The organism is Streptomyces sp. NPDC045968 (assembly GCF_056430475.1).
The window spans coordinates 21060-251745 of sequence record NZ_JBWKLF010000004.1 but is presented as its reverse complement, the minus strand read 5'-3'; the positions used below and the strand labels follow the sequence as shown (position 1 = coordinate 251745).

194 protein-coding genes and 1 pseudogene (1 of these 195 running past the window's edge) are annotated in these 230686 nt (G+C 70.3%); 93 read left to right on the top strand and 102 right to left on the bottom strand.

Going from position 1 to position 230686, the window contains the following annotated elements; genetic code table 11:
• Nucleotides 1-1222, bottom strand: the 5' portion of a protein-coding gene (locus AC07FA_RS13985) for an amidohydrolase (RefSeq protein ID WP_479075495.1). 455 nt of this gene lie to the left of the window's left edge; only the first 1222 of its 1677 coding nucleotides appear in the window; its start codon is at nucleotides 1220-1222; the stop codon falls past the left edge of the window.
• A 49-nt stretch (nucleotides 1223-1271) separates the two neighbouring features.
• Nucleotides 1272-2690, bottom strand: coding sequence for a purine-cytosine permease family protein (locus tag AC07FA_RS13980; RefSeq protein WP_479075494.1), 1419 nt, complete (start codon nucleotides 2688-2690; stop codon nucleotides 1272-1274).
• A gap of 165 nt (nucleotides 2691-2855) precedes the next feature.
• Here AC07FA_RS13980 and AC07FA_RS13975 point away from each other — a divergent pair, with 165 nt between their 5' ends.
• On the top strand, nucleotides 2856-3461 hold the full coding sequence (locus AC07FA_RS13975; protein WP_479075493.1) for a TetR/AcrR family transcriptional regulator: 606 nt from the start codon (nucleotides 2856-2858) through the stop codon (nucleotides 3459-3461).
• Between the two features lie 34 nt (nucleotides 3462-3495).
• Nucleotides 3496-3891, top strand: coding sequence for a nitroreductase/quinone reductase family protein (locus tag AC07FA_RS13970; RefSeq protein ID WP_479075491.1), 396 nt, complete (start codon nucleotides 3496-3498; stop codon nucleotides 3889-3891).
• Nucleotides 3892-3928: 37 nt separating this feature from the next.
• Here AC07FA_RS13970 and AC07FA_RS13965 read toward each other — a convergent pair whose 3' ends face one another.
• The gene (locus AC07FA_RS13965; protein WP_479075489.1) at nucleotides 3929-4735 is read right to left on the bottom strand and encodes an MBL fold metallo-hydrolase; all 807 of its coding nucleotides are present in this window, start codon (nucleotides 4733-4735) and stop codon (nucleotides 3929-3931) included.
• 130 nt (nucleotides 4736-4865) lie between these two features.
• Between AC07FA_RS13965 and AC07FA_RS13960 the strand changes: the two genes are divergently transcribed.
• Nucleotides 4866-5321 carry a hypothetical protein gene (locus AC07FA_RS13960; protein WP_479075488.1) on the top strand — a complete coding sequence of 152 codons (456 nt, stop codon included), beginning with the start codon at nucleotides 4866-4868 and terminating at the stop codon, nucleotides 5319-5321.
• Nucleotides 5322-5338: 17 nt separating this feature from the next.
• Here the strand turns inward: AC07FA_RS13960 and AC07FA_RS13955 are convergent, their stop codons facing one another.
• The 5 genes from AC07FA_RS13955 to AC07FA_RS13935 form a co-directional block, all read right to left on the bottom strand.
• Nucleotides 5339-5776, bottom strand: a complete 438-nt coding sequence (locus AC07FA_RS13955; protein WP_479075486.1) for a VOC family protein — start codon at nucleotides 5774-5776, stop codon at nucleotides 5339-5341.
• 110 nt (nucleotides 5777-5886) lie between these two features.
• Entirely contained in the window at nucleotides 5887-8007 is a 2121-nt protein-coding gene (locus AC07FA_RS13950; RefSeq protein ID WP_479075485.1) for a peptidoglycan binding domain-containing protein, read from the bottom strand.
• A 175-nt stretch (nucleotides 8008-8182) separates the two neighbouring features.
• Nucleotides 8183-8641, bottom strand: a complete 459-nt coding sequence (locus AC07FA_RS13945) for a DUF6113 family protein (protein WP_479075484.1) — start codon at nucleotides 8639-8641, stop codon at nucleotides 8183-8185.
• Complete coding sequence (gene mshB / locus AC07FA_RS13940; RefSeq protein ID WP_479075482.1) at nucleotides 8638-9555, bottom strand: N-acetyl-1-D-myo-inositol-2-amino-2-deoxy-alpha-D-glucopyranoside deacetylase; 918 nt, start codon at nucleotides 9553-9555, stop codon at nucleotides 8638-8640. The genes AC07FA_RS13945 and mshB overlap by 4 nt, the downstream gene beginning before the upstream one ends.
• Before the next feature lie 49 nt (nucleotides 9556-9604).
• Nucleotides 9605-9799: a hypothetical protein gene (locus AC07FA_RS13935; protein WP_014154257.1), complete on the bottom strand. Its 195-nt coding sequence runs from the start codon at nucleotides 9797-9799 to the stop codon at nucleotides 9605-9607.
• A 167-nt stretch (nucleotides 9800-9966) separates the two neighbouring features.
• Between AC07FA_RS13935 and AC07FA_RS13930 the strand changes: the two genes are divergently transcribed.
• Nucleotides 9967-12096: a S9 family peptidase gene (locus AC07FA_RS13930; RefSeq protein ID WP_479075480.1), complete on the top strand. Its 2130-nt coding sequence runs from the start codon at nucleotides 9967-9969 to the stop codon at nucleotides 12094-12096.
• 7 nt (nucleotides 12097-12103) lie between these two features.
• Here the strand turns inward: AC07FA_RS13930 and AC07FA_RS13925 are convergent, their stop codons facing one another.
• The 13 genes from AC07FA_RS13925 to AC07FA_RS13865 all read right to left on the bottom strand — a co-directional run bounded on the left by AC07FA_RS13925 (nucleotide 12104) and on the right by AC07FA_RS13865 (nucleotide 30505).
• Nucleotides 12104-13198 carry a hypothetical protein gene (locus tag AC07FA_RS13925; RefSeq protein WP_479075478.1) on the bottom strand — a complete coding sequence of 365 codons (1095 nt, stop codon included), beginning with the start codon at nucleotides 13196-13198 and terminating at the stop codon, nucleotides 12104-12106.
• Between the two features lie 192 nt (nucleotides 13199-13390).
• Nucleotides 13391-14629 (bottom strand): ABC transporter ATP-binding protein, encoded by a 1239-nt coding sequence (locus AC07FA_RS13920; protein ID WP_479075477.1) that lies wholly within the window; start codon nucleotides 14627-14629, stop codon nucleotides 13391-13393.
• Complete coding sequence (locus AC07FA_RS13915) at nucleotides 14619-15596, bottom strand: ABC transporter ATP-binding protein (protein WP_479075476.1); 978 nt, start codon at nucleotides 15594-15596, stop codon at nucleotides 14619-14621. Before AC07FA_RS13915 ends, AC07FA_RS13920 begins: the two co-directional genes overlap by 11 nt.
• Before the next feature lie 13 nt (nucleotides 15597-15609).
• Nucleotides 15610-16587 (bottom strand): ABC transporter permease, encoded by a 978-nt coding sequence (locus tag AC07FA_RS13910; RefSeq protein ID WP_479075475.1) that lies wholly within the window; start codon nucleotides 16585-16587, stop codon nucleotides 15610-15612.
• A complete protein-coding gene (locus AC07FA_RS13905; RefSeq protein ID WP_479075473.1) occupies nucleotides 16580-17503 on the bottom strand; it encodes an ABC transporter permease in 924 nt (307 codons plus the stop codon). The genes AC07FA_RS13910 and AC07FA_RS13905 overlap by 8 nt, the downstream gene beginning before the upstream one ends.
• A 98-nt stretch (nucleotides 17504-17601) precedes the next feature.
• On the bottom strand, nucleotides 17602-19239 hold the full coding sequence (locus AC07FA_RS13900; protein ID WP_479075471.1) for a peptide ABC transporter substrate-binding protein: 1638 nt from the start codon (nucleotides 19237-19239) through the stop codon (nucleotides 17602-17604).
• Nucleotides 19240-19402: 163 nt separating this feature from the next.
• A complete protein-coding gene (locus AC07FA_RS13895) occupies nucleotides 19403-20545 on the bottom strand; it encodes an ABC transporter ATP-binding protein (protein ID WP_479075469.1) in 1143 nt (380 codons plus the stop codon).
• Nucleotides 20538-21596 carry an ABC transporter ATP-binding protein gene (locus tag AC07FA_RS13890; protein WP_479075467.1) on the bottom strand — a complete coding sequence of 353 codons (1059 nt, stop codon included), beginning with the start codon at nucleotides 21594-21596 and terminating at the stop codon, nucleotides 20538-20540. The genes AC07FA_RS13895 and AC07FA_RS13890 overlap by 8 nt, the downstream gene beginning before the upstream one ends.
• 12 nt (nucleotides 21597-21608) lie before the next feature.
• Nucleotides 21609-22556: an ABC transporter permease gene (locus AC07FA_RS13885; RefSeq protein ID WP_479075466.1), complete on the bottom strand. Its 948-nt coding sequence runs from the start codon at nucleotides 22554-22556 to the stop codon at nucleotides 21609-21611.
• Nucleotides 22549-23481, bottom strand: coding sequence for an ABC transporter permease (locus AC07FA_RS13880; protein ID WP_479075464.1), 933 nt, complete (start codon nucleotides 23479-23481; stop codon nucleotides 22549-22551). The genes AC07FA_RS13885 and AC07FA_RS13880 overlap by 8 nt, the downstream gene beginning before the upstream one ends.
• Before the next feature lie 169 nt (nucleotides 23482-23650).
• Nucleotides 23651-25285, bottom strand: a complete 1635-nt coding sequence (locus tag AC07FA_RS13875; protein ID WP_479075463.1) for a peptide ABC transporter substrate-binding protein — start codon at nucleotides 25283-25285, stop codon at nucleotides 23651-23653.
• Between the two features lie 488 nt (nucleotides 25286-25773).
• Nucleotides 25774-27648, bottom strand: coding sequence for a translational GTPase TypA (gene typA / locus AC07FA_RS13870; RefSeq protein ID WP_479075461.1), 1875 nt, complete (start codon nucleotides 27646-27648; stop codon nucleotides 25774-25776).
• Nucleotides 27649-28039: 391 nt separating this feature from the next.
• Nucleotides 28040-30505 carry an ABC transporter family substrate-binding protein gene (locus AC07FA_RS13865; protein WP_479075459.1) on the bottom strand — a complete coding sequence of 822 codons (2466 nt, stop codon included), beginning with the start codon at nucleotides 30503-30505 and terminating at the stop codon, nucleotides 28040-28042.
• A 310-nt stretch (nucleotides 30506-30815) separates the two neighbouring features.
• Between AC07FA_RS13865 and AC07FA_RS13860 the strand changes: the two genes are divergently transcribed.
• From AC07FA_RS13860 to AC07FA_RS13840, 5 genes are all read left to right on the top strand, one after another.
• Nucleotides 30816-31049, top strand: a complete 234-nt coding sequence (locus AC07FA_RS13860) for a hypothetical protein (RefSeq protein WP_479075458.1) — start codon at nucleotides 30816-30818, stop codon at nucleotides 31047-31049.
• 103 nt (nucleotides 31050-31152) lie between these two features.
• Nucleotides 31153-31995: a hypothetical protein gene (locus tag AC07FA_RS13855; protein WP_479075456.1), complete on the top strand. Its 843-nt coding sequence runs from the start codon at nucleotides 31153-31155 to the stop codon at nucleotides 31993-31995.
• Nucleotides 31996-33942, top strand: coding sequence for a fumarate reductase/succinate dehydrogenase flavoprotein subunit (locus tag AC07FA_RS13850; RefSeq protein WP_479075454.1), 1947 nt, complete (start codon nucleotides 31996-31998; stop codon nucleotides 33940-33942).
• Nucleotides 33939-34715 (top strand): succinate dehydrogenase/fumarate reductase iron-sulfur subunit, encoded by a 777-nt coding sequence (locus AC07FA_RS13845; protein WP_479075452.1) that lies wholly within the window; start codon nucleotides 33939-33941, stop codon nucleotides 34713-34715. The genes AC07FA_RS13850 and AC07FA_RS13845 overlap by 4 nt, the downstream gene beginning before the upstream one ends.
• Before the next feature lie 255 nt (nucleotides 34716-34970).
• The gene (locus AC07FA_RS13840) at nucleotides 34971-36035 is read left to right on the top strand and encodes a LacI family DNA-binding transcriptional regulator (protein ID WP_479075451.1); all 1065 of its coding nucleotides are present in this window, start codon (nucleotides 34971-34973) and stop codon (nucleotides 36033-36035) included.
• A 144-nt stretch (nucleotides 36036-36179) separates the two neighbouring features.
• Here AC07FA_RS13840 and AC07FA_RS13835 read toward each other — a convergent pair whose 3' ends face one another.
• Entirely contained in the window at nucleotides 36180-37151 is a 972-nt protein-coding gene (locus AC07FA_RS13835) for an acetylxylan esterase (RefSeq protein WP_479075449.1), read from the bottom strand.
• Between the two features lie 255 nt (nucleotides 37152-37406).
• On the opposite strand from AC07FA_RS13835, the gene AC07FA_RS13830 reads away from it, so the two are divergent.
• The 6 genes from AC07FA_RS13830 (at nucleotide 37407) to AC07FA_RS13805 (ending at nucleotide 44947) form a co-directional block, all read left to right on the top strand.
• Complete coding sequence (locus AC07FA_RS13830; protein WP_479075448.1) at nucleotides 37407-38651, top strand: sugar ABC transporter substrate-binding protein; 1245 nt, start codon at nucleotides 37407-37409, stop codon at nucleotides 38649-38651.
• Nucleotides 38652-38656: 5 nt separating this feature from the next.
• A complete protein-coding gene (locus AC07FA_RS13825) occupies nucleotides 38657-39658 on the top strand; it encodes a carbohydrate ABC transporter permease (RefSeq protein WP_479075446.1) in 1002 nt (333 codons plus the stop codon).
• Nucleotides 39655-40548, top strand: a complete 894-nt coding sequence (locus tag AC07FA_RS13820) for a carbohydrate ABC transporter permease (RefSeq protein ID WP_479075444.1) — start codon at nucleotides 39655-39657, stop codon at nucleotides 40546-40548. Before AC07FA_RS13825 ends, AC07FA_RS13820 begins: the two co-directional genes overlap by 4 nt.
• 90 nt (nucleotides 40549-40638) lie before the next feature.
• Nucleotides 40639-41841, top strand: a complete 1203-nt coding sequence (locus tag AC07FA_RS13815) for a glycoside hydrolase family 1 protein (RefSeq protein ID WP_479075443.1) — start codon at nucleotides 40639-40641, stop codon at nucleotides 41839-41841.
• A gap of 184 nt (nucleotides 41842-42025) precedes the next feature.
• Complete coding sequence (locus AC07FA_RS13810) at nucleotides 42026-44140, top strand: TPM domain-containing protein (protein WP_479075441.1); 2115 nt, start codon at nucleotides 42026-42028, stop codon at nucleotides 44138-44140.
• 96 nt (nucleotides 44141-44236) lie between these two features.
• Entirely contained in the window at nucleotides 44237-44947 is a 711-nt protein-coding gene (locus tag AC07FA_RS13805; RefSeq protein ID WP_479075439.1) for a PspA/IM30 family protein, read from the top strand.
• Between the two features lie 29 nt (nucleotides 44948-44976).
• On the opposite strand, the gene AC07FA_RS13800 is transcribed toward AC07FA_RS13805, so the two are convergent.
• The 6 genes from AC07FA_RS13800 to AC07FA_RS13775 all read right to left on the bottom strand — a co-directional run bounded on the left by AC07FA_RS13800 (nucleotide 44977) and on the right by AC07FA_RS13775 (nucleotide 51965).
• Complete coding sequence (locus tag AC07FA_RS13800) at nucleotides 44977-47541, bottom strand: SpoIIE family protein phosphatase (protein ID WP_479075930.1); 2565 nt, start codon at nucleotides 47539-47541, stop codon at nucleotides 44977-44979.
• A gap of 193 nt (nucleotides 47542-47734) precedes the next feature.
• Nucleotides 47735-48190: an ATP-binding protein gene (locus tag AC07FA_RS13795; protein WP_479075438.1), complete on the bottom strand. Its 456-nt coding sequence runs from the start codon at nucleotides 48188-48190 to the stop codon at nucleotides 47735-47737.
• Between the two features lie 147 nt (nucleotides 48191-48337).
• Complete coding sequence (locus AC07FA_RS13790) at nucleotides 48338-48742, bottom strand: (deoxy)nucleoside triphosphate pyrophosphohydrolase (protein ID WP_479075436.1); 405 nt, start codon at nucleotides 48740-48742, stop codon at nucleotides 48338-48340.
• Between the two features lie 137 nt (nucleotides 48743-48879).
• Nucleotides 48880-49080: an SPOR domain-containing protein gene (locus tag AC07FA_RS13785; protein ID WP_362835673.1), complete on the bottom strand. Its 201-nt coding sequence runs from the start codon at nucleotides 49078-49080 to the stop codon at nucleotides 48880-48882.
• A gap of 197 nt (nucleotides 49081-49277) precedes the next feature.
• Complete coding sequence (locus AC07FA_RS13780) at nucleotides 49278-50999, bottom strand: purine-cytosine permease family protein (RefSeq protein WP_479075434.1); 1722 nt, start codon at nucleotides 50997-50999, stop codon at nucleotides 49278-49280.
• Between the two features lie 213 nt (nucleotides 51000-51212).
• The gene (locus AC07FA_RS13775; RefSeq protein WP_479075433.1) at nucleotides 51213-51965 is read right to left on the bottom strand and encodes a GntR family transcriptional regulator; all 753 of its coding nucleotides are present in this window, start codon (nucleotides 51963-51965) and stop codon (nucleotides 51213-51215) included.
• A 319-nt stretch (nucleotides 51966-52284) separates the two neighbouring features.
• Between AC07FA_RS13775 and AC07FA_RS13770 the strand changes: the two genes are divergently transcribed.
• A complete protein-coding gene (locus AC07FA_RS13770; protein ID WP_479075431.1) occupies nucleotides 52285-53634 on the top strand; it encodes a glycoside hydrolase family 18 protein in 1350 nt (449 codons plus the stop codon).
• Between the two features lie 94 nt (nucleotides 53635-53728).
• On the opposite strand, the gene AC07FA_RS13765 is transcribed toward AC07FA_RS13770, so the two are convergent.
• Nucleotides 53729-55303 (bottom strand): S8 family peptidase, encoded by a 1575-nt coding sequence (locus AC07FA_RS13765; protein WP_479075429.1) that lies wholly within the window; start codon nucleotides 55301-55303, stop codon nucleotides 53729-53731.
• A 219-nt stretch (nucleotides 55304-55522) separates the two neighbouring features.
• Between AC07FA_RS13765 and AC07FA_RS13760 the strand changes: the two genes are divergently transcribed.
• Nucleotides 55523-56629 carry a threonine synthase gene (locus AC07FA_RS13760; protein WP_479075427.1) on the top strand — a complete coding sequence of 369 codons (1107 nt, stop codon included), beginning with the start codon at nucleotides 55523-55525 and terminating at the stop codon, nucleotides 56627-56629.
• 144 nt (nucleotides 56630-56773) lie between these two features.
• Complete coding sequence (locus tag AC07FA_RS13755) at nucleotides 56774-59413, top strand: discoidin domain-containing protein (RefSeq protein WP_479075426.1); 2640 nt, start codon at nucleotides 56774-56776, stop codon at nucleotides 59411-59413.
• Nucleotides 59414-59427: 14 nt separating this feature from the next.
• Here AC07FA_RS13755 and AC07FA_RS13750 read toward each other — a convergent pair whose 3' ends face one another.
• Both AC07FA_RS13750 and AC07FA_RS13745 read right to left on the bottom strand, forming a co-directional pair.
• The gene (locus AC07FA_RS13750; protein ID WP_479075425.1) at nucleotides 59428-60219 is read right to left on the bottom strand and encodes an enoyl-CoA hydratase/isomerase family protein; all 792 of its coding nucleotides are present in this window, start codon (nucleotides 60217-60219) and stop codon (nucleotides 59428-59430) included.
• Entirely contained in the window at nucleotides 60216-61037 is an 822-nt protein-coding gene (locus tag AC07FA_RS13745) for an SDR family NAD(P)-dependent oxidoreductase (RefSeq protein WP_479075423.1), read from the bottom strand. The genes AC07FA_RS13750 and AC07FA_RS13745 overlap by 4 nt, the downstream gene beginning before the upstream one ends.
• Nucleotides 61038-61318: 281 nt before the next feature.
• On the opposite strand from AC07FA_RS13745, the gene AC07FA_RS13740 reads away from it, so the two are divergent.
• The 10 genes and pseudogenes from AC07FA_RS13740 to AC07FA_RS13695 all read left to right on the top strand — a co-directional run bounded on the left by AC07FA_RS13740 (nucleotide 61319) and on the right by AC07FA_RS13695 (nucleotide 71153).
• Nucleotides 61319-62461: a 3-oxoacyl-[acyl-carrier-protein] synthase III C-terminal domain-containing protein gene (locus AC07FA_RS13740; RefSeq protein WP_479075421.1), complete on the top strand. Its 1143-nt coding sequence runs from the start codon at nucleotides 61319-61321 to the stop codon at nucleotides 62459-62461.
• A gap of 139 nt (nucleotides 62462-62600) precedes the next feature.
• A pseudogene (locus tag AC07FA_RS13735) lies at nucleotides 62601-62868 on the top strand (type II toxin-antitoxin system Phd/YefM family antitoxin).
• A 12-nt stretch (nucleotides 62869-62880) separates the two neighbouring features.
• Nucleotides 62881-63081, top strand: a complete 201-nt coding sequence (locus AC07FA_RS13730) for a type II toxin-antitoxin system RelE family toxin (RefSeq protein WP_479075420.1) — start codon at nucleotides 62881-62883, stop codon at nucleotides 63079-63081.
• A gap of 379 nt (nucleotides 63082-63460) precedes the next feature.
• On the top strand, nucleotides 63461-63841 hold the full coding sequence (locus AC07FA_RS13725; RefSeq protein WP_479075418.1) for a CPCC family cysteine-rich protein: 381 nt from the start codon (nucleotides 63461-63463) through the stop codon (nucleotides 63839-63841).
• Nucleotides 63838-64569 (top strand): HEAT repeat domain-containing protein, encoded by a 732-nt coding sequence (locus AC07FA_RS13720; protein ID WP_479075417.1) that lies wholly within the window; start codon nucleotides 63838-63840, stop codon nucleotides 64567-64569. The genes AC07FA_RS13725 and AC07FA_RS13720 overlap by 4 nt, the downstream gene beginning before the upstream one ends.
• A gap of 3 nt (nucleotides 64570-64572) precedes the next feature.
• Nucleotides 64573-65205, top strand: a complete 633-nt coding sequence (locus tag AC07FA_RS13715; RefSeq protein ID WP_479075415.1) for a DUF6000 family protein — start codon at nucleotides 64573-64575, stop codon at nucleotides 65203-65205.
• A 279-nt stretch (nucleotides 65206-65484) separates the two neighbouring features.
• A complete protein-coding gene (locus AC07FA_RS13710) occupies nucleotides 65485-66738 on the top strand; it encodes a helix-turn-helix domain-containing protein (protein ID WP_479075929.1) in 1254 nt (417 codons plus the stop codon).
• A 310-nt stretch (nucleotides 66739-67048) separates the two neighbouring features.
• Nucleotides 67049-67843: a toll/interleukin-1 receptor domain-containing protein gene (locus tag AC07FA_RS13705; protein ID WP_479075414.1), complete on the top strand. Its 795-nt coding sequence runs from the start codon at nucleotides 67049-67051 to the stop codon at nucleotides 67841-67843.
• Nucleotides 67840-69819, top strand: coding sequence for a hypothetical protein (locus AC07FA_RS13700; RefSeq protein WP_479075412.1), 1980 nt, complete (start codon nucleotides 67840-67842; stop codon nucleotides 69817-69819). Before AC07FA_RS13705 ends, AC07FA_RS13700 begins: the two co-directional genes overlap by 4 nt.
• The gene (locus AC07FA_RS13695; RefSeq protein ID WP_479075411.1) at nucleotides 69816-71153 is read left to right on the top strand and encodes a hypothetical protein; all 1338 of its coding nucleotides are present in this window, start codon (nucleotides 69816-69818) and stop codon (nucleotides 71151-71153) included. The genes AC07FA_RS13700 and AC07FA_RS13695 overlap by 4 nt, the downstream gene beginning before the upstream one ends.
• A 269-nt stretch (nucleotides 71154-71422) precedes the next feature.
• On the opposite strand, the gene ychF is transcribed toward AC07FA_RS13695, so the two are convergent.
• On the bottom strand, nucleotides 71423-72511 hold the full coding sequence (gene ychF, locus AC07FA_RS13690) for a redox-regulated ATPase YchF (RefSeq protein ID WP_479075410.1): 1089 nt from the start codon (nucleotides 72509-72511) through the stop codon (nucleotides 71423-71425).
• Between the two features lie 194 nt (nucleotides 72512-72705).
• On the opposite strand from ychF, the gene AC07FA_RS13685 reads away from it, so the two are divergent.
• A complete protein-coding gene (locus tag AC07FA_RS13685; RefSeq protein WP_479075408.1) occupies nucleotides 72706-73290 on the top strand; it encodes a DUF6542 domain-containing protein in 585 nt (194 codons plus the stop codon).
• A 32-nt stretch (nucleotides 73291-73322) separates the two neighbouring features.
• Here the strand turns inward: AC07FA_RS13685 and ppgK are convergent, their stop codons facing one another.
• Nucleotides 73323-74078 (bottom strand): polyphosphate--glucose phosphotransferase, encoded by a 756-nt coding sequence (gene ppgK / locus AC07FA_RS13680; protein WP_479075406.1) that lies wholly within the window; start codon nucleotides 74076-74078, stop codon nucleotides 73323-73325.
• Nucleotides 74079-74116: 38 nt separating this feature from the next.
• Nucleotides 74117-75115 carry a 4-hydroxy-3-methylbut-2-enyl diphosphate reductase gene (locus tag AC07FA_RS13675; RefSeq protein WP_479075405.1) on the bottom strand — a complete coding sequence of 333 codons (999 nt, stop codon included), beginning with the start codon at nucleotides 75113-75115 and terminating at the stop codon, nucleotides 74117-74119.
• Between the two features lie 83 nt (nucleotides 75116-75198).
• Between AC07FA_RS13675 and AC07FA_RS13670 the strand changes: the two genes are divergently transcribed.
• The 4 genes from AC07FA_RS13670 to AC07FA_RS13655 all read left to right on the top strand — a co-directional run bounded on the left by AC07FA_RS13670 (nucleotide 75199) and on the right by AC07FA_RS13655 (nucleotide 79034).
• The gene (locus AC07FA_RS13670) at nucleotides 75199-76605 is read left to right on the top strand and encodes an APC family permease (RefSeq protein ID WP_479075404.1); all 1407 of its coding nucleotides are present in this window, start codon (nucleotides 75199-75201) and stop codon (nucleotides 76603-76605) included.
• 90 nt (nucleotides 76606-76695) lie between these two features.
• Nucleotides 76696-77907 carry an exodeoxyribonuclease VII large subunit gene (gene xseA, locus AC07FA_RS13665; RefSeq protein ID WP_479075403.1) on the top strand — a complete coding sequence of 404 codons (1212 nt, stop codon included), beginning with the start codon at nucleotides 76696-76698 and terminating at the stop codon, nucleotides 77905-77907.
• Between the two features lie 112 nt (nucleotides 77908-78019).
• Nucleotides 78020-78280, top strand: coding sequence for an exodeoxyribonuclease VII small subunit (locus AC07FA_RS13660; protein ID WP_479075401.1), 261 nt, complete (start codon nucleotides 78020-78022; stop codon nucleotides 78278-78280).
• 163 nt (nucleotides 78281-78443) lie between these two features.
• Nucleotides 78444-79034: a malonic semialdehyde reductase gene (locus tag AC07FA_RS13655; protein WP_479075399.1), complete on the top strand. Its 591-nt coding sequence runs from the start codon at nucleotides 78444-78446 to the stop codon at nucleotides 79032-79034.
• An 81-nt stretch (nucleotides 79035-79115) separates the two neighbouring features.
• Here AC07FA_RS13655 and AC07FA_RS13650 read toward each other — a convergent pair whose 3' ends face one another.
• Nucleotides 79116-79634 carry a DUF4245 domain-containing protein gene (locus tag AC07FA_RS13650; RefSeq protein ID WP_479075397.1) on the bottom strand — a complete coding sequence of 173 codons (519 nt, stop codon included), beginning with the start codon at nucleotides 79632-79634 and terminating at the stop codon, nucleotides 79116-79118.
• 145 nt (nucleotides 79635-79779) lie between these two features.
• Between AC07FA_RS13650 and glpX the strand changes: the two genes are divergently transcribed.
• Complete coding sequence (gene glpX, locus AC07FA_RS13645; protein WP_479075395.1) at nucleotides 79780-80814, top strand: class II fructose-bisphosphatase; 1035 nt, start codon at nucleotides 79780-79782, stop codon at nucleotides 80812-80814.
• Between the two features lie 117 nt (nucleotides 80815-80931).
• On the opposite strand, the gene AC07FA_RS13640 is transcribed toward glpX, so the two are convergent.
• Both AC07FA_RS13640 and AC07FA_RS13635 read right to left on the bottom strand, forming a co-directional pair.
• The gene (locus AC07FA_RS13640) at nucleotides 80932-81303 is read right to left on the bottom strand and encodes a WhiB family transcriptional regulator (protein ID WP_479075393.1); all 372 of its coding nucleotides are present in this window, start codon (nucleotides 81301-81303) and stop codon (nucleotides 80932-80934) included.
• A 159-nt stretch (nucleotides 81304-81462) separates the two neighbouring features.
• Nucleotides 81463-82161: a DUF1707 SHOCT-like domain-containing protein gene (locus AC07FA_RS13635; RefSeq protein ID WP_479075391.1), complete on the bottom strand. Its 699-nt coding sequence runs from the start codon at nucleotides 82159-82161 to the stop codon at nucleotides 81463-81465.
• A 477-nt stretch (nucleotides 82162-82638) separates the two neighbouring features.
• On the opposite strand from AC07FA_RS13635, the gene AC07FA_RS13630 reads away from it, so the two are divergent.
• On the top strand, nucleotides 82639-84306 hold the full coding sequence (locus tag AC07FA_RS13630; RefSeq protein WP_479075390.1) for a fumarate hydratase: 1668 nt from the start codon (nucleotides 82639-82641) through the stop codon (nucleotides 84304-84306).
• A gap of 65 nt (nucleotides 84307-84371) precedes the next feature.
• On the opposite strand, the gene AC07FA_RS13625 is transcribed toward AC07FA_RS13630, so the two are convergent.
• Nucleotides 84372-85385, bottom strand: coding sequence for a LuxR C-terminal-related transcriptional regulator (locus tag AC07FA_RS13625; protein WP_479075388.1), 1014 nt, complete (start codon nucleotides 85383-85385; stop codon nucleotides 84372-84374).
• A 208-nt stretch (nucleotides 85386-85593) separates the two neighbouring features.
• On the opposite strand from AC07FA_RS13625, the gene AC07FA_RS13620 reads away from it, so the two are divergent.
• Genes AC07FA_RS13620 through AC07FA_RS13590 form a run of 7 tightly spaced genes read left to right on the top strand, consistent with a single transcriptional unit; the run spans nucleotide 85594 to nucleotide 101259 of the window.
• Nucleotides 85594-86937, top strand: a complete 1344-nt coding sequence (locus AC07FA_RS13620) for an MFS transporter (protein WP_479075927.1) — start codon at nucleotides 85594-85596, stop codon at nucleotides 86935-86937.
• Nucleotides 86879-90010, top strand: coding sequence for a type I polyketide synthase (locus AC07FA_RS13615; RefSeq protein WP_479075386.1), 3132 nt, complete (start codon nucleotides 86879-86881; stop codon nucleotides 90008-90010). The genes AC07FA_RS13620 and AC07FA_RS13615 overlap by 59 nt, the downstream gene beginning before the upstream one ends.
• On the top strand, nucleotides 90007-95706 hold the full coding sequence (locus AC07FA_RS13610) for a MupA/Atu3671 family FMN-dependent luciferase-like monooxygenase (RefSeq protein WP_479075385.1): 5700 nt from the start codon (nucleotides 90007-90009) through the stop codon (nucleotides 95704-95706). Before AC07FA_RS13615 ends, AC07FA_RS13610 begins: the two co-directional genes overlap by 4 nt.
• The gene (locus AC07FA_RS13605) at nucleotides 95703-97004 is read left to right on the top strand and encodes a M18 family aminopeptidase (RefSeq protein ID WP_479075384.1); all 1302 of its coding nucleotides are present in this window, start codon (nucleotides 95703-95705) and stop codon (nucleotides 97002-97004) included. Before AC07FA_RS13610 ends, AC07FA_RS13605 begins: the two co-directional genes overlap by 4 nt.
• Before the next feature lie 57 nt (nucleotides 97005-97061).
• On the top strand, nucleotides 97062-97805 hold the full coding sequence (locus AC07FA_RS13600; protein ID WP_479075383.1) for a thioesterase II family protein: 744 nt from the start codon (nucleotides 97062-97064) through the stop codon (nucleotides 97803-97805).
• A complete protein-coding gene (locus AC07FA_RS13595; protein ID WP_479075381.1) occupies nucleotides 97802-98641 on the top strand; it encodes a mycofactocin-coupled SDR family oxidoreductase in 840 nt (279 codons plus the stop codon). The genes AC07FA_RS13600 and AC07FA_RS13595 overlap by 4 nt, the downstream gene beginning before the upstream one ends.
• A gap of 38 nt (nucleotides 98642-98679) precedes the next feature.
• Nucleotides 98680-101259, top strand: coding sequence for an amino acid adenylation domain-containing protein (locus AC07FA_RS13590; RefSeq protein ID WP_479075380.1), 2580 nt, complete (start codon nucleotides 98680-98682; stop codon nucleotides 101257-101259).
• Between the two features lie 70 nt (nucleotides 101260-101329).
• Here the strand turns inward: AC07FA_RS13590 and AC07FA_RS13585 are convergent, their stop codons facing one another.
• Nucleotides 101330-102865, bottom strand: coding sequence for a ricin-type beta-trefoil lectin domain protein (locus tag AC07FA_RS13585; RefSeq protein WP_479075379.1), 1536 nt, complete (start codon nucleotides 102863-102865; stop codon nucleotides 101330-101332).
• Nucleotides 102866-102971: 106 nt separating this feature from the next.
• Between AC07FA_RS13585 and AC07FA_RS13580 the strand changes: the two genes are divergently transcribed.
• The 5 genes from AC07FA_RS13580 (at nucleotide 102972) to AC07FA_RS13560 (ending at nucleotide 109011) form a co-directional block, all read left to right on the top strand.
• On the top strand, nucleotides 102972-104375 hold the full coding sequence (locus AC07FA_RS13580; protein ID WP_479075378.1) for a class II fumarate hydratase: 1404 nt from the start codon (nucleotides 102972-102974) through the stop codon (nucleotides 104373-104375).
• 44 nt (nucleotides 104376-104419) lie between these two features.
• Nucleotides 104420-105115 carry a cytidylyl-2-hydroxypropylphosphonate hydrolase gene (gene fomD / locus AC07FA_RS13575; protein WP_479075376.1) on the top strand — a complete coding sequence of 232 codons (696 nt, stop codon included), beginning with the start codon at nucleotides 104420-104422 and terminating at the stop codon, nucleotides 105113-105115.
• Between the two features lie 296 nt (nucleotides 105116-105411).
• Nucleotides 105412-107340 (top strand): SpoIIE family protein phosphatase, encoded by a 1929-nt coding sequence (locus AC07FA_RS13570; RefSeq protein ID WP_479075375.1) that lies wholly within the window; start codon nucleotides 105412-105414, stop codon nucleotides 107338-107340.
• A gap of 160 nt (nucleotides 107341-107500) precedes the next feature.
• On the top strand, nucleotides 107501-107953 hold the full coding sequence (locus AC07FA_RS13565) for an RICIN domain-containing protein (RefSeq protein WP_479075373.1): 453 nt from the start codon (nucleotides 107501-107503) through the stop codon (nucleotides 107951-107953).
• Entirely contained in the window at nucleotides 107920-109011 is a 1092-nt protein-coding gene (locus tag AC07FA_RS13560; protein ID WP_479075371.1) for an AfsR/SARP family transcriptional regulator, read from the top strand. Before AC07FA_RS13565 ends, AC07FA_RS13560 begins: the two co-directional genes overlap by 34 nt.
• A gap of 104 nt (nucleotides 109012-109115) precedes the next feature.
• Here the strand turns inward: AC07FA_RS13560 and AC07FA_RS13555 are convergent, their stop codons facing one another.
• From AC07FA_RS13555 to AC07FA_RS13540, 4 genes are all read right to left on the bottom strand, one after another.
• Nucleotides 109116-109766, bottom strand: coding sequence for a cutinase family protein (locus AC07FA_RS13555; RefSeq protein WP_479075926.1), 651 nt, complete (start codon nucleotides 109764-109766; stop codon nucleotides 109116-109118).
• Between the two features lie 99 nt (nucleotides 109767-109865).
• Nucleotides 109866-110900, bottom strand: a complete 1035-nt coding sequence (locus tag AC07FA_RS13550; RefSeq protein ID WP_479075925.1) for an alpha/beta hydrolase — start codon at nucleotides 110898-110900, stop codon at nucleotides 109866-109868.
• A gap of 137 nt (nucleotides 110901-111037) precedes the next feature.
• On the bottom strand, nucleotides 111038-113437 hold the full coding sequence (locus AC07FA_RS13545) for a penicillin acylase family protein (protein WP_479075370.1): 2400 nt from the start codon (nucleotides 113435-113437) through the stop codon (nucleotides 111038-111040).
• Nucleotides 113438-113596: 159 nt separating this feature from the next.
• On the bottom strand, nucleotides 113597-115831 hold the full coding sequence (locus AC07FA_RS13540) for a transglycosylase domain-containing protein (protein WP_479075369.1): 2235 nt from the start codon (nucleotides 115829-115831) through the stop codon (nucleotides 113597-113599).
• Between the two features lie 243 nt (nucleotides 115832-116074).
• Between AC07FA_RS13540 and AC07FA_RS13535 the strand changes: the two genes are divergently transcribed.
• The 3 genes from AC07FA_RS13535 to AC07FA_RS13525 are packed head-to-tail and all read left to right on the top strand — an operon-like array spanning nucleotide 116075 to nucleotide 119669.
• Nucleotides 116075-116599, top strand: coding sequence for a PadR family transcriptional regulator (locus AC07FA_RS13535; RefSeq protein WP_479075368.1), 525 nt, complete (start codon nucleotides 116075-116077; stop codon nucleotides 116597-116599).
• Nucleotides 116596-117282 carry an ABC transporter ATP-binding protein gene (locus AC07FA_RS13530; RefSeq protein WP_479075367.1) on the top strand — a complete coding sequence of 229 codons (687 nt, stop codon included), beginning with the start codon at nucleotides 116596-116598 and terminating at the stop codon, nucleotides 117280-117282. The genes AC07FA_RS13535 and AC07FA_RS13530 overlap by 4 nt, the downstream gene beginning before the upstream one ends.
• Nucleotides 117279-119669 (top strand): ABC transporter permease, encoded by a 2391-nt coding sequence (locus tag AC07FA_RS13525; protein ID WP_479075366.1) that lies wholly within the window; start codon nucleotides 117279-117281, stop codon nucleotides 119667-119669. The genes AC07FA_RS13530 and AC07FA_RS13525 overlap by 4 nt, the downstream gene beginning before the upstream one ends.
• Nucleotides 119670-119676: 7 nt before the next feature.
• Here AC07FA_RS13525 and AC07FA_RS13520 read toward each other — a convergent pair whose 3' ends face one another.
• Complete coding sequence (locus AC07FA_RS13520) at nucleotides 119677-120660, bottom strand: hydrogen peroxide-inducible genes activator (protein ID WP_479075364.1); 984 nt, start codon at nucleotides 120658-120660, stop codon at nucleotides 119677-119679.
• A 187-nt stretch (nucleotides 120661-120847) separates the two neighbouring features.
• Between AC07FA_RS13520 and AC07FA_RS13515 the strand changes: the two genes are divergently transcribed.
• Together AC07FA_RS13515 and AC07FA_RS13510 are read left to right on the top strand one after the other, a co-directional pair.
• Nucleotides 120848-121402, top strand: a complete 555-nt coding sequence (locus AC07FA_RS13515; protein ID WP_479075363.1) for a peroxiredoxin — start codon at nucleotides 120848-120850, stop codon at nucleotides 121400-121402.
• Nucleotides 121403-121414: 12 nt separating this feature from the next.
• On the top strand, nucleotides 121415-121948 hold the full coding sequence (locus tag AC07FA_RS13510; protein WP_479075361.1) for an alkyl hydroperoxide reductase: 534 nt from the start codon (nucleotides 121415-121417) through the stop codon (nucleotides 121946-121948).
• Nucleotides 121949-122020: 72 nt separating this feature from the next.
• Here the strand turns inward: AC07FA_RS13510 and AC07FA_RS13505 are convergent, their stop codons facing one another.
• The 4 genes from AC07FA_RS13505 to AC07FA_RS13490 all read right to left on the bottom strand — a co-directional run bounded on the left by AC07FA_RS13505 (nucleotide 122021) and on the right by AC07FA_RS13490 (nucleotide 127148).
• A complete protein-coding gene (locus AC07FA_RS13505; RefSeq protein ID WP_479075359.1) occupies nucleotides 122021-123418 on the bottom strand; it encodes an AI-2E family transporter in 1398 nt (465 codons plus the stop codon).
• A gap of 147 nt (nucleotides 123419-123565) precedes the next feature.
• The gene (locus tag AC07FA_RS13500) at nucleotides 123566-124282 is read right to left on the bottom strand and encodes an aggregation-promoting factor C-terminal-like domain-containing protein (protein ID WP_479075357.1); all 717 of its coding nucleotides are present in this window, start codon (nucleotides 124280-124282) and stop codon (nucleotides 123566-123568) included.
• A gap of 391 nt (nucleotides 124283-124673) precedes the next feature.
• A complete protein-coding gene (locus tag AC07FA_RS13495) occupies nucleotides 124674-125996 on the bottom strand; it encodes a PhoH family protein (RefSeq protein ID WP_479075355.1) in 1323 nt (440 codons plus the stop codon).
• A 390-nt stretch (nucleotides 125997-126386) separates the two neighbouring features.
• Nucleotides 126387-127148: an isoprenyl transferase gene (locus AC07FA_RS13490; protein WP_479075354.1), complete on the bottom strand. Its 762-nt coding sequence runs from the start codon at nucleotides 127146-127148 to the stop codon at nucleotides 126387-126389.
• A gap of 218 nt (nucleotides 127149-127366) precedes the next feature.
• Between AC07FA_RS13490 and mgrA the strand changes: the two genes are divergently transcribed.
• A complete protein-coding gene (gene mgrA, locus AC07FA_RS13485) occupies nucleotides 127367-128404 on the top strand; it encodes an L-glyceraldehyde 3-phosphate reductase (RefSeq protein WP_479075353.1) in 1038 nt (345 codons plus the stop codon).
• Between the two features lie 370 nt (nucleotides 128405-128774).
• Nucleotides 128775-129950 (top strand): winged helix DNA-binding domain-containing protein, encoded by a 1176-nt coding sequence (locus tag AC07FA_RS13480; protein WP_479075352.1) that lies wholly within the window; start codon nucleotides 128775-128777, stop codon nucleotides 129948-129950.
• Nucleotides 129951-129961: 11 nt separating this feature from the next.
• Here the strand turns inward: AC07FA_RS13480 and AC07FA_RS13475 are convergent, their stop codons facing one another.
• The 3 genes from AC07FA_RS13475 to AC07FA_RS13465 all read right to left on the bottom strand — a co-directional run bounded on the left by AC07FA_RS13475 (nucleotide 129962) and on the right by AC07FA_RS13465 (nucleotide 132228).
• A complete protein-coding gene (locus tag AC07FA_RS13475; RefSeq protein WP_479075351.1) occupies nucleotides 129962-130417 on the bottom strand; it encodes a hypothetical protein in 456 nt (151 codons plus the stop codon).
• 139 nt (nucleotides 130418-130556) lie between these two features.
• Nucleotides 130557-131351, bottom strand: a complete 795-nt coding sequence (locus AC07FA_RS13470; protein ID WP_479075350.1) for a class I SAM-dependent methyltransferase — start codon at nucleotides 131349-131351, stop codon at nucleotides 130557-130559.
• A 64-nt stretch (nucleotides 131352-131415) separates the two neighbouring features.
• Nucleotides 131416-132228, bottom strand: a complete 813-nt coding sequence (locus tag AC07FA_RS13465; protein ID WP_479075349.1) for a prepilin peptidase — start codon at nucleotides 132226-132228, stop codon at nucleotides 131416-131418.
• Between the two features lie 105 nt (nucleotides 132229-132333).
• Here AC07FA_RS13465 and AC07FA_RS13460 point away from each other — a divergent pair, with 105 nt between their 5' ends.
• Entirely contained in the window at nucleotides 132334-132708 is a 375-nt protein-coding gene (locus AC07FA_RS13460; RefSeq protein ID WP_479075348.1) for a DUF192 domain-containing protein, read from the top strand.
• A 68-nt stretch (nucleotides 132709-132776) separates the two neighbouring features.
• Here the strand turns inward: AC07FA_RS13460 and AC07FA_RS13455 are convergent, their stop codons facing one another.
• From AC07FA_RS13455 to AC07FA_RS13445, 3 genes are all read right to left on the bottom strand, one after another.
• Entirely contained in the window at nucleotides 132777-133460 is a 684-nt protein-coding gene (locus AC07FA_RS13455) for a hypothetical protein (RefSeq protein ID WP_479075346.1), read from the bottom strand.
• Between the two features lie 60 nt (nucleotides 133461-133520).
• Nucleotides 133521-134756, bottom strand: coding sequence for a mannosyltransferase family protein (locus AC07FA_RS13450; protein WP_479075345.1), 1236 nt, complete (start codon nucleotides 134754-134756; stop codon nucleotides 133521-133523).
• Nucleotides 134757-134927: 171 nt separating this feature from the next.
• Nucleotides 134928-135773: an NAD(P)H-binding protein gene (locus AC07FA_RS13445; protein WP_479075343.1), complete on the bottom strand. Its 846-nt coding sequence runs from the start codon at nucleotides 135771-135773 to the stop codon at nucleotides 134928-134930.
• A gap of 241 nt (nucleotides 135774-136014) precedes the next feature.
• Between AC07FA_RS13445 and AC07FA_RS13440 the strand changes: the two genes are divergently transcribed.
• Complete coding sequence (locus AC07FA_RS13440; RefSeq protein WP_479075342.1) at nucleotides 136015-136479, top strand: SRPBCC family protein; 465 nt, start codon at nucleotides 136015-136017, stop codon at nucleotides 136477-136479.
• A gap of 278 nt (nucleotides 136480-136757) precedes the next feature.
• On the top strand, nucleotides 136758-138344 hold the full coding sequence (locus tag AC07FA_RS13435) for an ABC transporter substrate-binding protein (protein ID WP_479075340.1): 1587 nt from the start codon (nucleotides 136758-136760) through the stop codon (nucleotides 138342-138344).
• An 18-nt stretch (nucleotides 138345-138362) separates the two neighbouring features.
• Here AC07FA_RS13435 and AC07FA_RS13430 read toward each other — a convergent pair whose 3' ends face one another.
• Complete coding sequence (locus AC07FA_RS13430; protein ID WP_479075339.1) at nucleotides 138363-138989, bottom strand: hypothetical protein; 627 nt, start codon at nucleotides 138987-138989, stop codon at nucleotides 138363-138365.
• Nucleotides 138989-141649 (bottom strand): hypothetical protein, encoded by a 2661-nt coding sequence (locus AC07FA_RS13425; protein ID WP_479075338.1) that lies wholly within the window; start codon nucleotides 141647-141649, stop codon nucleotides 138989-138991. Before AC07FA_RS13425 ends, AC07FA_RS13430 begins: the two co-directional genes overlap by 1 nt.
• A 412-nt stretch (nucleotides 141650-142061) precedes the next feature.
• Here AC07FA_RS13425 and AC07FA_RS13420 point away from each other — a divergent pair, with 412 nt between their 5' ends.
• Nucleotides 142062-145871, top strand: coding sequence for a S8 family serine peptidase (locus tag AC07FA_RS13420; RefSeq protein WP_479075336.1), 3810 nt, complete (start codon nucleotides 142062-142064; stop codon nucleotides 145869-145871).
• Between the two features lie 99 nt (nucleotides 145872-145970).
• Here the strand turns inward: AC07FA_RS13420 and AC07FA_RS13415 are convergent, their stop codons facing one another.
• A complete protein-coding gene (locus tag AC07FA_RS13415) occupies nucleotides 145971-146987 on the bottom strand; it encodes a helix-turn-helix domain-containing protein (protein WP_479075334.1) in 1017 nt (338 codons plus the stop codon).
• 249 nt (nucleotides 146988-147236) lie between these two features.
• Between AC07FA_RS13415 and AC07FA_RS13410 the strand changes: the two genes are divergently transcribed.
• The 3 genes from AC07FA_RS13410 to AC07FA_RS13400 all read left to right on the top strand — a co-directional run bounded on the left by AC07FA_RS13410 (nucleotide 147237) and on the right by AC07FA_RS13400 (nucleotide 152892).
• On the top strand, nucleotides 147237-150923 hold the full coding sequence (locus tag AC07FA_RS13410) for a S8 family serine peptidase (protein WP_479075332.1): 3687 nt from the start codon (nucleotides 147237-147239) through the stop codon (nucleotides 150921-150923).
• Between the two features lie 408 nt (nucleotides 150924-151331).
• Nucleotides 151332-152102 (top strand): uracil-DNA glycosylase, encoded by a 771-nt coding sequence (locus AC07FA_RS13405; protein WP_479075330.1) that lies wholly within the window; start codon nucleotides 151332-151334, stop codon nucleotides 152100-152102.
• Nucleotides 152103-152301: 199 nt separating this feature from the next.
• Nucleotides 152302-152892 carry a hypothetical protein gene (locus tag AC07FA_RS13400; RefSeq protein ID WP_479075328.1) on the top strand — a complete coding sequence of 197 codons (591 nt, stop codon included), beginning with the start codon at nucleotides 152302-152304 and terminating at the stop codon, nucleotides 152890-152892.
• Nucleotides 152893-152924: 32 nt separating this feature from the next.
• Here AC07FA_RS13400 and AC07FA_RS13395 read toward each other — a convergent pair whose 3' ends face one another.
• Complete coding sequence (locus AC07FA_RS13395) at nucleotides 152925-153794, bottom strand: alpha/beta fold hydrolase (protein ID WP_479075327.1); 870 nt, start codon at nucleotides 153792-153794, stop codon at nucleotides 152925-152927.
• A 515-nt stretch (nucleotides 153795-154309) separates the two neighbouring features.
• Nucleotides 154310-154612, bottom strand: a complete 303-nt coding sequence (locus AC07FA_RS13390; protein WP_479075924.1) for a hypothetical protein — start codon at nucleotides 154610-154612, stop codon at nucleotides 154310-154312.
• A gap of 150 nt (nucleotides 154613-154762) precedes the next feature.
• On the opposite strand from AC07FA_RS13390, the gene AC07FA_RS13385 reads away from it, so the two are divergent.
• Both AC07FA_RS13385 and AC07FA_RS13380 read left to right on the top strand, forming a co-directional pair.
• Nucleotides 154763-155032: a hypothetical protein gene (locus AC07FA_RS13385; protein WP_479075326.1), complete on the top strand. Its 270-nt coding sequence runs from the start codon at nucleotides 154763-154765 to the stop codon at nucleotides 155030-155032.
• Between the two features lie 51 nt (nucleotides 155033-155083).
• Entirely contained in the window at nucleotides 155084-156616 is a 1533-nt protein-coding gene (locus AC07FA_RS13380; RefSeq protein ID WP_479075324.1) for a S1 RNA-binding domain-containing protein, read from the top strand.
• A gap of 619 nt (nucleotides 156617-157235) precedes the next feature.
• Here AC07FA_RS13380 and AC07FA_RS13375 read toward each other — a convergent pair.
• From AC07FA_RS13375 to AC07FA_RS13295, 17 genes are all read right to left on the bottom strand, one after another.
• Nucleotides 157236-157805 carry a DUF4240 domain-containing protein gene (locus AC07FA_RS13375; protein ID WP_479075322.1) on the bottom strand — a complete coding sequence of 190 codons (570 nt, stop codon included), beginning with the start codon at nucleotides 157803-157805 and terminating at the stop codon, nucleotides 157236-157238.
• A gap of 427 nt (nucleotides 157806-158232) precedes the next feature.
• Complete coding sequence (locus tag AC07FA_RS13370) at nucleotides 158233-158715, bottom strand: helix-turn-helix domain-containing protein (protein WP_479075922.1); 483 nt, start codon at nucleotides 158713-158715, stop codon at nucleotides 158233-158235.
• A gap of 307 nt (nucleotides 158716-159022) precedes the next feature.
• Nucleotides 159023-159760 (bottom strand): TnsA-like heteromeric transposase endonuclease subunit, encoded by a 738-nt coding sequence (locus AC07FA_RS13365; protein ID WP_479075320.1) that lies wholly within the window; start codon nucleotides 159758-159760, stop codon nucleotides 159023-159025.
• A gap of 228 nt (nucleotides 159761-159988) precedes the next feature.
• Nucleotides 159989-160633 carry an OmpA family protein gene (locus tag AC07FA_RS13360; RefSeq protein ID WP_479075318.1) on the bottom strand — a complete coding sequence of 215 codons (645 nt, stop codon included), beginning with the start codon at nucleotides 160631-160633 and terminating at the stop codon, nucleotides 159989-159991.
• On the bottom strand, nucleotides 160633-161169 hold the full coding sequence (locus AC07FA_RS13355) for a hypothetical protein (protein ID WP_479075317.1): 537 nt from the start codon (nucleotides 161167-161169) through the stop codon (nucleotides 160633-160635). The genes AC07FA_RS13360 and AC07FA_RS13355 overlap by 1 nt, the downstream gene beginning before the upstream one ends.
• A gap of 86 nt (nucleotides 161170-161255) precedes the next feature.
• Nucleotides 161256-161858 carry a pilus assembly protein TadG-related protein gene (locus tag AC07FA_RS13350; RefSeq protein ID WP_479075315.1) on the bottom strand — a complete coding sequence of 201 codons (603 nt, stop codon included), beginning with the start codon at nucleotides 161856-161858 and terminating at the stop codon, nucleotides 161256-161258.
• The gene (locus tag AC07FA_RS13345; RefSeq protein ID WP_443040455.1) at nucleotides 161855-162088 is read right to left on the bottom strand and encodes a hypothetical protein; all 234 of its coding nucleotides are present in this window, start codon (nucleotides 162086-162088) and stop codon (nucleotides 161855-161857) included. The genes AC07FA_RS13350 and AC07FA_RS13345 overlap by 4 nt, the downstream gene beginning before the upstream one ends.
• 203 nt (nucleotides 162089-162291) lie before the next feature.
• Nucleotides 162292-163371: a response regulator gene (locus AC07FA_RS13340; protein ID WP_479075314.1), complete on the bottom strand. Its 1080-nt coding sequence runs from the start codon at nucleotides 163369-163371 to the stop codon at nucleotides 162292-162294.
• 50 nt (nucleotides 163372-163421) lie between these two features.
• Complete coding sequence (locus tag AC07FA_RS13335; protein ID WP_479075313.1) at nucleotides 163422-164807, bottom strand: sensor histidine kinase; 1386 nt, start codon at nucleotides 164805-164807, stop codon at nucleotides 163422-163424.
• A gap of 49 nt (nucleotides 164808-164856) precedes the next feature.
• Nucleotides 164857-165744: a DUF5936 domain-containing protein gene (locus AC07FA_RS13330; protein WP_479075311.1), complete on the bottom strand. Its 888-nt coding sequence runs from the start codon at nucleotides 165742-165744 to the stop codon at nucleotides 164857-164859.
• 41 nt (nucleotides 165745-165785) lie between these two features.
• Entirely contained in the window at nucleotides 165786-166724 is a 939-nt protein-coding gene (locus tag AC07FA_RS13325; RefSeq protein ID WP_479075310.1) for a type II secretion system F family protein, read from the bottom strand.
• Between the two features lie 58 nt (nucleotides 166725-166782).
• Nucleotides 166783-168123 carry a TadA family conjugal transfer-associated ATPase gene (locus AC07FA_RS13320; protein WP_383786281.1) on the bottom strand — a complete coding sequence of 447 codons (1341 nt, stop codon included), beginning with the start codon at nucleotides 168121-168123 and terminating at the stop codon, nucleotides 166783-166785.
• A gap of 37 nt (nucleotides 168124-168160) precedes the next feature.
• Nucleotides 168161-168547: a TadE/TadG family type IV pilus assembly protein gene (locus AC07FA_RS13315; RefSeq protein WP_479075308.1), complete on the bottom strand. Its 387-nt coding sequence runs from the start codon at nucleotides 168545-168547 to the stop codon at nucleotides 168161-168163.
• Entirely contained in the window at nucleotides 168541-168954 is a 414-nt protein-coding gene (locus AC07FA_RS13310; protein ID WP_479075306.1) for a TadE/TadG family type IV pilus assembly protein, read from the bottom strand. Before AC07FA_RS13310 ends, AC07FA_RS13315 begins: the two co-directional genes overlap by 7 nt.
• A gap of 201 nt (nucleotides 168955-169155) precedes the next feature.
• Nucleotides 169156-170403, bottom strand: a complete 1248-nt coding sequence (locus tag AC07FA_RS13305) for a CpaE/TadZ family protein (protein WP_479075305.1) — start codon at nucleotides 170401-170403, stop codon at nucleotides 169156-169158.
• A 7-nt stretch (nucleotides 170404-170410) separates the two neighbouring features.
• A complete protein-coding gene (gene cpaB, locus AC07FA_RS13300; RefSeq protein WP_479075303.1) occupies nucleotides 170411-171124 on the bottom strand; it encodes a Flp pilus assembly protein CpaB in 714 nt (237 codons plus the stop codon).
• A gap of 123 nt (nucleotides 171125-171247) precedes the next feature.
• Nucleotides 171248-172108 carry a hypothetical protein gene (locus AC07FA_RS13295; RefSeq protein WP_479075301.1) on the bottom strand — a complete coding sequence of 287 codons (861 nt, stop codon included), beginning with the start codon at nucleotides 172106-172108 and terminating at the stop codon, nucleotides 171248-171250.
• Between the two features lie 397 nt (nucleotides 172109-172505).
• Between AC07FA_RS13295 and AC07FA_RS13290 the strand changes: the two genes are divergently transcribed.
• From AC07FA_RS13290 to AC07FA_RS13275, 4 genes are all read left to right on the top strand, one after another.
• The gene (locus tag AC07FA_RS13290) at nucleotides 172506-174071 is read left to right on the top strand and encodes a hypothetical protein (protein ID WP_479075299.1); all 1566 of its coding nucleotides are present in this window, start codon (nucleotides 172506-172508) and stop codon (nucleotides 174069-174071) included.
• Between the two features lie 21 nt (nucleotides 174072-174092).
• The gene (locus AC07FA_RS13285) at nucleotides 174093-174665 is read left to right on the top strand and encodes a hypothetical protein (protein WP_479075298.1); all 573 of its coding nucleotides are present in this window, start codon (nucleotides 174093-174095) and stop codon (nucleotides 174663-174665) included.
• Between the two features lie 68 nt (nucleotides 174666-174733).
• Nucleotides 174734-175180, top strand: a complete 447-nt coding sequence (locus AC07FA_RS13280) for a hypothetical protein (RefSeq protein ID WP_479075296.1) — start codon at nucleotides 174734-174736, stop codon at nucleotides 175178-175180.
• 141 nt (nucleotides 175181-175321) lie between these two features.
• Nucleotides 175322-177046, top strand: coding sequence for a chitinase (locus AC07FA_RS13275; RefSeq protein WP_479075295.1), 1725 nt, complete (start codon nucleotides 175322-175324; stop codon nucleotides 177044-177046).
• Nucleotides 177047-177121: 75 nt separating this feature from the next.
• On the opposite strand, the gene AC07FA_RS13270 is transcribed toward AC07FA_RS13275, so the two are convergent.
• From AC07FA_RS13270 to AC07FA_RS13250, 5 genes are all read right to left on the bottom strand, one after another.
• Complete coding sequence (locus tag AC07FA_RS13270; protein WP_479075294.1) at nucleotides 177122-178435, bottom strand: Nramp family divalent metal transporter; 1314 nt, start codon at nucleotides 178433-178435, stop codon at nucleotides 177122-177124.
• Between the two features lie 78 nt (nucleotides 178436-178513).
• On the bottom strand, nucleotides 178514-179989 hold the full coding sequence (locus tag AC07FA_RS13265) for a GntP family permease (protein WP_479075292.1): 1476 nt from the start codon (nucleotides 179987-179989) through the stop codon (nucleotides 178514-178516).
• Nucleotides 179990-180118: 129 nt separating this feature from the next.
• The gene (locus AC07FA_RS13260; RefSeq protein WP_479075291.1) at nucleotides 180119-180529 is read right to left on the bottom strand and encodes a RidA family protein; all 411 of its coding nucleotides are present in this window, start codon (nucleotides 180527-180529) and stop codon (nucleotides 180119-180121) included.
• Between the two features lie 6 nt (nucleotides 180530-180535).
• Nucleotides 180536-181294, bottom strand: coding sequence for an IclR family transcriptional regulator (locus AC07FA_RS13255; protein WP_479075289.1), 759 nt, complete (start codon nucleotides 181292-181294; stop codon nucleotides 180536-180538).
• Between the two features lie 73 nt (nucleotides 181295-181367).
• Nucleotides 181368-182510: a sugar kinase gene (locus AC07FA_RS13250; protein WP_479075288.1), complete on the bottom strand. Its 1143-nt coding sequence runs from the start codon at nucleotides 182508-182510 to the stop codon at nucleotides 181368-181370.
• A 138-nt stretch (nucleotides 182511-182648) separates the two neighbouring features.
• Here AC07FA_RS13250 and AC07FA_RS13245 point away from each other — a divergent pair, with 138 nt between their 5' ends.
• Both AC07FA_RS13245 and AC07FA_RS13240 read left to right on the top strand, forming a co-directional pair.
• Nucleotides 182649-183935 (top strand): alanine racemase, encoded by a 1287-nt coding sequence (locus AC07FA_RS13245; protein ID WP_479075287.1) that lies wholly within the window; start codon nucleotides 182649-182651, stop codon nucleotides 183933-183935.
• 196 nt (nucleotides 183936-184131) lie between these two features.
• On the top strand, nucleotides 184132-185757 hold the full coding sequence (locus AC07FA_RS13240; protein ID WP_479075285.1) for an N-acyl-D-amino-acid deacylase family protein: 1626 nt from the start codon (nucleotides 184132-184134) through the stop codon (nucleotides 185755-185757).
• 62 nt (nucleotides 185758-185819) lie between these two features.
• Here AC07FA_RS13240 and AC07FA_RS13235 read toward each other — a convergent pair whose 3' ends face one another.
• Nucleotides 185820-186788 (bottom strand): AraC-like ligand-binding domain-containing protein, encoded by a 969-nt coding sequence (locus AC07FA_RS13235; protein ID WP_479075284.1) that lies wholly within the window; start codon nucleotides 186786-186788, stop codon nucleotides 185820-185822.
• A 405-nt stretch (nucleotides 186789-187193) separates the two neighbouring features.
• Here AC07FA_RS13235 and AC07FA_RS13230 point away from each other — a divergent pair, with 405 nt between their 5' ends.
• Together AC07FA_RS13230 and AC07FA_RS13225 are read left to right on the top strand one after the other, a co-directional pair.
• Entirely contained in the window at nucleotides 187194-188123 is a 930-nt protein-coding gene (locus AC07FA_RS13230) for a hypothetical protein (protein ID WP_479075282.1), read from the top strand.
• 69 nt (nucleotides 188124-188192) lie between these two features.
• Nucleotides 188193-188636, top strand: coding sequence for a hypothetical protein (locus AC07FA_RS13225; protein ID WP_479075281.1), 444 nt, complete (start codon nucleotides 188193-188195; stop codon nucleotides 188634-188636).
• A gap of 143 nt (nucleotides 188637-188779) precedes the next feature.
• Here the strand turns inward: AC07FA_RS13225 and AC07FA_RS13220 are convergent, their stop codons facing one another.
• A complete protein-coding gene (locus AC07FA_RS13220) occupies nucleotides 188780-189121 on the bottom strand; it encodes a winged helix-turn-helix transcriptional regulator (RefSeq protein ID WP_479075280.1) in 342 nt (113 codons plus the stop codon).
• A gap of 98 nt (nucleotides 189122-189219) precedes the next feature.
• Here AC07FA_RS13220 and AC07FA_RS13215 point away from each other — a divergent pair, with 98 nt between their 5' ends.
• From AC07FA_RS13215 to AC07FA_RS13200, 4 genes are all read left to right on the top strand, one after another.
• Entirely contained in the window at nucleotides 189220-190110 is an 891-nt protein-coding gene (locus tag AC07FA_RS13215; RefSeq protein ID WP_479075279.1) for an NAD(P)-dependent oxidoreductase, read from the top strand.
• An 84-nt stretch (nucleotides 190111-190194) separates the two neighbouring features.
• A complete protein-coding gene (locus tag AC07FA_RS13210; RefSeq protein ID WP_479075278.1) occupies nucleotides 190195-191007 on the top strand; it encodes an arylamine N-acetyltransferase family protein in 813 nt (270 codons plus the stop codon).
• Nucleotides 191008-191248: 241 nt separating this feature from the next.
• Complete coding sequence (locus AC07FA_RS13205) at nucleotides 191249-192460, top strand: pyridoxal phosphate-dependent aminotransferase (RefSeq protein WP_479075277.1); 1212 nt, start codon at nucleotides 191249-191251, stop codon at nucleotides 192458-192460.
• Between the two features lie 90 nt (nucleotides 192461-192550).
• Nucleotides 192551-192952: an SCO4983 family protein gene (locus AC07FA_RS13200; RefSeq protein WP_479075275.1), complete on the top strand. Its 402-nt coding sequence runs from the start codon at nucleotides 192551-192553 to the stop codon at nucleotides 192950-192952.
• A 125-nt stretch (nucleotides 192953-193077) separates the two neighbouring features.
• On the opposite strand, the gene AC07FA_RS13195 is transcribed toward AC07FA_RS13200, so the two are convergent.
• Nucleotides 193078-194904: a phosphoenolpyruvate carboxykinase (GTP) gene (locus tag AC07FA_RS13195; RefSeq protein ID WP_479075274.1), complete on the bottom strand. Its 1827-nt coding sequence runs from the start codon at nucleotides 194902-194904 to the stop codon at nucleotides 193078-193080.
• Nucleotides 194905-195113: 209 nt separating this feature from the next.
• Between AC07FA_RS13195 and trhA the strand changes: the two genes are divergently transcribed.
• Nucleotides 195114-195794, top strand: coding sequence for a PAQR family membrane homeostasis protein TrhA (gene trhA, locus AC07FA_RS13190; RefSeq protein WP_479075272.1), 681 nt, complete (start codon nucleotides 195114-195116; stop codon nucleotides 195792-195794).
• A 78-nt stretch (nucleotides 195795-195872) separates the two neighbouring features.
• Here trhA and AC07FA_RS13185 read toward each other — a convergent pair whose 3' ends face one another.
• Both AC07FA_RS13185 and AC07FA_RS13180 read right to left on the bottom strand, forming a co-directional pair.
• Complete coding sequence (locus AC07FA_RS13185) at nucleotides 195873-197909, bottom strand: thioredoxin domain-containing protein (protein ID WP_479075270.1); 2037 nt, start codon at nucleotides 197907-197909, stop codon at nucleotides 195873-195875.
• A 45-nt stretch (nucleotides 197910-197954) separates the two neighbouring features.
• Nucleotides 197955-198473: an FBP domain-containing protein gene (locus tag AC07FA_RS13180; RefSeq protein WP_479075268.1), complete on the bottom strand. Its 519-nt coding sequence runs from the start codon at nucleotides 198471-198473 to the stop codon at nucleotides 197955-197957.
• 166 nt (nucleotides 198474-198639) lie between these two features.
• Here AC07FA_RS13180 and AC07FA_RS13175 point away from each other — a divergent pair, with 166 nt between their 5' ends.
• Nucleotides 198640-201855, top strand: a complete 3216-nt coding sequence (locus AC07FA_RS13175) for a tetratricopeptide repeat protein (protein WP_479075267.1) — start codon at nucleotides 198640-198642, stop codon at nucleotides 201853-201855.
• A gap of 173 nt (nucleotides 201856-202028) precedes the next feature.
• Here the strand turns inward: AC07FA_RS13175 and AC07FA_RS13170 are convergent, their stop codons facing one another.
• Together AC07FA_RS13170 and mca are read right to left on the bottom strand one after the other, a co-directional pair.
• Entirely contained in the window at nucleotides 202029-202256 is a 228-nt protein-coding gene (locus tag AC07FA_RS13170) for a hypothetical protein (RefSeq protein WP_479075266.1), read from the bottom strand.
• Between the two features lies 1 nt (nucleotide 202257).
• Nucleotides 202258-203139: a mycothiol conjugate amidase Mca gene (gene mca, locus AC07FA_RS13165; RefSeq protein ID WP_479075265.1), complete on the bottom strand. Its 882-nt coding sequence runs from the start codon at nucleotides 203137-203139 to the stop codon at nucleotides 202258-202260.
• A 97-nt stretch (nucleotides 203140-203236) separates the two neighbouring features.
• Here mca and AC07FA_RS13160 point away from each other — a divergent pair, with 97 nt between their 5' ends.
• Nucleotides 203237-203653, top strand: a complete 417-nt coding sequence (locus AC07FA_RS13160) for a DUF4307 domain-containing protein (RefSeq protein WP_479075264.1) — start codon at nucleotides 203237-203239, stop codon at nucleotides 203651-203653.
• A 144-nt stretch (nucleotides 203654-203797) separates the two neighbouring features.
• Nucleotides 203798-204295 (top strand): transcription elongation factor GreA, encoded by a 498-nt coding sequence (greA, locus tag AC07FA_RS13155; RefSeq protein WP_479075262.1) that lies wholly within the window; start codon nucleotides 203798-203800, stop codon nucleotides 204293-204295.
• 76 nt (nucleotides 204296-204371) lie between these two features.
• On the opposite strand, the gene AC07FA_RS13150 is transcribed toward greA, so the two are convergent.
• The 3 genes from AC07FA_RS13150 to ilvA form a co-directional block, all read right to left on the bottom strand.
• Complete coding sequence (locus AC07FA_RS13150; RefSeq protein ID WP_479075261.1) at nucleotides 204372-205223, bottom strand: ABC transporter permease; 852 nt, start codon at nucleotides 205221-205223, stop codon at nucleotides 204372-204374.
• A complete protein-coding gene (locus AC07FA_RS13145) occupies nucleotides 205220-206200 on the bottom strand; it encodes an ATP-binding cassette domain-containing protein (RefSeq protein ID WP_479075259.1) in 981 nt (326 codons plus the stop codon). The genes AC07FA_RS13150 and AC07FA_RS13145 overlap by 4 nt, the downstream gene beginning before the upstream one ends.
• Nucleotides 206201-206287: 87 nt before the next feature.
• Nucleotides 206288-207517, bottom strand: a complete 1230-nt coding sequence (gene ilvA / locus AC07FA_RS13140; RefSeq protein ID WP_479075257.1) for a threonine ammonia-lyase — start codon at nucleotides 207515-207517, stop codon at nucleotides 206288-206290.
• Between the two features lie 155 nt (nucleotides 207518-207672).
• Here ilvA and AC07FA_RS13135 point away from each other — a divergent pair, with 155 nt between their 5' ends.
• The 4 genes from AC07FA_RS13135 (at nucleotide 207673) to AC07FA_RS13120 (ending at nucleotide 209290) form a co-directional block, all read left to right on the top strand.
• Nucleotides 207673-208203 (top strand): MarR family winged helix-turn-helix transcriptional regulator, encoded by a 531-nt coding sequence (locus tag AC07FA_RS13135; RefSeq protein WP_479075255.1) that lies wholly within the window; start codon nucleotides 207673-207675, stop codon nucleotides 208201-208203.
• Nucleotides 208204-208263: 60 nt separating this feature from the next.
• Nucleotides 208264-208761 (top strand): sigma factor-like helix-turn-helix DNA-binding protein, encoded by a 498-nt coding sequence (locus AC07FA_RS13130; protein WP_479075254.1) that lies wholly within the window; start codon nucleotides 208264-208266, stop codon nucleotides 208759-208761.
• Nucleotides 208758-209021, top strand: coding sequence for a hypothetical protein (locus AC07FA_RS13125; protein ID WP_479075252.1), 264 nt, complete (start codon nucleotides 208758-208760; stop codon nucleotides 209019-209021). The genes AC07FA_RS13130 and AC07FA_RS13125 overlap by 4 nt, the downstream gene beginning before the upstream one ends.
• Nucleotides 209022-209098: 77 nt before the next feature.
• A complete protein-coding gene (locus AC07FA_RS13120; protein ID WP_479075250.1) occupies nucleotides 209099-209290 on the top strand; it encodes a DUF1059 domain-containing protein in 192 nt (63 codons plus the stop codon).
• A 68-nt stretch (nucleotides 209291-209358) separates the two neighbouring features.
• Here the strand turns inward: AC07FA_RS13120 and AC07FA_RS13115 are convergent, their stop codons facing one another.
• On the bottom strand, nucleotides 209359-210504 hold the full coding sequence (locus AC07FA_RS13115) for a cystathionine gamma-synthase (RefSeq protein WP_479075248.1): 1146 nt from the start codon (nucleotides 210502-210504) through the stop codon (nucleotides 209359-209361).
• A 67-nt stretch (nucleotides 210505-210571) separates the two neighbouring features.
• Here AC07FA_RS13115 and AC07FA_RS13110 point away from each other — a divergent pair, with 67 nt between their 5' ends.
• The 5 genes from AC07FA_RS13110 (at nucleotide 210572) to AC07FA_RS13090 (ending at nucleotide 216045) form a co-directional block, all read left to right on the top strand.
• Nucleotides 210572-211675 (top strand): hypothetical protein, encoded by a 1104-nt coding sequence (locus tag AC07FA_RS13110; RefSeq protein ID WP_479075247.1) that lies wholly within the window; start codon nucleotides 210572-210574, stop codon nucleotides 211673-211675.
• 85 nt (nucleotides 211676-211760) lie between these two features.
• Entirely contained in the window at nucleotides 211761-212462 is a 702-nt protein-coding gene (gene msrA, locus AC07FA_RS13105; RefSeq protein WP_479075245.1) for a peptide-methionine (S)-S-oxide reductase MsrA, read from the top strand.
• A 267-nt stretch (nucleotides 212463-212729) separates the two neighbouring features.
• Nucleotides 212730-213170, top strand: a complete 441-nt coding sequence (locus tag AC07FA_RS13100; protein WP_479075244.1) for a hypothetical protein — start codon at nucleotides 212730-212732, stop codon at nucleotides 213168-213170.
• Between the two features lie 36 nt (nucleotides 213171-213206).
• Nucleotides 213207-215348 (top strand): hypothetical protein, encoded by a 2142-nt coding sequence (locus AC07FA_RS13095; RefSeq protein ID WP_479075243.1) that lies wholly within the window; start codon nucleotides 213207-213209, stop codon nucleotides 215346-215348.
• 34 nt (nucleotides 215349-215382) lie between these two features.
• Nucleotides 215383-216045, top strand: coding sequence for a hypothetical protein (locus AC07FA_RS13090; protein WP_479075242.1), 663 nt, complete (start codon nucleotides 215383-215385; stop codon nucleotides 216043-216045).
• A 5-nt stretch (nucleotides 216046-216050) separates the two neighbouring features.
• Here AC07FA_RS13090 and AC07FA_RS13085 read toward each other — a convergent pair whose 3' ends face one another.
• Nucleotides 216051-216473 (bottom strand): helix-turn-helix domain-containing protein, encoded by a 423-nt coding sequence (locus AC07FA_RS13085; protein ID WP_479075241.1) that lies wholly within the window; start codon nucleotides 216471-216473, stop codon nucleotides 216051-216053.
• Between the two features lie 117 nt (nucleotides 216474-216590).
• On the opposite strand from AC07FA_RS13085, the gene AC07FA_RS13080 reads away from it, so the two are divergent.
• Nucleotides 216591-217079 (top strand): N-acetyltransferase family protein, encoded by a 489-nt coding sequence (locus tag AC07FA_RS13080; protein ID WP_479075240.1) that lies wholly within the window; start codon nucleotides 216591-216593, stop codon nucleotides 217077-217079.
• A gap of 94 nt (nucleotides 217080-217173) precedes the next feature.
• Nucleotides 217174-217740: an RDD family protein gene (locus AC07FA_RS13075; RefSeq protein WP_479075238.1), complete on the top strand. Its 567-nt coding sequence runs from the start codon at nucleotides 217174-217176 to the stop codon at nucleotides 217738-217740.
• A 29-nt stretch (nucleotides 217741-217769) separates the two neighbouring features.
• Here AC07FA_RS13075 and AC07FA_RS13070 read toward each other — a convergent pair whose 3' ends face one another.
• The 4 genes from AC07FA_RS13070 to AC07FA_RS13055 form a co-directional block, all read right to left on the bottom strand.
• Nucleotides 217770-218453, bottom strand: coding sequence for an ABC transporter ATP-binding protein (locus tag AC07FA_RS13070; protein WP_479075236.1), 684 nt, complete (start codon nucleotides 218451-218453; stop codon nucleotides 217770-217772).
• A gap of 47 nt (nucleotides 218454-218500) precedes the next feature.
• Entirely contained in the window at nucleotides 218501-219952 is a 1452-nt protein-coding gene (locus AC07FA_RS13065; RefSeq protein WP_479075235.1) for an ABC transporter permease, read from the bottom strand.
• 168 nt (nucleotides 219953-220120) lie between these two features.
• Entirely contained in the window at nucleotides 220121-221386 is a 1266-nt protein-coding gene (locus tag AC07FA_RS13060; protein WP_479075234.1) for a L,D-transpeptidase, read from the bottom strand.
• 241 nt (nucleotides 221387-221627) lie between these two features.
• On the bottom strand, nucleotides 221628-222071 hold the full coding sequence (locus tag AC07FA_RS13055; RefSeq protein ID WP_479075232.1) for a hypothetical protein: 444 nt from the start codon (nucleotides 222069-222071) through the stop codon (nucleotides 221628-221630).
• Nucleotides 222072-222179: 108 nt separating this feature from the next.
• Here AC07FA_RS13055 and AC07FA_RS13050 point away from each other — a divergent pair, with 108 nt between their 5' ends.
• Complete coding sequence (locus AC07FA_RS13050; RefSeq protein WP_479075231.1) at nucleotides 222180-222479, top strand: hypothetical protein; 300 nt, start codon at nucleotides 222180-222182, stop codon at nucleotides 222477-222479.
• A 4-nt stretch (nucleotides 222480-222483) separates the two neighbouring features.
• Here AC07FA_RS13050 and hutH read toward each other — a convergent pair whose 3' ends face one another.
• From hutH to AC07FA_RS13025, 5 genes are all read right to left on the bottom strand, one after another.
• Nucleotides 222484-224034: a histidine ammonia-lyase gene (hutH, locus tag AC07FA_RS13045; protein WP_479075230.1), complete on the bottom strand. Its 1551-nt coding sequence runs from the start codon at nucleotides 224032-224034 to the stop codon at nucleotides 222484-222486.
• Between the two features lie 89 nt (nucleotides 224035-224123).
• Complete coding sequence (locus AC07FA_RS13040; RefSeq protein WP_479075228.1) at nucleotides 224124-225278, bottom strand: GGDEF domain-containing protein; 1155 nt, start codon at nucleotides 225276-225278, stop codon at nucleotides 224124-224126.
• Nucleotides 225279-225399: 121 nt separating this feature from the next.
• Nucleotides 225400-226212: an enoyl-CoA hydratase/isomerase family protein gene (locus AC07FA_RS13035; protein WP_479075227.1), complete on the bottom strand. Its 813-nt coding sequence runs from the start codon at nucleotides 226210-226212 to the stop codon at nucleotides 225400-225402.
• 98 nt (nucleotides 226213-226310) lie between these two features.
• Nucleotides 226311-227513, bottom strand: a complete 1203-nt coding sequence (locus AC07FA_RS13030; protein WP_479075226.1) for an adenylate/guanylate cyclase domain-containing protein — start codon at nucleotides 227511-227513, stop codon at nucleotides 226311-226313.
• Nucleotides 227514-227661: 148 nt separating this feature from the next.
• Nucleotides 227662-228522: a biotin--[acetyl-CoA-carboxylase] ligase gene (locus AC07FA_RS13025; protein ID WP_479075224.1), complete on the bottom strand. Its 861-nt coding sequence runs from the start codon at nucleotides 228520-228522 to the stop codon at nucleotides 227662-227664.
• 200 nt (nucleotides 228523-228722) lie between these two features.
• Here AC07FA_RS13025 and AC07FA_RS13020 point away from each other — a divergent pair, with 200 nt between their 5' ends.
• Together AC07FA_RS13020 and AC07FA_RS13015 are read left to right on the top strand one after the other, a co-directional pair.
• Nucleotides 228723-230312, top strand: coding sequence for an acyl-CoA carboxylase subunit beta (locus tag AC07FA_RS13020; RefSeq protein ID WP_479075222.1), 1590 nt, complete (start codon nucleotides 228723-228725; stop codon nucleotides 230310-230312).
• A gap of 14 nt (nucleotides 230313-230326) precedes the next feature.
• On the top strand, nucleotides 230327-230533 hold the full coding sequence (locus AC07FA_RS13015) for an acyl-CoA carboxylase subunit epsilon (protein WP_328905491.1): 207 nt from the start codon (nucleotides 230327-230329) through the stop codon (nucleotides 230531-230533).
• Nucleotides 230534-230686 lie beyond the last annotated feature (153 nt).

Genomic DNA, 230686 nt, shown 5'->3' with positions numbered 1-230686 from the left:
GCATGCAGGCGACCACGCCCAGCTCCGCGAAGCGCGGTACGTCGGCGGGGTCGAGGCATTCGACGTGGACGACCTGGTGGCGCGCGTCGCGCGGGCCGTTGACCGTGCGGGCGTGCTCGACGGCGTCCAGGACCGTACGGATGCCGCGGTCCCCCGTCGCGTGCACGAAGCACTGGAACCCGCGCGCGTCCAGCTCCGCCAGCAGTCCGGCGAACTCCTCGGCCGGGTAGAAGGTCTCGCCCCGGTGGTGGCCGCATCCGGCGTACGGCTCCAGCAGCGCGGCCGTGCGGGGCTCGACGACGTCGTCGATGTAGAGCTTGAGCGGGCCGACCCGCAGCCGGTCGTCGTCGAACCGCCGTGCGGCGGCCGCGAAGTCGTCGAGGTCGGCGGCGGTGGTGCCGCGCGGGTGGAAGAGCGCGGCGACGATCCGGGAGCGCAGCCGTCCCTCGGCCCGGGCCCGCTCGAACAGGGCGAGGTCGTCGAGGGAGTTCTGCGGTTCGACGACCGTCGTGATGCCGTACCCGATCGCGTCGTCGAGGCTCTTGGCCAGGCGCCCGTACTGGCGGTCGGGGGCGGCCCACGGGACACCGAGCTCGCGCAGCGCCCGGTGCCCGTCGCGGGAGAGCCCCTTGACAGCGAAGTCCTTGACGAAGCCGGTGGGTTCGCCGGTGACCGGATCGGTCTCGGCCTCTCCGAACGGCAGGCTCGTACGGTCCCTGTCGATACCGAGGCGGCGCAGGGCGGCCGTGTTCAGCCAGGCGGTGTGCACGTCGTAGCTGAGGACGAAGGCGGGGGTGTCGCCGGTGGCGGGGTCCAGGTCGGCCGCCCGCGGCATCCGGCCGCCGGGGATCGCCGAGTAGTCGAACGCCTCGCCCTCGATCCACTCGGCGTCGGGGTGGGCCGCGTGCCAGGTGCGGATGCGCTCGTGGATGCCGTCGAGGGTCCGTACCCCGGCGAGCTGCACGCAGGCGCCGTCGGAGCCGAGGCGGACGTGGTTGTGGGCGTCGATGAAGCCGGGCAGGACCAGCCGCCCGCCCGCGTCGATCAGCTCCGTGTCCGGGCCGGTCCAGTCGGCCGCGCCGGTGTCGGGTCCGAGCCAGACGATCCGGCCGTCCAGGACGGCGAGTGCCTGTGCCTCGGGCAGCGCGGGGTCGACGGTGTGGATGCGGGCCCCGGTCAGGACCAGGTCGGCGGGGGTGGCGGGGGCGGTGCGGGGGTTCATCGGGGTTCGGACTCCAGTGGTGGTACGGGTGGTTCGGACCGGCGGTGCGTCAGGCGGGCCGGACGGTCGTTTCGCGGCGCGCCAGCGCCCAGTGGACGAGCCCGGAGACGACCGCGCCGAGCAGGGTGAGGTCGGCGCCGCCGAGCGGGGCGACCAGCGGCCCCGTCCAGAGCTCGGAGTCGCAGGTGAGCGCGGCGAAGACCATGCCGGCGAGGAGGGCGGTCATGCCGGAGGGGCGGTAGCCGGAGCGGTACCAGTACGCGCCCTCGCGGCCGGCGTGCAGGGCCTCGGTGTCGTACCGGCAGCGGCGCAGCAGCATGTCGGCGAGGAAGACACCGCCCCAGGGCGCGAAGACGATGATCAGCAGGGACAGGAAGGAGAGCAGCGACTCGGTGAAGTCGGTGAGGAACAGGGCGCCCAGGGAGCCGAGCGCGGTGACGGCGGCGCTGATGACGATGGCCTTCGCCCGGTTCCAGGGGATGCCGAGGACCTGGAGGTTCAGGCTCGACGAGTAGAGGGTGATGATCGAGTTGGTGACGGAGCCGCCGAGGACGAGAGCCAGGAAGAGCGGCTGGAACCAGCCGGGCAGCAACGACTCGGCCCCCGAGACGGAGTCGGTCATGTCCGTCTGCGTGGCCGCGGCGACGCCCGCGATACCGAGGGCGACCGAGGAGAGGAAGCCGCCGAGCGCACCGCTCCAGGTGATCGAGCGCAGCGAGGTGGTGCGCGGCAGGTAGCGGGTGTAGTCGGCGGGCATCGGCAGGTACGAGAAGGGGCTGGCCAGCATCACGACGAAGGCCAGGCTCCAGCCGGAGGCCCCCGGGGCCGCCGAGGGGGCGGCGGTGTCCGCGCCGGGCAGGACGAAGACCAGCAGGGCGGCGAAGCCGATGGCCAGGACGTAGGCCATCCAGCGTTCGGCGAACTGCACGGTCGCGTGCCCCCACATGGCCACGACGAAGGTCAGGGCGAGGGTGATCAGCAGGGCGAGGGCGCGTGCGGCGTCACCGCCGTGCCAGCCGAGGTCGGCGAAGAAGACCTCGAGTGCGAGGGTGCCGACCACCGTGTTGAGGATGGTGTAGCCGATGCTCACCACCCAGTTGAGCACCCCGGCGGGGAGGTTGCCCCGGACACCGAAGGCGGCACGGGAGATGACGAGGGTCGCGGTGCCCGTACGGATGCCGCTGAGACCTGCCGCGCTGATGGCGAAGAAGGCCAGTCCGCTGACGATCACGACCGCGGTGGCCTGCCAGAAGGAGAGTCCGAAGGCGACGGCCAGGGCCCCGTTGATCACGTAGGTGAAGGTGAGGTTGGAGCCGAACCAGAGCCAGAAGAGGTCCTTGGCACTGCCGTGCCGCTCCTCGTCCGGGATGGGGTCGATGCCGTGCTTCTCGACCCGGAACACCTCGTCGCTCGCGACCGCGGCGCCGGTGGTGCCGGCCGTGCCGGTGGCTGTCTGCGGCTCGATCATGCGCTTCGCCCCTCCTCCGTACCTTGAATGCCGTTCAATTTCCTTGAACGGCATTCAAGATGCGCTGTCTCCGCCCGGACGTCAAGACCTCCGGCGGGAATCCGTGCGGAGGGGCGGATAGGGTCGGGCTGAGACGGAGGGCGTCGGGGACGAAGGGCGAAGCGGGTGGCGGGAGCGGCACGACGGCGCGACGGGCACATCGCCCAGGAGCGGATGCTCGAGGAGGCCATGGCGGCCATCGCCGAGGACGGCCTGGCGGCGCTGACCATGTCCGCCCTCGCCGAGCGGCTCGGCACCAGCGGCGGCCACATCCTGTACTACTTCGGCAGCAAGGACCGGCTGCTGCTGGAAGCCCTGCGCTGGAGCGAGGCCGCGCTCACCGAGGAGCGCGGGGCCCTGCTGTCCCGCCGGGTGACGGCGGAGCGCAAGCTCGACCTCTTCCTGGAGCTGTACCTGCCGCGCGGGCCGCGCGATCCGCGCTGGACCCTGTGGATCGAACTCTGGGCGCGTATCCCGGCGAGCGATCCGCTGCGCCGGGCCCAGGAGGAGATGGACCGGGCCTGGCAGGAGGACCTGGAGGCGCTCCTCGCCAAGGGGGTGGCCCAGTCCAGGTTCTCGGCCACCCTGGACATCCCGTCCCGCGCGTCCGAACTGCTGGCCCTGCTGGACGGCTTGAGCACCCGGGTGGTCCTGGGGCAGCGTGAGTCCGAGCGCGCACGAGCCCTGGCCTCGGCACGCTCGGCGGCGGCCCGCCTCGTCGAACGCGCCTGAGGGCGAAGCCAGTCGGAGATCGGGAGGACCACGTATGTCGCGCTACCGCGAGTTCAAGTTCCGGGCTGTCACCACGCTCCAGAGGCGTGTCGTGAACCCGGTCGCCACCCGGCTGCCCGCGCAGTGCCTCCTGGAGACGACGGGGCGCACGTCCGGACTGCCCCGGCGCACACCGGTCGGCGGTCGCCGCGTCGGACAGGCCTTCTGGATCGTCTCGGAGTTCGGCGAGAAGGCGCAGTACGTCCGCAACATCCAGGCCGACCCGCGGGTCCGGGTCCGGCTCGGGAGTCGGTGGCACACGGGCACCGCCCACCTCCTTCCGCAGGACGACCCCCGGGCGCGGCTCCGGAGGCTGCCGTGGTTCAACAGCGCCGCCGTCCGGGCGGTCGGGACGAATCTGCTGACCATCCGGATCGATCTCGACGACTGACCCGGCCCTCGGGCGGAACCGTGCCGGTGACCGCCGGTCAGGCGCGCTGCCCGGCCGCCGCCCGGCGCAGGGCGAACGAAGCCCCCGGGGCGGCGTGTTCGACCGGCCCGCCGTAGGAGGTCTCCGCACGCGACACCGCGTCCTCGGGCGTCATGCCGGGGCCGACGTGCGTCACCACGAGCCGGTGCGCGCCCGCGCGGCGCGCGGTCTCCCCCGCCTCCTCGGGTGTGTGGTGCACCGGCGGCTCACCGGCCGTCACCGCGGCGCTGTCCGCCTCGCACAGCAGCACGTCGCATCCGGCGGCCAGCGCGACCAGGGACTCGCAGGGCGCCGTGTCCCCCGAGTAGACGAGCACACCGCCCCCGCCCACACCCTTGTCCTCGACCCGTACGGCGAAGGCGGGCATCCCGTGGGCGACCGCGGCACTGGTGAGTTCGAGGGGGCCGACGCGCACGCGGTGCCCGTCGTGCAGTTCGTGCACGTCGAAGGCCGACTCGATGGGGCTGCGCCGGGCGGAGTTGGTGAGGAAGTGCGCCAGCCGGCCGGCGATCCCGGGCGGGCCGTACAGCGGGACGGGCGCGGGGAGACGGATGCCGGAGTAGAGCGCGGCGTAGAAGGCGGTGAGCAGATCCGCGGTGTGGTCCGCGTGCAGATGCGAGATCCAGATGGCGTCCAGCCGCTCGAACGCGATGTGCCGTTGGAGCCCGGCCAGCGTTCCCGTACCCGCGTCCATCCACACGTGCGTGTCCCCGGCGGAAAGCAGATAGCCCGAACAGGCGTTGTCGGCGCTCGGGAAGGGCGTCGCGCTGCCCAGGACGGTGAGGCGTGCATCGGTGCCGGTCATCGGCGGATTGTACGCACGGGCGACGAGCCGACGGCCGCGCGCACCGTCCGGCCCCGGCGCGGCCCCGACGTGCCCCTATGGCTAAAGTCATGTGCTTGTTCGAATCTGGGGCACTGCGGAGGGGGAGGGCGTGGATACGCAACTCAGGGAGACGGCCACGGAGTTGGCCAATGTCCTGTGGCGGGAACACACCGTGTACCGGGAGCGGGGCGGCGGCTTCGTCATTCGCGGCGAACACGTCCAGCGCTGGATCAGCCTGGCGCCCACCGGGGGCCGCAACGAGGCCCTGATCCGGGTCGGCCGCATCCTCGAAGGGGGCACGACCGCCCCGGCACGCTCGGAGCGGATCGTGAGCCTCGACGCCGGTACGAGCGAACTGGCGGCGACCTGCCGCCGGTTGCTGGCGGACGCCGCCGCCGACTCGGGCCGGCCGGCCCGGACCGCCGAGCCGGGCCGGGGCGGAGGCAAGGGGCGCAGACCTCGTAAGCCGCGGAGGCCGAGGCACACGAGCTTCACGTCCTGGGTCGTCATCGTCTGCGCCGTCGGCGTCGTGGGCCTCCTCGCCTACGTCTCCACCACCCGGTAGCGGGACACCGACAGGGGTCAGACGACGCAGAACTCGTGACCCTCCGGGTCCGCCATCTCCACGTGGTCGGGCCTGCCCCGCGTCTCGTGCTCGCGGATCACCGTCGCCCCGGCGGCCGTCAGCCGCTCGACCGCCGCGACCACACGCGGCCACCTCACCTCCCACGGCGTCTCACGGCCGCCTCCGGCCTGCACGTCCAGGTGCAGCCGGTTCTTCACCACCTTCGACTCCGGCACCTTCAGAAAGGAGATGCCGGGGCCCGTCCCGTCCGGGTCGCAGAGGTACGCCCCGTCGTCCCATTCGTCTTCCGGGACGCCGTGGTGGGCGAACCAGGCGTTCCAGTCGGCGAAGCCGGCCGGCGGGGGCTTCTCGACGTATCCCAGGGCCGTCGCCCAGAACCTGGCCAGCTCGGCCGGGCGGGCGCAGTCGATCGTCAGAGTCCACGTGGTGGACATGAATCCTCCTCCTCGGGGTGCGGAGCAGGAAGGGTGTCACACCCGTGGCACGACGGCGCCCCCGGCCGGAATTCCGGCCGGGGGCGCGCGTACGGGTGGGGCGGGGCCGCTCAGCCGTTGCCGGTCAGGTCGATGGTGACGGTCCGCTCGGCCGTCGTCTTCCCGACCAGGGCGGTCTTCATGGCCTGGGCCACGTCGTCCGCACTGACCTGGTGCTTCGTGCCGTCGCCCTTGACGGCCATGATGCCGTCGAAGACGCCGTCGAGCAGCGTGTCGATCGCCTTCTTGTCGTAGGAGTCGACCAGCCGGCCGTCGACCGCCTTCATCGACAGGATCTGCGGCAGGGACCGCGCCGGACCGAACTGGATCTCCTCGGGTCCGGCCTTGATGGTGATCAGGCCGGACATCGCGGGCTTGGCGAACTCCTTCATCGCCCGGTCCAGTTCGGCCTGGGTGATGCTGGGTTCGCGGCTGGTGACCGGCAGTTCGACGACACCCGCCTTACCGGTCTGCACCTGGGCGCGGTAGGCGTCGCGGACGGAGATGAGCGACTGGTTGACGTCCAGCGCCTTGCCCGTCCTGCCCGGCACCGCGGTGACCTTGTTCGGCGCGAACGTGATCGTGCCGTCGCGCACCGTACCGGAGACGCCGGCCAGGTCGGTCAGCGCGACTCCGAGCTTCTCCTCGTCGACGGGGATCACCGGGTCGGCCGGGCGCTCTCCGCCGAACAGGGAGCCGATCACCGAGACCGGGTTGTAGTCGCTGCCCGCGGCCTCGCGGACGGTCTCCTGGCTGTCCAGGGTGAGTCCGGCCTTCTGCGGGACGAGCTTCTCCGTCTTGCCGTCCACGGACAGCTGGAGGGGGGCCGTGGCCCGCTCGCCGAGGGCGGCGTCCAGCTTGGTGACCGCTTCCTCCTTCGTCCCGCCGCCGATGTCGACGCCGAGGACCGTGGTGCCCTTGGGTACCTCGGAGTGGTTCAGCAGCAGCCCCGCGCCGTACGCGACACCCGCCAGGACGACGACGCCCGCGCCGAGCAGGACCAGCTTGGAGCGGCCCTTCTTCACGGGTGCGGCGGCCTTCGGGGCGGGGCGGGGCGCGGGGGCCGGCGACATGGCGCCGGGACCCGCGGGCCCGCTGCCCATCGCCCCGCCTCCCGGCCCGCCGGGGCCGGGCGGGAACGGCGAGCGGGAGTCCGTCGGAATGACGGGGATACCGCTGGTCAGCGTGTCACCGGAGACATGCCCGCCGGATCCGGGCTCGGGGGCCGGCGGCTGCGGCGTCAGGATCGCCGTGTCGTCGGACATCCGCGGCGGTACGCCACCGGGGTTGGGCGCGAACGGCGAGCGGGCGCCCGCCGGGCCACCGGGAACACCGGCGCCGGGGCCGGTGCCCATGCCGTGGACGCCGTCGAGGTTCGGCGTGAGGGACGAGCTGCCGGTGACGGGACCGGTCGTGGGACCCGCCGGACCCGGCGTACGCACACCGAGGTTCGGCGTGGACCGCGGACCACCGGGACCACCCGCACCGCCGGGACCACCCGGACCGCCGGGACCGCCCGCACCGCCGGGGCCACCCGGACCGCCCGGCGTCTCGGCGCCGAGCCCGTCGAGGGCGCTGCCACCGGGGCGGGGTGCGCCCTGGTCGCCCTGGCGCGGGGCGTCCGAGAAGTACGGCAGGTCCGCGCGCGGCGGGGTCGCACCGGAACCGGAGCCCTCGGCGGGTGTGCCGGACGAGCCGGCCACCGAGGTGGTCGTGGGGGCCTTGCGCGGCGCGAACCAGTCGCTGCCGCTCTTCTCCCTGGCCGGCTTGTCGGCGGACGCCTCGCCGCCGTCCCGCCCGCCCGGGCCCGAACCGTTGTCGGCACCGTTCCCGGCGGAAGCGGAAGCGGAAGCGGACGGCGGCGCGGCGCCGGGACGCGGCGTGCTCCCCGTGCGCTCGGCGTCGGGACGGCCGCCGGACGTGTCGCCGTCACCCACCGGCGTACGCATCACGACAGGCGGGATGGGACGCGACCCCGGGATGTTGATCCGGATGCGCGTCGTCAGCGTCGTCTCGGTTCTGGGCTCCTCGGGCCGCGGCGGTTCCGCAGGCTCCGGAGTCGCCTCCGGACCGTCCTGCGACGGGTGCAGCGACGGATACTGGCGGGTTCCGTACGGCGGCGTGCCCGACGGATACGCGGCTCCGCCGCGCCCCTGGGGCCCGGAGGACGAACTGTCAGTTTCACGACTCAAAGCAGGTTCTCCCGATTGGCTCCGCCGCCCGTACTTCCCCCATGCCGCAGGCCAGGGGACGGCTCGGCGCGCGCACCACCATACTGGCCGACGCCACCGGACACTCCGCCACCGGGGGAAACCTCCACCTCGGCATCACACCTGCGGGGGGCATTCCGGGGTCGGACGTGGCACATCAGGGGCCAGGTCGGCCGCTGTTGGTGGCTGATTGAGGCACTCTCGACGTGGTGGCGCACATCACAGCGACAGCCATCCCGCCGAGCAGGAAAAGAGCCAGGCCGAGTTCGTCCGCGAAGACGTAATCGCCTTCGGGGCGTCCACTGAGCAGGAGGACCACCGCGATGAGCCAGCCCGCGGCCGGGGCCAGTGCGCCGAGCTGCGTCCCCACCAGCACCCGGCCGCCGTAGAAGAGCGCGGCGCAGGCGGCGAGCGCGATCAGCAAACCGCCGGGGAACCAGGCGGCTTGGACGAGGGTGCCCGCGAGGGCGACGAGTGCGCCGAGCACCGCGAGGCCGACGTAACCGGCGATCCGGGCGGGGTTCACCGGCGCCGCGAGACCGGTGGGTCCGGCGCTCCCGGGCGCCGCGTTGGTGCGCGGGGACGGCGAGGAGGCCCGGGGGCGTCTGCTGTTCATGCCCGCGCTCCCGGTGTGCCCGCCGGTTCCGGTACCCCGGCGAAGAGGTCGCGTTCGCGTCCGTCGTCGCCCTGTTCCGCGGTGCCGCGGACCAACTGGTAGTACTCGGTGGTGAGAACGGGCTGTCCGAGGTCGTTCGAAAGGGCGAAGAAGGGGCCGTCCACCGCGATCTGGGTGGCGTGGGCCCGCATGGCGGCGGTCTTCGCCGCGGCCGCCTCCGAACCGTCGATCTCGGTGGTGATCAGCGTCTCGTCCACCACACCCGGCACGTCGTCGACGGCCGCGATGCCCGGGAAGGTGTCCGGGGCTTCGGCCCGCAGCCGGGCGAAGCCCTCTTCCACGACCGCGCGCGGTACGCGGTTCCAGTAGATCTTCGCGATCGTGTGGGGAGCGCCGGAGGCCGGGCGGTACGCGGGGTCGGCGGCCAGGTCCGCGGCGCGCATCGCGACACGGTGGGCCTGGATGTGGTCGGGGTGCCCGTAGCCGCCGTCGGGGTCGTACGTGACGAGGACCTGGGGGCGCACCGAGCGGATCACCTCGACGAGGTGCCCGGCGGCCTCGTCCACCGGGGCGTCCCAGAAGGCGCCCGGGCGGTGATTCTGTTCGGTGCCCATCATCCCGGAGTCGCGGTACCGGCCGGGGCCGCCGAGGAAGCGGTGGTCGGTGACCCCGAGCACCCGCATCGCGGCGGCGAGTTCACCGATGCGGTGGGCGCCCAGGGTGTCGTCCCGGTCGGCGGCGAGGTGAGCGAGCTCCGGCGGGATGACCTCGCCCTCCTCGCCGAGTGTGCACGTCACCAGGGTGACGTGGGCGCCCTCGGCCGCGTACCTGGCCATGGTGGCGCCGTTGTTGATCGACTCGTCGTCGGGGTGCGCGTGCACCAGGAGCAGACGGCGGGCGGGAAGGTCCTTCATGGGGACCACCCTACGAGCCGCCCGCGTCACGCACCGACTGCCCCACGGGTCAGAACTTGATGCCCCCGATCATGCCTGCCACGTTCGAGGTCACCTCCGAGATCGTGGGTGCGATCGACGAGCTGGCGAGATAGAACCCGAGCAACATGCAGACCACCGCATGTCCGCCCTTCAGTCCGGATTTCCGGATCAGCAGGAAGACGACGATCGCCAGCAGCACCACCGCCGAAATCGAGAGTGCCACGGCGGTTCACCTCCATCAGTACGGTCGGGACGGGCAGCACACATGGAGCCAGCAGGTTCTTACCCACCGAGCGCTACGGATCATAACTATCCGTGCCAACGCATTGTTCGGGGCACAGCAGCACGAGGGGCGCACGGACCCCGGCCGGCCCGTCTAAGTTCAGGGCCATGACCTCGCAGAAGCTGTCCTTTCCCCGTCAGCACGCACGGACTCAGCGATTCACGTGCGGCGCCCCCCGCGCGTTCACCGTCTCGCCGGACGGGACGCGGGTGATCTTCCTGCGCTCGGCCTCCGGCACCGACCGGACGAACCGGCTGTGGGTCCTTGATCCCTCGACCGGCGAGGAGCGGATCGCGGCCGATCCGGAGGCCTTGCTGGGCGGTTCGGCGGAGAGGCTGTCGCCGCAGGAGCGGGCCCGCCGCGAGCGGAGCCGGGAGGGCTCGGCGGGCATCGTCGGCTACGCGGTGGACGCGGCGGCGGAGTTGGCGGCGTTCGCGCTCTCGGGGAAGGTGTACGTGGCCGGGCTGCGGGCCGGGACGGCGCGGGCACTGCCGGTGCCCGGGCCGGTGATCGACCCGCGGCCCTCCCCCGACGGCCGTCACATCGCCTACGTCGCGCGGGGGGCGCTGCGGGTCGTGGGGGCGGAGGGCGACGGGGACCGGGCGGTCGCCGAACCGGAGGACGCACACGTCTCGTACGGCCTGGCGGAGTTCGTGGCGGCCGAGGAGATGCAGCGCTCCCGGGGCTTCTGGTGGTCACCGGACTCGGACCGGCTGCTGGTCGCCCGGGTCGACGACAGCGCCGTACAGCGCTGGTGGATCGCCGATCCCGCGCATCCCGGCCGCAAGCCGGCGGAGACGGCGTACCCGGCGGCGGGGTCGCCCAACGCGGACGTGCGGCTCTTCGTCATGGATCTCGACGGGGCCCGCACCGAGGTGGTCTGGGACCGGGTGCGCTATCCGTATCTGGCCGACGTGCACTGGTCGTCCGCCGGCGCTCCGCTGCTCCTCGTGCAGGCCCGCGACCAGCGCAGTCAGCTGCATCTGGCCGTCGACACGGAGAGCGGCGCGACGCGCACGGTGCATGTCGACGAGGACGAGGTGTGGCTGGATCTTTTCCCCGGTGTGCCCGCGTGGACGCCGGACGGGCGGCTCGTGCGGATCGCCGACGAGGGCGGGGCACGGGTGCTCGCGGTCGGCGACCGACTGTTGACCGGGGCGCGGCTGCACGTTCAGGCGGTGCTCGACATCGGGGAGTCGGACATCCTGGTCGCCGCGACGGCGGGTGAGGAGGCCCCCGGTCCGGAGACCGGCCAGAGCCATGTGTACCGGGTCAACGAGCTCGGTATCGAAAGGATTTCCGAGGGGGTGGGAGTGCACTCCGCGGTCCGTTCGGGCGGGGTGACCGTACTGATCTCGGCGTCCCCGGAGCGGCCGGGCCGGTCCGTTCAGGTGCTGCGGGACGGCAAGCGGACGGCCACGGTGGCGACGTACGCGCAGGAGCCGGTCCTCTCCGCGAACGTGCAGCTCACCGAGGGGGGCGCACGGCGGATTCCGTGCGCCGTGCTGCTCCCCACGGGGTACCAGGAGTCGGACGGCCCGCTTCCTGTTCTGATGGACCCGTACGGCGGGCCGCACGGCCGCCGGGTGGTCGCCGCGCACAACGCCCACCTCACCTCGCAGTGGTTCGCGGACCAGGGCTTCGCGGTGGTCGTCGCGGACGGCCGGGGCGCGCCCGGCCGGTCGCCCGGCTGGGAGAAGGCGATCAAGGACGCCTTCCCGCTCACCCTCGACGACCAGATCGAGGCCCTGCACGCGCTCGCGGAGCGCTTCCCGCTGGACCTCTCCAAGGTCGCCATGCGCGGCTGGTCGTACGGCGGCTACCTCTCGGCGCTCGCGGTGCTGCGGCGCCCAGACGTCTTCCACGCCGCCATCGCCGGCGCCCCGGTGACCGACTGGCGGCTGTACGACACCCACTACACCGAGCGCTATCTCGGTGACCCCGCCGAGCAGCCCGGGGTGTACGCCCACAGCTCCCTGGTGACGGACGAGGGCCTGTTGTCCGAACCCGCCGAGCAGGTAAGGCCGTTGATGATCGTCCACGGCCTCGCGGACGACAACGTGGTGGTCGCCCACGCGCTGCGGCTGTCGTCGGCGCTGCTGTCGGCGGGGCGGCCCCACGAGGTGCTGCCGCTGAGCGGGGTGACGCATATGACTCCGCAGGAGCAGGTCGCGGAGAATCTGCTGCTGCTCCAGGTCGACTTCCTCAAGCGGTCGCTGGGACTGACCGGCGCGTAGGCGCTTCTCACCAGCCGGGCGGCGGGGAGGAGGGCGGCGGTGGCCCGAAACCGCCGCCCTGCGGATAGCCGTAACCGGGGCCTTGTCCGGGGGCGCCGTCCGACGGGTAGCCGTAGCCCGGCGCCCCGCCCTGGGGATAGCCGTAGCCGGGCGCCACGCCCTGCGGGTAGCCGTAGCCCCGGTACGGGTCGACGGGGACGTCCTCGAAACCCCTGCGGGCCAGGGCGATCAGTGTGGCGGCTCCGGCGACGGTCAGGAAGCACCAGGAGAGCAGGGTGAGCTGGAGCTCGGTCCCCAGCTCACCGAAGTGCTCCAGGAACTGGTGGTGCAGGGCGCGGGCGATGCCGAGCGCCCCGGCCGCCAGTACGAATCCGGCCACGATCATGCCGAGGGGCCGGGAGTGGACCGCGTGGACCAGCGCGCCGACCGCCACCACCAGGCAGAGCAGGGCGACCGTCGCGCTGGTCCAGCCGGGCGGGGCGTCGGTCAGCTCCACGCGGACGGCCGGACCGCCGATGAACCAGTCGGGGTACAAGGCGGAACGGAACGTCAGCAGTCGGCGGATCTCCCAGGCGATCAGCACCGCACCGGCCGTGCCCAGCATCAGGAAGGTGACGGCGGAGGCGCCCGTACCGGGCCTGGTGGGCCTCGGTTCGTGGAAGTCCTCCGGCTGCCCGCGGCCCGCCGCGCCGGTGACGACGAGCGCGAGCGCGGCGGCCAGGGCCACGAACGTACCGATCAGCGCCCTGGTGCGGATCTCGTCCGCGTACCGCCCGTCCATCCAGGGGGCGCCGATGCTCCAGACTCCGGGCAGCCGGAGCAGGAGCGTGACCAGTCCCGTGGCCACGAGCGCCGACGCGGCCACCGACGAGCGCAGGGCCGCGGCACCGGCGAAGACGTACACGACGAACAGGACGAGGTCGCTCTGCGAGGTCGTGGGCAGCGCCTCCGGGCGCGCGTCGGCGTATCCCGCCCAGTACCGCAGCAGCTCCAGTGGTTCACGGACGGCCCCGAGGTCACGCACGACCCAGCCCGCGACCATCACCGCGAGCACGCAACAGAGGACGGCCCCGGTGATTCTCGCGCCCCGTGTGAGTGTCACCCCAGCGATACTCCACCGCGGCCGGGCGTGGGACAAGAGGGCCCCGGGGCACGGGTAACCGGCCGGGGCGACAGGACGTCACCCCAGCCGGTTCACGGCACCCGCACGGCCGTACGCTGTTCATCATGGAGCGTTCGTATATCGGTGCCGCGACAGCCAAGTTGCCTCTGTGTAAACGCAGTTCGTGAGCTTTTATGACTGGATGTCGCCCGGTGCCTCCGGGTCCGCGGGCCGCTTCCTGACCGCCGTGCCCGGCGCCTCCACATCCGGCCCGGGCCCCTGCTCCGGCGGCGTGTCCCGCCCCTCCTCCGAAGCAACCACGTGCCTCTCCTCCGCGAAGTGGCACGCGGAGTCGTGGCTCGCCGGACTCTCCGTCAGCCGGAAGGACGCCGGGACGGCCAGCAGCGGCACCTCCAGCTCGCACCGCTCCTGCGCCTTCCAGCAGCGGGTGCGGAAGCGGCAGCCCGACGGCGGGTTGGCCGGTGAGGGGACATCGCCGTGCAGGATGATCCGCTCCCGGAGTTCGCGGGCCATCGGGTCCGGCACCGGCACGGCGGACAGCAGTGCCTGGGTGTACGGGTGGGTGGGGTGCTCGTAGATCTGCTCGTCCGTGCCGATCTCCACGATCCGGCCGAGGTACATCACCCCGACCCGGTCCGAGATGTGCCGGACGATCGACAGGTCGTGCGCGATGAACACGAAGCTCAGGTTGAACTCGCTCTGGAGACTGTCGAGCAGGTTCACGACCTGCGCCTGCACCGACACGTCGAGCGCGGAGACCGGCTCGTCGGCGACGATGATCTCCGGGTTGAGCGCGAGGCCGCGGGCGATGCCGATGCGCTGGCGCTGACCGCCGGAGAACTGGTGCGGATAGCGGTTGATGTACTCCGGGTTGAGACCCACCACGTCCAGGAGATCCTGCACCTTCTGGCGCCGGCTGCCCTTCGGGGCCACCTCGGGGTGGATCTCGTACGGCTCCCCGATGATGTCGCCGACCGTCATACGCGGGTTCAGCGAGGTGTACGGGTCCTGGAACACCATCTGGATGTTGCGGCGCACCGCCTTCAGCGCACGCCCCGACAGCTTGGTGATGTCCTCGCCCTTGTACCGGATCGCGCCCGCCGTCGGCCGCTCCAGATGCACGAGCATCCTCGCGACGGTCGACTTGCCGCAGCCGGACTCCCCCACGATGCCGAGCGTCTCGCCCGCGGCCAGGTCGAAGGAGACGCCGTCGACCGCCTTCACGGCACCGATCTGCTTCTTGATCAGGATGCCCTGGGTCAGCGGGTAGTGCTTGACCAGGTCGCGGACCTCCAGGATCGGGTCGCCGTTCGCGTGCGCCGTCCCGGCCCGCGCCGTGGACAGCAGGGTGGCGGCCACCTCGCCCTCCTCGCGGGCTTCCTTCCGTCCGCCGGAGTGATCAGCGTGCATCGAGCGTCTCCTTCCAGAAGTGGCAGGCGCTCTGGCGGTCCTCGGACACCCTGTACAGCGGCGGCACGTCCGTGCGGCACACGTCCTGGGCCATCGGGCAGCGGGGGTTGAAGGCACAGCCGGGCGGGATGTGGAGCAGGTTGGGCGGCAGGCCCTTGATCGCGTACAGCTCCTGGCCCTTCTGGTCCAGGCGCGGGATCGACCGCAGCAGGCCCTTCGTGTACGGGTGCGCCGGGGCCTTGTAGATGTCGTGGACGGGCGAGGTCTCGACGATCCGGCCCGCGTACATCACGGCGATCTTGTCGGCCACGTCCGCCACGACACCGAGGTCGTGCGTGATCAGGATCAGGCCCATGTTGTACTCGCGCTGGAGCTCCGCGAGCAGGTCCATGACCTGCGCCTGCACCGTCACGTCCAGGGCGGTGGTCGGCTCGTCCGCGATGATCAGCGAGGGTTCCAGCGCCATGGCCATGGCGATCATGATGCGCTGGCGCATACCGCCGGAGAACTGGTGCGGATAGTTGCCCACGCGCTCCTTGGCCGCCGGGATACGGACCCGGTCCATCAGCTCGACCGACCTCGCCCTGGCGTCCTTGCGGGACATGCCGCGGTGCACGACGAACATCTCGCCGAGCTGCTCCCCCACGGTCAGCACCGGGTTCAGCGAGGAGAGCGCGTCCTGGAAGATCATGGCCATCTCCTGGCCCCGGATCTTGCGCCGCTCCTCCTTCTTGAGCTTCAGCAGGTCGCGGTCCTTGAAGAGGATCTCCCCGCCGCTGATCTTCCCCGGCGGCATGTCGAGGATGCCCATGACGGCCTGCGCGGTGACCGACTTGCCCGAGCCGGACTCACCGAGGACGGCGAGCGTCTCGCCCTCGGCCACCGAGTAGTTGACCCCGTTGACGGCTTTGGCCACACCTTCGCGGGTGTGGAACTCCACGTGCAGATCGCGCACTTCGAGCAACATGGCAACGGCCTCCTCAGCGCAGCTTGGGGTCGAGGGCGTCGCGCACCGCGTCGCCGAGCATGATGAACGCGAGCACGGTGATCGCCAGCGCTCCGGCGGGCCAGAGCAGCATGTGCGGGGCGTTGCGGATGTACGGGGAGGCGTCGGAGATGTCGATGCCCCAGGAGACGGCCGGCGGCTTGAGGCCGACCCCGAGATACGAGAGCGTCGCCTCCAGCGAGATGTACGTGCCCAGGGCGATCGTCGCGACGACGATGACCGGGGCGACGGCGTTGGGGGTGATGTGGCGCAGCATCATCCGCGAGTTGGACGCGCCGAGCGCGCGGGCCGCCTGGACGTAGTCGTTCTGTTTGGCGGTGATCACCGAACCGCGGGCGATCCGGGCGATCTGCGGCCAGCCCAGCAGCACGATGAAGCCGACGACGGGCCAGACGGTGGAGCTGGTGACCACGGAGAGGAAGACCAGGCCGCCGAGGACCACGGGGATGCCGAAGAAGACATCGGTGATCCGGGACAGGATCGAGTCCCACCAGCCTCCGAAGAAGCCGGCGAGACCGCCGAGGACGCTGCCCAGCAGGGCCACGCCCAGGGTGGCGCAGACGCCGACGGTCACCGAGGTCCGGGTGCCGTAGACGACCCGGGTGTAGACGTCCCTGCCCTGGGGGTCGAAGCCGAAGGGGTGACCGGGCTCGGAGCCCTTCTGCGCGTCGTCCAGGTTGGCCTGGAGCGGGTCGCCGCTCGCGATCAGCGAGGGCCAGATCGAGATGACGACCAGGAAGAGGATGACCAGCCCCGAGATGACGAAGACGGGGTTGCGGCGCAGATCGCGCCAGGCGTCGGACCAGAGGCTGCGCGGCTTGCCCGCCGGGCCCGTCCCCTGGGGGCCGCCCGGCGTCTTCTCCAGGGTGGTTCCCTCCGCCATCGCGAGGTCCATGGCGCCACCGGCTCCCGCCGGGGAGATCGCTCCGTCCGATGACAGCGGCTCAGGCATAGCGAATCCTCGGGTCGAGTACGGCGTACAGGAGATCGACGATCAGGTTGGCCGCCAGGAAGACGAGAACCAGGATGGTGACGAAGCCGACGACCGTCTGGGAGTTCTGGCGCAGGATGCCCTGGTAGAGCTGGAATCCGACGCCGTGGATGTTGAAGATCCGCTCGGTGACGATCGCCCCGCCCATCAGGGCGCCCACGTCCGTACCGATGAAGGTGACGACGGGGATCAGGGAGTTGCGCAGCAGATGCCGGACGACGACCCGGCGCCGCGGCAGGCCCTTGGCGACGGCGGTGCGGACGTAGTCCGCGCGGGCGTTCTCGGCGATCGAGGTCCGGGTGAGCCGGGTGACGTAGGCCAGGGAGACGGATGCCAGGACGAGCCCGGGGACGAGCAGTTCGTTCACCGGGGCGTCCGAGGAGACCGACGGCTTGATGATCCCCCACTCGACGCCCAGCAGGAGCTGGAGCAGCAGCCCGGTGACGAACGTCGGTACGGAGATGACGACGAGGGTCAGGATCAGCCCCGTGGTGTCGATGGGGCGGCCGCGGCGCAGGCCGGTGACGACGCCGAGGCTGATGCCGATGACGACCTCGAAGACGATCGCGATGATGGTGAGCCTGATCGTGATGGGGAAGGCCGTCGCCATCAGTTCGGTGACCTTCTGCCCGTTGAACGCGGTGCCGAAGTCGCCCGTGAAGACGTTGCCCATGTACGTGAGGTATTGCTGCCAGACCGGCTTGTCGAGGCCGAACTCGGCGCGCAGCTGGGCGGCGGTCGCGGGGTCGCACTGGCGGTCGCCGCAGAGGCCCGCGATGGGGTCGCCCATCACGTTCACCATGAGGAAGATCAGCAGCGTGGTGCCGAAGAAGACGGGAATCATCTGCAGCAGCCGCCGGATCACATAACGTCCCATGAGGGGCTCCGGGGGTCGGGGCGAACAGGCGGACAGCGGGGACCGCGAAGCCGGGCGGCCGGTGCGTGGTCCGCACCGGCCGGCCCGGCCTCGTCAGCTCACTTGACCTTGATCTCTTCGTACACGGGGACGCTGAAGGGGTTGAGCGCGACGTTCTCGATGCGGTCCGAGTAGCCGGCGCTGCCGTTCTGGTACCAGAGCGGGATGACCGGCATCTGCTCGACCATCACCTTCTCCGCGTCCTGGAAGGTGGAGACCGCCTTGGCCTTGTCCGTCTCGGCGTTGGCCTTGTCGACGAGGTCGTCGAACTGCTGGTCGCTCCACTTGCCGTCGTTGGACGAGGCGTTGGTGTAGTAGACCGGCTGGAGGAAGTTCTGGATCAGCGGGTAGTCCATCTGCCAGCCGGCCCGCCAGGCGCCCGTCAGCTTCTGCTGGGAGACCTGACTGCGGAAGTCGGCGAAGGTGCCGACGGGGCTGCCGACGCACGCCTTGTTGTCGCCCATGACGTTGTTGATGCTGTTGCAGACGGCGTCGACCCACTCCTTGTGCGAGCCGGTGTCCGCGTTGTACGAGATCTTCAGCTGGCCGCCGGGGATGCCGCCGTTGTCGTCGATCAGCTTCTTGGCCGCGGCCTTGTCGTACACGCACGGGGAGCCGCACAGACCCTTCTTGAAGCCGCCCTCCTCACCGAGGACCGGTGAGGTCCAGTCGGATGCGGGGGTCCGGGTCTTCTGGAAGATCTGGTTGGTGATCTGCTCGCGGTTGATCGCCATCGACAGCCCCTGGCGCACCTTGGCGGCCTTCGGGGTGTCCCACGCGGCCTCGTAGAACGGGAAGGCGAGGGTCTGGATGATGCCGGCCGGGGTGTTGATGTAGCGGTCGCCGAGGTCCGACTCGACGTTCGTCAGCTGCGAGGCGGGCACGTCGTCGACGAGGTCGAGGTTGCCTGCCGTCAGGTCGGTGTAGGCGGTGTTGTTGTCGGTGTAGACCTTGAGGTCGATGCCGCCGTTCTGCGCCTTGTCGTCGCCCGGGTACTGGTCCCACTTGCGCAGGTTCATCGCCGAGCCCTTGGCGTACGTGTCGATCGTGTACGGGCCGTTGCCGACCGGCTTGGCGAGCCAGGCGTCGTGGTCGGTGAAGAACGCCTTGGGCAGCGGCGCGAAGGCCGGGTAGCCGAGGGTGTCCGGCCAGAGCGAGAACTTCTGGGAGAGCTTGACGGTGAACGTCTTGTCATCGACGACCTTGAGGCCGGAGAGCTTGTCCGCGGAGGCGGAGCCGGACTCGGGGTGGGCCTCTTCGTAACCGTCGATCTGGGTGAAGAAGAAGGCGTTCTTCTGGTTGTTCTTCAGCGCCGCGCCGTAGTTCCAGGCGTCCACGAACGAGGCGGCGGTGATCTTCTCGCCGTTGCTGAAGGTCCAGCCGTCCTTCACGGTGATGGTGAAGTTCTGGGAGTCGGTCGTCTCGATCTTCTCGGCGAGCATGTTCTGCGCCTCGCCGGTCTTCGGGTCGTACCTCTTGAGACCCCGGAAGATCATGTCGAGGACCTTGCCGCCCTGCACCTCATTGGTGTTCGCGGGCTCCAGCGGGTTCTGCGGGTCACCCCAGGAGGAGCTGACGATCCCGTTGGCACCACCACCGCCGCCACCGCCGCTGTCGTCCCCGCCGCCACAGGCCGTCGCTGCCAGGGCGACGGCCACCGCACATGCGGCCCACTTGGCTTGTGTGGCTCCGCGCATGAAGTGCCTCCTAGAGATCCATTGAGTAACTCAATGCCTCATATCACCCCATTTGTCTGCTGGTCGCATGTTAAACAGGCCCATCTGTGGCGGCCTGACAGCACAAAACCGCCGGGCGGGCTCGGGTGACCGAGCCCGCCCGGCGGCGGAGAGCGAACAACGGCTAGGCCGCGTGAACGACGTCCTTCTCCTCGGCGAAGTGACACGCCGACTCATGCGCGGCCGGGGAGTCCACTCCCTTGAACCGCTCGGGGATCGCCAGCAGCGGCATCTCCGTGGCGCACTTGTCCTCGGCCTTCCAGCACCGCGTACGGAAGCGGCAGCCCGACGGCGGGTTCGCCGGCGAGGGGACGTCACCGGAGAGGATGATCCGCTCGCGGCCCTCACGGGCCTCCGGGTCCGGAACCGGAACCGCCGACAGCAGCGCCTGGGTGTAGGGGTGCGTCGGGTGCTCGTAGATCTGCTCGTCGGTGCCGATCTCGGCCATCTTGCCGAGGTACATGACCCCGACCCGGTCCGAGATGTGCCGGACGATCGACAGGTCGTGCGCGATGAAGAGGTAGGAGAGGTTGAACTCGTCCTGGAGCTTCCCCATCAGGTTGATGACCTGCGCCTGCACCGACACGTCGAGCGCGGAGACCGGCTCGTCGCAGATGATGATCTCCGGGTTGAGCGCGAGGCCGCGGGCGATGCCGATGCGCTGGCGCTGACCGCCGGAGAACTGGTGCGGATAGCGGTTGATGTACTCGGGGTTGAGACCCACCACGTCCAGGAGGTCCTGCACCTTGCGGCGCCGCTCACCCTTGGGGGCGACCTCGGGGTGGATGTCGTACGGCTCCCCGATGATGTCGCCGACCGTCATACGCGGGTTCAGCGAGGTGTACGGGTCCTGGAACACCATCTGGATGTTGCGGCGCACCGCCTTCAGCGCACGCCCCGACAGCTTGGTGATGTCCTGGCCCTTGTAGAAGACCTCACCCGCGGTGGCCCGCTCCAGCGTCATCAGGAGCTTGGCGACCGTGGACTTGCCACAGCCGGACTCGCCCACGATGCCGAGCGTCTCGCCCGCGAAGAGATCGAAGGAGATCCCGTCGACGGCCTTGACCGCACCGACCTGCTTCTTGAACAGGATGCCCTGGGTCAGCGGGAAGTGCTTGACCAGATTGCGCACCTGGAGGATGGGCTCACCCTGCGACACGGGCGCGTCGATGGCGGCTACGGCCTCCGCCTCGCTCGCCGCGTCGACGGTCGCCACTTCGGTGACGTTGGGGGTGGCGTCCACGGGCTCCTTCTTGATGTCAGCCATGGATCGTCTCCTTCCAGAAGTGGCAGGCGCTGCCGCGGCCGACCAGATCGGTACCGTCCTGCTCGGTCACCGGGCGCAGGGCCGGGATGTCCGTACGGCAGATGTCCTGCGCCATCGTGCAGCGGGGGTTGAACGCACAACCCGAGGGCACGTTGAGCAGGTTGGGCGGCAGACCCTTGATCGCGAAGAGCTCCTGGCCCTTCTGGTCAAGGCGCGGGATCGACTCCAGCAGACCCTTGGTGTACGGGTGCGCCGGGCGCTTGTAGATCTCGTGCACGGGGGCGGTCTCGACGATCCGGCCCGCGTACATCACGGCGATCTTGTCGGCCACGTCCGCCACGACACCGAGGTCGTGCGTGATCAGGATCAGCCCCATGTTGTACTCGCGCTGAAGCTCCGCGAGCAGGTCCATGACCTGCGCCTGCACCGTCACGTCCAGGGCCGTCGTCGGCTCGTCCGCGATGATCAGGTCCGGCTCCAGGGCCAGCGCCATGGCGATCATGATGCGCTGGCGCATACCGCCGGAGAACTGGTGCGGGTAGTCCGAGACACGGGCCGCGGCGGCCGGAATCTTGACCTGGTCCATCAGGCCGATGGCCTTGGCCTTGGCTTCCTTCTTGGACAGGCCCTGGTGGACCCGGAACATCTCGCCGAGCTGGTAGCCGACGGTGAGGACCGGGTTCAGCGAGGACAGCGCGTCCTGGAAGATCATCGCGATCTTCTGGCCGCGGATCTTGCGCCGCTCCTCGTAGGACATCTTGAGCATGTCCTGGCCGCGGAAGAAGATCTCGCCCTGCGGGATCTTGCCCGGCGGCATGTCGAGGATGCCCATGATGGCCTGCGCCGTCACGGACTTGCCGGAGCCCGACTCACCGAGGACGGCGAGCGTCTCACCGGCGTTCACGCTGTAGTTGACGCCGTTGACGGCCTTGGCCACGCCGTCGCGGGTGTGGAACTCCACGTGCAGGTCGCGGACTTCGAGCAGCGGGCCGACGTGGTCGTCTCCCGAGCGCGGGGACGGGACTTCTGCGGTCTTGTCGATGGTGGTCACGTGCACCCCTCCTTATCGCGTCTTCGGGTCGAGGGCGTTACGGACGGCTTCGCCGAGCATGATGAACGCCAGAACGGTGATGCTGAGCATGATCGACGGGTAGATCAGGATGTGCTGGGCCACCCGGATCTGCGCCGAACCACCGGAGATGTCCATGCCCCACGAGACGGTCGGCGAGGCCAGGCCGAGGCCCAGGTAGGACAGGGTCGCCTCGGCCGAGATGTACACACCGAGCGAGATGGTCGCGACCACGATCACCGGGGCCATGACGTTCGGCAGGATGTGCCGGAACAGGATGCGGGGCGTGCTCGCACCGAGTGCTCTGGCCGCCTGGACGAAGTCCGACTGCTTGATGGTGATCACCGCACCGCGCATGACACGCGCGATCTGGGTCCAGCCGAGGAACGCCAGGGCGAAGACGACCACCCAGATCGACCGGTCCGTGAACGCCTGGAGGACGACCATCGCACCGAGCAGGAAGGGCAGGCCGAGGAAGATGTTGGTGAATCCGGAGAGCACCGCGTCGATCCAGCCGCCGAAGTAGCCGGACAGCATGCCGATCAGTCCACCGAACAGGGTCACCGCGAGCGTCACGGCGACGCCGACGATCACCGAGGCACGGGTGCCGTAGATGACACGGGCGTAGACGCTGCGGCCCTGGCCGTCGTAACCGAACCACTCGGGCGAACCGATCTTGCTCAGTTCGGGCTTGCCCAGGAAGTGGTGCACCAGGTCACCCGTGGTGGGCGAGGCGCTGGTGAACAGGCCCGGGAAAGCCGTGATCAGGAGCAGGATCACGATGAGTGCGGCGGAGATGATGAAGTACCAGTTGCGCCGCAGGTCCTGCCACGCGTCGCCCCAGAGGCTGCGCGCCTTGTCGGCCTTGACGGGGGCGGTCGGCTCCGCGACGGCGGCCTTGGTCTCGTCAGGCACGGGAGCGGTCTTGGTCAGGTCAGGCATACCGGATCCTCGGGTCCAGGACCGCGTACAGCAGGTCGACGAGCAAGCTCATGAAGAGGTAGACGAGCACCAGGACGGTGACCAGTCCGACCAGGGTGGTGCCCTCGCGCCGGACGATCGACTCGAAGATGGTGCCGCCGATGCCCTTCACGTTGAAGAGGCCCTCGGTGACGACCGCGCCGCCCATGAGGGCACCCAGGTCCGTGCCGAGGAACGTGACCACCGGGATCAGCGAGTTGCGCATCAGGTGGACTCCCACGATGCGGCGCTTGGGAAGTCCCTTGGCGACGGCCGTACGCATGTAGTCCGAGCGCAGGTTCTCCGCCATCGTCGTACGGGTCAGTCGTGCCACGTACGCCAGGGAGAGCGAGCCGAGGACGATCGCCGGGGTGAACAACTCGCCCCACGTCGCCTCGTTCGAGACGTTCGGTGCGATCCAGCCGAGCTCGAAGGCGAACACCGACTTGACGATGAAGCCGAGCACGAAGACCGGGATCGAGATGATCAGCAGCGTCAGTACCAGGACGACGTTGTCGGTCAGACGGCCGGCGCGGAGACCGGCGGCCATGCCCAGGCCGAGACCGAGGACGATCTCGATGAGGAACGCCATCGCGGCGAGTCTCAGCGTGACCGGGAACGCCTCGCCGAGCACATCGGTGACGGGCCGGCCGCTGGCGATCTGGGTACCGAAGTCGAAGTGAAGGACGATTCCCTTCATGTATTCCCAGTACTGCACCAGAATCGGCTGGTCGAGGCCGAGTTGGTGCCGCATGGCAGCAAGGGTCGCGGGGTCCGCGCCCTTGTCCCCGAAGAGCCCCCGCACGGGGTCGCCGGGCAGCGTGTAGACCATCAGGAAGATCAGCAGAGTTGTCCCGATGAAGACCGGGATCATCTGGAGCAGTCGTCGTGCGACATAGCGCCCCATGGTGCCTCCATGTAAGTGGCACGCGCAGCCGACGGGCCCTCCCTCGTCACCGGCCCCCTCGTGGGGTCGTCGGTGTCGCGGAAGGGCCCCCCGGCCACTGCGTGCAGGCTGGCGTCGCAGAACCGATGTCAGTGTCGGTCCTGCACCGGCCTGCGGACTACGTCGGTGGTTACTTCTTGACCTCGACCTGCGTCAGGATCGGGTCGCCGTCCTGCGCGTAGTCGACGTTCTGGACCTTCTCCGAGTAACCGGCGTTGACCTTGTAGTACCAGAGCGGAATGGTCGGCATGTAGTTGACCAGCTCCTTCTCCACCTCCTGGTACGCCTTGACCGACTCGTCGAGCGAGGGCGCGGTGTCCGCGGCCTTGATCTTCTTGTCGAGGTCCTTGTTGGAGAAGAAGCCGTTGTTACCGGCGGCACCCGTACGGAACAGGTCGCTGATGAAGTTGGCGTTCACCGGGTAGTCGAGCACCCAGCCACCGCGGTAGAAGGACTTGACCTGCTTGGCGTCACGCGCGTCCAGGTCGGCCTGGAAGTCGGCCTTGGAGTCGCCGGCGCACTCGACGCCGGTCGCCTGGGTGATGCTGTTGCAGACAGCCTCGACCCATTCCTTGTGGCCGCCGTCGGCGTTGAACTGGATGAAGACCTTGTTGCCCGGAACACCGCCACCCTCCTTGATGAGGGCCTTGGCCTTGGTGGGGTTGTACGTGGTGACGTCACCGGCGACGTTCGGCTGGTAGCCGAGGACGCCCTTGGCGACCCAGCCCGTGGCCGGCTCGCGGGTGCCCTGGAGCACCGTCTTGGTGATCGTGTTCCGGTCGATGGCCATCGACAGGCCCTGGAGGACCTTGGGGTCGGTGTCCTTCCACTGCTTCTGGTACATCGCGACGCCGAGCGTCTGGATGGCGGAGTACGCCTTGTCCACGGCGCGGTCACCGAGGTCGGCACGGTAGACCGGAAGGTCCTTCGGGCCGATCTGGCGGAGGACGTCGACGTTGCCCGACTTCAGGTCCTCGTAGGCGGTCTCCAGGGTGGTGTAGTTCTTGAAGATCACACCACCGTTCTTCGCCTTGTCGAGACCCTTGTAGTCGTCGTTGCGGACGACCTTGATCTGCTTCTTGTGGTCCCAGCTCTCGAACTTGTACGCGCCGTTGCCGACCGGCTTCTCGCCGGCCGCCTTCGGGTCGGCGTAGAAGGACTCGGGGAGCGGCGAGTAGACCGTGTAGCCCAGCTTGTACGCGAAGTACGGCAGCGGGGTGTCGAGCTCGATCGTGAAGGTGTAGTCGTCGACCACCTTCAGGCCGGACATGGCGTCGGCCTTCGGCTTGGCACCCTCGCCCTCGGGGTGGACGTCGGCGTAACCCTTGATGCCGTCGAACCAGGAGGCGTTGGTCTGCGCGTTGTTGATGTTCGCGGCCCAGTTCCACGCCTTGACGTAGGACTCGGCGGTGACCGGGGTCCCGTCGTGGAACTTCCAGTCCTTCTTGAGCTTGACCGTCCACAGCTTGGAGTCCGTGGAGTCGACCGACTCGGCGTTGATCATCTCAAGCTTGCCGGCCGGGTCGTAGTCGACCAGCTGCGAGAAGATGGCGTCGGTGACGATGCTGCCGTTCGACTCCATCGTGTTCGCCGGCTGCAGCGGGTTCTGCGGCTCACCGACCTCGATGGAGAAGATGCCGTTGGGGTCAACCGCACCCTTGGCACCTTCGTTGCTCTTGCTGTCCTCGCCGCCGCCACAGGCAGTCGCGGCCAGGGCGATGATTGCCGCTCCCGCGACCCACTTGGCGCTCTTGGCACCGCGCATGGGTTTCCTCCTCATGAGTCCACTTTTGACTACAAGAGGGGCACTGGAGAGATCTACCGACACCCCTGACGGCGATCGATTCAGTGCCCCGAGTGTGCTCGTGAGTCGGCACTCCCCACAGTGCGTGACCCATTGACCCGAGCTCAATGGAGCCAACTATTGGGTACGCCCAGGCTGTAAACCACACTTAAAGGGTCTCGGTTTGACAACATCAGCAGGGTCCGTGTGACCGAAATCCGGACAAACTGATCCTAGACAGACACCCCCGAAACGGACCGTTAACACATGTTCCGGAGAGCGACGCCCGATATCCGGACACCTCGGTCAGGAAAAACGATTGACGAAAGGTCCGGCCCCCCACAGTTTCCGTGGGGGGCCGGACCTCTTGTCAATGCCTCGTGCTGACGGATCGTCGAGTGAACCCGACGCTCCTGACGTGGGCCGACGCCGTCACACGCTGAACGTGCTCACCGCAGGCCGACGGCGTGTCAGCCGTTCTTGGCGCGCGAGGCGGTGCGGCCGCGCTGCTTGGCGTCCAGGACGACCTTGCGGATACGCACGGTCTCCGGGGTCACCTCGATGCACTCGTCGTCGCGGCAGAACTCCAGGGACTGCTCCAGGGAGAGCTTGCGCGCGGGCACCACGTTCTCGGTGGTGTCCGCGGAAGCCGCACGCATGTTGGTGAGCTTCTTCTCCTTGGTGATGTTCACGTCCATGTCGTCGGCGCGGGAGTTCTCGCCGATGATCATGCCCTCGTAGACCTCGGTGCCGGCCTCGGTGAAGATGACACCGCGCTCCTGGAGGTTGACCATCGCGAACGGCGTCACCGTGCCCGAACGGTCCGCGACCAGCGAACCGTTGTGACGGGTGCGCAGCTCGCCGAACCACGGCTCGTGGCCCTCGAAGATCGAGTGCGCGATGCCCGTACCGCGGGTCTGCGTCAGGAACTCCGTACGGAAGCCGATGAGGCCGCGGGACGGCACGATCCACTCCATGCGGACCCAGCCCGAACCGTGGTTCGTCATCGTCTCCATGCGGCCCTTGCGGGTCGCCATCAGCTGCGTGATGGCGCCGAGGTGCTCCTCGGGCGAGTCGATGGTCATGCGCTCGATCGGCTCGTGCGTCTTGCCGTCGACCTGCTTGGTGACGACCTCCGGCTTGCCGACGGTCAGCTCGAAGCCCTCACGGCGCATCTGCTCGACCAGGATGGCCAGGGCGAGCTCACCGCGGCCCTGGACCTCCCACGCGTCGGGACGCTCGGTGTCCAGGACACGCAGCGAGACGTTACCGACCAGCTCGCGGTCGAGGCGGTCCTTGATCTGGCGCGCCGTGACCTTGTGACCCTTGCCGCCCTTGCCGACCAGCGGCGAGGTGTTCGCACCGATGGTCATCGAGATGGCGGGCTCGTCGACCGTGATCAGCGGCAGCGCGATCGGGTTCTCGGGGTCGGCCAGGGTCTCGCCGATCATGATGTCCGGGATACCGGCGATGGCACAGATGTCGCCCGGCCCGGCCATCTCGGCCGGCTTGCGGGTGAGCGCCTCGGTCATCAGCAGCTCGGTGATGCGGACGTTGGACTGCGTACCGTCACGCTTGATCCAGGTGACCGTCTGGCCCTTGCGCAGCTCGCCCTGCTCGACACGGCAGAGCGCGATACGGCCGAGGAAGTTGTCGGCGTCCAGGTTGGTGACGTGGGCCTGGAGGGGGGCGTCCTCGTCGTACTCCGGGGCCGGGACCGCGGACAGGATCGTGCTGAAGAAGGGCTCCAGGCTGTCGCTGTCCGGCGGGACCGTGCCGTCCTCCGGCTTCGTCAGCGAGGCGACGCCGTCACGGGCGCAGGCGTAGACGATCGGGAACTCGATCTGGTCCTCGTCGGCGTCCAGGTCCAGGAAGAGGTCGTACGTCTCGTCGATGACCTCGGCGATCCGGGAGTCCGGGCGGTCGGTCTTGTTGATGCAGAGGATGACCGGCAGCTTGGCGGTGAGCGCCTTGCGGAGCACGAACCGGGTCTGCGGGAGCGGGCCCTCGGAGGCATCGACGAGCAGCACGACCGCGTCCACCATCGACAGACCGCGCTCGACCTCGCCGCCGAAGTCGGCGTGGCCCGGGGTGTCGATGATGTTGATGGTGATGACGTCTCCGCCATCCTTCGGGTGGTACTTGACGGCCGTGTTCTTGGCCAGGATCGTGATGCCCTTCTCACGCTCCAGGTCGTTCGAGTCCATCATGCGATCGTCGAGGTGCTCCGCGGCGTGCGCGGCGAAGGCGCCGGCCTGCTTGAGCATGGCGTCGACCAGCGTGGTCTTGCCGTGGTCGACGTGGGCGACGATGGCTACGTTACGGATGTCGTGGCGCGTGGGCATGGGTGGCTTGCGCTTCTCTCGGATCGTGGGATCAGGCGTCTCAGTCGGTCTCGAGTCCTCGTACGCCCGCCGGGCGGACACGCCACGGCTAGTCCAATGGTACGGGCCCCACGCGTCCGGGGCTTCCCGGCCCGATCCGCGAGAGCGGTATTCAGCCGATATTCAGCCGGTATTAAGTCATTACTCGGCTGGTCCACGCCCGGATCGGGGCGCGAAAAATGTGGGGAAACATGGGCGAGCGCGGGAGGAGATCGCGCTCACCGGTGGGGGGTGTGGGGAGGACGAACAGCCCGGGTCAGGGCATGAACCACCTTGCCCGCCGAGGGTCCGGCGGGCAAGGGAATTGAGCTGCTTCTGAGCTTCAGACAGTCCGCAATGCTGCCTTGACCTGCTACTTCTTACGGTTCGCGGGGGAACCTGCGGCTTGCGGCTTCTTGAAGCCGATGTCCTGGTAATGGGGGGCGGCGAAGCCGAAGGCGCCGACGTTGGCGAGCTTCTTGTCGGCCGCCACCAGCTGCGGACGCTGGTAGAGCGGAATCGATCCTGCCGCGGCCCAGATCCGTGCGTCGGCCTGCTTCATCAGATCACGGGCGGCACCCTCGTCGAGTTCGGCCACCGCCTGGTCGAAGAGCTGGTCGATGTGGTCGGTACCGACCCGGGTGTAGTTCTGCTCGACCAGCAGTGATCCGTCGGTGGCGGGCTCGGGCTTCGCGAAGATCGGCCGGCCGTCGGTCGCCGGGAACGCGCTCGCGGGCCAGGAGTACAGCGCCAGGTCGTAGTCGCCGGAAGCGATGTGGTCCTTGAAGTAGCTGTCGTCGTCGACCTTCGTGATCTCCGTACGGATGCCGACCGATTCCAGCATCGCGGCGATCTTCTCGCCGACACTGCGGAGCGCCTGGGACCCGGGACCGGACGGGAGGACGAAACGCAGGGACAGCGGCACCCCGTCCTTGCCCAGCGGGCCACGGACGGAGGCCGGCGCGGGGGCCGCAGTGCCGACGGGGGCGTAGGCACCGGCGGCGCCTCCGGGCTTCTTGTCCTGGGCGGTGACCTTGGAGGCGTCGGCGGCGGAGTCGCCGTTGTCGTTGTCCTTGGGGTCCGCGACCGGTCGGGCTGCTGTGGCTGCCGTGAAGAGGCTCGCCTGGCGCAGCAGGGCGGCGCTCTGGACGCCGGCGGCGGGGGCGGGGGCGAGGATGCGGCTGGCGGGGCCCTCGTCGCGGCGCTCGCCCGGCTTGTCGTCCTGGCCGACGATGTACATGCCCTCGTCGCGGCCGGTGTCACCCGCCCGGTCGGCGGTGTCGTTCTTCTCGGCCTTCTCGCCGTTCTCGTCCTTGTCCGCCTTGTCAGCCTTGTCCTGCTTCTCCTCCGCCTTCTCCCCCTCCTTCTCTTCCGGCGCCTCGTCGGCGTCCTTCTCGCCGGCCTTCCCCTTCTCCGGCGCCTTCTTCTTGTCGGCCTCGCTGCCCGCCTTGGTGTCCTTGGGCTTCTCCACCGCTCCGCCGTGCGTCCAGCCCGCGTCGGCCAGCAGTGCCTGCGCCTCCTTGGTGTCCTGGTCACCGAGTGCGCCGCTGCCGTCCTTGTAACCGGGCTGCCCCGTCAGGGCCAGGTGGCTGCCGAGCGGCTCCGCGGGCAGCCCGAGTGGCTTCAGGACGGTTTCCGCGAGCTCCTGGCGGTCCAGGGCACGGGCCACCGCGCGGCGTACCCGGTCGTCCGAGAGCGGCCCTGACTCGCCGTTGAGGGCGAGCTGCGTGTAGGAGGGCTCCAGGGACTTGCGTACGACGTAGTCGCGCAGGGACTTCTGTTCGGCGGCGTACGCGGCGACGGCTTCCCGGTTCCTCTCGCGGGCGGCCTGTGCGACCTCCGCCTGCTCCTCGTCCGAGCCGTGGGCCAGCGCCCAGGACCGCAGCGCGGCGGCGGGGGTGAGGGCGGCGCCCGGTCCGTGGGTGAGCGGCTGTCCGTTGCCGCCGCCGTCGCGGGCGGCGAGGGCGATACGGTGCGCGGCGGCGGCGTCGACGTCCGCGACGTCCACGGTGCCCTCGGCCAGCGCGTCGGCACGGTCACCGGGCTTGACCGCCTGGAATACGAGCGTGTCGAGCTTGGGCTCGTCGCCCCACCAGCGCGGGTTGCGGTCGAGAGTAAGCTGTTCCTTGGTCTTGCTCACACTGCGCAGCTGAAACGGTCCCGCGGTGACCTTGAGCGCGGTGCGCGCCCCGTCGTTGAAGGTGTCCGGGGAGCCGGTGACCTCCTTGGGGAGGAGCGGAGAGAAGAGCGAGCGCCAGTCCGCGTACGGCTTGGCGAAGGTCACCCGGACCTGGAGGTCGTCGCTGCCGCGCTCGATCTTCTCGATCCGCTCGTAGCCGGCGTTGCGGGCGGTCCAGTACGCCGAGTCCTTGCCGCTCAGCGCGCGCCACTGGGCGACGAAGTCGGGGGCTCCGATCTCCCGCCCGTTGCTCCACACCGCCTGCTGGTTGAGCTTGTAGAGCACGACCTGCTTGGGTTCCCGCTCGATGATCTTCGCGGACTCCAGATAGTCCGGGTTGAGCCGCGGTGTTCCCTTGGCGTCCATCGGGAAGAGCGAGGGCAGCAGGGCGCCGGTGACACGCGCGGTCGAACCGTCGGCGTCCGCCTGATAGGCGTTGAGGGTGCTGGGCATCGAGTCGATCGCCCAGTTGACCGTGCCACCGTCCCGCACCAGGTCCCGGGCGGCCGGGGCGATGTCCTGGGGGACGGCCACCGAGGAGGTCTCCTCACTGCCCGAGCTGCATCCGGCCAGCACCGGGATCGTGAGCACACCCGTCGTGAGGAGCGCGAGGGAGCGGCGCTTTCGGGCCGTCCCGCGCGGGACGCCGACGTGGGACATGGCTGATACCTCCGGGGCCGGCCCGGTCCACCCCGTACCGGAATGGACCGGATTCTTCGTGTTTGGTGGCATTTGCAGTTGATCACACTGGTTCCGTCCATCCACTGAAGGCGCCTTCGCGCGAGAGGCGGCGCAGACACGGCGCGGCGCGCCGTGAACCTCACCCGGGCGGCGGAACGGCCCGGGGGGCCGCCCCGCCCCCGCCGTACGAGACAGGAGGCGCGCACTCCCTTCCCAAACCAGATGTGACGCGCGACACTCGCATGCGCATGAGCATTGCCACCCGCCATCGCGGAAGTGAGGGCAAGTCATGTCCCTGCACGATGAATTGACGGCTGTTCAGCACTGCCTCGACGATCTGGTCCGCACCGTCGGACGGCTGGAACGCAGCCTCGCGCGTCTGCGCGAGGACGCGGCGGGCCGGGCCGGCTGCCCGGGCCACCCCGCCGACATGGTCACCATCACCGAGGCGCCGTACGACGCCACGCTGTGGACGGACTCGGACGACGAAGGTCTGGGCGTCCGCGGCAGACACGCCCCCTAGGCCCTTCCGTCACACGGCCCAGGACCTGATCCGCACAAGGACCTGATCCGCACGACGGGCCGGCCCCTCCACGGCCCAGCCACCCAGTCCCGAGGAGCACTCCTTGGCCACCGGCACGGAACCAGGCACGCAACCCCCGCGCACGGCGGCGACCGGCGCCGGCGTCCGCCACCCCTCGCGCGCCGCGATCACCGCCCGGCATCTGCGCACCGACCGCTGGTGGGCGGCGCCCGCCGCGACGGCGGGAGGGCTGCTCGCCTTCATCGTCTACTCGACCTGGCGGGCCTTCGCCAACGCCGACTACTACGCCGCCCCGTACGTCTCGCCGTTCTACTCGCCCTGTCTGGCCGAGAACTGCGCGCCGATGCGCTCGGGTCCCAACTGGGAGATATTCGGGAGCTGGTGGGGTCTCTCCCCCGCCCTGATCGTCCTGATCTTCCCGCTGGGCTTCCGGCTGACCTGCTACTACTACCGCAAGGCGTACTACCGCGGCTTCTGGGCCTCGCCCCCCGCCTGCGCGGTCGCCGAGCCGCACACCTCGTACACCGGCGAGACCCGCTTCCCGCTGATCCTGCAGAACATGCACCGGTACTTCTTCTACGCGGCGCTCCCGGTCGCCGGAATCCTCACGTACGACACCGTGCTCGCCTTCCGCGACGAGCACTACGCCTGGGGACACATGGGTCTCGGCTCGCTGATCCTCCTGGTGAACATCACCCTGATCTGGGCGTACACCCTCTCCTGCCACTCCTGCCGCCACGTCATCGGCGGCCGGCTGCGGCACTTCTCCAAGCACCCTGTGCGCTACCGGCTCTGGGGCTGGGCCGGGAAGCTCAACGGCCGGCACATGCAGCTGGCCTGGGCCTCCCTCATCAGCGTGGCGGTGGCCGACTTCTACGTCTATCTCGTCGCGTCCGGTGCTTTCGACGATCCGAGGTTTTTCTGAATGACTGAGCTCGAACGGCAGCAGTGGGACGTCGTGGTGGTCGGAGCCGGCGGCGCCGGCCTGCGGGCCGCGATCGAGGCCCGGGAGCGCGGTGCCCGTACCGCCGTCATCTGCAAATCGCTCTTCGGCAAGGCCCATACCGTCATGGCGGAGGGCGGCATCGCCGCGTCCATGGGCAATGTGAACTCCGGGGACAACTGGCAGGTGCACTTCCGCGACACCATGCGCGGCGGGAAGTTCCTCAACCAGTGGCGGATGGCCGAGTTGCACGCCAAGGAGGCACCCGACCGGGTCTGGGAACTGGAGACCTGGGGCGCGCTCTTCGACCGCACGCCCGACGGCAGGATCTCCCAGCGCAACTTCGGCGGCCATGAGTACCCGCGGCTCGCCCACGTCGGGGACCGTACCGGCCTCGAACTGATCCGCACGCTCCAGCAGAAGATCGTCGCGCTGCAACAGGAGGACTTCAAGGAGACCGGCGACTACGAGGCCCGTCTGAAGGTCTTCCAGGAGTGCACGGTCACCAGGGTCCTGAAGGACGGCGAGAGGGTCAGCGGCGCCTTCTGCTACGAGCGCGAGTCCGGCCGCTTCTTCGTGCTCGAAGCGCCCGCGGTCGTCCTCGCCACCGGCGGCATCGGCAAGTCCTTCAAGGTGACCTCGAACTCCTGGGAGTACACCGGCGACGGCCACGCCCTCGCCCTGCTGGCCGGCGCGCCCCTGCTGAACATGGAGTTCGTGCAGTTCCATCCGACCGGCATGGTCTGGCCGCCGTCGGTGAAGGGGATCCTCGTCACCGAGTCGGTGCGCGGAGACGGCGGGGTGCTGCGCAACTCCGAGGGCAAGCGGTTCATGTTCGATTACGTCCCCGATGTGTTCAAGGAGAAGTACGCGCAGTCGGAGGAGGAGGGCGACCGCTGGTACGAGGACCCGGACCACAACCGCCGCCCGCCCGAGCTGCTGCCACGCGACGAGGTCGCGCGTGCCATCAACGCCGAGGTGAAGGCGGGCCGCGGTTCACCGCACGGCGGGGTGTTCCTGGATGTGTCGACCCGGATGCCCGCGGACACCATCCGCCGCCGGCTGCCCTCGATGTACCACCAGTTCAAGGAGCTGGCCGACGTCGACATCACGGCCGAGGCGATGGAGGTCGGGCCGACCTGCCACTACGTGATGGGCGGGATCGCCGTCGAGTCCGACAGCGCGTCCGCCCTCGCCGTACCCGGGCTGTACGCGGCGGGCGAGGTGGCGGGCGGCATGCACGGTTCCAACCGGCTGGGCGGCAACTCCCTCTCCGACCTGCTCGTCTTCGGGCGGCGCGCGGGGCTGCACGCCGCCGAGTACGCGGCGGGGCTCTCCGCCCTCCCGGCCGTGGACGAGGAACAGATCGACGCGGCGGCTGCGGAAGCCCTGCGTCCGTTCGCCGCGGAGGATCTGGAGGACGGGGCCGCACCGGAGAATCCGTACACCCTGCACCAGGAACTCCAGCAGACGATGAACGACCTGGTCGGCATCATCCGCCGCGCGCCCGAGATGGCACAGGCCCTGGAGAGGCTGGCCGGGCTGCGCGCACGGGCGCGCCGCGCCGCGGTCGAGGGCCACCGGCAGTTCAACCCCGGCTGGCACCTCTCGCTGGACCTGCGGAACATGCTGCTGGTCAGCGAGTGCGTCGCACGGGCGGCGCTGGAGCGTACCGAGAGCCGGGGCGGCCACACCCGGGAGGACTGCCCCACGATGGAACGCTCCTGGCGCCCGGTGAACCTGCTGTGCCGGCTGGCCGGCCCGGAGGAGGAGCGCACGGCCGGGGACGGCGGCGCGCCGGAGGACCCACTGCGTGGCCGGATCGAGCTCGTGAAGACGTCGACCGACCCCATCCGTCCGGATCTGCTCGCCCTGTTCGAGAAGGAAGAGCTGGTCAAGTACCTCGCCGAAGAGGAGCTGTACGAGTGAGCGGCTACGACGCGCGGTTCCGGGTCTGGCGCGGGGACACCGGCGGCGGCGACCTGGCGGACTACACGGTCGAGGTGAACGACGGCGAAGTCGTCCTCGACATCATCCACCGCATCCAGTCCACCCAGGCGGGCGATCTCGCGGTCCGCTGGAACTGCAAGGCGGGCAAGTGCGGATCGTGCAGCGCGGAGATCAACGGCCGGCCGCGGTTGCTGTGCATGACCCGGATGTCGGTGTTCGACCGCCAGGAGACGATCACCGTCACACCGCTGCGGGCCTTCCCCGTCGTCCGCGATCTCGTGACGGACGTGACGTTCAACTACACCAAGGCGCGGGAAGTGCCGGCCTTCGTGCCGCCTGAGGGCGTGCAGGCGGGTGACTACCGGATGCAGCAGGTCGACGTGGAACGCTCGCAGGAGTTCCGCAAGTGCATCGAGTGCTTCCTGTGCCAGGACACCTGTCATGTGGTGCGCGACCACGAGGAGAACAAGGCGTCGTTCGCCGGTCCGCGCTTCCTGATGCGGGTGGCCGAACTGGACATGCATCCCCTGGACGCGGCCGCCGCGTCGGGCCTCGACCGGAAGGCGACGGCTCAGGACGAACACGGTCTGGGCTACTGCAACATCACCAAGTGCTGTACGGAGGTGTGCCCCGAGAACATCAGGATCACGGACAACGCTCTGATCCCGCTGAAGGAGCGCGCCGCGGACCGGAAGTACGATCCGCTGGTCTGGCTGGGCAACAAGATCGGCCGCCGCCGCGACGGGACGTGAGGGCGCCGCGGCAGCCCGCACGGCGAGCGCGGCGGGCGCGGTGAGCGCGGTGAGCGCGGTGAGCGCCACACCGGATGGCCTTGCCCGCCCGCCAGCTTGCAATCTAGGGTGAATGCGCTTTCAAAAGCCGGTTGCGCAGCAAGATCGGCGCCGAGTGAGCAGCACAATCAATCAGTACAGAGTCAGCAGAGCAGCCAGCAGTCAGCACACGCATCAGGCGCGTCGCTACGAGTGAAGAAGCGGACGGTCGGTCGAGTGAGCGCCCCCACGGTGTACGACGTCGCGGAGCGGTCGGGCGTCTCCATCGCCACGGTCTCCCGGGTCTACCGCAACCCGGATTCCGTACGGGCCCAGACCCGTGAGCGGGTCCTGGAGGCGGCCCGCGAGCTCGGATACGTGCCGAGCGGGAACGCCCGGGGGCTGGCCAGCCGCACCACCGGGGTGCTCGGCCTCTGCTTTCCCGACTACTCCGACCCCGATGCGGAGACCGCCGCGGCGGTCTCCGACGCGGACGACGACGACGCGGCCATGCTCTACTCCGACCAGATCATCCGGGGCATGGAGCGGGCCGCCCGCCGGCACGGGTACGCCCTGCTGATCGCGGCGTCCCTGGACGGCGGCCCGGAGAGCCTCGTCGCCAAGGTGGCGGGCCGGGTCGACGGCTTCGCCGTTCTGGCGCAGACCGTGCCGACCTCGGACCTCGAAGTGATATCGCGACGGCTGCCCGTCGTGATGCTCGCCGGCCCGCGCGAGATCGACCACCTCGACCACATCGTGGTGGCCAACGCCGACGGCGAACGGGAGCTCGCCCGCCACCTCATCCAGGACCACGGGCTGCGCAAGCTTGCCTTCATCGGCGGCGAGGCGAATTCGCCCGACGCCGAGGCACGTTTCCGCGGCTTCCGTGAGGCCTGCCGGGAAGCCGGGCTGCCGGTGCCGGACGAGCCCGCGCTGCGGGCCGAGATGATGACGCAGGCCGAGGGCGCACGGACCGCCGAAGCGCTGCTGGACCGGGCGGCGGACGGCGAAGGGCCGGAGGCGCTGCTGTTCGCCAACGACCAGATGGCCGTGGGCGCGCTGTACGCACTGGAACGTCGCGGGGTGCGGGTGCCCGAGGACATCGCGGTGACGGGCTTCGACGGAATTCCGCTGAGCCGGATCGTACGGCCGACGCTGACGACCGTACGGCAGCCCATACGACAACTGGGCGAACAGGCCGTCGAACTCCTGGTACGCCGCCTCGCCGACCGCGACCGCGAACCGGTCACCCTGGAACTGCCCGTCTCCATGGCCCACAGAGCCAGCTGCGGCTGCGGCTGACGGGCCACGCCCGCGGCGGCTCGGCGACCGCACGGACGCCGCGCCCGGCCGACCGGACGGACGCCGGGCTCGGTGACGGGACGAACGTCGGCGGGGCGACGGGATGGGCGTACGGCGGGCGACGGCAGCGCGGCCACCGCCGGATCATCTCCCCAGCCACTCCCCGAAGAATCGCCGCCGGTTCTCGCGCAGCTCCGCCGTCTCCGCCGCGAGCTCCTCGTACGTGAAGTGCCCCGCGCTCAGCACCTGCAGCTCCCGTACGCCGGCCAGCGCGTTGTACACGGCGAACTGCCCGGGCGGCGGCACCGCCGGGTCGAACAGCGCGGCGGCGACCAGTGTCGGCGTCCGCAGGCACGCGGCGGCGGTCGCCGCGTCGAAGTACCGCAGCACGCCGGTGACCTCGGGGTGGTCCCGGTGATGCTCCCGCACCGATTCGGCACTGCCGACACTCGGCAGCGTGAGGCGCAACGGGTGGTTGCCGAACGTCGGCACCGTCAGCTGCGCCGCGGCGAACCGCTCGTCCCAGGGCAGTGCGAGGGCCCCCAGCCCGCCCCCGAAGCTCTCCCCCAGATACCCGAGCCGTCCGAGACCCGGTACGAGCTCCGCCAGCGCGGACGCGGCGCACCAGACATCGGCGACGCAGCCGCCGATCACGTAGGTGTCGCGCGACCCGACGCCGTGCAGGACGTGCCCGGCGGCGACCTCCGGGATACCGGCCCACAGACCCCGGCTCCCCATGCCCCGTACGCACGGCAGGATCGCGGCGGACCGCGGCAGGGGCAGCGGCACATCGGGGCCCGGCCGGTCCCGGCCCCCGTAACCGTGCCCGATGACGAATCCGTGCCCGGCCGGCCCATCGGTGGGCAGGGCCACCCAGCCACCCACACGTATCCCGCCCACGGAGCTGTACGTCACGCCGTGGATCCGCACACCGTCGCGCTCGTCCTCGACCGGGCCGAGCTCGGGTGCGGTCTCGACCTCCCGCGCCCTCTCGTACTGCTCCTGCCAGAACACCGCGAAGTCGTCGGGGGCCTCCGGGGCGGGGACACCCAGCAGTTCGTCCAGCTCGCGCCCGTGGGCCGGATCGAACGGGAAGTCATGTGCGAACGAAGCCATGGCCCGGACCCTAGACCGCCGCTCCGGCCTCTCGCACAACGTTTTCGGCGCCTCGCACAACCCTGCGGAATCAGTCACATCGGCTTCATATACCCCTACAGCGCACTTAACGTTCGAAGTTGAACAATCAGATGTCCGGCGCGTTGCACGAGTGTGACCCAGCACCCTCTTGCGGATTCCCGAACGCCTGCCGCAGAGTGATGTATGCGCTTACAGGCAGCGCATACATCCGGATTGCTCAAGGAGGAGCCCTCCATGTCCCGCACCGCCAGAACCGTCTCCGCCGGCATCGCAGTCGCCCTCGCCTTCGGCATCACCGCCTGCGGCAGCTCCGGGGGCGACGACGTCGCCGCGGACAAGAAGCAGACGCTCACCGTCTGGGCCATGGGGGCCGAGGGCGAGAAGCTCGCGGATGTGGCCAAGGTCTACGAGAAGGCCAACCCGAACATCACCGTCAAGGTGACCCCGGTCGGCTGGGACGTCGCCCATCAGAAGCTGGTCTCCGCCGCCGCGGCGGGAACCATGCCGGACGTGGCGCAGATGGGCGGCAGTTACCTGGGCGAGTTCTCCGAACTCGGTGTCCTGGAACCCGTCGACACCAAGGTCTTCGACAAGGACGACTTCTTCCCGGCCGGCTGGAACCAGGGCGAGGTGGACGGCACCGCGTACGGCGTGCCGTGGTACGTCGACACCCGCGTGCTCTACTACCGCACCGACCTCGCCGAGAAGGCCGGCGTCGACAAGGCTCCGGCCGACTGGCAGGAGATGCGGGACCTCGCCACCGCCTACCAGAAGAAGGCGGGAACCAAGTGGGGCCTGTCCATCCAGCCCAGCGGCCTGGACACGGTGCAGAACTTCTACTCCTTCCTGTACTCGGCCGGCGGCGAGATCGTCAATGACAAGGGCGAAGCCGTCATCGACAGCCCCGAAGCCGTCAGGGCGCTCGACGAGTACGGCTCGTACTTCGACAAGGGCCTCTCCAACAAGTCCGTGCAGCCCGGCTACGACGTGGTGAAGGACTTCGGCAACGGCCGGGTCCCGATGTTCTTCGGCGGTCCCTGGCACGTGACCCTCCTCAACGAGGGCCAGCCCCAGATCAAGGGCAAGTGGGCCGTGGCCAACGTGCCCGCCGACGCGTCCTCCGTCTCCATGGCCGGCGGCTCCTCGCTGGTGATCTCCAAGGACAGCGAGCACAAGGCCGCAGCCACGGAGTTCATCAAGTACCTCACCGACACCAAGGGCCAGGCCGACTGGTACGAGCGCTCCAAGGACCTGCCCGCGAACACCTCGGCCTGGACCTCCGGCGCACTCGCCGAGGACGCCGGCCTCCAGGTGTTCAAGAAGCAGATGGACACCGCCAAGTCCTCGCCGACCCTCGCCAAGTGGACCGAGATCACCGACAAGGTCGACCAGGCCATCGCGAAGGTGACGCAGGGCAAGGCTTCCGCCGAGGACGCGCTGAAGACGGCGCAGTCCGAGATCGAAGGGCTCGTGAAGTAGGAGCCATGAGCACCACGACCGGAAAGGCCGCGCAGCCGGCCAAGGTGACGGCCGGGCCGGAGGCGTCCTGGTCCCCGGGCACCGGGGCCGGGAACCGCCAGGGGCGCCAAGGCCGCAGGAAGGCTTCGATGGGCGTGCAGAACGCGGCCGGCTGGCTGTTCTCCACCCCCTTCCTCGTCCTCTTCACCGTCTTCATGGCGTTCCCGATCCTGGCCACCCTGCTGATGAGCTTCACGGACTTCGGGCTGCGCAACGTCACCCGCCCGCTGGACGCGAATTTCATCGGCTTCGAGAACTACGTCAACCTGTTCAGCGACGAGAAGTTCCTCACGTCGCTCTTCAACACGGCGTACTTCGTGGTCATCGGTGTCCCCCTGACGATTGCTCTCGGACTGGTCGTCGCCGTACTGCTGAACAACGGCATCGACCGGGCACGGACCTTCTTCCGCGTCGGTTTCTACGCCCCGGTGGTCACGACCATCGTCGCTGTCGCCGTGGTCTGGCGGTTCGTGCTCGACCCGAGCGACGGGCTGATCGCGGGCCTCTTCTCCGAGGCCGGTCTCACCGCACCCGACTTCCTCGGTTCGGAGACGCTCGCCATGCCCTCGATGATCGCGATGGCGGTCTGGCGCAACGTGGGCACGGTCATGGTGCTCTTCATCGCGGGTCTCCAGGCCATTCCCACGGAGGTCCGGGAAGCCGCCAGGCTCGACGGCGCCGGTGCCTGGCAGGAGTTCCGCGGCATCACGGTGCCCCTGCTGCGGCCCACGCTGCTCTACGCCACGGTGATCACCACCATCGGCTACCTCAATGTCTTCGAGGAGCCGTTCGTGATGACGCAGGGCGGCCCGTCCGACTCCACTCTCACCGTCTCGCTGAACATGTACCGCGAGGGATTCAACTTCTTCCACATGGGCTATGCGAGCGCCATGGCGTATGTCCTCTTCGTAGTGATCATGGGCATCACGGTGCTCCAGCTCCGACTGCTGAAGGACAACACCAAATGAGCGCCAGCAATGCACCCGGTGCCGTGCGGAAGGCGCCGCTGAAGAAGCCCGGGGGCGGACACAAGCCCCGGAACCCGAAGCGTCCGCTCGTCTATGTCCTGCTGTCGCTCGGCCTGCTGGTCATGTCGGCACCGTTCCTCTGGATGGCCCTCTCGGCCTTCAAGACGACGAGTGAACTGTCGGCCAGCCCGCCGGTGTGGATTCCAACCGAATGGACCCTGGCGAACTTCCGGGAACTGCTCGACAAGCTGAACCTGCCGCTGTACTTCATGAACTCGGTGATCGTCGCGGTCCTCGTCACCGTCTCGAACCTGGTGTTCTGCTCGATGCTCGGCTACGCGCTGGCCAAGCTGAACTTCGTCGGCCGGAACAAGATCTTCGGCCTGGTCCTCGGGGCCCTGATGGTCCCCGGCAACCTGATGCTGCTGCCGCTCTTCGTACTGATGAGCAAGCTCCAGCTGATCGACACGTACGCCGGCCTGGTGCTGCCGTTCGCCGCGGGCGCCTTCGGTGTCTTCCTGATGCGGCAGTTCATGCAGTCGATCCCGGACGAGCTGCTGGAAGCGGCCCGGATGGACGGCGCCGGCGAGTGGTACATCTTCTGGCGGATCGTGATGCCGCTGGTGAAGCCCGCCCTCGCGACACTGTCGATCTTCACCTTCCTCGGCTCCTGGAACAACTTCGTCTGGCCGCTCATCGCGACCAACGACCCGGACACCTACACGCTCCCGGTGGCGCTCGCGACCTTCGCCACGGACCCCAACAAGGCCGGCGGCTCCAACGGCATGCTGATGGCCGGAGCCTTCCTGGTCGTGCTGCCGGTGCTGGTCCTGTTCATCGCACTGCAGCGGCACTTCACCCAGGGCATCGCCACGGCGGGCATGAAGTAGCCCGCCCGGGCCGCCCCACGCACACGTACGAGACCGCACCCCGCACCACCGGCGGTCACACCCCTTCACGCACCAGAAAGACATTTCGCGATGACGCACACCCCGGTCCCGTTCCCCGAAGGTTTCCTGTGGGGAGCCTCCACGGCCGCCCATCAGATCGAGGGCAACAACACCAACAGCGACTGGTGGGTCAAGGAGCACTCCACCGGCACCCACATCCAGGAGCCCAGTCTGGACGCCTGCGACAGCTACCACCGCTGGCGCGAGGACATGGACACGCTGGCCGGACTGGGCTTCACCGACTACCGGTTCTCCATCGAGTGGGCGCGCATCGAGCCGGCCGAGGGGCAGTTCTCCCGGGCCGAGCTCGCTCACTACCGCCGCATGGTCGAGGGCGCCATCGAACGCGGCCTGCGCCCGATGGTCACCCTGCACCACTTCACCGTGCCGCAGTGGTTCGAGGCGCGGGGCGGCTGGACCGCCGAGGGTGCCACCGAGCTCTTCGCCCGCTACGTCGCGGCCTGCGCACCGGTGATCTCCGAAGGCGTCGGCCACGTCTGCACCATCAACGAGCCGAACATGATCGCGGTGATGGCCGGCCAGGCCAGGAGCGGCGAGACCGGTTTCCCCCCGGCCGGGCTCCCGACTCCGGACGACGAGACCACTCAGGCCGTCATAGCCGCCCACCACGCGGCCGTGAAGGAGGTCAGGGCGATCGACGCGGGCATCCAGGTCGGATGGACCATCGCCAACCAGGTCTACCAGGCGCTTCCCGGCGCGGAAGACGTCACGGCCGCCTACCGTCACCCGCGCGAGGACGTCTTCATCGAGGCGGCGCGCGGCGACGACTGGATCGGTGTGCAGTCCTACACCCGCACCAGGATCGGCCCCGACGGTCCGGTCCCCGCGCCCGACGACGTCGAGCGCACGCTGACCCAGTGGGAGTACTACCCCTCCGCCGTCGGCCATGCCCTGCGCCACACCGCCGCCGTCATCGGCAGCGACATGCCCCTGATCGTCACCGAGAACGGCATCGCCACCTCCGACGACGCCCGCCGCGTCGACTACTACGCCGGAGCGCTCGACGAGGTCGCCTCCGCTCTGGAGGACGGCCTCAATATCCAGGGCTACCTGGCATGGAGCGCGCTGGACAACTACGAGTGGGGCTCCTTCAAGCCCACCTTCGGCCTGATCGCCGTCGACCTCGAAACCTTCGAGCGCAGCGCCAGGCCCTCCGCCGTCTGGCTCGGCTCTCTCGGCCGCACCCGGGAACTGCCGCGCATCGCCGGCTGACCCCGGCCACAGGACAGGGAGCCACCTGACGGCTCCCTCGCGTGCGGGAGCCGTCGGAACCTGACGACCGCCGGCTCCCGCACCGCACCACCCGGGCCCGCACCCGCGACAGCTGGGACCCCGCGCCCCTGGCGGGTGCTCCGGGTCGCGGCCATGCAAAGCCGGACATAATCTCCCACATGTGATGCCGCCTGCGAGTCGTACCCGGATGCCCGGATTCGGCAGAGCCCTCCTCACCGCCTTGATCGCGGTGTGCTGGCTGATCCTGCCCCCCGCACCGGCCGCACGCGCCGACGACCCCGTGACCCTGTCCCGCGACGGACAGATCACCGACAGGGTGGGGGCGACCGGAGACCGCGAGGAACCGGTGGAGGCCGCCCTCGACGCGCTCTACCAGGACCGCCGTGTCCAGCTCTTCGTCGTGTACGTACGCGACTTCTCCGGCCGGTCCGCGCAGACCTGGGCCGATGAGACGGCCAACCGCAACGGCCTCGGGCAGGAGGACGTGCTGCTGGCCGTCGCCACGCACGACCGGCAGTACGCCTATTCGGTCGACGCGGGATCACGGCTCACCGACGAGCAGCTGCGGGACGTGGCGAGCACCGCCATCGAGCCCGCCCTCACGGCGAACGACTGGGCGGGCGCCGCCATCGGAGCCGCCAACGGCTACTCCGCGGTGCTGGCCGGGCAGCCCGTGCCCACCCCGACCCTCACTCCGGGCCCCGCCGATCCCGGAACGGGCAGTTCCGACGGCAGCGACGCCGGGGACCTGATCCTGCCGCTGGTACTCGTCGGCGGGGCCGGCGCGGTCGCCGCGTACGCCTACACGCGGCGCAAGCGGCGCGCTTCGGGCCGCACCACTCCCGCCGCGGCCGGCTGGGGATCAGGAACAGCCGCGGGTGCGAAGCCACCGACTCCGCTGCCGGAGCTCGACGCGCGGGCCAAGGAAGTGCTGGTGGACACGGATGACGCGGTGCGCACGAGTGAGGAGGAACTCGGATTTGCCACCGCGCAGTTCGGGGAGGAGACCGCGCTCCCGTTCACGGAAGCGGTCACCCGTGCCAAGACGGAGCTGACGGCCGCGTTCCGGTTGCGGCAGCAGCTCGACGACGCCTTCCCGGAGGACGACGCCACGCGCCGGCGGATGCTCGACGAGATCATCAGCCGTTGCGCGGACGCCAATGAACGCCTGGACACCGTGTCGGAGGACTTCGACCGGCTCCGGGCCCTCGAACGCACCGCTCCGCAGGCCCTGGCCGCCGTCGAGTCGGCCTTCCGGGAGCTCGCGGGCCGGGTCTCCACGGCGGAGGCGACCCTCACGGGCATGCGCAGCCGGTACGCGGAGTCGGCCGCCGCCCCCGTCGCGAGCGGTATCGAACAGGCCAAGGACCGGCTCCTCTTCGCGACCTCCAGCCTCAACGAGGCCCGCCAGGCCGTGGACAGCGGGGACAACTCCAAAGCCGCCGTATACGTACGGGCGGCCGAGGGCGCGGTCGGGCAGGCCACCACGCTCGTCGACGCCGTGGACCGGCGCGCCACGGAACTCGCGGAGGCCGCGGGCAGGCTGCCGGGCTCGCTCACCGAGACCGAAACGGACCTGGCGGATGCCGGCGGGCTCCTCGAAGGCACTTCCGCGGGGGTGTCGACCGCCGATCTGCGCGGCCGGATCGCCCGTGCCGAGGCAGTGCTCGCGGACGTACGAGCAGAGCTGGCAGCCGGTCCGTACGACCCGATCGACGCACTGCGCAGGGTCGAGGAAGCGGACGCCGCGCTCGACGAGGCACTGGCGGGGGCCCGTGAACAGGAGCAGGGAAGCCTCCGGGCCCGCTCGCTCCTCGATCAGGCGATGCTCACCGCACGTTCCACGATCGGGGCCGCCGCCGACTTCATCACCACGCACCGGGGTGCCGTGGGCAGCCAGGCCCGCACCAGGCTGGCGGAGGCCCAGCGGCGGTGGGAGCGGGCCCGGGACCTGGCGGGGTCGGACGATCCGCAGGCCGCACTGGTCGAGGCGCAGCAGGCGGACGCGCTGGCCGGTCAGGCCCAGAGCCTGGCCGAACAGGATGTGCGCGGCTATGGGGACCAGATCGGACCGGGCGGTGCACAAGGAGGGGGAGGCGGGATGAACGGGGCGGTGCTGGGCGGAATCATCCTCGGCGGGCTCCTCGGCGGCGGGGGCCGGGGCGGCGGTTTCGGAGGGGGGTTCGGGGGTTCCGGGGGCGGCGGGTTCGGCGGCGGTCCCGGCAGTTTCGGCGGCGGGGGCACGCGCGGCCGCAGGGGTGGAGGCGGGCGTTTCTGACCGGGGCGCACGAGTCGTCCTTCGCTCCGGGCTGCCGTTTCCACGCCAGGTGTCCGTCGTTTTTCGTCAGTCGTTCTTCACCCAAGGAGAGGTGCCATGCCCAAGCAGACCGTCCTCGGCCGCGTCACGCAGCTGGCGAAGGCCAACATCAACGCCCTGCTGGACCAGGCGGAGGACCCGCAGAAGATGCTGGACCAGCTGATCCGCGACTACACGAGCAATATCGCGGAGGCCGAGCAGGCGGTCGCCGCCACCATCGGCAATCTGCGGCTGATGGAGCAGGACCACCGGGAGGATGTCGACGCGGCCAGGGAGTGGGGCCAGAAGGCTCTCGCCGCCAGCAGGAAGGCCGACGAACTGCGCGGCGCGGGCTCGGCCCCCGACGCGGACAAGTTCGACAACCTGGCGAAGGTCGCGCTGGGCCGCCAGCTCCAGGCGGAGAAGGAGGCCAAGACCGCGGAGCCGACCATCGCCTCGCAGACCGAGGTCGTCGACAAGCTCAAATCCGGCCTCGATCAGATGAAATCGAAGCTGACACAGCTCACGTCCAAGCGGGACGAGCTCGTGGCGCGGGCCAAGTCCGCGCAGGCGCAGAACCAGATGATGGACGCCGTGAAGAGCATCGACGTCCTCGACCCCACGAGCGAGCTCAGCCGCTTCGAGGACAAGGTGCGGCGGGAAGAGGCCAGAGCCGTGGGCAAGCAGGAGCTCGCCGCCTCGTCACTGGACGCCCAGTTCGAACAACTGGACAGCCTGGGCGACAGCGCCGAGATCGAAGCCCGCCTCGCCGCGCTGAAGACACCCTGAACTCTCCGAGAGGGGGACCCCGCACGTGCTCAGTACATGCTCAGCAGTTGGTCGACCGAGAGCTCGGCGGCGGGCGCTCCGTCGGGCAGGGCCAGTTCGAACCAGACCGTCTTGCCGCGCGGGGTCCGCCGCGACCCCCACGCCGCGCTCAGCAGTCCGACCAGTTGCAGCCCGCGCCCGCCCTCGTCCGTGTCGCGTGCTCGCCGTCGCCGTGGCTGGACGAGGCCCGCGTCCCATACCTCGCACACGAGCGTACGGTCGCGCAGCAGCCTGAGCCGGATCTCGCCCTCGCCGTACCGCAGCGCGTTGGTGACGAGTTCGCTGACGAGCAGTTCGGTGGTGTCGACCAGGTCGTCCAGGTCCCAGGCGAGCAGCTGGGTGCGGGCCAGTTCGCGGGCACGCCCGACGGAACGCGGTTCGCGCGGCAGGCGCCAGTCGCCGATCGCGTCCGCCGGCAGACCCTGGATGCGGGCCATCAGCAGGGCTATGTCGTCCTCGCCGTGGCGGGTGTCCAGTGTCGTCAGCACATGGTCACAGACGTCTTCCAACGGCCTGACCGGTGAGGCGAGGGCCTTGCGGAGGGCTTCCAGGCCCTCGTCGAGCGGATGGTCGCGGGATTCGACGAGGCCGTCCGTGTAGAGGGCGAGGAGGGCGCCCTCCCTCAGCTCCACCTCGACTTCCTCGAAGGGTTCGCCGCCGACGCCGAGCGGCATCCCGGGCGGGACGTCGAGCAGCAGTGCCGGTTCGCCCGGTTCGACCACGACAGGAGGCAGGTGACCGGCGTTGGCGAAGGTGCACCGACGGGTGACCGGGTCGTAGACGGCGTACACACAGGTCGCCAGATAGACCTCGGAGAGGTCCGCCTCACGGGACTTGTGCGCGGCACGCGACGGCCACTGGGCGCCGCCCCCTCCGCCGAAGCCGGCGCTCCGGTCGCCGCCTCCGGGGGTGCCGAGGCCGCGGGCGACCTCGTCGAGGGCGGACAGCACCTCTGCGGGTTCCAGGTCGAGAAGGGCCAGTGTGCGTACGGCGGTGCGCAGCTCTCCCATGGCGACCGCGGCCCGCAGACCGCGGCCCATGACGTCGCCGACCACGAGGGCGGTGCGGTGGCCGGGGAGTTCGATGACGTCGAACCAGTCGCCGCCGACCTCGGTGGCCGTATTGCCCGGCAGATAGCGGCAGGCGATGTCGAGGCCTGCGGCCTCGGGGTCGCCCGGGGGGAGCAGGCTGCGCTGGAGTATCAGGGCCCGTTCGTGCTCGCGGCGGTAGAGGCGGGCGTTGTCGATACAGACGGCGGCCCGGGCGGCCAGTTCGGTGGCCAGCGCCCGGTCGCGCTCGCCGAAGGATTCGCTGCCCTTCGTCCGGGAGAACTGGACGAGGCCGACGACCGTGTCGTGGGCGACCATCGGTACGGCGAGTGTGGAGTGGACGAAGCTGCTGTCGTCGCCGGGCACGTTCTCGACGTGTCCGGTGCGCAGGGCGACGGCGCAGGGCGAGTTGAACGGATAGCGGTGGACCGAGCCGAGGGCCGGCGGGCCGGTGTGCCCGTCGGGCGCGGCGCTCTCCGGTTCGGTGGCCGACAGCGCGTCGGACACGGCGCTGGCCATGGCGACCCGGCGCAGTTCGGCGGAGCCGCCGGCCTCCTGGTCGCGTGAGCCCCAGCTGCCGGGCGGTGCCTCTTCGCCCGTCAGCAGACCTTGGTACAGATCGACGGAAGCGAGGTCACAGAAGCCGGGCACGGCCACATCGAGGAGTTCGCGGGCGGTGGTCTCCAGGTCCAGGGAGTTGCCGATGCGCGCGCCGGCTTCGTTGAGAAGGGCGAGGTTGCGGCGGGCGCTCGCCGCCTCGCGGGCGGCCATGTGCCGCCGGGTGACGTCGGTGGCCAGCCCCGCGACACCGACGGGACGCCCGGCCCCGCTGTGCACGCGGTAGAGGTTCATCGACCAGTGGCGGCCGTCACCGGCGCCGGGCGCGTTGCCCACGAGTTGGAGGTCGGTGACGGCCTCCCCGGTCTCCAGCACACGCTTCAGGGTCCTGGAGAGCCGGTCGGCCTCGGGGCCGGAGAGGTAGTCGTCGACCGTGCGCCCGCGGTGGTCGTCGGCCTGCCCGCCGAAGACGGTGGCGAACCGCTGGTTGGCCCGTACGACGGTGAAGTCCGTACCGAACAGCACGAAACCGAAAGGAGATTGGCCGAATATCGCCTGGGATGCCGCGAGGTCCGTTTCGATCAGACGAAGGGCCCGGACGTCGACCACGATGCAGAGCGCGGCCCGTTCCCCGGTCGCCGTCTCACTCGGCATGACATAGATCTCGGCGACGCCGTGCGCGCCGTCCTCACCCGGCATCCGGAACGGGACGAAGCCCGTCCACTCCTTGCCGTCGAGGATCTCGGCGACTCTCCGGCGGCCCTCGTCCCGGAGCTCGGCAGGCATGAACGCCTCGACCGGGTCCCTGCCCACCACCTCGTCGGAGGCCATGCCGAACAGACCGGCGGCGCGCCGGCTCCACTGCTCGATCAGCCCGTCGGGCCCGATCGAGAAGGAGGCGATCCTGACGTAGTCATAGATCGAGCCAGGTGGGCTGCTCTGCCACACGATGTCGCCCGCTGTCCCAGGTATCTCGCTCACGCGACCGTCCCCTCCAGCTCACACACCGGACCGGTCCTGCCCGCAGTATTCAGCACTACGGCCCGTACCGACACGGCGTTCACGATCACAGCACGGTCTCAGTCCCTTTCAGCCAGGTTCTGCCCGACCTCTGGTGATCGCTGTGCGTCCCACCCCACTCCTAACCAGGGAGAGCCAGCTCGAACCACACCGTCTTGCCAGTCTTTCCTCGCCGGGTCCCCCAACGGCGCGCGGAACAAGCCACGAGATGCAGTCCGCGCCCCCCTTCGTCATCGGGCCCCGCGCTGCGTTCGGTGGGCATATCCGGAAGCGGATCGGTAACTTCCACCAGCAGTCCGGGCGGGGCGGGCGATCCGGACGGAGACAAACCGCCGCCCTCGGCACCGTCATCGGGGCGGGGCCGCACCAGCCGTACACCGATGGGGCCGGAGGCGTAGCGCAGCGAATTGGTCACCAATTCGCTGACGAGCAGTTCGGTCACATCGGCGAGCGCCCCGTCGAGCCCCCAGGAACGCAGGGCGTCACGAACCGCGTGCCGGGCGCTGCGCACGGAGCCGGGGACCGCCGGAAATGTCCAGGCGGCACAGTCGCCCTCGGTCTCGATCACGCCGATCACTTCCCCAGACCAGCAACAGGAGCCCCTCGGAAAGGGGAATAATCAGCACATACCCGTCATTCGGGGCGAACTACCGCCCGAGACGGCGCATAGGGCGTACGGGTGTACGCCGGTGCGCCACCGGAGGCGCGCATGCGTGCCGGGCACTCACCGGGGGACGCTGCCCCGCAGGCGCCGCGCCGCTTCGGCCACCGCGGGCCGGTCCTGGTCCAGCCAGTCGACGTCGTCCACTTCATCGGGCCCGAGCCACCGCAGCGCGTCATGGTCCTGAAGGGCGCGGGGCTCGCCGGACACCAGGGCCACCGTCCATACGTGGAGGACGTATCCGGGCTTCAGCGGCCACTCGCCGGGAATGCGCTCCAGCGCGCGCGACTCCACACCCAGCTCCTCGCGGAGCTCCCGGACGAGCGCCTGTTCGCCGCTCTCCCCCGGCTCCACCTTGCCGCCGGGCAGCTCCCAGCGGCCCGCCAGCTCGGGCGGGGCGCTGCGGCGGGCGGCCAGCAGCCGTCCCTGGTCGAAGACGGCACCGGCCACCACCACGGATGCGTTCATACGCGGGAGCGTAGCCGCCCCGGGCCGGCCCGCCGGGAGCGCGGCCGCCCCGACAGTGGCCCTCGGGAGCGTGGCCACCGCGGACGGCCCGGGAGGCGCCGGGCTCGTCCGGGGCGGCCGGGGAGTCGGAGCCACCGCTACGGCCGGGCGCTCTGTCCCACGCGCTCCACCCAGTACAGCTGCTTGTGTCCGCGACTGTCGAGGCCGTCCGCGATCTTCTGGGCCTCGTCCTGCGTGGCATACCTGCCGACGCGGTAGCGGTTCCCGTTGTCGTCCTGCCGTATCACCAGCCAGGGGAGCACGGCGCCACTGTCGCTCATCGTGTCCCTCCCGAGCATGTTGCCCCTCTCCTCACCGGAGTGCACGTCTCTAAGGAATCCCAGGAAACCGCAGTACGCATATGCCCGAGCGTACGCCTGACCTTTACTCAGCGGATGCGTCTTTGCACAAAGAGATACGCATCCAGCCATACCTGCGGGGGCGCACCCCGCCGAATGCGCCCCCTCGACCGCCGACGCGCCCGTTTCGGCGGCCGTCACTCCCCCGGCGTACGCACCGCGGGCACCGGCAGCAGCACCGGTCCCGCCGACGGCTCCTTGCGGCACGCGTCCCCGCACTCCGCGTCCAGCGAGCAGCACAGCGAGCAGATCGGCCCCGCCTGGACCGGACAGTCCGCGATGTCCGGCAGCTCGTACGCGGTCTCGCACACCGCGCACAGATGCGTCGCGGTGATGTCGGCGACATCGACGCCCGGCCCGTTCACCGGGTTCGGGCGGGCCAGGTAGTACTTCCCCTTGGTGGCCCAGGCGATCAACGGGCAGAGCACGAGCGACAGTCCGGCCGCGATGAACGTCGAGAACGCTTCCGCGTACTCCCCGAAGAGCCCGAAGAAGGCCAGGATCGAGACGGTCGAGGCGATCACCATCGCCCCGAATCCGGCCGGGTTCACCGCGTACAGATAGGCCCGCTTGAACTCGATGTACCGCGGGCTGAGTCCGATCCGCTTGTTGATGACCAGGTCGGCGGCGACGGCCACGATCCAGGCGATGCCCACGTTGGAGTAGAAGCCCAGCAGCTTGTTGAGGGCCGCGAACATGTTCATCTCCATCAGCGTGAGCGCGATGGCGAGGTTGAGGAAGATGTACCAGACCCGTCCCGGGTGCTTGTGGGTGATCCGGGAGAAGAAGTTCGACCAGGACAGCGAGCCGCTGTAGGCGTTGGTCACATTGATCTTGATCTGCGAGACGATCACGAAGACCGCGGCGGCGGGAAGGGCGAAGGAGCCCAGCCACGGCTTCAGGGCCTCGATCTGCGGTGCGATGGGCTCCAGGGCGTGTGTCCTGCCGACCGCCTCCAGGGCGACGAAGGCGAGCAGCGCTCCGCCGAGCTGCTTCGCGGCCCCGATGACGACCCAGCCGGGTCCGGCCGCGAGGACGGCCAGATTCCACCGCCGCTTGTTGGCCTCCGTCCTGGCCGGCATGAAGCGCAGGTAGTCGGCCTGCTCCCCGATCTGGGCGATGAGCGAGAGCGCGACTCCCGTACCCAGCCCGAAGGCGATCCAGGAGAAGCCCGGGCCGGCGCCCTCCGTACCGCCGAAGGAGGCGAAGTCACCCCATGCCTCGGGTGCTTCGAAGGCGAGGACCACGAACGGCAGCACCATGCCGACGATCCAGACCGGCTGTGTCCACGCCTGCACCTTGGCCAGTGCGCCCATGCCGCGGAACACGATCGGGATGACGATCAGCGTGGTGACCAGATAGCCCGCCTCCACCGGCAGCCCGACCGCCTGATGCATGGCCTGCGCCATGATCGATCCTTCGAGCGCGAAGAAGATGAAGGTGAAGGACGCGTAGATCAGCGAGGTCAGCGTCGAACCGAAGTAGCCGAACCCCGCGCCCCGCGTGACCAGGTCCATGTCCAGCCCGTACGTCGCGCAGGCCCGGGCGATCGGTATGCCCGTGATGAAGATGATCACCGCAGCGGCGAGGATCGACGCGAGCCCGCTGGTGAAGCCGTAGGTGAAGACGATCGAGGCGCCGATGGCGAAGTCGGCGAGATAGGCGATCCCGCCGAGCGCCGTGCCCGCGACCATCGAGGGCGACCAGCGCCGGAACGAATACGGGGCGTAACGGAGCGAGTAGTCCTCACGGCTCTCGTCCGCGGCGAGCCGCGCATAGCTGCGCCGGGGCGCTCCGGGCTCTCCCGGGACGCGGGGGTCCGGCGCGTCCGCCGTGGTGGGGGTGGCTGTGTCCGTCATCGGCGACTTCCCGTTCGTCGGTCCGGAGTGCGGGTAACGAACGGGAAGTTAGGAGCCGGACATGACAATTTGTTGATACCGGTGATTGCCCGGGCGTAACGGGAGCCGAGGGGGTGTTAACTCGGCGTCACAGGCGGCGGACAAGCCGTTCGGATACCGGTCCTACGACAGGAACGCCTACCGGTCACGCGACAGGAAGCGTCGCGGCCCGGATCACTTCACCGGCAGGTGGTACGCGATCCGGTAGCGGTCGGCTGGCACCACCACGTCCGCGGTCTCGACGGCCCGGCCCGACGCGTAGTACGTCCGCCCGATCACCATCACCACATGGCCCGGTACGCCGCCGAGTGCCAGGAGCTCCTCCGCAAGCCCCGGCCTCGCCCCGACGTCCTCGGCCACGTTGTCCACGACGACATCGATGGCCGCCATCCGGTCGACCACCCCGCAGCCGCCCAGCGGCCCCTCCTCGGGCAGCATCACCGGCGTGCGCCCCGTGACCGCCAGGGGCTCCCAGGAGGTGGAGAGCATCATCGGCTCGCCCGCTTCCCGGAAGACGTACCTCGTACGCATCACCCGGTCGCCCGGTTCGATGCCGAGCCGCTCGGCGATCTCCGCGCTCGCCTCCTCCTGCTCGCTGCGCGACTCCCAGGTGCCGCGCGTCCCCTCCGCCGTCTGTTCCTGGCGGAAGGGGTTGGCGCCGACGCCCGTCCGGTAGCCGGAGCGGGCGATGCGGCGGGGGACGGGGCGCTCGCGCACATACGTTCCGGAGCCGGAGCGCCCTTCGACCAGCCCCTCAGCCATCAGCACCTTGCGCGCCTCCAGGGCGACGGTGTCCGAGACTCCGTACTCCTCGCGGATACGGGCCTGCGACGGCAGGCGGGTATGGGGCGGCAGAGCACCGTTGACGATCTTCTCTCTGAGATCGCTCGCAACGCGCAGATAGGCGGGCTGCTCACCGAAAGTCACAGGCCACTCCCAACAGGTTGACAGACTGCAACAGCGTTGCAACCGTGGGTTGTCGACCGCAAGCGCTGGCCAAAGTTTCACTCGAAGTGATGATTCACCGTCGCCCGGCGCATACCTCGAACATCAGCACCACGGGAGTCGCGGTCGATTCCTGCCCCGTCCGGCCCTCCCGTAACTCCCGGACACGATTCCCGACGCGGGCGCCGCCTTCCCGGCGCAACTCCCGGCCCCTTGACCGCATTTGGTCCAGACCAATACCTTCTGTGCGACACGGCTCCCGCCTCAGTCCAGCCCGGTCCCACGCACAGGAACGAGCCTCATGCGCCGAAGAAGCCTGTACAGACTCACCGTTGCCGCCTGCACCTTCACCCTGCTGGCCGGAATCGCGCCGGCCGCCACGGCCGGCCCCGACCGGGGACGGGACACGGCGCATCACACATCCGCCTACCGGAGCGTCGGCTACTTCACCCAGTGGGGCGTCTACGGCCGCGACTTCCAGGTCAAGGACCTGGAAACGAGCGGCGCCGCGGACAGGCTCACCCACATCAACTACGCCTTCGGCAACGTGAACGCCGACGGCAGGTGCTTCACCGGCAACGTGCCCGGCGAGGCCGACGCCTGGGCGGACTACGCCCGCCCGCTGGACGCGGCAGGCTCCGTGGACGGTGTCGCCGACACCGGCACCCAGCCCCTCGCGGGCAACTTCAACCAGCTGCGCGAGCTCAAGGCCGCGCACCCCGGCCTCAAGGTCATGATCTCGCTCGGCGGCTGGAGCTGGTCCACCCACTTCTCGGACGCGGCCAGGACCGCCGCCTCCCGCAAGGCCCTGGTCTCCTCCTGCCTCGACCTGTACATCAAGGGGAATCTTCCGGTGGACGGGGCGCGCGGCGGCGAGGGCGCCGCGGCCGGCCTCTTCGACGGTGTGGACCTCGACTGGGAGTGGCCCGGCTCGGCCGGTGACACGGACACGGTCCACCGCCCGGAGGACAAGAGGAACTTCACCGCGCTGGTGCACGAGTTCCGCACGCAGCTCGACGCGTACGCCAGGAGCACCGCGCGGCACGGCAAGCCGAAGCACTACGAGCTGTCGGCGTTCGTCCCCACCGCGCCCGCCAAGATCGACGCGGGCTTCGACGTGCGCCGGATCATGCGTGACTTCGACTTCGTGAACCTTCAGGGGTACGACTTCCACGTCTCCGGCGAGAAGAACACGGCCCAGCAGTCCGCGCTGTACGCGAAGGGCGACTTCAGCGTCGACCAGACCGTCCGCGACTGGATCAGGCGCGGCGCGCCCGCCCGCAAGCTGGTGGTGGGCATGCCGTTCTACGGACAGGGCTGGACCGGTGTGACCGGCGGTGGTGACGGGCTGGGACAGCCGGCCGCGGCTCCCGCGCCGGCCACCTGGGCCGCCGGGTACGAGGACTACAAGGTGCTCAAGAAGCTGGCCGAATCGGGCACGTACACGGTCCACCGGGACGCGCGGAACGGTCACGCCTGGCTGTTCGACGGCACCACCCTGTGGACGTACGACGACCCGCGGGTCCTGCGCGCCAAGACCTCGTACATCCGTGACCGCGGTCTCGGCGGTGCGATGTTCTGGTCGCTGGACGGGGACACGGACGACGGCGAGCTGATGACCGCCGTCCACAGCGGTCTCAACGGGCGCTGACGGAACACGTCGTGGGGCGGCTGCCGGGTGGCAGCCGCCCCACACGTGTTCATCGCCTCATGGGCGCGTCAAGGCATCCGCACGGCGGAGCTCGTCAGAACTGAAGGGCCCAGGAGTTGAGCCGGCCCGTGTCGGCTGCCGCGTTGTCGCTGACCCGGAGCTTCCAGGTGCCGTTGGCGACCTCCGAGGACGCGTTCACCGAGTAGGTGGTGTTCACGTTGTCGGCGCTGCCGCCCGTCCCGTACGCCTTCAGGGTGTAGACCGAACCGTCGGGCGCGACCAGGTCGATCTTCAGGTCGCCGATGTACGTGTGCGTGATGTTGACCGGGACGCTCAGCGCGGCCGGCGCGTTACCGGCGACACCGGTGACGGTGACCGGGGCCTCGACCGTGGAGTTGTCCGCGATCACGTAGCCGGTGGTGTTCTCGAACTTCGGTCCGGGCGGCGTGACCGTACCGGTGCCGACGTTCAGCAGCCGGTTCGGGGAGCCGGTGCCCGGGTTGGTCACCACGCCGGTCGAGGACGCCGCGACCAGGCCGGCCGAGACCTGCGCAGGGGTCTGGCCCGGGTTGGCCGCCAGGTAGAGGGCGGCGGCACCGGCCACGTGCGGGCTCGCCATCGACGTACCGGAGATGGTGTTGGTGGCGCTGTCGCTCGTGTTCCACGACGAGGTGATCGAGGAGCCCGGGGCGAACAGGTCCACGACCGTGCCGTAGTTGGAGAAGCTGGAGCGGGCGTCGGTGTTCGTGGTGGAACCGACGGTGATGGCCTCGGTGACGCGCGCCGGGGACTTGGTGGAGGCGTTGGTCGACTCGTTGCCCGCCGCGACGGCGTAGGTGATGCCGGAGGCGATGGAGTTGCGTACGGCGGTGTCGAGCGCGGAGTCCGCCCCGCCGCCGAGGCTCATGTTGGCGACGGCCGGCTTGACGGCGTTGGCCGTCACCCAGTCGATGCCGGCGACGACCTGCGCGGTGGTGCCGGAACCGCTGTTGTCGAGCACGCGGACACCGACGATCTTCGCCTTCTTGGCGACGCCGTACGAGGTTCCGCCGACCGTGCCGGCCACGTGGGTGCCGTGCCCGTGTCCGTCCTGCGCGGTGTTGTCGTTGTCGATGGCGTCGTAGCCGTACGAGGCCCGGCCGCCGAAGTCGCTGTGGGTGATCCGCACACCGGTGTCGATGATGTACGCGGTGACGCCCTGGCCCGCCGTGTCGGGGTAGGTGTAGCTCTGGTTCAGCGGGAGGGTCTTCTGGTCGATCCGGTCCAGGCCCCACGAGGGCGGCGAGGGCTGGGTGCCCGAGATCGTGAACGTGCGGTTCTGGACGACGGACTCGACGGCCGGGTCCGCGGCGAACTTCTTCGCCTGCGAGGCCGAGAGTTCGACGGCGTAGCCGTTGAGGGCGGCGCGGTAGGTCTTCTTGATCTCGGCGCCGTACTCCTTGGCCAGTGCCTTGCCGGACGCGGAGCCCGCGTCGGCCGCCGATTCGTCGAGGGTGACGATGTAGCTGCCGCTGATGGCGCCCGGGGCGCCGGCGTTCTCGATCCGGCCTTCCGGCGCGGCCTCCGCCGCGGTGGCCGGGAAGGCCGCCGCGGTGGTGAGCGCCATGGCGGCACCGGCTATGACGCTCGCCGCGGCCAGTCTTCGACGGGTGTAGGGGGTGTGACGCATGTGAGGGGTCCTCCTCATCGGCGGTGCCCTGGTGGGGGATGTGCGGCATGGGCATGACAAACCAGCCATGACAGCGCCGCGTTTCGCACGCTGTTACGAGGGTCGGCATGACCTGCTGCCGACGAAAGATTGACTGATCCATAGGAATCTCACAAGAGTGCCTTGGGGATCGCAATGCACCCGCCATTCACCTGCCATCCGCCTGACATGCTGGCCGTCATGACCGCATACCACTGCCCGCAGGACGGCACCCGGGCCGACACGACCACGCTGACCTGGTGCTGTCCGGTCTGCCAGGGACCGTGGGACCTCGATTTCGGGATCACCGAACCGCTCTCCCTCAACTCCCTCGCGGGCCGGGTCAATTCACTGTGGCGTTACGAGGAGGCGCTGCCGCTCACCGCCCCGGCGACCACGCTCGGCGAGGGCCGCACACCGCTCGTGCCCCTCACCGGCACGGTCTCGGCCAAGCTCGACTTCCTCATGCCGACGCTCTCGTTCAAGGACCGCGGCGCCGTGATGCTCGCAGAGCTGGCCCGGCGCCTGAACCCGGCGCGCGTGGTGGCCGACAGCAGCGGCAACGCGGGAACGGCCGTCGCCGCCTACTGCGCCCGGGCCGGACTGCCCTGCACCGTGTACGTCCCCGAGGGGACCTCCCCGAAGAAGACCGAGCAGATCAGGGCACACGGCGCCCGGCTGGAAATCGTCCCCGGCGACCGCGAGGCCACGGCACGGGCCGCCCGCGCCGCCGCGGACACCCCCGGCACGTTCTACGCCTCGCACGTCTTCAACCCGTACTTCCTGCACGGCACCAAGACCTACGTGTACGAGATGTGGGAGGACCTCGGCGGGAGCCTGCCGGACGCCATCGCCGTCCCCGTCGGCAACGGGACGCTGCTCCTCGGCGCGGCCCTCGCCACCGCCGAACTGCACGCCCAGGGCCTGATCGAGCGTCGCCCCGCCCTGATCGCCGTGCAGGCCGAGGCCGTCTCCCCGCTGGCCGCCGCCTTCCACGCGGGCGCCGACGACCTGCCCGCCGACGCGGGTGGCGGGCCGGCCGCCCCCACGCTCGCCGAGGGCATCGCCATCCCCCGCCCGCCGCGCGCCCGTCAGATCCTGGCGGCCGTACGCGCGTCGGGCGGCACCTTCCTCACCGTGACGGAGGACCAGATCCGCGGCGCACAGCTGGATCTGGCCACCCGCGGCTTCTACGTCGAGACGACCGGGGTGGCCTGCTGGGCGGCCGTCGGCGACTGGACCGACCGCAGCGTGGTCGTGCCGCTGTGCGGCGCCGGACTCAAGACCGGTCTGGCCGCGCCGCACTGAACGGGGGCCGGTCACGGGCCGAGGACGCACTCCGCCCGTGACGGCCGCCGCTGCCCGGGAGTCCGCCCGGGTACGTCGAAGCACAGAGGTCCGCCAGGCGTGCCGTGCACGCATCCGCGCCGCCGGAGTCCCTACCTTCGTACGGTGAGACTCTCGCGGATCCCTCTCCTGACGTCCTTGGTCGCGGGCACTCTGATCGCGCCCCTGCCACCCCTCTCCCACGCGGCCGCCCACCCCGGCCCGCCACCCGCCGCGACCTGCCGGCCACCGGACCGCGGTGACACCTCCTGGGCACAGACCTCCACCCGGTACGGCGAAGCCGGCGGTTACGACCCCTATGTCGGCAACGGGTATCTCGGCCACCGTGTGCCTCCGGCGGGCACCGGGTACGCGGCGACGGGCGAGAAGACCGGCTGGCCGCTGTTCACCCCGCGCTACGACGGCGCCTTCGTCTCCGGTCTGTACGCCCGCGACGAGAGGACCGCCGAGGGCCGCGACGTGATCGCCGCCCTGCCGAGCTGGACGACGCTGGACGTACGCGTCGGCAAGGAGACCTACGGCTCCGGCACCCCGGCAGGCCGTATCTCGCACTACCGTCAGACGGTCCTCCTGCGCTGCGGCGTGGTCGTCACCTCACTGCGCTGGACCACGGCCGACGGCCGCGCGACCGACCTGACGTACGAGGTGCTGGCCGACCGCTCCGACGTCCACACCGGTGCCGTACGCCTGCGGATGACCCCGCACTGGGACGGCGAGGCGACAGTGACCGGCCGCCTGGACGAACGCGGCGCGCGCCGGGTCACGGTGGCCGACGACGGCACCTTCCGCACCCTGGGCAGCGGTACGGCGGGGGCCGTCGCCCAGACGATGCGACGCGGTTCCGGAGTCGTCGAGACGCTGCACCCCCGGACGGGCCCCACCGGCGGTCCGCGGGCCACACCCGTACGCGACGGGCGTACGTACACCTTCGAGAAGTACGTGGGGGTCGACACCGCCCTCACCTCCCGCGATCCGCTCGGCTCCGCGCGCGACGCAGCCCACCGCGCCGCCCGGCGCGGCTGGGCGGGCGTCTACGCGGCCAACGCGGCGGCCTGGCGCGAGGCGTGGTCGGCCGACATCGCCGTGCCGGGCAGCCCCGAACTCCAGGCCTGGCTGCGGGCCGCGCGCTACGGACTGCTCGCCAACACCCGGCCCGGCTCCTCGGACAGCGTCGCGCCGGCCGGCCTGACCAGCGACAACTACGCGGGCATGGTGTTCTGGGACGCCGAGACATGGATGTATCCGGGGCTGCTCGCGACCCATCCTGAACTCGCCCGTTCCGTCGTGGAGTACCGCTACCGGACCCGGGACGCAGCCGCCGAGAACGCCCGGAAGCTCGGCTACCGCGGGTTGTTCTACCCCTGGACGAGCGGCAGCAAGGGCCGGCTGCACTCCGAGTGCCAGAGCTGGGACCCCCCGCACTGCCTGACGCAGAACCACCTCCAGGGCGACATCGCGCTCGCCGTCTGGCAGTTCTACCTGGCCACCGGGGACCGCGACTGGCTGGCGGAGCGCGGCTGGCCGCTCCTGAAGGGCATCGCCGACTTCTGGCAGTCCCGCGCCACCGCGAACGCCGACGGCAGCTACTCCGTGAAGAACGTGGCGGGCCCCGACGAATACAGCAACGGCGTCACCGACGGCGTCTTCACCAATGCCGTCGCCGCCACCGCGCTGCGCCACGCGACCCGCGCGGCCGAGCTGCTCGGCCGCCCCGCGCCCGCCGGCTGGACACGGGTCGCGGACGGCCTGCGCATTCCGTACGACAAGAATCGGAAGATCTTCCTCCAGTACGCGGGCTACAACGGCTCGACCATCAAACAGGCCGACACCGCCCTGCTGATCTACCCGCTGGAGTGGCCGATGGAGCCGGGCGCGGCCGCCGCCACGCTGGACTACTACGCGGCGCGCACCGACCCGGACGGGCCCGCGATGACGGACTCGGTGCACGCCGTCGACGCGGCCACGATCGGGGAGCCGGGCTGTGCCACGTACACCTATCTCCAGCGGGCCGTCCGCCCGTTCGTCCGCGGGCCGTACTCCCTCTTCTCCGAGGCGCGCGGTGAGAAGTCCGGGGCGCAGGACCCTCTCTCCGGCTTCCCCGCCGAGGATTTCCTCACCGGGAAGGGCGGTTTCCTCCAGGTCTTCACACACGGCCTGACGGGGCTGCGGCTGCGTGAGGACGGGGTGCTGCTCGATCCGATGCTGCCGCCCCAGCTGCATGAGGGCGTCACGCTGACGGGGCTGCGCCACCAGGGGCGTACGTACGAGGTGGCCATCGGCGCCCGGCGGACCGAGGTCCGGCTGACGTCGGGCGCCCCGTTCACGGTCCACACCCCCGCGGGCCCGCGCCGCCTCTCCACCACGCTGACCCTGCCCACCCGGCGGCCCGATCTGACGCCGACGCCCAACGCGGCGCGGTGCCGGCCGGCGACGGCCACCTCCGAGACCCCCGGTCTGTACGCGGCGGCCGCGGTGGACGGCAGCCCGGCGACGGGCTGGTCGCCGGCCGGGGCGAAGGGCGCGCTGTCGGTGGACCTGGGGCGGGTGTCCGCGGTCACCTCCGTCGTACCGCGATGGAGCGACGTACGGCCCGAGTCGCACCGGCTGGAGACCTCTCTCGACGGCCACCACTGGCAGCCGTACCGGCCGGGCACGGCTGCCGGACACGTGCGGGTGACGGTGACCTCGGCGGATCCGGAGAAGCCGGCGGGTATCGACGAGCTGACGGTCGGGACGGAGGGGTAGGCGCCGGGCCCCCGTCACACCCCGCCGAGGACGGCGCTCGATGTGGAGGCTCCGGCTTCCGCGCGTGACGTCTGGAAGCGCTGGAAGTGGCCGGTACGTTCCCCGGCGGCCAGCAGCGGCGCGAACAGGGCGCGTTCCAGGTCGAGTCCGTCCTCAAGCGGGCCCTCCATGCTCGCGTCGAGGGCCTGTTTGGCGGCGGCCAGCGCACCCGCCGGACTCGCCGTGTAGCGCAGACACCATTCCCGGGCCGTCGGGATGAGCTGCTCCTCGGGGACGAGGGCGTCGACCAGTCCGATGCGGGCCGCCTCGTCGGCGTGCACCATACGGCCGGAGAAGACGATGTCCTTCGCCCGGGACAGTCCGATCAGCCGGGGCAGCCGCTGGGTTCCTCCGGCGCCGGGGATCAGGCCCAGCGGTGTCTCGGGCAGCGCGAAGCGGGCGGTGGGCGTACAGATCCGTACGTCGGCGGCCAGGGCGAGTTCGCAGCCCCCGCCGAGGGCGAAGCCCTCCACGGCGGCGATGACAGGGACGGGCAGCGCGGCGACCTGCCGGGTCAGACGGCTGATCCGGTCGGCGTACCCGGCCACCTCCTCCGGCGGCAGCGTACCCATCTCCTTGACGTCGCCACCGGCCGAGAAGTGCCCGTGGGACCCGGTGAACACCACGGCGCGCAGCCCGTCCCGGGCTTCCAGTTGGCGCAGTGCCAGCTCGGCGCCGAGCTGCTGGGCCGTGTCGAAGAGGTTGAGCGGTGGCCGGTCCAGGCGCACCCAGGCCACGGCGTCCTCGTAGGCGATCCGCACGGTCACAGCAGTCCGCCGTTCACTTCGAGGACCTGTCCATTGATGTACGAGGCGCCCGGACTCACCAGGAACACCGCGGCGTTGACCGCCTCCTGGGGCGTTCCCGCCCGGCCCGCGAGCAGTCGAGGCCAGTACGCCTGCCGCAGCCGTTCGTCCGAGCAGACCGCCTCGCCCATGCCCACGGTCAGGATGCCGGGCGACAGACAGTTCACCCGGATACGCCGGCCGGCGAACTCCACCGCACAGCAGCGGGTGAACGCCTCGATCGCCGCCTTCGATGCCACGTACGCGCTCGCTCCGGGCACGATCCGGCCGGTCATCGCGGAGGACAGGGTCAGGATCGTTCCGCCGCCGCCGCGTTCCAGATGGGGCAACGCGGCCTGGACGGTGTGGAATACGCCGTCCACGTTCGTGCTCATCACGTCCCGCCAGTCCGCCGGGCTCAGCTTCCGCACGGTGCCGTTGCGGGTGATACCCGCGTTGGCGACGACGATGTCCACCCCGCCGAACCGCTCGGCCGCCTCGGCCATCAGCCCGTCGACGGACGCGGGGTCACGCACATCGGTCGGCACGAAGCCGGCGAACTCACCGTACCGCTCGACGAGTTCACCGACCTCCCCCTCTCCCCTGGCTCCGCACACGACCTGCGCCCCCGCTTCGAGGAACCCCTCGGCGAGGTAACGGCCGAGGCCGGTGGTGCCGCCCGTGACGACCGCTCTCATCCCCGCGAGAACGCCCTCGCCACGCGCAAGTCCGGCCGTCCCGCGCCCGGGCACCGGCACGCCGGTCGCCTTCGGAATCGAATCAACACTCGGGACGCCCATCGGCCAACCTTCTGTCGTTCCACCTGATCAGCGGTCATCGTGCCACCGGGTCTGGGACGACTCGCCGTCCTACACGCCCACGTGAGAGTGATTCCAGGACACCCGTCTCGCACAGCCGTACGAGGTAGAGGAAACGACACGGCCGGGCGGGTGGCCTCAGAGCTCCGGTCACCCGAATGAGGGCCCCTGGCTTGGACGTTGCTCGCTCACGGGCCGAAAATCAACCAGCCCCCAGAGCCCGTCGACACTGTCGGCCACCGAACCACGGGATGCCCCACACCATGGATTTCTCCACCTCCTCCGCCGGCACCGCCTCCCTCGGCCATCCGGCGGACACCGAGCCGTTCCCGTACGAGATCGCCGGAGCCCACGCGGACCTGGGAACCGTCGTCGGCATCGACGACTGGGCCGAGCGGGCCCGCGTCCCGGACCGCCACCGCCCCGGCCGCCATCTGAACGGCGCGGCCATCACGCACCTGCTCGGCGTGCAGGGCAAGAGCTGGGACCCGGAACGCTTCGCGGGCATCGACGCGGCCACCGCCGTCGCCCGGCAGGCCCTGGACCGGGCAGGTCTCGCCCCCTGCGACATCACCGCGGTCGTCGTCGTCACCTGTACGCCCTACCAGGTGATGCTCGACCAGGACGCCTTCGCCCTCATGCGGGAACTGGGGATCTCCGACCGCATCCCGCCGGTTCAACTGGGCGCGGGCTGCGCGGGTCTGGCGCGCGCGGCCGCGGTCGTCCAGGCGATGCGCGCCGAACGCGCGCTGGTCGTCGCGTACAACATCACGAGCCGCATGAGCACCGGCCCCGACGGCATGCTGCTTCCGCAGTACGCCGAGAACACCGCGCACCCGTACGGCAGGAACATGTGGGCCTCCCCCGCCCTCTTCTCCGACGGGGTCGCGGCCCTGGTCCTGAGCCGCAGCGCGGACGCCGACGGCGTACTGCTCTACTCCCGCGACAGCCTGTCCTTCAACGGCGGCCCCGCCATCACCGACCCGCTGATCCATGTCCTCGGCGGCGGCAGCGGCCATCCGGCGGGCACTCCGGGAGCCGACGAGCTCTCCGCGTACGGCATGAACTCACCCGAGATCCGCCGCTACTACAGCACCGGCATGACGCTCAACCACCAGGCACTGGAGTCCGCACGCCCCGGCTACCTCAAGGAGATCTCCCGTCTCTACACGCACCAGGCGCACCCGCTCCTCGTCGACGCGTTCCTGACCGAGACGGACATCCCCAAGGACAAGGCCCCGGGCAACGCCCGCACCATCGGCAACACGGCCGCCCCCTCCACCATCGCGCTCCTGCACGCCGACCAGCAGTCCGGCACCGTGGCACCGGGCGACCTGGTGTGCCTGTCGGTGGTCGGCTCGGGCCCGGAACGAGGAGCCTTCATCGCACCGCTCGCCGCGCACTGAGCGCCTTGGGCCTGGACGCCCGCGCCGAGGGCCGGGCTCACTCTGATCCCGGCCCGGTGCGAAGTCGCCCAGCACGGCCTGGGTCCGTCGGAGGCCAGTAGCCAATGTGCACACATGAGGCAACCGGCCCCTTGAGCGTATGAAGCAGATGCCCACAGAGTCCATCCGCGACGTCCGCGCACACTTGGCCGAGGTCGTCGAACGCGCCGCTCGCGACGACACGCCCACCGTCATCACGCGACGAGGCAAGGAAGTCGCCGCGCGTCGTGTCGATCGAGGTACTCCGCAAGTACCAGGCATGGGATGAGCGCGAGATCAACCGCCTCATCGACGAGCGCATGGCGACCCGGTCTGCCGGCATCCCGATCGAGGACGTCATGAAGGAGACGCTGGCGCGAAGTGAGTGATACCGCACCGCCTTGCACCCGGAAGCCCGAGCCGAACGCCGCAAGGTTCCGCACGACACCACGCTCCGCATCCTGACCAAGCTGACGGAACTGGAAATCGGCTGGTTCGGCTTCAACACCACCGCGCTCGTTTCCCAGCCTGAGCGCCGCCGCCTCAGAGCCGGCGACCACCGCATCATCTACACCGTCGACAACGGCGAACTGATCGTGTGAGTCATCCGCGGCGGACACCGCTCCACGCTCTACGACACCTGATTCGCTCTGACGGAGAATCAGAATATCCAGCACCCATGCAGCACGGGAAAATGAAGGGGCCCGCCTACGAGGAGGCGGACCCCTTCCGACCTGCATGCTTGGCTCATTGCCTCACGCACGGTACGCAACGACTACACGTTGAAGCGGAATGTCTGCGGCCAGACGCTGACCTGCTGCGGAGCCCCGCACAGGGCTGTGACCTGGGGTTCCTCGTTGGCATGCGTTGGCTCCCGACGGCCGTTTACGGGTGTCCTGCGGACTGGGTGCGGACCGGCCGGGTACGCCGAGGCAGAGAAATCCATGGCGCACGGGCGGGACCTGCAACGAAACTGCGCAGGTGAGCGACTCCTACCCCTGCCCGTGCTGCGGACACCGCGTGCTGAGCGCGATGCCCGGCTCGTACGAGATCTGCCCCGTCTGCTTCTGGGAGGACGACGGGGTCCAGTTCCGCTGGCCGACCATGGACGGCGGAGCGAACAAGGTCTCCCTGATCGAGGCCCAGCGCAACTACCAGGACTTCGGCGCCTGCGACGAGCACGGCCGCCGGTACGTCCGCCCGCCGGCCGAGGACGAGCCACTCGACCCTGCCTGGCGCCCCATCGACCTGACGCGCGACTGCTTCGAGGACTGGGAGGCCGAGGACCGAGCCCCGTGGCCCGACGACCGCTCGGTGCTCTGCTGGTGGCTCCCCACCTTCTGGCGCCGGGACCACCCATGACCGCCCGCATCGAGAGACTCATCCAGCAGCTCGACGACTCGACCGGCCCGTCGTACGACGCCCGCGCGGAACTGATCGGCATCGGCTTCGACGCCATTCCCGCGGTCATCGATGGTTTGCCCTCCCTCGGCGGCTTCGGCCAGCTGACCGCCATCGAGGTCTTCGAAGAGGTGGCGGACCCACGCTGCGCCCCCGCACTGCTCGGCCTCCTGGGCAGCGACGACTCCACTGTCCGGGAATGGGCGGCGATGGCCTTGGCGAGCCTGGAGATCGACGGCTCGGTCGAGCCCCTGCGCCACGCCTATCGCGCCTGCCTGGAACGGGCGACGCCACCGGACTGGAGCGAGCCGGAAGGCATCCGATGGGCCCTGACCGAACTCGGCGCACGCACCCCCGACGTCCCACCCCTCACCACGCGCCTACGAGCCACCACTGCGGACGACGCCCCAGGCTGGCCCTCGGCCCGCCTCGCCGAGATCATCAACGACCTGGCCGACCACGCCCAGGTGATCCTCTACTCCCAGTTCTGGCGAGTGGACGCCGGCCGCACATACGGCATCTCGGACAACGGCCTGAACTGGCAACTCGACTGGAGTGCGCCCTGGGAGCACTTGGTCGAAGAGTCCCGCACCTGGTCCCTGCTGGAAGCCTCCGAAGCCCCGGTCGGCGACAACATCTTCGTCGCCCCCACCTGGATCGACCGTACCGACCTGTACCCGGAGAGGTGACCGATGCCATTCCAGCACCCCGAGGAAATCGGCTACGGCTACGTAATCGAGCGCTACGCGGCAAGGACGGACTCAGGCCACGCGCGCTACCTCGTCCTGAAAAGTGGTCGGTTCCTGCGGCCCGAGTGGCCTCACGCCGAACGTTTCGCCCATCACCTCATCGACGACGCAGCCACAATCAACGATGTCGAGCTGGAGGCCCTCCTTGGCTACGAGTGGCGCTCACGCCTCACCGCTGGCTGGCTGATCGGCGTAGGCCGACGCTCCACGTTCCGCGAACGCATCGGCGACCTGCTCCTGGCCAGCGAGTTCTGCTTCTCCGGCAGCGCCTACTGCTTCGCCCTGGCCCGCTTCGGCACCCACGCGGACGCCGAGATCCTCACCGCCTACCTGGACCGCTACCTCCCTCGCACCGACCTCCGCTACGACCAGCCCGCCGCCCTCGGTGCACTCCTCCGCCTCGACGCCCAGCTCGACACCAACCACGCCGACCGCTTCACCCCGCCCGGCGACCTCTGGGACCAATGGGTCAAAGCCCTGCCCTACCTCCACGACCACCCCGCTTACACCCCCGCCGAGTGTCGCCGATGGACGGACCTCCAGTGCGACTTCAACAACGGCTGGACCCGCTCGTGATCCTGTCATTCCCGATTGCGTCGTCCCGATCGTGGTCGACCCGGTCACTCCAAGGAACGGACAGGGAACAACGGAGCACGAAAGAGGCAACGGGCAACACCGCCGAACCCCGATTCTCCAGGCGCGCCTCATGCCAAACTCGCTCTCGGATGCGAAGCGAAACGACGCCGTCACAGCGGGTGTTGACCGTCGGGTTTCGTGTCGCCCGGTGGTCGTCGGATGACGGCTCCCCGTGAGGGCTTACGGCTCTCGCGATCAGTGTTCAAGGGGAGGTTGATGATGAGCACGACTTCCAGTTTCGGCCCAGAACTCCGCCGCTTACGAGTGGAAGCGGGGCTGACTCTGACCGAGTTCTCCGTGGCGCTCAACTACGACAAGGGACACCTCAGCAAGGTCGAGCGCGGGGAACGTTCCGCGTCCCCCGAACTGGCCCGCCGGTGCGATGCCTTCCTCGGCGCGGACGGCGAACTGCAGCGCCTGGTCACCCGTCCTGGGACGGACTCGGCTTCGGGCACCGCCGAATCCCCCGTCGGGCCGAGCCGCTGGCTCGTCGGGCGCCGGGCGGTCCTCTCGGCGGGTACGGGAGCGCTGATCGACCTCGGCCTGACACTCGGCGGTCAGGCGGTGTTCTCCGCCGACGACCCCCTCCTGCCCTCCTTCCGCATGCAGTTCGACCAACTTCGAAAGCTCGGCCAGTCCACTGCGCCCAAGGTCCTGCTGCCCCTACTGGAGACGCAGACCCGCATGATCACCGGGCTGGCTGCCGACGCCCGGTCCGTTTCTCGGGCCCCCGCGCTCCTGCTCGCCTCGCGGTTCGCGGAGTTCACCGGTTGGATGGCCCAGGAGGCCGGGAACAGCGACGCGGCACTCGGCTGGACCGGCGAGGCCGCCGAACTGGCACGCGCCGGGGGTGACCCGCACCTCGGCTCCTACGCACTGGTGCGTCGTGCCCTGGTCACGATGTACGGCGGGGACGGCGTCGGCACCGTCGCCTTGGCCCGCCGCGCCCAGGGCAGCGAACTCCCGCCGCGCATCCGGGGACTCGCGGCCCAACGGGAGGCCCAGGGCCACGCGCTCGTCGGGAACGAAGTCGAGTGCCTCCGCAGCCTCGACACGGCGCGGGAACTACTCGACAGCGACGACACCCGCAGCGGCACCGAGCCCGTGATCGGCACCTCCCACGTGAGCGATCCGGCGGCGATGTCGACCGGCTGGTGCCTGCACGACCTCGGCCGCCCCAAGGCAGCCGCTGAGGTACTCGACCGGGAGTACCGTCGCCTCCCGCCACACGCGCTGCGCACCCGCGCCCGGTACGGCTTCCGCCGGTCCTTGGCCCATGCCGCCTCCGGGGAGGTCGAGCACGCGTGCGCGATCGCCGGGGATCTCCTGGGAGTGATGCCGACCGTGCCCTCAGCGACGGTGAACAGCGACATCCGGCGTCTCGCACGGGAGCTCTCCCGTTTCCGGAGCAGTCGCGCCGTACGTGATCTGCAGCCCGCGCTGGCACGCGTACTCGCCCCCGCGCACGACTGACAGCCGTTCCACGACCGACCTTGACTCGAACCGCCCGGCTCGCCGGACCACCCCGTCCCTCCGGCCCTCCGGATCCCACGGTCTCCGGCGGACCCCTCTGATCACCGCTTGACGCGTCGCATCGCGCCCCCGGCTTCTTCAGGCTGCCCGCGACCGGTAACACACCACGCGGCACACCTCCATCCGCACGCCTTCCCGTGGATGCGCCATGCCGTCCACATGGTCGGAACCTCATGGCCTGGGCGGACCCATAACCCGGTCCACAGCCCCGCGCCCGTTCACCCCGTCCTCCTTCACGAAGGGAACCTTCATGCCCGACGTCTTCGTCAACTACCGCACAGGCGACGAGGAGTCCGCAGCGACCATGATCGCTCGGGAACTCGCCCGCCGGTTCGGCGACGAGAGGATCTTCTTCGCCAGCAACTCGATCGAGCCCGGACGCCGTTTCCCGGTGGAACTGGTCAGGGCGGTGGAGGAGTGCGAGGCCCTCCTCGCCGTGATCGGCCCGCGCTGGGCGGAGGTGCGCGGGGCCGACGGCCGCCCCGCCCTCGAAGCCGAGCAGGACTGGACCCGTCGCGAGATCCATACAGCTCTCGACCGCGGGGTCCTCGTGATCCCAGTGCTCGTCGGAAAGGCCACGCGGATCGACCGCGCCCTCCTTCCGGACGATCTGCTGGAGCTGGCGGACTGCCAGTACAGGCGGTTCGACCACCGCAACGCCGAATCGGACCTGACGGCGCTCGGTGACACCCTCGCCCGGCTTCTGCCCGAGCTAGGCGCGGTGGACCGGGACGCCCGTGCGGTGCGGGAGCGGGCGGAGGGGAAGTCCAGCAAGAAGTCGGCCCGGGACGCCGGGCACACCAGGATGCGGACGCGCGACGTCGAGCAGCGCGTGCGCGGCGGCATCGGAAACCTCAACGGAGACCTGTCCGGGACCTTCGTCAACGAGCCGCAGGGACCTGTGAACACCGGCTTGGGCCACCAGTACAACGCACCTCACTTCGAGGGCGACAACACCGGGGTCCAGTTCACCGCGGGCGACAACAGCGGCACGGTCCACCAGCGCTTCGAGCGCGAGCGCCGGCATTCGGACGACGGACGATGACTGAGCAGGACCGCGTCACCGTCAACGATCCGCGCGGCCCGGTGAACAACGGCGAGGGGCACCAGTACGTCTTCTACGGCGTCGGCACGGACTGGATGATCCGCAAGGGGGTCGAGTCCCTCCGAATCACCCGCGAGGATCGGGTGCGCCTGGCCGACCGGTTCGTTCCGCCGATGGGCTACCGCGTTGCCTCCGACCGTCTGGAGAAGCCCGGATCCGTGGTGCTGCTGAAAGGGCTGCCCGGCAGCGGCCGCCGCGCCGCGGCGATCATGCTGCTGCACGGGTTCGCTGAGGACGGGTGCGCCGACAAGGAGGGGGTCCGGTTCGAGGAACTTCCCGTCACGGGCACGGACGAGACCCCTCTCGCTCCTGGCACGGGGGACCGCTTCCTCCTCGACCTGTCAGGAATCGCCGACGAGGAGACGTACGACAAGGCCCAGCGCCGCCTGGCCGTGCGCCGGTCACAGGTCCAGGAGGCGGGTGCCCACATGGTCGTCGTCCTGCCGTCGGGCATGGAACACGCCCACCCACCGGACCTCGACCCGCACACGGTGAGGCTGGGACGCCCCAGGGGCGTCGCCGTCGTCACCCGGTACCTCCGCATGGACCGGATGCCCTTCCGCCCCGTGGACCTGGGGAGCGCCGACCTCCAGCACCTGTGCGACCGCTCCCCCATGCGGGAACTGGCGCGGCTCACGGGACTGGTGAGGGCCGCTCGCGACAGCGGCCGGTTCGGCGCCGACTTCGCGGGATGGCTAGACCAAGCGATGCACGCGGTGACCGACCGTGCCGGCGAAGTGGGCCGGCAGGTGGCCGCGGTCCGTACCGCGCCCGAGCGGGCTCTGCTGCTCGCGACGGCGATGTTCGAGGAGGCCCGCGCCGACACCGTCTACGAGGCGTGGCACGGTCTTATGAAGACGGTGAGGCACGAGGAGGAAGTGACGACCGAGCTCGCGCGGACGGATTTCGGAGAGCGGTTGGAAGGGCTCGGGATCGAGCGGGATCCGGACGGACGGCTCCGCTTCGAACGGCTCGCCTACGCCGACGCGGTACGGACGTACTTCTGGGCGAACTTCCCCGGGGTACGCGATGACCTCAGGGACTGGGTCGGCTGCGCCGCCGGGCTGCGCGGTCTGACCACCGACGACCGGGTGAACGTCGTCGTCCGCTTCGGGGAGCGAGCCCTGGCCGTCGAGCGGCCCGACCACCTCTTCGACCTCGTGGCGCGCTGGGCGGACCACGCGACCGGAACGTCCTGCGATCCACGAGCCATGGCCGCCCTCGAAGTGGGGCTCGGCCACGAGAGGTTCGGGGGATGGTTCCGCAAGCGGATGTACGAGTGCGTCGTGAGATCCGGCTCCTTGTCGAGCGGTCTCGCCCGCGTCCTGACCACGGCCTGTGTCCAGAGCCTCGTCGCGACGCACCCGGATCAGGCGGTGGTACGGCTCCACTACCTCGCCGTGCGGAAGGGGGAGGCTGCGCGCGAGGCCCAGGAGGCGCTTCTCGACCTCGCCGGCCGCGACCGCCGGCTCTATCGACTGCTGATCGACCGCTTACGGGACCGGGCGCGTCGGGAGCCGCACGGGGCAGAGCCCCATCTCCAGCTGCTCACAGCCCTGTTGAGGAATGACCGGGCACCGGACCCGCCGCCATGGCCGGACCTGTTCCTGGGCTGGGAGGCGGTGTTCTCCCACACGCCGACAGAGCTCTGGAATCCGCTGGTGAGCAGCTGGCTGAACGCCGTGGCGGGCGACAGCACACGGAAGATGGCGCTGGACGTGATGGTAGGGGCGACGCGCGGCCGCGCGGCCGCCCTCCACCGCCTATACGCCATCGCGTGCGACTGGGCTGGGTCCGCGCGCCTCCCGTCCCAGGCAGCGGTCGCCGCCCTCTTCTGGCAGTACATCGACCAGGTGCAGTACGGCCGCACGGAGCGTGCGGACACCGGACCACGAACCACGGAAGAGGCACGATGAGACACCGTTTTCCCAGCTTGTTGTTCGTCGCCCTCTGCGGCCTCGTACCGGTTGTGCTCGGAAACCTCCTGGACTGGTCGGCCTGGCTGTGGGGCTTCATGTCCATGGTCACGGCTTCGGGCTCCCTGCTGCTCGTGATGACGGTCCTCAGCAGCGGCCGCGCGTCGGCCGACCCGTACGAGCCCGGGGAACCCGAGCCGCCCGCGATGCCGGTGGAGCAGCCGTACCAGGAGACACGGGTGATCGACGCGGTGTTGCCGAGCGCAACGGGCGGCTACGACTTCCTCTTCTCCGCCACCGTGTGGTGGAAGCCTGTTCCCGACCACGTCGGCCGGTCGGATGACGCCTCCCCGGCCCTCGCCGCCTCCTCTATCGTCAGCCGGGCCCAGGAGGTCGTCCGCCACGAGGAACCCGGCCGGGCGAGCTTCGCGCAGTATCTTCTGGACGGGGATTTGGGCGTCCTGCTCCCGGACCGGAACGATCGGGTGAAGGCCATGGCGACCGATGTGACGCTGACCCTCGCTCCCGCCGACCGCGAGCGTCTGCGGAAGCTGAACGATTTTCGCAAGGACGAGGAGATCTGGGAATACGAGCGCGAGCACGAGCGCAACAAGCGGCGCTATCTCGGCGACGACGTACTCAAGAGCGCGGGCAGCGCGGTGGTGTGGTGGCTGGCCCGCCACGAGAACGAGATCGAGAAGGCGGTCCACATGATCGGCCCGCTCGCCCAGATCGCGGCGGCCGCGAACGACGAGGAGGTACCCGAGCTCTTCCGCCACCTGCTCGTTCCGCCCGAGGGCGCGCGGAGCGAGGCGACCATCGGGGGATCGCCTTGGGAGGAGGGTGGCCTCGGAGGGGAGATGTTCGACCGCGAGGAGGAGGTGGGGGTCTCGGATCGCCTGCGCCTGTTGCTGACGGCTACGGGCCTCAAGCCGGACATGGACGGGTACACAGTGCTCGTACACCGTGTGATGCGGTTTCTCAAAGCGGAGGGGCTGGACGAGGCCGCCGACGAGATCAGGCTGGCCTTTGGCCTGGCCCCCGACGAGGGGCCAGAGGGGGAGACCTCGGACGAGGGGGACACCACTGCACCCTGGCCGCCCCACTCTCCAACCCCTGAGGGCCCGCCCTTCACCGACATGACCACGGACCCGGATGCCGACACGGGCGGGGACACGTTCACGCCCTGGGGGGCGGAGAGCAGCTCGAACGAAAGGAACAGCAATTGGTGGGAGACGGGCGAGGGCGACATGACGTCTTCGCACCTCTGGGACCCCTCGCACAGCCCTCACCGTCGCGCCGAACCCCGCCCACGAGACGACGACGGGAGCTGATCTGGTAGACGGTCGGCTCGCCGAGTCTCCCCTTCGCAGCACACCGTGGCAGGGCAACTCCTTCTCGTCCCGAACAGCGCATGTCGGGAGGGGCCTGACCTCAGAGAACCAGGCCCTTCCGACATGCGCATTTTTCTAGATCATCGAGTGGTGGCGGCATCCGCTACACGTTGAAGCGCATATATCAGGGCTCGCCCAGTCGGGGCGCCGTCTTCGGCTGGCCGCCCAACCCGCTCCGCCGCAGGTCAGACGGCCTTTCGCCGAACGGATCAGACGTTGAAGCGGAACTCCACCACGTCGCCGTCCTGCATCACGTACTCCTTGCCCTCCATGCGGGCCTTGCCCTTGGCGCGGGCCTCGGCCACCGAGCCCATCTCGACCAGGTCCTCGTACGAGATGATCTCCGCCTTGATGAAGCCCTTCTGGAAGTCGGTGTGGATCACACCGGCCGCCTCGGGGGCCGTCGCGCCCTTCTTGATCGTCCAGGCGCGGGTCTCCTTCGGGCCTGCCGTGAGGTAGGTCTGAAGGCCGAGGGTCTCGAAGCCGACGCGGCCGAGGGTGGCCAGGCCGGGCTCTTCCTGGCCCATCGACTGGAGGAGTTCCAGGGCCTCGTCGTCGTCGAGTTCGATCAGCTCGGACTCGATCTTGGCGTTGAGGAAGATCGCCTCGGCGGGGGCGACCAGGGCGCGCTGCTCGTTCTTGAAGTCCTCGTCGACCAGTTCGTCCTCGTCGACGTTGAAGACGTACAGGAAGGGCTTCGTGGTCAGGAGGTGCAGCTCGTGCAGGAGCCGGCCCTTCTCCGTGTTCGCCGTGATGCCCGCGGCGAAGAGGGTCTGGCCGGCCTCCATGATCTTCTGGGCCTCCTCGACAGCGGCGAGGACCGCGACCTTCTCCTTCTGGAGGCGGGATTCCTTCTGGAGGCGCGGGATCTGCTTCTCGACGGACTGGAGGTCGGCGAGGATCAGCTCGGTGTTGATCGTCTCGATGTCGTCCTTCGGCGAGACCTTGCCGTCGACGTGGACGACGTTCTCGTCCTTGAAGGCGCGGATGACCTGGCAGATCGCGTCGGACTCGCGGATGTTCGCGAGGAACTTGTTGCCCAGGCCCTCGCCCTCGCTCGCGCCGCGCACGATGCCCGCGATGTCGACGAAGTCGACCGTGGCGGGGAGCAGCTTCTGCGAGCCGAAGATCTCGGCCAGCTTGTTCAGGCGCGGGTCCGGGACGCCCACGACGCCGACGTTCGGCTCGATCGTGGCGAACGGGTAGTTGGCCGCCAGCACGTCGTTCTTGGTCAGGGCGTTGAACAGGGTCGACTTGCCGACATTCGGCAGACCGACGATTCCGATCGTGAGCGACACTTTGGCGACTTCCTGGAGTAAGGATGAAGGAGAGAGGGTCCAGTTTACGGGCGGGGCCGGGCAGGCGGCCACGGGTCGGGGGCAGGGCCGAACAGGTCGGGTTTCGGCCCTGTGACATCGAACTCAGTGCCAAGCTCGGCCAAAGCGCGTGTCCAACGCCTGATTCCTCCCGTCACGCGACCTACGTTGTGCTGGTGGAGCAGCCCAGGACACGTACCCCGCAGCGCAGGCAGCCTCGTCAGCAGGCCACGATCGGCGAGACCGCCGCCGTCTACCGGGTGACGGGCACGCCCGGCGCCCGGCCCCGTACGGTGCCGCCCGCCGTGGCGGCGCTGCGCAGGTTCCCCAACCCCCGGCTGACCGGTATCGGCGCCGGGCTCTTCGCCGCCGTCACCATGTTCGTGCTCGGCTGCCTCGACTGGCTGATCCTCGACGGCTCGGAAACGGTCTACGGGCTGCTGTTCCTGCCGGTCAGCGCGCTGACCGCGCTCTGGGTCCGGCCCGCCGACCTGGTCACCGCGCCGATCAGCGTGCCGATCGCCTTCGCCGTGGGAGTGATCCCGATCTCCGGAGGCGCCGGCGGTTTCGGCGGGCAGACGATGGCGGTCGTCACGGCCCTCGCCGTCCATGCGGGCTGGCTGTACGGGGGCACGCTCGTCGCCGGTCTCATCGCGAGCGTACGCAAGATCCGGCACATGCGTCAGCGGCACCTGCTCCGCGCCGCGCAGGCCGCGCGCGGAGTGCAGGTGGCGCGTCGGCCCCAGCAGCCGCAGCCGTAGAGCCCCGGCGGACCGTGCCCGGGTGGGGCCGGTCAGGGACCTGATGTCTCGGAGCTCTTGAAGGCGGCCATCGCCGCGCCGACGATGCCCGCGTTGTTCTGCAGCTGCGCCGGGACCATCTCCGCCCGTACGTGTTCGATCAGGGGCAGGAACTTCTCCGCCTTGCGGCTCACGCCGCCGCCGATGATGAACAGCTGGGGCGAGAACAGCATCTCCACATGGGCCAGGTACTTCTGCACCCGGTGCGCCCAGTGCGTCCAGCTCAGGTCCTCGTCCTCCTTGGCCTTCGTGGAGGCGCGCTTCTCCGCGTCGTGACCGTGGAGCTCCAGATGACCCAGCTCGGTGTTGGGGACCAGCCGGCCGTCAGTGAAGACCGCGCTGCCGATGCCCGTGCCGAAGGTCAGCATGATGACCGTGCCCTTGCGTCCGCGGCCCGCGCCGAAGGCCATCTCGGCCATTCCGGCGGCGTCGGCGTCGTTGAGGATCGTGACCGGCCGGCCGATCCGCTCGCCGAGGAGGGCGCGGGCGTCCGTGTCGATCCAGCCCTTGTCGACGTTGGCCGCGGTGCGGGTGATCCCGTCCGTGACGACGCCGGGGAAGGTGATGCCGACGGGTCCCTGCCAGTCGAAGTGGCGGACCACCTCGGCCACGCAGTCGGCCACGCCGTCGGGCGTGGCCGGTTGCGGTGTCAGTACTTTGTGGCGCTCCTGCGCCAGGTCTCCGCGGTCCAGGTCCACGGGAGCACCCTTGATCCCAGAGCCGCCGATGTCCACGCCGAAGATCTTCATGCGGTCCACGGTACGGGCACGGCGGGCCCGGCGCCCGGCTATGTGCCGGAGACGCGGGAGAGTTCCGCCGCCTCGGCCCGCAGGTCGCGGCGGAGCTCCTTGGGGAGGGAGAAGGTGATCGACTCGTCGGCCGTCTTCACCGTCTCCACGTCGGCGTAACCCCGCTCGGCCAGCCATTCCAGTACGCCGTCCACGAGGACGTCCGGGACGGAGGCGCCGGAGGTGAGGCCCACCGTGGTGACGCCCTCCAGCCACGCCTCGTCGATCTCGTCGGCGAAGTCCACCAGATGGGCCGCGGGGGCGCCCGCGTCGAGGGCGACCTCGACCATGCGGATCGAGTTCGAGGAGTTCTTGGAGCCGACGACGATGACCAGCTGGGCGTCCTCGGCCAGCTTCTTCACCGCGATCTGACGGTTCTGCGTGGCGTAGCAGATGTCGTCGCTGGGCGGCGAGAGGAGGTTCGGGAACTTCTCCTTGAGGGCGTCGACCGTCTCCATCGTCTCGTCGACGGAGAGCGTCGTCTGGGAGAGCCACACGACCTTCGACTCGTCGCGGACGGACACGTTGGCAACGTCCTCGGGGCCGTCGACCAGCGTGATGTGGTCGGGCGCCTCGCCGCTGGTGCCGATGACTTCCTCGTGGCCCTCGTGGCCGATCAGGAGGATGTCGTAGTCCTCCTTGGCGAAGCGGACGGCTTCCTTGTGGACCTTGGTGACCAGCGGGCACGTGGCGTCGATGGTGGCGAGCTTGCGCTCGGCCGCCTCGGCGTGGACGGTCGGTGCGACACCGTGCGCGGAGAACATCACGATGGATCCCTCGGGGACCTCCGCCGTGACGTCGACGAAGATCGCGCCCTTCTTCTCCAGTGTCTGGACGACGTACTTGTTGTGCACGATCTCGTGGCGCACGTAGATCGGGGCCCCGTACTGCTCCAGGGCCTTCTCGACGGCGATCACGGCACGGTCCACGCCCGCGCAGTAGCCACGGGGAGCGGCGAGCAGGACACGGCGTGCAGGCGTTGCAGTCATGCGTCCCATCGTAAGGCCGTACCGAACAGGCGCCGGTCCGGCCGGGTCGGGAGACTGGGGCATCACGCGCACACGCGAGCGACGGAGGGTTCATGGCAGGCAGTACCAAGGACCATGACGCGGACCAGGGAACATTGCGAAGGACGCTCGGCTTCCGGGACCTGGTCGTCTACGGGCTCCTGTTCATCGCCCCCATGGCTCCGGTCGGCGTGTTCGGCACACTCGACGCGAAGTCCGGCGGCGCGGTCGCACTGGTCTACGTCGTGGCCACGGTCGTCATGGCGTTCACCGCCTTCAGTTACGCCCAGATGGTGCGGGTCGCCCCCCTGGCCGGTTCGGTCTTCACGTACGCGCGCAAGGGGCTCGGGGAGGGGCCGGGGTTCATCGCCGGGTGGATGGCGATGCTCGACTACCTGCTGATCCCGGCGGTCGCCTACCTCTTCTCCGGGATCGCGATGAACGCGCTGGTCCCCGAGGTGTCGCGGTGGGTGTGGACGGCCATCGCCGTGCTGGTGACCACGCTGCTGAACCTGTGGGGCGTGCGGGCGGCGGCCCGGGTCGGCTTCGCTGTGCTCGCCATGGAGATCGTGGTGCTGCTGGTGTTCGTGGTGTCCGCCGTGTGGGTGCTCGTACGGGACGGGGCGCAGCGCGGGTGGCTGACGCCGCTCACCGGGGATGCGGGGTTCTCGACGGCGGCGGTGCTGGGGGCCGTCTCGGTGGCCGTGCTGTCGTATCTGGGCTTCGACGCGATCGCCTCGTTCGCCGAGGAGGTGACCGGCGGCTCGGCGAAGGTGGCCCGTGCGGTGCTGTTCTGTCTGGTGCTGGCGGGGGCCCTGTTCATCGCGCAGTCGTATCTGGCCGCGCTGCTGGAGCCGGTGAGCTCCGCGGAGCTGGCGGCCGATCCGGCGGCGCAGGGGTCGGCGTTCTACGACGCGGTGGATGCCTCGGTCGGTACGTGGCTGCACGATCTGGTGGCCGTGAGCAAGGCGATCGGTGCGGCCTTCGCGGCGCTGGCCGGGCAGGCCGCGGCGGGCCGGCTGGTGTTCGCGATGGCACGGGAGCGGCGGCTGCCGGGGTTCCTGGCCAAGGTCGACGCACGTTCCGGGGTCCCCAGGACCGCGATCCTGGGTGCGGCGATCGTGACGCTGGTGGCGGCGGTGTGGGCGGCCCGGCGGGACGACGGCCTGGACCATCTCGTCTCGGTCGTGGACATCGGCGCGCTGTCGGCGTTCGTCCTGCTCCACGCGTCGGTGGTGGGCTGGTTCGCGGTGCGCCGGATGGCGGGGCCGCCGAGCTGGTGGCGCCATGTGCTCATGCCGGTGGTCGGTGCGGCCGTGCTGGTCGCGGTGATCGTGGAGGCGACGACGAGCGCACAGGTGGTCGGGGTGTGCTGGCTCGGCATCGGTCTGGTGGTGCTCGCGACGCAGTGGGGGCGTCGGCCGGGGCCGGACGGGCTCGGGCCGGGGCCGGGGTCCGAGGGGGCCCCGGGGGCGCGCTGACCTTCGGGCGGGCCGGGAGGGGGCGGGAGAGGGGAGCGGGCGGGCGCGCTGGCCGGGCGTCCTGTCGGTGGGGGCCGATACGCTCCCCGCATGGCTCTCAATACGTCCGCGGAAGCCCCGCTGCCCGTCGGTGAGGTGTCACGGCTCATCGGCGGGTGGATCGACCGGCTCGGTGCGGTCTGGGTCGAGGGGCAGATCACTCAGCTGTCGCGGCGGCCGGGTGCCGGTGTCGTCTTCCTGACGCTGCGCGATCCCTCGCACGACATCTCGGTGAGCGTCACCTGCTTCCGGCAGGTCTTCGACCGGATCGCCGATGTGGTGACCGAGGGCGCGCGCGTCGTCGTCCTCGCCAAGCCCGAGTGGTACGCGCCCCGCGGGCAGCTCTCGCTGCGGGCGACGGAGATACGGCCCGTCGGCATCGGCGAGCTGCTCGTACGGCTGGAGCAGCTGAAGAAGGCCCTCGCGTCGGAGGGGCTTTTCGCGCTGGACCGGAAGAAGCCGCTGCCGTTCCTGCCGCAGCTGATCGGACTGGTCTGCGGGCGGGCCTCGGCGGCCGAGCGCGACGTCCTGGAGAACGCGCGGCGGCGCTGGCCCGCGGTGCGCTTCGAGGTCCGCAACACCGCGGTGCAGGGTGTGCACGCGGTGAATCAGGTGGTCCAGGCGGTGCGGGAGCTCGACGCGCTGGACGAGGTCGACGTGATCGTCGTCGCCCGGGGCGGCGGGAGTGTGGAGGATCTGCTGCCGTTCTCCGACGAGCAGCTGATCCGGGCGGTGGCGGCGTGCCGCACGCCCGTGGTGTCCGCGATCGGGCACGAACCGGACTCCCCGCTGCTCGACCTGGTCGCGGACCTGCGGGCCTCCACGCCCACCGACGCGGCGAAGAAGGTCGTACCGGACGTCGGCGAGGAGCTGGACCGGGTGCAGCAGCTGCGGGACCGGGCGCTGCGCACGGTACGCGGGCTGCTGGAGCGCGAGGAGCGGGGGCTGGCGCATGCCCTGGGCCGGCCCGCGATGGAGCGTCCCCAGCGGCTGGTGGACGAGCGGGAGGCGGAGGTCGACGCGCTGGTGGGGCGCAGCCGGCGGGTGCTCGGGCATCTGCTGGACCGCGCCGAGTCGGAGATCTCGCACACCTTGGCGCGGGTGGTGTCGCTGTCGCCGGCCGCCACGCTGGAGCGCGGTTACGCGGTGCTCCAGCGGCCGGACGGCCATGTCGTCCGTTCGCCCGCCGAGGCCGGGGCGCCCGGCGAGGAACTGCGCGCGCGGGTGTCGGAGGGCGAGTTCACCGTGCGGGTCGCCGAGTGAGCGGCCGGTGCGGTGCGGGGGTCCGGCGGTCGTAGCGGTTCAGCGGTCACAGCTCATACATACGGTTGCAGCTCATCCATAGCGGTCGTAGCTCACACATAGGGTGGATCACATGACGGACGACGGGACGACGACGGCTGCGGATACGGCTGGCGCGACGGGCACGCTCGGCTACGAGCAGGCCCGGGACGAGCTGATCGAGGTCGTACGCCGCCTGGAGGCGGGCGGCACGACGCTGGAGGAGTCGCTGGCCCTGTGGGAGCGCGGCGAGGAGCTGGCCAGGGTGTGCCGACGCTGGCTGGAGGGTGCGCGGGCGCGTCTCGATGCGGCCTTGGCGCGGCCGGAGGAAGGCCCCGGGGCCGGGGAGGGCTGAGAAACGGGCGCGGGGCGGGCTTCCGCCGCGCGGGGCTGTTTCCCCGCTGGAAGGGGTGTGCACTGGATCACTTCGGGCCCGGTTTAGTTGAAAGTTAACCTATCTCTCGGTTACGGTCGTGCCATCGCTTGATCCGATGTACGTCCGGAAGGTAACCCGCACGATGTCCCTCGTTCTTGACCCCGCCGCCCAGGACCTCCTCTTCCGTGAGGCCCGCACCGCCAACACGTTCTCCGACGAGCCGGTGACCGATGAGCAGGTCCAGGCGATCTACGACCTGGTCAAGTACGGCCCCACCGCGTTCAACCAGTCGCCGCTGCGCGTCGTCCTGGTCCGTTCGGCCGAGGGCCGCGAGCGTCTCGTCACGCACATGGCCGAGGGCAACCAGCCGAAGACCTCCTCCGCACCGCTGGTCGCGATCCTCGCCGCCGACAACGAGTTCCACGAGGAGCTCCCGGCGCTCATGCCGCACTTCCCGCAGGTCAAGGACATGTTCTTCTCCGAGCGCCAGGTCCGCGAGCAGGCTGCCGCGCTGAACGCCTCGCTGCAGGCCGCCTACTTCATCATCGGCGTCCGCGCCGCCGGTCTCGCCGCCGGCCCGATGACCGGCTACGACGCCGCGGGCATCGAGAAGGAGTTCCTCGACGGCGACCACAAGGTCCTCATGGTCGTCAACATCGGCAAGCCGGGCGAGGACGCCTGGTTCCCGCGCCTGCCGCGCCTCTCCTACGACGAGGTCGTCACGACCGTCTGACCGCACGGCACACAGCCGGACGAACCGAGAAGGCCCCGGAGCACCATGTGCTCCGGGGCCTTCTTCGTGCGGGTCGGGAGGTCAGGACGTCTTGAGCGCCGCGGCCATCTGCGCCAGCCGCTCCGTGGAGGCCGAGCCCGTCACCACCGTGGTCGCACCGTCGGCGCGCAGCACGAGGGCGTCGTACTTCGGGCCCTTCCAGTGCTGCCAGGCCTCGCCCGCCACCTCGTGCGTACGCCCGGTGTCCGTCGCGCGCCGGCTGACCTCGGTGACGTACTTCTTCGCCGGGGCCGTGGACTGCTCCACCGCGACGTACTTGCCGTCCGGGTCGAGGAATCCCAGGTGCCAGCTGTTGGCCGCCTGACGCTCGTACGAGACCGAGGTCGGCTTCCAGCCCTTCGGCAGGCCGTCGGGCGCCGCCACCGGATAGGGCGCCGCGCGCCGCGCCGTCAGGAGCTCCACCCGGTAGTCGACGGCCTTCACCGGGTCGGCCTTGTCGTCGTGCGGAACGAAGACGTAGATGACCCCGGCAACGGCGGTGATCACGATCATCGACAGGAACATGTCCCGAACGGTCTGCTTGCCTCGCTTGCTTGCCACGGGCTCAATGGTGGCATGAGGCCCGGCACGCCCGGCCACGGGGCGCCCGCTCAAACGTGACCCGCCCTGCTCATTTTATCGACCTACCGATAGAGTCACAGGCACCCTCTTTTCCGGTCGTCGTCGTACAGAAAGGTGCGCTCCGATGTCCGAGCATCATCACCTGCCGTCCCAGCTCGAGGTTTCCCCGGAGGCCCCCGACCGCAACCTCGCCCTGGAGCTGGTCCGGGTCACCGAGGCCGCGGCCATGGCCGCCGGCCGCTGGGTCGGTCGCGGCGACAAGATCGGTGCCGACGGCGCCGCCGTGAACGCCATGCGGACCCTCGTCTCCACCGTCTCGATGAACGGCGTCGTCGTCATCGGCGAGGGCGAGAAGGACGAAGCCCCCATGCTCTACAACGGCGAGCGGGTCGGCGACGGCACCGGCGCCGAGGTCGACATCGCCGTCGACCCGATCGACGGCACCACCCTCAACGCGAAGGGCATGCCGAACGCCATCGCCGTGCTCGCCGCCGCCGACCGGGGCGCCATGTTCGACCCGTCCGCGGTCTTCTACATGGACAAGCTCGTCACCGGCCCCGAGGCCGCCGACTTCGTCGACATCAACGCCCCCGTCTCGGTCAACATCCGCCGGGTCGCCAAGGCGAAGAGCTCCACGCCCGAGGACGTCACCGTCGTCATCCTCGACCGTCCCCGGCACGACGGCATCGTCAAGGAGATCCGGGAGACCGGCGCCCGGATCAAGTTCATCTCCGACGGCGACGTGGCCGGCTCGATCATGGCCGCCCGCGAAGGGACCGGCGTCGACCTGCTGATGGGCATCGGCGGCACCCCCGAGGGCATCATCTCGGCCTGCGCCATCAAGTGCCTCGGCGGCGTCATCCAGGGCAAGCTCTGGCCGAAGGACGACGCCGAGCGCCGGCGCGCGCTGGACGCCGGGCACGACCTGGACCGGGTCCTGTCGACGAACGACCTGGTCAGCGGCGACAACGTGTTCTTCGTCGCCACGGGGATCACCGATGGCGAGCTCATGCGCGGTGTGCGGTACCGCGCGGAGACCGCGACCACCGAGTCGATCGTCATGCGGTCCAAGTCGGGCACGATCCGGAAGATCGACTCGACGCACCGTCTCTCGAAGCTGCGCGCGTACAGCGCCATCGACTTCGACCGCGCGAAGTAACCCCGTACATGAGGAATCCCGGCGGCCACGGCCGCCGGGATCCCGTACGCGAGGTCACGCGGGCGAAGAACGGTCTGGGTCAGGGGCTGCCGGTCGGGGCGGCCCCTGGCCCGTAGGTCAGCCGGCCGCGGCGATGTGCTCCGTCGTGGCCGTCGCCTTCAGCTCCATGTCACGCCTGCGCCGACGGGCGAGCACCACACGGCGTTCGGCGGCGGTGAGACCGCCCCACACCCCGTACGGCTCGGGCTGGACCAGGGCGTGTTCCTGGCATTCCACCATCACGGGACAGCGGGCGCAGACCCGCTTCGCGGCCTCCTCGCGGGACAGCCTGGCGGCCGTCGGCTCCTTCGACGGGGCGAAGAACAGTCCGGCTTCGTCCCGGCGGCACACCGCCTCCGCGTGCCAGGGACCGGCCTCGTCCTCCCGCGCGGGAGTGCGCTGGGAGGGCACGGCGACGACCTGCAGAGGCTGATGCGGCGGTTGCAGCACGGGTCTACTCCTGACGACGGCTTCGCGAGCGAGAGACGATGCAGCACTCCCTACCCGCTGTGCGCGCGCCTATGCACTGAGTGGCACTGGCTTGCGGCGCACGCAATTGCGACCGATCGCCCTGTATGGCCGAAACTCGAAGCGGAACAGCCGTGCGCCTCAGTGGCCGAGGTGTTTGCGCAACTGGTCGTGAAGGTTGGCAATGAGCTTGCCGCGCTTGGGTTTTGCCTCGACGTGCCCGAACACCGAATAGCCGTTCACCACGACCACCGGCGCTTCCGGGTCCGTGGATTCCAGTGTGTCCACTTCGAAATTGCCGAAAATTCCTGTCCCGCTGCCGCGCAACGAGATGTTCTCGGGGACCCTGATCTCGACGCTGCCGAAGATGGACGTGGCGTTGACGACGGTCAGCCTCTGTCCGAAAAGAGACTCGGTCAGATCGATCTCGACGCTGCCGAAGAGCGCGAAGGCATTGGTCCGGCCGCCGACCCGCCAGCGCCCCCGCCGCGTGGAGCTGCTGAAGACGGCCACCAGATTGTCGGCGGGGCCGGCCGGTGCCTCGGGGCCGTACATGTGCGAGGACGACGCGGTGTGCTGGGCGCCGCCCGCTCCGCTGGGCAGGTCACGCACCAGCGGTTCGAGCTCCCCGACGGTCTTGGCCCGGTAGACCAGATCGATCCGCTCGGCGTGCTCCTCCGCGGTCAGCCGACCGTCGGCCACGGCCTCCCGCAGGATGTCCGCGATCCGGTCACGGTCGGCGTCGGAGGCCCGGATTCCGGCCGGCGCGGGGGTGGCGGGAGTGGGTCCGGCCGGGGTGGCGGGCGGTTGCGGCTGCTGGGGCTGCTTTTCGAGGTCCACCGGGTCAGCGTACCGAAACGCGATAGATCGCGACTAGGGATTGGGGTGGGCGTGGCGGGGGCCGGGGGGCGTGGCGGAAGCGGGTGGGTGCGGGTGCGGGTGCGGGTGCGGGTGCGGGTGCGGGTGGCCGCTGCGCGGGGCTGTCCCCTACCCGCCCCTTCCCGAACCTGGGGCTCCGCCCCAGACCCCGCTCCTCAAACGCCGGAGGGGCTGGAGAGGGCTGGGGCGGGGTCGGGGGAAGGCTGGGGCCGGAGGAGGGTCGGGGTCGGGAGGAGGGCTGGGGCCGGGGGGGAGAGCTGGGGCCGGGGGGGGAGAGCTGGGGCCGGGGGGAGGGCTGGGGCCGGGAGGAGGGCTGGGCTTCGGTGGGGGGCGGGGGTGAGCCCTACCTCACAGGAGTGGGGTGTCCTCGGCGTTCTACCCTGGTGTGCGCTGCCCAAGGGAGGTCAGCAGCTGTCTGCCGAGTGAGGAATGGCCGTAATGCCAGAGTTTGCGTACTCCGATCTGCTCCCCCTGGGAGAGGACACCACGCCGTACCGTCTGGTGACCTCCGAGGGTGTATCCACCTTCGAGGCCGACGGCCGTACGTTCCTCAAGGTCGCGCCGGAGGCCCTGCGCACGCTCGCCGCCGAGGCGATGCACGACATCTCGCACTATCTGCGGCCCGCACACCTGGCGCAGCTGCGACGGATCGTGGACGACCCGGAGGCGTCGTCGAACGACAAGTTCGTCGCGCTCGACCTGCTGAAGAACGCCAACATCGCCGCCGCGGGCGTGCTGCCGATGTGCCAGGACACCGGCACGGCGATCGTCATGGGCAAGCGCGGACAGAACGTGCTCACCGAGGGCGGTGACGAGGAGGCCCTGTCGCACGGCATCTTCGACGCCTACACCAAGCTCAACCTGCGCTACTCGCAGATGGCCCCGCTGAACATGTGGGACGAGAAGAACACCGGCTCGAACCTCCCGGCCCAGATCGAGCTGTACGCGACCGACGGCGGCGCGTACAAGTTCCTCTTCATGGCGAAGGGCGGCGGTTCGGCCAACAAGTCGTTCCTGTTCCAGGAGACCAAGGCCGTACTGAACGAGACCTCCATGATGAAGTTCCTGGAGGAGAAGATCCGCTCCCTGGGTACGGCCGCCTGTCCGCCGTACCACCTGGCGATCGTCGTTGGCGGTACGTCGGCGGAGTTCGCGCTGAAGACCGCGAAGTACGCCTCCGCGCACTACCTGGACGAGCTGCCCGCCGAGGGCTCCCCCACCGGTCACGGTTTCCGTGACAAGGAGCTGGAGGAGAAGGTCTTCGAGCTGACGCAGAAGATCGGGATCGGGGCGCAGTTCGGCGGCAAGTACTTCTGCCACGACGTGCGGGTCGTGCGCCTGCCCCGGCACGGCGCCTCGCTGCCCGTCGCGATCGCCGTGTCCTGCTCGGCGGACCGCCAGGCCACCGCGAAGATCACCGCCGAGGGCGTGTTCCTGGAGCAGCTGGAGAAGGACCCCGCGCGCTTCCTGCCGGACACGACGGACGAGCACCTCGACGAGGCGGGTGACGTCGTGAAGATCGACCTCAACCGTCCCATGGACGAGATCCTCGCCGAGCTGACCAAGTACCCGGTGAAGACCCGGCTCTCGCTGACCGGCCCGCTGGTCGTGGCCCGCGACATCGCGCACGCCAAGATCAAGGAGCGGCTCGACGCGGGCGAGGAGATGCCCCAGTACCTGAAGGACCACCCGGTCTACTACGCGGGTCCCGCGAAGACGCCCGAGGGGTACGCCTCCGGTTCCTTCGGCCCGACCACGGCCGGCCGTATGGACAGCTACGTCGCGCAGTTCCAGGCGGCGGGCGGCTCGAAGGTGATGCTCGCCAAGGGCAACCGCTCCAAGCAGGTCACCGACGCGTGCGACGCGCACGGCGGCTTCTACCTCGGCTCGATCGGTGGTCCCGCGGCGCGGCTCGCGCAGGACTGCATCAAGAAGGTCGAGGTCGTCGAGTACGAGGAGCTCGGCATGGAGGCGGTCTGGAAGATCGAGGTCGAGGACTTCCCGGCGTTCGTCGTGGTCGACGACAAGGGCAACGACTTCTTCACCGAGCCGGCCCCGGCACCGACGTTCACGAGCATTCCCGTACGGGGTCCCGGCCTCGGCTGATCCGGCCTCTCGTACGTGCCCGCGGGGGCGTTCCGGCTTCGGCCGGGGCGCCCCCGCCCGCGTCCTCAGGCGTCGGGGCCCTCGTCCAGGAGGCCCGACGTGGCGACCAGGAAGCCGAGCTGGGCGCGGCTGTTGCTGCCCAGCTGGTCGGAGACCTTGCGCATGTGTTCGGCGACGCTGCGGCGGCTCATGCCGAGGCGGCGGGCGATCGACGCGTCGGTCTCGCCGTTGACGACCGCCTGGAGGATGGCGCGCTGGAGGTCGGACGTGATCACGGGGGTGCGCAGCGGGGCGCGTTCCGGGCGGACCGGCACCGCGCGGGCCCATGCCTCGTCGAAGTCGCGGGCCAGGAAGCGGACCAGCGAGGGGTGCTGGATGCGCAGGGCGTTGTGCGGCTCGTCGGAGAACGGGATGAACGCCAGGTCCCGGTCGAACACGAGGACCCGGTCCACCACCTCGGCCAGCGTCCTGACCTCGGCCCCGGCCGCGGTCACCTGCTCGATGTACGAGAGCGTCGTGCGGTCGGCCCGGACCGTGTGCTGGTAGATCGTCCGCTGCCGGATGCCCCTCCGCAGGTTGCCCAGGTCCCGGATCAGCGACTCCCGCAGGATGTGGGCCGGCCGGCCGCCGCCCGGGTGCGCCGTGCGGACCTCCTCGCGGCAGCCGGCCACGCCGGCGTCGAGCGCCTTGCTGATCACGGCCTCGCCGGTGAGCCGGGTGAGGGCGGGCTGCTGGAGCCGGTGCACATCGGCGTACAGCGCCTCGAAGACGGAGAGGGCGGCGCGGGCGGACCGCAGCGTGCGGCGCTGCTCGACGATCGCCTCCTCCATCGGGGCGAGCGCGGCGAACGAAGCCGTCTCCGGCGGTACGGGGATCATGAATCCCGGCGAGTCGTCGTCCGCCACCATCAGGTGCAGGGCCCGCAGACAGTCGGCCACCTCGTCCTGCGGAAGGCTCCCCTCCACCAACGCGCGCCGGTATATGGCGAGTGCCACGTCGCAGGGACGCTCGCTCGGCAAGCGGCCGGAAGTCGATTCGCGGCAATCACATACCGGTGGGATGGAATGATCGTCCTTCACAAGTATGCAGATTACATTTGTGCCCACGGAGCGACGGCGATGAGCGCGGTGCCTGCATGACTATGAGCGGGTGACGCTCGGCAGCAACGGCACAGACGGCCAATCGGACCCCCGGGACAAGGAAGCGGACAGCGCGGCACGTTCGGAACGGCGTTATCGAATCCTCGTCGCCGGTTACGCGGTCTCTTCGTACGGCACCTTCCTGAATATGGTCGCGCTCAATCTGTTCGTCTATGCGACGACGGGCAGAGCACTCGCCATGGGCCTGTTCATGGCGGTGCGGCTGGCATCCGGATTCGTCGCCGGACTGGCGGCGGGCGGGCTGCTCGCGCGTTTCGCGGCGAAGAGCATCATGCTCTGGGCCAATGTGGCGCAGGCGGCCGTGATGCTGCTGCTGATTCTGGTGCCGGACGGGATGCGGGGGACGGCGCTGACGGCAGTCTCGGTGGTGATCGGGGCGTGCGGGACGCTTTTCATGGTGTCGCTGCGCAGCTCCATTCCCGAGATGGTCGGCGCGGACCGCAGGGCCTGGGCGAACTCCCTGTCCATCACGGGGCGTTCGCTGGCGATGGTGGCCGGATTCGCATCGGCCGGTGTGGTGGTGTCCCTGGTGGGGTACACAGCGGCCTTCGTGGTCGACATGGCGACCTTTGTGGCCTGCGCGGTGACGGTGGCTCTGCTGCCGATCACGGCGGGCGGCAGAGGCGGGGACGCATCGCCGGATTCGGAGGGGGATTCCGGCGGGCGTACTGAAGAGGGGCCGGCCGATCGGCCGGTCAGGGGCGCGGCGGCGCGGGAGGGAACGGGGCGACGGCGGAAGCCGGTCGCGTTCCTCGCGCTGGCCGCCGCGCCCGGCCTGGGTCTCATGGTGGCTCTGCGCGGGGTGGACGCCTTCGGCTCGTCCTCCCACAACGCGGCGCTTCCGGTGTACTCCAGCGACGTGGACGCGGCGAACCCCGCCGTGTTCGTCAGCGCGTTCTGGTGCCTGTGGGCGCTCGGCAACATCGCCGCCCAGCAGGTGATCCAGCGGTACACGAAGCGCACGGGCCGGGCGGTCGGGGCGTTGGGCTTCGGTTACGGGACGGTCGTGATGTCCTCGGCCTTCATCCTCGCGTTCGCCGGCTTCCCGTTGGCCGCGACCGCCGTGATCGCGCTGATCGCGGGCGCCGCCGACGGGCTCACCGAGGTGTCGTACACCTCGCATCTCCAGACGCTGCCGGCCGGACTGCGCGGTCATGCCTTCGGGCTCTCCGCGACCTTCGAGAACCTCGGCTTCGGCGTGGGCATGATCCTCGTCGCCGCCGCTCTCGACGGGTACAGCCCCCTGACGGTCGTCGCGTGGTCCCATGGGGCTGCCATCGTGGTCGCACTGGCGTTCCTGCTTCGGGTGACACGACGGCGGGTAGCGGGGCTGCGGGCGCCCGGGAGCCGGGCGGTGGGGCCGCGGCGCGCGGAGCCGCGGCGGGGCAGGGCCGGCGAGGGGGAAGACGCAGGTGAGGGAGAACCGCATCGCGGTGATCGGGACGGCGCTGAGACTCCCCGGAGCCAGTGACACCGCGGAGTTGTGGCGCGACATCCGCGCCGGTGTCTCGCACGTGCGCCGTTTCACCCCGGCCGAATTCGCCGCCGCCGGGGTGCCCGAGGCGGATTACACCGCGCGGGACTACACCGGGGCGAGTGCCCTGCTGGACTCCGTGGACGGGTTCGACGCCGGGTTCTTCTCGATGAGCGGCCGGGAGGCGACACTCACCGATCCGCAGCAGCGGCTCTTCCTGGAGTGCTGCTTCCACGCGCTGGAGGACGGCGGTTACGCGGAACCGGACCCCGCCGTCAGGATCGGGGTGTACGGAAGCACCGGATACCGCCTCTACTCGCTGCACAGCTATCTCGCCGGAAACCTCACCGAGGAGATCCGGACCGGCGACTGGATGACTCACAAACAGGTCCAGGTCGGCACCTACCCGGACTTCGCGGCGAACCGGGCCGCGTACCGGCTGGGTCTCACCGGACCGGCCGTCAACGTGGCGACGGCCTGTTCGAGTTCGCTGGTCTCCGTGCATCTGGCCTGCCAGGCACTGCGCGCGGGCGAGGCCGATCTGATGCTGGCGGCCTCGGCCGCCCTGCACTTACCCCAGATCACCGGGCATCACCGGGTGAAGGGCTCCACGCTCTCCCCCACCGGTACGGTCCGCGCCTTCGACGCGGACGCGGACGGCACCGTCGGCGGCAACGGTGTGGTGGCCGTCCTGCTGAAGCGGCTGGACCGGGCGCTCGCCGACGGCGACACCGTGCACGCGGTGATCCTGGGCTCGGCCGTCACCAACGACGGCGCCGGTAAGCGGGGCTTCGCCGCACCGGGCGTGGCCGGGCAGCGCGACGCGGTGCTGGGCGCGCTGGACGCCGCGGGGGTGGCCGCCGGTTCCGTGGGCTATGTGGAGGCGCACGGCACGGGCACGCTCAAGGGCGATCCCATCGAATTCGCCGCCCTCACGGCGGCCTTCCGCCGTGACACCGACCGGACGGGCTTCTGCGCCCTGGGCTCCACCAAGCCCGCCCTCGGTCATCTGGACAGCGCGGCCGGGCTCGCCGGGCTGGTCAAGGCGATCGAGGTACTGCGTCACGGGGTGGTGCCCCCGCTGGTGAACTTCGCCCGGCCCAACCCCGCCCTCGCGGTCGGGGACAGCCCGTTCCTGCTGCCGGACCGTGAGCGCGCGTGGCCGCTGCCCGGGGTCCGCCGGGCGGGGGTCCATTCCATCGGGATGGGCGGTACGAACGCGCACGTGATCCTGGAGCAGGCACCCGCGCGGCCCGTCCGCCCGGCGACCGCCGGGGCCCCGGGACTTCTTCCGCTCTCCGGCGCGAGCCACGAGGCGCTCGTGGCATACGCCCGCGCCTTCCGCGAGCGGCTGGTGCGCGGACCCGTGCCGGAGCCGGCCGATCTGCTGGTCACGGCGGCGCTGGGCCGGCGCCTCCTGCCCCACCGGCTGGTCGTGACCTCGCCGGACCCGGTGGCAGGGCTGGACGCCTTCCTGTCGGGGGCGGCCGCCGAGGGGGCGTACGAGAGCGGCGTCGTGGAGCGGTCGGCCGAGCCGGTCTTCCTCTTCAGCGGGCAGGGCGGCGGACACCCCGGCATGGCGGCCCGGCTCGCGGCCCGCTTCCCCGTGGCCGCCGGGGCGCTCGCCGTCTGCGCACGGGTGTACGAGGAGGAGACGGGCCACGGCGACTTCCTGGCCCGTGTCGTCGACGGCCGGGGGCCCGGACGGTGGGACACCGACTTCGCGCAGCCCGCCCTGTTCGCCCTCCAGATCGCCCAGGCCCGGCTGTGGGAACAGCTCGGTGTGACCCCCTCACGGGTGGCCGGGCACAGTGTCGGGGAGTACGCGGCGCTGTGCGTGGCCGGGGCGCTGGGCGTCGAGGACGGGATGCGGCTGCTGTGCCGGCGCGGGGAGCTGATGCAGCGGGGCTCGGCCGTCGGCGCGATGCTCGCGGTCTTCGTATCACGGGGGCGCTTACGGGAGTTGGTGTCCGCCGTCGACGGCCTGGAGCTCGCCGTGGCCAACGGGCCCACCCATCACGTCGTCGCCGGCCCCCCTGCGGCGGTCGCGGAGGCGCGGGCGCTGCTGACGGCGCGCGGCGAGGCGTACGAGCGGGTGGACGTGGACCGGGCCTTCCACACGGCGCTGCTCGATCCGGTGCTCGCCGCGTTGCGGGTCGCCGCCGGGAAGATGGAACTTCGGCCGGTACGGGTGGAGTTCGTGAGCGGTCTCGACGGGTCCGTACGCCCTCCGGGATGGCTTCCGGATGCCGACTACCTGGTCCGGCAGGCCCGGCGGCCCGTCGACTTCGGGGCCGTACTCGCCTCGATCGGCGCACCGGTCGGCGTGGGCGGGGGCGCCGCTCCCGTGGCGCTGGAACTCGGGCCGTCCGCCACCCTGACGGGCATGGTGCGCCGAGCGCTCCCCGACGCCGTGTGCGTGCCGGCCCGGGAGTGGGAGCGGGCCGTGGCCCGGCTCCACTGTGCGGGCGTCGCGGTCGACTGGCGGGCGCTGCTCGATGGCTGCGGCGGCCGCCGGGTGCCGCTGCCGACGTACCCGTTCCGGCATCAGTCGTACTGGACCGGTCCGCCGCCGGTTCCGGTCGCCCCGCACACCCACGGACACCCGACGGAGGATGGCATGACCGAACAGGCCGCAGTGGACAGCGTGCTGGAGCGCGTACTGGATCGCGTGCTGGAGCTGACCGCCCGTCATCTCGGCCACGCACCCTCGGAGATCGGCGCCGACCGGTCGTTCGTCGCGCTGGGCGCGGACTCGCTCCAGCTCATCGGCATGGTCCGGCAGCTGGAGGCGGAGTTCGGCACGGAGATCGCCATGCGGGAGATCCTGGAGGAAGCGGGAACGCCGCGCCTCACGGCCCGGCTCATAGCGAGCCGGACGGCGCCGGAGCCCGCGGACACGACCGCACCGGTGGTCCCGGGCGACGCATCCACGTGGGCGACGCGCGCCGAGGTGGAGGAACTGTCGCGCCAGATACAGCAGTTGGCCGAGACACAGGCCGCCATGCTGACCCAGCTCTCCGACGCCGTCGCCCTGCTCGGCCGCTCCACCGGGTCGACGGACCGATGAGCGCGACGGACGGATCGGCCGCCGCGGTGGAGACGCCCGACACGCTCTCCCGTGCCGCCGCGGTGGAGACGCCGGACACGCTCTCCCGTGCCACCGCCGCGGTGGAGAGGGCTGCCGCACTCTCCCGTCGGCTGACCGAACAGCTGGCGGCGGCCGCCACCGCGGCTCCAGCACCCTCCGCCGTGCCCCACGGCCCCCGCCTCCTCGTCGATCCGGCGGGCGGGATGGCCGGCGCGTCGGCCGATGCCGGCCAACGCGCCCACACCGCCTCCCTCGTACGCCGGCTGACCGCACGCACTGCCACATCGAAGGCCCTCGCCCAGCATCACCGGCCGGTACTCGCCGACAGCCGGGCCGTCGTCGGCTTCCGCGCCGCCACCAAGGAAATGCTGTATCCGATCGCCGCCCGCTCGGCACATGGCGCCCACCTCACCGATGTCGACGGCAACGACTACACCGACATCACCATGGGGTTCGGCGCCCTGCTCTTCGGCCACGAGCCGGAATTCGTGACCGATGCCGTGCAGCGCCACCTCTCCCACGGCCTCCGCTTCGGCCCCCGCTCCCCCGACACCGGCGAGGCGGCGGCGCTCCTCGCCGAGCTGACCGGGATGGAGCGGGTGGCCTTCGCCGGTTCCGGTACGGAGGCCAACTCGGCGGCCGTCCGGCTGGCCCGCACCGCGACCGGACGCGACAAGATCGTCATGTTCCGCGGCTCGTACCACGGGCACATCGACTCCGTGCTCGGCCGCCCCGGAGGCCCCGGCCACCACGCCGTCCCCGTCTCGCGCGGCATCCCCGCCTCCGCCGTCGCCGAGCTGATCGTGCTGGAGTACGGCAGCCAGGAGGCACTCGACACCGTCGCCGCGCTCGCGGACAGCATCGCCGCCGTCCTCGTCGAGCCCGTGCAGTGCCGCAACCCGGGACTCCGGCCGGTGGACTTCCTGCGCGCGCTGCGCGACCTCACCGCGCGCCGGGGCATCGTGCTGCTCTTCGACGAGATGCTCACCGGCCTGCGCCCGCACCCGCGCGGCGCCCAGCACCACTTCGGCGTCGTGCCCGACCTCGCCACCTACGGCAAGGCTCTCGGCAGCGGTTTCCCGGTCGGCGCGGTCGCGGGCCGGGCGGATCTGCTCGACGGGGTCGACGGCGGGTTCTGGAGGTACGGGGACGACAGCGGGCCCCCGCACGAGACCACCTTCATCGGCGGTACGTATATGCAGCACCCGCTCTCCATGGCGGCGGCGAAGGCGGTACTCACCCACCTCAAGGAACAGGGCCCGGGGCTCCAGGACCGGCTGAGCGCCCGCACGGACGCGCTCGCCGCCGACCTCAACGCCTTCTTCAGGGATGAGCAATTCCCCCTGGAACTGGCCCACTTCGGGTCGATGTTCCGCTTCACCCACCGCGCCGACATGGACCTGCTCTATTACCACCTGCTGCTGCGCGGTCTGTACGTGTGGGAGTGGCGCAGCTTCTATCTCTCCACCGCCCACACGGACGAGGACGTCGCGGAGATCTCGGCCGCGGTGAAGGGGTCCCTGCGCGAACTGCGCGACGGCGGCTTCTTCCCCGCCCCGGAGCGCCCGAAGCGCCTGACGCCCGTGCGCGACGGCCGGGACGGACCCCGCCCCGCGCCCGGCTTCGGTGTCTACTTCTTCGGCGACCATCCCGAGAGCGCCGACACCCCGGAGGCGTACGAGACCGTCTTCGAGACCGCCCGCTTCGCCGACACACACGGCTTCGACTCGGTCTGGCTGCCCGAGCGGCACTTCCACTCCTTCGGCGGCCTCTTCCCCAACCCGGCCGTCCTCGCCTCCGCGATCGCGCGCGAGACCGACCGCGTCCGGATCAACGCCGGGTCCGTCGTCCTGCCGCTGCACGACCCGGTGCGCGTCGCGGAGGAGTGGTCGGTCGTCGACAACCTCTCCGGCGGGCGGGTCGGCATCGGGTGCGCGACCGGCTGGCACGCCCAGGACTTCGCCCTGCACCCGGACCGGTTCGCGGACCGCAGGGAGATCGCGTTCGCGCACCTGGACGAGGTGCGCGCGCTGTGGCGCGGCGAGACCGTACGGCGCCGGACGGGGGACGGCTCCAAGACCGGCATACGCGTCCATCCGCGGCCGGTGCAGAGCCAACCGCCGATGTTCCTCGCCACGTCCGGGCAGCGCGGATCGTACGAGGAGGCGGCCCGGCGGGATCTCGGCATCGTCACCAACCTGATGAGCCAGACGGTGGACGAGCTGACCGCGAACATCGGGCACTACAGGCGCGTACGGGCGGAGTGCGGCCTCGACCCGGAGGCGGGCCGGGTGACCGTCCTGGTGCACACCTACCTCGCGCCGGATCACGCCGTCGCGCGGGCCGAGGCACTGGAGCCGATGAGCCGCTATCTGCGCGCCTCCCTGCTGATGCGGTCGGCGGCGGGTGCGCTCGGCCACAGCCCGCAGGACGTGGCCGCCGCGAGCCAGGAGGACCTGGACTATCTGTTCCGGCGGGCCTACGACCGGTACTGCGACCAGCGGGCGTTGATCGGATCGCCGGAGACCGCCGCGCCGTTCGTCGACGCGCTGCACCGGGCGGGCGTCGACGAGATCGCCGCGCTGGTCGACTTCGGGGTGAGCGGGGAGCAGCTGCGGGCGGGGCTCGACCAGCTGGATGTGCTGCGGCGCCGCACCCACGAACGGGAACGGGAGCGGGGAAGGGAAAAGGAGAGGGCCCGGGAGCGGGAGACCGTCGCGCCCGCCACCTCCGGTCAACGCCGCCTCTGGCTCGCCTCCGCGTTGCTCGGCAACCCGGCCGCGTACAACGAGACGCAGGCGGTACGTCTGCGCGGCCCCCTCGACGAGAGCGCCTGCCGCACCGCCGTGGACGGGCTGGTCGCCCGTCACGCCGGTTTGCGTACGGTGTTCCGGGCCGGGCAGCGGGACGAGACGGTGCTCCAGGTCGTACGGGAAGGCCGGCGCGTGGAGCTGCTGGTGACCGACGCGCGGGGCCAACGGGCCGAGGAGGCGATCGCAGCGGTGCTCTCCGAGGAGAGCACCCGTGCCTACGACCTGGCCGAGGGCCCTCTCGTGACACCGCGCCTGGTCCGGCTGGCCGCCGACGACCACGTGCTGGTGTTCGGGATGCACCACATCGTCACGGACTCCCATTCGGCAGCGCTGATCACTGCGGATCTGGAAGAGCTGTACCGGGCGGCCCTGGAGAAACGGCCCCCCGTCTTCGCACGCCCCGCGGGCACCACGCTCGGGGCCGCCGAACCGCCCCGGAGCGCCGCCGACCTCGCGTGGTGGCGTGAGCGGCTCGGTGAGAAGCCGCCCGTGCTGGAGCTGCCCACGGACCGGCCGCGCGGGCGGCGGGTCGCGGGGCGCGGTGGCGCCGAAGCCGTACGGATCGACCGGGAGCGCACCGCGCGGCTCCAGGAGTGGAGCGGGGAGCAGGGCGTCACGCTGTTCGCGACGCTGTGCACGGCCTGGCAGCTGGTGCTGCGGCACCGCTCGGGACAGCAGGAGTTCGTGCTCGGCTCGACGTTCGGGCGGCGCACGCCCGCCACCCGGGACACGGTCGGCTTCCACGTGGCGCTGCTGCCGCTGCGGGTGTCGCTGCCCGAGGGGACGCCGGTCGCGGAGGCGGTGCGGGCCACGGGGCGCGCCCTGTTCGAGGCCGACGAGCACAGTGACGTCGACGTGGACGCGCTGCTGGCCGACGGGCACCCGGACCCGGGCAGCCCGCGCCCGCTGGTCACCGTCTCCGTGGACCTCGACACCGCGACGCTGTCCAGGATCGAGCTGCCCGGACTGCGCGCCGAGGAGGTGGCGGCCGGGACGGAGTCCGCCCCGCTGGAACTGGCCCTGATGGCCACCCGCACGGCTTCGGGGCTGCGGTTACGGCTGCGCTACGACGCGGACCTGTTCGACGCGGAGACGGTACGCGGCTATCTCGCCGAGCTGGACGAGACGCTGGCATCGATGGTCGCCCCTTCCGGCGGGAGCGGGAGCGACACCGCACGGGACACCGGGACGGCCCTGCGCGCGGTCTGGGAGTCGGTGCTCGACGTCCGCGGCTTCTGCGACACGGCCAACTTCTTCGACCTCGGCGGCAATTCCATCGCCGCGATCCGCCTGGTGAACCGGGTGCGCGACGCGCTGGGCGTGGACTACCCGATGGCCGACTTCTTCTCCGAGGCCACGCTGCGGGCCATGACACGACAGCTCTCCGGGACCACGGACCCGGTGCTCACCGGGACCACCGACCCGGCAGGTCCCTCCGCGGGACCCGGCACGCCCGTCGACCGCGCGCCCGTCAGCGACCAGCAGGCACGCATGATCGCCGGCCATCACTCCGTACCCCGCCCCGAGGTGTGGAACGTCCCGACGCGCCTCACCTTCACCGGGCATCTGGACCCCGGTGCCCTGCGTTCCGCGCTCGCCGAGGTCGTCGCCCGCCACCACGCGCTGCGCACCCGCTTCGTGCAGGACGCGGACGGCGCCTGGTGGCAGGAAGTCCTCCCGCCGCCGCCGCTCGACCTGCCGGCCGAGGACCTGACCGGGCTGCCGCCGGGTGAACGGCGGGAGCGCGCCGACGCGCTGTGCCGGGAGACGGCGGGCAGCGGTTTCGATCTCGCCCGCCCCGCGCTGCCCAAACTGCGGCTGCTGCGCGTCGAGGAGGACCGCTGGGCCCTGATGTTCGTCCTGCACCACATCACCGCGGACGGCTGGTCCCTGTCCCTGCTGCTCGCCGAGATCGCCGCGCTGTACACGGCGGCGGCGGCCGGTGTCCCGCACGAACTGGCCGCGCCCGGCGCACAGCCCACCGAGTACGCCCGCCATCAGCGCGCCCGGCACGATCCGGCGACGGAGGCGCGCCGGGCCGCGCACTGCGCGGCCTATCTCGACGGGGTGCCGTCCGCGGTCGCCGTACCCACCGACCATCCGCGTCCCGATGCGCTGAGCGGGCGCGGGGACACGATCCGCGGGCAGGTCTCCGGCGAGCTGCGCGCGGCGGTGGAGTCGTTCGCGAGTTCCCTGCACACCACCCCGTTCGCGGTGGCGGCGACAGTGCTCGGGGTGTTCCTGGCCCGGCTCTCGGGGGAACCGGACATCCTGCTGAGCGTTCCGTACGCCAACCGCGAGGGCACCGCGTACGAGTCGCTGGTGGCCATGACGTCCACCGCGGTCATGGTGCGCGTACGGCTGGATTCAGCCAATCCCGGGGAGAGTTGTGCGGAGCTGACCGTGCGTACCGGTGCGGGTGCCATGGGCGCCATGGCACACGTACTGCCCACGGCCAGGATCATGCAGGCGATGCGGGACGCGGGCGCGGAGCACGTGCCGGACCGGGTACCGCACGTGCTGGCCTTCCAGAACTCCGTCGACACGGACATCGAGATCCCCGGCCTGCGGGTCGAGGTGGAGGATCTCGCACCGTTGCTTTCCCGCAGCGAGCTGTGCTTCGGACTTGCGCCGCGACGGGACCCTGCGATGGGTTATCGGACGTTCCTGGAGTTCTCCGCTGACCTCTGGAACAGGGACACCGCCGAACGGCTCCTCACCGGATACACCGACCTGCTCGCGGAGTTCTGCGCGCGTCCTGACCGGCCGGTCAGGGAGCTGCTGCGCGCGGGACGCCCCGAACCATCAGTGCCTTCACCCTCACCGTCACTGCCGAACACCGGAAAGGCGGAAGTCGTATGACGCCGGCCCCCCACCGCAGCCACACCGACGACCTGCTCTCCTTCATCGCGGCCAGCCCCTCGCCGTACCACGCCGTCGCCAGCGCCACCCAGCGTCTGGAGAAGGCGGGCTTCCGCGAGCTGCGCGGAACGGACGACTGGACCGGTGCGACCGGCGGGTGCTTCGTCGCCCGCGCCGGAGCGCTCATCGCCTGGTACGCGCCCGAGGGCGCCCCGGCCCACACGCCCTTCCGGATCGTCGGGACCCACACCGACTCCCCGAATCTGCGGATCAAGCCGAACCCCGACACCGGTTCGGCCGGCTGGCGGCAGATCGGCGTGGAGATCTACGGCGGCGTCCCCCTCAACACCTGGCTGGACCGCGATCTCGGCGTCTCCGGCCGGCTGGCCCTGCGCGGTCCGGACGGCTTCCCCCGTACGAAGCTCATCCAGATCGACGAACCTCTGCTGCGGGTCCCGCAGTTGGCGATCCATCTGGACCGTACGGTCAACGAGGGCGTCGCTCTGGACCGGCAGCGGCACATCGCCCCGGTGTGGGCGCTCGGCGACCCGGAGGAGGGTGCGCTGCTGCGCCGGGTGGCGGCGGCCGCCGAGGAGGAGCCGGGCGACGTACTGGCCTGGGACCTGATGCTGCACGACATCCAGCCGCCCGGATATCTGGGCGTGGAGCGGGAGTTCGTGGTCGCGTCACGGCTCGACAACCTGATCTCGGTGCATGCGGGCGTCACCGCGCTGGTGGCCGCGGCGACCGGCGTCGAGCAGCCCGGGCACGTGCCGGTGCTGGCCGCCTTCGACCACGAGGAAGTCGGCAGCGGCTCGGAGACGGGTGCGCAGAGCCCCCTGCTCGAAAGGGTGCTCGGCCGGACGGTCACCGCACGGGGCGGCTCGGGCGAGGACTGGTCACGCGCCCTGTCGGGCTCGTTCTGTGTGTCCGCCGACATGGCGCACGCCGTGCATCCCAACTACGCGGAGCGCCACGACCCGGACCACCGCCCGCTGCCCAACGGCGGCCCGACGGTCAAGGTCAACGTCAACCAGCGGTACGCCACCGACAGCACGGGCGTCGCGATGTTCACGGCGGCGTGCGAGCGGGCGGGGGCGCCGTGGCAGCCGTTCGTCTCCAACAACGCCATGCCGTGCGGCACGTCGATCGGCCCGCTGACCGCGGCCAGGCTCGGCGTCACCACCGTGGACGTCGGGGTGCCGGGGCTGTCCATGCACTCGGCGCGCGAACTCTGCGGGGCGGACGATCCGGGGTATCTGGCCGCCATCCTCGGCGCGTTCATGACGTCCGGCTGACCGGACCGCCCGCTCCGTCGCCCCCGCCCTCGCCCCCGCCCGACCGGAAGAGAGACCGTGGAAGAGACCGTCCCCGTGGACGAGACCGTACTGATCTGCCTGCCCTTCGCCGGAGCGGGTCCGTCGTTCTTCACCCCGTGGCAGGCGTCCGCCCCGGCCGGGCTGCGGGTCCTGCCGGTCCATCTGCCGGGCCGCGAGAAGCGGTTCACGGAGACCGCGTTCAGCTCGGCGGGCCCGGCGGTGACCGATGCGTACGAGCAGGTCACGGCCGCGCTCGGGGTCTCCGGACGCCGCGTGGTGCTGTTCGGGCACAGCATGGGCGCGGTTCTCGCGTACGAGCTGGCGCACCGGATCGAGGGGGCCCCGCACACGGCGGGGCTGCGGCTGGAGGGCCTCGTCGTGAGCGGTTCGCCCGGCCCGTGGACGCCCAGGACCGACCGGGCGGGCGAGCTGCCGGACGAGGAGTTCGTGGCGCGGGTGAAGACCTTCGCCGGGTACGCCCACCCGGCGCTGGAGGACCCCGAGATGCGGGAGCTGCTGCTGCCGTCGCTGCGGGCGGACGTGCGGCTGCACGAGACGTACGTGCCCTCCTGCGACCGTCCGCTGTCGGTGCCCGTCACCTCGGTCAGGGGCCGTACGGACACGCTGGTCGGCGCGGCCGACGCCGCGCAGTGGGGCGGCGCGACGACGGGACGGCTGACCGTGGCCGAGCTGCCCGGCGGTCACATGTATCTGGCCGAACGTCCGGGCGAGCTGCTGGAGTTGGTGGCCGCCGGGCTCCGCGCCCCGCAGGACCGGTGAGCGGCGGCGGTGCCCGGCTGGCCGGGCGTACGGCACTGATCACGGGGGCGGCGCGCGGGCTCGGCCGGGCCTGTGCGCTGACCTTCGCCCGGGAGGGCGCGGACCTGGTACTGCTGGACGTGGCGGCGGATCTGCCGGGCGTCCCGTACCCGCTCGGCTCGGCCGGCCAGCTCGCGTACACGGCGGACCTGTGCCGGGCGGCGGGCTCCGCCGTCCTGTCCCGGCAGGCCGACGTGCGCGATCTCGCGGCGCTGGAGGCGGTGGCGGACGACGCCGAGGAACGCTTCGGCCGGATCGACGTCCTCGTCAACAACGCCGGGATCGCCGCCCCTTCGGGCAGACCCGCCCACGAGATCGACGAGTCCGAGTGGCAGCTGATGATCGATGTGGACCTGGGGGGTGCCTGGCGGGCGATCCGGGCGGTCGGCGGGCGGATGGCCGCCCAGGGCTCCGGTTCCATCATCAACATCGCCTCGACGGCGGGCCTGGTCGGCTACCGGCACTTCGCCGGTTATGTCGCCGCCAAGCACGGCCTGGTGGGCCTGACGAAGGCCGTCGCCCTGGACTACGCGCCCCGCAAGGTCCGGGTCAACGCGGTCTGCCCCGGCTCGGTCCGGGACGACGAGGCGATGGAGGGCCGCATGCTCGCCGAGATCGCCCGCTCTCTGGAGGTGCCGGTCGAGGAGCACGAGGAGACGTTCGTACGCGGCCAGCCGATGAACACCCTGGTGGAGCCCTGGGACGTCGCGGACGCGGCGCTCTGGCTGGCCTCGGACGAGTCCCGCCGGGTGACGGGAAGCGTCGTCACGGTGGACGGCGGCTTCACCGTCCGCTGATCCCCGCCCCCCTCCTCCGCACGACAAGGAGTACGTACGTGCCCTCTGCCCGCCATGCGCTGACCGTCCGCCTCCCCGACGGCGCGACGGACACCCCGGTGGCCGCCGCGCTCACGGCGGCGGCGGAGCTGTGGTGGCCCACGGACCCGCGTCCACGCCTGTGGACGGACCGCGTCCCCGCGCAGGCGGACTCCCCGGCGGCCATCCACCGCCGCGCCACGGAGACCCGCAGGCCCCTGGCCCCGGGCCACCGGCTGCGTGCCCTCTTCCTCCGGTACGAGGGTGGGGGCGCCCCCGACCTGGTCCTGGTCGCGGACGCGACGGAGCTGGACGCGCGGTCCCTGTGGCTCATCTCCGAGGTCCTGCGGGGAAGGCTCGCCCTCCACGACGTACGCCCCCTGGCCGCAGCCCCGGACCTCCGCCCCGACCCCGCGATGCTCCCGCTCATCGCCGCGCTCGCCGTCGTCGCCGGGCGCCACGAGGGCCTGCCGTACGTCCCCGTGGGCGTCCCCGTCCCCGCCGCCGACCGGCCGCCGCACGCCCTCGGGGCCTTCGGCGGACGGGCGGTCTTCGCGGCCGACCTCACCGGGAACCGCACGATCGGGGATCTCCTCGCCACCCCGCTCAGCCCCTTCCCGGACGGCCCCGCACCGGCCGTCGGCATCGTGGACCCCGGCCCGGCCGCCGGGCAGCAGGCGGTCACCGTCCTCCCGTACGCCGAGCAGCCCTACGCCCGCACCCTCCTGCACGGCCCGGACGCCGGCCCGGACGGTGACTTCGAACGCCAGGTGTTCCGCGTACGTGACCAACTGCTCTCCCTGCCGCCCGGCACCCTCCTCGACGCCCTGTATCCGCTGAGCGACGAGGAGGCCGCCGCCCAACTCGCCCTGGGCCGCGGCGCACACCCCGCGCCCCGCACCCCGCGCCGCATCGACGGGCTCTTCGCCGACCGGGCCGCCGCCCACCCCGACGCCCCCGCCCTCACCTGCGCCGGCACCACGCTCACGTACCGGGAGCTGAACGCACGCGCCGACGAACTCGCCGCCGGGCTGCGCGCCTCGGGCGTCGCCCCCGGCGACCTCGTGGGCATCTGCCTGCCCCGCTCCACGGACCTGGTGGCGACGATGCTCGCGGTCCTGAAGGCGGACGCGGTGTACGTACCCCTGGACCCGGACCATCCCGCCGACCGCCGCGCCCGCACGGCCGAGGACGCCGGGCTCCGTCTGACCGTCGACGACACCGCCCCGCTCACCGGCCACCCGGCGCGGCCCCGCCCCCCGGCCGGCCCGCCCACCTCACCCGCCTACGTCATCCACACCTCGGGCTCGACGGGCCGCCCCAAGGGGGTCGTGGTCCCGCACGTCAATGTGACCGCGCTCGTCGAGGCGACCCGCGAGGACTTCGCGCTCACCCCCGCCGACACCTGGACGCTCTTCCACTCGGCGGCGTTCGACTTCTCGGTCTGGGAGATCTGGGGCGCCCTGCTCACCGGCGGACGTCTGGTGGTCGTCGACCACTGGACGACACGCTCTCCCGCCGACTTCCACGCCCTGGTCGTCCGCGAGGGGGTCACCGTTCTCAGCCAGACCCCTTCGGCGTTCACCCAGTTCATGGCGGCCGACCGGGACGCCGGAGGCGCGCTGCCCCTCCGTCTGGTCGTGCTGGGCGGCGAACCCCTGGACACCAGGCCCCTGCGCTTCTGGTTCGACCGCCACCCGGAGGACCGCTGCCGGCTGGTCAACATGTTCGGCATCACGGAGACGACGGTCCATGTGACCGCCCTGACGCTCACCCGCCGCGCGGCGATGGAGGGCTCCCGGTCCGTCGGCCGCCCGCTGCCCGGCTGGCACGTCCACGTCCTCGATCCCCGGGGCCGTCCCGTGCCGCCCGGCGCCCCGGGCGAGATCCACGTCGGCGGAGCCGGTGTCGCCGACCGGTATCTGCACCGGCCCGGACTCACCGCCGAACGCTTCGTCCCCGACCCCTGGCACGGCGGCCGTCTGTACCGCAGCGGCGACCTGGGCCGGCTGCTCCCGGACGGCACCCTGGACCATCTGGGCCGGATCGACGACCAGGTGAAGATACGGGGCTTCCGCGTCGAGCCGGACGAGATCCGTCACGCGCTCCTGGAGGACCCCGCGGTGACGGCGGCCGCGGTGACGGTCACCGGCCTGGACCGGGGGGACGCGGCCGCCGTACGCGTCGACGCGTACGTGGTCCTGGTCCCGGACGCGAACGACGACACCGCTCCCGTACGCCGTCGTGCGGCGCGCCTGCTCCCCGCCCACATGCTGCCCTCCACGGTGACGGCCCTGCCCCGGCTCCCCCTCACCCCGAACGGCAAGCTCGACCACGCCCGGCTTCCGGCTCCCCGGCAGCCCGCACCGGCGCCCGCGTCCTCCACCGGACCGGCCGCGGCGCTCACCGAGGTGTGGCAGGACGTCCTGGGCATTCCGGCCGTCGGCCCGGACGACAACTTCTGGGACCTGGGCGGCAATTCGCTGTACGCGATCCGGATCGGCGCGGCCGCCCGGGAACGCGGTCTGCCCCCGATCCCCCTGCGCCAGCTTTATCTGACCCCTACGGTACGGACGCTCAGCGCGGCCCTGGCGCCCTGACCACAGCCCCGCGCGGGCAAGGAGGAGGGGGCGACCCGCGACCGCGGCCGCCCCCTCCCCCGTCAGCGGGCTACGCGAATCGCTGCGCCGCACCGCCGTTGCACGCCTGGAGCTTCAGCGGGTCCTTCGCCGACGCGAGCGTCAGGCAGAGCCCGGTGGCGGCCGCCGGACGCAGAGTGCCCGACTCCTTCACGAACTTCTGGTTCGCGGCGCCCGAGCAGTCCCACAGGACGAGCGTGGCGCCCGCCCGGTACTCCGCGCCCGGCACGTCCAGGCAGCGGTCGTGGCTGAGTTCCGTACGGACCGTCCTCTCGGCCGCGTCGTACCACCAGTCCTGGTTCCGGCCGCCGTGGCAGTCCCAGCCGGCGACCTGGGTGCCGTTCCGGGTCACCGACGCGGGGACGTCGACGCACGTCCCGGTGGCCTCGTTCCTCAGCGGGTCGAACACGTCGTCCCAGGCGACCGGCTGGAGCACCGGCCTGCCCGCGCTCGCCGGGTCTGCGCAGCTCGCCTCGCGCGCCCCGGAGTTGTAGATCTGGGTGAGGCAGGAGGCGAAGGCCCCGTGCCCTGCCAGGTTGGGGTGGAAGGACTGGCGTACCGAGTTCTCGTCCGGCAGTCCCGGCTTGGACAGGTCGATGTACAGGCCGCGGGCCCAGGCGTTCTGGGTGCAGACCTCGTGACCGTGGAAGAGCCGGGAGTTGTCGAGGTAGACGGCACCCGTGGAGGCGGCCGCCTTGCGCATGCCCACCTCGAAGGCGGGTACGGCGGTGTTACGGCCCCAGACGGTGTCGGAGTCGTACCCCAGACCGCCGCAGGCGATCTTCCCGGGGAAGTCCGGGTTGTCACGGAAGTCGGGGCCGATCGGGCTCGGGTAGCCCATGACGACGAGCTTGTAGTCGCCGTTGGCGTATCCGGCGTCCGTCATGACGGTCCGCAGGTCGCGTACGGTCTGTTCGACCTTGGGGACGAGGGCGTCGACGCGGGCCTGCCAGCCGCCGGCGTACTTGGGCTCGCAGGGGCCCTGGAGGGTGAGATAGCGGACGACGCAGTCCGTCATGACCGGGCCGAACTGGAGGTCGTCGTTGGCCCCGGCCACCAGCACGATCATCTTGATGCGGGTGTTGCGGGCCTTCACGGCGAGGCTGTCGCTCTGGACCAGCTCGTCGGCGTACTGCTGGGAACCACCGATTCTGATGTTCCCGGTATAGGCGCCGGAGCAGGAGACGTTGTACGTGACGTCCGCCGCGATGCCCGTACGGTGGATGGCCGCGTCGGGCGACCGGTGGCACCAGTTGTCCGGGCCGTTGGTGCCGGCCTCGTACGTGCCGACGCCCTCGCCGGAGATCTCGCTGTCGCCGAGCGAGATCAGCCCGGTCTTGCGGTCGGCGAGCGGCCGCTCGGCGGGGCTGCCGTACAGCTGGGTGGCTTCCGCGGCCCGGACGGCTTCGAGAGCGGGCGGGAGCGGGGTGGATGCGGTAGTGCTGGTACGGGTCTCCGCCGCGCCCGCCGGCCCGGCGGCAGCCATGGAGCCGACGGTCGCCACGAGTGCGGCGGCAGCCGCGACCGTACAGCGAAGTGCGTGAAGTCTGTGCCTGGTGCGCCTCATTGCGCCTCCCGGATTGTGGGGTTACCCCAGGTATTTACTGGCCGGTAGGCGACAAGGGAATACGTAGAACAAGACAAGTGCTCATCTTTTTCAGGAGGTTCGAAACATGAACGGTTCGTCAGGCACCCCGCGGTACCGCACCGAGCACGATTCGATGGGGGAGGTGAAGGTCCCCGAGCACGCCAAGTGGCGGGCCCAGACCCAGCGCGCCGTGGAGAACTTCCCCATCTCCGGGCAGCGTCTGGAGCGGGCCCACATCGAGGCCCTGGCCCGGATCAAGGCGGCCGCCGCCAAGGTCAACGCGGAGCTGAAGGTCCTCGACCCGGACATCGCCACCGCGATCCAGGAGGCCGCGGCCGAGGTCGCCGAAGGACGCTGGGACGAGCACTTCCCCATCGACGTCTTCCAGACGGGGTCCGGCACCTCGTCCAACATGAACACCAACGAGGTCGTCGCCACCCTCGCCACCGAGCGGCTGGGGCGCGAGGTCCACCCCAACGACCACGTCAACGCCTCGCAGTCCTCCAACGACGTCTTTCCCTCCTCCATCCACATCGCCGCGACCGCCGCCGTCACCGCGGACCTGATCCCCGCGCTCGACCATCTGGCGGCCGCGCTGGAGCGAAAATCGGCCGAATTCTCGGAGGTCGTGAAGTCGGGCCGTACGCACCTGATGGACGCCACGCCCGTCACCCTGGGCCAGGAGTTCGGTGGCTACGCGGCGCAGATCCGGTACGGCGTCGAGCGCCTGCGCTCCTCGCTCCCCCGCCTCGCCGAACTGCCCCTGGGCGGTACGGCGGTCGGCACCGGCATCAACACCCCGCCCGGCTTCGCCGCCGCCGTCATCGCCGAGGTCGCCCGCACCACCGGGCTCCCGCTCACCGAGGCCCGCGACCACTTCGAGGCACAGGGCGCCAGGGACGGGCTGGTCGAGACGTCCGGGCAGCTCCGCACGATCGCGGTCTCCCTGACGAAGATCTCCAACGATCTGCGCTGGATGGCCTCGGGCCCGCGCACCGGACTGGCCGAGATCAATCTGCCGGACCTCCAGCCGGGCTCCTCGATCATGCCGGGCAAGGTCAATCCGGTCATTCCGGAGGCCGTGCTGATGGTCGCGGCGCAGGTGACGGGGAACGACGCCACGGTCGCCACCGCGGGCGCCGCGGGCAACTTCGAGCTCAACGTCATGCTGCCCGTGATCGCGAAGAACGTGCTGGAGTCGGTGCGGCTGCTCGCCAACGTCTCCCGGCTGCTCGCCGACCGGACGGTCGACGGCATCACGGCCAACGTGGAACGGGCCCGCATGTACGCGGAGTCCTCCCCCTCCGTCGTCACCCCGCTGAACAAGTACATCGGTTACGAGGAGGCGGCGAAGGTCGCCAAGAAGTCCCTCGCGCAGGGCACGACCATCCGCGAAACGGTGCTGGCCTCGGGATATGTCGAGCGCGGCGACCTCACCGTGGAACAACTCGACGAGGCACTGGACGTGTTGCGTATGACCCGTCCGTGACGCGTATCGCAGCGGGCGGGCGGATGGATCTCTAAGATCTCTTCATGACAGGTACGGGAGAGGCGCGCTGGGTGCCCGGGGACCAGATCCTCTGGCGCTACCGCGACAACGGTGGCACTGACCGCGGCAACGGCGACGGGAACGGCCGGCACGCCGTACACATCTGCCGGCCGGTCACCGTCGTCCAGGACACCGACGAACTGCTCGCCGTGTGGATGGCGCCGGGCACCGAATGCGTGAGACCGGTCCTCGCCGACGGCACCCAGGTGCACGCCGAGCCGCTCGCCACCCGCTACACCGCGCCGCGCACCACCACCCGCTCGACGTGGTTCGGCACCGGCGTGCTGAAGCTGGCCCGGCCCGGCGACCCCTGGTCGGTGTGGCTGTTCTGGGACCGCGGCTGGACCTTCCGCAACTGGTACGTGAATCTGGAGGAGCCGCTCGCCCGGTGGTCCGGCGGCGTCGACTCCGAGGATCACTTTCTCGACATCTCCGTCAACCCGGACCACAGCTGGCGGTGGCTCGACGAGGACGAGTTCGCCCAGGCGCAGCAGGTCGGCCTGATGGACCGGGCCACCGCGGCACGGGTGCGGGAGGCGGGCCGCGCGGCCGTCGAGGTGATCCAGGAGTGGGGGGCGCCGTTCCGCGACGGCTGGGAGCACTGGCGGCCGGAGCCGCACTGGCAGGTGCCGCCGCTGCCGGATGACTGGGACCGCACCCCCGCCCATATGCCGTCGTGAGATCCTTGGTGCGACCACAAGTCGTCGCACGAACCGTACGAACCGCACGGACCGCACAGTCCGGGGCGGGCCGCACGCTCGCATGAACCACTACGAGGGGGTGGAGACGTGCTCGCTGTCCGCCGTCCCCTCGCGGGAAACGATGTCGCCGTGCCAGATCGTGGGCAGCCGGTTTCGGCCCCGCGTACGAGGGCATGCGGTGACAGCCGTTGTTCATACCGCTCTTGGCGGGGCACAGTAGCGCCCCACGAGGTGTCTGCCTCATACAACCGGCCCGGACGGACGGAATCCCACGCGTGACGGAGCATCCCACCTCCCACGAAGGCCGGCAGCCCCTCGCGGCCCGGTCTCAGGAGCGCACCCGGCCGCGGCAGCAGGACGCCCCGGCGGCCCCTGCCACCGCCGCGATCCCCGGGCCGGCCACCGCGCCGAACCCCGGGCCGAATCCCGTACCGCTGCCGTCGGCGAATCCGGCCACGCCGGGCGCGGACGCCCAGGCCGCCGCGCGTCGCGAAGGCGACCGGCTGCGCTTCGTGGGGGCGGCGACCCGCCGTATCGCCCGGGGCATAGACCTGGACGAGATCGTCCTCGGGCTGTGCCGGGCCAGCGTGCCGACCTTCTCCGACGCCATACTCGTCTACCTCCGCGACCCGCTCCCGGTGGGCGACGAGCGCCCCGTCAGCCCGTTCGTGCTGCGGCTGCGCCGTACCGACCGGCTGCGTTTAGCCGACGAGGAGAATGAGAACGGCCCGGAGGCCGAGCGCCTGCGGCTGCCCGGCGCCGACGCGCAGTCCGACCTCATGCCCGCGGCCGAGCTGTGCGAGGTCCGCTCGGGCGGTGCCCTGGCCGAGGTGCTGCGCGGCGTACGGCCCGTCTTCGGGGACGCCGCGGCGGCCCGCGCCGCGCTGCCCGAACTGCTCGGGGCCGGACGTGCCGTGCCCACCGGGCACCGCGCGATCCTGGCACCGCTGCGCGGCCGGCGGCGGGTCATCGGCGCCGCCGTCTTCCTGCGCGGCACCGAACGCCCCGCGTTCGAGGCGAACGACCTGCTGGTCGCCGCCCAGCTGGCGACGCACACCGCGCTCGGCATCGACAAGGCCGTGCTGTACGGCCGCGAGGCGTACATCGCCGACGAGCTCCAGCGCACCATGCTGCCCGACTCGCTGCCGCAGCCGACCGGCGTCCGTCTGGCCTCCCGCTACCTCCCGGCCGCCGAGACGGCCCGCGTCGGCGGCGACTGGTACGACGCGATCCCGCTGCCCGGCAGCCGGGTCGCCCTCGTCGTCGGTGACGTCATGGGCCACTCCATGACCTCCGCGGCGATCATGGGCCAGCTGCGCACGACCGCGCAGACGCTGGCCGGGCTCGACCTGCCGCCGCAGGAGGTGCTCCACCACCTGGACGAGCAGGCGCAGCGGCTCGGCAGCGACCGGATGGCGACCTGCCTGTACGCGGTGTACGACCCCGTCGCCCACCGGATCACCATCGCCAACGCCGGCCACCCGCCGCCCGTCCTGCTCCACCTGGGCGGCCGGGCCGAGGTGCTGCGGGTGCCTCCGGGCGCCCCGATCGGTGTCGGCGGAGTCGACTTCGAGGCCGTGGAACTGGACGCGCCCGCGGGCGCCACGCTCCTGCTGTACACGGACGGTCTGGTCGAGTCCCGGCTGCGGGACGTGTGGACGGGGATCGAGCAGCTGCGGGAGCGGCTGGCCGCCACCGCCCGGCTGACCGGCCCCGACCACGCGCCTCCGCTGGAGGCCCTCTGCGACGACGTGCTCGACATGCTCGGTCCCGGCGACCGGGACGACGACATCGCGCTGCTCGCCGCCCGCTTCGACGGGATCGCGCCCAGCGATGTCGCGTACTGGTTCCTGGAGCCGGAGGACGAGGCTCCGGGCCGGGCCCGCAGGCTGGCCCGCAGGGCGCTCAGCCGATGGGGTCTGGACGACCTGTCGGACGAGGTGGAACTGCTGGTCAGCGAGGTGGTGACCAACGCCGTGCGGTACGCGGAGCGGCCGGTGACCCTGCGTCTCCTGCGCACGGACATCCTGCGCTGCGAGGTCGGCGACGACTCCCCGCAGCTGCCCAGGCAGCGCCGGGCCAGGGAGACGGACGAGGGCGGACGCGGTCTGTTCCTGGTGAACCGCCTGGCCAGGCGGTGGGGGGCCACCCGGCTCTCGACCGGCAAGGTGGTCTGGTTCGAGATGGCGACCCGGAGCCAGTAAGCACGCGTCGGAAGGCGTTCCACGGCCGTACTCGGCACCGGCGGCCCCGTCCGCCGCCGGTCTCCGTCAACCCCGATCATTCCGGGTGTCCGGCCGTCGGGATGCGCGGCTTACTTGTGGTCCGCCACCTCCACGGACCATGAAGGAGACGACGAATCCCATGCGCGCCATGCGATCGATGCTGCTCGGCGGGGCCCTCGCCCTCGCCACTGTCACCGCCCCCACCAGCGCTCTCGCAGCCCCGACAGGGGCCACGGACGTAGTACAGAGCTTCCATAACCAGCACACCGGCCGGTGCATGGACGACACCAGCAACGGCTTCCGCACCTGGAGCTGCAACAACACCACTCCGCAGCAGTGGAACGTGCACGTCTGGGGCGACGGAACGCGCCAGTTGAGGAACCAGAACACCGGCCGGTGCATCGAGGACACCGACAACGGCTTCCGCACCGTGAACTGCGACTCCAGCGCGCAACAGAGCTGGTGGGTGAAGGTCTGGGACGACGGCACGGTCCGCTTCCAGAACCAGCTCACCCTGCGGTGCATCGACGACAGTTCTCTCGGCTTCCGTACCTGGGCGTGCAACAGCACCGCGTACCAGAGCTGGTCCTGACCGGTGCTGTGACCGGCGAAACCACCGTGCTCACGCGTCAGGAGCGCAAGGTGCTCTCCGCGGTCGGCTGCGGCCTGCGGGACGACGAGATCGCCGTCGCCCTCGCCATCCCCGAGGACGCCGTGGCCGAACAGGTCGCGCGGGTCCTCGGGAAGCTCGGTCTGCGCGACCGGGCCGGCGCCGTCGTCCACGCCTTCGACTGCGGGCTGGTCGTCCCCGGACGCGGCCCCCGCGCCCAGTCGGTGCGCCCGGTCCGGCGGACCACCGCCGGCCGGGCGGCCGGACCAAACGTGCGGGTCTCCGTGCTCGGCCCGCTCCAGGCATGGCGGGAAGGGCGACCGCTGAGCCTGGGGCACCTGCGCCAGCAGGCCGTCCTGGCCGCGCTGGCGATGCGCGCGGGGCGGACGCTCAGCCGGGAGGAACTGCTCGACGGCGTCTGGGGGACGGAGCCGCCGGCCGCGAACGTGGTTCCCGTCTACATCTACCGATTGCGCAAGACCCTCCGCCTCGGGGACAGCCCGGACTCGGTCATCGAGCACGACCGGCGCGGCTACCGGCTGGCCTCCGGCGCGGTCGACGTGGACGTGGCGCGCGTGGAGGAGTTGATCACCGACATCGGGACGGCGGAACGAGCGGGTACCCCGGCCGAAGTGCTCCGCCTGTGTTGTCAGGCACTGGGCCTGTTCCGCGGGGAGATCCTGGCCGGTATACCGGGGCCGCTCGCCGAATGGGAACGGATGCGGCTCGGCGAGCGCAGAACTTCCCTCGTGCAGCGGAAGTTGACGTGTCAGCTGCGACTGGGGCGGCACGCGGAAGCGATCCCCGAGCTGTTCGCCCTGTCCGCGGCACATCCCCTGAACGAACCGGTGGCCGCCCTGCTGATGCGCGCGCTGTGCAGCACCGGTCGGCAGGCCGACGCCCTGACCGTCTTCGACCGGACCCGCCGCTGTCTGGCCGACGGCCTGGGGGTCCCGCCGAGCCCCTTGCTGCGGCGGACACACCAGATGATCCTGCGCGGGGACGACGCCGGCCTCGGTCTCACCAGGACCGCGCGCTAGGCAAACACATCGCCGTCCGCCGGCGGCCAGATGTTCCTGGCCGCCGGCGGACGGCGCATCCGTCCGGCCGGTTACCCGGCCGACGCGGACTTCGACTTCGTCGACTACGCGGGATACCAGGCGCCGTTGTACCACTGCTCGTTGGCGCTGTCGTTGTGGTGATCCATGTTGAAGTCCATCGGGTAGTTGTTGACGTGGTTGTGCGGGTAGGTCCAGATGCCCGCGGACTCGTCGCGGACGTAGTCCCAGTGGCAGATCGTCTTGACCGGCACATTGCCGAAGAACCGGTCGGCGCCGGCGAGCGGAGCCCCTACGAACCCGCCGAACGGCACGGACCCGCCGTTGGCGCCGGGAGGGCCCTGGCGCTTGGGGTCCGAGATGAGAATGGCGTTGACGTTGCCGAACGTCTGCCAGTTCTCGGTGACCCAGATGTGGACCACCGCGGCACCCAGGGAGTACCCGCCCATCTTGACGTGCTGGCCCGGGCACGCGGCCCGCTGGTCGCGGACCAGCCGGTTCAGCTCATTGACGCCCGCGCGGGCGCTCGTACCGTTGGGGATCTGGGTGGGATACCCGACGTGCTGCTGGATGTTGCCGGTGAAATTGTCGTTGTTCCACGAGCTGCCCGTGCCACCGACGACGATCGTGTAGGTGCCCTCGCACGAAGCTGCTTGCGCCGAGGACGCCTGTGCCACCGAAAGCCCGGCCGTCAGCAGAAGTCCGGCCAATAAGGCCGTGAACCTTTTTGCTCGCATTCGATTCTCCTTGTGTGGTCGGCCGACCGCGTTCGCCTTGTGATGCGGTACGCGGCCGGCCGAGGTCGATTGGGCTGCCATTCCGGCGTTTCCCCACGGTCAGGAGGCGAAGTGCCGTTCCAGCCTGGGGATCAGGTCCACGAGATCCTGTTGCCAGCAGCCGGCGTTGTGATCGCCATTGCACTGGGTGCCCCAGCCGGCGCCGTCGCCGTAGTTGACGTAGTAGTACGGCATGTTCAGCGCGTCCATTCGGGCCTTGACGTTCTTGGCCGCGCCCGCGACCCAGAATTCCAAGGTGCCGATCGAGCCGCCGCCGTCACCCGTGTAGATGGAAATTCCGATGCCCTTGAGCCTGTCCATGTGCTGTGACGGGTCGACCTCGTTCCACCGCCGGTCGATGTTGAACACCGGATAGGGCGAGCCGAACAGGGCGTCACTGTCCACGCCCGGCTTGTAGGGGGATTCGTTGGGGTCGCAGACTCCGGATGCAGAGGCGCATCCCACGCCCTGCGCGTCGATGACGGTGGCGACGGCCGCCATCCGCAGGTCCATGGAGTTGGCCGACAGATCGATGTCACCCGACAGGGAAGCGGTCTGGCTGAACAGGTCGGGGCGCACCTGGGCGTAGTGGAAGGCTCCGAACCCGCCCATGGAGACCCCGGCCACGGCCCTGGACTGCTTGGTGGCGATGGTCCGCAGGTTCGCGTCGATGAACGGGATCACCTGCTTGAGGTGGAAGTTCTCCCAGTTCTGGGCACCGATCGCGGTCTTCTGGTTGAGCCAGTTCGCGTACCAGCCCCGCGCGCCACCGTCCGGAATGACGGTGATCATCTGGTCCGACATGGAGAGTGCCGGGTAGTTCTGCTGGATCGGGTCGTCCGGTGATCCGTGCAGGAAGTACATCACCGGGTAACGCCTGTCCGGGGCTTCGTGGTAGCCGCTCGGCAGAATGATCTTGATGTGCTGCTCGCCCGCGACCTCGGGTGTGGTCACGGTGATGTAGAAGTTGTTCGCACTTCCTGTCGCCTCGCCGACCTGGGTCAGGCCGAACCCGTCCGCCAGCGGTGGCGGCGTGGTGCCGTCAGCGGCCTGCGCGGAACCCGCCGGCGCGACGACGGCCAGCGTGGCGACCATCCACGCCATCACCGTTCTCCACCAATGCGAAGTCCTTTTCACAGCGTTCCCCCTTCGTGAGCCGTGTCGTTGCTCGGAACAGAACCTAGCGAGGGGCGATGAAACACCGATGAATTCGCCCCCGTTACCGGCCGGCCTCAGTCCAGGACCTTGACCTGTAGTGCCGGTGAGGCAGCGATCTGTTCCTCGGTGAACCGCCCGGTCACCCACTGGCCTGCCGAGAACAGCTTGGTCTGGTCGGCATAGTGCGGAGAGTTCGGGTTGGCCGACTGGGAGTAGGCCATGACGGAGTACGCCTCCGGCGGCCCCTCGGTGGTGAAACGGACCTGCTGAATGAAGCTGGACCCGTAGGTGATGTCCAGCTTTCCGTCGATCCGGCCGGGGGTGATCACGTTCAGCACGCCCAGTTCACCCAGCGATCCATGGATCGGGATCTGTTCACCACCGCGGGTGATCTTCTGGACGTCGGACAGGGGCGCGTTCAGCGGAATGCCCGCGCTGCGCAGTGCGAGAACCGCCCGGCCGAACGCGTCGCGGACGGCGGAACTCCCGGAATCCAGCGAGTTCGGTGTGTGCACCGGGTCCTTGGGATCGAAGGGAACCCGCCACGGCAGCTTCTCGATCCCCTGGCCGGCGAGCAGGAAGTGCCAGTAATTCGCGAACAGCCAGGACCCTCGGCTGCCCGCCGTGTAGTTGTGGTCCTTCCATGCCGCGAGGATCGGACACGCCTCGCTCACGTTGACCAGGTTGCCGTCCACCAGGATGACCCCGAAGAGGGTTTCCTGACACATCCTGACCGTGGCGTTGAGGGCCAGATCGGCGGCCCTGCTGTTGTCGGCGAACAGCAGCTTCCCCATGGAATCGGGGGTGAATCCCTTGCCCGGGAGGCCGTCGGTGCCGTTGATCCGGTTCTGCGCCGTCAGGATCAGCTCCTGGGTACGCAGCGACCTGGGCGCCGCCATGTCGCCCATCACCCTGGGATAGGTCAGCGGCTGCTCGGGGTTGGCCAGCCACGGGCTGTCGTTGGCGTTGCCCACGAAGTCCGAGCGGATCAGGCGCGGCTGCTTGTGCGGGTCCAGCACGCCCGGCGCGGCCGCGTTCGGGTCGTCGGGCCAGTCGCATGCGCTGCGCTTGCCGTCGAGGATGGAGACCGGTGGCACGTTCGGCAGCCGTAGCGGCTGGTTGAACAGCAGCTGACCGGTCATGGTGAGGCACGACTTCGCGTGCTCGTCGGTGATGTTCGGGGCGGCCTGGATGTCCGCGTACAGCGCGTTGCCCTTGCGGTCGGAGGCGACGGTATTGAAGAAGGGCACACCCTGCGTGGTCTCCAGGGTGTTCACCACCTCGTGGACGTCCTTGGCCCGGTCGAGGCGGAACCAGGTGTTCAGTGCCCGCAGGTTGTGCATGTTCACGTCGCGTACGGCGTGTGCGCTGACCACCCAGGGCAGTGGCTGCCCCTGCATCGATGTGGTGACCGGGCCGTACCGGGTGGACCACAGCGTCCTGGTGACCTTGCCCAGGGTGCCGTCGGCGTTCAGCACCTCGACACCGACCTGCTGCGAGGTCATCTGCTCCCAGGCGCCGTCGACCAGGTACTTGGTGGGGTTGAGCGGATCCACCTGTACGTCGAACAGCCCGAACGGCGCCACGGTGGCGACCGTGTGGCTCCAGGCGACGTCGTCGTTGTGCCCGATGTTCACCGCGGGAAGTCCGAGCAGACTGGCCCCGGAGACATTGACCTGTCCCGGGATCGTCAGCTGGCTCTGCCACATCCGGTTCTTGCCCTGCCACGGAAAGTGCGGGTTGGCCAGCAACATGCTGGTGCCGCCGGACACGCCCTGCGAACCGACCGCCAACGCGTTGCTGCCCATGGACTGCTGACGGCTCACAGCCATCGCCTCGCGGATCTTCGCCGCGGTCCTGGCGGGCGACGAAGCCGGCGGTGCGGCGGCCGAGGCCCCCGGGGGCGCGGCGTTCACCTGACCGTCCAGCAGCGCGTCGGCGCTGCCCATGATGATCTCGGCGTGCGCGTGCCGGTAGACGTCCAGTTCGGTGATCGGCCGTACCCAGGCCTTACCGCGGCAGGCCGGGTCGGAGATGTTGTCCACGCCCGTCTCGGCGAGATACCTGTTGTATCCCTGGACATAGCCGCGAATGGCCTCTTTGACCTCCGGCTCCGGCCCGTCGGGGGCGGGCTGGTCGAGCAGCCGCTCCACCACCCGGTCGTCCTTGATCCGCTGGAAGTACAGGTCGCTGTTGAGATTGGAGGTGCTGTTCTGGTTCTGGCCGGGGCTCGCCCTGCCGTCGGGTCCCAGATGACGGGACCTCTGGGCGTTGACCATCAGATAGGTGTCGGCCAGGGTGCAGATGTTGTCCTTGGCCGACGCGTATCCGTAGCCCGTTCCCAGCCCCTCCCAGTCGGAGGCGATGATGTGCGGGATTCCGTACTCGGTGTAACGGATCGTCGGCTTGTCCGGCGCCTGCTCGGCGGCGGGTAACGCGGTGGCCGGTGACCCGGTGGCCGCCGTCGTGCTCATCACCGCCACCGCGGCCATGACTGCTATCGGCAGCCTTGCTCTGAATCTCCTCCGCGCCATCGAACCGTCCTTCTCTTCGATAGGGGCATTCGTCCGAATGCCCGCCACCCTAGGGAGGACCGATGAAATCTCGATGATGCCGCCGTACGGCCGGTGTGCTCAGTGGCCGAGCAGGCTGTCGTCGTCACTGCCCGGCCGCTCGCCCGGCGGCTCCGCCGGGTCGACCGGGTCGGTGGGTACGCCCGTCGACCCGCTGGGCGTGGGGGGCGTCGTCTGGCTGGGCGGCGGCTCGGTCGTCGGGCTCTCCTCGACGGGGGGGCTCGTCGACTGCGACGGCGACTCGCTCGCGGGAGGCTCCGTCTCCTCGGGCGGCTCGGTCGTGGCCGGCGGTGTCGTGGGGGCCTGGGTGACGCCCGATTCGCCGCGTTCGACGTCCTCCAGGTCGAAGGTGGCGGTCGAGCCGCCGTCCAGCGCGGCCCGGGTGTAGTCCGCCCAGATCTTCGCCGGGAAGCCGCCGCCGTTGGCCCGGCCGGAGTTGGCCGTACCGGTCAGGGTGACCTGCTCGCCGCCGGCCTTCGCGGACTCGCCGTAGAGCGCGACGACCGTGGTGAGCTCCGGGGTGTAGCCGGCGAACCAGGCCGCCTTGTTGTTCTCGGACGTGCCGGTCTTGCCCGCCGCGTCGTAGGCCGAGGTGTCGGCCTCGTGTCCGGAACCGTTGTCCACGACTCCGGTCAGCGACCGGGTCACGGTGTCCGCGGTCTTGCGGCTGATCGCCTGGCCGCCGATGCCGTCCACCGGCTTCGCGATACGGTCCCGGTGCTCGGCCGTCTTGATGATGTGCGGGCTGACCTTCTTGCCGTGGTTGTCGAGGGTCGCGAACACGCCGGCCATGTCCCAGGTGGAGGCGTTCATGGTGCCCAGGGTGATCGAGGGGACCGCGGGGAACCCCTTGTCGGGCATGCCCAGGTCGAGGGCGGTCTGCTTCACGGCGGTGGGCGTCACGTCGACGACCATCTGCGCGAACACCGAGTTGACCGAGCGGTTCATCGCCGTCTGGACGCTGATGTCGCCGTAGCTGCGGCCGTCCTCGTTCTGCGGCTTGAACGGGATGTCGCTGCCGACGACGGGCCGCCTGCTGGTGCCGTCGTAGACGGTGTCGAGGCCGATCGGCGTGCCGTTCTGGGTCTCCGACCCGTTCTCCAGCGCGGAGGCGAGCACCAGCGGCTTGAAGGTGGAGGCCGGCTGGTAGTCCCGGCGGGTGGCGTTGGATATCCAGTGCTCGGTGGCGCTGACGCCGCCGTACAGCGCGACGACCTCGCCGTTCTTCGGGTTCACGGAGGTGGCGCCAGCCTGGACCGTGGCGTCGGTCTTGTTGCCCTCACGGTCGAGCTTGGACTCCAGCTGCCGGTCGACCGCCTTCTCCAGCTCCTTCTGCCGCTTCTTGTCTATGTTGAGCGTGATCGTCCAGCCACCGGCCTCGCGGGCCTCCTCGGAGACGCCCTGCCTCTCCAGCTCTTCGTTGGCCGCCTCGACGAGATAGCCGGTCTGGCCCTCCATGCCGGGGGCCGCCTTGGGCTCCTGCGGGACGGTGAACTTCATCCCGGCGCGCTCGGACTCGTCGAGCCAGCCCTTCTCGACCATGTTGTCGAGCGTGTATCCCCAGCGGTCGGAGACGAGCTTCTTGCCGTTCTCCGAGGCGACCGCCCAGTCGTACTGGCTGGGAGCCTGGAGCAGCGAGGCGAGGTAGGCGCCCTGGGAGAGGTCGAGGTCCTTGGCGTCGACGCCGTAGTACGCCTGCGCCGCGGCCTGGATACCGCTCGCGCCGCGGCCGTAGTACGCGGTGTTCATGTACCCGGCGAGGATGTCGTCCTTGTCCATCTTCCGGTCGACCTTGAGCGAGATCACCAGTTCCTTCAGCTTGCGGCTGATGGTCGGGTCCTGCGTCAGGTAGTAGTTCTTCACGTACTGCTGGGTGATCGTCGAACCACCCTGCTTGCCCTTGCCGGACAGCGTGTTGAACACACCGCGCGCGGTGCCCTTCAGGTCGACGCCCTGGTCCTGGTAGAAGGTCTTGTTCTCGGCGGCGACGAAGGCCTTCTGGACGTCCTTGGGGACCGCGGAGAGGTCGACGATCTCGCGGTTGACCTCGCCCGCGCGGGCCAGCAGTGTGCCGTCGCTGTACTTGTAGATGTTGCTCTGCTTGTTGGCCGTGGCGTTGGCCGCGGGCACGTCCACGTAGACGTAGAGCGCCACGAAGGCGCCCATGGCCAGCAGGCAGAACCCGAAGAACGTGCCCAGCAGTTTCCGCCAGGTGAAGAGTCCGCGTATGCCGCCGCTCCTCCCGGCCCGGCGCGCTTCTCGCCCCTGACCTCGTCGCGCATCCGCTCGACCCATCGCTGTTGTGCTCCCGTTTCTCTGCTCGACCGGCTTCGCCCGTTCCCGCCAGCTAACACCGTCGGGACGGGCGAAATGCAAGCGATCCGGTCTTTTCCGGACGTGACAATCAGCACCCGTTTCCTAAGGAACCGACTCATGAGGGGCAAGAAGGGTTGCGAGGACCGGAGAATCCACAGGTCGGGGCGGGGCCGGCACCTCCCGTATGCACCCCGCGTATACACCGCATGTATAGTCCCTCGCATGTCAATCGGTCACACCCTCCTCGGACTCCTGGAGTCCGGCCCCCGCCACGGCTACGACCTCAAGCGCACCTTCGACGAGAAGTTCGGCCACGACCGCCCCCTGCACTACGGACAGGTCTACTCGACCATGTCCCGGCTGCTGAAGAACGGGCTCGTCGTCGTCGACGGAGTCGAGAGCGAGGGCGGTCCCGAGCGCAAGCGGTACGCCATCACCGACGCCGGGATCACGGACGTGTCCGCCTGGCTCACCCACCCGGAGAAGCCGGAACCGTACCTTCAGTCGACCCTCTACACCAAGGTCGTCCTGGCCCTGCTCACCGGCCGCAGCGCCGACCGGCTGCTGGACACCCAGCGCGCCGAGCACCTGCGCCTGATGCGCGTCCTCACCGACCGCAAGCGCAAGGGCGACCTCGCCGACCAGCTGATCTGCGACCACGCGCTGTTCCACCTGGAGGCCGACCTCCGCTGGCTCGAACTGACCGCCGCACGCCTCGACAAGCTCGCCGAGGTGGTGGCCCCGTGACCCCCGTCGGCTCCCTGCTCGCCGCCCACGACCTGCACAAGACCTATGGATCGACGCCCGCCCTCGACGGCGCGTCCTTCTCCATCCATCCCGGCGAGGTCGTCGCCGTGATGGGCCCCTCCGGCTCGGGCAAGTCCACCCTGCTGCACTGCCTCGCCGGAATCATCACTCCCGACTCCGGGACCATCACCTACGCGGGCCGCGAACTGTCCGCGATGTCCGACGCCGAACGCAGCGCCCTGCGCCGCAGCGACTTCGGCTTCGTGTTCCAGTTCGGCCGGCTCGTCCCCGAGCTGACCTGCCTGGAGAACGTCGCCCTGCCGCTCCGCCTCGACGGCGTCCGCCGCAAGGCCGCCGAGCGCACGGCCCGGGAGTGGATGGAGCGCCTGGAGGTCGACGACCTCGCCGCCAAGCGGCCCGGCGAGGTCTCCGGCGGCCAGGGCCAGCGCGTCGCCGTGGCCCGCGCCCTGGCCTCGTCCCCGAAGGTGGTCTTCGCGGACGAGCCGACCGGCGCACTGGACTCCCTCAACGGCGAGCGGGTCATGGAACTGCTCACCGAGACCGCCCGGTCCGCCAACGTCGCCGTGGTCCTGGTGACGCACGAGGCACGGGTCGCCGCCTACTCCGACCGCGACGTCACGGTGCGCGACGGCCGGGCCCGCGACATGGAGTTCTCCGTATGACGCTGCTCGACCACGAGAAGCCGACGGCCGGCGAACGGCCGCCGTCCTCCGCCGTGCCCGCCTTCCTCCGCGACCTCGGCCTCGGTGTCCGCTTCGCCTCGTCCGGCGGCCGCGAGGGCTGGATACGCACCGCGCTGACCGCCATCGGCGTCGGCCTCGGCGTGGCGCTGCTGCTCGTCGCCTCCTCCGTGCCGCACCTGCTCGACGAGCGGTCCGCACGCGAGCGGGCCCGCACCGAGCCGCGGATCTCCGCCGGGCCGGACGCCTCGGTGGCGAAATCGGACACCTCGGTCCTGCGGGTCGACGCGGAGACCGAGTACCACGACCGCTCCGTCGCGGGCTACCTCATGCGCGCGGACGGCACCCACCCGGTCACCCCGCCCGGCGTCGCCCGCTTCCCCGGCCCGGACGAGATGCTCGTATCGCCCGCCCTGAGGGACCTGCTCGCCGCACCGGAGAACAGCCTCCTCAAGGAGCGGCTGCCCTACCGGATCATCGGCACGATCTCCGACGCGGGGCTGGTCTCCCCCGGCGAGCTGCGCTTCTACGCGGGCAGCGGCACCCTGACCTCGGCGTCGGGCGGCCACCGGCTGGACGACTACGGCGACCTCGGGCCGGACGAGCCGCTGCCCCCTCTCCTCGTCCTGCTGGTCATCATGGTCTGCGTGGTGCTGCTCGTCCCGGTGGGCATCTTCATCGCGACGGCTGTGCGCTTCGGCGGTGAACGCCGCGACCAGCGGCTCGCCGCTCTGCGCCTGGTCGGCGCGGACATCCGGATGACCCGCCGGATCGCGGCGGGCGAGGCGCTGTTCGGCTCGGTGCTCGGACTGGCGACGGGTCTCGTCCTGTTCCTGGTGGGCCGGCGGTTCGCCGGCGCCGTCGAGGTCTGGGACGTCAGCGCCTTCCCGGCCGACCTCGTCCCCGCCCCCGCGCTGTGCGCGCTGATCGCCGTCGCGGTGCCGCTCGTCTCGGTCCTCGTCACGCTGATCGCCATGCGGGCGGTGGTGATCGAGCCGCTCGGCGTCGTGCGCGAGGGGCGCGGCCGCGGCCGCCGGCTCTGGTGGCGCTTCCTCCTGCCGGCCGCCGGTGCGGCGGTCCTCGGACTGACCGGCAAGGTCGACGAGACCGCGCCGGTCGATCCGTACCCGATCGCGATCGGTGCGGTCCTGGTCCTGACCGGGCTCGCCCTGCTGCTGCCCTGGCTGGTCGAAGCCTGCGTGCACCGGCTGCGCGGCGGCCCGGTGCCCTGGCAACTGGCCACACGCAGGCTCCAGTTGAACGGCGGGGCCGCGGCCCGCGCGGTCAGCGGCGTCACGGTCGCCGTGGCGGGTGCCGTCGCTCTCCAGATGCTGTTCGCCGCGATGAACGACGACTTCAACCGGATGACGGGCCAGGACCCGTCACGGGCGCAGTTCGCCCTGTGGTCCGAGCAGGTCAGCGGCGACGCCGCCGCGAGAACGATCGCGGAGCTGCGGGCCACCGAAGGCGTGGACGCGGCCATCGGCCTGGTGGAGGCGTACGTCACCACGCCCGGCACGTACGAGGGCGACGGCGTCGAGCCCACCACCTCGCTGTCCATCGGCGACTGCGCGACCCTGCTCGAAGTGGCCCGGATCAGCACCTGTCGCGACGGCGACACCTTCGTCGTGCACCCGGCGAACGACAGGAAGATGTCCGACTGGGTCGACAGGACCGCCCGTAAGGGCGAGGAGATCGAGTTCGACTCCTACTCGGGCGCCGAGCCGGTGCTCTGGACCCTGCCGGCCGGCACCCGGACCGTCACCACCCGTCCCGACCCGATGGGCGAGAGCCGCTGGGGCATCATGGTGACCCCCGGCGCGCTCGACGCGACCCTCCTGCCGGAAGCGACGGTCGTGACGCAGGTCAGGATCGACGAGAGCGTCCCGGACGCCGCCGAGCACGTACGCAACACGGCGGCCCGGATCGACCCCGGCATGCGGGTCGCCACCCTGAACTCGGTGGAGCGCGACCGGCAGTACGCCAGCATCCAGACCGGCCTCCAGGTGGGCGCGACCGCCACCCTGCTGCTCATCGCCGCCTCCATGCTGGTCTCCCAGCTGGAGCAGCTGCGGGAGCGCAGGCGCCTGCTGTCGGTCCTGGTCGCCTTCGGCACGCGGCGCACCACGCTCGGCTGGTCGGTGCTCTGGCAGACCGCCCTGCCGGTGGCGGTCGGGCTGGCCGTGGCGGTCCTCGGCGGCCTGGGACTCGGGGCGATGCTCACGTGGATGATCGCCAAGCGGGTGTCCGACTGGCTGCTGTTCCTGCCGATGGTGGGGGCGGGCGCCGGACTGATCCTCACGGTCACCCTGCTGTCGCTGCCGCCGCTGTGGCGCATGATGCGCCCGGACGGTCTGCGTACCGAGTGACCTGAGGTCACGCGCCGGACGGGCCCGAGGGCCCGGCCCGTCCGGCGACCCGTACCGGCAGCGTCTCCATCGCCTCGCGCAGCGCCGCCGCGAACTCCTCGAACTCCTCGTGCCTGGCCGCCCCCGAGCGCATGGCCAGCGCCACCCGCCGCGACGGCGCCGGGTCCGCGAAGTACCCCGTGGTCAACGCCTCGTTGCGGCCCGCCTCCACCGTCACCGCGGTCCGCGGCAGCAGCGTCACGCCGAGCCCGCCGGCGACCAGCTGCACCAGCGTGGACAGCCCGGCCGCGGTCGTCGTGACGGGTGCGCCCTGCGTGCGTCCGGCCTCCCGGCAGATGTCCAGGGCCTGGTCGCGCAGACAGTGCCCCTCGTCCAGGAGCAGCAGCGGCAGCTCACGCAGCGCCTCGCGCGGGATGTCGACGCGGCCGCCCAGCCCGTGCTCCCGCTCCATGACCAGGACGAAGTCCTCGTCGAAGAGCGGCAGTTCGATCACTCCCGGCACGCCGAGCGGTACGGCGAGCAGCAGCAGATCGAGCCGTCCGGCGGCCAGCCCCTCCAGCAGCGAGGAGGTCTGCTCCTCGTGCACCTGGAGGTCGAGCGCCGGGTAGCGCCGGTGGACGAGCCGGAGCACGGTCGGCAGCAGATACGGGGCGACGGTCGGGATCACGCCGAGCCTGAGCACTCCGGTGAACGGCGCCCGGGCCGCCTCCGCCTCCTCCATCAGCGCGCCGACGGCCTCCAGGACCACCTGGGCGCGCACCGCCAGCCGCTCACCGGCGGGCGAGAGCAGCACCTTGCGCGTCGTACGCTCGATGAGCTGGACACCCAGTGCCTCTTCCAGGGCGGATACGGCTCCGGAGAGTGCGGGCTGGCTCATGCCGATCGCGGCCGCGGCGTCACGGAAGTGCAGATGCTCCGCGACCGCGGCGAAGGCGCGCAGCTGCGAGAGGCTGGGCTGTTTGGGCCTGTTGCCCTGGTTCCCCTGGCTCATTGATAGGAACCTCCGATCATCGCGATCGAGTGTAGCCATTTCCCCGATCAGCGCACTGATCGGGTGGAGCAATCAATGAGCGCCGGGGAGGCGATTTCCGTGATCAATGCACTCTGTGCCATGGTGGATGCAGTCCAACCCCCAGGAAACTCCCCAAAAGGGAATTCCTATGCTACAAGGAGTGCGCGTGCTCACTGTCGGTGACAAGTTCCCCGAGTTCGACCTGACTGCTTGTGTCTCGCTGGAGGCGGGCAAGGAGTTCGAGCAGATCAACCACAAGACCTACGAGGGACAGTGGAAGATCGTCTTCGCGTGGCCGAAGGACTTCACCTTCGTGTGTCCCACCGAGATCGCCGCCTTCGGCAAGCTGAACGAGGAGTTCGCCGACCGTGACGCCCAGATCCTCGGCTTCTCCGGTGACTCCGAGTTCGTGCACCACGCCTGGCGCAAGGACCACCCGGACCTGACCGACCTGCCCTTCCCGATGCTGGCCGACTCGAAGCACGAGCTCATGCGTGACCTCGGCATCGAGGGCGAGGACGGCTTCGCGCAGCGCGCCGTCTTCATCGTCGACCAGAACAACGAGATCCAGTTCACGATGGTGACCGCCGGTTCCGTGGGCCGTAACCCCAAGGAGGTCCTGCGGGTCCTCGACGCCCTGCAGACCGACGAGCTCTGCCCCTGCAACTGGACCAAGGGCGAGACCACCCTCGACCCGGTCGCGCTCCTCTCGGGCGAGTGAGCTGAGACGATCATGGCTCTCGACGAACTGAAGTCCGCCATACCGGACTTCGCCAAGGACCTGAAGCTGAACCTCGGCTCGGTCATCGGCAACAGCGAACTCCCCCAGCAGCAGCTCTGGGGCACCGTCCTCGCCTGCGCGATCGCCTCGCGCTCGCCGAAGGTGCTCCGCGAGCTGGAGCCCGAGGCCAAGGCCAACCTCTCCGCCGAGGCGTACACCGCGGCGAAGTCGGCCGCGGCCATCATGGCGATGAACAACGTCTTCTACCGGACCCGGCACCTGCTGTCGGACCCGGAGTACGGGACGCTCCGCGCGGGTCTGCGGATGAACGTCATCGGCAATCCGGGCGTGGAGAAGATCGACTTCGAGTTGTGGTCGCTCGCCGTCTCCGCGATCAACGGCTGCGGCCAGTGCCTCGACTCCCACGAGCAGGTGCTGCGCAAGGCCGGCGTGGACCGTGAGACCATTCAGGAAGCCGTCAAGATCGCCTCGGTGATCCAGGCGGTCGGCGTGACCCTCGAAGCCGAGGCCGTTCTCGCCGAGTAACACCGCAGTACCCTTGTACGAGAAGGGCCCCGAGGACGACCGACCGTCCACGGGGCCCTTCTTACTGTCCGCTCAGCCTTCCCGGCCCTGTTCCGGCCTCTCCGCCTCGTCATCGGCGGGCAGGTCCGGGGCCTTCGGCGGGGAACCGGGGGCCGGAGTCGGCGCCAGTTCGTACGCCGTGGCGCCACGCGGCGGCGGCGAGTGCCGCCGGGACTCCTCCTGTCCGTAGGCCCGCAGATAGCCGACGACGGTATTGGTCACGGCGACCAGCGGTACGGCGACCACCGCACCGCCGATGCCCGCGATCATCCCGCCGGCGGCGACCGAGAGGACGACGGCCAGCGGGTGGACCCGCACGGCCCGGCCGAGGATGAACGGCTGGAGGATGTGGCCCTCGATCTGCTGCACGGCGAGCACCACGACCAGCACCATCAGCGCGGTGAACACGCCCTGGGTGACCAGCGCGACCACGACCGCGAGCGCCCCGGACATCACGGCTCCGACGAGCGGGATGAAGGCGAAGAGGAAGATGAACACCGCGAGCGGCACCGCCATCGGCACATCGAGGAAGTAGATCCCGAGTCCGATGAAGATGGCGTCGATCAGCGCGACTATCACCGTGCCCCGCACATAGGCGGTGAGCGTGCGCCAGGCGCGCGGCCCGGCGCCCGCGACGCCCGGCCTGGCCTGCGTGGGCACGAGCTTCAGCACCCAGTACCAGATGCGCTTGCCGTCGTACAGCAGGAAGAGCGTCGAGAACATCGCCAGCAGCAGCCCGGTGAGGACCTCCACCATCACGGTGACGCCCTGGAGCCCGGCGGAGGTGATCTCCTCCGTGTTGGTGCCGATGGTGTCGTTGAGGTTCTTCGCGATGTCGTTGATCTGCGACTCGGTGACATGGAACGGGCTGTCGAGCAGCCAGCGCTTCAACTCGTCGATGCCGTCGCGCACGCGGTCGGAGAGCGTGTCGAGGTTGTCCATCACCTGCCACACCACGAACCAGCCGACCAGCCCCATCACGACGAAGCCCAGGATCGCGGTGACCGCCGTGGCCAGCCCCCGCGGCAGACCGAGCCGCTTCAGGCGCACCACGGTCGGCTGGAGCATCGCGGTGACGAGCAGCGCGGCGACGAAGGCCAGGACCACCAGCTGTACGGCGCTGATGATCCGCATCAGCACCCAGAGGGTGCCGGCCAGGACGAGCAGCCGCCAGCCCGCCTCGGCCGCGACCCGCATGCCCCACGGAATGGCCGCGACCGGATCGGGTCTGGCCGCGATGTCGGGGGCGTACGCGGGAGGCGGAGGCACATGATCCGCCGCCGGTTCCTCCCGGCCGCCCGCCTCGCCGGGTACGCGTACCCGGTGGGCGTCCGAGTCGGCATCCGCCTCGGCACGGCGCTGGTCCAGGCGCTCCCCGATGTCGGTCAGTTCGGCACCGAGGCGGCCGAGCCACCCTGGCAGTTTCGACATGATCGTTCCCTCTCCCCCATGCTGAGCCCCCACCGCTCCCCCGGAATCGTCCGGATGTGACCGTACACGCGCGAAGCCCCCCACCGTAGGACGGTGAAGGGCTTCACAGGGTTGCGAGCGGACCCTTGTCCGGGTCCGCCGGCGCCCCTAGTACCAGTGGTTGGCCTGCCAGAAGGACCACGCCGCACAGGGACTGCCGTAGCGGTCGCTGTTCATGTAGCTGAGGCCCCACTTGATCTGGGTGGCCGGGTTGGTCATCCAGTCCGAGCCGGCGCTCGACATCTTGGAGCCGGGCAGCGCCTGCATGATGCCGTAGGCACCGGAGGACGGGTTGGTCGCCCGGTAGTTCCAGCCCGACTCGCGGTCCACGATGTTGCTGAAGCACTGGAACTGGTCGGCCGGCATCATCTGACGGGCCATCGCCTGCACTTCGGCCACGCTGTACGAGCCCTGCGCGGAGAAGGAGCTGGCGTCACGGACCGAGGAGCGGCTTGCGCGCTCGGCCTCCGCCTTCGCCTCGGCCTTGGCCTTCCGCTCGGCCTCCACCTTGTCCTCGGCAGCCTGCTTCTTGGACTCGGCGTCCTTGGCGGCCTGGATGCGAGCCGATTCCTCGGCGGACTTCTTCGCTGCCGCGTCGGCCGCGGATGCCTGGGCGTCGGCCTGCTGTGTCAGCGAGGCCGTCTGCACCTGGGCCTGCTGGCCCGCGGGAATGTCTGCGAGCAGCGTGGTGTCGGCTGCGGTCGCCTCGAAGTTGTTGGCGTCGGCAGCGGGAGTGCTGCCCGAAGCAACGCCTACGACGGCGCCTACGGTGGTGACCGCTGTGGCTGATGCCACGGCGAACCCCCGGACCGAGATCCGGCTCACACGGTGTCCTTCCAGCATCGCCCGCTTAGGTGACCTCGCGGGCGCAATCGTGCCCCTGACACTGGCCTCCCTACTGCTTGGGTCACGGGAGGCACGGGCCCGATGGGCAACTCCCTTGCGAGGAGTGCCGCGTGGTGCTCGCGGGCGGCATACGGCCGGCAAGTGTTGAGTTGTGTGGTGCGGTGCGCCTCTGGAGGTGCACGAGTGCCGTATGCGGGGCCTGACGGAAGCAAGACTCTGCCGGACACGGACGCCGGGAAGCAATTCTGTGTTGCGTGTTAAAGCTCACACCCCGTTTGGCCCCCCTCATTTACGGAAAGAGCGGCGCAACGCGATGCCGCCCGGCTAAGCTCTTCGGCTCGCCGGGCGGCATCAACTGTCCTATCCCGTATCAGATCTGGCCTTCCTCCAGCATTTCGGTCACCAGTGCGGCGATCTGCGAACGCTCGGAGCGGGTCAGCGTGACGTGGGCGAAGAGCGGATGACCCTTCAGCTTCTCGACCACGGCGACGACTCCGTCGTGCCGGCCGACCCGGAGGTTGTCCCGCTGCGCCACGTCATGCGTGAGCACGACGCGGGAATTCGACCCGATACGGGACAACACGGTCAGCAGGACGTTGCGTTCGAGCGACTGCGCCTCGTCGACGATCACGAACGCGTCGTGGAGCGAGCGGCCCCGGATGTGCGTGAGCGGCAGGACCTCCAGCATGCCGCGCCCCAGCACCTCTTCGATCACCTCGCGCCCGGCGACCGCCGAGAGCGTATCGAAGACGGCCTGCGCCCAGGGGCTCATCTTCTCGGCCTCGGAGCCGGGGAGATAGCCGAGTTCCTGTCCACCGACCGCGTATAGCGGACGGAAGACCATCACCTTCTGGTGCTGTCTGCGCTCCAGTACGGCTTCCAGCCCCGCGCAGAGCGCCAGCGCCGACTTGCCGGTGCCTGCCCGGCCGCCCATGGACACGATGCCGACGTCCTGGTCGAGGAGCAGATCGAGCGCGATGCGCTGCTCGGCGCTGCGGCCGTGAATGCCGAACGCCTCCCGGTCACCGCGCACCAGCCGCACGTTGCCCTCGGCCGTGACCCGGCCCAGCGCCTTGCCGCGCTCGGACTGGAGGACCAGACCGGTGTGCACGGGCAGCTCGGCGGCTTCGGGGACGTACAGCGTCTCCTCGGTGAACAGCAGGTCCACCTGCTCGGCGGAGAGCGCCAGCTCCGTCATTCCGGTCCAGCCGGAATCCGTGATGGCGAGCTCGGCGCGGTACTCCTCGGCGAGGAGGCCTACCGAGGACGCCTTGATCCGCAACGGGAGGTCCTTGGAGACGACCGTGACGTCGTACCCCTCGGCCTGGAGGTTGCGCGCGACCGCGAGAATCCGTGAGTCGTTGTCCCCCAACCGGTAGCCGGCGGGCAGTACGCCGGGGTCGGAATGGTTGAGTTCGACGCGGAGCGTCCCGCCCAGATCCCCGAGCGGGATCGGGGCATCCAGCCGGCCGTACCGGACCCGGAAGTCGTCCAGCAGGCGCAGGGCCTGCCGGGCGAAGTACCCGAGCTCCGGATGATGCCGTTTGGCCTCAAGCTCCGTGACCACGACGATCGGCAGCACGACTTCGTGCTCCTCGAAGCGGGACATGGCGTTGGGGTCGGCCAGCAGGACGCTGGTGTCGAGAACGTAGGTGCGCCTGTCGGGCATGCGGCGCTTTGTGCTGGTCACCACGGAAGGACGTACCCCCTCGGACGAGGTCGGGGAGTGCGACGGACGTCGCGGAACTTCCCAAGGGAAGAGGACGGACCGGGTTCGGAACCCCCTGCGAGGGCCGAACGCCGGCCCTCCGCGTCGGCCGCACGATGCGTACGGTCCTTCGTGTGCAAAGGGCCTCCCGGGCGAGCGGACTGGGTGCCACTCACTTGGACACGACATCCGCCCGGTTCCTGACCGGATGTCGACCTGTCAGGGGTATTCCCTCCAACACGCCCGGCCATGCCGATGCCTGCGACACGGTGCGGAAACGTCCTGGTGGACGCGGGGTGACGGCGGGGGCTCGCCGAAGCCGCCCGGCGGCCGTTCTCGTCCTCGATCGCCGGACGGGCTTGTTTCTGCCGGGCGTCAGGTTCCGTAGCGCCTGTGCCGGGCCGCGTAGTCGCGGAGGGCGCGGAGGAAGTCGACCTTGCGGAAGGCCGGCCAGAAGACCTCGCAGAAGTAGTACTCGGAGTGCGCGCTCTGCCAGAGCATGAAGCCGGACAGCCGCTGCTCGCCACTCGTACGGATCACCAGGTCCGGGTCGGGCTGCCCCCGGGTGTACAGGTGCTCGGAGATCAGGTCCGTGGAGACCACCTCCGCCAGCTCCTCGAAGGTCGTCCCCTTCGACGCGTGGTCCAGCAGCAGCGAACGCACCGCGTCCGCGATCTCCTGGCGGCCGCCGTAGCCGACCGCGACATTCACGATTATTCCGTCGATACCGGCCGTGGCTTGCTCGGCCTCCTTGAGGACGGTCTGCGTCCGGGCCGGCAGCAGGTCCAGCGTGCCGACGTGGTGGACCCGCCACCGCCCGTCGGCCGCGAGGTTGCTCACGGTGTTCTCGATGATGCCGAGCAGCGGGATCAGTTCCGCCTCGGGCCGGTCGAAGTTGTCCGTGGAGAGCAGCCAGAGGGTGACGACCTCGACATCCGTCTCACTGCACCAGCCGAGCAGCTCGGAGATCTTGTCCGCACCGGCCTGGTGCCCCTGCACCGCGGAGCCGCCGGACGCCTTCGCCCACCGCCGGTTGCCGTCGAGGATGACACCGATGTGCTTGGGCACCTGGTCGTGATCCAGGCGGCCTTCCACCCGGCGTGCGTAGAGCCCGTACACCAGGTCGCGCAAGTTCACTGAGTTCACCCTCTCGGTTCCGTACGGGCCACAGACCCGTCTTCCCCGTTGCCGGGGGTCCGGGGTCGTCCCCCGTGGGGGATAGCCGCATGGTTCGCACGGTCCGCGCAGACAGGCGTCGCGCCGCGCATCGGCATTCCCCGAAGCGGCCACATTACTGCGCACGGGTCACACCGGCCCAACCCGGTCTGTCACAACTCCGTGATAAGCAGAGAAACGTGACTGATTCCTTCTCCTACCGCGCCGCCGAGTCGCGCTACGACTCCATGGAGTACCGCCGCACCGGCCGCAGCGGACTCAAGCTCCCCGCCGTCTCCCTCGGCCTGTGGCACAACTTCGGCGACGACCGCACGCTGGAATCCCAGCGGGCGATCCTGCGCCGCGCTTTCGATCTCGGCGTGACCCACTTCGATCTGGCCAATAACTACGGTCCGCCGCCCGGCTCCGCCGAACTCAATTTCGGGAAACTCTTCCAGCAGGACTTCGCCCCGTACCGGGACGAGCTGATCATCTCCACCAAGGCCGGCTACGAGATGCACCCCGGCCCGTACGGCGAGTGGGGCTCCCGCAAGTACCTGCTCTCCTCGCTGGACGCCTCGCTCAAGCGGATGGGGCTCGACTACGTCGACATCTTCTACTCGCACCGCTTCGACCCGGACACGCCTCTCGAGGAGACGATGGGCGCGCTGGCCTCCGCCGTCCGGCAGGGCAAGGCGCTGTACGCGGGTGTGTCCTCGTACAACGCGGAACAGACGGCGGAGGCGGCCCGTCTGCTCAAGGAGATGGGGGTGCCCGCCCTCATCCACCAGCCGTCCTACTCGATGATCAACCGCTGGCTGGAGGACGACGGGCTGCTCGACACGCTGGAGACGGCGGGTATGGGATGCATCTCCTTCGCGCCGCTCGCGCAGGGTCTGCTCACGGACAAGTACCTGTCGGACATCCCGGCGGGCTCGCGCGCCACGCAGGGTAAGTCCCTGGACCCCGGCCTGCTCTCCGACGATGTCGTCCGGCGCCTCAACGGGCTGAACGGCATCGCGGGGAACCGCGGACAGTCCCTGGCGCAGCTGGCGCTCACCTGGGTGCTGCGCGACAGCCGTATGACATCGGCTCTGATCGGTGCCTCAAGCGTGAAGCAGCTTGAGCAGAACGTGGCCGCTCTGGCCGGACCGGCGCTGTCCGCCGAGGAGTTGAAGGAGATCGACGCGTTCGCGGTGGACACCGCGGGCACCAACATCTGGGCCGGCCGCAGCTGACACCAGCTGTGTGACACAGGGTCCACACCGGGCTCTCACAGGGGCCTCACAACCCCGGGCACAAAAAACGGGCCGGTCCGTGGGGGGGGGTACGGACCGGCCCGAGGGGGGGTTTCCACCATAACCCTTCGTAAGTGATGCTGGGTGCCACGCCACTCCACAACTACTCTCCGAATGCGCCGGACTGCGCTGCGGAGACGGTTTCCGGCACTGCGGAGGCCCCTGGGGAGGGTGGGGAAAAGAGGCGGACGGCGCTCGGCACCGCCTTGACGCGGGGATGTCCCTCGCACAGGTATCTGGTCGCCGGGAGAACGGTGCGGGACTTCCCTAAGGGACAGGTTCCGTCCTGATGCCGTCCTAGATTCGCGGCATGACGACACGAGCCCGCACCGTGACCGTGACCTGGCCCGAGGCGCATGCCCGCCGGATCGACCGCCAGGGACTGTCCGCCGCCGCCCTCTCCGACTCCCCCGTAGGCAGTACCCCCGCCGACGCGGCCCGCGCCATGCTCGGGGCGCACGCCCAGGTGCTGTCGGCGGCGGAGCTGTCCCTCGCGCTGCGGCTGCCCGGGACCACCCGTACCGACGTACGCGAAGCCCTGTGGACGGACCGGTCCCTGGTGAAGACCTTCGGTCCGCGCGGCACCGTTCATCTGCTGCCCGCCGATGAGCTCCCGCTCTGGACCGGTGCGCTGTCCGCCCTGCCATCCGGGTCCAGTGCGCTTGCCTCCGATGCCCGGATGACTCCCGGTCAGACCGAGGAGGTGCTCGCGGCCGTGGCCGACGCCCTGACCGGCGCCGAGCTGACCATCGACGAGCTGTCGGACGCGGTCGTCGCCCGCACCGGGCCGTGGGCGGGCGACCCGGTGATGCCGGCGTTCCAGGGGATGTGGCCGCGCTGGCGCCAGGTGCTGCATCTGGCCGGCCACCGGGGCGTGCTGTGTTACGCCCCGAACCGGGGCCGCAAGGCCACCTACACCAACCCCGGCGCCACCCCGCTGCCCGGACCGCAGGCCGTGACGGCGCTCGTCGGGCGCTATCTGCACGCGTACGGCCCGGCGACCCCGGCCCACTTCGCACGGTGGCTCGCCACGGCCAACGGCTGGGCGAACCAGCTGTTCGCCGAGCTGGCCGTGACGGGGGTGATCGAGGAGGTGACGTACGAGGGCGCACCGGCCTGGGTGGCGGCGGGCGACACCGCCTTCCCGGCGGCGCCCGCCCGGGGCGTACGGCTGCTCCCCTACTTCGACGCGTTCACCATCGCCTCCCAGCCGCGCGAACGGCTCTTCCCCGGCCTCGCGTACACCCGCGCGCTCGGGGGCGGCCAGGCGGGGAACTATCCGGTCCTGCTGGTGGACGGCACGGTCGCCGGGGTGTGGCACCAGCGCCGCTCGGGGCGTCGGATCGCGATGACGGTGGAACCGCTGGCGCCGCTCACCGCCGTACAGCTGAGGGCACTGGAGGAACAGGCGGAACGGGTGGCCGAGGTGCTGGAGGGGAAGGCGGAGCTGACCGTGGGGCCGGTGACGGTGGGCCCGCACGCGTAGGCCGTCTCCCGTCAGGGCCGGACGAAGCGGATCGCCATCGTGTCCCCCGCGACGACCACGAAGTCGCCGTCCTCGCACCGGATGACCACCTCGCGCACCTCCCCCTTCTCGTCGCGGCGCTCCTCCGTGCCGGTGACCGTCCAGGCTCCGCCGTACGGCGGTACGGGCAGGTTGGTCAGGGGGGAGAACTGCCACTGGCCCGCCGGTACGCACCAGTCGGGAAGGTCCGGCCAGCGGCCCGGGGTGATCCGCAAGGTCCAGTCGGAGGCGCAGGTCAGAAGCACCGAATCGCCTCCGGAGAGGACGAACTCGATGGCCTCGGGCTCGCCCGTGATCCCCTCGGGGCGGTAGAAGAGCCCGTGGACTGCGGTGATCCAGGAGCCCTTCAGCCAGTCGGCGTCACCGCCGCGGGGCCGGCCAGCGGGTTCGCGGATGTCCTCGCCGGGCTCTTCCCTTCCCACCGTCATGACCAGCTCCCTCACCGTGCGCTCGCCCCACCGGTTCGCCCTGCCCACCGGTAGGACGGCTGAAAGGGCCGGGGCGTTGCCTCGCGGGGACTTCAAGTGCCATGACCCGTAAGCCCGTTGGTCTGTGGCCTCCGGGGCGCTACGCCGGCTTGCGGGCCTCGATCAGGAACCGGGTCGTGTGCGCGACGAACGGCCCCTCGCTCTCGATCCTCCGGTGCAGCTCCTTCAGCCGCGGACGGTACGCCTCGACCGTGAAGCCCGGGACCATCCAGATCACCTTGCGCAGGAAGTAGACGACGGCGCCGATGTCGAGGAATTCGGTACGCAGCCGCTCCGGCCGCAGATCGACCACGTCGAGACCGGCGGCGACGGCGTCGGCGCGGGCCTGCTCCGGGTCGCGGGCGCCGCGTACCTCGGGCGGCTGCGGGCCGAGGAAGAACTCGACGAGTTCGAAGACACTCGCCGGGCCCACCTGCTGCGAGAAGTACGTGCCGCCGGGCGCGAGCACCCGGGCGATCTCCTCCCACCACGTGGTCACCGGATGCCGGCTGACCACCAGGTCGAAGGCCGCGTCACCGAACGGCAGGGGCGGCCGGTCCTCGTTCGCGACGACGACGGCGCCGAGCGGATGCAGGAGCGCGGTGGCACGGGCGACGTTCGGGGGCCAGGCCTCGGTGGCCACGGTCAGCGGGGGCAGCTTCGGTACGGAGGCGAGGACCTCGCCGCCGCCGGTCTGGATGTCCAGGGCGCAGCGGGCGCGGGCCATCCGGTCCGCCATGGCGCGGGCGTACCCCCAGGAGGGGCGCTGCTCGGTGGCCCGGCCGTCCAGCCAGGAGAAGTCCCAGCCGTCGACGGAGACGGCTCCGGCTTCGGCGAGGAGCGCTTCGAAGCGTGCGTCGGACGCCGGGGTGAGGGGTGCGGATGAATCGGCCATGGGGCGATCGTTTCAGCTGGGCGGCGAGGAGCGCGACCGGATTCCTTGGCACGCGGCCCCTTTCTCAGGCGGCCAGGGCACCGAACAGCACTCCGAGCAGCGCACCCGCGATCATGAACGGCCCGAACGGGATGCCCGTCTTGCGCCCGGCCCGCCGCAGGAGCATCAGGCCCAGTCCGTACACCGCGCCGAGCAGGAAGCCGGCGAACCCTCCGGCGAACAGCACCGCCCAGCCGTACCAGCCGAGCGCCACCCCGAGGGACAGGGCGAGCTTCACGTCCCCGAAGCCCATGCCGTTCGGGTTGATGAGGAAGAGCAGGAAGTAGAAGCCGCCCAGCACGAGGCCGCCGAGCAGGGCGGAGGCCCAGGACCCGGTGTGTTCCGGGACGAGGGACACCGCGCCGAGGAGCAGCGCCGCCGCACCGGCCAGCGGCAGCGTCAGCCGGTCGGGCAGCCGGTGGACGCGGCGGTCGATGACGGCGAGGAGTACGGCCACGGGGGCGAGCAGCAGCCAGACGGCGAGCTCGGGCCGGGCCCCGGTGGCCGCCGCCAGGGCCGTACAGGCGAGTGCGGTGGCCACGGGCGCGAGGACGGCGGGGGCGTACCGGGACGCGGCGGGCACGGGCCCGGACACCGCTGCCGGGCCGTCGCCCGCCGGGGCCGTACGCCCGGGAAGGGACGGGACGGCCACGGCGCAGCTCGCGCACCGGACCGGGCCGAGCCAGCCGCGGACCGGGCCGGTGAGCGGGTGCCCCGCGGGGCAGGCGTCCCGCCAGTCCTCGTCCGGCTCCACGGAGAACCGGTACGCGGCACGCGGGACCAGCAGGCCGGTGGCGACCCCCCAGAGAGCGGCGACTGCGATGAGTGTGGCGTCCACACCGGCGACCCTAATCCGGGTGCGGGGTAGGGGTCTTGGGCCCTGGGACCCATTGCGCGGCGTTCCGGACCCAGCGGCGGGCATCGGGTACTACGGTCGGTGCCCATGGGGAAATGGCGCAACGGCAGCGGAACGCTCACGGTCGCGACGGACGAGGAGACCCGGGAGGTGCCGCTGCGGATCGCGGCCTCCTACGGGGCGCGGACGCGTGGCCTGCTCGGTCAGGAGGGCGTCGACGGCGCGCTGTTGATCACGCCGTGCGCGAGCGTGCACACGTTCCGGATGCGGTTCACGATCGATGTCGCGTACCTGGACCGGCACTTCAACGTCCTCGCGGTCCGCACGATGAAGCCCGGCCGCCTCGGTCTGCCCCGGCTGCGCGCCCGGCACGTCGTGGAGTCCGAGGCCGGGGCGATGGCCGAGTGGGGGATGCGGCCGGGCACGCGCGTACGGATAGCGGCGCAGGCGACCGTCCGCTAGTGCCGTGACCGGAAGGGCCCACCGGGACGTCGGGCCACCCCACCAGCGGGGCCCGGGGCGGGCCCGGGTCACTGCTTCGGCTTCACCTTCACCGGCGTGAACGGGCCCGTCCCGGCGACTCCGAACATCTCGATGTCGGTCTTCGTGCCCGCCGCCGTGGCCTCCAGGGCGAGCGCGCCTCCCTCGACCCGCAGGTCGAGGAAGAACCGTGTGGCCGCACCGGCCTGCTCAAGGCTGTGAATGCGCTCGTCGATGTAGCCGAGGCCGTTGAGGATCTCCCTGACCTGGGCGGGCGTGGGGTCCTCGACGTTCCAGAGCGCGTGGGCGATGCGCTCGACGTGGAGATGGCCGGCGCACCAGTCGGCGGCGTTCAGCTCCAGCCCCGGCTGCGGCGAGGGGTCGACGGGCACTTGGCGGGTGCCGTCGGGCGCGGTCTCCTCGATCGGCAGCGGCTCCACCGGAGCGGTCGGCGGCCCGTCCTGCGCGGTCGCCTGCTGGCCGGAGCATGGCTGCGCCACCGTCTTCAGCATCTCCTTGAACGCCACCTGCGCATCGGAGCTGGGCACAGCGGTGGCGGGCGGGGCGCCGACGGCGTCGGCGGACGTGTTCCGCGAGCCACCGGCATCTGCCTTCTCGGTGCCGCAGGCGGCAAGGGTCAGCACGGCGAGGGCTGTTACCGCGAGTGCGAGCCGCGGGCCGCGTGCGCGGCGTGTGCGGGCAGCTGTGCTGTCCGAGGCAGGAGTTCGTGTCATGTGCACAGCCTCCGATCAGGCCGCCCGTCGCACATGAGTACGCGCACTCAGACAGGACACTCAGGGCGGGCCCGACCCGAGCAGGGTCCAGGACCCGTACGCGGCGGAGGCCAGAGCGAGCGCGGCGACGACCCCGGCGGTGCGGACCGTCGTCCGCAGCCGCAGCAGCGCCACCGAGGCCGGCAGGAGGAGCGGGAACGCGGGCATCATCAGACGCGGCCTGGACCCGAAGTAGCCGGAGCCGATCAGCGAGACGACGACGATCGCGATGCCGTAGACCAGTACGGGGAGCGGCTGCCGCTGCCGTACACACAGGTACACCAGCCACCCCAGCAGCCCCAGCGCCGCGCACAGCCCGAGCGCGGCGGGCAGCGGCAGATCCAGGATGAACACGGCCAGGGCACGCCCGCCGTCGATGCTGTTGCCCCACTGCGCCTGGACCTCGAAGTACGCGAAGGGGCTGTCCTGGCGTACGGCGACGAACACGACGTACGCCAGCCAGCCCAGCGGTGCGACGACGACCCCGAGCAGCATGCGGGCGTGCCGCCGCAGCAGGCCTTCCCGGCCGCCCGCCCGGTACTCCTTCACCAGGGTGACCGCCGCGGTGATCGCCAGGGCGGCGACGAGCGCGGCGGCCGAGGGACGCGTCAGCCCCGCCAGTACGCACAGGGCACCCGCCACGATCCAGCGCCCGGTGAGCACCGCGTACAGGGCCCAGGCCGCCAGGGCGGTGAAGAGGGTCTCGGTGTACGCCATCGACTGCACGAACGCCGTCGGGTAGACGCCCCACAGCGCCGCCAGCACCACCCCCGTCCGGCGGTCGTACAGCCGCGCGCCGACGGCGAAGATGCCCCAGGCGGCGAGCAGCCCGGCGAGCCAGGCGACGAGCAGCCCCGCGCCGCCGACGGTGAGCGGGGTCATGCCGGCGATGCCGCGTTCCAGGGCCGGCAGGAGGGGGAAGAAGGCCAGGTCGGAATGGACGCTGCCGTCGGCAAGCGTGACGGAGTAGCGGTATCCGTGCTCGGCGATCCGCTGGTACCAGACGGAGTCCCAGCGCCCGCTGAGCAGATGGAGGGCGTCCTTCCCCGCGAGGGAGGCCCAGCCCCAGAAGACGAGGAGCCCGATGACCCGGACGGCCGCGTAGACCGCCAGTGCGGGGGCGGCCGCGGTGAGCGCGGCGGCGGCGCGGTGCCGGAGGCCGCGGCGGCGGGGTGGCGCCGGTGCGGGTGTCCGGGACGGGGCCTCCGCCGCTCGGGCGAAGCCGAGAGCTCGGGGAAGGGGCTGGTTGTCGGGCATGCGGCCGATTATGACCACATGGGTCACCTTGCTCCCCATCGCGGTGCGCGGGTGGGGACGTCCGGCCCGGCGCCATGGGGGAGCGCCGGGGCGGGCTCTGTTCCCCTACGGCGCCGACGCTAACGGTCACAGGCCCCACCGTCTTGGGCCCCAGGGCCCAACCACCACGGCCTACCGGAAGGCGGCGATGTGGCGCCCGGCCCAGTCCGCGAAGGTGTGGGGCGGGCGGCCGAGGATCTGTTCGACGGCGGGGCTGATGCGCAGCTCGGCCCCGTTGGGTTCACCGAGGATCGTCAGGGTGGTCTCGACGACGGGCTCGGGCATGAACGCGAGCATGTGCTCGCGGGCCTCGTCCCGGGTCAGTTCGATGAACCGGACCGGCTCGCCCAGTGCCTCGCCGAGCGCCTCGGCCTGCTCGCGCGGCGTCGTGAGGGCGGGCCCCGTCAGCTCGTGGACCTGCCCGGCGTGGCCGTCCTCGCGCAGGGCCGCGGCGGCGACCTCGGCGATGTCGGCCGGGTCGACGAGCGGCAGGCCGATACCGGCGAACGGCGCGGCGACGGTCCGCCGCGCCCGGACCGACTCGGCCCAGGCGAACGCGTTGGAGGCGAAACCGCCGGCCCGCAGGACCGTCCAGTCCATCCCCGAGTTCCGGACGGCCTGGTCCAGGGCCAGACCCGTACCGCCGTGCGACTCCGAATCCGCCCGGCTCGCCACGCCGATGGAGGAGAGGAGCACGATCCGCCGCACTCCCCCGGCCTTCGCGGCGTCGAGGACGGCCTGCGGATCCAGCAGGTGCGCACCGGCTCCGGTGTCGTGGAAGAACAGCGCGTCGGCGCCTTCGAAGACGGGTCGCAGACTCTCGGGCCGGGCCAGATCCGCCCGGATGGCCCGGACCCCCTCCGGGACGTCGGCGGCCGTGATGCCGCGGGAGACCGCCGTCACCTCTTCACCGGCTGCCGCGAGTGACCGCACCAGCGGGCGGCCGACGTTCCCAGTTGCTCCCGTTACTACGATCATGTGTAACTCCCGTTGTGGTGACTTGAGTTGGGCCCGCCAGCAGGGGCGGAAACGTCGCTCCGGGCCGGACCGGCCCGCCGCGACCCGCTGAAGCTAACACCGGCGGGATAGTAGGTACCTAGAGGAAAGTAGCTATGCCCGGCGGGCCGGCGCGCGGCCCGCTGCGGCGGCCTGGGGTGCCGTGCACCATGGATCTCGCGGGCCCCCGCTCGCGCACCGCACGCATCACAGGAGGCGCCCCATGAGTGATCCGAACGTCGTCGTCGAGCGACGGATCGCCGCGCCCGCCGGGAAGGTCTGGGAGGCGCTCACCGATCTCCGGGGCATGCCGTCCGTGCTCAGCGGTGTGGAAGCGGTCGAGATCCTCACACCGGGGCCGTTCACCGTGGGCACCCGCTGGATCGAGACCCGCCGGATGTTCGGCAAGCGGGCCACCGAGGAAATGCGCATCACGGTGTGCGAGCCGCCCTCCCGCTACGTGGCCGAGGCGGATTCGCACGGCGCGCATTACGTCTCGGAGTTCGCCCTCTCCGACGGCGGGCCGGGTGTCACGACCGTACGCATGACGTTCTCCGCCACGCCGCCCGGCGGATTCGCCGGCCTCGTCTCGAAGCTCCTCGGCGGCCTCGGCGCCAAGGCGGTGGCCAAGGCCGTGGCGAAGGATCTCGACGACGTCGCCGCCGCCGTGGAGCGGTCCGCACGCTGAACCCGCGCCGCCGCCGACCGGCCGAGGCCCTCCCCTGGCAGGCCATCGGCCTCCTCCGCAATGCGAACCTTCACGGACACACCTACGCGTACAGGTATATGCCACTGCGTACCGCTCCAGGTACGGGGGCAGCCCGAGCCGCCCTCACCCCGCCCCTATGCTCGTCGGACGGATGTTCGCCTCCCCGGCCCGGCTTCATGAAGCCTCCCCATGGCCGGAGGGGCCGGCGGCCGTGCGGGAGCCCTCGCACCGGCCCACTGAAAACACGAGGCAGTTCTGTGAACGTACGCAAGCGGTGGACAAGCACTTCCCTAGGGGCCGGTCTCGCGGTGGCTCTGCTGAGCGGTTGCGGCCTCGAGACCGGAGGAAGCGCCGCCGGTTCCGACGACTCCATCGTTGTGGGCATGTCGGACGACGTTCTGGCCTCGGATCCGGCCTCGGGCTACGACCCGGGATCCTGGCTGCTGTTCAACAACGTCTACCAGTCCCTGCTCAGCTTTCCCCGAGGGGGCTCGACACCGCAGCCGGAAGCGGCCAAGTCCTGCGCGTTCGAGAACGGCAACACGACCTACCGGTGCACGCTCCGCGACGGTCTGACCTTCAGCAACGGCGACAGCCTCACGTCCAAGGACGTCAAGTACTCCTTCGACCGGGCGATCAGGATCAACGACCCCGCCGGGCCCGCGCCGCTGCTCTCCACGATCGCGGAGATCACCGCTCCCGACGCCCGGACGGTCGTCTTCCGGCTCTCGGTTCCGGACGCCACCTTCCCCAGCAAGATCGCCTCGGGCGCCGGCTCCATCGTGGACCACCGCTCGTACCCGGCGAACAGTCTGCGCGAGGACGGCAAGGCCATCGGCTCGGGGCCCTACCAGCTGAAGTCCCTCGACAGGGCGAAGGCCGTCTTCGCGGTCAACTCCCGCTACCGGGGCACAGCAGAGGTGAAGAACTCGGGCATCACCCTCGACTTCTTCGGCGGCGACCGGAAGAAGCTGGCGTCCGCGCTGCGGAACGGCGACGTCGATGTCGCCTACCGTGGTCTGGCCGCGCAGGACATCGCCCAGCTGGAGGACGCCCCCGCCGCGGCCGACAAGGGCATCGACGTCGTCGAGGGAACCAGCGCCGAGGTGCAGCACCTGGTCTTCAACGTGAAGGACCCGGTGCTCGGAAAGCTCCCCGTGCGCAGGGCCATCGCCTACCTGGTGGACCGTGACGCCCTCGTCAGCGAGGTCTACCACTCCACGGCCACCCCGCTGTACTCGATCGTCCCGGCAGGCATCACGGCCCACAACACCGCGTTCTTCGACAGGTACGGCGGGAGCCCGCAGCCGGACAAGGCCGAGCAGGCGCTGCGTACCGCGGGCATCACCGACAAGGTGCGGCTCACGCTGTGGTCCACGCCGAGCCGCTACGGCCCCTCCACCGACAACGCGCTCCACGCGATCGCCGAGCAGCTCAACAAGAGCGGACTGTTCGACACGAAGGTCACGTCGCTGCCCTTCGAGGAGTACGAGAAGCGGATCGCGGCCGGCCGGCTCGGCGTCTACGTGAAGGGCTGGGTCCCGGACTACCCCGACCCGGACAACTTCACCCAGCCGTTCTTCGGCACGGACAACGTCCTGCAGAACGGCTACGTGAACAACGACATCACCGGCCGGATCATCCCCGCCACCGCCGCCCTGGCCGAACGGGGCGCCACCGAGAAGGCCTTCGACGAGCTCCAGGAGGACGTGGCCGAGGACCTGCCGATCCTGCCTCTGTGGCAGGGCAAGCAGTACGCGGTGGCCTACGGCGACATCTCCGGCCTCCAGTGGACCCTGGACGCCTCGACCGTCTTCCGCTTCTGGGAGATCAGCAAGTTCTAGGCGCTCTGCCCGGACAGCTCAGGCGAACGGCTGCGCCGCCAGTTCACGGATCTCGCCCGGCAGCGTCTCGTCCGCGGCCAGTCGGGCCAGCGCCTCGCGGCTCCGCGGGACCTCGGCGGTGTGGCGGAGTGCCCATACGGCCCGCTCGGCGGCCATGCCCCGCTGTGCGTACCGTTCGGCGAGGTCCATGGCCCACGGAGTGATCGCGGCGGTGTCGTCGACCATGAGTCCGCACCAGTGCAGGACCTGTTCGGCGATCCAGGCGCAGATCCGGACGGTCCACCGCTCGGTGAAGTCCGTCGTGTCGAAACCCCGGCGCGCGCACTCCGCCTCGGCCTCGGCCATCCGTTCCCGCGTCACACAGCGGGCGTACGGCATGCGCTCCCGCAGCACACGCCTGGTCTCCGTCCATTCGGGCCAGGAGGCGTCCGGGCCGAGGAGCTTCGGATTCACCTCGGGAGGCGGCTCGGGCACGGCGAGGGGAGCCGGGGGCAGGCAGGCTTCGAGCACGGCCCGCGCGCGGGCGAGGTTCTCCCTGCTCTCCGCCGTCTCCGGCGGCCAGACGAAACCGAGGTCCCAGGAGTACGGCAGGGCGCGCACGGCCTCGGGCAGCAGGGGCTCCTGTCCGGCGTGTTCCGTGGTCATCACGACACTCCCAGGTATTCCATCGCGCTCTTGGGATCATTCATCTTGCCGGAGTCACGGGCGGCCTGCTTCTCGGCGTCGGTCCTGGAGTTCCACGCGGTGTCCAGGTCCCTCAGCTGCTGGGGGGTGACGTCCTGACCGGCGATCCGAACGCCGAGCCCGTTGTCCGCGAGGGTCTGCGCGGGGGTGCCGGGCGGGGGCGTACCGGTCTTCTTGTCCTTCTGGAAACCGTTGAAGATCTTGTCCCAGTCCTTCGAGGTCTCGATCTCGTAGCGGGCCGCCCGCGGCGGCGTCGCTCCGCCCTCCTGGGCCCAGTCCGCGAGCCGCTTGGCCTGGGCGGGGAGAGAGGCCTGCGTGGTCGCGTTGGCGGTGTTCTTGACCTCCACGACGTGGACCTTGCCGTCCTTGCCCTTGTAGGCGACGTCGACGTCGTCGATGGCGCTGACGTCGACCGGTCGGCCGTCCCCGAAGTCCACCGACTTGCGGCCCTTCTGCGCGCCGACACTCGCGAACACCTTCGTGCCCTCGGCGGCGTCGAGGTCGGCCGCCCGCTTGGCCGCCCGGACCTCGGCCATGGCTTCGGCCAGCTGATGACGGTCGTTGGCCTTGAGGACGGTGCCGCCCAGGGAGCCTCGGCTCCCGGTGTCGATACGTTTGTCGTTGAGCGTGTCGGTGAGATCGTCCAGCGCGGAGGCCAGTTCGTCCTTGCCGAATTCGCCCCGGCTCGGATCGGGGTCGTCCTTGGCCTTCGCGACCAGTTTGTCGACCGCGCCCTCGTTGAGGCTGTACCGCTCGGACTTGGGCGTCTTCTGCTTGTCGGCGGCGTCCCGGATGGTCTGCTTGGCCCGCTCCGCCGCGTCGGAGAGTTCGACCCCGTCAGCGGCCCGGTCGGCGTCGTCCGCCTCCTTCTGGGCTTCGCGCGCGTTGTCCGCCTCCTCGCCCTCGCACCTGCCCGGGCCTGCCGCGAGGACGGCCACGGGAGATCCGGCCTGTCCAGCGGCCAGGATTCCCGTACCGGAGCCGGGCACACCGCCGGGCGCCCCGGGCCGGACGGCTCCCCCGCCTTCGTACGGTACGAGGACGGCGGCGCCCAGCGCGATGCTGCAGCTGCCGTGCTCCTCCGCCTTCTCCACCGCGTCATCGGCGTGTTCCCGCGCTTCGTCCGCAGCCTTACGGGCTCCCTCGGCGTCGCCGAGACCGGCCGCCTTACGGGCCCGGCCCGCGGCGTCCTTGGCCTTGCCCGACACCTCTGCGACGGCCTGGGCGAGCTTGCCCAGCTTGCCGAGTTTGCTGGCCTTTCCGACGACCTTGGCCACGTCGTAGCCGGGGATGAAGAGCGAACCGACGTTCCAGACGACAGTGGTAACGGCCTGGGTCTCCTCGCCCCGGTCCCAGGTCTCGCGGACCTCCTCCCCGACGAACATGTCGTCCAGGACCTTGACGCCCGTGTTCACCGAGGCGCCGCCCCAGTCGGTCACCGCGTCGAAGTAGTCACCGTCGGCCCACTTGTCGCCGGCGTCCTTGGAGTCCGCGCTCCACTGGTCGCCGAGCGACGTGCCGTAGTCACCGATGCCGGTGACGGTGTCGATGGGATGCACGACGGTGTCCCAGAGGTCGGTGACATCACCCCAGACACCGTCGACGACCAGTCCCTCGCCGACCTGCCCGAGCTGATCGAGGGTGCACCCGAGGAAGCCGGAGCACTCGTCCTTCTTCTCCCCGTCGTCCGTGCCCTTGTCGTCGGCGGAATCGTCTCCGTCGGCGACGACCGGCTCGAAGGGGTCGGTGGGATCGCCGGCCTCGTCGGACGCGTCGGCGTCGTCGGGCCCGCCGGTCGTGCCGCCGCTGTCGCCACCGCCGCTGTCGCCACCCGTGGCCTCGCCGGTCGTGCCTCCCGTCTCGCCCCCCGTAGCACCACTCGTGCCGGTGCCGCCCCCGGTCTCACCCGCGGTGCCGGTGCCACCCCCCGTATCGACACCGGCGACGCCCCCCGTCGTACCGCCGGTGGAGGTGGAGCCGTCCGTCGTCGGGCCGGTCCGGCCCTCTGTCCCGCTGCCCGCCTCGGCCGTCCCGTCACCGGTGGCACCCCCGCCGGGGCACGCCGAGCCGGTGACGGAACAGATGGCCGACCTGAAGCCATCGGCGATCTGCCCGCCCACTCCGGTCAGGGTGATCGCCAGCACGATCGCCGCGACGAGAGTGACCAGACCCACGTACTCCACCGCCGACTGCCCGCGGTCCCGCCGCCACTTGATCATGTGGGGCAGCGAGAAGGGAGGACGCGGGTTCCGCCGCTCCCCCGCGAGCCGGAACCACCGCCTGCTCTCCCCCCGGCACAGGAACACGAGAATCACGAGCGGCAGAAAGAGCTGCGTGAACCCCTGCACCGATCCGTCACGGACGTTGGACAGGCCCCCGAGGACCAGCCACGCCTGTACGACGACGAGCCCCCACCACACCCCGGTCCCGCCGGTCCAGGCGCGCCGCGCCAGCACCCAGCCGACCGTCCCCGGCGCCGCCGCGTACACGAGGAGTCCCAGCAGCGTGCCGTTCACCGCGTCCAGCGAGGCGGCGGTGAGGAACAGCCCGACGCCGCCGAGCACCGTCGCCCCGAACAGCACGTACACCAACTGGCGCGCCACCATGAGCGGCTGTGGCATGGGGCGGCGGGAAGCGTCACCGGGCCGCCCCGATGATCCGGACCATGGCAAACCACCAGAGACAGACATGTCTGTACCTCAACCCCCGGAACGGAAACGGCCGTTCATGGTGGCGCGCGGCGCCCCACCCCGGCTGTCAACCGTACGGAGCGCGGACGCGCGCGCCATGGGCCCCAGGACCCAAACACGGGCCCCAATCCCGCCGTGGCGCACGTCGACGAGGGCGCGGGGGTGCCGAGGCGTCGGGGTGACCGAGGCGTCGGGGTGCCGGGGCGCCGGCCCAACGCGCCGTGTCGTAGAGCCGACATGTCGCAATCGCGGCACCCGCAACAGGTGACACACGGACCTCGGAAGCCGGAGTCTTGATCCGAACCGCGTGCTCCACCCCCGCACCTTCTCGAAGAGGCCCCCGATGCACCCACGGCTCCGCCCCGCCGCGCTCGTAGCGGCAGGCGCCCTCATCGGCGCCCTGGCCCCCGTCCTGACCCCCGCCTCCCATGCGGCCACCGCCCTCACCACCCCGGCGGCCGCCGCACCCCGGACCTCCACCGTCACGCTCGTGACCGGGGACCGGGTGCACCTGGAGCGCTTCCCCGACGGCCGCCAGGCCGTCTCCGTCGAACCGGGCGGGGAAGGCGCGGAGGGCACCTACGAGCAGGTGGAGATCGACGGCGACCTCTACGTGCTCCCTGGCGAGGCACTGCCGTATCTGGCCACCGGCGCGGTGGACCGCCAGCTGTTCAACATCACCGGCCTGGTGGAGCAGGGTTACGACGACGCCCGCACCACCGGCATCCCGCTGATCGCCCGCTACCGGTCCGGCACGCACCTCCACTCCGCCGACGCCGAAGCCGACGCCCCCACCGGATCGCGGGCGGGACGCGTGCTCGACAGTCTGCGAGGCCGCTCGCTGAAGGCCGACAAACGGCAGGCGCACCGCTTCTGGGAGGCAGTCGACGACGACACCGTCACCTCGACGTCCTCGAAGGCCCCACGGCTCGGTGCCGGTATCGACCGCCTCTGGCTCGACGCCAGGATCCGCACCACCCTCGACAAGAGCGTCCCTCAGATCGGCGCCCCGGAGGCCTGGAGGGCGGGCTACGACGGGACGGGCGTGACCGTCGCCGTCCTGGACACCGGCGTCGACGACGCCCACCCCGACCTCGCCGGCCGGATCGCCGGGGCCCGCAACTTCACCGACAGCCCCACCACCGGGGACGCCTTCGGTCACGGCACCCACGTCGCCTCCACCATCGCCGGCACCGGCGCCGCCTCCAAGGGCTCCCTCAAGGGCGTCGCGCCCGGCGCGAAGCTGCTGATCGGCAAGGTTCTCGGCGACAACGGCATCGGCTCCCTCTCCTCCGTACTCGACGGCATGGAGTGGGCCGCCTCCTCGGGCGCCGACGTCGTCAACATGAGCCTGGGCAGCGACACGGCGAGCGATGGTACGGACCCGCTGAGCCTCGCCCTCGACGAGCTGACCGAGACCACCGGCACGCTCTTCGTCGCCTCGGCCGGCAACAGCGGCCCCGGCGAGTACACCGTGGGCACCCCCGGCGCAGCGGACGAGGCGCTGACCGTGGGAGCGGTGGACGGCGAGGAGCGCCTCGCCGGGTTCTCCAGCCGCGGCCCGCGCGTCGACGAGGCGCAGAAGCCCGACATCACCGCGCCCGGCGTCGGTATCGTCGCCGCCCGCGCGGCGGGCACCTCGATGGGCGAGCCGGTCGACGAGGCGTACACCGCCTCCTCCGGTACGTCGATGGCCGCTCCCCACGTCGCGGGCGCCGCGGCGATCCTGGCCGCACAGCATCCCGACTGGCGGGCCCGGCAGTTGAAGGACGCCCTGATCAGCACCTCCCGCACCGCCCCGGACTACACCGTCTACGAGCAGGGCGGCGGCCGGGTCGACCTGGCACGGGCGGTGACGCAGCCCGTACACGCCACCGGCACCGTCGGCTTCGGCGAACTGACCCCCGGCTCCGGCCCGCAGAGCGCGCAGCTCACCTACACCAACACCGGCCCCGCCCCGCTCACCCTGGACCTCACCGCCGAGCTGCGCGACGAGGCCGGCCGCCCGGCACCCGCCGGAGCGGTGGGCCTGCCCGACGGCGCGAGGGTGACCGTTCCCGCCCGCGGCCAGGCCCGCGTCACCGTCACCCTCGACGCGAAGTCCCTGCCCGCCGGACGGTTCGGCGGCCGGCTCACCGCGGCGAGCGGCGACGGGAAGGCCGTCGCGCACACCGTGCTGGCGGCGGCGAAGGGAGCGCCCAGGCACAAGCTCACCCTGACCGCCGTCGACCGTGCCGGCCGTCCCGCCTGGATCACGCCCCTGGTGCTCGTCGGCCCCCACTCCCGCGACGACGTCGTCACCGCCGTGCGGCCGGGGGAAACCCTCACCGTGACGGTGCCCGAGGGCTCCTACTTCCTGCACGGTGTGATCTCCGACCGTGTGAAGAACGGCAGCGTGGAGAGCGTCGTCGTCGACCCCGAGCTGAGGGTCGACCGCGACAGGCACGTGGTCCTCGACGCCCGCAAGGCCGTCCAGGTCAGGATCGAGACCCCCAGGCCCGCCGTCCAGGAAGCCGTCGTCAGCTTCTACACCCACCGCGCCGTCGGCGGGCGCAGCATCTCCAACGGCCACATGGACTTCAGCGCGGACGCCCGCCGTCTGTACGTCACCCCGACGAAGGAAGTCACCGACGGTGTCTTCGAGTTCAACTCCCGCTGGGAACTGACCGCCCCGCAGCTGACCGCCCGCGCGCTGCGGTCAGGCCGCGCGATCGACCTCGAAGGCGGCCTGCTGGACACCTCGCCCACGGTGGACGGCCGCCGCAGCATGCGTCTGCTCGACGCGGGTTCCGGCCGCGCCGAGGACTACGCGGCGCTGCGCGCACGCGGCATGAACCCGTCCGGCGCCGCGGTGCTCGTGGACGCCTCGGAGGCCCACTACGAGGAGCAGGCCGTCGCGGCCTCGGCCGCCGGAGCGTCCACCGTCGTCCTGACCGAAGGGGAAGGCGGCGTCGCCTGGACGCACTGGACCCCCCGGGGCGAACGTCTGCCCCTCCCCGCGGTGCTGATCCGCCACGACATAGGGGAGCGGCTGCGCGGGCAACTGCGCTCCGGGGCCACCACGCTGAAGCTGCACGGCATCCCCGACAGCCCGTACCTGTACGACGTGATGCAGACGTCCCGCCAACGGGTGCCCGAGCGGGTGGTGCACCGGGTGACGGCCGCCAACACCGCGACGATCACCTCGCGCTACCACCACACGGGCGGCGTCCCGTACGCCAAGGAGCAGCGCTTCGGCTGGCGCCCCTGGATGAACACCGCGATCAACCAGTACCAGCGCCACGTGGCGACTCCGCTGACCCGCACCGAGTACGTGAGCGCCGGTGACACCCTCTGGCTCCACCGCGTCCACCACCGCCTCACCTGGGACGACAGCAGCCCCCTGGCCACCGGCATGGTCCAGCCCACGCGGACCTACCGTCCCGGCGAGCGGCTGACCGAGAGCTGGTTCGCCCCCGTCGTACGCCCCGCGATCCCCCGCGGTGTCAAGGACGGCCTGGCCTCCTACCGCGAGGAGGACCGACTGGTGGTACGCATCCCGGAGTTCGCCGACGCCACCGCGGGCCACTACAGCAGGCCCGACGACGGCGACTGGGACGACACCCCGGCCGACGAGGTGCGGGCCGCCCTCCACCGCGACGGGAAACTCCTCGCCGAGGCCGCCGCCGCCTGGGGTGACTTCCCGGTGACCGGCGCGGACGGCCGCTACCGCCTGGACCTGGACGTCACGCGCACCACGCCCGAGTGGTCGCTGTCGACCGCCACCCGCACCAGCTGGTCGTTCACGGCCCCGCGCCCGCCCTCCGGCCGGACCCCGCTGCTGCCCCTGCTGCAACTCGACTACGACATCCCCACCGACCTCACCGGCACCGCCCCGGCCACCCGCACCCGCTTCTTCGAGGTGAGGGCACGCCATCAGGACGGCCTCACGGGCCTGCGGGTGGCGGGCATGGAGGTCTCCGTCTCGTACGACGACGGCGCCCACTGGGTCCGGGCGACGACCGCCCCCCAGGGCGACGGGAGGTACCGCGTACGGACCGGCCGCCCGGCCCGCTCCCCCTCCGACGGCCATGTGTCCCTGCGCGTCCGCGCCTGGGACGACCGGGGCAACGAGGTGACACAGGAGATCCGCCGCGCGTTCGCCACGAACTGAGCGGCAGCCCCCTGCCGCCGGCCCGGTGGCTCCGTCGGATCAGCCCGGTCCGACGGAGTCACCGGCGTTCGGGGCCATACGAGGACAGCGGCGCGTGTCTCACGACAGCCAGCCCCGCCGCGCCGCCTGCCACACCAGCTGCGTACGCGTCGCGGCGCCGGCCCTCTGCATCAGGACCTGGATCCGGCGCTGCACGGTGCGCTGGCTGACCCGCAGCTGCGAGGCGATCGCCTTGTCCGCGACCCCGGCGACGACCAGGGACAGCAGATAGCGCTCGTCGTCGGCGACGTTCGCACCGGGCAGCGGGCTGCCGCCGAAGCCGGCCAGCTCACCGGAGTCCGTGACGTGCAGCGGCGACGCCGCCGCCCACTGGCTCTCGAACAGCGCGATCAGGGCGTCGAGCAGACTGCTGCTGCGCACCACCGCGGCCGTCGGCTCACCCATCGAGCCGCCCGAACCGCCGGGCACCAGTGGACAGATGGCGATCGAGCTGTCCGCGATCATCAGCCGCACCGGCAGCGTCCCGGTAGCCCGCGCCTGCTCGCCCGCACGGATGCTCCGGGCAACGTTGTCCACCATGCCGGGCTCCTCCAGGAGCTCGCGCTCGTAGATCGCCTCGTACCGGACCCCACGGGCGAGCAGCTCCCACTCCTCGTCGTTCTCCGACGCCGGCAGGGCCACATGGCCGGCCTTGCAGAACCACCGCATCTCGCGGGCGCCGTACGCCATGTGACGCAGCCGCTGCCGGATCACACTCGCCCCGGTGATCACCTCGACGAGCTGCTCCGCGTCGTGCCGCCGCCCCCCGGCCCCGTACTCCTCGGCGAGCTGCTCCACCCCCCGCCGGGCCGACTCCAGCGCCTCATGCCCACGCAGCAGCAGCGGACGCAGCGCCGTATCGGGCGCCACGGGCACATAGCGCACCGCGCCCCCCGCCGACGAGGCGGCCACCCGCCCCACCAGCCCCTTGTCGTGAAGCGAGGCCAACTCGCGGTGTGCCTGGGCCACTTCCAGGCCGAGCTGCTCCGCGATCACGGCGGCGTCAGCCTCGCGCACCCCGACGAGGAAGCGGTACACCCGCTCTTCCCCCGCCCCGATCCCCGCAGCCTCCAGCACGTGCCCTCCTCCCCACCCCAGCCGATGCACCCCCCACCGGACACAGCGTGATCCAACCACACCCGCACACCCGGACGATGGCCGCACTACCACGCGTGACGCCCACCCCGCCGCGATACGCGCAAGGTGGCGGTGAGCGGACATGTCACTTCTTCGTCAGGCGTGGCCGTAGCGTCGGTGCCCCTTCCTGCCGAGGCTTGTCCCGCCGGTCGCGGAACCCTCCCCACCGGCGGAAGGAGAGCGTTCAGCATGCGATTCAGACGAAGAGCCGCACTGCTCAGCTTCACCTTGGCCGCCACCGTGGCCGGCGGCGGCCTCGTGCACGGTGCCACCCCCGCACCGGAGCCCGGAGAGGACGGGGTGACCGCAGGGCCGCAAGGGGACGTGCGCACCGCGAAGGTCACGCTCGTCACCGGCGACCAGGTGACGGTGGCGAGCCGGGCGGGCAGAACCCTCGCCGTCAACATCACCCCCTACCACCGGCCCGCCGCCGAACTGCGCTCCTACACCATCGGCACCGACGTGTACGTGATCCCCCGCGACGTCGAAGCGCTGGTGCACAACGGCCAGGTGGACAGCCGCCTGTTCAACGTCACCCAGCTCATCGCCCAGGGATACGACGACGCCCACCACACGTCGACCCCGATGATCGTGCGCTACGCGTCCGGCGCCAAGGACACCGCACCCGGAGGAGCCCGCCTCACACGGAAGCTCCCCGGCGTACGCGGGGCCGCCATCAGCGCCGACAAGCGCGGGGCCGCCGCGTTCTGGGAGGCCATCGACGACGACAGCACCCGCGCCGGCACCCCGAAGGCCCGCCTGTCGGGCGGCGTCCAGCGTCTCTGGCTGGACGGCAGGGTCAAGGCGCTCCTCGACAGGAGCGTCCCGCAGATCGGCGCCCCGGAGGCGTGGAAGGACGGCTTCGACGGCAGCGGCGTCAAGGTCGCGGTGCTGGACACCGGCGTCGACGCCACCCACCCCGACCTCACCGACCGCATCGCGGAGAGCCGCAGCTTCGTCCCCGGCGAGACGGCACGCGACGGCCACGGCCACGGCACCCACGTCGCCTCCACCATCCTGGGAAGCGGCGCCGCCTCCGGCGGGAAGTACCGGGGCGTGGCGCCCGGCGCCCAACTGCTCGTGGGCAAGGTGCTCTCCGACGACGGCAGCGGCTCGGACTCCTCGATCATCGAAGGGATGGAGTGGGCCGCCCGCTCGGGGGCGAAGGTCATCTCCATGAGCCTGGGCGGCGCGGAAGGCGCCGACGGCACCGACCCCATGTCGATGGCGGTCAACGAACTGACGGCGCGCACCGGTGCGCTGTTCACCATCGCGGCGGGCAACAGCGGCCCCGGAGCGACCTCGGTCGGCTCACCCGGAGCGGCCGACGCGGCCCTGACCGTCGGCGCCGTGGACTCCACCGACGCGGTCACCGACTTCTCCAGCCGGGGCCCGCGAGGCGGTGACGGCGGGCTCAAGCCGGAGATCACCGCGCCGGGCTCGCGTATCGTCGCCGCCCGCGCCGCCGGCACGACGATGGGCACGCCGGTGGACGGCTCGTACACCACCGCGAGCGGCACCTCCATGGCGACGCCGCACGTGGCCGGAGCCGCCGCGATCCTCGCGCAGCGCCACCCCGGCTGGACGCCGGCCCAGCTGAAGAGCAGGCTCATCAGTACGGCCAGGACCACCGCGGACACCTCCGTCTACGCCCAGGGCGCCGGCCGCGTGGACGTGGCACGTGCCCTCCGGCAGCCCGTATCGGCCAGCGGCACGGCCGACTTCGGACTGCGGGACTGGGACGCCACCGAACCGGTCGAGAAGAAGATCGAGTACGTCAACGACGGCGACCAGCCCGTCACCCTCGCGCTGAAGGTCACCGAGGCGGGCGAGGAACTGCCCGCCGGAGTGCTCAGCCTGGGGGCCGATTCGGTGACCGTACCGGCACACGGCACCGCCGAGGCCGCCCTCACCCTCGACACCGCCGGCGTGACCACCGGGTCCCACGGCGCACACGTCACCGCGGTCTCCGCCGACGGCACGACGGCGGCGGTGACGGCGGTCGGCTTCGGCCGGGACGTACAGCGCTTCGACGTCACCCTGAAGGTGCTCGACCGCGACGGCAGGCCGACGAGCGGCGTCGCCGCGGTCACCGACTGGCGCCTGGGCCACAAGGAGATGCCCGAGACCTACCCGGTCGCGGAGGACGGAACGGTCGTGGTGCGGGTACCGCGCGGCGAGCACGCCTTCATCGCAGAGATCTACCACTACGCCTCCGACTGGAGCCGCCTGGAGGAGTACACCTACGCCGCCCAGCCGGGCACACTGATCGACTCCGACCGGACCTTCACCCTGGACGGCACCAAGGCCGGCCCGGTCACCATGACCACGTCCCGGCCGACGGACACCAACCGCACCCGCGTCGGCATGGCCTTCAAGGCCGCCGACGCCGACCTCATCCACGACCGCGAGACATGGCTGGACGGCGAGACCGCCGTGTACTCCGTCCCGTCGAAGCCCGCGAACGAACGCTTCGAATCGCGCGTCGGCTGGTCACTCGGCGCACCAGCGCTCGACGCCCGGCTCGTCGGTCACGGCAACCGGACCCTGGACGCGACCTACCTCAAGGGCTGGACGGGCTCCGCGCGCATCGACGGCACCCGCGTACTGCGCGTGGCCAAGCCCGGCGAGGACGTCCAGGGAAAGCTCGCCCTGGTGAAGCGGAGTGCCGAGCGTACGGTGAAGGAGCAGGCCGACGACGCCGCGAACGCCGGAGCGCGGGCCATCCTCGTCTACAACGACATCCCCGAGAACTGGACCGCGGGAAACTGGAGCCCGACCGAGACCAGGATCCCGGCGATGACCCTCTCCGGCACCCAGGGCGAGGAGCTGGCGGCCCTGGACAACGCCAGGATCAGGATCTCCGGTACGGCGGTGAGTCCGTACTCCTACGAGCTCCTGAAGCACCAGGCGGGTATCCCCGCCGACCAGCGCTACCGGGTACGCGACAAGGAACTGGCCACCGTCGACTCCTCGTTCCACGCATCGACGCCCGGCACCGAAGGCGGATACGCCCGGCTGACACGCTCGCCGATGCAGCCGACGGCGTTCTTCGCCTTCGACCGGATCGTCCTGCCGCGCTCCCGGACCGAGTACGTCTCCGCGGACGTACCCACCTGGGAAGGGATGAAGACCGGGCCCGTGTGGACGGCGGACGGCTCCTGGACCCTGACGGACACCTCGAAGCTGAAGGCCGGCCAGCGCCTGCACCGCGACTGGAACAAGGCCGTGGTCCGCACCGCGCTCCCGGAGGGGCTGGCCAACTCGGCCGTCCGGCAGGGCGATGTCGGTGTGCTGTCGTCGGGCGGTCTGCTCGACACCGCGCCCGGCCAGTCCTTCTACATGCGGGCCGGCGCCGACAAGGAGCTGTCGACCGTCTACCGGGACGGCCTGCTCCTCGGCAGCGCCCCCTCGGCGCCCGTCGCCTTCCCGATGACCGCACAGCGCGCCGCATACCGCGTGGTCACCGACGTACAGCGGGGCGCCCCCGGCTGGACGACCTCCACCCACGTGCGCACCGACTGGCGCTTCCACTCGGAGCGTAAGGAAGGACTGGCCCTGCTGCCCGTCCTGTCGGTCGACTACCGGCTCGACGTCGACCGGACCAACAGCGCCCGGCCGCACTCCACCACCCGCATCGTCCTGGGCGTGCGCTACCCCAAGGGCCTCAACGGCCTGGAGCTCACCGGGGCCAAGCTGTGGGCCTCGTACGACGACGGCGCCACCTGGCGGCAGGTCCGCCTCGACGCCGACCTCGACGGCACGATCGCCAACCCCGAGAAGGCGGGCTTCGTGTCACTGCGCGTCCAGGCCACTGACGCCGAGGGCAACTCCGTCGAACAGACGGTGACCCGCGCCTACCAGATCCGCCGCTGACCGGCGCCGGGGCGCCTGCACCACAGGCGCCCCGGCGACCGCGCCGAGCGCGCATGTCCCGCGCCGTCAGAACGCGGACTTTCGCGAAAGAGGTGCAGTCGGCCGGAAATCCCAGGTTTCCGACTCATCCCCCATCACCCCATGTGTCAGAGGTCCGGCGGGTAGGTCAGGTTTCCGTTCCGGACCCGAAGTACCGGCCGCTTTGGACAGACCACCCCCGGCCCGACTCGCCGAACACGGTCGCCCATCGCATGACCGTCCTCCGACACCGGGACGGTGGTATCTGATGTTCTGACCCGGGCGGTCCGATGTCCTGTGACCGATGGGACGCTCCCGGTCCGGCCGGGGGGTCTCCGGCCGGGGGCCGGTCGCCCGAGTGCCACCAGTCACCGTGAAGGCGGGTTGATCATGTTCACTGCCGAGGAGTACCCACTGCGGGCCGCCATCGAGGCCCGCACGCTGACCGACCTGGACGCGCGGCTGATCCGGTGCCGGGCCTGCCCGCGGCTGGTGGCGTGGCGGGAGGAGACCGCCCTCACCAGACGTCCCGCGTTCCGGGACTGGGTGTACTGGGGACGCGCGGTACCGGGATTCGGGCCCTCGGACGCCGCCATGGTGGTCACGGGGCTGGCACCCGCCGCGCACGGCGCGAACCGGACCGGCCGGATGTTCACCGGCGACCGGGCGGGCGACCTGCTGTACGCGACGCTGTACGAACTCGGCCTGACCTCCCAGGCAACGGCGACGAGCCGGGACGACGGGTTGGAGCTGTACGGGGTCAGGGTCACCGCACCCGTACACTGCGCGCCTCCCGCCAACCGGCCCACGCCCGGCGAGCGGGACACCTGCCGGCCCTGGCTGGCCCGGGAGTTGCAGCTGCTGCGCCCGACGATGCGCTCCGTCGTCGCACTGGGCGCCTTCGGCTGGCAGGCCGCGTTGTCGGCGTTGGAGCAGGCGGGCTGGAGCGTGCCCCGGCCGCGACCCGCGTTCGGCCACGGCGTACGGACGACACTGGCACCGACGGACGGGACGGGCTCCGCCGTGACGGTCTTCGGCTGTTACCACGTGAGCCAGCGCAACGTGTTCACCGGCCGGCTCACCCCGGAGATGCTGCGGGAGGTACTCACCGAGGCCGCGCACACGGCCGATCTCACCGTGGGGCGGCCGGAGCCCGGGTGACCGCCGGCGGCAGAAGGAAGACAGGTCGTAGTGATCACCGAGCTGCGACGTTCTGTGATCACCGAGGGGGCTTGTGTACGCGCTGCCACCGCGATCCGCTCCACCCGTTGGACTGCCACCGACCGCATGTCAGCGATCAGCTGTCAGAGGTGATCACTAGCCTCTGAGGTGCCATCTTGGTCAGCGAGAGGATTCATCTGTGTTCGACGAGCGGTGGGAAGAGTTCGCCCGGGAGCGGCTGGGCGGACGTCCGGTGCCGGACGATGTACGGGTGCTGGCGGCAGCACAGTGGGAGGGATCCGGACACCCCTTCGAGCAGTTCGGCATCACCATTCTGGAGCCCAGTGCCCCACACCCGCTGACCGACACCAGCTATCTCACCGAGCAGGAGCGCGCCGATCCTGACGTCATGGCCAACTGTGCGGCGTCCGCGGAGATGGCCACGTATCTGAAGGCCGTAGCCCAGGACGAGGACGGCAACTTCTACGGGTACTGGCTGTACCCGCGGCAGCGGGAGGACCACCAGCCACCTCCGGTCATCAAGGTCGACACGGAGTTGACCTACTGGCCACTGGGCGGGCGCACCTTCTCCGAAGCCTGCTTGTACGACCTCTCCTTCGACGACGACGAGCTGTTCGTGAAGGTGGCCGCGGAGCTCGCACAGCTGCACATATCCATTCCTGCCAGTTCCCGCGAGGACCTGGATCTCCTGGCCGCCGACCCTTCCCCAGAGGACATGCACATGCGGCTCTACTACGCCGAGCGGAAGAGGCTTGGGCTGGCGGACTAGGCGGTTACGGAGAGGCGCGTCCAGCGGTTGGCCTACGAGGCGCCGTCAAGGACCTCCCGCAGTCGACGCGCGAACTCGTCCGGCTTCCCCGGATATCCGAACTCGCCGTCGCAGAAACCGCCGTGATGACTCGGGAACACGCTCACCCGCTGCCCCAGCAGCTCGGCGGTCGCCACGGAGGTGCGGCCGGTAAGCACGGCCTCGGACTCCTCGCCCATAGCGATCACGATGCGGGTCGGCGCAGCCGTGAGAGCGCCGGCATCCGGCCGGTAGCTGCTCACCGCCCATGACCGGTCGGACAGCAGCGGATCGTCACGCGAGCCGTCATCCTCCGTGGGCATCCCGAAAGCGGCGGGGTCGGCCTCCGGCTGTTCGAAGTACCGGTCGGTGAACTCTCCCTCCCACGAGGTCATGGCCACGAATGCGGCCATCCCCGCCCCCCACCCCCGCTTCTCGTACGCCTCCCGGACACCGGCCCGCGCCCGCACGGCCGCCGGGCCGTCCGGCGTGAGGGTGATGAGCGGCGGCTCGTGCGCGACCAGGGTGGTCACGTCCGCGGGATACTTCGCCACGAGCGCGAGCGCGGTGATCGCGCCGCCACTGCTTGCGAACATCTCAACGGGCCCGGCCCCGAGCGCCTCGATGACGGCGTGCACGTCGTCGGCCTGGACCTGCGGCGTGTGGTCGACCCGTCCGTCCTTACGCGTGCTGCGGCCGAGCCCGCGCGGGTCATAGGTGGCAACCGTCCGATCGGGGAAGCGCGCCGCGAGCGCGACGAAGCCGGCAGCGTCCATGGGCTGCCCGATCATGAGCAACGGCGGGCGTCCGTCTGAGGTCGGCAGCGGCCCGCGAACGTCGTAGACGAGGTCCGCACCGGCTGTCTTGAGTGTGTGAGTCTCCATACCCGTATAGACCGGCCCCGCCCCGGAAACTCATCGGGCCCTCTCCGAGATGCCCTCGCTCACCGGGAATTCCTGCCTGCGCCGGCGCGTGACAGGCTTCAGTCAGCCGACGCTCCCCGAAACCGCCGGAAAGCCCGGCGGCCAGGGCCCGCCGTACAGCGACTCCCGGCCGCCCATCAGCGCGTACTCCGCCTCGCGCCGGTTCGGGATGCTCCCGAGGACTGGATGAAGAACATCGCGCTACATCGCCAAGCAGGGCGAGGAAGACCTCTGCCTCACCGACAGCCGCGAGGCCCTTCAGCAGATGATCCACGACATAAAGGCCGGCAAGGCCGACCACCTGCTGTAACGGCGAGCGCCCGGCACCGCGGCTGAGTCACGGTGCCGGGCTGTAGGTTCTCGCGGCGCACGTCATAGCGCGTCGCCCTGACCAGCTGATTCTCGAGTTGTCTCACGCAGTGGCCGGGGGCTCTAGTCTCAGGACGAGCGGCATTTCCTCACGACCACCTTGGCGCTCATGACGGACGGGCGGCGATGTGCTGGCGGGCGGTCCTCCAGACCTCTTCGAAGCCCTCGGAGGTGAGCGGCAGCGGGTCGTGACCCTCCCACTCGGAGACGGGCAGTTCGGCAGTAATCCCGAATCTGCTGTCGTACTCGTCGAGGCGGCCTGCGTCATGGGCTCGCTGCCATTCTTCGAGGGAGGCAGCCGCAACCGGCGTTAGGTCAGGCCCTTCGAGCTCGATCTGCCGGATCACCCAGCCTTCGGCATCCACCTCGAGGTAGAACCAAGTGTCTTCCTCGTCCCAGTAGCAGCGCATCAATGTGGTCACCAGCCAATGGTCCCAGGCGGCATTCTGTCCGCTCACCGAGGCGCTGTCAGAGCCATGGTGGAGGATCACGCCATGCTGATTGCAACCAATGCGGCTGGGCGAGTGACGAAGACGCCCTCGAAGCCAGCAATAGGCAGGATGCTGGCGAACCTCCATCGTGGGAACGCGCATCTGATCCTGGAGAACGTGGGGGAGGACATCGAGGGCAGCTGGTACATCCAGGTGCTGCTGCGCGACGACAACACGTACCAACTCGAGTTCCGGAACGGCGTAGCGGCCGAGCACTATCAGACGCGGACCATCTTCCAGGAGAAGATCCTGACCGCCTTGCTCGGCTGGGCTGCCGGCAGGACGGACTGGAGAAGCGACTTCATGTGGAACAACATCGGCTCGGAATTCGCGGACTGAGTGCTCGCCCCCTCGATGCGTAGTGGCACTACGCGTTGCCGCGTCCGAACCATGCTGGAAGATGGAGGCGTGCTGCCCTACGTCTACCGCGTCACCAAGTACGACCCCGCCGACCGTGACGAGCACGGCCACTACACCGGCACCGAGGACACGGTCAGCGACCACGGCCAGGTCGAGGGCGCCTACCTTCAAGCGGTCGAGGCGTTCGCCGCGGACACCGGCGTCGAGCGCCTGGCGGTGCGCGAACCGCACCTCTCGGTGCCCTTCGTGAACTTCGGGCTGGAGCCACCGATGGACGGCTTCGGGCTGGACGGTCTCTTCCCGACCGGGCCGGACGGTTTCCACGATGGCGCGGAGGTGTCGGTCGGCACCGCGATGGATCTTGTACGGGTCATGCTGCGCGACGGTGGCGCCTGGTGCCGGCTGGAAGCGGAGGGCACCTTCACCGTGCACGTGGGCTGGGACCAGTACATGTACATCGGCAGCAGTCGACCCTGCGAAACCGCGGTGACCCGGACCCGCGCGCTCGGGTTGCACCCAGAGCGGATCGACGCCTCTCCGTACGACTTCGAAGCCGAGGACGAAGCCCCCCAGCGGCCGGCCGACGACGAATTCTGGGAACATCTACGCTGGTCGATGCAGTGGGGTAATTTCAGAGTCCTGGAAGAACAGTCCGCCTACAACTCCGGGCGATGGCACCGCCTCACCCCCGACAACATCGACACGATCCACGCCGGACTCGCTCCCCGAGCCCGGCTGGCCATCTGGCCGGACCTGTCCTCCGACATCGACGCGGTACTCGCCACGCTCCCCGCCGAGGGCCACGTCGAGTGTGTCTGGCAGGGCAGAGATGGACGGATGCACAGCGCCACCGCCTACGAAGACGAGTTCCCGGAGCTGGCTGCCCGTCTCTCCAGCGCTTCCGCCGCGATGATCCTGTCCATGTACGCCGACGACCGCGTCCCGCTGCTCGCCGCCGTCATGCCCGACAGCGACGGAGTGGTACGCGCCCGCTGGGAGATCGACCCCACCCCGAGCACCCGGAAGTGGGCGTTCCTCAAGACCCTTCACCGAGGTGAGATCGTCACCGGCAAGGTGACCCACATCGCCGATTTCTTGGTCACTTTCGTGGACATCGGCGGCTTCGAAGCGATGATCAATATCCCCGAGCTGTCGTGGCGCCCCTTCAATCATCCCTCCGAGGTCGTTGCCGTCGGCCAGGAGATCAGCGCCGAAATTCTCGACGTAGAACCGATCCGCGAACGCGTGTCGCTGTCGCTCAGGGCCCTGCACGAAGATCCGATGCCACTGCTCGCCGGGCAGGTCGGGCAGACCGTCGTCGGCCGCGTCACCAAGCTCGTGCCGTTCGGCGTGTTCGTACGCATCGAAGAGATGGAGAACGGCTTCGAGGGACTGGTGCACAACACTGAACTGGGCGATGGACACCCGGACCATCCGCAGTTGGTCGTCCACGTCGGCGACGCACTCCCCGTGAAGATCCTGGACATCGACCCGGCCCGGCGCCGCATCACCCTCTCGCACCGGCAAGCGATCACCGCCGACCTTGACGAACACGGCGCCTGATCAGTCCTCCAGGTCTTCCGGGTCCTGAGACCACCACCCTCGATCAGCCTGCCAGTCCTGGAGCCAGGACACGAAGTCGACTTCCGGCTCTGCTTCCTCCCCGCATCGGCGTAGGGAGCCGCGCATCCGTCGCCCAGCCACCAGACTCGGCCGCGTTGAGGTCCAGTCACGATGAGTATCCAGAACTCACGGCCGCGGTTGCTGCCCAGAAGGATCGATCCGTGCTGATAGATGCCATGGAGTAGGGACGAGTGCTGGTCGTGGTCGTAGTAGTCGTATTCCCACTGCCATTCCTCGTTGAGAGGGAAAGGCATCGCGGGCTTCCGCGGTGCCTTTCCATCGAATGGTTCGGGGCTCAGCCAGCACTCGGCTTCCCAGCGCTGCCAGCTCTCGGGGAGTTGTCCCAGCCATAGCAGCCCATGTGCCGCGGATGTGCCTTCGCGGGTGCCGTTGGAGAACTCGGCGACCAACGTCCGGTATGGCTCAGGCAGATCAAGGCCGTGTTCGGCTTCCCATGACCGAACCCCGGGCCCGCCGAGGGGAGAGCGGCGGAGGTCGTAAGGAATGGCGTCGCTGAGGGCGGTCATCGCAATGCGGAGTCGCTGCTTGGCAAGGTCTGTCACGGGGTGTCACGGAGGTAGAGGGCGGCGAGCCGCGGGAGTCGACGTCGCATCTCATCGAGGTCATCGAAGTCGAAGTCTTCGCCCATGTCTTCGGCGTCTTGCTCGGTACTGTCCCGTGAGGCTCTGTACTCGTCCCATGCCTCGTAGAAGTCCTCTCCATCGCCGGTGATGCGCTTGAACGCCTCGCTGGCGGCGTAGTTGACCTCCTCGTAGAAGAGAGCCTCGTCACGGTGCACCTCCGCGGCGGCGATCACTGCCGGGTGCTCAGCAAGACTGTCTGGGCGAGCCGCTGCTTTCTCATACCAGTCTCGGCCCAGCGCGATCAGGCCGGCGCGGAAGTCTATGAAGCTGTCGTCCGAGCAGCCGCCGCCTATGAGGTAGGCGGCGGCCCACACGTCCCATCGGCACACCGCGTCATGCACCTCGTCGAAGCGTTCCTGGTAGCGGAGGATGCCGTTTTTGGTGAGGGCTGCCAGTTCATCAACCAGGGCTTCGGCGAAAGGCCTGTCCGGCCCGTCGGCCGAGCGGGCGGCCTCGACGATGGTCCAGAACTCAGAGAGGTCCATGGCTGGCCACTCTGCCAGTTGGGTCTGACAACGGCGCCTGTAGAGGTGGACGGCCTGTCACGGTGCGGATAGCCAACCCGTTGCGGCCTTGACGACCCGCTGGCCGAGTGGCGTGAGTTTCGTGGGGCGGCCTCGTTCGGCTCGTTCGAGCAGTGGGCCACCCAATTCGTGGGCCAGCCCGTTGATCTGAGTGACGAGGTTGGGCACGTTCATGTCACGGGCTGCCCCGCCGAGGATGGGGTAGGCGGAAGCCTTCACGACCCGCCGGAGTCGCTCTTCGGTGGCGAGGCCGTTAAGTGCGGGTTGCAACAAGCGAGGAGCCTGCCTGGCCTTCTCCCGGATGCGGAGGCTCTCGTCATGGCTTGCGCCGCCGCGAGGACGTAAGGGGATCCCGTGCGTCCGGCCCACTTGGCAACGTTCGACATGGTCATACCGCTCTCCTCGGCGATGTCAGCGCGGGTGCGACGGCGTGTGACGTACTGCTCGTGGAGCCATTCGGCCGCAGCTTCCCGTACAACCCGTCCGGGCGGTCCGCGATGTCCCGGTTCCGCCTCGCCCTCAGCCGGAACAGCGGATGCTGCCGCTCCAGATCCTCAAGGAGACGAAACGCAGTCGCCCGGCTGGGTAGCTTCACCACGTCCGCCCCGAACCGCGGGATCACCCGGGCCCGCGTTCTCTGAATCACCATCGTCCGCGACGGCCTCGACTCCCCGGTGTGCTCGACCATCACCTCCAAGGCGGTCTCCACCCACAGCTCGTCCGTCATCGCCTGCGATTGGCGGGCCAGCCCCTTCTTCGGTGCTAGACCGGCCTCGCCGTGGCGACGGAAGTCGGCGACCCACTGCTTCACCGTACGAAGAGACACACCCAGCTCGGCAGCCTTTGCCGCGTACCGGGCTTCCCAGGACAGGCCCGAGGTGTACTCCTGGCGGGGCTCTCCCTCCCGTGCCAGCTCCGAAGTACCTGACCGGAACCTGTGATGACCTCTCGCACGTCCTCGGACCGCTCCAGGAGTTTCGCCCGCTCCGCCGCCCCCAGCTGCCCCAACACCACGGTCGCGATCTCTACGTCGTCGTCGGCCGACGGGCCCGGCCCATCAGGAATGACGGCCGCCCGGTCGGAGAACAGCAACTCCGCGAGCGACAGTCGCAGCAGCCGCCCCCTGCCATCCAAAACCACTTCATTGCCTGCCGTGGTCGCAGTCCATCTGCACCACCTCAACGGTCCCCCCGTCGTAGCGGAATCACGTACCGACCTCGACTCTTGCTCCAGCGTCGCTCATGCCGCTCCGGCAGACTCGGGACGGGCCTACGAGAAGCTCGTGAGTACAGAGCAAGTGGTAACAGCAGAGCGCACTTGCGGACCGCGTATCCCGGAATCCGGCTCGCGATCTGCCCCAGCCGAACATCATCGAGATCGACACCACGCAGCTCGACAAGGAGACTGGCGCCGAACAGCCAGGACCGCCGATAGCCGGCCAGGAAACAGATGTTCTCCAACTCCGCTGATGGAGGCTCGCTCCAGACCTCGTACTGCCAGCCGCGCGACTCCACCACTCTGCGGATCCAGTCCAAGGTGAAGGCCACTTCGGGCTTGGACACGCGACGCAGCGGCTTGATGTCTACTACTACGGGCTCTTGTCCGGTGATCAGCAAGTAATCCGGGATGCGCTTGCAGACCTTCCCCTCCAGCGCCGCCTTCAGCAGGAACGGCTGAGCCACGATGTGGCGTACAGAGGGATCGAAATCGGCGAAGCGCAGGCGTGCCAACTGCAGCCGTGACTCGTAGATCACGTGGTCGTTCGTCGTCGCCGACCAACAGATTCCTGAGTAGTGCTTCTGCCCCTTGAACCAGCGGAACGTTCGCCACGGCGTCGCCGACGCAAGGAGCTCGACGGGCACCTCGCTCCAGGCCCGGTCCTCGACCACCGCGCGTGCCTCGGGACGGACGCTCACAGACGCAGCGAATTCCCCCACCGCGCACCCCCAGCCACAGATCAACTTTCTGTGCAGTCAAGGTGCCAGCGCAGCGAACGCAGGCGGGACAGATCACCGTTCTCGTCACCCGAATAGGTGACGCCCCGACCTGCGAGTCTCACGGCGACGGCATAAATGCCGCCGCCGTGCAATTCTCGCTGAGATTATGCAGCGAGTTTTGAGACCCTACAGGCGGCTTTGCGTCCGTCAGCTCTGCGAGCCCTCCGCGCGGGGGAAGGAGACTTCCACCCGGCGGTTCTTCTTGCGGCCCTCTTCGTTGTCATTGCTGGCGATCGGATACTGCTCGCCGTAACCACGGATCTCGAACGTGATGCCGGTGCCGCTCAGCGACTTCGCCATGACGCTGTGCACAGCTTCCGCGCGCTGCTTGGAGAGCACGTCACCGTGGGCGGAAGCACCGAGGTTGTCGGTGAAGCCGAAGATCCGGACCCTCTTGGCGTCCTGGGCCTTGATCTCGGCCGCAATCCCATTGATGCGACCGTTCGCTGCGGAACTCAGCTTCGCGCTGTCCTTGCCGAAAAGGACTTCGGCTTGGAGGGCGAACTTGATGTCCGCGTTGGTGTCTTCGCGACGTTCTTCACCGCCCAGATCCTCCACGACGGATTTGATGTCCAGAACCTTCGGATCGGCGAGCGTAGCCCCGTCGGGCAGTTTCAGATCCGAATCGTTTGGATCGACCTTGACTGGCGCTTCCGCCGAGGCAGACGGGTACGGGCTGTCGTCGGCGCTGGCATCCGGAGCCGCACCGACTCCGAAGGCCAGCGTCCCGGCAAGCGCAGTCATCGCCAGCCGGACGCGAGCCCGCTGGGTGCTCGTGATGGCCGCGCTCATCAAGAGATCTCAATCGTGGCGTTGGTGAAGCCAGGGAACTGAAGATCCACCTGGGTCGTCGACTGGGCCGGGGCGGGGAACTGCGCGAAGAACGTGAGACTCTTCCCCGCCTCAATGCTCGGGTCGTAACCACTCGTCGTCAGCGGCCGATTGTCCGTATCGCGGAGCACGTAGTAGCGCTTCTTCTCCTGCGAATCCACCAGCGTCATGGCTGCGAGCGATCGGCCGGTGGCCGCCACGGCCTCCTCCTCGCCGCCCCACTGGATCGGAGTCGTGTACAACCCGCTTCCCGTGTTCTTGAGCTGTCCACTGACTGTGAGGAATCCGCCGGAATCCCGCTTTGCCGAGTTGATGACCATGTCAATGCCAGAGTCACCCTTGACCGTTACAAGGACCTTGCTGGTGTCCGGCACTGTCTCCCCGCCGGCACTGCCCGATTCCTTCTCCTTGGCCGGCGCCGAAGAACTTGAGGGCTCTTTGCCCTTTCCGTTCCCGTCGTCGCTCCCGCAGGCAGCCATCGACAGGGTCAGGGTCACAGCCAGTAGGACTGCTGCGCCGGCACGGCGCGGGCCCCTCACGTACCGAATACTCATTGATCCAGATCCTTTGCGGTTATTCGAGGTCAGTCCTCGGACAGTCGTACGGTGAAGAGATCAGTCATGTCCGGCAGGATCGCCAGGTCCTTGGGATCGATCACCCACTCCATGGAGTCACAGGCGAGCATGCCGGGGGACGGCGACGTCGGATCCGGGTTGGGGATGAACTTGCAGCGAGGCTCGACGACAGCCACGGAGGTCGCCTTCGCACGCTTCCCCTCGGTGCCCGGCACCAGGTTCGCGCTCATTCCCTTGTTCGATCGGACATCGACCGTGAATCCCCAGCGGCCGTCGAAGAGCATGCGGCAGTCGACGGGAGCGGCGTCATTCTGTGCGGCGAACCTGGTCGCCTTCACACACCCGTTGTGGGTACCGGGAAACGGCCCGTTGAACAGGATCGCGAGGTAAGCCCTGTCCAGGATGTGGGCCCGCAGGTCCAGCCCTTCCAGGCTGCGCGACTCCTGGGCTGCCGCCAGCGCCGCCGCATCCGCCGCACTCTGGGCCCCGTTGCGCCTGACATCTGCTTCACCGAACGCAAAGAAGATCAACGCGAGAAAGAGCAGGCCCACCACCGCTGTGATGTACAGCGGTGCGGCCTGCCCTGACTCGTCGTGAACCGACTGGCTCACTTGTTGAGGACCTCGTTGATCTTGGTGGTGAACTTGTTCCCGATGGTCGCACCCATGTTGGTGTTGAGCAGCGCCACCACGATCGCCACCACGAGGATGGTGATGCCCACGTACTCGATGGCACCCTGGCCCTTGTCGCTCCGGCGCTTCATGGCCTCGACGGCCGTGTTCTTCCAGCCGTTGATGTAGGTCTGCGTGGCGGTGGCGGCCTTCAGGGTGATGTTCGACATGGTGTTCCCCTCCGAGTTCGGCCGACCGGAGATCGGCCGACGCTGCTACGTAAGTCCTCATGTCGTCCGCGCTTCCGGCTTCCTCCTGGCCGGTCTCGCTTTCGACATGAGAAACGTACGTCGGGGACACACCCACCCGCATGGGCCTGCGGGCCCAACTCCGGGCCCAAGCGGTCAGTTGGGCCTTCGGGCCCATCGTCGTGTCAGCCATGCCTCGTCGACCCCCCGGACGACATGCGGTGCCAGACGGCGATGGCCTCGCCCCGGCTGCCGGCGTTCAACTTGGCGAAGATGCGGTTGATGTGGTTCTTGACGGTCTTCTGGCTGATGAAACAGGTGGCCGCGATCTGCTGATTGGTCATGCCCGACGCGATCAGGTCCATCACTTCCACCTCCCGTTCACTCAGCTCGGCGATCATTCCCTGGGGCGCGGGCGCGGCAGCCCTCGTAGACGAATGTGCCACAGATGGTTGCGGAAGCGAAGCCTTTTGCGGGAATCGAGGCGGGTGCAACTCGCCCTGAACTGCCCCCACCTGCGGGTTCTGTGCCGGGTTGGGCATAGCACGATTGGGCGCGTCGTGTGCGGATGCAGATACCGGAGCGGGCGGCGCGGCGGGGCGGTAGCCCGGACCGCTGAACGCCGTGCCCAGTCCTTCCGGCAGCGGCCGGCCCCCCTGGTCCGGGCCGGCCCCGCCGCGTACCGACTCGCGCAGGGCGCTGGAGGCCGAGTACGTGAAGTGCGCCCGGCCCTCCTTCGTGTCGCGGACGGCTGCTACCAGCTGGTCGGCGGTGAACTCACCGTGCACCAGGTAGCCACCGGCGCCCAGGCGCAGCGCCTCGTGGACGATCTCGCTCTCGCGGCTGTACGTCATCATCAGGACCGGGGCCAGGCGTACCAGGTGCGGCAGCGCCGAGATGCCGTCGACCCCGGGCATGCGGACGTCCAGCAGGACGACGTCGGGGCGGTGCTGCACCGCCATCTCGTAGGCCTGGCGTCCGTCGTTCGCCTCCGCGACCACGTCGATGTCGTCCCGGCCGTGGAGCAGGACCGTCAGCCCGGCGCGTACGACCGGGTTGTCGTCGGCGACGACGACTCTCAGGGGCAGCGGCGGCGGCATGGCGTGCGGCCCCGGGAAGGCCGGGAACTCGGTGGATGCCGTCGGGGTGGGGGGACCGGAGGTGGGTGGGGAGCTGAGCGGGCTGGGACGCGAGGACGTGTGCTGCGAGACGTGCGGGTGCTGTGTCCACTGCTCTCCGGAACTGCGGGAGATCTCGTCCGGCATGGTGCGGCCTCCTCTCTCAGGGTGGGGACTGTGGTCGAGCGGCGGATTGGTCAGGGGCGGTCGTCAGGTCGTGTGCGCTGGCCGGGTATCTGCGGGAGCGGTGGCGGATAGCCGGGCGGCAGGGCGGGAGCGGTCGGTGTCGGTGGTGCGAGGTCCATCGCTGCCAGCGAAAGGTCGAGCCGGACCTCGGTACCTCGTGCCGCGTGGCCCCGGCCGATCCGGATACGGGCCCCGATGGACGCGGCGCGCTCGACCATGCCGACCAGGCCGAAGTGCCCGGCCTTGCGGAGATCGGCCAGTGAGGTGCCAGGGGGCAGGCCCTCCCCGTCGTCGTACACGCTGATCCGCACGGTGTCGCGGACCAGCCCCGCGGAGACGTCCACATAGGTCGGGTGGGCGTGACGTTGGGCGTTCTCCATGGCCTCGGTCGCGATGGTGAGCGCGTGCCGGGCCACAGCGTGCGGGATGGGCGGTACGGGGCCGTCGCCGAGCCGGCGGAAGACCGCTTTGACGCCGTGGCGCCGTTCGAAGTCCGCCGTCCGGGCCTGGAGTTCGTCGATGACGTCCACGCCGCCGTCCAGGCCGGATTCCCGGCGCAGGTCGGAGAGGAGTTCGCGTGACTCGGCGGCGGCCCTGCGGGCGGCGCGGGCCACCAGTTCCGCCTGGTGTTTGACGGTGAGCGGGTCCATCCGGTCGGCCGTCCCCGCGAGACCGTCGGCGGCGAGCGCGAGGCCGTGCAGGGTCTTGGCGACGGAGTCGTGCATCTCGCGGGCCAGGCGTGCCCGCTCCTCCTCCACCGCGCTGTTCACCGCGAGGCGGGCACGGGTGTCGGTCAGGGCCTGGGATGCGGCGCCGAAGCGGAGGAGCAGGCCACGCAACGTACTGCCGACCGCCCCGGCCATGATGCAGAGCCCGACGAGCAGGAGCGCTGAGGAGTCAGCTTCCACCTTGTCGCTGATCCCATATGCGGCCGCCAGCAGGAGTGTCTGCAGGACAGCGAAGATCGCGCTGCCGCGCCAGCCGTAGACCAGGCCCGCGAGCAGCGGGGTGCAGACCGTGACGTACGTGAGGGTGGAACCGGGCGTGGCGGCGAAGAGCAGCAGCGCGCCGAACACCATGTCCGCGGCGAGCAGGGAGGGATGGCGCAGGAGGATCGGGCCGAAGCGTTCCCAGTCCCGCATGAGTGCGTACGACACCATGATGGTGACGAGTACGGCCGCACCCACCAGCCAGCTGCCGAGTCTGTCATCGACACCGTCTAGGGCGAAGGGAGCGGCGAGGGCGGTCATCGCCAGGCGGAAGCCGAACAGCTGGCGGCACAGTGCCTGGAGGGCGTTCACCTGGATGGGCAGCGTCGGCACATGACCGCGCACACCCTGTGCCGTACTCGCGTCCGGTCCCCCGGTCAGGGCTGGTCCCATCGGCTTTGGTCCCATGGTCCTTTCACCTCCTCGTCAACTGCCGCACTTGGACACGTCATGCCTGTCAGGTTCCGAAGATGTCCCCCATGTTGACGTCGGCGGCGTAGTAGAAGCCGACGGCGATCAGGATCATCGTTCCCGGCAGCATGAAGCTGGTGACGATCAGCGTCGCCTTGGGTACGGCCTTCGATGCCTTTCGGCGAGCGTTCTGGGCATCGGTGCGGCGCATGTCGTTGGCGATCTGGATGAGGGTTTCGACGATCGGGGCGCCGAGCTCCTCCCCCTGCTGGAGCGCCGAGACGAACATCGAGACCTGCTCGGACTCGTTGCGCTTGCGCAGTTGGTCGAAGGCGTCGCGACGGCTGACGCCCATGTCCATCTGCCGCAGGGTGATGCGCAGTTCGTCGGCCCAAGGGCCTGAGTACTTCTCGGCCACGCGTTCCAGTGCCTGACGGAATCCCAGTCCGGCCGAGACCACGACCGCGAGGACGTCGAGGAAGTCCGGGAGCGTTCGGTCGATGTCGTCCTTGCGCCGGCTGATGGCGGACCTGATGATCACGTCCGTCCAGAAGAAGCCGTAGATGGCCATCAACGCCGCGAGCACCACCTGCCCGTTCATCAGCATGGCCAGGGCCGCGATGGCCCCCAACCCGCCGTACACCGCCCGCCGCGCCGCATACCGGTCGATCGTCATGCCGCCCGGGTTCCCCGCCATATCCAGCTTCCGGCGGACCTTGTCGACCCGCTTGGGGCCCATCATGCGCAGTACCCGGGGCGCGTACCGCATCCCCATACGGTCGACCGCGGAGCCCGCGGCCGTGGTGCGGGTGGCGCCGACCTCCAGGGCGATGGCCAGGTCGCCGGGGAGCTTGGCGTCGGCGCGGTACATGCGGATGCCCTGGAAGGCTCCGTATACGGCGAGTCCGAAGACGGCCGCGATCAGAAGGTCCATGGTGTGTCCTCTCTCTCCTCGTTCATGAAGGGCCGTCGGATTCAGATGCGTACGCGGGTGAGCCGGTTGATCAGGAAGAAGCCCAGGCCGTACAGGCCGGCGGCGATCACGACGGCGATCCGGCCCGGTGTGGCGGCCGTCATGTCGTCGAGTGCTCCGGCGCGCATGCCGTTGATGATCAGCAGGAAGCCCATACCGAGGATGGGGACCGCGACGGCCGTCACCTTCACCTGGGACAGCAGCGTGGTGACTTCTCGCCGGGTCTCCTTGCGTTCCTCCAGCGTCTCCGTGAGGTTGCGCAGGGAGGAGACGATCGTGCCGCCCGCCCGGTTGGAGAGGATGAGGGTGGAGACCAGCACGGTGAGTTCGCGGGAGGGCAGCCGCTCGACGAGTTCGTTGAGCGCGTCGTCGAGGGAGTGGCCGACGGCCAGCCGGTCGGCGACGCGGCGCAGTTCCTCGTGGGCCGGGTCATCGAGCTCTTCGACGGCCATGGCGATCGCGGTACGCAGTGCCAGGCCGGCCTGGGTGGCGTTGGCGAGGACGCGGGTGAGCTCGGGGAGCTGGTTGATGAACGCCTCGGTGCGCTTGGCCCGCTGGTAGTTGAGGAAGGCGTTGCCGCCCCAGAGCCCGATGAGGGCGGCGAGGAGGCCGAAGAACGGGGCGAAGATCGAGCCGATGACGAAGTACAGGCCCAGCAGCGCGGCCACGACGTAGACGACGTACTCGCCGGGCGTGAGGTCCAGGCCCGTCGCCGAGATCTTGCGCTCGATCTTCTTGCCGAGGCCCGTCCTGCGCAGCCGCCGGTCGATCCCCCGGAATCGCCGGCTGCGCCCGCCGATGGTGACCTGCCCCGTCTGGGACATGCGCTCGAACAGGATCTGCCGCTGTGCCTTGCCCGAGGAGTAGATGTGCACGCCGAGGACGGCGAACAGACCGGCGAGCAGCGTGATGCCGATCGTCAGGAGCGGGAGATTATCCATGGCGGGCGGGGACCTTCTCGGTGGCGGCGGGCAGGGGACGGCGAGCGGTGGCGGCGGTTCAGGCGGCGGATCTGCGCATGATCAGCTGGTCCTCCGACTGGGCGACGCCGAAGGCGGCGGGGATCGCCTCGCTCGTCATGTAGAGGCGTTCGGCGACCCGGCGGGGCAGCGGGTAGTACTCGAAGTTGCCGTAGACGCGTCCGTCCGCGGCGACCGGGTGGGACTTGAAGCGGCAGACGGAGACGATGCGGTAGTCCTCGCGGCCGTGCGAGTCGACGACGGCGATCTCGGTGATCCGGCGGGAACCGTCCGCATGGCGGGTCAGCTGCACGATCACGTCGACGGCGCTGTTGATCTGGTCGTGGATCGCCACGAACGGGATCTCCACCTCGGACATCGAGCTCAGCGTCTGCAGACGCATCAGGGCGTCCTCGGCGTTGTTCGCGTGGACGGTGGCGAGCGAGCCGTCGTGACCGGTGGACATGGCCTGGAGCATGTCGAGGGTCTCGCCGCCACGGACCTCACCGACGATGATGCGGTCGGGCCGCATACGCAGGGAGTTGCGGACGAGGTCGCGGATGGTGATCTGGCCCTTGCCCTCCACGTTCGACGGCCGGCTCTCCAGCGTGATCACGTGGGACTGCTGGAGCTGGAGCTCGGCGGAGTCCTCGATGGTGACGATGCGCTCGCCGTTCGGGATCAGCCCGGACAGTGCGTTGAGGAGAGTGGTCTTCCCCGTACCGGTGGCTCCGGAGACGATCACGTTGAACTTGGCGCGGACCAGTCCCGCGAGCAGCATCAGCATGTGTTCGTCGAGCGAGCCGAGGCCGATCATCTCCTGGAGCGTGAAGGCCCGGGGGAAGCGGCGGATGGTGAGGATCGGGCCCTTGAGCGACAGCGGCGGGATGATCACGTTGACACGCTCGCCGGACGGCAGGCGGGCGTCGACCATCGGATTGGCCTCGTCCACCCGGCGGTTGACCGTGGAGACGATGCGCTCGATGGTCTGCATCAGCTGTTCGTTGGACGAGAAGCGCATGGGGAGCAGTTCGAGGCGGCCGCCCCGCTCCACGTACACCTGGTCGGGGCCGTTGACCATGATCTCGCTGATGGACGCGTCCTCGAGGAGCGGTTCGAGGATGCCGAGACCGAGGGCCTCGTCGACGACCCGCCGGATGAGCTGTGAGCGCTCCATGGAGGAGAGGACGGGGCCCTCGCGGCTGATGATGTGGCCCAGGACGCGTTCCAGGCGCGCCCTGCGCTCGGCCGCCGCGAGGGCGGACATCTCGGCGAGGTCGATCTCCTCCAGGAGCTTGGCGCGGTAGACCCCGACGAGCCGGCTCTCCTCGCTCAGCCCGTTCGTCGGCTCGGGGCTCGTGATGCGCGCCCGCAGGCTCATGTCCTCAACTCCCTGTGATGGTGCGGTGGTACGGAGGTCAGCCGCGCGGCATGGTGGCTCTCTTGGTGACTGACCCGAAGTCGAACATCGGCAGAAGCGAGGGAATGGGGACCTCCACACTCACGGTCACTTCGTCGAAGCCCGGCCGCTCGATGACCCTGGCCTCGTCGGCCAGCCAGCCGCTCATGGAGGCGCGGGCCGCCTGCTCCGCGCCCATGGAGGCGCGGTCGTACGACGCCACGCGGGCCCCCGACCGTGAGGCCGTGCCCGCCTGCTGGGCGGCGTAGACCGCGATGCCGAGCTGGACCACGGCCATGGCGACGACCAGGAGGAGGGTGAGGACGCCTACGTACTCGATGGCGGCCTGGCCCCTCCGGGAGTCCCGGCGGGCGCGCGGACCGAGGTGCGGTACGTGAGTCACCATGGCCAGCTCCTCTCCAGGTTGGCCGACGCCTCACCGGTCAGCGTCATCGGCGTGTTGAAGGCCCCGGGGAACAGCAGCGGGACCTGGACGTCCACCCGGGCCGTCATCAGGTCACCCTGGGGATAGCAGGAGAAGGTCGCGTCCCAGGCGCCCGGCAGGTCCTCCCGCCCGGCCTCCATGCAGGCCGCCTGCGCGCTGCCCCTGGCCGTCGTGGCGGCGGTGACCGCCTTGTCCGCCGCGTTGCCCGCGAGCATGAAGGTGTAGCCGACCATGGCGGCCTGCCAGAGCAGGGCCAGCGTGATCAGGATCAGCGGGAGTGTGCCGGTGAACTCGATGGCCGCCTGGCCCCGGTCGTCGTCCCGGAGCCGGGTTCGTCCGGCAGCCGCTCCGTCCTCGATCTCCCCCATGGCCTCAAGGGCATGGGAGGGGTCCCCTCGACGGGCTTGCAGCGGCCCCGGAAGGCCTTGATGTGTCACTGGACGTCTCATAGTTCACCTGTCCCCCTCGGTCGTATCGCTTCTCTCGTCACTTCGGTCGTCACTTCGCAGATCACTTCGCAGGTCGCTTCGGCCGTCACTCGGCCGTCACTTCGCAGGTCACTTCGGCCGTCACTTCGTACGTCCACGTTTGCCGCCGATCGAGCCGCGGTCGCCCTTGAACTTGCCCTGCTTCTCGGCGCCTTCGGTGTGCTTCACGAGGCCCAGGTCTCCGGCAAGTCCCCAGAGCGCCTGCTTCACCGTGGACTTGGCCTCCAGGTCCTGCATGCGGCCCGCGTCGACCACCGCCTGGAGTTCCTTGAAGTTGGCGGGGATCACGATCCGGGCGACCTTCGTCGCGGTGATCCGTTCGATCAGCGGCGGCTGGATCTCCGTGTTGCGGGTGTAGCGGTTGACGACCGTGATCGTCTCCTCCGCCTTGCGGATCTGCAGCCGGTCCCAGAGCCGGACCATGCGCTTGGCCGCCCGGACGGTCACCACGTCCGGGGTGGTCACCAGGAGCGTGCGGTCCGCCATCTCGATCGCGGCCGCGTTGGCCGTGTTCATATGCGTACCGCAGTCGATGATCACGATCTCGAAGCGGTGGCGCAGGGCGCTGATGGTCTGGCGTACGACCCGGTCGCTCACCTCCTCCGCCCGCTCACCCTCGCCCGGCGCGAGCAGGAGCCCGAGGCCGGAGTCGTGGTTGAACAGGGCGTCCTGGAGGACCCGCGGCGAGATGTCCTGGATGGTCGACAGGTCGACGATCGACCTGCGGAACTGCACATCGAGGTACGAGGCGACATCGCCGGACTGGAGGTCCAGGTCGACGAGGGCGACCGTGTGCCCCGAAGCCTTCGCGGCCAGTGCCAGCTGGACGGCGGTGACGGTGGTGCCGACTCCGCCCTTGGCCCCGCTGACCGTGACGACGGTGCCACTGGGGCCCGTGAAGACGTCCGCGCCCGCGCCCAGGTGGCGCCGCACCCCGACGGACCAGCCCGCCGCGGCCTGAACGCGCTGGGCCAGCTCCTCGTACGAGAGGGGGAGACCGACCAGGCCGCGGGCGCCGGAGTCCATGGCCGCCGAGTAGAGCCCGGGGCTCGCGTCGGCGGTGACCAGCACGACCCCGACCGCCGGGAAGCGCAGGGCCACCTCCCGGATCAGCTCCAGGGCCGGAACCGGACCGATCCGCTCGTGCACGAGCACGACCTCGGGCAGCTCGTCCAGCGACTCGGCGGCGAGCCGGGCCAGGGTGTCGAGCAGCGAGGTCGAGTCACCCAGTGGCCCGGCCGGCTCCGCGTCGGGGAGCTGACTGAGCAGTGTGGTGATGGATCGGGCGGCGTCGGCATCGCCGACAGCCGGGAGGATTCTTGTGCTCATCCGGCCCTCACTTGTTCTTGTCTTCGTCGAGGTTGTAGCTGCCCTCACCCGGACGGAGCGTGGTCGGACTGTTCTCGGGCAGCAGGGCCAGGCGTACGTGCTCGGCGAAGGACTCGGCATAGGCGACGCGCTGGGCGTCGGTGGTGTTGAGGGCGAAGGTGATCGGCACGGCCTCGGTCGGGCCGGCGCCGCGGTCGTCGCGCTTCGGGTCGAGGGCGGTCAGCTCGCCGACCTCGATCACCTTGGCGTTGGCCACGATGACGCGTGAGGTGGACTTCTCGCCCTCGTTCTCACCGGCGAAGGTCGCGAAGATGTTGACGAGGTTGCCGGGGTTGATCTTGCCCGCGACGCCGGTCGCGGCGTCGATCATGATGGCGATCTCCTGCTCACCGCTCTGCAGCACGGGACGCTTCACGATCATGTCGTCCTGGAGCAGGGAGCCGGCGCGCAGCTCGGTGACGGCGATCTTGCCGTTGACGACCGCGAGGTCGGTGATCGCGTTGTCGGACAGCCACCGCTTGGGCATCTCTATCTTCTCGAACTGCCCGGGTTCCAGGGACGTGTAGGGCGCGATGTTCGACTTGACCTGGTACGCGGTCACCTCCGGCCCGACCTTCGAATTCACATCGCTGATCACCGAGAGCACACCGGCGAAGGCACCGAAGGCGCAGAGGACCGAGAGGAGCAGAAGGATGACGCCGCGGCGTTGCCGTGAATTCATGAGCGGAGCAACCTCGTTGGGAGACGTGGGCCGATGGGCGGACAGAGAGAGGAGCCGGGCCGTATCGATCGGGCTGCCGTACCGGACCCCGCTTCGGGCCGTTGAGGAGTACGGCGCGCGGATTCACGACCCGTGGTGCATCGGTGTTCCTTGGGTGAGGACACCGGAACCGTTGGTTTGGTTCTGCTGGGGTTTCAGGGGAGCCGAGCACAACCCGCAGCGGTCGCCGATGAGTTCATTGCGGCACCAGGAGCAGACCTCCCTGCGTACGGAGGAAACCAGCTGGTAGACGACCGAGATATCGGGCAGGAAGGCGGCGAATTCGATCATCTTCGAGGTGCCCCACCAGCCCGGGGAATCCGCGGGCAGTGCCGCCTCGTGCACGGCCTGGACCTGCCAGGCGGGCGCGATCGTCTCCGTCACCCAGTCCGACTGGAGCTGCCCCTTCGCGACCAGCAGATGCGTACCGAATTCGGGGCCGGCCAGCTCCCCCGAACCGATCTTGATCAGCTGGGGATTCGGATTGGCGAGGACGCCGAACTGTGAGCCGGGCACCCACGACTTGGCGTGCGCCTTGAGGCTCACCGGCACTCGGTCGAGCTTGGTGACCGTGTTGAGGAGCGCTCCGGCGTGGATGTAGTGGGAGAGCAGCCGGGCCGCCGAGGCGACGACCCCGGCGCTGAAGTCGCAGATGGACAACTGCCGCAACTGGCGCACCAGCACCGCGACGCCCAGGGGCGGGAGGTCCACCTTGAGGAGCGCGATCCGGTCGCTCTCCAGCATCGACCGGATCATGTGCAGCCGCCGTTCGTGGGCGGTCGCGATGTTGGCCGGGTAGACGGCGATGACGTAACCGTGCTGTTCGAGGAGCACGTTCATATCGTTGAGCGCGAGCTCCAGGGGCTGCGCGTCGGGAGCATGCAGAAGCGCCGCGGTGGGCGTCTGCTGGTCCGTGGGCGGAAGCACCAGGTCAGCACTGGTCACTGCTATTGCGGTCGGCACGCTTTTCCCCGTTCGGCTCCGGCCGCCGCGTACCGCCGGCCGCAATCGCTCTCCTGCTCCGTGCTCCTGCCTCAGCACTTTAACGACGTACGCGGAGGCAGAGAACACCTTTCAGTGCCCAGTAACGCAGGACACTGCCCGTACGCACAGGGTGTTCACACCCCAAATCGGGCCAACTGGTTGGTAGTTAAATTCCGTACCAGATAGGCGTTCCGTCATGTCGTCCCAGGAGAATGCCTGATCCTTTTCGGGTTTACGGGCCCAGAGCACCGATGTGGGCCCGGATTGGGGTCCCAGGACCCACGCCCACGGACTGTTCACTTCCGTAATCTCCGGGTCCGGCCGGCCGTCGCAGCCGGAGGCGAAGGAGGCTCCTGGAATGGATCAGATCGGGCGAATACCGTCGGTCAGCAGACGCCGGAGCAGCGGGAGCTGGTACGGCCTGCCGCTCGACGACCGGGGTGCCACCGCCACGGAGTACGTCGGCATGGTGGTGGTCGTGACCTCGATCGTCGGCGCGCTGACGGCCACCGGTCTCGGCGGGCGCATCGCCGAACGGTTCAGGTGCGCGGTCTCCCTCGGCGAGTGCGGTGACGGCGGCGGGAACCAGGCCGCGCCCAGGACGGACGCCGACTTCGAGCCGCCGCTCTGCCAGCTCTCCTCGGTCTCCGACAAGGCCGGCGCCAAGGCCAAGGTCCTGTTCATCGAGTGGGGCGAGGAGTACGGCTTCCAGCAGCAGACGTCCCGGTCGAAGACCGACATGAACGGCGACGGCAAGGTCGACGAGAACGACCAGCAGGTCACCATGACCTTCACGGACGCCGCGTCGATCGCCGCCAAGAAGGACTTCAAACCGGGGCTCAAGGTCGGCTCGTTCGGCACGGACAAGGTGGAGCTGGGTGCGGGCATCAAGGTCACCAACGGCGACACCTGGGTGTTCACGAGCGAGGCGGAGGCCAAGTCCTTCCGCGACGACATCGAGACGCTCAAGGCGTACGAGCTCTCCAACCGGCACTCCAACGCGCAGGGCGGGGGGCTGGGCAGCAGCATCCTGTACCTCTTCGGCAAGGGCCCCCTGGCCGAGGAGGAGAAGCTGCGCAAGAGCATCGAGGAGAAGCTCGGCAACCGGCACATCAGTTACGGCAAGGTCGGCCTGGAGACCAGCGCGTCGGCAGGGATCAAGATCGGCGCCGGGGACGACAAGAAGCTGAGCGCGGCCCTCGGCGGCACCTTCAAGTTCTCGCCCGAGGCGACCTGGACGGACAACGACTTCAAGGGCACCAAGGCGTACACGTACTCCGCGGCGATCGAGTACGGCACCAAGGCCGGGTACGAGGCCGGGCCGGTCAGCGGTGACGCCTCGGCGTCCACCACGCAGACCGGGTCCATCACCGTCACGCACGACAAGAAGACCGGCGAGCTGCTGCGGATCGACATGACCCGCACGGTCGAGAAGGGCACCACCAAGGACGGCGTCAAGGTCGGCGGCGACAACGGGAAGTCCGGCGACGACAAGCGGGGCGGCAGCGGCGGCGTCAAGGGCGGCGGCGAGGACACCGGGATCGAGGTCGTCACCAACTCCGTCGTGCTGAAGCCGGGGCCCGAAGGGGACGCCGACCGGAAGATCGCGCAGGACTGGCTGAACGGGAACGGGCAGTACGGCCAGCCGTTCAGCTACATGTTCGACGGCCACGCGCCGACGCGGCGGCCCGGGGACGCCGACAGGTTCGGGCAGCTGCTGTTCGACTCCGGGCTGTCCAGCAGGACGACGTACACCGGGCAGACCAATGCGGCGGAGTACGGATTCGAGCTGAACCTGGGACTGAGCCTCGGCTTCTCGGTGTCCACCGAGAAGAAGGAGGAGACGCTGAACGGCGCGGAGTTCCTCGGGGCGCCCAACGGAGGCAGCCGGAGCTATGTCCCGTACAGCTACTGTGCGAACTGATCACGGCGACAGGAGCCAGCCATGAACACCCTGACGAACCGCCTGCTCGCCGGGACCGCCGTCCTCACCCTGGGACTGCTGGCCACGGGATGCGGGGAGGACTCCGCGACCGGCACCGTCCCCGAGGGCTGGGGTGAGCTCACCACCCCGGCCGTCTCGGTCGCCCGTCCGCCCGCCTTCGAGGAACGCGGCGGCGCCGAGCGCGGCAAGCACAACGCGGCAGCGGCGCGCCTCACCGAGGGCGGCAGGACGGTCGGCACGATCACCGTGCAGCTGGACTTCACCCGTGCGGATACGGCGGAGGAGGCGGCGATCGGCGCGGAGGCCGGGGTCGCGCTCGGCGCCAGGCTGAAGGAGCAGTCGGACGTCGAGGTCCACGGCCCCGAGGAGGTGCGGCACGCCAAGCGGGTCGACTTCGAGTTCACCTCCGGCGGGGAGGCCGGGACCCCGGTGAAGGGCACCGAGGTCAAGGGCGTGATCATCACTGGCCTCGACTCGGAGAAGAAGAGCTACGCGGTCCGGATCGACGCGGCCGAGGGCCGTCTGTCCGCGTCCGACCTGGACCGGATCATTGACAGCATCACGGTGAAGTAGCCCGTGAAACGCCGATCACACCCCATACGCCTAGTACACCGAGTACGCCGACACGGAGGCGGACGAGCATGACGCGGTACACCTACCCCGGGGCCCCCACCCGCCGGGACGACGGGCGCGGGGCGGTGGTCTTCGCCCTGGCCCGCGCCTGGGCCGCGGGCATCATCGTGCTGATCGTCACCGAGTACGTGCAGGCCACCGTCGTCCACGAGCATGTGGCGACCCCCGGGCGCATGGAGACGTTCGGCGGGCGCATGCTGCTGATCCACCTGCCCAACGTGGTCTGCCTGGCCCTCGCGGCCTGGGCGGCCGCCCGGCTGCACCGGGAGCCGTTCCGCCACTCGGTGCCGCAGCATCTGGCCGCGGCGATCTGTGTGCCGGTCGTCGCGCAGCTGTTCAACATGGCGGTGCAGTGGGAGGAGATGGCCACCGAGGGGCTGTTCATGTCGAACGTGGTGGCCGCCGTGGCGTGTGTGGCGGGGTACGCGGCGGACCGGTTGCAGGACGACGACTGATCCAGGACCTGCCGTTTGGGGCGGAACCGGACGAGCTGTCGCCACAGGTCTTGACAACTCAATTGGTCTGGACCAGCTTATGGGCCAACGGTGGCCACCGCACACTCCGCCAGCACGCCCCAACTCCCCACGGAGGCACCAGTGGAACGCTCCGCAGGCAGCAGACGCCGCAGTCGTCACACCCGGCCCGTCCTCGGTACCGTCACGGCAGTCCTCGCGGCCGGGGCCCTGACGGTCACCGGTCTCGTCAGCACCGCGGAAGCGGCGGACGTCAACGTCGCCAAGAACGCCGGCTTCGAGTCCGGGCTCGCCAACTGGACCTGTTCCGCGGGCAGCGGCACCACGGTCTCCTCCCCCGTGCACGGCGGCGCCTCCGCCCTCAAGGCCGCCCCCGCCGGCCAGGACAACGCCAGGTGTACGCAGACCGTCGCCGTGAAGCCCGGCTCCACGTACACCCTCAGCGCCTGGGTCCAGGGCGGGTACGCCTACCTCGGCGCCACCGGCACCGGCACCACGGACGTCTCCACCTGGACCCCCGACAGCGGCAGCTGGAAGCAGCTGACGACCAGCTTCCGCACGGGCCCCAGCACCACCTCGGTGACCGTCTACACGCACGGCTGGTACGGGCAGGCCGCCTACTTCGCCGACGACATCTCCGTGACCGGCCCCGACGGCGGAGGCGGCACCGACCCCGCCCCGCAGATACCCGCCGCGCCCGCCGGACTCACCGCCGGTACGACGACGTCCTCCTCCGTGCCCCTGACCTGGAACGCGGTGTCCGGCGCGACCGGCTACACCGTCTACCGGGACGGCGCGAAGGCCACCACCTCCACCGGCACCTCGGCCACGGTCACCGGCCTCGCCGCCGACACGGCCTACCAGTTCGCCGTGAGCGCCACCAACGCCGCCGGCGAGTCGGTCAAGTCCGCGACGATCAGTGCCCGTACGGCGAAGACCGGCGGCCCCGGCCCGGTGACCTCCGTACCGAAGCACGCGGTGACCGGGTACTGGCAGAACTTCAACAACGGCGCGGCCGTCCAGAAGCTCAGCGACGTCCCCGCGAACTACGACATCATCGCGGTCTCCTTCGCCGACGCCACCGCCACACCGGGCGCCGTCACCTTCAACCTCGACACGGCGGGTCTCAACGGCTACACCGTCGACCAGTTCAAGGCCGACATCAAGGCCAAGCAGGCGGCCGGCAAGAACGTCATCATCTCGGTCGGCGGCGAGAAGGGCTCCGTCGCCGTCAACAGCGACGCCTCCGCGACGGCCTTCGCCAACTCCGTCTACGCGCTCATCCAGGAGTACGGGTTCAACGGGGTCGACATCGACCTGGAGAACGGCCTCAACTCCACGTACATGACGAAGGCCCTGCGTGCCCTGTCCGCGAAGGCCGGTGCCGGTCTCGTCATCACCATGGCGCCGCAGACCATCGACATGCAGTCGACCTCCGGTGAGTACTTCAGGACGGCGCTCAACATCAAGGACATCCTGACCGTCGTCAACATGCAGTACTACAACAGTGGTTCGATGCTCGGCTGCGACGGCAAGGTCTACTCGCAGGGCTCGGTGGACTTCCTCACCGCGCTCGCCTGCATCCAGCTGGAGGGCGGCCTCGACGCCTCGCAGGTCGGCCTCGGAGTCCCGGCGTCCACCCGGGGCGCGGGCAGCGGCTACGTGTCGCCGTCCATCGTGAACGCCGCCCTGGACTGCCTGACGAAGGGCACCAGCTGCGGTTCGTTCAAGCCGTCGAAGACCTACCCGAGCCTGCGCGGCGCGATGACCTGGTCCACGAACTGGGACGCCACGGCGGGCAACGCCTGGTCGAACGCCGTGGGACCGCACGTACACGCCCTGCCGTAACCGCCGACAGGCACCCGTGACCAGCAGCGCCGCCGCTCCCCCGGCGGCGCTGCTGCGTTCGTCCGGCCGCTCAGCTCACCACGGCAGGTCGCGTACCTGCTGCACGCACAGCACGAGGAACAGCAGGCCGGCCGCGGCCAGCATCCCGTTGCTCAGCCAGCCGTTGCGCCACTGCGTGGGCGTACGGGAGGAGTTGAGCAGCCAGAGCAGGGTCAGGGCGAGGAACGGCATGAAGAAGGCGCCCAGCACGCCGTAGACGACGACCAGGCCGAACGGCTCGTCCAGCCACAGCAGCGTCATCGGCGGGAAGGTCAGCCAGAGGAGGTACGCGCGGAAGGGCGCCGACTTCTCCCGTCGGCCGACCAGCGCCCCGCCCGGCTGCCCGGCGTCCGTCGAGCCGCCCGCGGCCCGGTCGACGCGGATGCGCTCGACGAAGTCGGCGAACATCAGGCTCACGCCGTGCCACACCCCGATCAGCGACGAGAACGACGTGGCGAAGAAGCCGACCAGGAACAGCTTCGCGGTGACCGCGCCGAAGCGGTCCTCCAGGATCTGCCCGAGGTCGATCAGACCGCGGTCGCCCTTGGTCAGCGCCAGCTGGGAGGAGTGCAGCAGTTCGGCGCCGACGATCAGCATGGCGACGACGAAGATCCCGGTGGTGATGTAGGCGACCCGGTTGTCGAGGCGCATCACCTTCATCCAGGAGGAGTTGTTCCAGCCCTTGGCGTTCACCCAGTACCCGTACGCCGCCATGGTGATCGTGCCGCCGACCCCGCCGATCAGTCCGAGCGTGTAGATCAGCGAACCGTCCGGGAGTACGGGCGCGAGCCCGGCGAAGGACGCGCCGACGTCCGGTCCCACCCGCACGGCGACGTAGACGACGACCACGAACATCACGCCGACCAGGACCGTCATGACCTTCTCGAAGACGGCGTACTGGTTGAACCAGACGAAGACCAGGCCGATCAGACCCGTGATGATCGCCCAGGTCTTCAGCCCGGGCCCGTCCGGGAAGAACGCCACGATGGGCAGGGCGCTGGACGACATGGCCGTCGCGCCGTACACGAATCCCCAGATGACGACGTACACCGCGAAGTAGACGGTGGTCCACGACCCGAGCGTGCGCCAGCCCTCGAAGAGGGTCCGGCCGGTGGCGAGGTGCCACCGGCCGGCCGCTTCGGCGAGGGAGATCTTGACGAGGCAGCCGATCACGGCCGCCCACATGAGGGTGTATCCGAACTTGCTGCCCGCGATCAGCGTGGCGACCAGGTCCCCGGCGCCCACGCCGGTGGCCGCGACGACGATGCCCGGCCCGATGTACCTCCAACTCGATGTGCGCGGTCGGGAGTCGATCTCCCCTGTCCCTTTGGTTGCGCTGGTCTCGGCCATGTCGATCAAAGAAGCGCAAAGGGATCGATCGCACAAGAGGGTGTGCCCGGACCGTGCCGGGTCTCCGCCAAGTCCCTGCTAGATCACCAGACTGAGCAGCGCCGCGACCACGAAACCCGCGACCGACAGGACCGTCTCCAGGACCGTCCACGACTTCAGGGTGTCGCGCTCCGAGATGCCGAAGTACTTCGCGACCATCCAGAAACCGCCGTCGTTGACGTGCGAGGCGAAGATCGAACCCGCCGAGATCGCCATGATGATCAGCGCGAGGTGCGCCTGGGACATGCCCTGGCCCTCGACCAGGGGGACCACGATGCCGGCCGTGGTCACGATCGCCACCGTCGCGGAACCCTGCGCGACGCGCAGCACCACGGAGATCAGCCAGGCCAGCAGGATGACCGGCAGGCCGACGTCGTTGAAGGTGTCGGCGAGCGCGTCCGCGATGCCGCTGCCCTTCAGCACGGCACCGAAGATCCCGCCCGCGCCGACGACGAGCAGGATGTTGCCGACCGGCTTGAGCGAGGACGTGGAGACCGATTCGAGGGACTTGCGGGACCAGCCGCGCCGGATGCCGAGCACGTAGTACGCGAGGAGCAGCGCGATCGTCAGGGCGACGAACGGGTTGCCGAAGAACTCGATGACCGAGCGGAGGGTGGAGGGGTCCAGCGCGATGGAGGAGAACGTCGCGGCGAGGATCAGCACGAGCGGGGTGCCGATGATCGCGAGTACGGTCCCGAGCCCGACCGGGTCCTCGCGCGGGGTGACCCCGGCGGCCCGCTGTTCGGCGGCGACGGCGGCCTTGGCCTCCTCGGCGGCCTCGACCATGTCCTGCGGTACGTCGACGAAGATCCGCCTGCCGATCCAGGCGGCGTAGGCCCAGGCGGCGAGGACGGACGGGATGCCGACGACGGCGCCCATCAGGATGACCCAGCCGAGCGAGACGTTGAACAGTCCGGCGGCGGCGACGGGGCCGGGGTGCGGCGGCAGGAACGCGTGCGTCATCGAGAGCCCGGCCAGCAGCGGCATCGCGTACAGCAGGATCGATTTTCCGGACCGCTTGGCGGCGGCGTACACGATCGGCGCGAGGACGAAGATGCCGACGTCGAAGAAGACCGGGATGCCGAAGATCAGGCCGGTGAGGCCCATGGCGAGCGGGGCGCGCTTCTCCCCGAAGAGGTTCAGCAGGCGGCCGCTCAGCACCTCGGCGCCGCCGGAGACCTCGAGGATCGCGCCGAGCATCGTGCCCAGGCCGATGATGATCGCGACATGGCCGAGGATTCCGCCCATGCCGGACTCGATGACGGAGACGGCGGCGGACTTCTGCACCGTGCCGAAGAGTTCGGTGACGGAGAGGCCCGCGCCCAGGCCGACGGCTATGGAGACGGCGAGCAGCGCGACGAACGGCTGGAGCCTGGCCTTGATGATCAGGAAGAGGAGGAGGGCGATACCGAGGGCGGCGACGGTCAGCAGTCCGGCGGTGCCGTCGATCAGCAGGAGGAGTCCACCGGTGTGGGGTGGCGCCTCGGCCGGCGGCGGGGTGGCGGCGAGCAGCATGGGTGACTCCGGTTCCGGAGAGGGCACATGGGCAGGGCGGAGCGCGGCACGGCGCCCCCGTGCTGCGGGGCGCCGTGCCGTTGCGGCGTGGTGGTGCGGTGATGCGGCGGAGCAACGTGGTCGGCAGGATCAGCCGAGGACCGCGAGCGCGTCGATCTCGATGAGCAGGCCCTTGGGGAGGCCGACGTAGACCGTCGTACGGGCGGCGGGGGCCGCCTTGAGGTTCTGCTCGCCGAAGTAGGCGTTGTAGATCTCGTTCATCTCGGCGAAGTGGTCCACGTCGGTGAGGTAGACGCGCATCATCATCACGTCGTCCCAGCTCGCGCCGCCCTCCTCCAGGATCGCCTTGACGTTCGCGAAGGTCTGGAGGGTCTGCTCACGGAGCGTGGGGCCCGCGGGCGTGGGCGCCTGGCCCTCCACGGCGGGCAGGAAGCCGACCTGTCCGGCGACCTGGAGGATGTTCCCCTTCTTCACTCCGTGCGAGAACTTCGCGGGCGGGGCGGTGTGGGTGCTCGGGGTGAGGGCGGTCTTGTCGGTCATGGCAGTTCAGGCTTTCTTGGGTCGGGTGGTGCCGGAGTACTCCCGGCTGATCGTGTCGGCGGTGCGACGCACCAGCGGAAGCAGAGTGAGGAGTTCCTCGCGTGTGACGACGACATTGGGCGCGGACACCGACATCGCGGCGACGACACGGCCGTCCGCGCCCCGGATGGGGGCGCCGACACAGTTGATGGACTCCTCGTGGCCACCGAGGTCGGTGGCCCAGCCCTGTTCGCGTACGAGGGAGAGTTCCTTGAGGAACGCCACCGCGTTCGGGGTCGAACGGGACGTGTACATGGGGTAGTCGAGCTTGTCGGCGACCACGCGCCGCTCGGGCTCGGAGAGGTCGGCGAGCAGCAGTTTGGCGACCGCGGCGACGGTGATCGCGACGGGTTTGCCGATCCGCGAGTACATCCGGACCGGGTAGCGGCTCTCGACCTTGTCGATGTAGAGGACCTCGTTCTCCTCGTACACCGCGAGGTGCACCGTGTGCCCGCACTGCTCGTTCAGTTCGACGAGGTGGGGGTGGGCGATCTCCCGTACGTCGAGGTTCTCGACGGCTTCCTGCGCGAGCGCGAAGAGCCGGGCGCCGAGGCGGTAGCGCTGGTCGCTCTGCCGGTAGACGAGGCCGTGCTCGTGAAGCGTACGGAGGAGACGCAGCGCGGTGGACTTGTGCACCCCGAGCCGCTCGGCGACCTGCCCGAGGTCGGCGGGCCCCTGGGCGAGCAGCGGGAGGATGCTCAGCGCCCGGTCGACGGTCTGACTCACACGCGTGCCTCGTTGCCCTCGGCCCGGTCTTCGCCGGGGACGCCCCTCTTGTCCGTTCTCTCGCTGCGCTCGCTCATGTCGTACGTACCTCCTGGTCGTCCCCCGTCCACCCGGGGCCGAGACGAAGTCTCCCCCAGGCGTCGTCGTCGAGACCCACAAGGCGGTCGGCGTGGTCGCGGGCAGCGGGTTCGGTGAGGTCGCCGGGCACGGTGAGCACGGCGGCGGCCATCAGGTGCCCGTGCCGGGCCCGGTCGCGTACGGGGAGTCCGCGCAGGGTGGCGGAGAGGAACCCGGCGGCGAAGGCGTCCCCGGCACCGACGGGGGCGACGACGTCGACGCGGAGGGCGGGGACGGTGGTGGCGTCTTCGGCCCCTGCGGCGGTTGAGGAACCGGGTCCGTCTTCGGCCCCTGCGACGGTTGAGGAGCGGGGTCCGGGGCGGATCCCCGAAAACACGGTCACCCCGTCCGCCCCCCGCTTCACGACGACCACCCCCGGCTCCGGCAGCACCTCCCGGATCGCGTCAGCCCCCCGCACACCCCACGCCTCCTCCGCCTCGTCCTCCCCGACGAAGACGAGGTCCGAGCGACGCGCCAGGTCGAGCAGGACATCCGGCCCCGCGCCACCTGCACCGCCACCGCCACCCGCACCGGCCCGCCACAGCCCCGGCCGGTAGTTCACGTCGAACGAGACCAGCGGACGGCCCTCCCGCGGCGCGGTCAGATCGTGGAGCAGTTCCAGGCAGTCCGCCGACAACGCGGCCGTGATGCCCGACAGGTGCAGGACACGGCCCGAGAACACGTCCTCGTACGGCACGTTCCGTACGGACATCGCGGAGGCCGCCGACCCGGCGCGGTAGTACGCCACCTCGTGGACGTCCGTCGCCCGGTCCGTCGCCGTGCGGAAGTAGATGCCGGTGGGCCGGTCCGGGTCGCGCCGGACCGCGCCGGTGTCGACCCCGTACCCCGCGACCGCCTCCACGAGGTGGTCGCCGAAGCCGTCCGTACCGACCCGGCTGACCCACGTCGCCCGGTGCCCCGCGGCGGCCAGCGCGCAGGCGACATTGGACTCGGCGCCACCGATACCGCGCCCGAATTCGGGTACGTCGGCGAGGCGGCCGGGCCGCGAGGGCAGGAACGTCACCATGGACTCACCGAGGCAGACGACATCGGTGGTCGTGGCGGCACGGGCGGCCGTCCCTGCTACGGGTCCGGGCACTCTGGGCTCCTCGCTGATCAGGCGTTCCGCGCCGGTTCTCACCATTGACCCGGCGTCGGCTCGGATGTTAGACAGCGTTAAGCGATATACGCAATGGGTGTTGCATATGCTGCAACGACAACTCTCTAGGAGGCTCCCTTGGCCGCCGACCACCCGGTCACCCTGGCCGGAATCGCCGACGAACGGGTCGATCACCGCTTCAAAGCGCTCCCGCCCGACGCGGAGGGCCTGACCGTAGGCGACCTGGCCGCCGAGCGCCGCAACCTCTTCACGGGCGGGTTCACCACCCCGGTGCTGGCCCTGTCCGCGGAGTCGGTGGAGCACAACCTCGCCCTCCTGGAAACCTACGCGGAACGCCACGGCCTGGCGTTCGCCCCGCACGGCAAGACCTCCATGGCCCCGCAGCTCTTCGCGGACCAGCTGGAGCGCGGCGCCTGGGGCATCACCGCCGCCGTCCCCCACCAGGCCAGGGTCTACCGGGCCCACGGCATCCAGCGGATCTTCCTCGCCAACGAGGTCGTCGACGCGGTCGCGCTGCGCTGGCTGGCCCGCGAACTGGAGGCGGACCCGGACTTCCGCTTCGTCTGTTACGTCGACTCCGTCCGCGGCGTCGAGCTGATGGACGAGGCCCTGCGTGCCGCGGGCGCCACCCGTCCCGTCGAGGTCGTGGTCGAGCTGGGCGCGGGTGAGGGCGCCCGCACCGGAGCCCGTACCGACGCCGACTGCGCGGCCGTCGCGGACGCGGTGGCCACCGCGTCCACCCTCCGGCTGACCGGCGTGGCCGGTTACGAGGGCGAGGTGCCGGACGCCTCCCCCGAGCGCGTACGCGACTGGCTGCGCCGGCTCGTCGCCGTGGCGGCGGACTTCGACCGGGCGGGCCGTTTCGCGGGCGCGGACGAGATCCTGATCAGCGCGGGCGGCAGCGCGTGGTTCGACGCGGTGGCCGAGGTCTTCGCGGAGATCCCTGAACTCTCCGTGCCCGTATGCAAGTTGCTTCGCTCCGGCGCGTACGTCTCGCACGACGACGGCCATTACCTGCGCATCACCCCGTTCAACCGGGTCCCGGAGGAAGGCGCGCTGCGGCCCGCGTTCCGGCTCTGGGCCCAGGTGGTCTCACGCCCCTCCGGCGAGCAGGCGTTCCTGAACGCGGGCAAGCGGGACGCGGCGTACGACCTCGACCTCCCGCAGGCACAGGTGGTGCGCTCGGCGCGCGACGGTTCGGTGCGCGCGGCGACGGGGGTCACGGTCACGGGCCTCTCGGACCAGCACACCTGGGTACGAACCGAGCCGGGGGCGGAGCTGGAGGTGGGCGACTGGGTCGGGATGGGCCTGTCGCATCCGTGCACGAGCTTCGACAAGTGGCAGCTGATTCCGCTGGTCGAGGCGGACGGCACGGTCACGGACTACATCCGCACGTTCTTCTGACCCCTGCGGGGCGTGTTCCCCTCCCCGCCCCTTCCCGTAACTGGGGCTCCGCCCCAGACCCCGCGCCTCAAACGCCGGCGAGGCTGGTTGCTCAGCCCCTCCGGCGTTTGCGGAGCGGGGGCCCGGGGGCGGAGCCCCTGGTTACGGGAAGGGGCGGGGAGGGGCAAAGAAGGCCCCCTGAAAGGCGAGCCACACCATGGACCTGGTCATCCGCGACGCAACCGTCATAGACGGCACCGGCGCCCCCGCCTACCGCGCAGACGTCGCCCTCGACAACGGCCGGATCGCCGCCATCCACCGCGAAGGCGACGGCCCCCGCCCCACCGCCCGCCGCACCCTGGACGCCGACGGCCTCGCCCTCTCGCCCGGCTTCATAGACATGCACGCGCACAGCGACCTCGCCCTGCTCCGCGACCCGGACCACAGCGCGAAGGCCGCCCAGGGCGTCACCCTCGAAGTCCTCGGCCAGGACGGCCTGTCGTACGCACCGGTCGACGACCGCACCCTCACCGCCGTACGCAAGGCCATCACCGGGTGGAACGGCGACGGTTCGGACATCGACTTCGACTGGCGCACGGTCGGCGAGTACCTGGACCGCCTCGACCGCAACTTCGGCGGGCAGGGCATCGCGGTCAACGCCGCCTACCTCATCCCGCAGGGCACCGTCCGGATGTACGCGGTCGGCTGGGACGACCGCCCCGCCACCCCGGCCGAGCTGACCCGGATGAAGGAGCTCGTCGCCCAGGGCATGACCGAGGGCGCGGTCGGCATGTCGTCCGGCCTCACCTACACCCCCGGCATGTACGCGAACGACGCCGAACTCACCGAGCTCTGCCGGGTGGTGGCCGAGCACGGCGGCTACTACTGCCCCCACCACCGCTCCTACGGCGCCGGCGCCCTCGCCGCGTACGAGGAGATGGTCGAGCTCACCCGGAACGCGGACTGCGCCCTGCACCTCGCGCACGCCACCATGAACTTCGGTGTGAACAAGGGCAAGGCCCCGGACCTCCTCGCACTCCTCGACGACGCCCTGGACGCCGGCGCGGACATCTCCCTCGACACCTACCCGTACACCCCCGGCTGCACCACGCTCGTCGCGATGCTGCCGAGCTGGGCGGGCGAGGGCGGCCCCGAGTCGGTCCTCACCCGGCTCGCGGACGACGCGACCGCGGAGCGCATCCGTCACCATCTGGAGGTGCTCGGCTCGGACGGCTGCCACGGGGTGCCGATCGAGTGGGACACCATCGAGATCTCGGGCGTCGGCACACCGTCCCTCGCCGGTCACGTCGGGCGTACGGTCGCCGAGACCGCCCGCCTGCGCGGCGAGGAACCGTGGGTCACCGCCCGGCGCCTCCTCATCGAGGACCGGCTCGGCTCCACGATCCTCCAGCACGTGGGCCACGAGGAGAACGTCCAGCAGATCATGCGCCACCGCGTCCACACGGGCGGCAGCGACGGCATCCTCCAGGGCGACAAGCCGCACCCCCGGGCCTACGGCACGTTCCCGCAGTATCTGGGCCGGTACGTAAGGGAGTTGGGCATCCTCACCCTGGAGGAGTGCGTGGCCCACCTCACCTCACGCCCGGCAGCCCGGCTGCGGCTGCCGGACCGGGGCCTGGTCCGCGAGGGCTACCGCGCCGACCTGGTCCTCTTCGACCCGCGGACAGTGGCCGCCGGCTCGACGTTCGACCAGCCACGCGCGCTACCCGTGGGCATCCCGCACGTCCTGATCGACGGCCGCTTCGTCATCGAGGACGGCAGGCGGACCTCCACCCTGGCGGGGCGGGCGGTGCGCAGCGGCGGACGCGCGCCCCGGGGCTGACGACCTGGTGCGGGCCGATGTGCGTCAGCCGGCTCGGGACGCGTACGGCCTCGCGCAGACCCTCACGTGCCGGAGCGCGGGTGGTTCTGGTCGCGCCAGGCCCTGGGCGAGATTCCGAACGTCTGCTTGAACACCTTGCTGAAGTGGGTCGCGTCCACGAAGCCCCAACTCCGGCCTATCGCCGCGATGGTCCGGATCCGCCCGTTCGGTCCGGCGAGCTCCCGCCTGCATTCGGTCAGGCGGCGGGTACGGATCCAGTCGCCGAGGCTGATTCCCGACCGCGAAAGCACCGCGTAGAGATGACGTACGGACACGCCGTGTGCGGCGGCGATCCGTGCCGCCGAGAGACCTGGATCAGCCAGGTGGGCCCGGATGTACTGGGTGATCCGCAGGCTGAGGGTGGCTTCCAGAGGTTCCTTGGCCAGAGCGGAGTCACCGTACTGGGTCGTCAGGACGGCACGGAGGAGTCCGACGCTGGGTTCCACGACGGCGTCGGCGTGCGCACCCCGGAGCAACTCGTCGCTGACGGCCAGTTGGGAGAAGTAGGTGAAGGCGAGGCGCGCCACGGGGTTGTCGGATCCCAGGGGGACCGCGACGAGGTCTCGTAACAACCGGTCGGGGAGGGCCAGTAACGCGCGGGGAAAGCGGATGAAGCGGTGGTCGACTCCCTCGTCGAAGAGAAGTGTGTAGGGAGCGATCGATTCGTAGACGACGCAGTCCCCCGGCCCCAGCAGGCACTCGCGACCGTTCTGCACCACCATGCTGCTGCCCGTCATCTGAACACCGAGAGAGACGGCCGGCTCCTCGTCCTCGCGGGCGAGCCGCTCCGTCCGACGCATCCTGACCGCGGTCGCCCGCGCCGAACAGATCTTGATGGGCCCCGCGGTACCGAGACCCAGGCGGACGTCGATGTCCTCGGCCCCCGGACCATGCTCGATATCGATTGCCACCATGGACTTCCACACCGCGTTCCGGACCACTTCTTCCCGGTCCCGCGACGGTATGAACGCGGTGTCCAGAGCCGGGCTCATGCGGCAGACCCACGTGTGCGCCGGTCACAGAGCCGGCCCGGCAGTTCCTCAGTCCGTTGCCCCACACGATCCCCCTAGACGGTGTCAGCTCCTGTCATCAGTGTGCCGGGGCGCTCTCCCGCCGCGCAACGAATTCGACGGCGACACGCAGGACCGGCCCTCGCTGATGCGACCCATCTCGCGGCGGTGCACCACTGACAAAGTTCTCTGCACGGATGACACATTCCGATTCCCGCGATGATTCTAAAGTCCAGGGGCAAGGCCGGAGAACGGGGCGTCACACATTCCCGTCACGCGCCTTGTCCACACCGTCCTCTGTCCGCATCACGCCGGATCGGAACGAGGAGGGAAACGTTCACCGAACGTGGCTCGGGCGCCACGTCAGCCTTAGGGAGCGTGCATCGCATGAGGCGGCCCTTCTCCATATCCGTTGCCGTCGTGGCGGCTGCCTGCATCACGGCGGGCTGTGGCGCCGGAACGGATGCCCCACCGAACTCCGCACATCCGTCGAAGAGGGATGCGGTCACGATTTCGGACAGCGATCTCAGAGATCTCACCGTGCCCGAGGAGATGGAAGTCGAGTACGCCGAGCACGCGCTCGTCAAGGAATGCATGGAGAGCAAGGGGTTCAAGTACTGGATGGGAACGGTGGCGAGCGTCGAGGCCCGCAAAGCGGGCCGCTACGTGATCGACGACGTCGCATGGGCGAAGAAGCACGGCTACGGCCGGCCCTTCGACGAAGCGGCCGAGAAGGACCGCAGCGAGCACCCCAACGTCCGTTACCCCAACGGCCTCCCGCAGAAGGACCGCATCCGCTACAACACGGCCCTCAACGGCGCCTACAACGACGTACTGAGTGTGGACCTGCCCGCCGGCGGCACCATCGAGACCCCCCGGGCAGGCTGCTGGGCCGAGGCGCAGACCGAGCTCTACGGCGACCTGAAGTCCTGGTTCGAAGCCAAGAAGACCGTCACGAGCCTGACCCCGCTCTACGTCCCGGACATCCTCGCCGACAAACGGATGAAAAAGGCGGTCAGCGCCTGGTCGCACTGCATGAAAAAGGCGGGACGACCTTTCGCATCCCCGGATGAGCTACGCGAGAAGCGGATCACGCTCACCACGGGAATGAGTTCTCCCGAGGCCCGGAAATTCGAGGTCGATCTGGCGGTTACCGAGGCCACGTGTGCTGCGCAGACGTCTCTCGGGAAGACTGCCCGCACCCTTGAGCGCGCATATCTCGCTCCCTTGCTGAAGAAGTACGGAAAAGAGAATGTCGCATACCAGCACATGAGGCTGACGGCGCTTTCCCGGGCCCAGGATCTCGACAGCCAATGACCCACAGGTTTCCGCGACCCAGCAGTCGCGGATGAATTCACCCACCTCCACATGAAGGAGTACCACCTCATGCGCAAGGCTTTCGCCGTCATGACGACCGTCGCCGTGGCTTCCCTCGGTGTCATCGTTCCCGCCACCTCCGCCCAGGCGGCGGACTGCTCCGACGCCATGGCCGGCGCCGACTCCGGCTACATGTTCGCGTACGACAGCACCAACTGCAGCGGTTACCTCGGCAAGGCGTCCGGCGACGACTCCAACTGGGGTGACTCCGCGCTGAGTTTCCAGGGAAGCGACACCAACAGTGCGTCGTCGATCCTGAACAACGGCAACAACTACGAGGTCAAGTTCTACAACGGAACCGGCGGCACCGGCGGACACATCTGCCTCAGCAGGGCGGAGGGCTGGGCCTCCAGCCTCCTCGGCGACACGTTCACCACGGGCGTCGCGGCGAACAACGCCATCAGCGGCCACGTATGGTCGGCCGCCTCGAACTGCTCCAAGTGGGCCGTCTGACCGGGCCCCGCGCGCACGGGAGCGGGTAACGGGAACGTACTCCTGCTCCCTCTCCCCCGAACCGTTTCGGCCCGCCGGCCTGCCGCCGGCGGGCCGAAACGGCGTCGCCGAGCACCCACCCTCCCGGGACCGGCCGTACGGCATCAGGCCGCCGGCGGCTCCTGAAGGAGCTTCTCCCGTCCCCACGCGCCCAGCGGTTCCAGCGCCTCGTTGAGCGAGACCCCCAGCGGGGTCAGCGAATACTCCACCCGGGGCGGCACCTCGGCATGGACCTCGCGATGCACGATGCCGTCCTCCTCCAGCTCCCGCAGATGTGACGTCAGCACCTTCTCCGTCACGCCCGGCAGCTCTCTGCGCAGCTCACCGAAGCGGTACGTGCGCTCGTTGAGCGCCCACAGGATCAGCCCCTTCCACTTGCCGCCGACCACGCCCATCGCGGCGTCGATCCCGCAGATGTACGTCCCCGGCCTTCGCGCGACTCCCATGACCCACCCCTTCCCACCTGGTCACTGTCCCCCTGGTAACCACCCACTTCCAAGTGGGTACTTGATCGTCCAAGGGGCCCCCAGGAAGCCTAGTCCTCATGACCGACAACACCCCGCAGAAGACCTCTCCCGCCCCGCTCACCCTTCTCGGCCTGGGCGCCATGGGTACCGCTCTCGCCCATACCTGGCTCGCCGCCGGACACCCCCTGACCGTCTGGAACCGCACCCCCGCACGGGCCGAACCGCTCGCCGCCCACGGCGCGCGGATCGCGGCGACCGCCGCCGACGCGGTCGCCGCGAACGACCTCGTCGTGCTCTGCCTCCTCGACGACGCCTCGGTCGAGGAGGCGCTGACCGGCGTCGACCTGACCGGCAAGGACCTGGTCAACCTCACCACCGGCACCCCGACCCAGGCCCGCGCCCGGGCCGCCTGGGCCCAGGAACGGGGCGCCCGGTTCCTGGACGGCGGAATCATGGCGATCCCGCCGATGATCGGCGTACCCGAGTCCGGCGGCTACATCTTCTACAGCGGCTCCCGCACCGCCTTCGACACCCATCACCGGACCCTGACCGTGCCCACGGGCGCCACGTACGTCGGCGAGGACGCCGGTTTCGCCGCTCTCCAGGACGTGGCCCTGCTGAGCGCGATGACGGGCATGTTCGCAGGCCTCTCGCACGCCTTCGCGCTGGTGCGCAAGGAGGACATCGACCTGAAGGAGTTCGCCCCGCTGCTCGTCGACTGGCTCGTCGCCATGGCCCCGGCCACGCACACGACGGCCGAGCAGCTGACGAGCGGCGACTACACCACGGGGGTCGCCTCCAACCTCGCCATGATGGTCGCGGGCAACAACACCCTGCTGCGCACGGCAGAGGAGCAGGGAGTCAGCAGCGAACTGCTCCTGCCCTTCATGGAGCTGATGGAGCGCCGCCTGAACGACGGGCACGGCGACGAGAGCACCACCGGTGTGATCGAACTCCTCCACCGCTGATCCCGCGGTCCTCGGTCCGGAGACCGAGTCAGGCAGTTCTCCGGCCCGAGGCGTTTCCGGCCCACGGCTGCGTACCGTCGAGGTATGACACTCGACCTCGACGCCTATTTCACCCGCATCGGCTGGACCGGGGAGCGCCGGCCCACCCTGGAGGTGCTGCGGTCCGTGCACCGGGCCCACATGCTCGGGATCCCGTTCGAGAATCTGGACCCCGTCCTCGGTTCCGCGCCCTCGCTCGCCCCGGACGACCTGGAGGCGAAACTCGTCCGCGGTGACCGCGGCGGGTACTGCTACGAACACAACACCCTCCTCGCCGCCGTCCTGACCCAGTTGGGTTTCCGGGTGACGCTGCTCGCCGCACGCGTGGTGCTGGGGGCCGCTCCCGGTGACATCAGGCCACGCACGCACATGCTGATGGAGGTGGAGGTGGAGGGCGAGCCCACCCCGTATCTCGCCGATGTCGGTTTCGGATCCAGTGGTGCGCTGCTGGAGCCGCTCCCGCTGGTCGCGGACGCCGAGCTGTACGACACCCCGCGCCACCACCGGCTCGTCCACGCCCCGCATGTCGGGCCGCTGGAGCTGTGGGAGCTGCAGACGGAGAAGGGCGGGGTCTGGGAGCCGCAGTACGCGTTCACGCGGGAGCCGTTCGAGGCGCCGGACTACGAGGTCATCAACTGGCACATCGCGACGAACCCGCGCTCCCCGTTCAGCCGGGCCGTGTACGCGCAGCGCACCACGCCCCAGGCCCATCTGGCGCTCTCGGGCCTGGACCTCGTCGAGACGGCCGCCGACGGCACGATCAAGGAACGGCAGCTGGCGGACTCCGCCGAGGTGCTGCGCGTCCTGGCGGACGACTTCGCGATCCGGCTTCCGGAGGGCACCCGCCTCCCGGAGTGACGGCCCCGAGTGACGGCCACCGGGCGGTGGCCCCGGGTGGCGCATCTCACCCGGGGCCACCCGTCGGGTCCGTCAGGCCCGCATTCCAAGCCGCGACGCCGCCCCGACCGGTCCTTCCGACGGTCCGGGGCGGTGGCCGGTCTGCCGATGGAAGACGGCGGCGCGGCCGGGGCACCCCGTTGGAAGGAACCGGCGGGGAATCTCCGCGCACCCGGCGAAACACGGTCGTAAGCTCGCAGACATGCAGGTCATCCAGTCCACGAAGCTCTCCGGCGTCTGTTACGAAATCCGGGGTCCGGTGCTAGAGGAAGCGATGCGGCTGGAAACAGCAGGCCACCGCATCCTCAAGCTCAACACCGGCAACCCCGCCGCGTTCGGATTCGAGTGCCCGCCCGAGATCCTCGAAGACATCCTGCGCAACCTCTCCGGGGCGCACGGCTACGGCGACGCGAAGGGCCTGCTGTCCGCGCGCCGTGCGGTGATGCAGCACTACCAGACCAAGGCGATCGACCTCGACGTCGAGGACATCTACCTCGGCAACGGCGTCTCCGAGCTGATCCAGATGTCGATGCAGGCGCTGCTCGACGACGGCGACGAGGTGCTCGTACCCGCTCCGGACTATCCGCTGTGGACCGCCTCGGTCTCCCTGGCGGGCGGTACGGCCGTGCACTACCGGTGCGACGAGCAGGCCGACTGGATGCCCGACCTCGCCGACATCGAGCGGAAGATCACCGACCGCACCAAGGCCATGGTGATCATCAACCCGAACAACCCGACCGGCGCGGTGTACGACGAGGAGATGCTGCGCGGGCTGACGGAGATCGCCCGGCGCCACCAGCTGGTCGTCTGCTCCGACGAGATCTACGACCGCATCCTGTACGACGGTGCGACGCACACGCCGACCGCGGCGGTCGCCCCCGATCTGATGGTGCTGACCTTCAACGGTCTGTCCAAGAACTACCGGGTCGCCGGTTACCGTTCCGGCTGGCTGGCGGTCTGCGGCCCGAAGGCCCACGCCTCGTCGTACATCGAGGGCCTGACGATCCTCGCCAACATGCGGCTGTGCGCCAACATGCCCTCGCAGCACGCGGTGGCCACGGCGCTCGGCGGACGCCAGTCGATCAACGATCTGGTGCTCCCCGGCGGCCGCATCCTGGAGCAGCGCGACGTGGCGTACGACCTGCTGACGCAGATCCCCGGGGTGACGTGCGTGAAGCCGAAGGGGGCGCTCTACCTCTTCCCCCGGCTCGACCCGAAGGTCTACAAGATCAAGGACGACCGGCAGATGGTGCTCGATCTGCTGCGGGCCGAGAAGATCATGGTGGTGCACGGTACGGGGTTCAACTGGCCGGAGCCCGATCACTTCCGGATCGTGACGCTGCCGCCGGCCAAGGATCTGGTCGCCGCCGTGACCCGGATCGGGAACTTCCTGGACGGCTACAGCCAGCCGTAGGCCCGCCGGAGCAACCTTTACCGGAACCTGAACAACTTTAGACTGAATCCAAGCTAGGATGGTTCTACTGCAACGCCAGGAGGCCATCCCATGTACGAGCCGATCCGCACCAAGTCGGTCCACACGACGGCCGGCGACGCCGATTTTCCGCACCGGACGCGTGAGGAAGAGCTGGACATCCAGCTCGCCGGGCACCTGGCCGCACTGCTCGCCGTGACCGATGAGCTGGGCCTCGGCCCCGCGGGCGACCGCATCGCCGAGCAGGTGGCGCGGCTGCGTGGCGCCCCGCCGGCGCGCCACGCGGGCCTGACCGAGGCGGCTCCGGCCGCACTCCACCAGCGCGCGCACGCGCTCGCGGGCCGCGCGCTGGTGGTGGCCGCGTCCCGCGCGGACACGGCGGCGGCGATTCTGGCGGCCGAGCGCATGGACGCGCACGCGGCCGCGTCGGCCGATGCTCCGGCCGCACCCTCGCGCCTCGTCGGCGCCCACTGACGGCCCCGGTCCACGGGTCTTCGAGGCGCGCGGACCGGGTGCCACCCACAAAGGCATACCGAGACACAAAGTCATACCGATACGAAAGGGGCGGCACCCGAAGGTGCCGCCCCTTTCGTGGAGCATCAGCCGAGACGCTGAACCAGCGCGCGGTACTCGTCCCACAGTTCCTTGGGCGCGTGGTCGCCGAAGGTGTTGAGGTGCTCGGGGACCAGCGCGGCCTCCTCGCGCCAGACCTCCTTGTCCACGTTGAGCAGGAAGTCCAGCTCGGAGTCGGAGAGGTCCAGGCCCTTGGTGTCGAGGGCGCCCTTGGCCGGCAGGATGCCGATCGGCGTCTCGACGCCCTCCGCCTGGCCGTTGAGGCGCTCGACGATCCACTTCAGGACGCGGCTGTTCTCACCGAAGCCGGGCCACACGAACTTGCCCGCGTCGTTCTTGCGGAACCAGTTCACGTAGTAGATCTTCGGCAGCTTGGACTGGTCGGGCTTGTCCGCGCCGACCTTGATCCAGTGGGCCATGTAGTCGCCCATGTTGTAGCCGCAGAACGGCAGCATGGCGAACGGGTCGCGGCGCAGCTCGCCGACCTTGCCCTCGGCGGCGGCGGTCTTCTCGGAGGCGACATTGGCTCCGAGGAAGACACCGTGCTGCCAGTTGAAGGACTCGGTGACCAGCGGGACGGCCGAGGCGCGGCGGCCGCCGAAGAGGATCGCCGAGATCGGCACGCCCTTGGGGTCCTCCCACTCGGGCGCGATGATCGGGCACTGCCCGGCCGGCACGGTGAAGCGGGAGTTGGGGTGGGCGGCGGGAACGCCGGACTCGGGGGTCCAGTCGTTGCCCTTCCAGTCCGTGAGGTGCGCGGGCGGCTCCTCGGTCATGCCCTCCCACCACACGTCGCCGTCGTCCGTGAGGGCGACGTTGGTGAAGACGGAGTTGCCGTACATCGTCTTCATGGCGTTGGCGTTGGTGTGCTCGCCCGTGCCCGGCGCCACGCCGAAGAAGCCGGCCTCCGGGTTGATCGCGTACAGCTGGCCGTCCTCGCCGAACCGCATCCAGGCGATGTCGTCACCGATGGTCTCGACGGTCCAGCCGTCGATCGTCGGCTCCAGCATGGCGAGGTTGGTCTTGCCGCAGGCCGAGGGGAAGGCGGCCGTGACGTACTTCGGCTCGCCCTGCGGCGGCGTCAGCTTCAGGATCAGCATGTGCTCGGCGAGCCAGCCCTCGTCGCGCGCCATGACGGAGGCGATGCGCAGCGCGTAGCACTTCTTGCCGAGCAGGGCGTTGCCGCCGTAGCCGGAGCCGTAGGACCAGATCTCGCGGTCCTCGGGGAAGTGCGAGATGTACTTGGTGGTGTTGCACGGCCACGGGACGTCGGCCTCGCCCTCGGCGAGCGGCGCACCGAGGGTGTGGACGGCCTTGACGAAGAAGCCGTCGTCACCGAGCTCGTTCAGGACGGCCTGTCCCATGCGGGTCATGGTGCGCATGGAGACGGCGACGTACGCGGAGTCGGTGATCTCGACACCGATCGCGGAGAGCGGGGAGCCGACGGGGCCCATGCAGAACGGGACGACGTACATCGTGCGGCCGCGCATGGAGCCGCGGAAGACACCGTTCTCACCGGTGAAGATGTCCCGCATCTCGGCGGGGGCCTTCCAGTGGTTGGTCGGGCCCGCGTCCTCCTCCTTGGCGGAGCAGATGTACGTGCGGTCCTCGACGCGGGCGACGTCGCTCGGGTCGGACGCGGCGTAGTACGAGTTCGGGCGCTTGGCCTCGTTCAGCTTCGTGAAGGTTCCCTTGGCGACGAGCTCATCGCACAGGCGCTCGTACTCGGCCTCGGAACCGTCGCACCAGACCACCTGGTCCGGCTCGGTGATGGCTGCGATCTCGTCGACCCAGGAGATGAGCTCCTGGTGGTTGGTGGGAACAGTGAGGGGAGCCGCGATGTCGCGCGCCACGATCGCTCCTTGTCGAGGGTGTCTGCTGGAAGGCCCCGTGGGGGCTGCGACCCGGATGCTTCGACGACTGCGTATTCCCATGGCGCTCATCCGGTGCCGACCGCACTCATTTGATCATCCGACTCTTGCGCCCATATGTCCAGGGGGCCGCACACGTGAGCATCGCCACTCCTCACGGCTACCTACGGAGGCGTAGGTAGCATGCTCGTATGACTGCCGCTGACGCCGCCGCCGCGCCCGTGATCACCGAGCCCGACTTCGCGTCGGTGAAGCCACGACTGCGCGGCTGGCTGCACACCGGAATGTTCCCGGCGGTCCTGATCTCCGGGATCACCCTGATCGCACTGACCGACACCACCCGTGCCCGGGTCGCGTGCAGCGTCTTCGTCCTGAGTGCCTGCCTGCTGTTCGGCGTCAGCGCGATCTACCACCGGGGCACCTGGGGACCGCGCGGCGAAGCCGTGCTCCGCCGGCTCGACCACGCCAACATCTTTCTGATCATCGCGGGCACCTATACCCCGCTGACCGTGCTCCTTCTCCCCGATTCCACCGGGCGGCCCCTTCTGTGGGCGGTATGGGTGGCAGCGGTCGCGGGAATCGCCTTCCGGGTGTTCTGGGTCGGTGCCCCCCGCTGGCTCTACACCCCCTGCTACATCGCGATGGGCTGGGCCGCGGTCTTCTTCCTCCCGGACTTCATGCGCACCGGCGGCGTCGCCGTCCTCGTGCTCGTCATCACCGGAGGCGTGCTCTACAGCGCGGGCGGCATCATCTACGGGCTCAAGCGCCCCAACCCGTCACCGCGCTGGTTCGGCTTCCACGAGGTCTTTCACTCCCTGACCCTCGCCGCCTTCGCCGCGCACTACATCGGCATCTCGCTGGTGGCGTACTAGGTCCTGGCTTGGTCCCGGACGGGCCCGCCCTGAAGGGCCCGCCCGGGACGGCCGCCGTCAGCCGCCAGCCGTCAGCCGTCAGCCGTCCAGCGTGCGCGCCAGCTCCCGCGCGTCCGTGGTCGGCGCGTCGCAGACGAAGTGCCGGCAGACGTACGCGGTCGGCTCGCCGCCCACCAGCGGCCGGTCCACGAGCAGCGGGAACTCCGTACCGGCCGCCGCCCCCTCGCCCACCGCCACCACCGCGCCGGGCGCCCGGCCCAGCAGCGCCGTCCGGTGCAGTTCCCCGCCGACCGGCCCGGCCACCGCGATCTCGCGCGGCCCGTCCAGCAGCGCTTCGGCCACCGCGAGACCCCAGCCGATGAAGCGGGGCGCACGCGGCCCGAGCGCCTTCACGACCCCGAGAGCGCCTTCCGCGGCGGTGCGGTGCGCCTCCGACCCGGTGTGGGCCGCGTACGAGAGCAGCGCGCCCGCCGCCGCCGTCCAGCCGGCCGGGGTGGCGCTGTCGGTGGGGTCCTGCGGCCTGCGGATGAGCTTCTCGGCGTCGTCGGCCGTGTCGTACAGCTGACCGCCCTCCCCCGCGAACCGCTCCAGCACGATGTCGAGCAGGAAGCCCGCGAACTCCAGCCAGACACCCTCGCCGGTGACGGAGGCCAGCGCGAGGAAGCCCTCCGCCACATCGCCGTAGTCCTCCAGCACTCCGGCATGCCCGCCCACGCGCCCGTCCCTGGAGGTCCGTGACAGCCGGGCCACCTCGCCCAGGTGGACCCGCACGAGCAGGTCGGCCGCCTCCGTGGCCCGCTCGATCAGATCGGGCCGCTCGAAGTACGCTCCCGTCTCGGCGAGCGCGGCGATCACCAGGCCGTTCCAGGCGGCGACGATCTTGTCGTCGCGCCCCGGCCGCACCCTCTCCCCGCGCGCCGCCAGCAGCCGGGCCCGCACCTCGGCGACCCGCGCCGGGTCCGCGTCCCGGCCCGTCCGCGGAAGCTGGAGGACGGAGGACCCTTCCTCGAAGGTGCCCTCCTCGGTGACGCCGAAGTACTCCGCGGCGAACGCGGCGTCCTCCTCCCCCAGCACCTCCCGCAGCTGCGCGGCCGTCCACACGTAGTAGGCGCCCTCGACGTGGCTGCCGTCCCCGTCCTCGCTGTCGGCGTCCAGCGCCGAGGCGTAACCGCCCTCCGCCGTACGCAGTTCGCGCACCATGAAGTCGGCGGTCTCCAGCGCGATCCTGCGGGCCTGCTCGGAGCCGGTGGCCCGCCACACGTGGGCGTACACCCGGCAGAGCAGCGCGTTGTCGTACAGCATCTTCTCGAAGTGCGGCACCAGGGCACCGCCGGGCCGCTGGCGCAGTACGTACCGGTGGAAGCCGCCGCCCAGCTGGTCGAAGAGGCTGGAGCGCGCCATCGCGTCGCAGATGCCCTCGGCCATCTCCAGCGCCCCGTCGGACCCGGTCCGCGCGTGGTGCCGCAGCAGGAACTCGATCAGCATGCTCGGCGGGAACTTGGTGTCGCCGCCACCGAGCCACCCGCTCTCGGTGTCGTACTCCCGGCTGATCCCGAGCAGCGCCTGCGCCAGCTCCGCCTCGCCGGGCAGCCCGTCGCCCGCCCCGGAGACGAGCTCGCGCGCCGCCAGATCGCGGGTGATCTTCTCCGCGACCTCCCCGACCTCCTCGCGCCGGCTCGTCCACGCGGAGTGGACGCCTTCGAGCACTTGCAGGAAGGAGGGCAGGCCGTGCCGGGGCACGGGCGGGAAGTACGTACCGAAGTAGAACGGCTCACCGTCCGGCGTCATGAAGACGGACATGGGCCAGCCGCCCTGCCCGGTCGCCGCCTGCACGGCCTCCATGTAGACGGCGTCCACGTCGGGGCGTTCCTCGCGGTCCACCTTCACCGAGACGAAGTGCTCGTTCATATAGGCCGCGGTGGCTTCGTCCTCGAAGCTCTCGTGGGCGAGCACATGGCACCAGTGGCACGAGCTGTATCCGACGCTCAGGAACACCGGCACGTTGCGCCGGCGGGCTTCCTCGAAGGCGGCGGGCTCCCACTGCCACCAGTCGACGGGGTTGTCCGCGTGCTGAAGGAGGTACGGGGACGTGGCGTGCGCGAGTCGGTTCGGCATGCCCCAATCCTTGCGTACGCGGCGGAGCCCCGACCACACGCCACGTCAGAGCGCCGAACCGCGCCCCTCGGTCACCCTGGCGGCGAAGGCGTCCAGGTTTGCCGTCATGCGGGCGACGCGCTCCTCCACGTCGAGCGACTCCTCGTAACGCCCGGCCCGCAGCTTCGGCTGCCGCTTTCCCCGCACGTACAGGGGGCAGGCGAGGTCCGCGCAGATGTAGATGCCGACCGTGTTGCCCTCGCGGCCCTTGGCGCCCGCCAAGGGGGCGGCGAGCAGGGTGACTCCCGAGGAGGCGTGTCCCGTAAGGCAGATCTGGCAGAGGCTGGACTTCACGGCGCTGGTACGCCGCAGGGCGGGCACGCGCAGGGAGAATCCCAGGGGGCCGTCCGCCCGCGGCAGCACGATGTGGGCCCGCAGCGGGGCACCGGGATCGACCCAGCCGAGGAAGTCCAGGTCCTCCCAAGGCAGTTCACCGAAGTCGAGCGGCAGCTTGAGCCGCGCCGCCTCGCCCTTGGTGCAGTTCACGAAGGACGACCTGATGTCTCTTTCACTGAGCGGTTCCACGGGCGTCGACACTACGTGGCTGATGAACGCATCGCATCCCGGTTTTCGCCACCCCGGGAGCACCCGCCCCCGGGAGCGCCGGTCGGCATGCCTACGGAGAAACGGGGAAGCAGTCTGCGCAAACCGCCCGCGCGCACAGACCGCACCGGGTGACCGAGGGGGACGCATGCGGGACAGCCATCGGGCCGAAGCCGAAAGGCTCCTGGTACGCGCTGTGGAGGAAGAGGCGCGCCGGACCGGCGGGCGGAGCGACTCCGGCGCGCTGATGGCGCGGGCGCGGGCCGCCCTCGACACCATGGCGGCCGGTGCGGGCGAGGAGTACGCCGCGTACGTGCAGGCGCTCGACGCGGCGGAGACGGGGCAGCGGCCGCTGTCGCAGCGGTTCAGCAGGGCGGCTCTCGGAACACCTCTGCTGGTGACGGGGGTCGCCTCGGCGGCCGCGTTCGGCGCGGACCTCGCGCTCGGCACGGCCACCGGTCTGGCCGCCGGCGCGGGCGCCGCCGTCGCCGTCGCGGGTGCCGCGGCCACCGTCGCCAAGGTGACCGTCTCCCACTGGCCGGCCGCCCACCGCAGGGCGGGCGCCCTGAACCAGCCGGGCGGCCCCGAGCAGCTGAGACTCCAGTGGCTGGCGGCACTGGAGGTACGGGGCATCCGCCCGTACCTCGACCAGCAGCGGATGCTCGGCGCCGCCGCCCGCCCCGCGAAGAAGGCCGCCGCCTCCGTCGTACCGCAGCTGCGCGGCGGGGATCGCAGCGCGGCGGCCCGCACCCGCTCGCTCCTCCAGCAGTCCTTCGCTCAGCTCCCGGACGACGACGGCCCGTTCGCGGGGCGGCGTACCGAGCTGGCGCAGATCGCCCAGTGGGTGCGTACGGCCCGCGCGGCGACGGAGACCAGGCCGACGGTCGTCGTGCTGCACGGTGCGCCCGGCACCGGACGCACCGCACTGGCCGTACGGGCGGCGCACGCCCTCAAGGACCAGTTCCGGGGCGCGTGCGTGGTCGATCTGCGCGGTGACGTGGCCGGGGAGACGCCCCTGCCGACCCGCGACGCCCTGCTGCACCTGCTCAACCGGCTCGGCGCCCCCCGCGAGCAGCTGCTCTTCCGGGAGAGGGCCTCCGCCGAGCAGCAGGTACGACGGCTGAGCGAGCTCTACCACCAGCACCTGACCGGCACACCCGTCACGATCGTCCTCGACGACGCCACCGACGCCGCCCAGGTCCGTACGCTCCTGCCGGAACGTTCCGACAGCCTGGTGCTCGTCACCGCCCGCGCACCGCTCGACCTGCCCGGCTCCGTCCCTGCCTGGGTGCACCAGCTGCCCGTCGGCGGCCTGGACGCGGCGGGCGCCGAGGAGCTGCTGCGCGAGGCGGGCGACGAGGAGGAGGGCGGGCCGTACGACTACCCGTCGACGGACACCGTCGTGCAGCTGTGCGGCGGGCTGCCGCTGGCGCTGCGCATAGCGGGCTCCGCGCTCGGCGCCCGCACCCGCAGCGCCCTCGCCGCCGACCTCGGCGCCTACGGTCCGGTCGCACCGGCCGAGCGCGCCCTGTGGCTGCGCTACACCGACCAGCCCGAACAGGCCAGGCGGCTGCTGCGGCGGCTCGCCCTGGCCGGCCGGGCGAGCCTGGGCACGGCGGCGGCCGCCGCCCTGCTGGGCACCGACGAACAGGAGGCCGAGCGGCTGCTGACGGCACTGGCCGGGGCCGGCCTCCTCTCCCACGTACGCGGCTCGCGCTACCGGCTGCACGATCTCGTACGGGGCTTCGCCCTGGCCCGGCTGCTCGACGAGGAGGAGCCCGCCGAGCGCACCGCCGCCCAGGAACGGCTGATCCAGAGCTACGCGGAGCTCGCCGACGCGGTGATCCGCATGGTCGACGGCAAGATGTCCACCCGTGCCGGACAGTTCGGCGCCCATGGGTTCAGCTCGCTGGACGCGGCACTGCGCTGGCTGGACGACGAGTCGAGCTTCATCACCTCGGCGCTGCGGCACGCGGAGGACGTGGACCAGGGCGCGGTGCTCCACCTCCTCGGCGCGCTGTGCGACTACTGCCTGCTGCGCGGGGACCTCTACCGGCTCGGCGAGATCAGCGAGCTGACGCAGGCCGTCGACAAGGGGCTCCTGGAGCGGTCGGTCCAGTGGCGTACCGGCATCGCGGCCCGGCAGCTCGGCGAGCTCGACAAGGCCCGCACCACGCTGTCCTCCGTCGTCGGTCTGTACCGCGAGGCGCAGAACGACGCGGGCGCGGCGCTGGCGCTCTGCTCGCTCGGCATCACCCTCCACCACCAGGGCAACCTCACGGAGGCCTCCGCGCGACTGCGCGAGGCGCTCGCCCTTCAGTCCTCCGACGAGCAGGCCGAGGACCGGGCCTGGTCCCTGCACGCCCTGGCCGCCGTCGAGCGCGACCGCGCCAATCTGGCGGAGGCCCTCACTTTGCTCGACACGGCGCTGACGCTGCACCGGGAGGGCGAGTCCCTGCACGGCGAGGCGTGGACGCACTTCCAGCTCGGCCAGGTCTGTCTGCGCATGGGCGAGGTCGCGCGGGCGGAGGACGCGCTGCGGACCGCGCTCGACCTCTACGGGCGCACCCGCGACGAGCGCGGCACGGCCTGGGCCCTGACCCAGCTGGCCCGGGCCCGGCTCCTCGACGGCGACCCGGAGCCCGCGGCGGAGCAGCTGGGCCTGGCCCTGTCCCGGCACCGGGACAACGAGGACGCCCGGGGCGAGGCGTGGACGCGGTACTACCTGGGCCAGGCGCTGGAGGAGACCGGCGACGCCGACGAGGCCGTACGCGAGCTGGAGCGGGCGCGCACGATGTTCTCCCGGATGCGCGATGTGTACGGGCTGGCGTGCGCCCGGCACCACTCGGGACGGGTGACCCGCGACCAGCGGGCGGCGCGGACGGGGAACCTGCGCAACTCGGGCTTCGCCCGCCAGCTCCTGGTGGACGCGCGGGCCGACTTCCGGCGCATCGGCGTCGCCCACGGGGAGGGCTGGACGTGTCTGGAGCTGGCGTTGATCGACGCGGGCAACAACCGGGCCGGTCAGGCGCTGGCCCTGTGCGACGAGGCGGCCCTGCTGTTCGCCTCGTACGGGGACGATCGCGGCGGGGACTGGGCGCGCTTCCTGCGGTGCACGCTGCTGCCGTACGCGTCACCGGGCGGCAGTGAGGTGGGCACGGCGGTGGCCCAGCAGGAACTGGCGGAGCTGCTGGCCGCCGGGCACCCGAGCCGGGACCCGAAGCTGGAGGACTGCGGCGAGGCGTTCGCCGTGATCCTGAACCGGGGGGTGGACCTGGAGGACGGCTGGCAGGCGTGGCGCCTGGGCCTGACGCCGGCACGGCATGCGCGGGAGGTCATGGGTGTGCGGGTGGAGCGTGCGTGAGGGTCGCCGGTGCGGGGGTTCTGTCTCAAGCGCCGGACGGGCTGCCGTACAGGAGGGTCCCCGCAGGGGCGGGCGTAGGAGCCGGGCCGCATTGCGGACCCGGGTGCCGCGCCCGCCCCGAGGAGACACTCCGGAGGGACCCCACCCGACCCACCACGGGTCAGGTGGTGGGCCTACTTACCGGCGGCGGAGCCGGAAACGGTCGCCGGTTCCGCATCAGGGTCCGGCGCCTCCTCGAAGTCGACCTTGCCCATGTGGCGGTTCATCGACTTCATCAGCAGCCACACGCCCACGGCGAGAGCCGCGAAGACGATGAAGCCGAGGACGCCGGGAGTCACCTTGTTGTCGTCGACCTCCTTGGCGAGAGGGACGAGGTGGGTCAGTGCCTGGGTCGCGTACATATCAGGCATTGTCGCGGATGCCCGCGAAGAGGTCGCTCTCGGGGAGGGATGTATCGACCAGAGACTTCGCCAGCTCGTACTCCTCGGTCGGCCAGACCTCGCGCTGGACGTCCATCGGAACCCGGAACCAGCCGCCGTCCGGGTCGATCTGCGTCGCGTGCGCGATGAGCGCCTTGTCGCGGATCTCGAAGAACTCGTCGCACGGAATGAACGTGGTCAGCGTCCGCTCCTCACGCACGAACTCCTTCCAGCGCTCCAGCCACTCCCCGTACGGGGACTCCAGGCCGCGGGCCAGGAGCGCCTCGTGGAGGGCGACCGTGCGCGGCCGGTTGAAGCCCTGGTTGTAGTAGAGCTTCTGCGGCGTCCACGCCGGACCGAACGTGTCCTCCGGGAACCTCTCGGTGTCCGCCGCCCCGTCGAAGGCGATCATCGAGATGGTGTGGGTCTTGATGTGGTCGGGGTGCGGGTACCCGCCGTTCTCGTCGTACGTGGTGATGACCTGCGGCCGGAACGCACGGATCTTCGCGACAAGACGCCCCGCCGCCGTCTCGTCGTCCTCCAGTGCGAAGCAGCCCTCGGGCAGCGGGGGCAGCGGGTCGCCCTCGGGCAGACCCGAGTCGACGAAGCCGAGCCACTCCTGCTCGACGCCCAGGATCTCCCGGGCCTCGTCCATCTCCTTCTTGCGCACCTCGTGGATGTTCTCCTCGATGTACGCGTCCCCCTGGAGCTTCGGATTGAGGATGGAGCCGCGTTCGCCCCCGGTGCAGGTCACGACCAGCACGCCCACCCCCTCGGACACATACTTGGCCATGGTGGCCGCGCCCTTGCTCGACTCGTCGTCGGGGTGGGCGTGAACGGCCATCAGGCGCAGCTGCTCAGTCAAGACTCGATCCTCAGTGATTGGTCGCGATGTGCGGCTTCTATAGTGACCGAACCGGGGGGCGGAAAATTCCTCGATCCCCGGCACAGGAGGAACGATCATGACGGCGGTACGCGAGGCGGTGCCCGACGGGCGCTACGGCCGGTCCGAGGATCAGCGCGCCGACCGCAAGCTCAAGATCATCGGAGCCGCGCTGGGTGCCGGCCTGCTGGGCGTGATCGTCTGGATCGGCGTCGACTACGTCGGCGGCCAGGACATCAGCGCCGAGGTCATCAAGTCCAAGGTCGTCTCCGACACCCGGGTCGAGGCCCACCTCGAAGTCCGTAAGGACCGGGACGCCGGCGGCTACTGCACCCTGCGCTCGCTGAGCGAGGACGGCAACGAGGTCGCCCGCAAGGACTTCCGCTTCGACGAGCGGAGGGACAGGATCGACGAGGTCGTCTCCCTGCGTACGACGGCCAGGGCGTCCGCGGTCGAGCTGATGGGCTGCACCGCGGATGGCGGGTCGGCGCGCTGACCTGCCCGGTCCCGCGCGCAAGCCGTTTACCTTCTCCCCCTTTTCCTGCGGAATTGTTAGGCTCGTGGTTTCGCCCACCCGTGGACGCACATGCTTCTGGGTAGGGCGATGCTTTGTATTCCCAGTACCGACGAGGAGCACCCTGTGACCCAGACCAGCGATAACGTCACCTGGCTCACGCCGGAGGCGTACAACCAGCTCAAGGCCGAGCTGGAGTACCTGTCTGGTCCCGCGCGCACGGAGATCGCCGTAAAGATCGCGGCGGCCCGTGAGGAAGGTGACCTCCGGGAGAACGGCGGCTACCACGCGGCCAAGGAGGAGCAGGGCAAGATGGAGCTCCGGGTGCGCCAGCTGACGCAGCTCCTGGAGAACGCCAAGGTCGGCGAGGCCCCTGCCGACGACGGCGTCGTCGAGCCCGGCATGATCGTGACGATCGCCTTCGACGGTGACCCGGACGACACCCTGGAGTTCCTGCTCGCCTCGCGCGAGTACGCGAGCTCGGACCTCGAGACGTACTCCCCGCAGTCCCCGCTCGGCACGGGCGTCAACGGCAAGCGGATGGGCGAGGACGCCGAGTACGAGCTGCCGAACGGCAAGACGGCCAAGGTGAAGATCCTCTCGGCGAAGCCGTACACCGGCTGAACCGTCCCCTGACGAACAGAGAGCCCCGGCCGTGCGTACACGGCCGGGGCTTTTTCGTCGTGTCAGGGCGCGGAACTCAGGCGGTCGCCGAGCGGTACTTGCGGACCGCGAGGGTCCGGAAGACCACGATGATCACGGCGGACCAGAGCAGGGACGCCCAGACCGGGTGCTGCATCGGCCAGGCGTCGGACTGCGACACGCCGGGGTTGCCGAACAGTTCGCGGCAGGCCTGCACGGTCGCGCTGAACGGGTTCCAGTCGGCGATCGGCTGGAGCCAGGACGCCATCTGGCTGGAGTCCACGAAGGCGTTCGAGATGAACGTCACCGGGAAGAGCCAGATCAGCCCGCCGGAGGTGGCCGCCTCGGGGGTGCGTACGGAGAGTCCGATCAGCGCGCCGATCCAGGAGAACGCGTACCCGAGGAAGAGCAGCAGCCCGAACGCGGCCAGTGCCTTCGCGAGACCTTCGTGGACGCGCCAGCCGACGAGCAGGGCGACGATCGCGAGGACGACGACGGTCAGCGCGGTCTGTACGAGGTCGGCGAGCGTACGGCCGGTGAGCACCGCTCCACGCGCCATCGGCAGGGAGCGGAACCGGTCGATGAGCCCCTTGTGCATGTCGTCCGCGATGCCCGCCCCGGCGCCGGCCGTGGCGAACGTGACGGTCTGGGCGAAGATGCCCGCCATCAGGAACTCCCGGTAGAGCGCCGGGTCGGTGGAGCCGCCGACGCTCATGGAGCCGCCGAACACATAGCTGAACAGCACCACGAACATGATCGGCTGGATGAGTCCGAAGATGACCATCTCGGGGATGCGCGTCATCCGGATCAGATTGCGTTTGGCGACGACGAGCGAGTCGGTGACCGACTGCGCGAGACCGCCGCGCGGTCTGCGGGTGTGCACCTCGGCGGCGTCCGTTACGGCGGTCATGCGACGGCCTCCTTGCCGTTCTCCCCGTTGGTCTCCAGCTCCGCGGCGTGGCCGGTGAGCGACATGAAGACGTCGTCGAGGGTGGGGCGGCGCAGACCGATGTCGTCGATCTCGACGCCGCGGGCGTCGAGGTCGCGGATGACCTCGGCGAGCAGTTTGGCCCCGCCGCTGACCGGGACGGTCAGCTTGCGGGTGTGCGTGGCGACGGAGACCTCGCCCTCGCCGAGGGCGGTGAGCACCTCGCGGGCGCGTTCGATCTCGTCCCGCTGGTGGACGACGACCTCCACGCGCTCGCCGCCGGTGCGGGCCTTCAGCTCGTCGGAGGTGCCGCGCGCGATGACCTTGCCGTGGTCGATGACACAGATGTCGTCGGCGAGGTGGTCGGCCTCCTCCAGATACTGCGTGGTCAGCAGGAGCGTCGTACCGCCCGCGACGAGTTCCTGGATGACCTCCCAGAGCTGCTGCCGGTTGCGCGGGTCGAGTCCGGTCGTCGGCTCGTCCATGAACATGACGGGCGGGGAGACGACGAGCGCCGCCGCCAGGTCGAGACGCCGGCGCATACCGCCGGAGTACGTCTTGGCGGTCCGGTCGGCCGCGTCGGCGAGGTTGAACCGGTCCAGGAGCTGCCCCGCCCGGGCCTTCGCGTCGCGCGCGCTCATCTGGTAGAGCTGCCCGACCATCTGGAGGTTCTCGCGGCCGGTCAGATACTCGTCGACCGCGGCGAACTGGCCCGAGAGGCCGATCGAACGGCGCACCTCGTTGGGATGCTTCAGTACGTCGATGCCCGCCACGACCGCCGTGCCGCTGTCCGGCTGGAGCAGTGTCGTCAGGACGCGCACGGCGGTGGTCTTTCCGGCACCGTTGGGCCCGAGGAGGCCGAGGACCGTGCCTTCCGGCACCTCCAGGTCCACGCCGTCCAGTGCTCGTACATCGCCGAAGGTCTTCACCAGACCTTCGGCATATATGGCGCCTGGCATGTGGGATTCCCCCCAGTTGCTTTTTGGGTGACTTCCTGTGCAGATCCTAGGGACGTCACGCCCGGCGCGCGCGGTGAAACCGGGGATTCAGGTCATCACCAGGTAGCCGGCGTCCCGGAGCGTCGCCGCGACCTCCTCGCAGTGCGCGGGGCCCTTCGTCTCCAGATGCAGTTCGACCTCCGCCTCGGTGAGGCCCAGGCGCGGATCGGTCCGCACATGGCTCACGTCGAGGACGTTGGCGTCGGCGACGGAGAGCGCGGCGAGGAGGGTGGCCAGCGCGCCGGGGCGGTCGGTCAGCCTCAGCCGCAGGCTCAGATAGCGGCCCGCCGCCGCCATGCCGTGGGTCAGGACGCGCTGCATCAGCAGCGGGTCCACGTTGCCGCCGGACAGCACCGCGACGACCGGCCCGGTGAACGCCCCGGGGTCGCTGAGCAGCGCCGCGACGGGGCTGGCCCCGGCCGGTTCGACGACCAGTTTCGCCCGCTCCAGGCAGAGCAGCAGCGCGCTGGACAGCTCGTCCTCGGAGACCGTACGGACCTCGTCGACCAGCTCCTGGACGAGCCGGAACGGGATGTCGCCGGGGCGTCCCACCTTGATCCCGTCGGCCATCGTCTGCGGCGAGGCGACCGCCACGGGGTGGCCGGCGGCCAGCGAGGGCGGATAGCCCGCCGCGCCCGCGGCCTGCACACCGACGATCCTGACGTCGGGGCGCAGCGCCTTCACGGCGACCGCGACGCCCGCGGCGAGGCCGCCGCCGCCGATCCCGACGACGATGGTGCGGACCTCGGGGCACTGTTCGAGGATCTCCAGGCCCACGGTGCCCTGCCCGGCGATGATGTCCGGGTGGTCGAACGGGTGGATGAAGACGGCGCCGGTCCGTTCCGCGTACTCCTCGGCGGCGGCGAGCGTCTCGTCGACGACGTGGCCGTGCATCCGGACCTCCGCGCCGTAACCACGGGTCGCCGAGACCTTCGGCAGGGGTGCGCCGACCGGCATGAAGACCGTGGACCGTACGCCGAGCAGCGAAGAGGCGAGTGCGACACCCTGCGCATGGTTTCCGGCACTCGCGGCGACCACTCCGGCCGCCCGCTCCTCCGGGGTGAGCCCCGAGATCCGTACGTACGCGCCGCGCAGCTTGAACGATCCGGTGCGCTGGAGGTTCTCGCACTTGAGGTGGACCGGCGCGCCGACCAGCTCGGTCAGGTACCGGCTGCCCTCCATCGCGGTCACGCGGGCCACGCCCGAGAGCATCTTCCACGCCCCGCGGACATCGTCGAGGATCACGGGAGGAAAGGGGCGGGACGTACGGAAGGTCATGACAGCAAGTCTTGCAGCTCGGGCCGGGCGCGGCCGACTCGTCTCATGGCGGACTGCGGTGTTGTCCACAGGTTTGTGCAGCGCTGGTACGCGTTGCCCCGTGGCCGCGTACTCTGTCCCCCACTCATCCGACACCGCACGAAGAGAGCCCGGCCATGCCCCCTCAGGACATGACGACTGCTGCGTCTCCTACCGGGGGCGCCGCCCCCGGCGACCCGGGTACCGACCACCTTCTCGACGCGCTCCAGCACCAGGTGGCCGTCTTCGCCCGCCGTGCCGAACAGACCCGCCTCGGGGGTGTCGGCCAGGTCCGCAACTCCATGGACCGGGCCGCCTATCTGCTCCTGAACCGGCTGGACAAGGAAGGCCCGATGGGCGTCAAGGCGCTGGCGGCGGGCATGGGCATCGACTCCTCCACCGTGACCCGCCAGGTCGCGCCCCTCGTCGACACCGGTCTGGTCAAGCGCACCTCCCACCCGGAGGACGGCCGCGCGGTCGTGCTCCAGCTGTCCCCGCGCGGGCAGGCCCGTCTCGACGAGGTCCGTTCCTCGCGGCGCGAGCTGATGTCGCAGGTGACCGACGACTGGAGCACCGAGGAGCGCGACACGTTCTGCACGCTGCTCACCCGGTTCAACGCCGCACTGGCCGCGCGCCAGGCCGCGCACCAGGCCCAGCCGGAGGACTGACCGCGGGCCCGGTCGCGCACGCCTCTTGACCCGGGGCTCCCGCCGGGTCTCCGATGGGGTATGCGAGAGCGGCGGGCCCGTCAACAACGCCGCCGCGCCCAGGAGTTCGAGGACTTCGTCGCGGGCGCGGCAGGCCGGCTGCTGCACACCGCCACCCTTTTCACGGCCGAGCCCGCCGAGCCGCCGGGGGCGAACCCCCGGGCCCTGCGGCTACTGACCTCGGCGCTGGCGCACACGTACGCGCGGTGGGACCCGCGCGGCGAGGACCCGTACGACCGGACCCGCCAGGAGCTCGTCACCCGGTTCGCGCGCGAGGCGTGGCGCCACCACCGGCCGCGCGGCGGTCTGCTGGAACGGCTGGCCCCGCAGGAGCGCCTGGTCCTCGTCCTGCGTCTGTACGAGGGGGTCGCGGAGGAGCAGACCGCCGCGCTCCTCGGTCTGCCCGCGGAACGGGTACGGGCGATCTGCTCCAGGGCCGTCGTCACGATGTACGCGCCCCCGGAGCCGCCGAGGCGCCCGGACCGCCCCGCCGCACGGCTGCTGAGGGGCACACGATGAGCGCACGCCGTGACCGTCCCGACCGGAAGGTGGACGAGGTCCGCCGGATGCTGGAGGAACCGCGTCCCCAGGTGCCCGCCGATCTGGCGCTGCGGTCGGCGGAGCGTGGCGCCCGGATCCTGCGCCGCCACCGCGCCGCGCGCCGGCTGGCGGTGTGCCTGATGTGCGCGGCGGTGGTGGCGTTCGTGGTGTGGGCGGGAGTGACCCGGCCCTGGGAGATTCCGCCGGCGGGGACGACACCGCCGCTGGAGGGCTGGTGAGGCGGCCGCCCGCGCGGTGAGCCGTGCCGGACCTATTCTGGAAGGGCCGGCATGCGGTACGAGCCGAGGAGGCCGTCATGACCAGGAAGATCGCCGACTGCCGCAAGTACCCGAGCGTTTCGAACTGCAGCCTCACCATCTCCGGTGAGGAGGACGAAGTCGTACGGGCCGCCACCGAGCACGCTGTTTCGGTCCATGAGCACACCGACAGCCCGGAGTTGCGCGCGGAGGTCCGCGCCTCCCTGGAGGACGAGAAGGCCGGCGTCTGAGTCCAAGGGGACGGGCCGCCCGGCGGTCGGCAGTGCGCTCACGACCGCCGGACACGAAGCCCGCCGTTCTAGCCGAGCGCCTGGGTGAGGTCGGCCAGCAGGTCGTCCGCGTTCTCGATGCCGACGGACAGACGGACCAGGTCGGCCGGGACCTCCAGCGCAGAGCCCGCGGCGGAGGCGTGCGTCATCCGGCCCGGGTGCTCGATGAGCGACTCGACGCCACCCAGTGACTCGCCGAGCGTGAACAGCTTGGCGCGGTTGCAGACCTCGACCGCCGCGGCCTCGCCGCCCGCGACCCGGAAGGACACCATCCCGCCGAACGCCTTCATCTGCTTGGCCGCGATCTCGTGCCCGGGGTGCTCCGGCAGTCCCGGGTACAGGACGCTGTCCACCTTGGGGTGGCGGGTCAGCAGGTCGGCGACCTTGGTGGCGTTCTCGTCGTGCCGGTCCATGCGGACCGCGAGGGTCTTGATGCCCCGCAGCACCAGCCACGCGTCGAACGGTCCGGCGACCGCGCCCATCGCGTTCTGGTGGTACGCCAGCTCCTCGGCCAGCGTCGGGTCGTTGGCGATCAGCGCACCGCCGACGACGTCGGAGTGACCGCCCATGTACTTGGTGGTGGAGTGCACCACGACGTCCGCACCGAGGGCGAGGGGCTGCTGGAGGTAGGGGCTCGCGAAGGTGTTGTCGACGACCAGCCGCGCACCCGCCTGGCGGGCGACTCCGGCGACGGCCGCGATGTCCGTGATACCGAGGAGCGGATTGGACGGGGTCTCCACCCAGATCGCCTTGGTCCGCGGCGTGATCGCGGCCCTGACCGCACCCACGTCCGAGGTGTCCGCGACGGAGAACTCCACGCCCCAGCGCGAGGCGACCTTCGCGAACAGCCGGAACGTGCCGCCGTAGGCGTCGTTCGGGATGACCACGTGGTCGCCGGGCGTCAGCAGCGTACGGAGCAGGCAGTCCTCGGCGGCGAGGCCGGACGCGAAGGCGAGTCCGCGGCGACCGCCTTCCAGGGCCGCCAGGTTCTCCTCCAGTGCGGTACGGGTCGGGTTGGCGCTGCGGCTGTACTCGTAGCCGCCGCGCAGTCCGCCCACGCCGTCCTGCTTGTACGTGGAGACCTGATAAATGGGTGGAACAACGGCGCCGGTCAGGGGATCGGCGGTGTTGCCCGCATGGATCGCGAGAGTCTCGAAGCTGTGCTGGTCGCTCATGAGGTCCGAGCGTAGTTCGTCACGAGGGCGCTCACAGGTCACTGCGCCGTACGGGGACAATGGCCGTATGGAGATTCTCTGGTTCCTGATCGCGCTGTGCATGCTCGCCGCCGTCGTCGGCCCCTTCGTGCTGCGCCGTCGGGGCGGTATCCGTCAGGTCGCGCCCGGTTCCCCCGACGCCGCCGACCCGGACACGTACGGATTCCTGCGCCAGGAGGAGCTGGACGTCCGGATGCCGGGGCCGGACCAGGACCTGATCGATGTCCTGGACGTCGTGCAGGCCACCCAGGACTGGCGGGCCGCCTCCCAGCTGCTGGCCGGCACACCCAAGGAGAGCGAGGTGCGGTGGCAGCGGGTGCAGGCGTTCGCCGGTGCGGCCTCGCTCGAACTGATGCGGCAGCCGGGCGTCGGCGGCGCGTGGCTGCGCGCGTGGCGGGCGGAGTCCCCGAAGGACGCGGGCGGCGCGGCGGTGCACGCGGAGTTCCTGGTGCAGCAGGCGTGGCGTTCCTCCGGTGCGGGTGAGGACGACTTCCGGATCATTCTGGAGGAGGCCCGTACGGTCTGCGGCGAGGCCGCTCTGCTGGCGCCTGGCGACCCCGTCCCGTACATCGCCGAACTGGCCGTGGCCCGTGGACTCGGTTACTCCCACGAGCAGTTCGACCAGCTCTGGGCGAAGATCATCGACCGGGCGCCGGCGCACATGGGAGCGCACATCGCGGCGCTGCACTTCTGGTGCGAGAAGTGGCACGGTTCCCGCGAGGAGGCCGAGCGCTTCGCGACCGCGGCCGCCGCCCGTGCCCCGCGCGGCTCACTGCTGGCGGCGCTGCCGCTGTTCGCGGTGTACGAGCACCTGCCCGAGGTCAATCTGGTGCAGGGTTTCTACCGGGGTGTCGTGGTGACGAAGGCGGTCGAGGGCGCGCTGTTCGCGGTGCACGCGGCCCGCGCCGACGATCCGATGCTCGCCCACGTCCGCCATCTGCTGGTGATGTTCCTCGTCCGGATGGAACGCTGGTCGGAGGCGATGAACCAGCTCGTGCACATCGACGGCCACGTGGGCGCCCTGCCGTGGACCCAGGACCCGGACCCGGCCGCCGAGTACACCGTCTACCGGGCTCTCGCGGTCGCGGGCTACGAGGCGAACGGCGGCAGCCCGGCGACGCTGCCCGGTTAGCCGGCGCCAGGGAAGGGGCGCCGGAATCCACGGCGTCCCGCTCGTGTTGTAAGGACTGCACACCCAGCCCCGGAGGAGCCCCCGCATGTTCCTGAATCACCGCACCCCCCAGCTCCCCACCCCCGAGGAGGCGCTGCGCGGCCGTCCCACCCCCGAATTCACGGTCCCTTCCCGCCACACGGTCCTCGGCAACCCCCTGGTGGGCCCGTATCCGCAGGGCCTGGAGGTCGCCGACTTCGCACTGGGCTGTTTCTGGGGGGCCGAGCGCAAGTTCTGGCAGACGGAGGGCGTGTGGACGACCCTGGTCGGCTACCAGGGCGGATACACGGAGAATCCGTCGTACGAGGAGACCTGCTCGGGTCTGACCGGTCACACGGAGGCGGTCCGCGTCGTCTTCGACCCGAAGACCGTTTCGTACGCCGAGCTCCTGAAGCTCTTCTGGGAGTCCCACAACCCGACCCAGGGCTTCCGCCAGGGCAATGACGTGGGTACGCAGTACCGCTCGGCGATCTACACCCACTCCCCCGAGCAGGCCGAGGCGGCGGCCGCCTCCCGCGAGGCGTACCAGCAGGTCCTGACGGGCGCCGGCTTCCGCGAGATCACGACGGAGATCCTTCCGGCGGAGGGCCGCACGTTCTGGCCCGCGGAGGCGTACCACCAGCAGTACCTGGACAAGAACCCGGACGGCTACTGCGGTATCGGCGGTACGGGCGCGAAGCTGAGTGCCCCCTCGGAGACGAACTGGGGCCGCTCCTGCCCGACGGGAATCGCCCCCGCGCCCGAATAGGGTCCGCAGCGGCTGCCCGCCCCCCTCGCCGTGCCCAATTCGTGAACGGACAGCACTCATTGCGTGTGCAACCCGAGAGTTTGCGCACCCGCGCCCGCTGACTAAAGTGGATCACGAAGACGTACGTCGACGGGGGGACCCTGACGTCGGGGGCACGCCGCCGGATTCGGTGGGCCCCTGCACCGATATTTCCCTCAGCAACTGGGCCCCGGGAGTCGCTCACCGCGACGCCCGGGGCCTCAGTCAGGCTTCAACAAGGGGGAACAGGTGTCGTTCGACGAGGAATGGGCTCGGCAGAAGCAGGCCGTCTCGGAGCAGCAGTCGTCACACACGCGGCTGAACCAGCTTCCGGCCGATGGCTCGGGACCGACGGGGCCGACGGGTTCCACGCCGGACCTGGCCACGGCCCCCGCCGCGAAGAAGAAGGCGGCGAACGCCATCGAGACCAAGCTGGAGCCCGGGACCAAGCAGGCCGCCGACGCGGCCGACGAGTCCACCCGTAAGGCGATCACCGAGTTCAGCGACTGGGACACCGGAGCCGGCCTGAAGAAGGCCCACGCGCACTGGGACACCCAGGTGAAGCGGCTCATGGGACGGCTGAACAGCGAGAAGAACAGCCTGCGGAGCACGTCGACGCTGTTCACCAACCAGGACATATCCACGGGGCAGGGTTTCATCCCGTTGCAGTCCCGAGTGTCCGGAATCTAAGAGCGTTCACGACTTTCCGGCATTCGAGGGGGAACCATGCCCAGCTATTACGAGATCCTGCACGTCAAATTCTCCGAGCTCACCACGGCCGCGGACGGCTGGAAGGACATGGCCGGCAAGCTGAAGAAGCTTGAGGACATGTACGCGGAAGAGGTGCAGAGCGTCACCAAGGGCGACAAATGGCTCGGGGAGTGCGCGTCGATCGCCGCCCCCAATTTCGCGGTGACCCGCGGCCAGTACGACGCGGCGCAGAAGGAAGCCCTCGCCATGGAGTCGCTGCTCCGGGACGCCCACGGGCAGTTCACCGACCTCAAGGCGAAGGTGGAATCCGCTGTCGCGGACGCGGTCAAGGCCGGGATGAAGGTCTCCGACAGCGGCGTGGCGAGTTACGACTACAGCAAGGTGGACGCGAAGACGGCGAACAGCGTCCGTCACGACCCTGATCTTAGAAACGTCGAGATGTCCTACACCAGCAATATCGGTGCTGCGGTGAAGGCGGTCAACGAATTCGACCAGGACGTCAAGGTCGCCCTGCTGAACGCCTCCGGCGCCGATGGCACGGCGCCCTTCGGCTTCAACGCCAAGCCGGTCGGGGACGTCGAGGCCGTGGAGGCGCTCGCCCTGACCGAGAAGGTCAAGTCCGGCGAGGCCTCGGACAAGGAACTGCAGCACTATCGCGATGTCATGCGCGAGAACGCCAAGGACAAGAACTTCAGCGAGGCGTACCTGCACGCGCTCGGCGCAGAGGACACGGTGCGGATCGCTGACCGGATGCACCTCGCGGCGAGCGATTCGGGCGTGTCGGCGAGCGACAAGAAGCTCTACAACTCGATCTCCGAAAGCCTCGCCAACACCGTCGCCTCCGGCACCAAGGACCCGAACAGTTACGCCTACAAGCCCTTCGTCGACGGGCTGAAGGGGGTGGGTCCGGACCGGATCGACAAGGGAGTATCGGTCACGTCCGGCTACCAGGCGTTCGTGACGCTGCTGAAGCACGGGGACGGATACGGCAAGGAATTCCTCAATGACGTCGGCGACGACATCATCAAGAACGAGGACCCGGACCGGCGTGCGCACGCCTTCGACGCGACCCGCCCCGGTCTTTCCATCGACCCGCTGGACGACCTGCTCGGCATCATGAGCAAGGACCCGGAATCGGCGGAGTACTTCCTCGACCCCAAGGCGGAGGGGAACAAGAACGACCACCTGGAATACCTGCTCAACAAGCGCGAGTGGCCGTACGACAGCGTTCTGGCGCCCGGCGGGGCGACCATGGACGTACCCGATCCGGACAAGGCCGCGGGCCTGGGAGCCGCCATCGAGGCCGCCTCCACCGGCCACGAGCCGGGCGGCAAGCCCGGCGAACCCGGTCCGCACTCCGAGGGCCAGGCACGCGTCATGCACAACGCCATCCGGTTCCTGGACAAGGACGCGGGCGGCGACGAGTTCCCGAAGGACCTGGAGAACATCCGCCAGCCGATGGCGAGGGCGCTCACCGACTACGTGGCGGACACGCACATCATTCTGAACGGCCAGGAGTCGGCGTACGGCGGGATCGCGGGCCAGGATTCCATCAACGGGTCGGGCGACAAGTCCCATCTCGCCGTGGGGCAGGGCAGCCTTGTCCGTGTCATGCGCGGTATCGCGGAAGACGCGCCATCCTTTGCCCTGCTGTACGAGACCGAGCGGGCCTACGTCGCTGACGAGCTCGCCACGGCTCCCCCGTACACCGGCGACAAGACGCATGGTGCCAGCGCGGACTGGGACCATCGCGGCAGTCAGATCGGTGGCGCCATGGGCGCGCTCAACGGTATCGGCGCCGACGTGTACGACGACAAGGAGAAGGACCAGGCGGAGTGGGCCGAAGACACCGCCGCGTATTCGGCCGCCGGAGCGAATGGTCTCATCGGTGAGGTCCCGGTCCTCGGCACCGTGGGCGGTTCGATCATCGACGCGGTCGCCTACGACTGGACCAAGGATGTCGTCGACGCGGCGGAGGCCCAGGGCAAGAAGGACGCGAGCGACAACTTCGCCGTGGGCATGGACGGCACCAACAAGATCATCGACAAGTGGGGCGAAGACAATGGCATTTCGGATTCGGGGGCTTTCAAGTCGGCGAGGGACAATGTGCGCGACGGCCACGACGCCGGGCGAAATGCGGCCCTCACGCACCTCTGATCCGAAAGTCCGCCGGTCGCTGAAGGCATGCGCCGTGTTCGCCGCACTCGCGCTGACTGCGCCCGCCTGCACGTCGGAGGAGCCTGAGCCGCCGGTCAGTCGCCCCTGCGAGGTCGCCCCCAGCACCCGCGAGGGAAAGCTCGTACGGCAGTTGCTCGATACGGATCAGTTCCGGACCAGGACCGAGAAGGCCACCCCCGACCTCGCCGAAGGGCTGAAGGAGGAGTTGCGGGCGCGCGAGGAGCCGGGACGCACGGAGTACCGGACGCCGATGTGCTCGTTCTCCCTGACCTACCCGAGGGGCACCGGAAGCGACACCCTGAGCGTCGATTTCCACTGGACGTCCCGGGAGAGCCCGAAGGGCTCAGGACGTCCCGGGGACACTCACGCCTACTACAACATCAACGGCCTCTACGGGGAGTCCGACGAAACGCTGTCCACGCTTCGGATGCGGTGCACCCTGCCCGGGAAACTGAGCAGACTCTCGCAGCAGAACCTCCTCGTCGCGGACGTCGCGAACACGGCGTACGTCGGCACGGCGGTGAAGCAGGAGGTACGGGACCGCCAGATCCACTTCCTGTACCTCCTGGCACGGCAGGCCACGGACGCCCTCGGCTGCGAGAACGATCCGCTCGGGAAGGACCCCGTGATCAAGGGGTACGAGACCCCCGAGGAAGCCGCGAACGCCCCCCGGTAGCCCCGTCAGGCCGCCAGACGCACCTCGCCCTGGCGCGGGGACTGCCGTGCCAGGCGCGAGGGTGCGCCGGGGCGGCGGACCGGCGCCAGATCGGCCCGGGACAGGCGGATCAGCTCGCGGTGGGACAGGGCCAGGAGATCGGCGAGGCCGAGACCGAGGGCGTGGGCGGCTGCCGCCAGCACCTCGGACGACGGTTCCTTCAGGCCCCGTTCCAGCTCCGAGAGGTACGGCATCGAGATCCGCGCCGCATCGGCCACGTCCTTCAGCGTGCGCTCCTGGGCCTGCCGCTCACGGCGCAGGACGTCACCGACGACGTGCCGCAGAAGCGGCTCCTTGGCGACGGGGGCGGGGGCCGGGGCCGGGGCCGGTGTGCCGCCGACCGGGCGCAGGGGAATGACGCGGGCGTGGTTCGACTCGTGGCTGCTCACCTCCCCAGCCTAGGAGGCCCGGCCCCGGCACGTCGGCCGAAGCGTTCCGCCTCCCGCGAAATCCCGTTCCACGGGGTCGCTTCCCCGACTACCGGACAGGTGTGCGAGATTGACCGGATGAACAACCAGGATTCCCAGCGCATCGCGCTGCGCCGCGCCCGCACCGAGGACGGGGCGGCGGTGGCGGAGGTCTATCTGCGGTCCTTCGACGCCGCACTGCCGACCGTGCGCCGTGCCCATGACGACGACGGTGTACGGGCGTTCTTCCGCGATGTCGTCGTGGTGCACCACGAGACCTGGGTGGCCGACGACGACGGCACCGTGGTCGGGATGATGGTGCTGGAGGAGGGCCGGATCGAGCAGCTCTATCTGGCCCCCGACCGCCGTGGGCACGGTCTCGGCGACCGCTTCGTACAGCTCGCCAAGGAACGCAGCCCGCAGGGACTGGAGTTGTGGACCTTCCAGGTCAACACTCCCGCGCACCGCTTCTACGAGCGGCACGGCTTCGCGGCGGCGGAACGGACGGACGGTTCGGACAACGAGGAGCGGGAGCCGGACATCCGCTATGTGTGGAAGGGAGACGCGACAGCGGACGATCGGCCATGATGCCGTAATGAGCGCGCCACGGGGGGCCAGTCATCGTCAACCGCCTTACAGGCAACGGTCGTTGTACGGCAGGCGACGGCCCGGAGTCGCTCCGGTGAGCCGGGCCGCGCCCCCCGGGCCGTACGACCGGCGGCGCCCGCCCGGCACGTACGGACCGTTACGCCCGCCGCCGCGCATCCCCTCCGGCGCCGGGGACATGCGGCGGTATCTCGCGGTCGCGGTCGACTGCTATCTGTGCCTGCTGGCCGCCGGGCTGCTGGCCCGGCCCCACGTGCACACCTCCGACGCGGGCCGGGCCCTCCCGCTGCTTCTGGCCTTCGCGCTCGTGCTCTCGTTCGTCAACCAGGTGCTCCTGACCCTGGCGGTCCGGGCCAGCGCGGGCAAACTGGTCATGGGGGTACGGGTCGTCAGGATGCCCGGGGTCGACCGGCCCGGGCTCGGCCCCCTCGTGCGGCGCTGGGTCCACGGACTGTTCTGGGCACCGCTGCAACCCTGGCGCCGGCTGCGCTCGCTCCCCCGCCGCGCCGCCCGGGACGGCACCGAAGGCCCGCTCCGTGGCAGCGAGGGCGGAGATCCGTACGAGGACGTGGCGGGGCTCCGGCAGGTGCGGCGGGCGGACCTGGTGGCGTACCGGGCCGCCGTCGCCGGACGGGCGGTCTGAGGCCCGGCCGCCCGGCGAGCGACCACGGTTCAGGCGGCGGCGTTCTCCGTCACGGTGACGCGGCCCTTGCGGATCGTGGCCAGCCTCGGCGCCTTGCGGGCCAGGGCGCTGTCGTGCGTGACCATGATGAAGGTCAGCCCGTGCTCCTTCCACAGCCCGTCGAGCACCTCCATGATCTCGTCGCGCATGGACTCGTCGAGATTGCCGGTGGGCTCGTCGGCGAGCAGCACCTTGGGCCGCTTCACCAGTGCCCGCGCGATCGCGACGCGCTGCTGCTGGCCACCGGACATCTCGCCCGGCAGATGGGTCGGACGGTCCCCGAGGCCCACCGATTCGAGCGCCTCCGCCGCCCGCTCCCTGCGGGTCCTCGCCCCGAGCCCCAGCGGGACGAGTGCGGTCTCGACGTTCTCCTGCGCGGTGAGCGTGGGGATCAGGTTGAAGCTCTGGAAGACGAAGCCGATGGACTCCGCCCGCACCTTGGTGAGCCGCGCCTCCGGCAGTTTCGCCAGGTCGACCCCGTCGAGTTCGACGGAACCCTCGGTCGGCCGGTCCAGGCCGCCGAGCATCTGGAGGAGGGTGGACTTGCCGCCGCCGGTCGGGCCCTGGATGACGAGCCTGCCGCCGTCCTCGATGGTCAGGTCGACCCCGTCGAGCGCGTTGACCGTGGTCTTGCCACGCCGGTAGCGCTTGGTGACGCCTCTGAGCTGGTACACGTGTGGACTCCTGCTGTACGTACGGACGTTGGATTCGGGTACGGGCGCTACTCGACGCGGCGCAGGGCGTCGGCCGGACGGAGCCGGGAGGCGCGCCAGCCGCCGAAGGCCCCCGCGACGAGTCCGCCCGCCACCGCCAGTCCGACGGCGGCGAGGATGACGAAGAGGGAGACCGGCGCGGTCAGCGCGATGTCGAGGGCCCTGGACGCGGTCTGACGGCCGGGACCGCCGCCCATGGGTCCGCCGCCTGCCATCCCGCCTCCGCCGCCCGAGGAGCCGAGCTGGGCGGTGAGGGTGGGGCTGATGGCGGTCACGAGGTACGCGCCGCCGAGCCCGACGGCGATGCCGAGGACCCCGCCCAAGAGGCCGTTGACGAGGGCCTCGCCGACCACCTGCCGGGTGACGCGGCCGCTCGTCCAGCCGAGCGCCTTGAGGGTGCCGAACTCCCGTACGCGACGGCTGACCGCCGAGGAGGTGAGCAGACCGGCGACCAGGAACGCCGCGATCAGTACGGCGATGGAGAGCCACTTGCCGACGCTGGAGGCCAGGTCGGACGCGGTGGCGAGGGAGCCTGACACGGTGTCGGCCAGGTCCGCGGAGGTGGTGACCGTGGTGCCGGAGATGTTCTTCTGGATGGCGGACTTCACGGCGTCGATCTGCTGCGAATCGGCGGCCTTCACATAGACCGTGGTGACCTTGCCCTTGGAGGCGGCCAGGGTCTGCGCCTGCTTCAGGGGGACGTAGACGTTGGCGGCCGCGTCGCCGCTGTCCGCCGTCGAGACACCGATGATCGTGTACGTGGCGCCGGAGATCTTCACGGTCTTGTCGACCGCGAGCTTCTTCTCCTTGGCGTACGAGGCGTCGACGACGGCGACCTTCGCGTCCGTCTCGGCGGCCTTGAAGGTACGCCCCGTGGTGATCCTGGAGGAGGTCAGCGGGCCCAGGTCCTGCTGGGTGACGTCCGTGCCGTACACGGTGAAGGAGTTGACGTCGAAGGAGGCACCGCCGCCCCGCACCTCGCCCTGCGGCCGGCCCGCGCCGCCCCCGGGCCCGGTCCTGCTGTCCTGCGCGCCCTCGTCCTGCTTGAACTCGCCGCGCTTGAACTGGCCGTCGACCTTCATCACGGTCAGGCTCAGCCCGCCGACGGCGTCGGCCACGCCGCTCTGCTCAGCGACCTCGTCGACGGTGGTGGCGGCCAGGGTCTGGAAGCCCTGGACCATGACCCGGTCGGTGCTCTGCGTCGAGTCGTCGTCCTTCGCGTCGAATTCGAACCTGGGGCGCTCACTCGTGGAGCCCGGTGCGGCGGCGGCCTTGGTGACGGTCATGTCCGTGCCGAGGCCGTACAGCGATTCCAGGACCTTGTCCTGGGCTCTGGTCATGCCGGTGGACACCGAGCTGACGACGATGACCAGCGCGATTCCCAGGGCGAGCCCCGAGGCGACGACCAGCGCCGCCTTTCTGCGGCGGCGCAGCTCGCGCCGGAGGTAGGTGAAGAACATGGCGCGAAGCTATGGAGCGGGAGTGATGGTGGGTTAAGGCCCCGATGAGAGCCGCATGAGAACCTCCACGGGCGCCCGACACCCGTGGGTGAGCGCGGATACGCCGAAGGCGGCGGCACCGGGTGTCCGGGTGCCGCCGCCTTCGTACGGGGGAGATGTGAGGAGGGATCAGGCCTGCGAGCCGGCCGTCCACTCGGCCCAGCTCATGTTCCAGCCGTTGAGTCCGTTGTCCGGGGTGATGGTCTTGTCGGGGGAGTTCTTGACGATGACCACGTCGCCGATCATGGAGTTGTTGAAGAACCAGGCGGCCGGCGCGTTCGGGTCGCCCGCGCCCTTCACGTCGGCGAGGCCCACACAGCCGTGGCTGGTGTTGGCGCTGCCGAACATCGACTTGGCACCCCAGTAGTTGCCGTGGATGAAGGTGCCCGACGTGGAGAGACGCATGGCGTGCGGCACGTCCTTGATGTCGTACTCGCCCTTGCCGTCGTCGTCCGTGAAGCCGACCGTCGCACCGTCCATCCGGGTCTCCTTGAACTTCTCGGAGATCACCATCTGGCCGTTGTACGTCGGGTTGTCCGACGAACCGGCCGAGATCGGGATGGTCTTGATGGTCTTGCCGTCCTGGGTGACGGTCATCGTCTTCGTCTGGACGTCGACCGTCGAGACCTGGTTGCGGCCGACCTTGAAGGTGACCGTCTTCTGCTGCACACCGAAGACGCCGTCCGCGCCCTCGACGCCGTCGAGCTCCAGCTTCAGCGTGACGGTCGAGCCGCCCTGCCAGTAGTCCTCGGGGCGCAGGTCGAGGCGCTGCGAGTTGAACCAGTGTCCGACGACCTGCTGGCCGCTGCTGGACGTGACGGTGATGCCGTCCTGGACGGCCTTGCGGTCGGTGATCGCCTTGTTGAAGTTGATCGAGACCGGCATGCCGACGCCGACGGTGGAGCCGTCCTCGGGGGTGAAGTTGCCGATGAAGCTGTTGTCGGGCGAGACGGTGGTGAAGGAGCTGTTCTCGTGGGCCTCACGGCCCTTGGAGTCCGTCGCCGTGGCATTGATCTTGTACGTGGTCGAGCGCTCGAGCTGGGCGCTGGGCACCCAGCTCGTGCCGTCGGCGGCGAGGGTGCCCTCGACGCTCTGGCCGGCCGACGTGGTCATGGTGACCTCGGTCAGCTTGCCCTTGGTGACGGTGACCTTGGCGTCCTTGTTGATGCTCGCGTTGGTGGCACCGTTCTTCGGCGCGATCGTTATCTGCGCCTCCGAGGTTTCCTTGGCCGCCGCTTCGTCCACCTGAGCCTGCGACTTCTTCGAGCTCTCCGCACTCGGGGCGTTCTTGCCTTCGTCGCTACAGGCCGAAAGCACCAGTACGCCGCCGAGCAGTGCGGACACGGCCGCGAGGCCCCTGCGCCGCTTGCTGTCCGTCATCACACGCTTCTCCATCGTTGCCGATTCCCCAAATCCCCGAACGGGTCCGCCGGGACGGCGTTACCCCGTCAATGTTCCAAGAACACCCGGAACGGGTGGTCGGTTCCACATCCACGGAGGATGTGGGGAACACCACTCACCGACGCGGCGACGGCGCCGCCGGTTCCCGCCGCCGGACCCGTATGCGCCTGCCGGCACACGGCCGGCCCCGGTCCGCCGCCGAACGCGGTCCGGGGCCGGCTCTCACCTCTCCGGCCTACCGTTCCACGCCGGCACGCTCGCCGTCGCTGCCCCCATTGTCCTCGACCTCGCCGCCCTCACCGGCACCCTCGAATCCGTAGCCGCTCTCGTCGTCGTCCTCGCCGCCGTCCCAGTCCTCGGACCAGTCCTCGGCGTCGGGGTCGTAGTCGACGGTCTCACTGCTCCAGGACGCCTGGGCGAGTTCCACCCCGGGCACCTCGCTGACCAGGTCGAAGGGGTCGACGAGTGAAGCAATGGCCTCAGCACCGTCTTCCCGGACAGTGGCCTCGGCATGCGTGCGCTCCTCGGCGGATTCGCCCGGGCCGAGCTCGATGCCCGCCGCGCCGTACTCGGCGGCGATGCCCTGCAGGGCGCTGCCGGTCAGGGCCTCGGCGTCGGTGATCTCCAGCACCATCTCCACGCGAAGCCGAACAAACCTGGATGTCTCTGAAGTGGTCATAGGCGGGAGCGTAAGGCTCCTGGAGTCCCTGGCTTTCCCACGACCCGCTGCTTTGCTTAGCATCGGCGCACGGGGCTAACTGATGGTTGTCGCAAGGGGATCGATTCTGTGTCCATCGCTCGTCGCACGCTGCTGACCACCACCGCCGCGGGCACCCTGCTCTGCGCTCTGTGGTTCGTCCCCTCCGCCAACGCGACCGGCGAAAGCCACGCGCGCGGTGCCGCCGCGAACTCCGCACCGGATCAGCCCACCGGGCAGGCCGGAGCGGAGCCCGTGCTCGCCGACACCGGTGCGGGGGTCGACACCACCCCGTATCTGATCGGCGGCACGGCGTTCCTGCTGATCGGCGCGGGTTTCGTCACCTACTCGGTCCGGACGGGCCCGCTCGGGGGCCCGTCCGGGGGATGAGCTCCTAGGCCAGCGGGCCGGTGACCGGCTCCACCGCCGCGACCAGCTTTCCCTCGCGTACGAAGGTGTCGGCGCCGGCCAGGTCGGGGGCGAGGAATCGGTCGGGTCCCGGACCCTCGACCCCGGCCGCGCGCAGGGCCTCGATCGCGGCGAGCGAGGCGGGCGCGGGGGTCAGCCCCTGGGCCGCGCGCAGTTCGACGGCGCGGGTCGCCGCGTACATCTCGACGGCGACGATCCTGGCCAGGTTGGTGACGGCGGTACGGAGCTTGCGCGCCGCCGACCAGCCCATGGAGACGTGGTCCTCCTGCATCGCGGAGGACGGGATGGAGTCGGCGGACGCCGGGACGGCGAGCCGCTTCATCTCGCTGACGAGGGCGGCCTGCGTGTACTGGGCGATCATCAGCCCGGAGTCGACCCCGGCGTCGTCGGCCAGGAACGGCGGCAGCCCGTGCGAACGGTTCTTGTCCAGGAGCCGGTCGGTGCGGCGCTCGCAGATCGAGCCGAGGTCGGCGGCGACGATCGCCAGGAAGTCGAGTACGTACGCGACGGGCGCGCCGTGGAAGTTCCCGTTGGACTCGACCCGGCCGTCCCGCAGCACCACGGGGTTGTCGACGGCGGAGGCCAGCTCGCGCTCGGCGACCACGGCGGCGTACGCGAGGGTGTCGCGTCCCGCGCCGTTGACCTGCGGGGCGCAGCGCACGGAGTAGGCGTCCTGGACGCGGGGCGCGTCGTCCTGATGGTGACCGGTGAGACCGGACCCGGCGAGCACCCGCAGCATGTTGTCGGCGCTGGCGCCCTGGCCGGGGTGCGGGCGGATGGCGTGCAGCTCGGGGGCGAGGACCTTGTCCGTGCCGAGCAGCGCCTCCAGGGAGAGGGCGGCGGTGATGTCGGCCGAGGTGTAGAGGTTCTTGAGGTCGGCGAGGGCCATCACGAGCATGCCGAGCATGCCGTCGGTGCCGTTCAGGAGGGCCAGGCCCTCCTTCTCGCGCAGTTCGACGGGGGTGATGCCGTGGGCGGCGAGGAGCTCGCCCGCGGGGCGTACGACGCCGTCGGGGCCCTCCGCGTCGCCCTCGCCCATCAGGGTCAGGGCGCAGTGCGAGAGCGGGGCGAGGTCGCCGGAGCAGCCGAGGGAGCCGTATTCGTGGACGACGGGGGTGATGCCCGCGTTCAGCACGTCGGCCATGGTCTGCGCGACCTCGGGGCGTACGCCGGTGTGTCCGGAGGCGACGGTCTTCAGCCGCAGGAACATCAGGGCGCGCACGACCTCGCGCTCGACGCGGGGGCCCATGCCGGCCGCGTGCGAGCGCACGATGTTGCGCTGGAGCTGGGCGCGGAGCTCGGGGCTGATGTGGCGGCTGGCGAGGGCGCCGAAGCCGGTGGAGACGCCGTAGACCGGCTCGGGCTTGGCGGCGAGCGCGTCCACGATCTCGCGGGCGGCGGCAAGCGCGTCCACGGCTGCGGCCGAGAGCTCGACGCGGGCACCCGCGCGGGCCACGGCGATGACGTCCTCGGCGGTGGTACCGGACGTCCCCACCACGACTGTATGCATATCCATATTCAGAAGCGTACGGATTGAATCTCTCCATGTCACTAGGTGGCATGTCACCAGTGGTCATCCAGTTGACCCCTTACCCCTCCTCACCCTCAGGGACGGCTGCCGCGCAGCCTGCGCCGGTCGTGGGCCGACTTCGGCGGGGAGTCGGCGAGCCGGATCACCTCGCCGTCGCGCCCGGCCACCACCGGCTTGGAGGAACGGGCCGCCTTCGCCCGGTACTGCGCGGCGTCGGCCAGCCGGAAGAGCCTGCGCGCCGAGCGCAGCGGACCGATGGGGTCACCGGTCGACGCGACCCCGCACGCGACGCCGTCACCGAGTTCGAGCACGGCCGCCCGGTCACAGAGTTCCGTGGCCACCCTGACCACGTCGTCCGCCCCGGGACCGAGGGTCAGCAGGCAGAACTCGTCACCGCCCAGACGCGCGGCCAGGGCTCCGGGCAGCATCGCACCGCACAGGGACAGCACGGAGCCGAAACGTTCCAGCAGACGGTCACCGACCTCGTGCCCATGCGTGTCGTTGACCGCCTTCAGGCCGTTCAGATCGCAGACGACCAGGCTCACCACGGCGCCGTCGGTCCGATGCTGCTCCACCGCCTCGTCGAGCCGGATGTCGACGGCCCTGCGGTTCGCGAGGCCGGTGAGCGGATCGGTGAAGGCCAGCTTGCGGACCTCCTCCAGCCGCTCCGTCTGAGCGATCCCCGCCGCGACGACGGCGGCCAGGACGGTCGCGAAGTCGGCGTCGCTCCGGTCGAACACCGGCCGCCCCGCCGAGCGTGCGACGTACAGCTCCCCCCAGGCCCGCCCGTGCAGCACGATCGGCGCCACCACGCAGCAGCCCCGCCCGCGCCGGCGCAGGGCTGCGACCCGCTGGTGACAGAACGGACGCGCACCCCGCGCCGGGGCCCCCTCGGCCGGGGAGCCGTCGGCGGTCTCCACCCAGGCGTCCGGCTCGCCGCCGCCCGCCCAGCGTTCATGGAGGAACTCGGTGATCTCCGGGAACTGGTGCACGGGATACGCCTCTTCCTCGGGGAACTCCTCCTCCCCCTCGGCCCGTTCGCCCGCGTTCACCAGCACCCGCAGCCGTCCGCGATCGCGCTCCCACACGGAGAGCGCGGCGAAGCTGCCGTCCAGCGCCTCGCACGCTCTCAGCGCCGCCGCACGCCAGGAGTCCCGCGGGGTGTACGCCGCGGCCATCGACTGCGCAAGCGAAACCACGGCCCGTAGCCGCGCATCATCACCACCCATCGCTCCAGCTTATGTAGGTTTGTAATGGTTTGATCAGTTTGCGCCTTGGGGGATCCCCGGTGCGCCCCGGACCTGCGGCCCACCGTCACCCACGGTCACCTGATGCCCTGCGCGGCGCCGCTCACTCCCCGGGCCAGTTCGGCTTCCGCTTCTCGTTGAAGGCGGCCACGCCCTCCGCGCGGTCCCCGGAGAAGGCCACCGACCGCCAGGCCGCGTCCTCCACCTCCAGCCCCGCTCGCAGATCGAGCCCGTGCCCCAGCCGCAGCGCCCGCTTGGCCGCGCGCAGCCCCACGGGCGAGTTGGCGGCGATCCGCCCGCCGAGCGCCAGCGCCTCGTCACGGTCCCGGCCCGCCTCGACCAGTTCGTCCACGAGCCCCAGCTCCCGCGCCTCGGCCGCCTCCACCCGCCGTGCGGTGAAGACGAGCTCGGCGGCGCGGGCCGCACCGACCCGGCGAGGCAGCAGCTGCGTACCGCCGCCGCCCGGAATGACTCCGACCGACACCTCGGGCAGCCCCACGACCGCCGTGCGGTCGGCCACGATCAGATCGCAGGCGAGCGCCAGCTCGAAGCCGCCACCGAGCGCGTAGCCGTGCACCGCGGCGATCGTCGGCATCGGCAGTTCCAGTACGCCGGTGTAGGCGGCGCGGGCGGTGGGCCGCTGCCGCACCAGCTCGGCGTCGGTGAAGGAGTTGCGCTCCTTGAGGTCCGCGCCCACGCAGAAGGCCCGCTCGTGGCTGGAGGTGAGCACGGTGACCCGTACCCCGCTGTCCGCGCCGAGCGCCGCGCAGGCGGCTCCGATCGAACGGGCCATGTCCGTGGACACGGCGTTCATCGCCTTGGGCCGGTCGAGCACCAGCTCGGCCACGTGCTCCTGGCCCGCATGGCGCCGCACGACGACGAACTCCCCGAACCGCTGCTCGGACGTGACGGTCATGACTGCACCCCTCCGGTGAACGAGCTCGACGTTAACGAGCGTTACCGGGCGATCCTAGAGCGCACCCGTCCCCAGGCATATGGGAGTCGCGGGGTCCGTCAGGACGAGGAACCCGGCGTGCCGCGCCGCGCCAGCAGCCACGGCTCCACGACGCCGAGCCCGCGCACCGGCCGCTGCCACATCGGCTGGAGGCCGAAGCGGTAGCGGGGCGGGGCGGGCTCGTCCGGCTCCCGGCCCTCCTTCTCGGCCAGCCGGGCCCGCTCGGCGGCGGCCGCCGCCTCCTCGGCCGCCTGCGCCTCGGACGCGGGAGCGTCACCGGTCCGCGTGAGCTCCTTGGCGAACGCCCCGTCGACGAGGACGGCGTCCTTCGGAGCTATCGAGGTGAGCCGGCTGGCGAGATTCACCGTGGTGCCGAAGACATCGCCCATCCGGGTGGTGACCGTGCCGAAGGCGATGCCGACGCGCAGCGCGGGCATCGTCTCGTTCTCGGCCATCGCCTCGACCAGCCGGAGCGCTATCTCGGCCGCCGTTCCCGCGTCGTCGGCGGCGAAGAGCACCTCGTCGCCGAGTGTCTTGATGAGCCGTCCGCCGTGGGCGGCGACCAGGTCGGCTGCGGTCGTCTCGAACGCCTCGACGAGCTCGCCGAGCGCCTCCTCCTCCAGCCGTCGCGTCAGCCGGGTGAAACCGACCAGGTCCGCGAAGCCGACGGCCAGCCGGCGGTCGACCATCTCCTCGTCGTCGGCGGCCTGCACGACCCGGCCCGTCGCGGCGGCGAGCTGCCGCCGCCACACGTACACCAGGAACTCCTCCAGCTCGGGCAGGAGCAGCTCGACCAGCGGATACGTGACCTCGGTACGGGTCATCCCGGGCTCGGGGGGCTCGGTCAGCCCCTCCAGGAAGGAATCGATCTGCCATTCCGCCAGCCGGGCGGTGGTCTGCCCGGTGGAGCGCGCCACCTGGATCGCCATCGGCTCGCTGAGCAGCCCCGCCTCGACGAGTCCGGCGAGGCGGCGCAGTGCCAGCACGTCGGCCTCGGTGAGCGCCTTGGCCTGTCCGATGTCGGCGAATCCCATGGCGCGCCAGAACCTGGACGCCAGGTCCATGGAGACGCCCGCGGTACGGGCCGCCTGGAACGGCGTGTACCGGCGGTCGGCCCCCAGGATCAGCTGTTCCAGCCGGATCGCGAGGGGGTCGTCGGTCGGCTCCGCCGTGTGGTCGACTTCGTGATGCGGTGTCGCGTGGACCGAGGAGTCCGACGGGGGCTCCTCGCCCGCGCCGGACGTCGTGTCGTCGACGGTCACCAGCCGCCTCCTGCCCGTTCCCTGCGCACTGCCCTGCCGATCTGTCGCTGGATCGCCTCAACGATACGGCAGGTGTGCCCTACCTCACGTCGCCCGGGCCGTGGCCGCCGAACATGTCACCGGAGTGCGCCCGGCAGCCGTTTTGTCCTCAATCGCCTGACGGGCTCGACAACAGATGCACGATGTCGCCCGCCGACACCGGTTCCTGGAGCCCGTCGCCCGTGGCCAGCACCAGGCGCCCGTCCCCGTCGATCGCGACGGCCTCGCCGACGACGGAACGGTCGCCCGGCATTTCCGCCCGTACGGTCCGGTCCAGCGTCGCGCAGCCCGCCGCGTACGCCGCCTGGAGGCCGCTCGCCGAGGCGTCCCCGTCCGCCGCGCGCCACCTCTCGTACCACTCCTCCAGCGCCCGCAGGACGGCCCGCAGGGGCGTCTCCCGATCGGTGGAGACCGCCCCGGCCAGGGCGAGCGAACCCGCCGTCGGGACGGGCAGCTCGTCCGCGCGCAGCGAGACGTTGAGCCCGATCCCGATGACGACGCCCTCGCCCGCGCGCTCGGCGAGGATGCCGCCGGTCTTGCGTTCCGCGCCGTCGATCGTGACCAGGAGGTCGTTGGGCCATTTCAGTGCCGTGTCCACGCCCGCCGACTGCGCGAGGGCGGTCGCCGTCGCGACCCCGGCGAGCAGGGGCAGCCACCCCCAGCGGTGCACGGGCACGTCCCCGGGAGTCAGGTAGACGGAGAAGAACAGTCCCGAACGCGGCGGTGCCGTCCAGGTCCGGTCGAGCCTGCCGCGCCCCGCCGTCTGCTCCTCGGCGACCAGCACGGTGCCCTCGGCCGTCGCCTCCGGGCGTGCGGCGAGATCGGAGTTGGTCGAGCCGGTCGTCTCCACCACGTCGACCGAGCTCCACAACGAGCCCGGCCGAAGCAGCCCGCGGCGCAGCGCGGCGACGTTCAGGGGCGGCCGGTCCAGGTCCGACCAGCGGTTGTGTGACGCATCGGAAGGTGTCATGCAAGCCACCCTAGGTGTGGGAAACGACGCACTGCCGAACGGTAGCCGCGCCGATACGCTACGAGTCAGTAGCAACCCCGGCCGTCGAGCCCGTGCGCCTGTCGACCTCGCGTCCCCCACGCGGTCGCGCACGTCCCGGCCGAGCACCCGCTGCTGAACGTTCTAGCCGTCCCCGTGACCAGGCAGGGAGCCGCCACCCGATGTCCGAGCCGCAGAGCGACATCCACACCACCGCGGGCAAGATCGCGGACCTGCAGCGACGTATTGACGAAGCCACGCACGCAGGCTCCGCACGCGCCGTGGAGAAGCAGCACGCCAAGGGCAAGCTGACCGCCCGCGAGCGGGTCGATCTCCTCCTCGACGAGGGTTCCTTCGTCGAGCTCGACGAGTTCGCCCGCCACCGGTCCACCAACTTCGGCATCGAGAAGAACCGCCCGTACGGAGACGGCGTCGTCACCGGCTACGGAACGGTCGACGGCCGGCCCGTGTGCGTGTACTCGCAGGATTTCACGATCTTCGGCGGCTCGCTCGGCGAGGTCTACGGCGAGAAAATCGTCAAGGTGATGGACTTCGCGATGAAGACCGGCTGCCCGGTCATCGGCATCAACGACGGCGGCGGTGCCCGCATCCAGGAGGGCGTGGCCGCTCTCGGGCTGTTCGCGGAGATCTTCCGCCGCAACGTCCACGCCTCCGGGGTGATCCCGCAGATCTCGCTGATCGTCGGACCGTGCGCGGGCGGCGCGGTCTACTCCCCCGCGATCACCGACTTCACGGTCATGGTCGACCAGACCTCGCACATGTTCATCACCGGCCCCGACGTCATCAAGACCGTCACGGGTGAGGACGTCGGCTTCGAGGAACTGGGCGGCGCCCGTACGCACAACGCCACCTCCGGTGTGGCGCACCACATGGCGGGTGACGAGAAGGACGCCATCGAGTACGTCAAGTCCCTGCTCTCCTACCTCCCCTCCAACAACCTCTCCGAGGCCCCCGCGTTCCCCGAGGAGGCGGACCTGGAGACGACGGACGAGGACCGCGAGCTCGACACGCTCATCCCGGACTCCGCGAACCAGCCCTACGACATGCACACCGCGATCGAGCACGTGCTGGACGAGGGCGAGTTCCTGGAGACGCAGGCCCTGTTCGCGCCGAACATCATCACCGGCTTCGGGCGCGTCGAGGGCCACCCGGTCGGCATCGTCGCCAACCAGCCGATGCAGTTCGCGGGCTGTCTGGACATCAACGCGAGCGAGAAGGCCGCGCGCTTCGTGCGGACCTGCGACGCGTTCAACGTCCCCGTCCTGACCTTCGTCGACGTCCCCGGCTTCCTGCCGGGCGTCGACCAGGAGTACGGCGGGATCATCCGCCGCGGCGCCAAGCTGATCTACGCCTACGCCGAGGCCACCGTCCCGCTGATCACGGTCATCACCCGCAAGGCGTTCGGCGGCGCGTACGACGTCATGGGTTCCAAGCACCTGGGCGCCGACCTCAACCTGGCCTGGCCCACCGCACAGATCGCGGTCATGGGCGCGCAGGGCGCGGTCAACATCCTGCACCGCCGCACCATCGCGGCGGTCACGGACCCCGACGAGGCGGAGGCCACCCGCGCCGAGCTGATCGCCGACTACGAGGACGCCCTCCTCAACCCGTACGTCGCCGCCGAACGCGGCTACGTCGACGCGGTGATCATGCCCTCCGACACCCGCGCCCACATCGTCAGGGGCCTGCGCCAGCTCCGTACCAAGCGGGAAGCGCTGCCCCCGAAGAAGCACGGCAACATCCCCCTCTAGAGAGGACCCAGGCCATGATCAAGGTCGTACGGGGAAATCCGACCCCGGAGGAGCTGGCCGCCGCACTCGCGGTGGTCCAGGCGCGCGCCGCGGCGACGGCCGCCGTCCCGTCCGGCGCGCCGGTACCGCCCGAACAGTGGTCCGATCCCGGACGCATCGCGCGCCGGGGTGCGCTCCGGCCCGGTCCTCGCTCCTGGGCTCGGACGTACTGGCCCGTCTGAGCACCCGCGCACCGCGGGCGCGTCCATACCGCTGTGGGGGGGGGGGGGGGGGGGGTGGGGGGGGGGGGGGGGGCGGGGGGGGGGGGGGGGGGGGGGTGGGGGGGGGGGGGGGGGGGGGGGGGTGTGGGGGGGGGGGGGGGGGGGGGTTTGTTC

Bases quoted from the DNA above. Each gene is read 5' to 3' on its own strand.
- AC07FA_RS13980 (WP_479075494.1), bottom strand. From the start codon at position 2,690: ATGATCGAGCCGCAGACAGCCACCGGCACGGCCGGCACCACCGGCGCC.
- AC07FA_RS13970 (WP_479075491.1), top strand. From the start codon at position 3,496: ATGTCGCGCTACCGCGAGTTCAAGTTCCGGGCTGTCACCACGCTCCAG.
- AC07FA_RS13965 (WP_479075489.1), bottom strand. From the start codon at position 4,735: ATGACCGGCACCGATGCACGCCTCACCGTCCTGGGCAGCGCGACGCCC.
- AC07FA_RS13955 (WP_479075486.1), bottom strand. From the start codon at position 5,776: ATGTCCACCACGTGGACTCTGACGATCGACTGCGCCCGCCCGGCCGAG.
- AC07FA_RS13945 (WP_479075484.1), bottom strand. From the start codon at position 8,641: ATGAACAGCAGACGCCCCCGGGCCTCCTCGCCGTCCCCGCGCACCAAC.
- mshB (WP_479075482.1), bottom strand. From the start codon at position 9,555: ATGAAGGACCTTCCCGCCCGCCGTCTGCTCCTGGTGCACGCGCACCCC.
- AC07FA_RS13930 (WP_479075480.1), top strand. From the start codon at position 9,967: ATGACCTCGCAGAAGCTGTCCTTTCCCCGTCAGCACGCACGGACTCAG.
- AC07FA_RS13920 (WP_479075477.1), bottom strand. From the start codon at position 14,629: ATGCACGCTGATCACTCCGGCGGACGGAAGGAAGCCCGCGAGGAGGGC.
- AC07FA_RS13915 (WP_479075476.1), bottom strand. From the start codon at position 15,596: ATGTTGCTCGAAGTGCGCGATCTGCACGTGGAGTTCCACACCCGCGAA.
- AC07FA_RS13910 (WP_479075475.1), bottom strand. From the start codon at position 16,587: ATGCCTGAGCCGCTGTCATCGGACGGAGCGATCTCCCCGGCGGGAGCC.
- AC07FA_RS13905 (WP_479075473.1), bottom strand. From the start codon at position 17,503: ATGGGACGTTATGTGATCCGGCGGCTGCTGCAGATGATTCCCGTCTTC.
- AC07FA_RS13900 (WP_479075471.1), bottom strand. From the start codon at position 19,239: ATGCGCGGAGCCACACAAGCCAAGTGGGCCGCATGTGCGGTGGCCGTC.
- AC07FA_RS13895 (WP_479075469.1), bottom strand. From the start codon at position 20,545: ATGGCTGACATCAAGAAGGAGCCCGTGGACGCCACCCCCAACGTCACC.
- AC07FA_RS13885 (WP_479075466.1), bottom strand. From the start codon at position 22,556: ATGCCTGACCTGACCAAGACCGCTCCCGTGCCTGACGAGACCAAGGCC.
- AC07FA_RS13880 (WP_479075464.1), bottom strand. From the start codon at position 23,481: ATGGGGCGCTATGTCGCACGACGACTGCTCCAGATGATCCCGGTCTTC.
- AC07FA_RS13875 (WP_479075463.1), bottom strand. From the start codon at position 25,285: ATGCGCGGTGCCAAGAGCGCCAAGTGGGTCGCGGGAGCGGCAATCATC.
- typA (WP_479075461.1), bottom strand. From the start codon at position 27,648: ATGCCCACGCGCCACGACATCCGTAACGTAGCCATCGTCGCCCACGTC.
- AC07FA_RS13865 (WP_479075459.1), bottom strand. From the start codon at position 30,505: ATGTCCCACGTCGGCGTCCCGCGCGGGACGGCCCGAAAGCGCCGCTCC.
- AC07FA_RS13860 (WP_479075458.1), top strand. From the start codon at position 30,816: ATGTCCCTGCACGATGAATTGACGGCTGTTCAGCACTGCCTCGACGAT.
- AC07FA_RS13850 (WP_479075454.1), top strand. From the start codon at position 31,996: ATGACTGAGCTCGAACGGCAGCAGTGGGACGTCGTGGTGGTCGGAGCC.
- AC07FA_RS13835 (WP_479075449.1), bottom strand. From the start codon at position 37,151: ATGGCTTCGTTCGCACATGACTTCCCGTTCGATCCGGCCCACGGGCGC.
- AC07FA_RS13830 (WP_479075448.1), top strand. From the start codon at position 37,407: ATGTCCCGCACCGCCAGAACCGTCTCCGCCGGCATCGCAGTCGCCCTC.
- AC07FA_RS13825 (WP_479075446.1), top strand. From the start codon at position 38,657: ATGAGCACCACGACCGGAAAGGCCGCGCAGCCGGCCAAGGTGACGGCC.
- AC07FA_RS13820 (WP_479075444.1), top strand. From the start codon at position 39,655: ATGAGCGCCAGCAATGCACCCGGTGCCGTGCGGAAGGCGCCGCTGAAG.
- AC07FA_RS13815 (WP_479075443.1), top strand. From the start codon at position 40,639: ATGACGCACACCCCGGTCCCGTTCCCCGAAGGTTTCCTGTGGGGAGCC.
- AC07FA_RS13810 (WP_479075441.1), top strand. From the start codon at position 42,026: ATGCCGCCTGCGAGTCGTACCCGGATGCCCGGATTCGGCAGAGCCCTC.
- AC07FA_RS13805 (WP_479075439.1), top strand. From the start codon at position 44,237: ATGCCCAAGCAGACCGTCCTCGGCCGCGTCACGCAGCTGGCGAAGGCC.
- AC07FA_RS13790 (WP_479075436.1), bottom strand. From the start codon at position 48,742: ATGAACGCATCCGTGGTGGTGGCCGGTGCCGTCTTCGACCAGGGACGG.
- AC07FA_RS13785 (WP_362835673.1), bottom strand. From the start codon at position 49,080: ATGCTCGGGAGGGACACGATGAGCGACAGTGGCGCCGTGCTCCCCTGG.
- AC07FA_RS13780 (WP_479075434.1), bottom strand. From the start codon at position 50,999: ATGACGGACACAGCCACCCCCACCACGGCGGACGCGCCGGACCCCCGC.
- AC07FA_RS13770 (WP_479075431.1), top strand. From the start codon at position 52,285: ATGCGCCGAAGAAGCCTGTACAGACTCACCGTTGCCGCCTGCACCTTC.
- AC07FA_RS13765 (WP_479075429.1), bottom strand. From the start codon at position 55,303: ATGCGTCACACCCCCTACACCCGTCGAAGACTGGCCGCGGCGAGCGTC.
- AC07FA_RS13760 (WP_479075427.1), top strand. From the start codon at position 55,523: ATGACCGCATACCACTGCCCGCAGGACGGCACCCGGGCCGACACGACC.
- AC07FA_RS13745 (WP_479075423.1), bottom strand. From the start codon at position 61,037: ATGGGCGTCCCGAGTGTTGATTCGATTCCGAAGGCGACCGGCGTGCCG.
- AC07FA_RS13740 (WP_479075421.1), top strand. From the start codon at position 61,319: ATGGATTTCTCCACCTCCTCCGCCGGCACCGCCTCCCTCGGCCATCCG.
- AC07FA_RS13720 (WP_479075417.1), top strand. From the start codon at position 63,838: ATGACCGCCCGCATCGAGAGACTCATCCAGCAGCTCGACGACTCGACC.
- AC07FA_RS13715 (WP_479075415.1), top strand. From the start codon at position 64,573: ATGCCATTCCAGCACCCCGAGGAAATCGGCTACGGCTACGTAATCGAG.
- AC07FA_RS13710 (WP_479075929.1), top strand. From the start codon at position 65,485: ATGAGCACGACTTCCAGTTTCGGCCCAGAACTCCGCCGCTTACGAGTG.
- AC07FA_RS13705 (WP_479075414.1), top strand. From the start codon at position 67,049: ATGCCCGACGTCTTCGTCAACTACCGCACAGGCGACGAGGAGTCCGCA.
- AC07FA_RS13700 (WP_479075412.1), top strand. From the start codon at position 67,840: ATGACTGAGCAGGACCGCGTCACCGTCAACGATCCGCGCGGCCCGGTG.
- AC07FA_RS13695 (WP_479075411.1), top strand. From the start codon at position 69,816: ATGAGACACCGTTTTCCCAGCTTGTTGTTCGTCGCCCTCTGCGGCCTC.
- ppgK (WP_479075406.1), bottom strand. From the start codon at position 74,078: ATGAAGATCTTCGGCGTGGACATCGGCGGCTCTGGGATCAAGGGTGCT.
- AC07FA_RS13675 (WP_479075405.1), bottom strand. From the start codon at position 75,115: ATGGGACGCATGACTGCAACGCCTGCACGCCGTGTCCTGCTCGCCGCT.
- AC07FA_RS13670 (WP_479075404.1), top strand. From the start codon at position 75,199: ATGGCAGGCAGTACCAAGGACCATGACGCGGACCAGGGAACATTGCGA.
- xseA (WP_479075403.1), top strand. From the start codon at position 76,696: ATGGCTCTCAATACGTCCGCGGAAGCCCCGCTGCCCGTCGGTGAGGTG.
- AC07FA_RS13660 (WP_479075401.1), top strand. From the start codon at position 78,020: ATGACGGACGACGGGACGACGACGGCTGCGGATACGGCTGGCGCGACG.
- AC07FA_RS13655 (WP_479075399.1), top strand. From the start codon at position 78,444: ATGTCCCTCGTTCTTGACCCCGCCGCCCAGGACCTCCTCTTCCGTGAG.
- glpX (WP_479075395.1), top strand. From the start codon at position 79,780: ATGTCCGAGCATCATCACCTGCCGTCCCAGCTCGAGGTTTCCCCGGAG.
- AC07FA_RS13630 (WP_479075390.1), top strand. From the start codon at position 82,639: ATGCCAGAGTTTGCGTACTCCGATCTGCTCCCCCTGGGAGAGGACACC.
- AC07FA_RS13620 (WP_479075927.1), top strand. From the start codon at position 85,594: ATGGTCGCGCTCAATCTGTTCGTCTATGCGACGACGGGCAGAGCACTC.
- AC07FA_RS13610 (WP_479075385.1), top strand. From the start codon at position 90,007: ATGAGCGCGACGGACGGATCGGCCGCCGCGGTGGAGACGCCCGACACG.
- AC07FA_RS13605 (WP_479075384.1), top strand. From the start codon at position 95,703: ATGACGCCGGCCCCCCACCGCAGCCACACCGACGACCTGCTCTCCTTC.
- AC07FA_RS13585 (WP_479075379.1), bottom strand. From the start codon at position 102,865: ATGAGGCGCACCAGGCACAGACTTCACGCACTTCGCTGTACGGTCGCG.
- AC07FA_RS13580 (WP_479075378.1), top strand. From the start codon at position 102,972: ATGAACGGTTCGTCAGGCACCCCGCGGTACCGCACCGAGCACGATTCG.
- fomD (WP_479075376.1), top strand. From the start codon at position 104,420: ATGACAGGTACGGGAGAGGCGCGCTGGGTGCCCGGGGACCAGATCCTC.
- AC07FA_RS13565 (WP_479075373.1), top strand. From the start codon at position 107,501: ATGCGCGCCATGCGATCGATGCTGCTCGGCGGGGCCCTCGCCCTCGCC.
- AC07FA_RS13555 (WP_479075926.1), bottom strand. From the start codon at position 109,766: ATGCGAGCAAAAAGGTTCACGGCCTTATTGGCCGGACTTCTGCTGACG.
- AC07FA_RS13550 (WP_479075925.1), bottom strand. From the start codon at position 110,900: ATGGTCGCCACGCTGGCCGTCGTCGCGCCGGCGGGTTCCGCGCAGGCC.
- AC07FA_RS13545 (WP_479075370.1), bottom strand. From the start codon at position 113,437: ATGAGCACGACGGCGGCCACCGGGTCACCGGCCACCGCGTTACCCGCC.
- AC07FA_RS13540 (WP_479075369.1), bottom strand. From the start codon at position 115,831: ATGGGTCGAGCGGATGCGCGACGAGGTCAGGGGCGAGAAGCGCGCCGG.
- AC07FA_RS13535 (WP_479075368.1), top strand. From the start codon at position 116,075: ATGTCAATCGGTCACACCCTCCTCGGACTCCTGGAGTCCGGCCCCCGC.
- AC07FA_RS13525 (WP_479075366.1), top strand. From the start codon at position 117,279: ATGACGCTGCTCGACCACGAGAAGCCGACGGCCGGCGAACGGCCGCCG.
- AC07FA_RS13520 (WP_479075364.1), bottom strand. From the start codon at position 120,660: ATGAGCCAGGGGAACCAGGGCAACAGGCCCAAACAGCCCAGCCTCTCG.
- AC07FA_RS13510 (WP_479075361.1), top strand. From the start codon at position 121,415: ATGGCTCTCGACGAACTGAAGTCCGCCATACCGGACTTCGCCAAGGAC.
- AC07FA_RS13505 (WP_479075359.1), bottom strand. From the start codon at position 123,418: ATGTCGAAACTGCCAGGGTGGCTCGGCCGCCTCGGTGCCGAACTGACC.
- AC07FA_RS13480 (WP_479075352.1), top strand. From the start codon at position 128,775: ATGACGACACGAGCCCGCACCGTGACCGTGACCTGGCCCGAGGCGCAT.
- AC07FA_RS13475 (WP_479075351.1), bottom strand. From the start codon at position 130,417: ATGACGGTGGGAAGGGAAGAGCCCGGCGAGGACATCCGCGAACCCGCT.
- AC07FA_RS13470 (WP_479075350.1), bottom strand. From the start codon at position 131,351: ATGGCCGATTCATCCGCACCCCTCACCCCGGCGTCCGACGCACGCTTC.
- AC07FA_RS13460 (WP_479075348.1), top strand. From the start codon at position 132,334: ATGGGGAAATGGCGCAACGGCAGCGGAACGCTCACGGTCGCGACGGAC.
- AC07FA_RS13455 (WP_479075346.1), bottom strand. From the start codon at position 133,460: ATGACACGAACTCCTGCCTCGGACAGCACAGCTGCCCGCACACGCCGC.
- AC07FA_RS13450 (WP_479075345.1), bottom strand. From the start codon at position 134,756: ATGCCCGACAACCAGCCCCTTCCCCGAGCTCTCGGCTTCGCCCGAGCG.
- AC07FA_RS13445 (WP_479075343.1), bottom strand. From the start codon at position 135,773: ATGATCGTAGTAACGGGAGCAACTGGGAACGTCGGCCGCCCGCTGGTG.
- AC07FA_RS13440 (WP_479075342.1), top strand. From the start codon at position 136,015: ATGAGTGATCCGAACGTCGTCGTCGAGCGACGGATCGCCGCGCCCGCC.
- AC07FA_RS13430 (WP_479075339.1), bottom strand. From the start codon at position 138,989: ATGACCACGGAACACGCCGGACAGGAGCCCCTGCTGCCCGAGGCCGTG.
- AC07FA_RS13425 (WP_479075338.1), bottom strand. From the start codon at position 141,649: ATGCCACAGCCGCTCATGGTGGCGCGCCAGTTGGTGTACGTGCTGTTC.
- AC07FA_RS13420 (WP_479075336.1), top strand. From the start codon at position 142,062: ATGCACCCACGGCTCCGCCCCGCCGCGCTCGTAGCGGCAGGCGCCCTC.
- AC07FA_RS13410 (WP_479075332.1), top strand. From the start codon at position 147,237: ATGCGATTCAGACGAAGAGCCGCACTGCTCAGCTTCACCTTGGCCGCC.
- AC07FA_RS13405 (WP_479075330.1), top strand. From the start codon at position 151,332: ATGTTCACTGCCGAGGAGTACCCACTGCGGGCCGCCATCGAGGCCCGC.
- AC07FA_RS13395 (WP_479075327.1), bottom strand. From the start codon at position 153,794: ATGGAGACTCACACACTCAAGACAGCCGGTGCGGACCTCGTCTACGAC.
- AC07FA_RS13390 (WP_479075924.1), bottom strand. From the start codon at position 154,612: ATGCGCTGCTACTGGGACGAGGAAGACACTTGGTTCTACCTCGAGGTG.
- AC07FA_RS13385 (WP_479075326.1), top strand. From the start codon at position 154,763: ATGCTGGCGAACCTCCATCGTGGGAACGCGCATCTGATCCTGGAGAAC.
- AC07FA_RS13380 (WP_479075324.1), top strand. From the start codon at position 155,084: ATGCTGGAAGATGGAGGCGTGCTGCCCTACGTCTACCGCGTCACCAAG.
- AC07FA_RS13375 (WP_479075322.1), bottom strand. From the start codon at position 157,805: ATGGACCTCTCTGAGTTCTGGACCATCGTCGAGGCCGCCCGCTCGGCC.
- AC07FA_RS13360 (WP_479075318.1), bottom strand. From the start codon at position 160,633: ATGAGCGCGGCCATCACGAGCACCCAGCGGGCTCGCGTCCGGCTGGCG.
- AC07FA_RS13345 (WP_443040455.1), bottom strand. From the start codon at position 162,088: ATGTCGAACATCACCCTGAAGGCCGCCACCGCCACGCAGACCTACATC.
- AC07FA_RS13340 (WP_479075314.1), bottom strand. From the start codon at position 163,371: ATGCCGGACGAGATCTCCCGCAGTTCCGGAGAGCAGTGGACACAGCAC.
- AC07FA_RS13335 (WP_479075313.1), bottom strand. From the start codon at position 164,807: ATGGGACCAAAGCCGATGGGACCAGCCCTGACCGGGGGACCGGACGCG.
- AC07FA_RS13330 (WP_479075311.1), bottom strand. From the start codon at position 165,744: ATGGACCTTCTGATCGCGGCCGTCTTCGGACTCGCCGTATACGGAGCC.
- AC07FA_RS13325 (WP_479075310.1), bottom strand. From the start codon at position 166,724: ATGGATAATCTCCCGCTCCTGACGATCGGCATCACGCTGCTCGCCGGT.
- AC07FA_RS13320 (WP_383786281.1), bottom strand. From the start codon at position 168,123: ATGAGCCTGCGGGCGCGCATCACGAGCCCCGAGCCGACGAACGGGCTG.
- AC07FA_RS13315 (WP_479075308.1), bottom strand. From the start codon at position 168,547: ATGGTGACTCACGTACCGCACCTCGGTCCGCGCGCCCGCCGGGACTCC.
- AC07FA_RS13310 (WP_479075306.1), bottom strand. From the start codon at position 168,954: ATGGGGGAGATCGAGGACGGAGCGGCTGCCGGACGAACCCGGCTCCGG.
- AC07FA_RS13305 (WP_479075305.1), bottom strand. From the start codon at position 170,403: ATGAGCACAAGAATCCTCCCGGCTGTCGGCGATGCCGACGCCGCCCGA.
- cpaB (WP_479075303.1), bottom strand. From the start codon at position 171,124: ATGAATTCACGGCAACGCCGCGGCGTCATCCTTCTGCTCCTCTCGGTC.
- AC07FA_RS13290 (WP_479075299.1), top strand. From the start codon at position 172,506: ATGGATCAGATCGGGCGAATACCGTCGGTCAGCAGACGCCGGAGCAGC.
- AC07FA_RS13285 (WP_479075298.1), top strand. From the start codon at position 174,093: ATGAACACCCTGACGAACCGCCTGCTCGCCGGGACCGCCGTCCTCACC.
- AC07FA_RS13280 (WP_479075296.1), top strand. From the start codon at position 174,734: ATGACGCGGTACACCTACCCCGGGGCCCCCACCCGCCGGGACGACGGG.
- AC07FA_RS13270 (WP_479075294.1), bottom strand. From the start codon at position 178,435: ATGGCCGAGACCAGCGCAACCAAAGGGACAGGGGAGATCGACTCCCGA.
- AC07FA_RS13265 (WP_479075292.1), bottom strand. From the start codon at position 179,989: ATGCTGCTCGCCGCCACCCCGCCGCCGGCCGAGGCGCCACCCCACACC.
- AC07FA_RS13260 (WP_479075291.1), bottom strand. From the start codon at position 180,529: ATGACCGACAAGACCGCCCTCACCCCGAGCACCCACACCGCCCCGCCC.
- AC07FA_RS13240 (WP_479075285.1), top strand. From the start codon at position 184,132: ATGGACCTGGTCATCCGCGACGCAACCGTCATAGACGGCACCGGCGCC.
- AC07FA_RS13235 (WP_479075284.1), bottom strand. From the start codon at position 186,788: ATGAGCCCGGCTCTGGACACCGCGTTCATACCGTCGCGGGACCGGGAA.
- AC07FA_RS13230 (WP_479075282.1), top strand. From the start codon at position 187,194: ATGAGGCGGCCCTTCTCCATATCCGTTGCCGTCGTGGCGGCTGCCTGC.
- AC07FA_RS13225 (WP_479075281.1), top strand. From the start codon at position 188,193: ATGCGCAAGGCTTTCGCCGTCATGACGACCGTCGCCGTGGCTTCCCTC.
- AC07FA_RS13220 (WP_479075280.1), bottom strand. From the start codon at position 189,121: ATGGGAGTCGCGCGAAGGCCGGGGACGTACATCTGCGGGATCGACGCC.
- AC07FA_RS13215 (WP_479075279.1), top strand. From the start codon at position 189,220: ATGACCGACAACACCCCGCAGAAGACCTCTCCCGCCCCGCTCACCCTT.
- AC07FA_RS13210 (WP_479075278.1), top strand. From the start codon at position 190,195: ATGACACTCGACCTCGACGCCTATTTCACCCGCATCGGCTGGACCGGG.
- AC07FA_RS13205 (WP_479075277.1), top strand. From the start codon at position 191,249: ATGCAGGTCATCCAGTCCACGAAGCTCTCCGGCGTCTGTTACGAAATC.
- AC07FA_RS13200 (WP_479075275.1), top strand. From the start codon at position 192,551: ATGTACGAGCCGATCCGCACCAAGTCGGTCCACACGACGGCCGGCGAC.
- trhA (WP_479075272.1), top strand. From the start codon at position 195,114: ATGACTGCCGCTGACGCCGCCGCCGCGCCCGTGATCACCGAGCCCGAC.
- AC07FA_RS13185 (WP_479075270.1), bottom strand. From the start codon at position 197,909: ATGCCGAACCGACTCGCGCACGCCACGTCCCCGTACCTCCTTCAGCAC.
- AC07FA_RS13175 (WP_479075267.1), top strand. From the start codon at position 198,640: ATGCGGGACAGCCATCGGGCCGAAGCCGAAAGGCTCCTGGTACGCGCT.
- AC07FA_RS13170 (WP_479075266.1), bottom strand. From the start codon at position 202,256: ATGTACGCGACCCAGGCACTGACCCACCTCGTCCCTCTCGCCAAGGAG.
- AC07FA_RS13160 (WP_479075264.1), top strand. From the start codon at position 203,237: ATGACGGCGGTACGCGAGGCGGTGCCCGACGGGCGCTACGGCCGGTCC.
- AC07FA_RS13150 (WP_479075261.1), bottom strand. From the start codon at position 205,223: ATGACCGCCGTAACGGACGCCGCCGAGGTGCACACCCGCAGACCGCGC.
- AC07FA_RS13145 (WP_479075259.1), bottom strand. From the start codon at position 206,200: ATGCCAGGCGCCATATATGCCGAAGGTCTGGTGAAGACCTTCGGCGAT.
- ilvA (WP_479075257.1), bottom strand. From the start codon at position 207,517: ATGACCTTCCGTACGTCCCGCCCCTTTCCTCCCGTGATCCTCGACGAT.
- AC07FA_RS13135 (WP_479075255.1), top strand. From the start codon at position 207,673: ATGCCCCCTCAGGACATGACGACTGCTGCGTCTCCTACCGGGGGCGCC.
- AC07FA_RS13130 (WP_479075254.1), top strand. From the start codon at position 208,264: ATGCGAGAGCGGCGGGCCCGTCAACAACGCCGCCGCGCCCAGGAGTTC.
- AC07FA_RS13125 (WP_479075252.1), top strand. From the start codon at position 208,758: ATGAGCGCACGCCGTGACCGTCCCGACCGGAAGGTGGACGAGGTCCGC.
- AC07FA_RS13120 (WP_479075250.1), top strand. From the start codon at position 209,099: ATGACCAGGAAGATCGCCGACTGCCGCAAGTACCCGAGCGTTTCGAAC.
- AC07FA_RS13115 (WP_479075248.1), bottom strand. From the start codon at position 210,504: ATGAGCGACCAGCACAGCTTCGAGACTCTCGCGATCCATGCGGGCAAC.
- AC07FA_RS13110 (WP_479075247.1), top strand. From the start codon at position 210,572: ATGGAGATTCTCTGGTTCCTGATCGCGCTGTGCATGCTCGCCGCCGTC.
- msrA (WP_479075245.1), top strand. From the start codon at position 211,761: ATGTTCCTGAATCACCGCACCCCCCAGCTCCCCACCCCCGAGGAGGCG.
- AC07FA_RS13095 (WP_479075243.1), top strand. From the start codon at position 213,207: ATGCCCAGCTATTACGAGATCCTGCACGTCAAATTCTCCGAGCTCACC.
- AC07FA_RS13080 (WP_479075240.1), top strand. From the start codon at position 216,591: ATGAACAACCAGGATTCCCAGCGCATCGCGCTGCGCCGCGCCCGCACC.
- AC07FA_RS13065 (WP_479075235.1), bottom strand. From the start codon at position 219,952: ATGTTCTTCACCTACCTCCGGCGCGAGCTGCGCCGCCGCAGAAAGGCG.
- AC07FA_RS13060 (WP_479075234.1), bottom strand. From the start codon at position 221,386: ATGGAGAAGCGTGTGATGACGGACAGCAAGCGGCGCAGGGGCCTCGCG.
- AC07FA_RS13055 (WP_479075232.1), bottom strand. From the start codon at position 222,071: ATGACCACTTCAGAGACATCCAGGTTTGTTCGGCTTCGCGTGGAGATG.
- hutH (WP_479075230.1), bottom strand. From the start codon at position 224,034: ATGGATATGCATACAGTCGTGGTGGGGACGTCCGGTACCACCGCCGAG.
- AC07FA_RS13040 (WP_479075228.1), bottom strand. From the start codon at position 225,278: ATGGGTGGTGATGATGCGCGGCTACGGGCCGTGGTTTCGCTTGCGCAG.
- AC07FA_RS13035 (WP_479075227.1), bottom strand. From the start codon at position 226,212: ATGACCGTCACGTCCGAGCAGCGGTTCGGGGAGTTCGTCGTCGTGCGG.
- AC07FA_RS13025 (WP_479075224.1), bottom strand. From the start codon at position 228,522: ATGACACCTTCCGATGCGTCACACAACCGCTGGTCGGACCTGGACCGG.
- AC07FA_RS13020 (WP_479075222.1), top strand. From the start codon at position 228,723: ATGTCCGAGCCGCAGAGCGACATCCACACCACCGCGGGCAAGATCGCG.
- AC07FA_RS13015 (WP_328905491.1), top strand. From the start codon at position 230,327: ATGATCAAGGTCGTACGGGGAAATCCGACCCCGGAGGAGCTGGCCGCC.